At 32.8% G+C, this 230,686-nt stretch carries 245 protein-coding genes, 17 pseudogenes, 3 riboswitches and 2 other annotated features (2 of these 267 only partly in view); of the genes and pseudogenes, 192 read left to right on the forward strand and 70 right to left on the reverse strand.

The genetic code is table 11. The features are described 5' to 3' along the window. Both SJY24_RS15870 and SJY24_RS15875 read left to right on the forward strand, forming a co-directional pair. Nucleotides 1-280 carry the 3' portion of a cytoplasmic protein gene (locus tag SJY24_RS15870; RefSeq protein ID WP_377865369.1) on the forward strand. 428 nt of this gene lie to the left of the window's left edge, so the window shows 280 of its 708 coding nt (coding positions 429-708); its start codon lies off the left edge, out of view; its stop codon occupies nucleotides 278-280. A gap of 23 nt (nucleotides 281-303) precedes the next feature. Further along, nucleotides 304-1,839, forward strand: coding sequence for an MDR family MFS transporter (locus tag SJY24_RS15875; protein ID WP_377865370.1), 1,536 nt, complete (start codon nucleotides 304-306; stop codon nucleotides 1,837-1,839). 55 nt (nucleotides 1,840-1,894) lie between these two features. Here the strand turns inward: SJY24_RS15875 and SJY24_RS15880 are convergent, their stop codons facing one another. After that, on the reverse strand, nucleotides 1,895-2,215 hold the full coding sequence (locus SJY24_RS15880) for a hypothetical protein (protein ID WP_377865371.1): 321 nt from the start codon (nucleotides 2,213-2,215) through the stop codon (nucleotides 1,895-1,897). A 238-nt stretch (nucleotides 2,216-2,453) separates the two neighbouring features. Between SJY24_RS15880 and SJY24_RS15885 the strand changes: the two genes are divergently transcribed. Then, a complete protein-coding gene (locus SJY24_RS15885; protein WP_377865372.1) occupies nucleotides 2,454-3,233 on the forward strand; it encodes a BC_2878 family exosporium-associated protein in 780 nt (259 codons plus the stop codon). 340 nt (nucleotides 3,234-3,573) lie between these two features. Here the strand turns inward: SJY24_RS15885 and ycaC are convergent, their stop codons facing one another. Then, the gene (gene ycaC / locus SJY24_RS15890) at nucleotides 3,574-4,209 is read right to left on the reverse strand and encodes an isochorismate family cysteine hydrolase YcaC (RefSeq protein ID WP_377865373.1); all 636 of its coding nucleotides are present in this window, start codon (nucleotides 4,207-4,209) and stop codon (nucleotides 3,574-3,576) included. Between the two features lie 321 nt (nucleotides 4,210-4,530). On the opposite strand from ycaC, the gene SJY24_RS15895 reads away from it, so the two are divergent. Together SJY24_RS15895 and SJY24_RS15900 are read left to right on the forward strand one after the other, a co-directional pair. After that, nucleotides 4,531-5,301, forward strand: a complete 771-nt coding sequence (locus SJY24_RS15895; protein WP_377865374.1) for a GNAT family N-acetyltransferase — start codon at nucleotides 4,531-4,533, stop codon at nucleotides 5,299-5,301. 73 nt (nucleotides 5,302-5,374) lie between these two features. Further along, a pseudogene (locus tag SJY24_RS15900) lies at nucleotides 5,375-5,566 on the forward strand (HD-GYP domain-containing protein); the annotation flags it as partial. Between the two features lie 338 nt (nucleotides 5,567-5,904). Here the strand turns inward: SJY24_RS15900 and SJY24_RS15905 are convergent. Next, nucleotides 5,905-7,128: an ATP-grasp domain-containing protein gene (locus tag SJY24_RS15905; RefSeq protein ID WP_377865376.1), complete on the reverse strand. Its 1,224-nt coding sequence runs from the start codon at nucleotides 7,126-7,128 to the stop codon at nucleotides 5,905-5,907. A 123-nt stretch (nucleotides 7,129-7,251) separates the two neighbouring features. Between SJY24_RS15905 and SJY24_RS15910 the strand changes: the two genes are divergently transcribed. The 4 genes and pseudogenes from SJY24_RS15910 (at nucleotide 7,252) to SJY24_RS15925 (ending at nucleotide 11,778) form a co-directional block, all read left to right on the forward strand. Further along, complete coding sequence (locus tag SJY24_RS15910; RefSeq protein ID WP_377865377.1) at nucleotides 7,252-8,349, forward strand: YheC/YheD family endospore coat-associated protein; 1,098 nt, start codon at nucleotides 7,252-7,254, stop codon at nucleotides 8,347-8,349. 245 nt (nucleotides 8,350-8,594) lie between these two features. After that, nucleotides 8,595-8,897, forward strand: a pseudogene (locus tag SJY24_RS15915) (GNAT family N-acetyltransferase); the annotation flags it as partial. A gap of 714 nt (nucleotides 8,898-9,611) precedes the next feature. Further along, nucleotides 9,612-10,307 (forward strand): CsxC family protein, encoded by a 696-nt coding sequence (locus tag SJY24_RS15920; RefSeq protein WP_002065863.1) that lies wholly within the window; start codon nucleotides 9,612-9,614, stop codon nucleotides 10,305-10,307. Nucleotides 10,308-10,434: 127 nt separating this feature from the next. Beyond that, nucleotides 10,435-11,778, forward strand: a complete 1,344-nt coding sequence (locus tag SJY24_RS15925; RefSeq protein WP_377865378.1) for a BC_2427 family protein — start codon at nucleotides 10,435-10,437, stop codon at nucleotides 11,776-11,778. Nucleotides 11,779-12,141: 363 nt separating this feature from the next. Here the strand turns inward: SJY24_RS15925 and SJY24_RS15930 are convergent, their stop codons facing one another. Then, on the reverse strand, nucleotides 12,142-12,573 hold the full coding sequence (locus SJY24_RS15930; protein WP_377865379.1) for a GNAT family N-acetyltransferase: 432 nt from the start codon (nucleotides 12,571-12,573) through the stop codon (nucleotides 12,142-12,144). A gap of 226 nt (nucleotides 12,574-12,799) precedes the next feature. Between SJY24_RS15930 and SJY24_RS15935 the strand changes: the two genes are divergently transcribed. Beyond that, nucleotides 12,800-13,660 carry a DegV family protein gene (locus SJY24_RS15935; RefSeq protein ID WP_377865380.1) on the forward strand — a complete coding sequence of 287 codons (861 nt, stop codon included), beginning with the start codon at nucleotides 12,800-12,802 and terminating at the stop codon, nucleotides 13,658-13,660. A gap of 52 nt (nucleotides 13,661-13,712) precedes the next feature. On the opposite strand, the gene SJY24_RS15940 is transcribed toward SJY24_RS15935, so the two are convergent. Continuing rightward, the gene (locus SJY24_RS15940; RefSeq protein ID WP_377865381.1) at nucleotides 13,713-13,916 is read right to left on the reverse strand and encodes a hypothetical protein; all 204 of its coding nucleotides are present in this window, start codon (nucleotides 13,914-13,916) and stop codon (nucleotides 13,713-13,715) included. A gap of 463 nt (nucleotides 13,917-14,379) precedes the next feature. Here SJY24_RS15940 and SJY24_RS15945 point away from each other — a divergent pair, with 463 nt between their 5' ends. After that, complete coding sequence (locus SJY24_RS15945) at nucleotides 14,380-15,648, forward strand: helix-turn-helix domain-containing protein (RefSeq protein ID WP_377865382.1); 1,269 nt, start codon at nucleotides 14,380-14,382, stop codon at nucleotides 15,646-15,648. A 98-nt stretch (nucleotides 15,649-15,746) separates the two neighbouring features. On the opposite strand, the gene SJY24_RS15950 is transcribed toward SJY24_RS15945, so the two are convergent. Next, nucleotides 15,747-16,181: an Lrp/AsnC family transcriptional regulator gene (locus SJY24_RS15950; RefSeq protein ID WP_377865383.1), complete on the reverse strand. Its 435-nt coding sequence runs from the start codon at nucleotides 16,179-16,181 to the stop codon at nucleotides 15,747-15,749. Between the two features lie 142 nt (nucleotides 16,182-16,323). Between SJY24_RS15950 and SJY24_RS15955 the strand changes: the two genes are divergently transcribed. The 8 genes and pseudogenes from SJY24_RS15955 to SJY24_RS15990 all read left to right on the forward strand — a co-directional run bounded on the left by SJY24_RS15955 (nucleotide 16,324) and on the right by SJY24_RS15990 (nucleotide 22,891). Further along, nucleotides 16,324-17,613 carry an APC family permease gene (locus tag SJY24_RS15955; protein WP_377865385.1) on the forward strand — a complete coding sequence of 430 codons (1,290 nt, stop codon included), beginning with the start codon at nucleotides 16,324-16,326 and terminating at the stop codon, nucleotides 17,611-17,613. 113 nt (nucleotides 17,614-17,726) lie between these two features. Further along, nucleotides 17,727-19,316 (forward strand): M3 family metallopeptidase, encoded by a 1,590-nt coding sequence (locus SJY24_RS15960; protein WP_377865386.1) that lies wholly within the window; start codon nucleotides 17,727-17,729, stop codon nucleotides 19,314-19,316. A 256-nt stretch (nucleotides 19,317-19,572) separates the two neighbouring features. Next, nucleotides 19,573-20,112 carry a DUF3267 domain-containing protein gene (locus SJY24_RS15965; RefSeq protein WP_377867262.1) on the forward strand — a complete coding sequence of 180 codons (540 nt, stop codon included), beginning with the start codon at nucleotides 19,573-19,575 and terminating at the stop codon, nucleotides 20,110-20,112. 36 nt (nucleotides 20,113-20,148) lie between these two features. Then, nucleotides 20,149-20,313 (forward strand): annotated as a pseudogene (locus SJY24_RS15970) (homoserine kinase); the annotation flags it as partial. Between the two features lie 21 nt (nucleotides 20,314-20,334). After that, a complete protein-coding gene (locus tag SJY24_RS15975; protein ID WP_377865387.1) occupies nucleotides 20,335-21,036 on the forward strand; it encodes a 5'-methylthioadenosine/adenosylhomocysteine nucleosidase in 702 nt (233 codons plus the stop codon). A 29-nt stretch (nucleotides 21,037-21,065) separates the two neighbouring features. After that, on the forward strand, nucleotides 21,066-21,740 hold the full coding sequence (locus tag SJY24_RS15980) for an HAD family hydrolase (protein ID WP_377865388.1): 675 nt from the start codon (nucleotides 21,066-21,068) through the stop codon (nucleotides 21,738-21,740). A 97-nt stretch (nucleotides 21,741-21,837) separates the two neighbouring features. Next, entirely contained in the window at nucleotides 21,838-22,296 is a 459-nt protein-coding gene (locus tag SJY24_RS15985; protein ID WP_377867263.1) for a GNAT family N-acetyltransferase, read from the forward strand. A 97-nt stretch (nucleotides 22,297-22,393) separates the two neighbouring features. Further along, on the forward strand, nucleotides 22,394-22,891 hold the full coding sequence (locus tag SJY24_RS15990; protein ID WP_377865389.1) for a DinB family protein: 498 nt from the start codon (nucleotides 22,394-22,396) through the stop codon (nucleotides 22,889-22,891). A 48-nt stretch (nucleotides 22,892-22,939) separates the two neighbouring features. Here the strand turns inward: SJY24_RS15990 and SJY24_RS15995 are convergent, their stop codons facing one another. Then, complete coding sequence (locus SJY24_RS15995; protein WP_377865390.1) at nucleotides 22,940-23,356, reverse strand: hypothetical protein; 417 nt, start codon at nucleotides 23,354-23,356, stop codon at nucleotides 22,940-22,942. A 121-nt stretch (nucleotides 23,357-23,477) separates the two neighbouring features. Between SJY24_RS15995 and SJY24_RS16000 the strand changes: the two genes are divergently transcribed. The 9 genes from SJY24_RS16000 (at nucleotide 23,478) to SJY24_RS16040 (ending at nucleotide 31,008) form a co-directional block, all read left to right on the forward strand. Continuing rightward, nucleotides 23,478-24,125, forward strand: coding sequence for a response regulator transcription factor (locus SJY24_RS16000; RefSeq protein ID WP_000865958.1), 648 nt, complete (start codon nucleotides 23,478-23,480; stop codon nucleotides 24,123-24,125). After that, the gene (locus SJY24_RS16005; RefSeq protein ID WP_377865391.1) at nucleotides 24,118-25,494 is read left to right on the forward strand and encodes a sensor histidine kinase; all 1,377 of its coding nucleotides are present in this window, start codon (nucleotides 24,118-24,120) and stop codon (nucleotides 25,492-25,494) included. The genes SJY24_RS16000 and SJY24_RS16005 overlap by 8 nt, the downstream gene beginning before the upstream one ends. A 134-nt stretch (nucleotides 25,495-25,628) precedes the next feature. After that, nucleotides 25,629-27,425 carry a Xaa-Pro dipeptidyl-peptidase gene (locus tag SJY24_RS16010; protein WP_377865392.1) on the forward strand — a complete coding sequence of 599 codons (1,797 nt, stop codon included), beginning with the start codon at nucleotides 25,629-25,631 and terminating at the stop codon, nucleotides 27,423-27,425. A gap of 228 nt (nucleotides 27,426-27,653) precedes the next feature. Continuing rightward, a complete protein-coding gene (locus SJY24_RS16015) occupies nucleotides 27,654-28,415 on the forward strand; it encodes a class I SAM-dependent methyltransferase (protein WP_377865393.1) in 762 nt (253 codons plus the stop codon). Nucleotides 28,416-28,569: 154 nt separating this feature from the next. Further along, nucleotides 28,570-29,088 (forward strand): shikimate kinase, encoded by a 519-nt coding sequence (locus SJY24_RS16020; RefSeq protein ID WP_377865394.1) that lies wholly within the window; start codon nucleotides 28,570-28,572, stop codon nucleotides 29,086-29,088. Nucleotides 29,089-29,229: 141 nt separating this feature from the next. Continuing rightward, nucleotides 29,230-29,493 (forward strand): hypothetical protein, encoded by a 264-nt coding sequence (locus SJY24_RS16025; protein WP_377865395.1) that lies wholly within the window; start codon nucleotides 29,230-29,232, stop codon nucleotides 29,491-29,493. A gap of 194 nt (nucleotides 29,494-29,687) precedes the next feature. After that, a complete protein-coding gene (locus tag SJY24_RS16030; RefSeq protein WP_377865396.1) occupies nucleotides 29,688-29,903 on the forward strand; it encodes a hypothetical protein in 216 nt (71 codons plus the stop codon). Nucleotides 29,904-30,111: 208 nt separating this feature from the next. Beyond that, complete coding sequence (locus tag SJY24_RS16035) at nucleotides 30,112-30,603, forward strand: transglycosylase SLT domain-containing protein (RefSeq protein WP_098767364.1); 492 nt, start codon at nucleotides 30,112-30,114, stop codon at nucleotides 30,601-30,603. Nucleotides 30,604-30,777: 174 nt separating this feature from the next. Beyond that, entirely contained in the window at nucleotides 30,778-31,008 is a 231-nt protein-coding gene (locus tag SJY24_RS16040; RefSeq protein ID WP_000789035.1) for a hypothetical protein, read from the forward strand. Nucleotides 31,009-31,261: 253 nt separating this feature from the next. Here SJY24_RS16040 and SJY24_RS16045 read toward each other — a convergent pair whose 3' ends face one another. Continuing rightward, complete coding sequence (locus tag SJY24_RS16045) at nucleotides 31,262-31,693, reverse strand: cytidine deaminase (protein WP_377865397.1); 432 nt, start codon at nucleotides 31,691-31,693, stop codon at nucleotides 31,262-31,264. Nucleotides 31,694-31,899: 206 nt separating this feature from the next. Here SJY24_RS16045 and SJY24_RS16050 point away from each other — a divergent pair, with 206 nt between their 5' ends. Further along, nucleotides 31,900-32,391 carry an ankyrin repeat domain-containing protein gene (locus SJY24_RS16050; RefSeq protein ID WP_377865398.1) on the forward strand — a complete coding sequence of 164 codons (492 nt, stop codon included), beginning with the start codon at nucleotides 31,900-31,902 and terminating at the stop codon, nucleotides 32,389-32,391. Continuing rightward, nucleotides 32,388-32,984, forward strand: a complete 597-nt coding sequence (locus SJY24_RS16055) for a DJ-1/PfpI family protein (protein WP_377865399.1) — start codon at nucleotides 32,388-32,390, stop codon at nucleotides 32,982-32,984. Before SJY24_RS16050 ends, SJY24_RS16055 begins: the two co-directional genes overlap by 4 nt. A 47-nt stretch (nucleotides 32,985-33,031) precedes the next feature. Here the strand turns inward: SJY24_RS16055 and SJY24_RS16060 are convergent, their stop codons facing one another. Further along, nucleotides 33,032-33,958 carry an aldo/keto reductase gene (locus SJY24_RS16060; RefSeq protein ID WP_377865400.1) on the reverse strand — a complete coding sequence of 309 codons (927 nt, stop codon included), beginning with the start codon at nucleotides 33,956-33,958 and terminating at the stop codon, nucleotides 33,032-33,034. A 289-nt stretch (nucleotides 33,959-34,247) separates the two neighbouring features. Here SJY24_RS16060 and SJY24_RS16065 point away from each other — a divergent pair, with 289 nt between their 5' ends. The 8 genes and pseudogenes from SJY24_RS16065 (at nucleotide 34,248) to dltD (ending at nucleotide 41,186) form a co-directional block, all read left to right on the forward strand. Continuing rightward, complete coding sequence (locus SJY24_RS16065; RefSeq protein WP_377865402.1) at nucleotides 34,248-34,604, forward strand: FtsB family cell division protein; 357 nt, start codon at nucleotides 34,248-34,250, stop codon at nucleotides 34,602-34,604. Beyond that, a pseudogene (locus SJY24_RS16070) lies at nucleotides 34,543-34,817 on the forward strand (hypothetical protein). Before SJY24_RS16065 ends, SJY24_RS16070 begins: the two are co-directional and overlap by 62 nt. 88 nt (nucleotides 34,818-34,905) lie before the next feature. Then, nucleotides 34,906-35,232: a DUF3870 domain-containing protein gene (locus tag SJY24_RS16075; protein WP_377865403.1), complete on the forward strand. Its 327-nt coding sequence runs from the start codon at nucleotides 34,906-34,908 to the stop codon at nucleotides 35,230-35,232. 111 nt (nucleotides 35,233-35,343) lie between these two features. Continuing rightward, the gene (locus SJY24_RS16080) at nucleotides 35,344-36,405 is read left to right on the forward strand and encodes a dipeptide epimerase (RefSeq protein ID WP_377865404.1); all 1,062 of its coding nucleotides are present in this window, start codon (nucleotides 35,344-35,346) and stop codon (nucleotides 36,403-36,405) included. A gap of 39 nt (nucleotides 36,406-36,444) precedes the next feature. Continuing rightward, nucleotides 36,445-37,446, forward strand: coding sequence for a C40 family peptidase (locus SJY24_RS16085; protein WP_377865405.1), 1,002 nt, complete (start codon nucleotides 36,445-36,447; stop codon nucleotides 37,444-37,446). A gap of 20 nt (nucleotides 37,447-37,466) precedes the next feature. Continuing rightward, nucleotides 37,467-39,089: a peptide ABC transporter substrate-binding protein gene (locus tag SJY24_RS16090; RefSeq protein WP_377865406.1), complete on the forward strand. Its 1,623-nt coding sequence runs from the start codon at nucleotides 37,467-37,469 to the stop codon at nucleotides 39,087-39,089. A 112-nt stretch (nucleotides 39,090-39,201) separates the two neighbouring features. Then, a complete protein-coding gene (locus tag SJY24_RS16095; protein ID WP_377865407.1) occupies nucleotides 39,202-39,735 on the forward strand; it encodes a GNAT family N-acetyltransferase in 534 nt (177 codons plus the stop codon). Between the two features lie 269 nt (nucleotides 39,736-40,004). Continuing rightward, entirely contained in the window at nucleotides 40,005-41,186 is a 1,182-nt protein-coding gene (gene dltD, locus SJY24_RS16100) for a D-alanyl-lipoteichoic acid biosynthesis protein DltD (RefSeq protein ID WP_377865408.1), read from the forward strand. Between the two features lie 41 nt (nucleotides 41,187-41,227). On the opposite strand, the gene SJY24_RS16105 is transcribed toward dltD, so the two are convergent. Continuing rightward, nucleotides 41,228-41,452 (reverse strand): hypothetical protein, encoded by a 225-nt coding sequence (locus SJY24_RS16105; protein WP_377865409.1) that lies wholly within the window; start codon nucleotides 41,450-41,452, stop codon nucleotides 41,228-41,230. 148 nt (nucleotides 41,453-41,600) lie between these two features. Here SJY24_RS16105 and SJY24_RS16110 point away from each other — a divergent pair, with 148 nt between their 5' ends. Beyond that, on the forward strand, nucleotides 41,601-42,101 hold the full coding sequence (locus SJY24_RS16110; protein WP_377865410.1) for a DinB family protein: 501 nt from the start codon (nucleotides 41,601-41,603) through the stop codon (nucleotides 42,099-42,101). A 26-nt stretch (nucleotides 42,102-42,127) separates the two neighbouring features. On the opposite strand, the gene uptA is transcribed toward SJY24_RS16110, so the two are convergent. Beyond that, on the reverse strand, nucleotides 42,128-42,733 hold the full coding sequence (gene uptA, locus SJY24_RS16115) for an undecaprenyl phosphate transporter UptA (RefSeq protein WP_016129665.1): 606 nt from the start codon (nucleotides 42,731-42,733) through the stop codon (nucleotides 42,128-42,130). A 297-nt stretch (nucleotides 42,734-43,030) separates the two neighbouring features. Between uptA and SJY24_RS16120 the strand changes: the two genes are divergently transcribed. After that, the gene (locus SJY24_RS16120) at nucleotides 43,031-44,146 is read left to right on the forward strand and encodes an HD domain-containing protein (RefSeq protein WP_377865411.1); all 1,116 of its coding nucleotides are present in this window, start codon (nucleotides 43,031-43,033) and stop codon (nucleotides 44,144-44,146) included. 36 nt (nucleotides 44,147-44,182) lie between these two features. Beyond that, nucleotides 44,183-44,680, forward strand: a complete 498-nt coding sequence (locus SJY24_RS16125; protein ID WP_377865412.1) for a GNAT family N-acetyltransferase — start codon at nucleotides 44,183-44,185, stop codon at nucleotides 44,678-44,680. A gap of 35 nt (nucleotides 44,681-44,715) precedes the next feature. Here SJY24_RS16125 and SJY24_RS16130 read toward each other — a convergent pair whose 3' ends face one another. Continuing rightward, nucleotides 44,716-45,480 carry a DUF1836 domain-containing protein gene (locus SJY24_RS16130; RefSeq protein WP_000447229.1) on the reverse strand — a complete coding sequence of 255 codons (765 nt, stop codon included), beginning with the start codon at nucleotides 45,478-45,480 and terminating at the stop codon, nucleotides 44,716-44,718. Nucleotides 45,481-45,737: 257 nt separating this feature from the next. On the opposite strand from SJY24_RS16130, the gene SJY24_RS16135 reads away from it, so the two are divergent. The 4 genes from SJY24_RS16135 (at nucleotide 45,738) to SJY24_RS16150 (ending at nucleotide 47,886) form a co-directional block, all read left to right on the forward strand. Then, nucleotides 45,738-46,187, forward strand: coding sequence for a hypothetical protein (locus SJY24_RS16135; protein WP_002032604.1), 450 nt, complete (start codon nucleotides 45,738-45,740; stop codon nucleotides 46,185-46,187). Next, the gene (locus SJY24_RS16140) at nucleotides 46,175-46,483 is read left to right on the forward strand and encodes a YxcD family protein (protein ID WP_002165619.1); all 309 of its coding nucleotides are present in this window, start codon (nucleotides 46,175-46,177) and stop codon (nucleotides 46,481-46,483) included. Before SJY24_RS16135 ends, SJY24_RS16140 begins: the two co-directional genes overlap by 13 nt. 377 nt (nucleotides 46,484-46,860) lie before the next feature. Next, nucleotides 46,861-47,373 carry a DUF6609 family protein gene (locus SJY24_RS16145; RefSeq protein ID WP_002099861.1) on the forward strand — a complete coding sequence of 171 codons (513 nt, stop codon included), beginning with the start codon at nucleotides 46,861-46,863 and terminating at the stop codon, nucleotides 47,371-47,373. Between the two features lie 39 nt (nucleotides 47,374-47,412). Beyond that, nucleotides 47,413-47,886: a hypothetical protein gene (locus tag SJY24_RS16150; protein ID WP_016129661.1), complete on the forward strand. Its 474-nt coding sequence runs from the start codon at nucleotides 47,413-47,415 to the stop codon at nucleotides 47,884-47,886. A gap of 106 nt (nucleotides 47,887-47,992) precedes the next feature. On the opposite strand, the gene SJY24_RS16155 is transcribed toward SJY24_RS16150, so the two are convergent. The 4 genes from SJY24_RS16155 to SJY24_RS16170 all read right to left on the reverse strand — a co-directional run bounded on the left by SJY24_RS16155 (nucleotide 47,993) and on the right by SJY24_RS16170 (nucleotide 51,716). Continuing rightward, nucleotides 47,993-49,228: an NAD(P)/FAD-dependent oxidoreductase gene (locus SJY24_RS16155; protein ID WP_377865413.1), complete on the reverse strand. Its 1,236-nt coding sequence runs from the start codon at nucleotides 49,226-49,228 to the stop codon at nucleotides 47,993-47,995. After that, nucleotides 49,225-49,557 carry a (2Fe-2S)-binding protein gene (locus tag SJY24_RS16160; RefSeq protein ID WP_377865414.1) on the reverse strand — a complete coding sequence of 111 codons (333 nt, stop codon included), beginning with the start codon at nucleotides 49,555-49,557 and terminating at the stop codon, nucleotides 49,225-49,227. Before SJY24_RS16160 ends, SJY24_RS16155 begins: the two co-directional genes overlap by 4 nt. Next, nucleotides 49,554-49,826, reverse strand: coding sequence for a (2Fe-2S)-binding protein (locus SJY24_RS16165; RefSeq protein ID WP_377865415.1), 273 nt, complete (start codon nucleotides 49,824-49,826; stop codon nucleotides 49,554-49,556). Before SJY24_RS16165 ends, SJY24_RS16160 begins: the two co-directional genes overlap by 4 nt. Nucleotides 49,827-50,054: 228 nt before the next feature. After that, nucleotides 50,055-51,716: a sigma-54 interaction domain-containing protein gene (locus SJY24_RS16170; RefSeq protein WP_377865416.1), complete on the reverse strand. Its 1,662-nt coding sequence runs from the start codon at nucleotides 51,714-51,716 to the stop codon at nucleotides 50,055-50,057. 181 nt (nucleotides 51,717-51,897) lie between these two features. Between SJY24_RS16170 and SJY24_RS16175 the strand changes: the two genes are divergently transcribed. The 6 genes and pseudogenes from SJY24_RS16175 (at nucleotide 51,898) to SJY24_RS16200 (ending at nucleotide 59,106) form a co-directional block, all read left to right on the forward strand. Beyond that, nucleotides 51,898-53,073, forward strand: coding sequence for an NAD(P)/FAD-dependent oxidoreductase (locus SJY24_RS16175; RefSeq protein WP_016129657.1), 1,176 nt, complete (start codon nucleotides 51,898-51,900; stop codon nucleotides 53,071-53,073). Next, nucleotides 53,070-54,107, forward strand: a complete 1,038-nt coding sequence (locus tag SJY24_RS16180; protein ID WP_377865417.1) for a proline racemase family protein — start codon at nucleotides 53,070-53,072, stop codon at nucleotides 54,105-54,107. The genes SJY24_RS16175 and SJY24_RS16180 overlap by 4 nt, the downstream gene beginning before the upstream one ends. Continuing rightward, nucleotides 54,104-55,045: a proline racemase family protein gene (locus SJY24_RS16185; RefSeq protein ID WP_377865418.1), complete on the forward strand. Its 942-nt coding sequence runs from the start codon at nucleotides 54,104-54,106 to the stop codon at nucleotides 55,043-55,045. The genes SJY24_RS16180 and SJY24_RS16185 overlap by 4 nt, the downstream gene beginning before the upstream one ends. Before the next feature lie 22 nt (nucleotides 55,046-55,067). Continuing rightward, nucleotides 55,068-55,964 (forward strand): 4-hydroxy-tetrahydrodipicolinate synthase, encoded by an 897-nt coding sequence (dapA, locus tag SJY24_RS16190; protein ID WP_377865419.1) that lies wholly within the window; start codon nucleotides 55,068-55,070, stop codon nucleotides 55,962-55,964. An 81-nt stretch (nucleotides 55,965-56,045) separates the two neighbouring features. Then, nucleotides 56,046-57,466: pseudogene (locus tag SJY24_RS16195) on the forward strand (aldehyde dehydrogenase family protein). Nucleotides 57,467-57,615: 149 nt separating this feature from the next. Beyond that, nucleotides 57,616-59,106: an alanine/glycine:cation symporter family protein gene (locus tag SJY24_RS16200; RefSeq protein WP_377865420.1), complete on the forward strand. Its 1,491-nt coding sequence runs from the start codon at nucleotides 57,616-57,618 to the stop codon at nucleotides 59,104-59,106. 155 nt (nucleotides 59,107-59,261) lie between these two features. Here SJY24_RS16200 and SJY24_RS16205 read toward each other — a convergent pair whose 3' ends face one another. Together SJY24_RS16205 and SJY24_RS16210 are read right to left on the reverse strand one after the other, a co-directional pair. Then, nucleotides 59,262-59,558, reverse strand: a complete 297-nt coding sequence (locus SJY24_RS16205) for a P-loop NTPase family protein (protein WP_016129652.1) — start codon at nucleotides 59,556-59,558, stop codon at nucleotides 59,262-59,264. A gap of 61 nt (nucleotides 59,559-59,619) precedes the next feature. Then, the gene (locus SJY24_RS16210; protein WP_377865422.1) at nucleotides 59,620-60,261 is read right to left on the reverse strand and encodes an HD domain-containing protein; all 642 of its coding nucleotides are present in this window, start codon (nucleotides 60,259-60,261) and stop codon (nucleotides 59,620-59,622) included. 105 nt (nucleotides 60,262-60,366) lie between these two features. On the opposite strand from SJY24_RS16210, the gene SJY24_RS16215 reads away from it, so the two are divergent. From SJY24_RS16215 to SJY24_RS16235, 5 genes and pseudogenes are all read left to right on the forward strand, one after another. After that, nucleotides 60,367-60,870: a GNAT family N-acetyltransferase gene (locus SJY24_RS16215; RefSeq protein WP_377865423.1), complete on the forward strand. Its 504-nt coding sequence runs from the start codon at nucleotides 60,367-60,369 to the stop codon at nucleotides 60,868-60,870. A 207-nt stretch (nucleotides 60,871-61,077) separates the two neighbouring features. Further along, nucleotides 61,078-61,593: a DinB family protein gene (locus SJY24_RS16220; protein ID WP_377865424.1), complete on the forward strand. Its 516-nt coding sequence runs from the start codon at nucleotides 61,078-61,080 to the stop codon at nucleotides 61,591-61,593. Nucleotides 61,594-62,030: 437 nt separating this feature from the next. Next, nucleotides 62,031-62,695 (forward strand): annotated as a pseudogene (locus tag SJY24_RS16225) (lytic polysaccharide monooxygenase). A 151-nt stretch (nucleotides 62,696-62,846) separates the two neighbouring features. After that, complete coding sequence (gene ppaC, locus SJY24_RS16230; protein WP_377865425.1) at nucleotides 62,847-63,776, forward strand: manganese-dependent inorganic pyrophosphatase; 930 nt, start codon at nucleotides 62,847-62,849, stop codon at nucleotides 63,774-63,776. A 107-nt stretch (nucleotides 63,777-63,883) separates the two neighbouring features. Further along, nucleotides 63,884-65,539: a M3 family oligoendopeptidase gene (locus tag SJY24_RS16235; protein WP_377865426.1), complete on the forward strand. Its 1,656-nt coding sequence runs from the start codon at nucleotides 63,884-63,886 to the stop codon at nucleotides 65,537-65,539. A gap of 29 nt (nucleotides 65,540-65,568) precedes the next feature. Here the strand turns inward: SJY24_RS16235 and SJY24_RS16240 are convergent, their stop codons facing one another. Beyond that, nucleotides 65,569-65,757, reverse strand: coding sequence for a DUF4017 family protein (locus tag SJY24_RS16240; protein WP_377865427.1), 189 nt, complete (start codon nucleotides 65,755-65,757; stop codon nucleotides 65,569-65,571). A 319-nt stretch (nucleotides 65,758-66,076) separates the two neighbouring features. Between SJY24_RS16240 and SJY24_RS16245 the strand changes: the two genes are divergently transcribed. Next, nucleotides 66,077-66,526, forward strand: a complete 450-nt coding sequence (locus tag SJY24_RS16245; RefSeq protein WP_377865428.1) for a DUF6884 domain-containing protein — start codon at nucleotides 66,077-66,079, stop codon at nucleotides 66,524-66,526. 130 nt (nucleotides 66,527-66,656) lie between these two features. Beyond that, nucleotides 66,657-66,842 (forward strand): hypothetical protein, encoded by a 186-nt coding sequence (locus tag SJY24_RS16250; RefSeq protein ID WP_377865429.1) that lies wholly within the window; start codon nucleotides 66,657-66,659, stop codon nucleotides 66,840-66,842. Between the two features lie 53 nt (nucleotides 66,843-66,895). Here the strand turns inward: SJY24_RS16250 and SJY24_RS16255 are convergent, their stop codons facing one another. From SJY24_RS16255 to SJY24_RS16265, 3 genes are all read right to left on the reverse strand, one after another. After that, nucleotides 66,896-67,348: a hypothetical protein gene (locus tag SJY24_RS16255; RefSeq protein ID WP_377865430.1), complete on the reverse strand. Its 453-nt coding sequence runs from the start codon at nucleotides 67,346-67,348 to the stop codon at nucleotides 66,896-66,898. Nucleotides 67,349-67,485: 137 nt separating this feature from the next. After that, nucleotides 67,486-67,842: a cytoplasmic protein gene (locus SJY24_RS16260; protein WP_098270846.1), complete on the reverse strand. Its 357-nt coding sequence runs from the start codon at nucleotides 67,840-67,842 to the stop codon at nucleotides 67,486-67,488. Nucleotides 67,843-67,970: 128 nt separating this feature from the next. Beyond that, nucleotides 67,971-68,594, reverse strand: a complete 624-nt coding sequence (locus tag SJY24_RS16265; RefSeq protein WP_377865431.1) for an acetylglutamate kinase — start codon at nucleotides 68,592-68,594, stop codon at nucleotides 67,971-67,973. 1,095 nt (nucleotides 68,595-69,689) lie between these two features. Here SJY24_RS16265 and recQ point away from each other — a divergent pair. The 21 genes and pseudogenes from recQ to SJY24_RS16370 all read left to right on the forward strand — a co-directional run bounded on the left by recQ (nucleotide 69,690) and on the right by SJY24_RS16370 (nucleotide 87,516). Continuing rightward, the gene (recQ, locus tag SJY24_RS16270) at nucleotides 69,690-71,807 is read left to right on the forward strand and encodes a DNA helicase RecQ (RefSeq protein ID WP_377865432.1); all 2,118 of its coding nucleotides are present in this window, start codon (nucleotides 69,690-69,692) and stop codon (nucleotides 71,805-71,807) included. A gap of 25 nt (nucleotides 71,808-71,832) precedes the next feature. Then, complete coding sequence (locus tag SJY24_RS16275) at nucleotides 71,833-72,216, forward strand: gamma-glutamylcyclotransferase family protein (protein WP_377865433.1); 384 nt, start codon at nucleotides 71,833-71,835, stop codon at nucleotides 72,214-72,216. Between the two features lie 205 nt (nucleotides 72,217-72,421). Next, nucleotides 72,422-73,096 (forward strand): hypothetical protein, encoded by a 675-nt coding sequence (locus SJY24_RS16280; RefSeq protein ID WP_377865434.1) that lies wholly within the window; start codon nucleotides 72,422-72,424, stop codon nucleotides 73,094-73,096. Between the two features lie 224 nt (nucleotides 73,097-73,320). Then, nucleotides 73,321-74,064, forward strand: a complete 744-nt coding sequence (locus SJY24_RS16285; RefSeq protein ID WP_377865435.1) for a class I SAM-dependent methyltransferase — start codon at nucleotides 73,321-73,323, stop codon at nucleotides 74,062-74,064. 117 nt (nucleotides 74,065-74,181) lie between these two features. Continuing rightward, nucleotides 74,182-76,251 carry a HelD family protein gene (locus SJY24_RS16290; RefSeq protein WP_377865437.1) on the forward strand — a complete coding sequence of 690 codons (2,070 nt, stop codon included), beginning with the start codon at nucleotides 74,182-74,184 and terminating at the stop codon, nucleotides 76,249-76,251. Nucleotides 76,252-76,338: 87 nt separating this feature from the next. After that, entirely contained in the window at nucleotides 76,339-76,671 is a 333-nt protein-coding gene (locus SJY24_RS16295) for a DUF952 domain-containing protein (protein ID WP_377865438.1), read from the forward strand. 168 nt (nucleotides 76,672-76,839) lie between these two features. After that, nucleotides 76,840-77,187: a PadR family transcriptional regulator gene (locus tag SJY24_RS16300; protein ID WP_002085093.1), complete on the forward strand. Its 348-nt coding sequence runs from the start codon at nucleotides 76,840-76,842 to the stop codon at nucleotides 77,185-77,187. Further along, on the forward strand, nucleotides 77,174-78,175 hold the full coding sequence (locus SJY24_RS16305; protein ID WP_377865439.1) for an HAAS signaling domain-containing protein: 1,002 nt from the start codon (nucleotides 77,174-77,176) through the stop codon (nucleotides 78,173-78,175). Before SJY24_RS16300 ends, SJY24_RS16305 begins: the two co-directional genes overlap by 14 nt. 66 nt (nucleotides 78,176-78,241) lie before the next feature. After that, complete coding sequence (locus SJY24_RS16310; protein ID WP_377865440.1) at nucleotides 78,242-78,754, forward strand: GNAT family N-acetyltransferase; 513 nt, start codon at nucleotides 78,242-78,244, stop codon at nucleotides 78,752-78,754. Between the two features lie 164 nt (nucleotides 78,755-78,918). Further along, a pseudogene (locus SJY24_RS16315) lies at nucleotides 78,919-79,535 on the forward strand (serine hydrolase). Next, complete coding sequence (locus tag SJY24_RS16320) at nucleotides 79,532-79,903, forward strand: hypothetical protein (RefSeq protein ID WP_377865441.1); 372 nt, start codon at nucleotides 79,532-79,534, stop codon at nucleotides 79,901-79,903. The pseudogene SJY24_RS16315 and the gene SJY24_RS16320 overlap by 4 nt, the downstream one beginning before the upstream one ends. A 32-nt stretch (nucleotides 79,904-79,935) precedes the next feature. Next, nucleotides 79,936-80,352: a GNAT family N-acetyltransferase gene (locus tag SJY24_RS16325; protein WP_377865442.1), complete on the forward strand. Its 417-nt coding sequence runs from the start codon at nucleotides 79,936-79,938 to the stop codon at nucleotides 80,350-80,352. A gap of 35 nt (nucleotides 80,353-80,387) precedes the next feature. Further along, a complete protein-coding gene (locus SJY24_RS16330) occupies nucleotides 80,388-80,792 on the forward strand; it encodes a GNAT family N-acetyltransferase (RefSeq protein WP_377865443.1) in 405 nt (134 codons plus the stop codon). A gap of 15 nt (nucleotides 80,793-80,807) precedes the next feature. Continuing rightward, a complete protein-coding gene (locus tag SJY24_RS16335) occupies nucleotides 80,808-81,161 on the forward strand; it encodes an MmcQ/YjbR family DNA-binding protein (RefSeq protein WP_000994618.1) in 354 nt (117 codons plus the stop codon). A gap of 92 nt (nucleotides 81,162-81,253) precedes the next feature. Continuing rightward, nucleotides 81,254-81,640, forward strand: a complete 387-nt coding sequence (locus SJY24_RS16340; RefSeq protein WP_377865444.1) for a ribosomal maturation YjgA family protein — start codon at nucleotides 81,254-81,256, stop codon at nucleotides 81,638-81,640. Between the two features lie 26 nt (nucleotides 81,641-81,666). Then, nucleotides 81,667-82,596, forward strand: coding sequence for a phosphotransferase enzyme family protein (locus SJY24_RS16345; RefSeq protein WP_377865445.1), 930 nt, complete (start codon nucleotides 81,667-81,669; stop codon nucleotides 82,594-82,596). Continuing rightward, nucleotides 82,593-83,111, forward strand: a complete 519-nt coding sequence (locus tag SJY24_RS16350) for a DNA topology modulation protein (RefSeq protein WP_088039533.1) — start codon at nucleotides 82,593-82,595, stop codon at nucleotides 83,109-83,111. Before SJY24_RS16345 ends, SJY24_RS16350 begins: the two co-directional genes overlap by 4 nt. A 32-nt stretch (nucleotides 83,112-83,143) precedes the next feature. After that, a complete protein-coding gene (locus tag SJY24_RS16355; RefSeq protein ID WP_377865446.1) occupies nucleotides 83,144-83,821 on the forward strand; it encodes a formylglycine-generating enzyme family protein in 678 nt (225 codons plus the stop codon). A 92-nt stretch (nucleotides 83,822-83,913) separates the two neighbouring features. Continuing rightward, complete coding sequence (locus SJY24_RS16360; protein ID WP_377865447.1) at nucleotides 83,914-85,110, forward strand: macrolide family glycosyltransferase; 1,197 nt, start codon at nucleotides 83,914-83,916, stop codon at nucleotides 85,108-85,110. 76 nt (nucleotides 85,111-85,186) lie between these two features. Continuing rightward, on the forward strand, nucleotides 85,187-85,714 hold the full coding sequence (locus tag SJY24_RS16365; protein WP_377865448.1) for a phosphatase: 528 nt from the start codon (nucleotides 85,187-85,189) through the stop codon (nucleotides 85,712-85,714). A gap of 434 nt (nucleotides 85,715-86,148) precedes the next feature. Continuing rightward, on the forward strand, nucleotides 86,149-87,516 hold the full coding sequence (locus SJY24_RS16370; protein ID WP_377865449.1) for a lytic polysaccharide monooxygenase: 1,368 nt from the start codon (nucleotides 86,149-86,151) through the stop codon (nucleotides 87,514-87,516). A gap of 212 nt (nucleotides 87,517-87,728) precedes the next feature. On the opposite strand, the gene SJY24_RS16375 is transcribed toward SJY24_RS16370, so the two are convergent. The 3 genes from SJY24_RS16375 to SJY24_RS16385 all read right to left on the reverse strand — a co-directional run bounded on the left by SJY24_RS16375 (nucleotide 87,729) and on the right by SJY24_RS16385 (nucleotide 89,263). Continuing rightward, complete coding sequence (locus tag SJY24_RS16375) at nucleotides 87,729-88,163, reverse strand: GNAT family N-acetyltransferase (protein ID WP_377865450.1); 435 nt, start codon at nucleotides 88,161-88,163, stop codon at nucleotides 87,729-87,731. A 112-nt stretch (nucleotides 88,164-88,275) separates the two neighbouring features. Then, a complete protein-coding gene (gene rpiA, locus SJY24_RS16380; RefSeq protein ID WP_377865451.1) occupies nucleotides 88,276-88,938 on the reverse strand; it encodes a ribose 5-phosphate isomerase A in 663 nt (220 codons plus the stop codon). Between the two features lie 4 nt (nucleotides 88,939-88,942). After that, a complete protein-coding gene (locus SJY24_RS16385; RefSeq protein ID WP_377865452.1) occupies nucleotides 88,943-89,263 on the reverse strand; it encodes a 2Fe-2S iron-sulfur cluster-binding protein in 321 nt (106 codons plus the stop codon). Between the two features lie 143 nt (nucleotides 89,264-89,406). Here SJY24_RS16385 and SJY24_RS16390 point away from each other — a divergent pair, with 143 nt between their 5' ends. Both SJY24_RS16390 and clpP read left to right on the forward strand, forming a co-directional pair. Further along, a complete protein-coding gene (locus SJY24_RS16390; RefSeq protein WP_377865453.1) occupies nucleotides 89,407-90,093 on the forward strand; it encodes an RNA polymerase subunit sigma-70 in 687 nt (228 codons plus the stop codon). A gap of 20 nt (nucleotides 90,094-90,113) precedes the next feature. Beyond that, nucleotides 90,114-90,695: an ATP-dependent Clp endopeptidase proteolytic subunit ClpP gene (clpP, locus tag SJY24_RS16395; RefSeq protein ID WP_002147396.1), complete on the forward strand. Its 582-nt coding sequence runs from the start codon at nucleotides 90,114-90,116 to the stop codon at nucleotides 90,693-90,695. Nucleotides 90,696-90,741: 46 nt separating this feature from the next. On the opposite strand, the gene SJY24_RS16400 is transcribed toward clpP, so the two are convergent. Further along, complete coding sequence (locus SJY24_RS16400) at nucleotides 90,742-91,599, reverse strand: glycine betaine ABC transporter substrate-binding protein (RefSeq protein ID WP_377865454.1); 858 nt, start codon at nucleotides 91,597-91,599, stop codon at nucleotides 90,742-90,744. Between the two features lie 171 nt (nucleotides 91,600-91,770). Here SJY24_RS16400 and SJY24_RS16405 point away from each other — a divergent pair, with 171 nt between their 5' ends. Then, nucleotides 91,771-92,976: a quaternary amine ABC transporter ATP-binding protein gene (locus tag SJY24_RS16405; RefSeq protein ID WP_000370622.1), complete on the forward strand. Its 1,206-nt coding sequence runs from the start codon at nucleotides 91,771-91,773 to the stop codon at nucleotides 92,974-92,976. After that, nucleotides 92,969-93,805: an ABC transporter permease gene (locus SJY24_RS16410; RefSeq protein WP_097829383.1), complete on the forward strand. Its 837-nt coding sequence runs from the start codon at nucleotides 92,969-92,971 to the stop codon at nucleotides 93,803-93,805. Before SJY24_RS16405 ends, SJY24_RS16410 begins: the two co-directional genes overlap by 8 nt. Before the next feature lie 48 nt (nucleotides 93,806-93,853). Here SJY24_RS16410 and SJY24_RS16415 read toward each other — a convergent pair whose 3' ends face one another. Next, complete coding sequence (locus tag SJY24_RS16415) at nucleotides 93,854-94,090, reverse strand: hypothetical protein (protein ID WP_377865455.1); 237 nt, start codon at nucleotides 94,088-94,090, stop codon at nucleotides 93,854-93,856. Between the two features lie 195 nt (nucleotides 94,091-94,285). On the opposite strand from SJY24_RS16415, the gene SJY24_RS16420 reads away from it, so the two are divergent. The 6 genes from SJY24_RS16420 to SJY24_RS16445 all read left to right on the forward strand — a co-directional run bounded on the left by SJY24_RS16420 (nucleotide 94,286) and on the right by SJY24_RS16445 (nucleotide 97,144). Continuing rightward, nucleotides 94,286-94,456, forward strand: coding sequence for a glycine zipper domain-containing protein (locus tag SJY24_RS16420; RefSeq protein WP_377865456.1), 171 nt, complete (start codon nucleotides 94,286-94,288; stop codon nucleotides 94,454-94,456). 97 nt (nucleotides 94,457-94,553) lie between these two features. Next, nucleotides 94,554-95,045 carry an HIT family protein gene (locus SJY24_RS16425; protein WP_377865457.1) on the forward strand — a complete coding sequence of 164 codons (492 nt, stop codon included), beginning with the start codon at nucleotides 94,554-94,556 and terminating at the stop codon, nucleotides 95,043-95,045. Further along, nucleotides 95,029-95,865, forward strand: coding sequence for a PP2C family serine/threonine-protein phosphatase (locus tag SJY24_RS16430; protein ID WP_377865458.1), 837 nt, complete (start codon nucleotides 95,029-95,031; stop codon nucleotides 95,863-95,865). The genes SJY24_RS16425 and SJY24_RS16430 overlap by 17 nt, the downstream gene beginning before the upstream one ends. Nucleotides 95,866-95,888: 23 nt before the next feature. Next, the gene (locus SJY24_RS16435; RefSeq protein WP_377865459.1) at nucleotides 95,889-96,245 is read left to right on the forward strand and encodes a DUF4181 domain-containing protein; all 357 of its coding nucleotides are present in this window, start codon (nucleotides 95,889-95,891) and stop codon (nucleotides 96,243-96,245) included. Between the two features lie 61 nt (nucleotides 96,246-96,306). Then, nucleotides 96,307-96,747 carry an NUDIX domain-containing protein gene (locus SJY24_RS16440; protein ID WP_377865460.1) on the forward strand — a complete coding sequence of 147 codons (441 nt, stop codon included), beginning with the start codon at nucleotides 96,307-96,309 and terminating at the stop codon, nucleotides 96,745-96,747. 19 nt (nucleotides 96,748-96,766) lie between these two features. Then, entirely contained in the window at nucleotides 96,767-97,144 is a 378-nt protein-coding gene (locus tag SJY24_RS16445) for a DUF4181 domain-containing protein (RefSeq protein WP_377865461.1), read from the forward strand. A 104-nt stretch (nucleotides 97,145-97,248) separates the two neighbouring features. On the opposite strand, the pseudogene SJY24_RS16450 reads toward SJY24_RS16445, so the two are convergent. Then, nucleotides 97,249-97,758 (reverse strand): annotated as a pseudogene (locus tag SJY24_RS16450) (GrpB family protein). Between the two features lie 39 nt (nucleotides 97,759-97,797). Further along, nucleotides 97,798-98,643, reverse strand: a complete 846-nt coding sequence (locus SJY24_RS16455; RefSeq protein WP_377865462.1) for an oxidoreductase — start codon at nucleotides 98,641-98,643, stop codon at nucleotides 97,798-97,800. A 135-nt stretch (nucleotides 98,644-98,778) separates the two neighbouring features. On the opposite strand from SJY24_RS16455, the gene SJY24_RS16460 reads away from it, so the two are divergent. The 3 genes from SJY24_RS16460 to SJY24_RS16470 all read left to right on the forward strand — a co-directional run bounded on the left by SJY24_RS16460 (nucleotide 98,779) and on the right by SJY24_RS16470 (nucleotide 101,588). Beyond that, nucleotides 98,779-99,738, forward strand: a complete 960-nt coding sequence (locus tag SJY24_RS16460; protein ID WP_377865463.1) for a helix-turn-helix domain-containing protein — start codon at nucleotides 98,779-98,781, stop codon at nucleotides 99,736-99,738. Nucleotides 99,739-99,870: 132 nt separating this feature from the next. Then, nucleotides 99,871-101,067 carry an MFS transporter gene (locus SJY24_RS16465; RefSeq protein WP_377865464.1) on the forward strand — a complete coding sequence of 399 codons (1,197 nt, stop codon included), beginning with the start codon at nucleotides 99,871-99,873 and terminating at the stop codon, nucleotides 101,065-101,067. A gap of 41 nt (nucleotides 101,068-101,108) precedes the next feature. Then, nucleotides 101,109-101,588, forward strand: coding sequence for a DinB family protein (locus tag SJY24_RS16470; protein ID WP_377865465.1), 480 nt, complete (start codon nucleotides 101,109-101,111; stop codon nucleotides 101,586-101,588). Between the two features lie 168 nt (nucleotides 101,589-101,756). On the opposite strand, the gene SJY24_RS16475 is transcribed toward SJY24_RS16470, so the two are convergent. Further along, nucleotides 101,757-102,350, reverse strand: a complete 594-nt coding sequence (locus SJY24_RS16475; RefSeq protein ID WP_377865466.1) for a hypothetical protein — start codon at nucleotides 102,348-102,350, stop codon at nucleotides 101,757-101,759. A 220-nt stretch (nucleotides 102,351-102,570) separates the two neighbouring features. Here SJY24_RS16475 and SJY24_RS16480 point away from each other — a divergent pair, with 220 nt between their 5' ends. Next, complete coding sequence (locus SJY24_RS16480; RefSeq protein WP_377865467.1) at nucleotides 102,571-103,224, forward strand: DUF4085 family protein; 654 nt, start codon at nucleotides 102,571-102,573, stop codon at nucleotides 103,222-103,224. Nucleotides 103,225-103,319: 95 nt separating this feature from the next. Here SJY24_RS16480 and SJY24_RS16485 read toward each other — a convergent pair whose 3' ends face one another. Then, nucleotides 103,320-103,811 (reverse strand): hypothetical protein, encoded by a 492-nt coding sequence (locus SJY24_RS16485; RefSeq protein ID WP_377865468.1) that lies wholly within the window; start codon nucleotides 103,809-103,811, stop codon nucleotides 103,320-103,322. Nucleotides 103,812-104,063: 252 nt separating this feature from the next. On the opposite strand from SJY24_RS16485, the gene SJY24_RS16490 reads away from it, so the two are divergent. The 7 genes and pseudogenes from SJY24_RS16490 to SJY24_RS16520 all read left to right on the forward strand — a co-directional run bounded on the left by SJY24_RS16490 (nucleotide 104,064) and on the right by SJY24_RS16520 (nucleotide 107,043). Next, on the forward strand, nucleotides 104,064-104,834 hold the full coding sequence (locus tag SJY24_RS16490) for a DeoR/GlpR family DNA-binding transcription regulator (protein ID WP_377865469.1): 771 nt from the start codon (nucleotides 104,064-104,066) through the stop codon (nucleotides 104,832-104,834). Nucleotides 104,835-104,846: 12 nt separating this feature from the next. Continuing rightward, entirely contained in the window at nucleotides 104,847-105,443 is a 597-nt protein-coding gene (locus tag SJY24_RS16495) for a GNAT family N-acetyltransferase (RefSeq protein WP_377865470.1), read from the forward strand. Beyond that, nucleotides 105,416-105,754 (forward strand): NIPSNAP family protein, encoded by a 339-nt coding sequence (locus SJY24_RS16500; RefSeq protein ID WP_377865471.1) that lies wholly within the window; start codon nucleotides 105,416-105,418, stop codon nucleotides 105,752-105,754. The genes SJY24_RS16495 and SJY24_RS16500 overlap by 28 nt, the downstream gene beginning before the upstream one ends. 16 nt (nucleotides 105,755-105,770) lie before the next feature. Continuing rightward, nucleotides 105,771-105,944: a hypothetical protein gene (locus tag SJY24_RS16505; protein ID WP_377865472.1), complete on the forward strand. Its 174-nt coding sequence runs from the start codon at nucleotides 105,771-105,773 to the stop codon at nucleotides 105,942-105,944. 243 nt (nucleotides 105,945-106,187) lie between these two features. Continuing rightward, nucleotides 106,188-106,421: pseudogene (locus SJY24_RS16510) on the forward strand (helix-turn-helix domain-containing protein); the annotation flags it as partial. Nucleotides 106,422-106,536: 115 nt separating this feature from the next. Then, the gene (locus SJY24_RS16515; RefSeq protein ID WP_353767943.1) at nucleotides 106,537-106,782 is read left to right on the forward strand and encodes a DUF3977 family protein; all 246 of its coding nucleotides are present in this window, start codon (nucleotides 106,537-106,539) and stop codon (nucleotides 106,780-106,782) included. 21 nt (nucleotides 106,783-106,803) lie between these two features. Continuing rightward, nucleotides 106,804-107,043 carry a DUF3953 domain-containing protein gene (locus SJY24_RS16520; RefSeq protein WP_377865473.1) on the forward strand — a complete coding sequence of 80 codons (240 nt, stop codon included), beginning with the start codon at nucleotides 106,804-106,806 and terminating at the stop codon, nucleotides 107,041-107,043. Nucleotides 107,044-107,071: 28 nt separating this feature from the next. On the opposite strand, the gene SJY24_RS16525 is transcribed toward SJY24_RS16520, so the two are convergent. Next, nucleotides 107,072-107,851, reverse strand: coding sequence for an arylamine N-acetyltransferase (locus SJY24_RS16525; RefSeq protein ID WP_377865474.1), 780 nt, complete (start codon nucleotides 107,849-107,851; stop codon nucleotides 107,072-107,074). 93 nt (nucleotides 107,852-107,944) lie between these two features. On the opposite strand from SJY24_RS16525, the gene SJY24_RS16530 reads away from it, so the two are divergent. Next, a complete protein-coding gene (locus SJY24_RS16530; protein ID WP_377865475.1) occupies nucleotides 107,945-108,382 on the forward strand; it encodes an NUDIX domain-containing protein in 438 nt (145 codons plus the stop codon). 35 nt (nucleotides 108,383-108,417) lie between these two features. Here the strand turns inward: SJY24_RS16530 and SJY24_RS16535 are convergent, their stop codons facing one another. After that, a complete protein-coding gene (locus SJY24_RS16535) occupies nucleotides 108,418-109,029 on the reverse strand; it encodes a TetR/AcrR family transcriptional regulator (protein WP_377865476.1) in 612 nt (203 codons plus the stop codon). 159 nt (nucleotides 109,030-109,188) lie between these two features. Here SJY24_RS16535 and kynU point away from each other — a divergent pair, with 159 nt between their 5' ends. The 5 genes from kynU (at nucleotide 109,189) to SJY24_RS16560 (ending at nucleotide 113,680) form a co-directional block, all read left to right on the forward strand. Continuing rightward, nucleotides 109,189-110,475 (forward strand): kynureninase, encoded by a 1,287-nt coding sequence (kynU, locus tag SJY24_RS16540; protein WP_377865477.1) that lies wholly within the window; start codon nucleotides 109,189-109,191, stop codon nucleotides 110,473-110,475. A 2-nt stretch (nucleotides 110,476-110,477) separates the two neighbouring features. Beyond that, nucleotides 110,478-111,107, forward strand: a complete 630-nt coding sequence (gene kynB, locus SJY24_RS16545; RefSeq protein ID WP_377865478.1) for an arylformamidase — start codon at nucleotides 110,478-110,480, stop codon at nucleotides 111,105-111,107. A 33-nt stretch (nucleotides 111,108-111,140) separates the two neighbouring features. Then, nucleotides 111,141-111,980, forward strand: coding sequence for a tryptophan 2,3-dioxygenase (gene kynA / locus SJY24_RS16550; RefSeq protein ID WP_000661975.1), 840 nt, complete (start codon nucleotides 111,141-111,143; stop codon nucleotides 111,978-111,980). Between the two features lie 126 nt (nucleotides 111,981-112,106). Further along, the gene (locus SJY24_RS16555; RefSeq protein WP_377865479.1) at nucleotides 112,107-113,024 is read left to right on the forward strand and encodes a serine hydrolase domain-containing protein; all 918 of its coding nucleotides are present in this window, start codon (nucleotides 112,107-112,109) and stop codon (nucleotides 113,022-113,024) included. A gap of 20 nt (nucleotides 113,025-113,044) precedes the next feature. Continuing rightward, nucleotides 113,045-113,680, forward strand: coding sequence for a Pr6Pr family membrane protein (locus tag SJY24_RS16560; RefSeq protein ID WP_377865480.1), 636 nt, complete (start codon nucleotides 113,045-113,047; stop codon nucleotides 113,678-113,680). 56 nt (nucleotides 113,681-113,736) lie between these two features. On the opposite strand, the gene SJY24_RS16565 is transcribed toward SJY24_RS16560, so the two are convergent. Further along, nucleotides 113,737-114,069 carry a DUF3889 domain-containing protein gene (locus SJY24_RS16565; protein ID WP_377865481.1) on the reverse strand — a complete coding sequence of 111 codons (333 nt, stop codon included), beginning with the start codon at nucleotides 114,067-114,069 and terminating at the stop codon, nucleotides 113,737-113,739. 144 nt (nucleotides 114,070-114,213) lie between these two features. On the opposite strand from SJY24_RS16565, the gene sleB reads away from it, so the two are divergent. From sleB to SJY24_RS16595, 6 genes are all read left to right on the forward strand, one after another. After that, the gene (gene sleB / locus SJY24_RS16570; protein ID WP_377865482.1) at nucleotides 114,214-114,993 is read left to right on the forward strand and encodes a spore cortex-lytic enzyme; all 780 of its coding nucleotides are present in this window, start codon (nucleotides 114,214-114,216) and stop codon (nucleotides 114,991-114,993) included. Nucleotides 114,994-115,008: 15 nt separating this feature from the next. Further along, nucleotides 115,009-116,349 (forward strand): germination protein YpeB, encoded by a 1,341-nt coding sequence (ypeB, locus tag SJY24_RS16575; protein WP_377865483.1) that lies wholly within the window; start codon nucleotides 115,009-115,011, stop codon nucleotides 116,347-116,349. A 26-nt stretch (nucleotides 116,350-116,375) separates the two neighbouring features. After that, entirely contained in the window at nucleotides 116,376-116,972 is a 597-nt protein-coding gene (locus SJY24_RS16580; RefSeq protein ID WP_377865484.1) for a YhcN/YlaJ family sporulation lipoprotein, read from the forward strand. 107 nt (nucleotides 116,973-117,079) lie between these two features. Continuing rightward, on the forward strand, nucleotides 117,080-117,436 hold the full coding sequence (locus SJY24_RS16585; protein WP_377865485.1) for a hypothetical protein: 357 nt from the start codon (nucleotides 117,080-117,082) through the stop codon (nucleotides 117,434-117,436). A gap of 27 nt (nucleotides 117,437-117,463) precedes the next feature. Beyond that, nucleotides 117,464-117,961, forward strand: coding sequence for a GNAT family N-acetyltransferase (locus SJY24_RS16590; RefSeq protein WP_377865486.1), 498 nt, complete (start codon nucleotides 117,464-117,466; stop codon nucleotides 117,959-117,961). Nucleotides 117,962-118,109: 148 nt separating this feature from the next. Continuing rightward, entirely contained in the window at nucleotides 118,110-118,649 is a 540-nt protein-coding gene (locus tag SJY24_RS16595) for a DUF1697 domain-containing protein (RefSeq protein ID WP_377865487.1), read from the forward strand. Between the two features lie 35 nt (nucleotides 118,650-118,684). On the opposite strand, the gene SJY24_RS16600 is transcribed toward SJY24_RS16595, so the two are convergent. After that, complete coding sequence (locus SJY24_RS16600) at nucleotides 118,685-119,089, reverse strand: hypothetical protein (RefSeq protein WP_377865488.1); 405 nt, start codon at nucleotides 119,087-119,089, stop codon at nucleotides 118,685-118,687. Nucleotides 119,090-119,298: 209 nt separating this feature from the next. Between SJY24_RS16600 and SJY24_RS16605 the strand changes: the two genes are divergently transcribed. After that, a complete protein-coding gene (locus SJY24_RS16605; protein ID WP_377865489.1) occupies nucleotides 119,299-120,468 on the forward strand; it encodes a ParM/StbA family protein in 1,170 nt (389 codons plus the stop codon). 11 nt (nucleotides 120,469-120,479) lie between these two features. Continuing rightward, a complete protein-coding gene (locus SJY24_RS16610; protein ID WP_071746121.1) occupies nucleotides 120,480-120,815 on the forward strand; it encodes a hypothetical protein in 336 nt (111 codons plus the stop codon). A 130-nt stretch (nucleotides 120,816-120,945) separates the two neighbouring features. Here the strand turns inward: SJY24_RS16610 and mleBCA are convergent, their stop codons facing one another. Next, a complete protein-coding gene (mleBCA, locus tag SJY24_RS16615) occupies nucleotides 120,946-121,800 on the reverse strand; it encodes a BCA family alpha/beta fold macrolide esterase (protein ID WP_377865490.1) in 855 nt (284 codons plus the stop codon). Nucleotides 121,801-122,036: 236 nt separating this feature from the next. On the opposite strand from mleBCA, the gene SJY24_RS16620 reads away from it, so the two are divergent. After that, on the forward strand, nucleotides 122,037-122,963 hold the full coding sequence (locus tag SJY24_RS16620) for an NADP-dependent oxidoreductase (protein WP_377865491.1): 927 nt from the start codon (nucleotides 122,037-122,039) through the stop codon (nucleotides 122,961-122,963). 55 nt (nucleotides 122,964-123,018) lie between these two features. Here the strand turns inward: SJY24_RS16620 and SJY24_RS16625 are convergent, their stop codons facing one another. Both SJY24_RS16625 and SJY24_RS16630 read right to left on the reverse strand, forming a co-directional pair. Continuing rightward, entirely contained in the window at nucleotides 123,019-123,723 is a 705-nt protein-coding gene (locus SJY24_RS16625) for a class I SAM-dependent methyltransferase (protein ID WP_377865492.1), read from the reverse strand. Continuing rightward, the gene (locus SJY24_RS16630) at nucleotides 123,720-124,622 is read right to left on the reverse strand and encodes an SMP-30/gluconolactonase/LRE family protein (RefSeq protein ID WP_377865493.1); all 903 of its coding nucleotides are present in this window, start codon (nucleotides 124,620-124,622) and stop codon (nucleotides 123,720-123,722) included. Before SJY24_RS16630 ends, SJY24_RS16625 begins: the two co-directional genes overlap by 4 nt. Nucleotides 124,623-124,763: 141 nt before the next feature. On the opposite strand from SJY24_RS16630, the gene SJY24_RS16635 reads away from it, so the two are divergent. Both SJY24_RS16635 and lysS read left to right on the forward strand, forming a co-directional pair. Continuing rightward, nucleotides 124,764-124,934: a DUF2197 domain-containing protein gene (locus SJY24_RS16635; RefSeq protein WP_377865494.1), complete on the forward strand. Its 171-nt coding sequence runs from the start codon at nucleotides 124,764-124,766 to the stop codon at nucleotides 124,932-124,934. 71 nt (nucleotides 124,935-125,005) lie between these two features. Then, nucleotides 125,006-125,262, forward strand: a binding site (T-box leader). A gap of 83 nt (nucleotides 125,263-125,345) precedes the next feature. Further along, a complete protein-coding gene (gene lysS, locus SJY24_RS16640) occupies nucleotides 125,346-126,899 on the forward strand; it encodes a lysine--tRNA ligase (RefSeq protein ID WP_377865495.1) in 1,554 nt (517 codons plus the stop codon). A gap of 55 nt (nucleotides 126,900-126,954) precedes the next feature. On the opposite strand, the gene SJY24_RS16645 is transcribed toward lysS, so the two are convergent. After that, nucleotides 126,955-127,383 (reverse strand): cell wall hydrolase, encoded by a 429-nt coding sequence (locus SJY24_RS16645; protein WP_002110230.1) that lies wholly within the window; start codon nucleotides 127,381-127,383, stop codon nucleotides 126,955-126,957. Between the two features lie 159 nt (nucleotides 127,384-127,542). On the opposite strand from SJY24_RS16645, the gene SJY24_RS16650 reads away from it, so the two are divergent. The 4 genes from SJY24_RS16650 (at nucleotide 127,543) to SJY24_RS16665 (ending at nucleotide 131,304) form a co-directional block, all read left to right on the forward strand. Beyond that, nucleotides 127,543-128,457, forward strand: coding sequence for an acetamidase/formamidase family protein (locus SJY24_RS16650; RefSeq protein ID WP_377865496.1), 915 nt, complete (start codon nucleotides 127,543-127,545; stop codon nucleotides 128,455-128,457). Nucleotides 128,458-128,582: 125 nt separating this feature from the next. After that, on the forward strand, nucleotides 128,583-129,290 hold the full coding sequence (locus SJY24_RS16655; RefSeq protein WP_377865497.1) for a response regulator transcription factor: 708 nt from the start codon (nucleotides 128,583-128,585) through the stop codon (nucleotides 129,288-129,290). Further along, entirely contained in the window at nucleotides 129,287-130,270 is a 984-nt protein-coding gene (locus tag SJY24_RS16660) for a sensor histidine kinase (RefSeq protein WP_377865498.1), read from the forward strand. The genes SJY24_RS16655 and SJY24_RS16660 overlap by 4 nt, the downstream gene beginning before the upstream one ends. 134 nt (nucleotides 130,271-130,404) lie before the next feature. Further along, complete coding sequence (locus SJY24_RS16665; RefSeq protein WP_377865499.1) at nucleotides 130,405-131,304, forward strand: LysR substrate-binding domain-containing protein; 900 nt, start codon at nucleotides 130,405-130,407, stop codon at nucleotides 131,302-131,304. A gap of 76 nt (nucleotides 131,305-131,380) precedes the next feature. Here the strand turns inward: SJY24_RS16665 and SJY24_RS16670 are convergent, their stop codons facing one another. Beyond that, on the reverse strand, nucleotides 131,381-132,370 hold the full coding sequence (locus SJY24_RS16670; protein WP_377865500.1) for an aldo/keto reductase family protein: 990 nt from the start codon (nucleotides 132,368-132,370) through the stop codon (nucleotides 131,381-131,383). 514 nt (nucleotides 132,371-132,884) lie between these two features. Between SJY24_RS16670 and abc-f the strand changes: the two genes are divergently transcribed. The 5 genes from abc-f (at nucleotide 132,885) to SJY24_RS16695 (ending at nucleotide 138,979) form a co-directional block, all read left to right on the forward strand. Next, nucleotides 132,885-134,513 carry a ribosomal protection-like ABC-F family protein gene (abc-f, locus tag SJY24_RS16675; protein WP_377865501.1) on the forward strand — a complete coding sequence of 543 codons (1,629 nt, stop codon included), beginning with the start codon at nucleotides 132,885-132,887 and terminating at the stop codon, nucleotides 134,511-134,513. 63 nt (nucleotides 134,514-134,576) lie between these two features. Beyond that, complete coding sequence (locus tag SJY24_RS16680; protein WP_377865502.1) at nucleotides 134,577-135,170, forward strand: GNAT family N-acetyltransferase; 594 nt, start codon at nucleotides 134,577-134,579, stop codon at nucleotides 135,168-135,170. Nucleotides 135,171-135,564: 394 nt separating this feature from the next. Continuing rightward, a complete protein-coding gene (locus SJY24_RS16685; protein WP_002136646.1) occupies nucleotides 135,565-136,335 on the forward strand; it encodes an ABC transporter ATP-binding protein in 771 nt (256 codons plus the stop codon). Continuing rightward, nucleotides 136,310-138,241 (forward strand): ABC transporter permease, encoded by a 1,932-nt coding sequence (locus tag SJY24_RS16690; RefSeq protein ID WP_377865503.1) that lies wholly within the window; start codon nucleotides 136,310-136,312, stop codon nucleotides 138,239-138,241. Before SJY24_RS16685 ends, SJY24_RS16690 begins: the two co-directional genes overlap by 26 nt. Nucleotides 138,242-138,295: 54 nt before the next feature. Further along, nucleotides 138,296-138,979, forward strand: a complete 684-nt coding sequence (locus SJY24_RS16695; RefSeq protein ID WP_377867264.1) for a lipoprotein BA_5634 family protein — start codon at nucleotides 138,296-138,298, stop codon at nucleotides 138,977-138,979. 76 nt (nucleotides 138,980-139,055) lie between these two features. On the opposite strand, the gene SJY24_RS16700 is transcribed toward SJY24_RS16695, so the two are convergent. Further along, nucleotides 139,056-139,397: a DUF3914 domain-containing protein gene (locus tag SJY24_RS16700; protein WP_377865504.1), complete on the reverse strand. Its 342-nt coding sequence runs from the start codon at nucleotides 139,395-139,397 to the stop codon at nucleotides 139,056-139,058. A gap of 279 nt (nucleotides 139,398-139,676) precedes the next feature. Here SJY24_RS16700 and SJY24_RS16705 point away from each other — a divergent pair, with 279 nt between their 5' ends. The 7 genes from SJY24_RS16705 (at nucleotide 139,677) to SJY24_RS16735 (ending at nucleotide 149,255) form a co-directional block, all read left to right on the forward strand. Next, nucleotides 139,677-140,918, forward strand: coding sequence for an esterase/lipase family protein (locus SJY24_RS16705; RefSeq protein ID WP_377865506.1), 1,242 nt, complete (start codon nucleotides 139,677-139,679; stop codon nucleotides 140,916-140,918). Between the two features lie 86 nt (nucleotides 140,919-141,004). Then, complete coding sequence (locus SJY24_RS16710) at nucleotides 141,005-142,042, forward strand: homoserine dehydrogenase (protein ID WP_377865507.1); 1,038 nt, start codon at nucleotides 141,005-141,007, stop codon at nucleotides 142,040-142,042. 159 nt (nucleotides 142,043-142,201) lie between these two features. Further along, nucleotides 142,202-143,650, forward strand: a complete 1,449-nt coding sequence (gene pdxR / locus SJY24_RS16715) for a MocR-like pyridoxine biosynthesis transcription factor PdxR (protein WP_098498316.1) — start codon at nucleotides 142,202-142,204, stop codon at nucleotides 143,648-143,650. Between the two features lie 4 nt (nucleotides 143,651-143,654). Next, nucleotides 143,655-144,569, forward strand: a complete 915-nt coding sequence (locus SJY24_RS16720) for a D-alanine--D-alanine ligase (protein ID WP_377865508.1) — start codon at nucleotides 143,655-143,657, stop codon at nucleotides 144,567-144,569. 73 nt (nucleotides 144,570-144,642) lie between these two features. Then, nucleotides 144,643-144,747, forward strand: a riboswitch (TPP riboswitch). Between the two features lie 122 nt (nucleotides 144,748-144,869). After that, entirely contained in the window at nucleotides 144,870-145,559 is a 690-nt protein-coding gene (gene tenA / locus SJY24_RS16725) for a thiaminase II (protein ID WP_377865509.1), read from the forward strand. Between the two features lie 327 nt (nucleotides 145,560-145,886). Continuing rightward, a complete protein-coding gene (locus SJY24_RS16730; protein ID WP_377865510.1) occupies nucleotides 145,887-148,268 on the forward strand; it encodes an RNaseH domain-containing protein in 2,382 nt (793 codons plus the stop codon). A 219-nt stretch (nucleotides 148,269-148,487) separates the two neighbouring features. Beyond that, nucleotides 148,488-149,255, forward strand: coding sequence for a DUF3959 family protein (locus tag SJY24_RS16735; protein WP_377865511.1), 768 nt, complete (start codon nucleotides 148,488-148,490; stop codon nucleotides 149,253-149,255). Between the two features lie 1,407 nt (nucleotides 149,256-150,662). Here the strand turns inward: SJY24_RS16735 and SJY24_RS16740 are convergent. From SJY24_RS16740 to SJY24_RS16750, 3 genes are all read right to left on the reverse strand, one after another. Continuing rightward, nucleotides 150,663-150,854, reverse strand: a complete 192-nt coding sequence (locus SJY24_RS16740) for a hypothetical protein (protein WP_377865512.1) — start codon at nucleotides 150,852-150,854, stop codon at nucleotides 150,663-150,665. 172 nt (nucleotides 150,855-151,026) lie between these two features. After that, a complete protein-coding gene (locus tag SJY24_RS16745) occupies nucleotides 151,027-151,482 on the reverse strand; it encodes a MarR family winged helix-turn-helix transcriptional regulator (protein ID WP_377865513.1) in 456 nt (151 codons plus the stop codon). 237 nt (nucleotides 151,483-151,719) lie between these two features. Next, complete coding sequence (locus SJY24_RS16750; protein WP_088078663.1) at nucleotides 151,720-151,932, reverse strand: hypothetical protein; 213 nt, start codon at nucleotides 151,930-151,932, stop codon at nucleotides 151,720-151,722. Nucleotides 151,933-152,217: 285 nt separating this feature from the next. Between SJY24_RS16750 and SJY24_RS16755 the strand changes: the two genes are divergently transcribed. From SJY24_RS16755 to SJY24_RS16780, 6 genes are all read left to right on the forward strand, one after another. Continuing rightward, a complete protein-coding gene (locus tag SJY24_RS16755) occupies nucleotides 152,218-153,222 on the forward strand; it encodes a DUF1835 domain-containing protein (protein WP_377865514.1) in 1,005 nt (334 codons plus the stop codon). Between the two features lie 151 nt (nucleotides 153,223-153,373). Next, complete coding sequence (locus SJY24_RS16760; protein WP_098498312.1) at nucleotides 153,374-153,778, forward strand: hypothetical protein; 405 nt, start codon at nucleotides 153,374-153,376, stop codon at nucleotides 153,776-153,778. Between the two features lie 157 nt (nucleotides 153,779-153,935). Next, a complete protein-coding gene (locus SJY24_RS16765) occupies nucleotides 153,936-155,171 on the forward strand; it encodes a cytochrome P450 family protein (RefSeq protein ID WP_377865515.1) in 1,236 nt (411 codons plus the stop codon). A gap of 267 nt (nucleotides 155,172-155,438) precedes the next feature. Continuing rightward, nucleotides 155,439-156,722, forward strand: coding sequence for an MFS transporter (locus SJY24_RS16770; protein ID WP_377865516.1), 1,284 nt, complete (start codon nucleotides 155,439-155,441; stop codon nucleotides 156,720-156,722). Continuing rightward, nucleotides 156,712-157,344 (forward strand): Vat family streptogramin A O-acetyltransferase, encoded by a 633-nt coding sequence (locus SJY24_RS16775; RefSeq protein WP_377865517.1) that lies wholly within the window; start codon nucleotides 156,712-156,714, stop codon nucleotides 157,342-157,344. The genes SJY24_RS16770 and SJY24_RS16775 overlap by 11 nt, the downstream gene beginning before the upstream one ends. Before the next feature lie 70 nt (nucleotides 157,345-157,414). Beyond that, nucleotides 157,415-157,570, forward strand: a complete 156-nt coding sequence (locus SJY24_RS16780; RefSeq protein WP_000046092.1) for a DUF1540 domain-containing protein — start codon at nucleotides 157,415-157,417, stop codon at nucleotides 157,568-157,570. A 102-nt stretch (nucleotides 157,571-157,672) separates the two neighbouring features. Here SJY24_RS16780 and SJY24_RS16785 read toward each other — a convergent pair whose 3' ends face one another. Further along, a complete protein-coding gene (locus tag SJY24_RS16785; RefSeq protein ID WP_377865518.1) occupies nucleotides 157,673-158,170 on the reverse strand; it encodes a PadR family transcriptional regulator in 498 nt (165 codons plus the stop codon). 140 nt (nucleotides 158,171-158,310) lie between these two features. Between SJY24_RS16785 and SJY24_RS16790 the strand changes: the two are divergent. From SJY24_RS16790 to SJY24_RS16820, 7 genes and pseudogenes are all read left to right on the forward strand, one after another. Continuing rightward, nucleotides 158,311-159,524 (forward strand): annotated as a pseudogene (locus SJY24_RS16790) (cytochrome P450). A 112-nt stretch (nucleotides 159,525-159,636) separates the two neighbouring features. Beyond that, nucleotides 159,637-160,215: a cysteine dioxygenase family protein gene (locus SJY24_RS16795; RefSeq protein ID WP_377865519.1), complete on the forward strand. Its 579-nt coding sequence runs from the start codon at nucleotides 159,637-159,639 to the stop codon at nucleotides 160,213-160,215. A gap of 177 nt (nucleotides 160,216-160,392) precedes the next feature. Further along, nucleotides 160,393-161,244, forward strand: a complete 852-nt coding sequence (locus SJY24_RS16800) for a Cof-type HAD-IIB family hydrolase (protein ID WP_377865520.1) — start codon at nucleotides 160,393-160,395, stop codon at nucleotides 161,242-161,244. A gap of 352 nt (nucleotides 161,245-161,596) precedes the next feature. After that, nucleotides 161,597-163,384, forward strand: a complete 1,788-nt coding sequence (locus tag SJY24_RS16805) for an ATP-binding protein (protein ID WP_377865521.1) — start codon at nucleotides 161,597-161,599, stop codon at nucleotides 163,382-163,384. 219 nt (nucleotides 163,385-163,603) lie between these two features. Further along, complete coding sequence (locus tag SJY24_RS16810; protein ID WP_377865522.1) at nucleotides 163,604-165,730, forward strand: peptidoglycan D,D-transpeptidase FtsI family protein; 2,127 nt, start codon at nucleotides 163,604-163,606, stop codon at nucleotides 165,728-165,730. A gap of 77 nt (nucleotides 165,731-165,807) precedes the next feature. Next, complete coding sequence (lepB, locus tag SJY24_RS16815; protein WP_377865523.1) at nucleotides 165,808-166,338, forward strand: signal peptidase I; 531 nt, start codon at nucleotides 165,808-165,810, stop codon at nucleotides 166,336-166,338. Between the two features lie 256 nt (nucleotides 166,339-166,594). Then, entirely contained in the window at nucleotides 166,595-167,773 is a 1,179-nt protein-coding gene (locus SJY24_RS16820) for a macrolide family glycosyltransferase (protein WP_377865524.1), read from the forward strand. A 49-nt stretch (nucleotides 167,774-167,822) separates the two neighbouring features. On the opposite strand, the gene SJY24_RS16825 is transcribed toward SJY24_RS16820, so the two are convergent. Further along, nucleotides 167,823-168,506 carry an aspartate/glutamate racemase family protein gene (locus SJY24_RS16825; RefSeq protein WP_377865525.1) on the reverse strand — a complete coding sequence of 228 codons (684 nt, stop codon included), beginning with the start codon at nucleotides 168,504-168,506 and terminating at the stop codon, nucleotides 167,823-167,825. Between the two features lie 150 nt (nucleotides 168,507-168,656). Beyond that, a riboswitch (SAM riboswitch) is annotated at nucleotides 168,657-168,772 on the forward strand. 139 nt (nucleotides 168,773-168,911) lie between these two features. Here SJY24_RS16825 and SJY24_RS16830 point away from each other — a divergent pair. The 4 genes from SJY24_RS16830 (at nucleotide 168,912) to SJY24_RS16845 (ending at nucleotide 172,197) form a co-directional block, all read left to right on the forward strand. Further along, nucleotides 168,912-169,460, forward strand: coding sequence for an ECF-type riboflavin transporter substrate-binding protein (locus tag SJY24_RS16830; protein WP_377865526.1), 549 nt, complete (start codon nucleotides 168,912-168,914; stop codon nucleotides 169,458-169,460). A 10-nt stretch (nucleotides 169,461-169,470) separates the two neighbouring features. Further along, nucleotides 169,471-171,171, forward strand: coding sequence for an ABC transporter ATP-binding protein (locus SJY24_RS16835; RefSeq protein ID WP_377865527.1), 1,701 nt, complete (start codon nucleotides 169,471-169,473; stop codon nucleotides 171,169-171,171). Further along, nucleotides 171,164-171,964 carry an energy-coupling factor transporter transmembrane component T family protein gene (locus SJY24_RS16840; protein ID WP_377865528.1) on the forward strand — a complete coding sequence of 267 codons (801 nt, stop codon included), beginning with the start codon at nucleotides 171,164-171,166 and terminating at the stop codon, nucleotides 171,962-171,964. The genes SJY24_RS16835 and SJY24_RS16840 overlap by 8 nt, the downstream gene beginning before the upstream one ends. A 134-nt stretch (nucleotides 171,965-172,098) precedes the next feature. After that, complete coding sequence (locus SJY24_RS16845; RefSeq protein ID WP_000007808.1) at nucleotides 172,099-172,197, forward strand: YjcZ family sporulation protein; 99 nt, start codon at nucleotides 172,099-172,101, stop codon at nucleotides 172,195-172,197. A 99-nt stretch (nucleotides 172,198-172,296) separates the two neighbouring features. Here SJY24_RS16845 and SJY24_RS16850 read toward each other — a convergent pair whose 3' ends face one another. Together SJY24_RS16850 and SJY24_RS16855 are read right to left on the reverse strand one after the other, a co-directional pair. After that, complete coding sequence (locus tag SJY24_RS16850; RefSeq protein WP_377865529.1) at nucleotides 172,297-173,616, reverse strand: LytS/YhcK type 5TM receptor domain-containing protein; 1,320 nt, start codon at nucleotides 173,614-173,616, stop codon at nucleotides 172,297-172,299. 47 nt (nucleotides 173,617-173,663) lie between these two features. After that, nucleotides 173,664-174,545, reverse strand: a complete 882-nt coding sequence (locus tag SJY24_RS16855; RefSeq protein WP_377865530.1) for a serine/threonine protein kinase — start codon at nucleotides 174,543-174,545, stop codon at nucleotides 173,664-173,666. Nucleotides 174,546-174,671: 126 nt separating this feature from the next. Here SJY24_RS16855 and SJY24_RS16860 point away from each other — a divergent pair, with 126 nt between their 5' ends. The 13 genes from SJY24_RS16860 (at nucleotide 174,672) to SJY24_RS16920 (ending at nucleotide 188,037) form a co-directional block, all read left to right on the forward strand. Then, nucleotides 174,672-175,181, forward strand: a complete 510-nt coding sequence (locus SJY24_RS16860; protein WP_377865531.1) for a GrpB family protein — start codon at nucleotides 174,672-174,674, stop codon at nucleotides 175,179-175,181. 118 nt (nucleotides 175,182-175,299) lie between these two features. Next, nucleotides 175,300-175,830 (forward strand): hypothetical protein, encoded by a 531-nt coding sequence (locus tag SJY24_RS16865; RefSeq protein ID WP_377865532.1) that lies wholly within the window; start codon nucleotides 175,300-175,302, stop codon nucleotides 175,828-175,830. 12 nt (nucleotides 175,831-175,842) lie between these two features. Next, on the forward strand, nucleotides 175,843-176,517 hold the full coding sequence (locus tag SJY24_RS16870; RefSeq protein WP_377865533.1) for a response regulator transcription factor: 675 nt from the start codon (nucleotides 175,843-175,845) through the stop codon (nucleotides 176,515-176,517). After that, a complete protein-coding gene (locus SJY24_RS16875; protein ID WP_377865534.1) occupies nucleotides 176,514-177,932 on the forward strand; it encodes a HAMP domain-containing sensor histidine kinase in 1,419 nt (472 codons plus the stop codon). The genes SJY24_RS16870 and SJY24_RS16875 overlap by 4 nt, the downstream gene beginning before the upstream one ends. Before the next feature lie 145 nt (nucleotides 177,933-178,077). Further along, a complete protein-coding gene (locus SJY24_RS16880) occupies nucleotides 178,078-179,067 on the forward strand; it encodes a zinc-binding dehydrogenase (protein ID WP_377865535.1) in 990 nt (329 codons plus the stop codon). Nucleotides 179,068-179,340: 273 nt separating this feature from the next. After that, nucleotides 179,341-179,940: an undecaprenyl-diphosphatase gene (locus SJY24_RS16885; protein WP_002085252.1), complete on the forward strand. Its 600-nt coding sequence runs from the start codon at nucleotides 179,341-179,343 to the stop codon at nucleotides 179,938-179,940. A 236-nt stretch (nucleotides 179,941-180,176) separates the two neighbouring features. Beyond that, entirely contained in the window at nucleotides 180,177-182,315 is a 2,139-nt protein-coding gene (locus SJY24_RS16890; RefSeq protein WP_377865536.1) for a penicillin-binding transpeptidase domain-containing protein, read from the forward strand. Nucleotides 182,316-182,500: 185 nt separating this feature from the next. Continuing rightward, nucleotides 182,501-182,758, forward strand: a binding site (T-box leader). A 64-nt stretch (nucleotides 182,759-182,822) separates the two neighbouring features. Then, a complete protein-coding gene (locus SJY24_RS16895) occupies nucleotides 182,823-184,061 on the forward strand; it encodes an MFS transporter (RefSeq protein WP_377865537.1) in 1,239 nt (412 codons plus the stop codon). A gap of 111 nt (nucleotides 184,062-184,172) precedes the next feature. Continuing rightward, a complete protein-coding gene (locus SJY24_RS16900; protein ID WP_377865538.1) occupies nucleotides 184,173-185,195 on the forward strand; it encodes a serine hydrolase domain-containing protein in 1,023 nt (340 codons plus the stop codon). A 4-nt stretch (nucleotides 185,196-185,199) separates the two neighbouring features. Then, nucleotides 185,200-185,793: a GNAT family N-acetyltransferase gene (locus SJY24_RS16905; RefSeq protein ID WP_377865539.1), complete on the forward strand. Its 594-nt coding sequence runs from the start codon at nucleotides 185,200-185,202 to the stop codon at nucleotides 185,791-185,793. 205 nt (nucleotides 185,794-185,998) lie between these two features. Then, nucleotides 185,999-186,454 carry a CcdC protein domain-containing protein gene (locus SJY24_RS16910; protein ID WP_377865540.1) on the forward strand — a complete coding sequence of 152 codons (456 nt, stop codon included), beginning with the start codon at nucleotides 185,999-186,001 and terminating at the stop codon, nucleotides 186,452-186,454. Between the two features lie 79 nt (nucleotides 186,455-186,533). Further along, nucleotides 186,534-187,040, forward strand: coding sequence for a DUF3189 family protein (locus SJY24_RS16915; RefSeq protein WP_377865541.1), 507 nt, complete (start codon nucleotides 186,534-186,536; stop codon nucleotides 187,038-187,040). 190 nt (nucleotides 187,041-187,230) lie between these two features. After that, complete coding sequence (locus SJY24_RS16920) at nucleotides 187,231-188,037, forward strand: DegV family protein (protein ID WP_000831936.1); 807 nt, start codon at nucleotides 187,231-187,233, stop codon at nucleotides 188,035-188,037. A gap of 75 nt (nucleotides 188,038-188,112) precedes the next feature. Here the strand turns inward: SJY24_RS16920 and SJY24_RS16925 are convergent, their stop codons facing one another. Further along, nucleotides 188,113-188,685 carry a DJ-1/PfpI family protein gene (locus SJY24_RS16925; RefSeq protein ID WP_377865542.1) on the reverse strand — a complete coding sequence of 191 codons (573 nt, stop codon included), beginning with the start codon at nucleotides 188,683-188,685 and terminating at the stop codon, nucleotides 188,113-188,115. Between the two features lie 646 nt (nucleotides 188,686-189,331). Between SJY24_RS16925 and SJY24_RS16930 the strand changes: the two genes are divergently transcribed. After that, nucleotides 189,332-190,555, forward strand: coding sequence for a methyltransferase domain-containing protein (locus SJY24_RS16930; RefSeq protein WP_377865543.1), 1,224 nt, complete (start codon nucleotides 189,332-189,334; stop codon nucleotides 190,553-190,555). Nucleotides 190,556-190,671: 116 nt separating this feature from the next. Here the strand turns inward: SJY24_RS16930 and SJY24_RS16935 are convergent, their stop codons facing one another. Beyond that, a complete protein-coding gene (locus tag SJY24_RS16935) occupies nucleotides 190,672-191,838 on the reverse strand; it encodes an MFS transporter (RefSeq protein ID WP_377865544.1) in 1,167 nt (388 codons plus the stop codon). Between the two features lie 58 nt (nucleotides 191,839-191,896). After that, a riboswitch (purine riboswitch) is annotated at nucleotides 191,897-191,996 on the reverse strand. 262 nt (nucleotides 191,997-192,258) lie between these two features. On the opposite strand from SJY24_RS16935, the gene SJY24_RS16940 reads away from it, so the two are divergent. After that, the gene (locus SJY24_RS16940; protein WP_377865545.1) at nucleotides 192,259-193,563 is read left to right on the forward strand and encodes an MFS transporter; all 1,305 of its coding nucleotides are present in this window, start codon (nucleotides 192,259-192,261) and stop codon (nucleotides 193,561-193,563) included. Between the two features lie 187 nt (nucleotides 193,564-193,750). Here the strand turns inward: SJY24_RS16940 and SJY24_RS16945 are convergent, their stop codons facing one another. Continuing rightward, nucleotides 193,751-194,620: an SDR family oxidoreductase gene (locus tag SJY24_RS16945; protein ID WP_377865546.1), complete on the reverse strand. Its 870-nt coding sequence runs from the start codon at nucleotides 194,618-194,620 to the stop codon at nucleotides 193,751-193,753. Nucleotides 194,621-194,763: 143 nt separating this feature from the next. Here SJY24_RS16945 and SJY24_RS16950 point away from each other — a divergent pair, with 143 nt between their 5' ends. Next, the gene (locus SJY24_RS16950; protein ID WP_377865547.1) at nucleotides 194,764-195,147 is read left to right on the forward strand and encodes a winged helix-turn-helix transcriptional regulator; all 384 of its coding nucleotides are present in this window, start codon (nucleotides 194,764-194,766) and stop codon (nucleotides 195,145-195,147) included. Between the two features lie 244 nt (nucleotides 195,148-195,391). Next, nucleotides 195,392-195,823: pseudogene (locus SJY24_RS16955) on the forward strand (ester cyclase). Nucleotides 195,824-196,018: 195 nt separating this feature from the next. Here the strand turns inward: SJY24_RS16955 and SJY24_RS16960 are convergent. Further along, a complete protein-coding gene (locus SJY24_RS16960; protein WP_000189504.1) occupies nucleotides 196,019-196,717 on the reverse strand; it encodes a hypothetical protein in 699 nt (232 codons plus the stop codon). 507 nt (nucleotides 196,718-197,224) lie between these two features. On the opposite strand from SJY24_RS16960, the gene SJY24_RS16965 reads away from it, so the two are divergent. Both SJY24_RS16965 and SJY24_RS16970 read left to right on the forward strand, forming a co-directional pair. Further along, nucleotides 197,225-198,025, forward strand: a complete 801-nt coding sequence (locus SJY24_RS16965) for a GNAT family N-acetyltransferase (protein WP_377865548.1) — start codon at nucleotides 197,225-197,227, stop codon at nucleotides 198,023-198,025. 46 nt (nucleotides 198,026-198,071) lie between these two features. Further along, the gene (locus SJY24_RS16970; RefSeq protein ID WP_377865549.1) at nucleotides 198,072-198,932 is read left to right on the forward strand and encodes a glycerophosphodiester phosphodiesterase; all 861 of its coding nucleotides are present in this window, start codon (nucleotides 198,072-198,074) and stop codon (nucleotides 198,930-198,932) included. Nucleotides 198,933-199,040: 108 nt separating this feature from the next. On the opposite strand, the gene SJY24_RS16975 is transcribed toward SJY24_RS16970, so the two are convergent. After that, complete coding sequence (locus SJY24_RS16975) at nucleotides 199,041-199,502, reverse strand: DUF2306 domain-containing protein (protein ID WP_377865550.1); 462 nt, start codon at nucleotides 199,500-199,502, stop codon at nucleotides 199,041-199,043. Nucleotides 199,503-199,677: 175 nt separating this feature from the next. Between SJY24_RS16975 and SJY24_RS16980 the strand changes: the two genes are divergently transcribed. Then, on the forward strand, nucleotides 199,678-200,208 hold the full coding sequence (locus SJY24_RS16980) for a DUF4269 domain-containing protein (protein WP_377865551.1): 531 nt from the start codon (nucleotides 199,678-199,680) through the stop codon (nucleotides 200,206-200,208). A gap of 45 nt (nucleotides 200,209-200,253) precedes the next feature. Here SJY24_RS16980 and pdxR (SJY24_RS16985) read toward each other — a convergent pair whose 3' ends face one another. Next, nucleotides 200,254-201,687: a MocR-like pyridoxine biosynthesis transcription factor PdxR gene (pdxR, locus tag SJY24_RS16985; protein WP_377865552.1), complete on the reverse strand. Its 1,434-nt coding sequence runs from the start codon at nucleotides 201,685-201,687 to the stop codon at nucleotides 200,254-200,256. Nucleotides 201,688-201,840: 153 nt separating this feature from the next. Between pdxR (SJY24_RS16985) and SJY24_RS16990 the strand changes: the two genes are divergently transcribed. From SJY24_RS16990 to SJY24_RS17065, 16 genes and pseudogenes are all read left to right on the forward strand, one after another. Then, nucleotides 201,841-202,752: a DMT family transporter gene (locus tag SJY24_RS16990; protein ID WP_377865553.1), complete on the forward strand. Its 912-nt coding sequence runs from the start codon at nucleotides 201,841-201,843 to the stop codon at nucleotides 202,750-202,752. 280 nt (nucleotides 202,753-203,032) lie between these two features. Beyond that, on the forward strand, nucleotides 203,033-203,956 hold the full coding sequence (locus SJY24_RS16995) for a nucleoside hydrolase (RefSeq protein WP_377865554.1): 924 nt from the start codon (nucleotides 203,033-203,035) through the stop codon (nucleotides 203,954-203,956). A 77-nt stretch (nucleotides 203,957-204,033) separates the two neighbouring features. Beyond that, nucleotides 204,034-204,498 carry a GNAT family N-acetyltransferase gene (locus SJY24_RS17000; RefSeq protein ID WP_377865555.1) on the forward strand — a complete coding sequence of 155 codons (465 nt, stop codon included), beginning with the start codon at nucleotides 204,034-204,036 and terminating at the stop codon, nucleotides 204,496-204,498. A 261-nt stretch (nucleotides 204,499-204,759) separates the two neighbouring features. After that, nucleotides 204,760-205,329 (forward strand): DUF4256 domain-containing protein, encoded by a 570-nt coding sequence (locus tag SJY24_RS17005; RefSeq protein ID WP_377865556.1) that lies wholly within the window; start codon nucleotides 204,760-204,762, stop codon nucleotides 205,327-205,329. A gap of 224 nt (nucleotides 205,330-205,553) precedes the next feature. Continuing rightward, a pseudogene (locus tag SJY24_RS17010) lies at nucleotides 205,554-205,682 on the forward strand (cytochrome C biogenesis protein); the annotation flags it as partial. A 20-nt stretch (nucleotides 205,683-205,702) separates the two neighbouring features. Then, nucleotides 205,703-206,149, forward strand: coding sequence for an NUDIX domain-containing protein (locus SJY24_RS17015; protein ID WP_377865557.1), 447 nt, complete (start codon nucleotides 205,703-205,705; stop codon nucleotides 206,147-206,149). Nucleotides 206,150-206,348: 199 nt separating this feature from the next. Next, complete coding sequence (locus SJY24_RS17020) at nucleotides 206,349-206,609, forward strand: heterocycloanthracin/sonorensin family bacteriocin (RefSeq protein WP_001001870.1); 261 nt, start codon at nucleotides 206,349-206,351, stop codon at nucleotides 206,607-206,609. Nucleotides 206,610-206,720: 111 nt separating this feature from the next. Next, a pseudogene (locus tag SJY24_RS17025) lies at nucleotides 206,721-207,749 on the forward strand (serine hydrolase domain-containing protein). 31 nt (nucleotides 207,750-207,780) lie between these two features. Then, the gene (locus SJY24_RS17030) at nucleotides 207,781-207,924 is read left to right on the forward strand and encodes a hypothetical protein (RefSeq protein WP_002013225.1); all 144 of its coding nucleotides are present in this window, start codon (nucleotides 207,781-207,783) and stop codon (nucleotides 207,922-207,924) included. A 282-nt stretch (nucleotides 207,925-208,206) separates the two neighbouring features. Continuing rightward, nucleotides 208,207-209,415, forward strand: a complete 1,209-nt coding sequence (locus SJY24_RS17035; RefSeq protein WP_377865558.1) for an L-lactate MFS transporter — start codon at nucleotides 208,207-208,209, stop codon at nucleotides 209,413-209,415. Between the two features lie 130 nt (nucleotides 209,416-209,545). Further along, on the forward strand, nucleotides 209,546-209,962 hold the full coding sequence (locus SJY24_RS17040) for a GNAT family N-acetyltransferase (protein ID WP_242311404.1): 417 nt from the start codon (nucleotides 209,546-209,548) through the stop codon (nucleotides 209,960-209,962). Between the two features lie 186 nt (nucleotides 209,963-210,148). Then, nucleotides 210,149-210,592, forward strand: coding sequence for an NUDIX hydrolase (locus SJY24_RS17045; RefSeq protein ID WP_242311403.1), 444 nt, complete (start codon nucleotides 210,149-210,151; stop codon nucleotides 210,590-210,592). Between the two features lie 30 nt (nucleotides 210,593-210,622). Beyond that, the gene (dnaN, locus tag SJY24_RS17050; protein ID WP_377865559.1) at nucleotides 210,623-211,753 is read left to right on the forward strand and encodes a DNA polymerase III subunit beta; all 1,131 of its coding nucleotides are present in this window, start codon (nucleotides 210,623-210,625) and stop codon (nucleotides 211,751-211,753) included. Nucleotides 211,754-211,775: 22 nt separating this feature from the next. Continuing rightward, the gene (locus SJY24_RS17055) at nucleotides 211,776-212,279 is read left to right on the forward strand and encodes an NUDIX hydrolase (RefSeq protein ID WP_377865560.1); all 504 of its coding nucleotides are present in this window, start codon (nucleotides 211,776-211,778) and stop codon (nucleotides 212,277-212,279) included. 106 nt (nucleotides 212,280-212,385) lie between these two features. Continuing rightward, nucleotides 212,386-212,535: a hypothetical protein gene (locus tag SJY24_RS17060; RefSeq protein WP_377867323.1), complete on the forward strand. Its 150-nt coding sequence runs from the start codon at nucleotides 212,386-212,388 to the stop codon at nucleotides 212,533-212,535. Between the two features lie 40 nt (nucleotides 212,536-212,575). Further along, entirely contained in the window at nucleotides 212,576-213,409 is an 834-nt protein-coding gene (locus SJY24_RS17065; RefSeq protein ID WP_377865561.1) for an alpha/beta fold hydrolase, read from the forward strand. A 57-nt stretch (nucleotides 213,410-213,466) separates the two neighbouring features. Here the strand turns inward: SJY24_RS17065 and SJY24_RS17070 are convergent, their stop codons facing one another. Then, nucleotides 213,467-214,429, reverse strand: coding sequence for an MBL fold metallo-hydrolase (locus tag SJY24_RS17070; RefSeq protein WP_377865562.1), 963 nt, complete (start codon nucleotides 214,427-214,429; stop codon nucleotides 213,467-213,469). Nucleotides 214,430-214,725: 296 nt separating this feature from the next. Between SJY24_RS17070 and SJY24_RS17075 the strand changes: the two are divergent. From SJY24_RS17075 to SJY24_RS17090, 4 genes and pseudogenes are all read left to right on the forward strand, one after another. Further along, a pseudogene (locus tag SJY24_RS17075) lies at nucleotides 214,726-215,672 on the forward strand (LAGLIDADG family homing endonuclease). A 153-nt stretch (nucleotides 215,673-215,825) separates the two neighbouring features. After that, a pseudogene (locus SJY24_RS17080) lies at nucleotides 215,826-216,908 on the forward strand (hypothetical protein). Between the two features lie 50 nt (nucleotides 216,909-216,958). Further along, complete coding sequence (locus tag SJY24_RS17085; RefSeq protein WP_377865563.1) at nucleotides 216,959-217,531, forward strand: histidine phosphatase family protein; 573 nt, start codon at nucleotides 216,959-216,961, stop codon at nucleotides 217,529-217,531. Between the two features lie 54 nt (nucleotides 217,532-217,585). Beyond that, nucleotides 217,586-217,981 carry a RidA family protein gene (locus SJY24_RS17090; RefSeq protein ID WP_377865564.1) on the forward strand — a complete coding sequence of 132 codons (396 nt, stop codon included), beginning with the start codon at nucleotides 217,586-217,588 and terminating at the stop codon, nucleotides 217,979-217,981. Nucleotides 217,982-218,707: 726 nt separating this feature from the next. Here the strand turns inward: SJY24_RS17090 and SJY24_RS17095 are convergent. The 6 genes and pseudogenes from SJY24_RS17095 to SJY24_RS17120 form a co-directional block, all read right to left on the reverse strand. Then, entirely contained in the window at nucleotides 218,708-219,523 is an 816-nt protein-coding gene (locus tag SJY24_RS17095; RefSeq protein WP_377865565.1) for a YwqG family protein, read from the reverse strand. A 78-nt stretch (nucleotides 219,524-219,601) separates the two neighbouring features. Continuing rightward, nucleotides 219,602-219,967 (reverse strand): DnaJ family domain-containing protein, encoded by a 366-nt coding sequence (locus SJY24_RS17100; RefSeq protein WP_377867265.1) that lies wholly within the window; start codon nucleotides 219,965-219,967, stop codon nucleotides 219,602-219,604. Nucleotides 219,968-220,032: 65 nt separating this feature from the next. Beyond that, nucleotides 220,033-221,220, reverse strand: a pseudogene (locus SJY24_RS17105) (alpha/beta hydrolase); the annotation flags it as partial. A 93-nt stretch (nucleotides 221,221-221,313) separates the two neighbouring features. Further along, complete coding sequence (locus SJY24_RS17110; RefSeq protein WP_377865566.1) at nucleotides 221,314-221,676, reverse strand: hypothetical protein; 363 nt, start codon at nucleotides 221,674-221,676, stop codon at nucleotides 221,314-221,316. Between the two features lie 270 nt (nucleotides 221,677-221,946). Next, a complete protein-coding gene (locus SJY24_RS17115) occupies nucleotides 221,947-222,318 on the reverse strand; it encodes a YxiJ-like family protein (RefSeq protein WP_377865567.1) in 372 nt (123 codons plus the stop codon). A gap of 11 nt (nucleotides 222,319-222,329) precedes the next feature. Continuing rightward, nucleotides 222,330-223,181, reverse strand: coding sequence for a patatin-like phospholipase family protein (locus SJY24_RS17120; protein ID WP_377865568.1), 852 nt, complete (start codon nucleotides 223,179-223,181; stop codon nucleotides 222,330-222,332). A gap of 179 nt (nucleotides 223,182-223,360) precedes the next feature. Between SJY24_RS17120 and SJY24_RS17125 the strand changes: the two genes are divergently transcribed. Further along, nucleotides 223,361-223,738: a PH domain-containing protein gene (locus SJY24_RS17125; RefSeq protein ID WP_377865569.1), complete on the forward strand. Its 378-nt coding sequence runs from the start codon at nucleotides 223,361-223,363 to the stop codon at nucleotides 223,736-223,738. Nucleotides 223,739-223,859: 121 nt separating this feature from the next. On the opposite strand, the pseudogene SJY24_RS17130 reads toward SJY24_RS17125, so the two are convergent. The 5 genes and pseudogenes from SJY24_RS17130 to SJY24_RS17150 all read right to left on the reverse strand — a co-directional run. Next, a pseudogene (locus SJY24_RS17130) lies at nucleotides 223,860-224,333 on the reverse strand (GNAT family N-acetyltransferase); the annotation flags it as partial. Nucleotide 224,334: 1 nt separating this feature from the next. Continuing rightward, nucleotides 224,335-224,856: a YfiT family bacillithiol transferase gene (locus SJY24_RS17135; protein ID WP_377865571.1), complete on the reverse strand. Its 522-nt coding sequence runs from the start codon at nucleotides 224,854-224,856 to the stop codon at nucleotides 224,335-224,337. 17 nt (nucleotides 224,857-224,873) lie between these two features. Then, nucleotides 224,874-225,401: a GNAT family N-acetyltransferase gene (locus SJY24_RS17140; RefSeq protein WP_377865572.1), complete on the reverse strand. Its 528-nt coding sequence runs from the start codon at nucleotides 225,399-225,401 to the stop codon at nucleotides 224,874-224,876. A 63-nt stretch (nucleotides 225,402-225,464) separates the two neighbouring features. Beyond that, complete coding sequence (locus SJY24_RS17145) at nucleotides 225,465-226,787, reverse strand: glutamate synthase (RefSeq protein ID WP_377865573.1); 1,323 nt, start codon at nucleotides 226,785-226,787, stop codon at nucleotides 225,465-225,467. 71 nt (nucleotides 226,788-226,858) lie between these two features. Continuing rightward, nucleotides 226,859-227,638 (reverse strand): undecaprenyl-diphosphate phosphatase, encoded by a 780-nt coding sequence (locus SJY24_RS17150; RefSeq protein WP_377865574.1) that lies wholly within the window; start codon nucleotides 227,636-227,638, stop codon nucleotides 226,859-226,861. Nucleotides 227,639-227,770: 132 nt separating this feature from the next. Here SJY24_RS17150 and SJY24_RS17155 point away from each other — a divergent pair, with 132 nt between their 5' ends. Then, nucleotides 227,771-227,977, forward strand: coding sequence for a hypothetical protein (locus tag SJY24_RS17155; RefSeq protein WP_377865575.1), 207 nt, complete (start codon nucleotides 227,771-227,773; stop codon nucleotides 227,975-227,977). A 50-nt stretch (nucleotides 227,978-228,027) separates the two neighbouring features. Here the strand turns inward: SJY24_RS17155 and SJY24_RS17160 are convergent, their stop codons facing one another. From SJY24_RS17160 to SJY24_RS17175, 4 genes are all read right to left on the reverse strand, one after another. Further along, nucleotides 228,028-228,408 carry a nucleotide excision repair endonuclease gene (locus SJY24_RS17160; RefSeq protein ID WP_001048945.1) on the reverse strand — a complete coding sequence of 127 codons (381 nt, stop codon included), beginning with the start codon at nucleotides 228,406-228,408 and terminating at the stop codon, nucleotides 228,028-228,030. A gap of 77 nt (nucleotides 228,409-228,485) precedes the next feature. Continuing rightward, nucleotides 228,486-229,049, reverse strand: a complete 564-nt coding sequence (locus SJY24_RS17165; RefSeq protein ID WP_377865576.1) for a GNAT family N-acetyltransferase — start codon at nucleotides 229,047-229,049, stop codon at nucleotides 228,486-228,488. 68 nt (nucleotides 229,050-229,117) lie between these two features. After that, entirely contained in the window at nucleotides 229,118-229,690 is a 573-nt protein-coding gene (locus tag SJY24_RS17170; RefSeq protein ID WP_377865577.1) for a YybS family protein, read from the reverse strand. Between the two features lie 197 nt (nucleotides 229,691-229,887). Beyond that, nucleotides 229,888-230,686: the 3' portion of a PQQ-dependent sugar dehydrogenase gene (locus tag SJY24_RS17175; RefSeq protein ID WP_377865578.1), read on the reverse strand. It continues 632 nt past the right edge of the window; the window shows 799 of its 1,431 coding nt (coding positions 633-1,431); its start codon lies beyond the right edge, outside the window; its stop codon occupies nucleotides 229,888-229,890.

Consider the following 230,686-nt stretch of genomic DNA (forward strand, 5'->3'; position numbering starts at 1 on the left):
AATCTCAATTCGTTATGAAGGAAGTAAAGTGAGAGAAATCGGTGGGAAAAAGATTACAGTACGTAAAAAATCGAGATTTATTCCTTTTACAAGTCATGCAGGAAGCCTTCAAACATCAATTATTGAGGGGGATGATATTTATTTAGAACATACAATAGCAGACGTAGTAAGAGGAAATCATGTTATAATTGGCCCTGGCTGTGAAATTAGTGTAGTAGAATATCATACTAGTTTTAATCAGAAAGGTAATACAGTCGTAAAAGAACATAAACAAATATAAGTAGTATGAGGGAGAGTAAGGTTATGGTTGAGAAAAATAATAAGCTCGGCTTTGTTGTGGCGGGCTTATTGCTAGGTATTTTAATGGCATCAATGGATAATACCATTGTCGTAACAGCGATGGGAACGATTGTTGGTGACTTAGGAGGCCTTGAAAACTTTGTATGGGTCGTTTCTGCCTATATGGTCGCAGAAATGGCAGGCATGCCGATTTTCGGTAAACTATCAGATATGTATGGTAGAAAGAGATTCTTTATTTTCGGTTTAATCGTCTTTATGATTGGTTCGGCACTTTGTGGAACTGCTGAAAATATTACACAGTTAGGTATTTATCGTGCCATTCAAGGTATTGGCGGCGGGGCACTAGTGCCGATCGCATTTACTATCGTTTTTGATATTTTCCCTCCAGAAAAACGCGGGAAAATGGGTGGATTATTCGGAGCAGTATTTGGTTTATCAAGTATTTTCGGTCCGTTACTTGGCGCATATATTACAGATTACATTAGCTGGCACTGGGTATTTTACATTAACTTACCGCTGGGCGTTTTAGCACTTATTTTTATTACATTCTTTTATAAAGAATCACGAGTTCATAGAAAACAAAAAATTGATTGGTTTGGCGCAATTACTTTAGTTGGTGCAGTAATTTCTTTAATGTTTGCCTTAGAGCTTGGTGGACAAAAGTATGATTGGGATTCTAGCTTTATTTTAAGTTTATTTGGCGGATTCGCTATTTTAATTATTGCATTCATTTTTATTGAACGTAAAGTAGAAGAACCGATCATTTCATTTGAAATGTTTAAACAACGTCTATTCGGAATGAGTACAATTATTGCATTATGTTACGGGGCTGCATTTATGTCAGCAACTGTGTACATTCCGTTATTTATTCAAGGCGTATATGGTGGTAGCGCAACAAACTCAGGATTATTACTTTTACCGATGATGTTAGGATCAGTCGTAACAGCGCAGTTAGGCGGATTTTTAACGACGAAGCTTAGCTATCGAAACATTATGATTATTTCTGCTGTTATTATGCTACTTGGATTATTCTTATTAAGCACGTTAACGCCAGAAACAAGTCGTGTATTATTAACGATTTATATGATTATTATAGGATTTGGAGTCGGTTTCTCATTCTCTGTACTAAGTATGGCAGCTATTCACAACTTCGGTATGGAACAACGCGGGTCTGCGACTTCAACGAGTAACTTCATTCGTTCATTAGGTATGACTCTTGGTATTACGATCTTTGGAATGATTCAAAGAACTGGTTTCCAGAACCAGCTAGAAGAGGCATTTAAAGGTATGAGCGGGGGGATGAATACAAACGCTTTAGGAGATTCAAGAGCTATTTTATCAGAATCAGCAAGATCTCAAATTCCGCCGCAAATATTAGATAAAATTATTGACGCTCTATCTAGTTCAATCGTTCAAACATTTATGTGGGCGTTAGTACCAGCAGGTTTAGCATTCGTATTCATTTTCTTTATGGGAAATGAGCGCATGGTAATTAAGAAAAAACAAAACAAGGTAAAAAGTGAAACATCAAAAGCGTAAAGAAAAAGCTCCTTTCAATTTTGAAAGGAGCTTTTTTCATATGTACGGATTCAGATTAGCCTTCGATAATTTCGTATTCTTCGTCTGCTAATAATAAAATTTGCGTTTTCTTACCTTTGTTTTGAACTTCGATTACATCATATGTACCTAAGTCTCTTAGCTTGCTTTGAGAAGCGTTAATCATAACTTCCATAGAATCAATTAAGATATCTTCTTCAATGTATGATTCAGGCAATGCCATATCTTCAGTTTCTAATACACATGCGTATAGATTTTGTAAGTTTTCAGCAGTTGGGTTTTGTTCCTCAACATCAATGATGTTTTTTACTGCTTCCATATTTTCGTCTTTTGCTTGGTACACTTTAATTTTAGCCATTGTTTTAATCTCCTTTATAACGTAATCGTAGAGGCTACACCTCATTATAACGCTTTTTCATTGAAAGATGAAATTGTTATATGTATTTATAGTAAAAATTATGTGTTATTACTTATTATTGGTGTTATGAGTAAATAATTATATCCTTACGTTAAAATTATATTGTCCAAGCTTTTCTTATATCCCGTTCATATTATGTGTATTAGATAAAAACATAAAGGGAAGGGATTGAATGTAAGTGGATTGCGAACCGAAACGAAATTGTCAATGTTGTCAAAATAGCATATGTGAATTTTTACAAAGTCTAGAACCTTTTACTAAGGTTGAGAGTATCGTAATAGCCGGAAAGGAAATTGTTGTATCCTATTTTCTTTCATTTAACAAGATGAAAGGTATCGTGTCATTTGTACAAGAGGACAATGATGTTATTTTTGTAGATTGTTCAAAGATTGATGCGATTCGAATAGGAAAAGTGTGTAGTTGTAAAGCGAAAGTTAAATTTATTGAAGAGGATTTTAGTCTCCTTGGAAATGTTTGTCCACGGTGTTTAACGGAGGGAAGCACACTCTTTTTCGACTTTTATAATCCTGAATTGAATTTATCTCTACAAGCAAAAACAATTGATGCGCCTAGATGTATTGAATTTACAGATGAACTTGGGAATGTAGTAAAGCAAATTACAATAGTAGGTGAAGCAATAGTTTCTAAAGATTTTGTTCAAGTGCCAGAACTATTAGATTTTCGATTGATATTATCGGATACGGCTGCAGATCCTTTGAACTTCGGATTACTGTTCATTAATTCCCCTGATATTACGTTTATTATTCTTTTCGCATCAAGTGGATATCTTAATATTTCGAACTGCTTAAAAATAGAGAGTGGAACTGGTAATGTAGAAATAGAAGAGATAAAAAAGATGATAATGAATGACAATAATACGTACAAGTCAATTATTAAATTGACTAAAATATATAAAAATGGTGCTACAGAATCCTTTATTTCTAAGAAGGAAATATAAAAGATTTATATTGATTAACCCTCCAACAATATAATGAGGGTTTTTACATATACGAATTGGATTGTATTAGCGAAAAAATTGCTTTGTTAATATGAATGTTAGAAGTAAATAGGGGGAGTTGTATTATTAATTGTTAGGTATATTTTCAATAATTTTGCTGCTTTGATAATGAAATTCGAAAGAAAGCATAACAGAAAAGCTAGGGGAATATTATTTAAGTGATTTAAATATAGTGAAGGAGGAACAGAGAATGTTAGTAAAACAATTAAGAAAAGGGCTATTGAAGTAGCCCTTTTTTAACTATGTAAATAGTTGTTGGTAACCTTTATTAAGATTTGCGTTATTTACTAAATTCTTTTTGAGCTCCCATATAGCTTCCGATGATATTTTGATAACTTGGAAGATGCTTAGCAAGTAAAGCTCCAAAGCCTTCAACATCATTTCGCCAGTCGCGCTGTAATTCAGCTGCAACGCTAAACCAGTTCATGAGTTGTACCCCTCCATGAGCCATACGCATAAGAGCGGCATCAGCAACTTGTTTACTAAAAGTTCCAGATGCATCCGTTACAACAAATACCTCATACCCTGCATTTACAGCTGATAGAGCCGGGAACGCAACACAAACATCAGTAACTACGCCTGCGATAATTAGCTGTTTTTTACCCGTTGCTTCAATAGCTTTTACAAATTCATCATTGTCCCATGCGTTAATCTGTCCAGGACGCGCTATTTTAGGTGCATTTGGAAATAGTTCAATTAATTCCTGCATGAGTGGACCATTAGGACCGTCTTCGAAGCTAGTCGTTAAAATAACCGGTAAATCAAAAAAATTAGCGGTATTAGCAAGAGCTAAAACATTATTCTTGAACTCATCAACACCATAGTCACGCACTAGGCTAGAAATCAGGCCAGTTTGATGATCCACTAGAAGAACAGCGGCATCACTTTTTGAAAGACGAGAATAGAAATCAGACATTTTATAATCCCCCTTAAAAAGCTTATTAATAAATTAATCTTACAGTTATTTAGATAGATTTGGTATACGTATAAAATTTTATCAATAAATATGTTTTATTTAGATAAAAAGATGTGTGTTTTAAAATCAAAAAAAGTGAAGTTTTCTTTTTTGAATAGATGTTATAATAATTTTATATTTGTGAATAATTTATAATTATATGAAGTTTAAGTGTAATAGGCGTTTGCTTATATGACGAATAAACGGATGAGTAAAAAAGTTATTTAAGTGGATTCATAAAGATATAGAGTTATATTGATTTTATAGAAAGCGGGAATGTAAATGATATATGAAGCAAATATAAATACTAGAAAAAAATTAGTTTCTCTGTTTGAGGATTTTAATAATGTTGTGTTACTTTCTTATTTACAAGGACATATGGGCACCGCTTGGGTAAATAATCTTGAAAATCCGACAATAGCGCAAGTTACGGTAGGGATTTTCACATTTTATACTGGAGATCCAAATGTGAAGGAAACAGACGAGTTATTACGTAACATTCCTGATAGAATGTTAGTAATCGTAAATAGTGAAGAGTGGAAAAAGCGTTTAGAAAAATTTTATGAAAGAAAAATAGATAAGTTTTTACGCTATAAATTCAAACGGAATGCGGAAGTTTTTGATCATTCGAAATTACAGTCTTTTATATCAGCGCTTCCAAAAGGATACGAGTTACGAAGAATAGATGAACATATTGTAAATATCCCTACATTACATAAGGTCTCTGAAGATTTTACAAGTCAATTTCAAACGGTAGAAGATTATATAAAACGAGGTATAGGTTATAGTATTTTGTGCAAAGGTGAAGTTGTATGCGGTGCATCATCGTATAGTATATATGATAAAGGCATTGAAATTGAAGTTGCGACTAATCACAATCATAGAAGAAAAGGATTAGCAACTATAGTTAGTGCAGCATTAATCTTGGACTGTTTAGAAAAAGGGATATATCCAAACTGGGATGCAGCGAATACTACATCTGCTAAACTAGCAGAAAAGCTAGGATATGTTTTTGATAAGGCGTACGATACTTATTTTGTGGATAATAGATGAGTGAATAGGGATTTGTACGAATTGTACAACGTAAAGGAATTAAAGTGAAAAATGATGACTAGAATGTTTCTATAGAATTGTTGTGAAAGCAGATGCGTTCGATGCAATGACTTCTTCGAGAGCATATCGTTCGGCTCTATCTCCTGAAGAAGCTTATAAACGTATCATTGAAGGTTCTGGATCTCAGTTTTCCTCTTCACTAGTAGAACTTTTCAAAAAGGTATTTCCCTTATGGAAAGAAATGATCCAATCACCTCTTAATTAAAATTTTATGTTTTGAAAAAATTTATAAAATAATAAAAAATATTACTCTGTTATTATTTACGGAGAACATTTTTAATTAGATAAAAACTCATTTGTAAGTATTCGAAAAACCATATAAAAGTAAATGCTTAATAGTAGCTTCAGAACAGAAGAAGTCATTTTGGAGTCGCTTGTTGGGTAAATAAATTAAAATTTCATAATAAAAAAGTTCACTCCTTCTATAAATGTAGATAAGGAGTGAACTTTTTTATTATGCATTATGATAATTAGAATTATAAGAAACTTGATTTTAGTATATTTTTATCAGTTGGTGTATATATCTTGTTTTTTATGTTATATTTATTCTTTTTGGATTTCAAATGAAATTTCTTTAGCTGCTTCTAAAGCTATTTTTTTAGCTACTGTTTTAAAATAGGATGCTGCTAAAACGTAGCCACATCGATGTCCCATTGATGTAGGTGGTTTTAAGACAGTTCCTTTTTTAGGTTTTATATAAACTTTCTCCACACCAGGATATTTAGAACTACGGTTCTTTCCTGTAACTCGAATGAGTTTCCCTTTAGATTTAACTGTTAGGTAATGAGTGTATACATATTTATGATGTTTTTTATTTAGTGAAGGTTTATTTCCTAACATTAACTGAATAGTCTCTTGCACTAAGTTGATTCCATGTCCAATTTCAATTATATCATTCATTGCTCCACCTGATATTCTGGGGTTTATCTCAATTAATTTCCAATCATTATTTATTCTCCGGAGTTCTAGATGACAAGCTCCATTTTTCATATTAAAAGCTTGAATAACAGAATTAACTGCATTGAAAAGACTATTATATAGACTTTTGTCTACCTGTCCTAGTAAAGAATAACCAGTAACAATAAAACGTTCAAAGAGTGTAATTTCTTGTTCAATTACTGCTATAATATGGACTTTTCCATTTTGAACTAAAATTTCGACTAAGTACTGAGGTCCATCTACATATTCTTCAAGAAGAATTTCTTCATTAGGTAGTTTTTTTAAAAGACTTTGCATAGAGAAAATTAATTGATTTTTATTTTTTACTAATAATACATCTTTTGATCCTGATGATTTAGGGGATTTCACAATAAGAGGGAAATTTATCTTTTTATTTTTTTTAAGAAAAGATGATAATGGTTCTGTTGGTTTGTAAATTAAATAGTTGAGTGAGATTGGTAAATCTTTAAGGACATTACGAGTTAATATTTTGTTTTCCATCTGATAGATAGCTTCAGTAGATACAATATTTGAGCAGAATTTTTCTGATAAACGTGCAGCCAGATAAACAAAGGGGTCAATAAAACTAAAGATCCCTTTTATGTTCTTTCCTGATTTATTTAATTTTTCAATTGTTGTAATTATATTATCATAATCATTTATATCGGTGAAAATCATCTGATGTACATCAGGGAATGTATCGCGTTCTTCAATAAATTTTGTTTTTTTTGTTAACAAAACTGTAAAGAAATTAAGTTTTTCAGCTGCTTTGATTGCTTCCCTACTTGATCCAGATTTATTTGTTTCAATAAAAACAATAGTATCCATCTTATGCCACCCTAACCTTAATTATTTTATAAACCCTTAGATATAATATTTCTATAGGTAGAATATTAAAATGAGGTTAAGCTTGTTCTGGATTTTTCGAAAAATGGTTGAATGAAGGAGAACATGAATATATATATAATGAAGTTGATATTTGTTTTGAAAAAGATCTTTAAAAAGAGGGGAAGAGGAACCGATATGACTATAATTGGTATGCTTCATCATCGGAAAGATCCGAATGTCGTAAAGAAAGCATATACTTATGCTGCTGTAGCCAAAGCTGAAGGTATAAACTTTTTTTATTTTACTTTAGGGAAAGTAAATGTAGAAACTGAGAAAATTTTAGGTAAAACTTATGAAAATGGTAAGTGGGTTGAACAAGAATTTTCTTTTCCTGATGTTATTTATAATGCAAGTGTTCATGTTAGTGATAAAAATCAGCAAATTTTTGATTATTTATATGATAAAGTTCCGTTCACAAGTCATTCAATTGGAGATAAATTAAGTGTATATAACAGAATAAAAAAAGCAGGGGAATTTAAGCAATATCTTATTCCTTTTTATGAATTAAATGATGTTAATAAGTTTTTTGACATGATTAATCGTTATGAAAAACTTATTATTAAACCAATTTCTGGACATCAAGGTAAGGGTATTATTTTTATTGAAAAACATGGGATAAATTACAGTATGAATGAGTCAGAAGAAATTTCACTTATTAATAAAAAACAATTACTAAGTTTTTTGTCTGATAAGATTCAAGAGAAAGGTTACATAGTTCAACAGTTTATTTCATGTCAAATGAAATCTGGTAATGTTTATGATTTTCGATTGCATGTTCAAAGAAATGGAGAAGGAAAGTGGGTTATTACTTCAATATTCCCGAGAATAGGTCCATTAGGAAGTGTTGTATCAAATATGGCTAGCGGTGGTTATAGTACTTATTTAGATATTTTTTTAAAAACGGAGTTTGATAACGATTGGTATAATGTTCAAAGGTATTTAGAACGATTTGCGGTAAGTTTTTCTAACCATTTTAATTCTTTATATGAGGATGTATTATTTGATGAGTTAGGAATTGATGTTGGGATTGATGAAAACCAAAAATTGTGGTTGTTTGAGGTGAATTGGAGACCAGGTGTACCTAATATATTTAATCTTGAATTAGATGTAGCTAGAAATTTAGTTCACTATGCTAGATACTTAGCTGATAAACATAAATAAGAAAAGGAAAATAGAAATATATATAAACAGAAAATTACTAATTTAAAGAAAACGTAAAATAACTCCAAAATATACAATAGAAGTTGATTTTGGAGTTATTTTTTGTTTACTTCACTTTTTTCCCCTTCTGTGAATCAGATAAAGCCTTTAAGGCTTCATCAAATTTCCGTCTGGTATGCGCCCAACAGCCGCTAGTCCATCAAATGATTTACGTAAATAGGTTACCCCTTGTACAAGATATACTTTTTCAATTGACAGATGATTATATAAATCGAGGGATTGGCTATAGTATTTTCTATAAAGGAGACGTCGTATGCGGTGCATCATCGTATAGTATTTATGATGATGGGATTGAAGTTGCTACCGATCTGGATCATATAAGAAAGGGATGGGCGACTGTAGTTAGTGCAGCTATTATATTGAATTGTTTAGAAAAAGGGAAATACCTAAACGGGGATGCAGTGAATAATACATCTGCTAAATTTGCAGAAAAGCTAGGATATGTTTTTGATAAGACGTATGATACTTATTTTGTGAATAATAGGTAATTGAACGAGTTTGTACGAATTGAATTGTACAAAATAAAAAGGCTAGAAAATCCAATTAAATTAACATCAAATAGTCCTTTTTTATAATTACAAATATAAAATATCCAAAGATAATTTTACCTAGACTAAAGGCATTAAGAGAGATGTTAATTAATAGTATTAGAGGGGAGAACAACGACAAGATTGTTTTCAATAGAAGTATTGATAAATTCTATTGGAAAAGGTGAGAGGAAAAAAACGATATGAATTAAAGATGAAGTGATTCCACAACAATTTGGGTATAAAAACCGACTTTATTAAGTCGGTTTTTATTTTTTAATAATAAAGTGCTACCAATATTAGATTGCGGTTGCAAAGATATTATGAAATGAAGAAATCAACAAATTTAAATTTATCTGTTTTAATAAATTTAAGAATAGATTTTTTGAAAATTTCTTTGAAAATATGGTTATCTTTTTTACTATTGAACTTAATTAACATATCATTATATTCTCCCACGATGAGAGTTAATAAATTTTATTTTTTATCGGTAAATACCCATAAAAACTCAGTATATTAAGTTGTGTATATTTGACTATTAAAGGGAAATTACTCTTTTTTTTGTAAATGATAAAAGTGACTATGATACAAACCCACGCATTAATAGAAGACAAACATATACAGTATAGAGAGTTAAAAAGCTCTAAATTTTTCATATAAAGGAGATTATAAAATATGAGTGAACAATGCCCAATTAATGTACCATGTCAGGTAGCGGGACAAACCCAAACACCATTAAGTGATGCTGCAGCAACACCAATTACTACTCCAGGAGCACCAATCGTAAAAATACCAGTTGTATTAGCGGAAAGAACAATTCAAATTGTTGTAGAAGCCGATGTTCCATTAGATCCTCCAGCAACTGAGATTAAACGTGTCTTAAAAAATGTATTTTTAACACAAGGTAAGTTAGTTCCTGTAGCATTTACTCCGGTAGTTGGTACACCTTACAACCGAGTTACAAGAGGGAAATTATTTGTACAAGGGTATATTCGTAAAAATATTGAATATGCAAATGATGAGTGTAATGGAGTTCTATATGATCGCATTGCAAATGTTCCATTTTCTGGTTTTGCAGATCTAACAGAAGCTGATTTTCTATCACTGGCTTTAATAGCTGCTTCTTCAGACACTACATCTCATTTTATTAATCCTAACAACGGCGATTTACCACGTTTAGATAAATACTTCTTCCAAAATTCAGTTTTTTATAACGAACAACCATATGTCGAATTAGTAAGTGCTCAATTTTTCGAATTAGACTTTTCACCTTGTCCAACAGAATTAAACGAGCCATTTGGAACTCTTCGTGAAAAAATTGTACTAGACCTTACTTTAAAAGTTTTACAAGTACAACAAGTACAAGTATAAAAATAAAAAAGCATTGTCTTTATTAAAAAGACAATGTCTTTTTTATTATTATAAAACATATATAATGATGAAATGGTCGCGTACAAATAATATATTTTTATGGATTTCATCAGATGGGGGGATGGTGATGGATAAGCCATTGGTTGGTAAAGGAATATGGAACAAAGTTTACAAAGAGAAAATGCTGAATGCTCAAGATGATTCGCGTGAAATAAGAGAAAAAAAGAAAAGTAAAGAAATAGAGTCAAAAAAAGAAGACAAAGCAATTGAATTAGAGGAAGAAAGTGAAAAAACTAGATCAGCAAAAGAAGAAAAAGCAATTGAATTAGAGAAAGAAAGTGAAAAAACTAGATCAGCAAAAGAAGAAAAAGTAATTGTATTAGAGAAAGAAAGTGAAGAAACTGAATCAAAAAAAGAAGAAAAAGCAATTGAATTAGAGGAAGAAAGTGAAAAAACTGAATCAGCAAAAGAAGAAAAAGCAATTGGATTTGAGGAAGAAAATGAAGAAATTGAATCAAAAAAAGAAGAAAAAGTAATTGGATTAGAGAAAAAAAGTGAAAAAACTGAATCAGCAAAAGAAAATGAAGAAAGAGAATTAGAGCAAGAAGAAATAGCAATTGAATCAAACAAAGAAAGTGAAGAGACTGAACCAGCAAAAGAAAATAAAGTGATTGGATTAGAGAAAGTAGAAGTAGCAAATGAATCAGAGAAAAAAAGTGAAGAAACTGAATCGAAGAGAGAAAGTATAGGTTTAGGATCAAAAATAGAGACTTCAGTGCATTCAATGGTAGTGAAAACGCCATTTTCTATTATTTCAGAAGTGTCTAGCTTTAAAGTATTTCCAAAAATAAATGTGAAAAATCAAGATGCATTTGTATTTCGAAATGAAAAAGATGCGGAGGGGCGTGAATTAGATTCTAAGTTATTAACTACAGTGCAACAATATCATTCGGAGGCTTATTGTAAATTAGTTTCTTTAAATCTTCATGAAAAGAGAGTGCTTGTTGAATTATATAATCAAAAAGTTAAAGGGAATAATGAAGAGAATAAGGTAGAGACATCTTCATGGATTCCTATTCACAGCATAATATTAGAGAGTGGAAATGAAGGAGAAGTAAATAATTATATAACAGCCAGACTACCAGTAGAAATAGGAAAATATAAAGGTGAAATTAGTTTACGAGAAAAAGTGGTATTTACAGAAAAAGTCATAGGAATAAAAGAGGTGGAACAGGAGATTATTTTGACAAAAACCGAATTTTTAGTACCAAAAGTAAAAAAGAATGGACAAAATAAATTTACAGTTGAAAAAGGGAGCTTATTGGTAGAAGGATATATATATCAATGTATTGAATACATATCAGAACAAAGTACATTTCATGACAATGTGTATCAGTTAGTACAAAATATTGTATTGGAATTAATCATTCAAGTGATACAAGAACAGGAAGTACAAGTGCGAATTACATAAAAATGATTATATTCCCTTAATTAGCTCATTATTTTTATTCGTAGCGTATCAATGCGTAATCTTTTGTAAATCATTCAGTGCTATAGAATATCCTCCAAACGGTTTATCCTCAATGAATTCATTTTAATATTTATGAAGGATGATATTATTGCTAGCTAGGATAGTTACTTAATTGTATGAATTTCTTCAGGTTTATGTTTTAAAAAGGTGCTAACAAGTTTGTCAACGAACTTGCTAACACTTATTAAAAATAGGCATAAAATGTGGCGTATATGTTGTTTGAATAAAGAAGCTAATTCACAGATAATTGCTTGTATAATTTGATGTGTAATACAAAGTGCATTGACTCCTTTTTTACAAAACTCACAACTTAAATAGTAAAACGTGTTTATCGTAATTTTCCAAACACCAATTATATTTTTTTAGAATAATTGGGTGGACAACTTCTTTCGTAGTATCGACTTCAGTATAGCCATATTTTTTATAAAAGTTTTCTAGTTCCTCGAAAGGAAGACAATACACATTTTGTATTTGTAATTTTTTCGCAGTTTGTACTAAAAATGATACGAGTTCCCCAGCTAATTGTAGACCCCTGAATTTAGGGAGAATAAAAATCCCACCCATTTCAATAGTATTTTCATCTATTTGGACTAAACGTCCAACACCTGCATACTCGTTGTTGTATGTAATGATCGCAACTGTGTCTCGTGTTAAATCACTTGGTACAAATCCTATCGATTCATAATGATTATTAACCCATTCTATATCATTAGATGTAGCTAGTTGAATACTCATATGTATCCTCCCTCAGAAAAAATGTAATATTCTCATTATACACAGTGTAATAACTTGTAAAAAGAGGCTAAAATGAAATCATTTTTATTTGCAGTTCAAGTTTTGAATAATAGTGCATACAATATAAAGTCTTTTCCTTTCTTCATTTTAGTTTTACGTATATAATTTAAAAGTAATATTTTTTATTTTATTTATTATATATTTATAACAGAATAGAGGTTTAAAAATGGGTGTTAAAATCATTACGGATAGTGCGGCGGATTTACCGTTAGAATTGCTGCAAGCATATGATATTGATTTAATTCCACTCCGTGTATATGATGAAGCAGAAACAGAGTATTTAGATGGGGTTACATTAAAATCAGTTACTTTATTGCAAAAAATGAGAGAAGGCGCAGTTTATAAAACGTCATTGCCTTCACTTGAAACATTCCAAGAAAAATTTGTTTCCTATGCAAAAGAAGGTAACCCTTGTATATATTTAGCTTTTTCATCTGAATTGTCTGGTACATATCAATCGTCAGTTCTCATTAAAAAAGAAGTGAAAGAAACATACACTGATTTAGATTTAGAAATTATCGATACAAAATGTGCCTCACTCGGTCAGGGTATTGTCGTATTAGAGGCTGCAAAAATGGCAAAAGAGGGCGCATCGAAAGAAGAAATATTAAACCGTGTCGCTTTTCTAATGGAGCATATGGAGCATATCTTCACTGTAGCTGACTTACAGTACCTTGTTAGAGGTGGACGTTTAAGTAAAGTAGCTGGTTTTATCGGTGGTTTATTAAACATTAAGCCGATCTTAAATGTGGATGAAGGAAAACTTGTACCACTTGAAAAGGTAAGAGGGAAAAAGAAAGTATTAAGCCGTATTGTTGATATTATGGAAGAGCGCGGAAAAGACCTTAAAGGTCAAACAATCGGTATGACTCACGGTGATGATTTAGAAACCGCCGAAGCATTAAAAGCATTAATTATTGAAAGATTCGGTTGTGAAGTATGTATCGTAAATACAATTGGAGCTGCAATCGGAGCGCATACAGGACCAGGTGCGTTAACATTGTTCTTCTTAAATGAAGTAGAGTAAAGGATTGATCTTTTGATCAATCCTTTTTTCTTTAAATTAAATATAGAATTTATTATTTATGAGTGCTTTGTTTTTTTGGTAAGAAGGTATAAAGGAAACAAGTGAAGGCAAGTATAAAACTAAATGTTTCAGTATCATCAACTACTAAACCATTGTTCCACTGATAAAGGAAGGATGCTAACAATAAAAGAGTAGCAGTGCCTCCAACATATCTTGCTATTTTGCGTGTTGAATCATTTCTAAATTTTACAATCATATTTATCATCCTTTCATATTTACTAAATAATTCGACAAACTAAATTCTAGGATGTAATATGGATAAATTATCTATTGAGCTCATTTAATTTATTTTCAATTACAATAGATGTCTTCCGTGTACTAGGTAAATGTAATTAACCATTCGATCTATTTTAAGAATGGTAGTTTACATGTAGTTAAATCCTTTTCATTAAGTTTATCGTAATTCAAGTATATGGCGCTGTGTTTGTTAATAACAAGTAGTAAAATTGTATGAAAAAAATGGACGGAAAACCCAAATTTTAACCATAAAATTTAACAAGCCATCTAGAAATAATCATAGTATGAATGTAAAATTAAAATGTGTGATACATTTTTTTACATTTGTGAAATTGTATATTTTATATAGTATGAAAGATTAAGAAATACATAATGACTTATTTAGTGAAAAGCATGAAATGGTTAATTAGGGAGAGAAAAAGATGGAAATTGGGGAACGTATTCGGCAAGTTCGTATGCATAAAGGATTGACACAGGGGGAGCTCGTATCAGAAATATGCTCAATAACCTATTTAAGTAGAATTGAGAGTGGGAAAATCAAACCATCATCTTCTTTTTTAAAACAAGTTTCTAAGAAGCTGGGTGTTGATTGCGATTTTCTCATAGATGGCAATTACGAGGAGATAAAGCTTACTATTCTTGAAATATGTGATAAATATAAAAAAGATAAAAGTATAACTGAAGCTGAATTATCTTTGTTAGAATTATACGTTCGTGAAGTGGACGCAATTCCTTTATTATTAAAGACGTATGGCGTCATCATATACTATCATGTCCGAAATAAAAGCTTATTATATGTGAAGTTATTTGTAGATCAAGCTTCGCAAATGATTCCAAGTCAAGTGGAAATGCAAAATACTGAAGATTATATATATTATTTAAGAGCTCGAGGTCTTTATTTTTCTAATAAAGGGGAGTTTTTTACAGCATATGAAGTTTACAAAAAGATAGAAAATATGCTGGAACCAGAAGAGACAGAGTTGCACGCAGATACGTATTACAATCTAAGTATAGTAAGTCAGAATCTTAATAAAGATCAAAGTATTAGTCGCATATATGCAAAAAAAGCATATAAATTGTATAAAAAGTTTAATATAGAACAATATAAAATTTATGCGTTAATACTTCTTGCGATGCAATATAACAAAGATAAACAGTATGAACAAGCATATGAAACTTTAAAACAAGTAGAAAATGAATCAAAGGTGGAAAATGAGCCATTAAATTTATGTTTTTTGAAATATAATTACGGGAAAATTTATCAAGCATTAAAAGATTATAAAAATGCAATAAAGTGTTACGAGGAAAACTTGATCCTTTGTGAGTATTTACCAAACAAAGAAGGTAAGGTATATACAATTCGGAATTTAATAGAAATTTATATAGAATTAAAAGATTGGCAAACAGTAACTAAACTTATAGATGAGGCATTTGAAATTTTATCGATTTGTGATGTACCGTATGCCCATGTTCAACTATATGGATTTAAAGCGGAAAAATCTAGAATATGGGCAGATTATAATAGATATGAGAAGAATATGAAAACAGCAATTGAGATGGGTATAGAAAAACAGCAATATAGCTTAGTTGCCGCATTAGCTTATAAATTTGGGGATTATTATTATGAGAATCGCTCATATAAATTATCTGCTAAGTATTTTAAACTATCAGCTGAAAATAAAATGGATTAAAAGGGGGTTTAGTTGGATACTTCAGGAAATCATAAGCTTAAAAAGGATATTCAAAAGAGTATGTTATTTTATGCTCTTAAGAATATCCTTTTTTATTTTTATTCTACAACTACTGGTCGATATGGTATTGGTGAAGATAAGATCATTGAAGTTTTTACTGTACCAAACGGAATAACGATATCAATTAATTCCTCTAATTCCTTCATAGAGTGAACTGCTACTTTTAAGTAATAGCTACTTTCACCTGTGACTCGATGACATTCGAGTATTCTATATTCTTCGTAGATTTTCTCCTCGAATTTTTTACAAGGAATCTTTAGATTTTCAATTCTTAAAAATGCTTGAATTGATTTTCCAACTGCATTTAATGATACCCGTGCGTTATATTTCTCAATTATTCCTGCATCTTGTAACCTTTTTAGTCTTTCTGTAACGCTAGGGCGGCTAAGGTGTAGATGCTCAGTCATTTCTGTAATTGTCATCCTCGCATCTTCTTGTAATAATAGGGTTATTTTCTTATCAATCTCATCCATTACTAATGCTCCTTTGCAAAGTTGAAAGTAAATTTCTGAAATACAGGCATAATGTAAAATCTAATGCTAAATTACATACACAATTGAATGTTGAATAGACTGATAACTTTCTATAATTAAAATATAAATGGAGGTGCATGTAATGTCTAATCATTTCGACGAAACAATTTCTATTAAAAAGGGAACAGCTTTATACGTAGGGGCAGTTTTAGGATCAGGAATTCTTATTTTACCTGGTATGACTGCGAGTATAGCGGAAGGGAATGCGATTATTTCTTGGCTTATTATGATTTTACTTAGTATCCCACTTGCATTAACATTCGCTTTTTTATCTATTGAGCATCCAAGTGCAGGTGGAATTGCCACGTTTGCAGAAAAAGCTTTCGGTAAAAATATAGGTGCTATTATAGGATGGTGTTTTTTTATTGCAGGTAGCATTGGACAAATCGTAGTCTCTATGACTGGTGGAATGTATATAGTGAGAGTGTTTGCTTTATCATCAGATTTTTCTTATGTTATAGCGTTTATTATTTTAAGTATTTCAATAGGTTTCAATTTATACGGGTTAAAAATAAGTGGATCCTTTCAAATATGTATTGGTGTATTAACTTTCTTTATTTTAATCGCAACAATTATTAGTTCACTACCTTATATTGAAATGAAAAATACAAACATATATATTTCTATGCAAGAAATAAATCCGATTTTAGAGGCATCATTATTAATTTTCTGGTCTTTTTTCGGTTGGGAAGCTATTGCAAGTTTAGCTCCAGAATTTAAAACACCTAGAAAAAGAAATATTATTTTGTCTACAGGATTTGCAATTATTATTATTGGAGTTTTATATATGGGGATTGCATTATCAGTAATTGGAACAAAATCATATCATATTAATGCTGATAATACTACAGCTCTAGTACTTGTAATAAAACAAACTTTAGGTAATCAATTTGCATGGTTAATTGGATTTGTAGCTTTTATTATTTGCTTAGGGACGACAAATGCATTTATCGCAAGCATGGGCCGTTTAGGCTATTCGCTAGGGCAGGAAGAAGTTGCACCTCGTTTTTTAGCAAGTATTAATGTAAAAAGAGCAGCGCCAACAAATGCAATAAAAGTTGTAGGTTTTATTGCAATAATGGGTTTGTTAATATGTTTCGTTTTTCATATTAGTATAGATAGAATCGTATTAATACCGAACTCGTTAGGGATTGTTACATATATAGTCGGTACTGCGGCCGGAATTAAGTTAATAAATAATAGATTAGGTAAAGTTTTTTCTATAATAGCTTTTACATGTTGTATAGCGGTTTATCCCTTTATTGGAGGAGTCATACTTATTCCAATAGTTGTAGCTTTAGCGTCTTTATGCTATTTATATTGCATAAAAGGTAGACTTGTAAATGGGAGGGAGCAGAATAAGGAATGTTAAAATACATTCGTTTAAGTTTTAATATTTAGAGATATCTAAATATTGGATATTCATATATAATTATAGAGGGATTAAATTTTTGTAACTATTTGTAAAAATAGGAGGCTATTAAAATGAATATACGTATTCAAGCTCCAACTAAATGGGATTTAGACAGACTTTATTCTAATAAACAAGATCTTATATTTTCTATAGAACGGTTAATTATAGAATATAAAGCAACAAAAGATTCAGTAATCCTTTCACAACTTATACAGGCTATCGAAAAAGCAGAGTATTACTTATATTGCCGTGCTGATGAAGATGAGAAGCATCCTGAAGATACTTTACTAAGTGTAAAAGTAAATCAATTAAAGAAAGAAGTCCAACTATTAATAGAATCTAGTAAGGGACGAAGTGTTCATGCAAATCATTCAAGTATTAAACTAATAGAAAATGAATTAAAAGCTTGGGAAGATATGTATGCACAATTAAGAAATAAGATAGTAGTAATACACGATAAAGAGACTTTATCATTTGGACAAGCAAATTACGTTGCGATGAATAGTGATGATCATAATGAAAGATTAATAGTATTTGATTCTCTTACAAATGCTTTGAATAAGGAAAAAGATATCTTTGCTACTGTATTGAATCAAATAGGAAGATTACGTCATGCTAAAAGTGATGAAATGGAAGGGACAGAGATTTTAAAACAATCACTACAGGCAAATGGCATCTCTGAAACTGCATTATCCCAAATGTGGAATGCAACGGAACAAAATCTTACGAAGCTGGTAATTGCGTTAAACGGTTATAAAAAAGGAAAGAATTCAATTACATGGCACGAGCTAATGACATGGAAAGAAAGTAATGAGACTGTTATTCCTTTTTCAGTAGCAGTAAAAAATATAGATGAAGAATTGGCACAGTTCGCACAGAATGCAATAGCGAATGGCTGGATCGATGCTGAACCGAGAGATAATAAACCGCCGGGTGGATTTTGTGTTCCTTTTTTCAGTGAAAAAGAATCTCGCATTTCAATTCGTTATGATGGAACAATTGATAGTGTAAGAGTACTTGCTCATGAACTAGGACACGCTTGGCATTTTTATGTTATGAGTCTTGAACAATCTACAACATTTTTAGATGATTATTTGCCAATGAGTACAGCTGAATCAGCGTCTATTTTCTTTGAAACGGTAATCATGAATTATTTAATTCAAACAACAGATTGTGTTGAGATGAAAAAGTCATTGCTTAGCTGGAAAATAAGAAATAGTTTTAATTATGTTATGGCAATTCGTGCATCGTTTCAGTTTGAGAAGCAGTTTTATGAAGAATGCAAGGAAGGTCCTTTAAGTGCTGATGAAATTGAAAAATTATCTATATTGGTACAAAAAGAAGCATACGGAAATGAATTAAGCGAATATCAGCCGTTTGTTTGGATGAAATACATTCAATTTTATATAGCAGACGTTCCTTTTTACAATTATCCATACACATTTGGGTATTTAGCGAGTTTTAGTTTAATTGAAATAGCAAAGGAAAATAAGAATGCATTTCATTTGAGGTATAAAGAGTTTTTACGAGAAACAGGAAAGGCTCCAGTTGAAGAATTGATGAAAAAACATTTTGAAATTGATCTAACAGAGTATGAATTTTGGAATAAAGCTTTTCTTCAAATGAATAAAGATATTGATGAATATTTGGAGCTTGTATAATGAGAGTTTTTTTGAAAGGCTATTTTTTCGAAAGCGATAAAGGGACAAGGTGAATTATCCATCGCAAATCAAGAAAATAAGGCATTAGCAATGAACAAATCAGCGTTATCGTCGCCTATGACAAAACTCACCAGTACGTTCATTTAAGTCAGCATGATAGGCTTCTTTTACTTACTAAACTGACGAGCAATAATACGCTAGTCCAAAGCATTACATGGTATTAATTGGTCGGAACTAGATCATAGGAAAGGCAGGGATAGGTATGATATTATGGTTTCGAAATTTGCCACAGTTAAGTCTGGATTTGTCGGAATGGAAACCTTTCATTCAAAATACTTGGTTTCGAAAGCATTATATGAAGTTTGTTTACCTATTAACGGTTACTTTTTTTCTAGCACCAAATTGGTTTGGGGTAAGTTTTAATCATATGACAAAATTCCCCCTTATTTTAATCGGTTTTTTTGTTTTTTTAATACACGAAGCCCTTCATATTCTTGTAATAAACAATAAAGGTGATATTAGCTTAACGTTCAGAGGTCTATATTTTTGGCTCAATACAAATGCAATTCTTTCTAAGAAGAGATTTTGGGTCTTTATGAGCTTACCTTTTATCGTATTATCGGTAATCCCAGCTAGTATTTCGTTCTTTGTATCTGGTGATATCAAATCACTCATTTTACTTATTAGTTGGATAAATTTGATAATCTCCGCCTCGGATATTGTTAATTCATTTTTAATCCTAATTAAACCAAATAAATCTGTATTTTGCAGAGGTTACTGCCGAGTAAAATCATAATCCAGTAGATTAACAAGTTCGACCTCACCAATTAATGGTGGGATTGTTCAGGCCATTCAAATGTTGTGGTATATGGAGAGTACTTGGTGGATTCATACCAATACGGATCAATATAGTATACCACCGATGCGTTTTGCAGAAGAAATGATTTGGTTAGCTGAGAATTATGGGGAACTGCATAATATGCTAGCATACTTATGAATAAAAAAGGGGACTACATACATGGACAGAATCGGCATTATCGGAGCAATGCAAATAGAAATAGACTTACTATTAGAAAAACTACTTATTAAAGAGGAACATACTATTGCGGGAATACCTTTTTATAAAGGAAACTTCATGGATACAGAAATTATTATTACGCGATGTGGTGTAGGAAAGGTAAATGCTGCCACATGTACACAAATTTTAATTAATAAATTTGAGGTGGATTCTATCATTAATACAGGTGTTGCGGGTGGATTACATCCGGATGTGAAAATTGGTGATCTAGTTATTTCTACAAATGTTACGCATCATGATGTTAATAAAAATCAAATGAAGAATCTATTTCCGTTTCAAGAAGCATTTCATGCAAGCGAGGAATTAAGAGATTTAGCCAGAAAAGCTGTTAATAGTAGTAGTTTAAATATTACTGTTCATGAAGGAAGAATCGTCAGCGGAGAATGCTTCGTCGAGGATTCAAAATTAAAGGCGCAATTAGTCAATGAATATGCACCGCATTGTACAGAGATGGAAGGAGCAGCAATTGGACATGTTGCTTATATAAATGACATACCGTTTCTCGTTTTGAGATGCATTTCTGACAGTGCAGATGATTCAGCGCACGTTTCATATGATGATTTCGCGAAAACCGCAGCGAATTATTGTTCAGAAATTATTGTTGAGATGCTTAAACATATTTCGAGTAAAACTGTATTGTAATTAATACGTAAAGAATGGGAGAGTATAAAATGTTGCAAGCACTAATTTTTGATATGGATGGAACTTTATTTCAAACAGATAAAATCTTAGAATTATCACTAGATGATACATTTGATCATTTACGCTCACTACAATTATGGGATGCGGAAGCACCTATTGATAAATACCGTGAAATTATGGGTGTACCTTTACCTAAAGTTTGGGAAACTTTATTACCTAATCATTCTAATGAAGTAAGGGAACAAACAGATGCATATTTTTTAGAAAGACTAATTGAAAATATAAAGAGCGGAAATGGTGCTTTATATCCGAATGTAAAGGAAGTTTTTAGTTTTATAAAAGAAAATGATTGTTCAATTTATATAGCTAGTAACGGTTTAACGGAATACTTACAGGCAATCGTATCTTATTATGATTTAGACCAATGGATTACGGAAACATTCAGTATTGATCAAATACACTCGCTAAATAAAGATGACTTAGTTAAAGGCATTTTGAAGAAGTATGATATAAAAGAGGCAGCGGTAGTTGGGGATCGTTTATCAGATATTAACGCTGCAAAAGATAATGGTCTAATTGCAATTGGATGTAATTTTGATTTTGCACAAGAAGATGAGCTTGCTCATGCTGATTTAGTAATTGATGATTTAATGGAACTGAAGGGGATATTACTAGAATTGAAGAATACGTACATAACAAAATGAATAAGTTCACATTCAAATGAATGCTCAGGATGATATATTCTCGGGCATTTTTATTTTTCAAAAAGATACATTTGGATAGAGAAAGTGGGAGATTAAGCTGGAAGATATACAAATAAAACGAATTGAAGATTTACTAAAATATGAGATCGATCATCTTATCGAAGAAAGTACAAAAGAAGGATTTAACTTCTTAATAAAACTAATAAATGAATTTGAAAGTAAAAGAAATACATTTAGTAAAACGGGCGAATGTTTATATGGCATTTTTCGAGGTGATACGTTAATTGGAATCGGGGGATTAAATCAAGATCCGTATACGAAAGATAATAAGATTGGCCGATTAAGAAGGTTTTACATTGCAAAAGATTACCGGCGGAAAGGATTAGGAAGGTTACTGTTAGGGAGAATCTTAAGCGATGCAAAAATCTATTTTACTATTGTTGTCTTACATACAGATACAGAACAGGGGGATCAATTTTATACTTCGAGTGGATTTGTGAAAGGGAAAATATATGTAGGAACAAGCCATTATCTAAACTTAGATAAAAGGATGTAGTGAATTATTATTTGACCTTCAAGGGAACGCTTGTTCTGTGTTATGTAGATTTATGGTATAATTTATTTGAATCTACTATTAGAATGGGGATTAGATGATGGGAGAAAATAAAATTATTAATGATTTTAAAGATTATTCAATGTGGATAACCAAATTGAAAGGTATGAAAGAAGAATTGTGGACAGCGCCAATATCAGAGGGGAAATGGACTATTGGTGAGGTTGTATCTCATATTATGAATTGGGATGACTATCTTTTACGTGAGACATTATCATCAGTGAGAGATGGACAGGGAATGGAGTTCCCTGACTTTGATACATATAATAAAATAGCATCTAATTATGCGAAATCGGGCATATCTATGATGAAACTTCTTGAAGAAGCAAAAGCTAAAAGAGAGCTACTCGTAAAAGAACTTAGATTACTGCCTGCTGGAACTCTAAAGAAACCTTTAACTGCCAATGCAGTATCGCATTGTCCTCATACTGGAACGCCGTATTCTCTTATATATATTATTAAAGAATTTGTAGATCATGATAACCATCATAAAAGACAGGTTATTAATTTTTTAAATGAAAATCAAGTTATTAACTGATAAAGAAAGATCCCACGAATGATACTTGCGGGATCTTTCTTTAATTAATTATAATTTAACATTCATTTGTTTCAATAAAGTTTTCGGATCACCTTTTACATAATAAAAATGCGGATTATTCTCATCATCGTAAAGCATAATGTAAGGTTTTTCATTAAGTGGGAGAAGGATGAGTACTTCATCGATTGTTGTATGTAACCATTGATTTGTAATAGGAACAGGTTTTGATAACGGAATTTTTATCATATGACCATCTTTCGGAACGACATTTAAGTTTTTAAATGGACCAGTAATTGATTTTGCGTATTGAATTGCTTCTTTTTGAATGGCTGGATCTAAAGATTGTTTTTGGACTACCATTTCTTTTTTGCAATCAAATACTTCAATTTGTTTATTTGTATTTGCGAACGCATTTGTTGATAATAAAAAGAAGAAAAGAGTAATGACTCCTATTTTTTTGAACATGAAACAACACCTCACACTTACTATACCCTCAAACGTTGTAAATATTTTTATGTCACATTGATGTAACAAAGAAGTTGTATGATAAAATTGATATTTGTTTATAAGTAATGGAGGAAATGTAATGAAAGTATTAATCGCGGATGATGAACAAGATATGCTAAAAATTTTAAAAGCGTATTTTGAAAAAGAAGGCTTCGAAGTTTTATTAGCAAAAGATGGAGAGGAAGCACTTCAAATATTTTATGATGAGAAAATTGACTTAGCTATTTTAGACTGGATGATGCCGAAAAGTAGTGGTATTACTGTCTGTCAGGAAATAAAAAAGAATTCGAGTGTAAAAGTATTAATGCTTACTGCGAAAAGTGAAAGTGAAGATGAATTAGCAGCTCTTCAAAGCGGGGCAGATGAGTATGTGAAAAAACCGTTCCACCCAGGAGTGCTAATTACGCGAGCGAAAAAGCTAGTACAGCATGAAGATGTTATTCAAGTTCAAGATTTAAAAATAGATTTCACCAAAAATAAAGTATATAAAAACGAGAAAGAATTAGATATTACAAAGACAGAATTACAATTAATAAAGTGCTTTTTAAATCATAAAGGCACGATTTTAACGCGGAAAAAGTTGTTAGATATCGTTTGGGGATTTGATTATTTTGGGGAAGAGCGAACGGTTGATACGCATGTAAGAAGGTTGCGTAAAAAAATAGGAGAAAATATTATAAAGACACATCGCGGTTTAGGGTATAGTTTGGAGGAAGAGTGTGAATAAACTCGGTAAAAAGTTATTTTTCAGCATCTCTTTAACAGTCATCCTTATTTATACGGTCTCTTTATTATTAATTAACTATTTTTTACCCAAATATAATGTGCACAAAACACGCGAAAGCTTAGAAGGCATTACAGCGCAAATACAGTCAATACCGCGTAAAGAACTGGATGATGCTATAAATCGTATTGAAAATGAAGGTAATGTTACGATTGCGTATACATCAATAAATAATTCAGAAGATGCTATTAATGAAGAATTACGCATGCAACTTACAAAAAAGAGAGTTGCATTGAATAAACTTTGGATTACAAAAGAAGAAATTACGAAAGTGAAGAACCTCGGACAATCGAATAAAATATATGATCAAGAAAAGATAAAATCTAGTTTTTTTGCGAAATATATTGCGAAAGATGATATGTTGATTTTAGTAGGAGTTTCTATCGCACATTCTAATGAAGTAATTAAAACGCTTAACTCATTTTATTTATATATTTTGGGATTCTCACTATTTCTTATTATCGTGCTCGTCTGGATTTTTTCAAAAACAATCACTACACCACTGAATGAATTGAGTGATGTCGCAGAAGATATTTCACGTCTGAAATTTAAACGGACGAAAGTTAAAACGAATGATGAAATAGGTGATTTAGCAAATAGTATAAATATTATGAGTGATAAATTACATGAAGCACATCAAGATTTAACAGATCGAAATGACCACTTAAAACGATTTATGGGCGATGTAACTCATGAATTAAAAACACCAATCGCATTAGTAAAAGCATATTCTATGGGAATAAAAGACGGTTTAGATGATGGTACATATGTTGATACAATCATTAAACAAACAGATCAAATTTCAAATTTAATTGAAGAGTTATTGCGATTTTCTAAACTAGAAAGAGATATTTTACAAAAAGAAGAATTCCCTATTGAACCACTAGTCCAAAGTATAATAGATAAGCATAAGATTGAACTGGAGTTGAAAAAAATCAATTTGCAAGTGAACTATAATGCTGGTGACGCGATTGTTTATGCTGATTTAAATAAAATGAGAATGGTCTTTCAAAATTTAATCTCTAATGCGATAAAATATACAACGAATCAAAATATAAAAATCATATTAGAAGAGAAAAATGACGTTGTGTATTTTCAAATTCAAAATGGTATTGCCGCTGAGGGCAGTAAAGAGATAGATAAAATTTGGGAACCTTTTTACGTATTAGAATCTTCTCGTAGTAAAGAAAAATCAGGTACAGGATTAGGACTAGCGATAGTAAAAAGTATTTTAGAAAGGCATGGATTTGAATACGGGGTTTCGGTAGTAGATGGGGAAATACAATTCTATATGTATATAGAAAGGAACTAATTGTTATTAGTTCCTTTTTTGTATGAAAATATTTGATAGTTCTACAAATTTCTCAACTTTTTACAAAAATATAAACTGAATTTTCAGTATTTTTGATGTATAGTAAAAGAATGAATATATGGGGAGGGAAGGGCATGAAGAAAAAGAAAATAGCAATTACACTATCGACAATATTATCTTTAACAATTACTTCAGGAGTTTCTAGTATGACTGCACATGCAGAAAATAATGAAGGGAGCTCCGTAAAAGACAAAAATGTTATGTTAAATGGTCAAATTTCAGAGGATTTAATGTCAAATACGAAAATTGAATTAGAAAATGGGATGACGAAGCCAATCTATTCACTTGATGAAGCCATCGTAGAAAATCTATTTGTAGAGACAGAAGTTGATAGTGATCGAGATGGTAAAAAAGATCGTGTATCAGTAAAGGTTATGCGTCCAAAGACGAATCCAGATGTGAAAGTCCCCGTTATTTATGAAATGAGTCCATATCGATCTGGATTAAAAGATGTTCCTGTTTATAATGTTGATGAAGAATTGAATGCATATGGAGGAAAACCGTATGGAGCTGTTAATCTTGGTTCATACGGAAATTATTACGTTCCAAGAGGATATGCAGTCATTTTAGGTGAAAGTATCGGAACTGGGAAATCAGATGGATGTCCGACTACTGGAGATGAGCAAGAAATATTAGGGACGAAGTCTGTCATTGATTGGGTGAATGGTCGTGCAAAAGCATATACAGAGGATGGTAAGGAAGTAAATGCAAATTGGTCTACGGGAAATGTAGGAATGACAGGAGCTTCTTATAATGGTACTTTACCAAATGCTGTCGCAACGACAGGAGTGGAAGGGTTAAAAACAATTATTCCAATCGCAGCGATTAGTAGTTGGTATGACTATTATCGTGCAAATGGGGCGGTTATTGCGCCGGGTGGTTATCAAGGAGAAGATACAGATAATATGGCTGAAGCAGTACTAACAAGAAAGAACCCAGAAGTTTGCGGTCAGATCATTAAAGAACTAACAGCTGGACAAGATCGTAAAACAGGCGATTATAACGACTTTTGGGATAAACGTAACTATGTAAAAGATGTTAAAAATGTGAAGGCTAGTGTGTTTGTTGTTCACGGTTTAAATGATTGGAATGTAAAAACGAAGCAGTTCGCGCAGTGGTGGGAAGCTCTTGGCGAAAATAATGTTCCTCGTAAAATGTGGTTACATCAAGGTGGACACGGCGGAACAACAAGTAATAACTGGCAACAAACGCAAAATAAATGGTTTGATTATTGGTTATATGGAATTGAAAATGGAATAATGGATGAACCAATGGTAGATGTACAACGTGAAAATAAATCGTGGCAAAAAATAAAAAATTGGCCAGATCCTGCGGCTGTACCATCAAAAGTCCGTATGTATTTAAGTAATAAAGCAGTCAATCTACCATTAAGTATGGGATCAGTAAACAATGTTTTCTCATTAGTAGATGATGCTAAAATAAAGTCAAATCAACTAGTAGAAAACCCTGAGTTAGAAATAGCGAATCGATTAGTATATACAATGCCTGTACTGCAAAAAGATATGCGAATAAGTGGTACGCCTAAGATTTCAATAATAGGAAATATTGATCGATCTGTTTCAAATTTAACAGCTTTACTCGTTGATTACGGCGGAGCGAAGCCTGAAATTGTAACGAGAGGTTGGATGGATCCGCAAAACTTAAATAGTATAGAAAATTCAACAGCGATTCAACCTGGTAAAGATTATACATTTAAATGGGACATGCAGCCAGATGATTACGTATTTAAAGCAGGACATCAAATAGGAGTCGTCTTAATCGTAAGTGATTACGATTATACAATTAGACCGAAAGCAGGGACAAAGTTAACGGTGAAATTAAGTGAAGTAACATTACCGATTGTGAAATAAATGGTTTTTGATGAAGAGCTTACTATAGTAAGCTCTTTGTTTATAATCAGAATTTTCAACTTTGATATGTTCAATCGCGAGGGAATATTATACAATGTAAATACATTACATGGAAAGTGAGTGATAAATTATGACAGTCAGCTCTTTCGAATTCTCATTAAAATTTGAGGTACGGAAAGATTAAGTAAATTAGAATCTTCCGTACACATAAAACGGAGGAGAAAATAAATGTTTAGTTTTTATAGTACACTTTGTACGGAACTTTATGATTACACAAAACCTGTTGGTTATTCTTTAAATGGTGATATTGAGTATTACCAAAAACGTTTAAATAATTGTGAGGGCAGAATTCTCGAAGCAGCAGTAGGGTCAGGGCGTGTCATTATACCACTTCTTGAAGCTGGTTTTAAAGTTGATGGGATAGATTATTCACCTGAAATGCTAGATTCTTGCCGTATGCGGTGTAAAGAGAGAGGTTTGCATCCTAATTTATATGAAGGAAGTTTACAACAACTTTCACTGCCACATAAATATGAAGCGATAATAATTCCTACTGGCTCCTTTTGTTTAATTGAAAATCGTGATGATTCTATAAACGCTTTGAAATGTTTTTATGAACATCTTAATCCAGGTGGGCGTTTAATTGTAGATCTTGCGCTTCCATATGACTGGAAGACGGGTGGAATTCATACATCGACTTTTTCCTTACCAAGCGGAGACGGGATTACATTAGAAAATAAATCAATTGAAATAGATTGGCTTAACCAAGTGACTGTATCATATTTAAAATATGAAAAATGGAGTAAAGGACAGTTAGTACAAACAGAACTACAACGTTTTGCAATGCGATGGTATGGAATAGAAGAGTTTAAACTCCTTTTAGAAAGTATAGGTTTCTCTAACATTACTTGCTCTGCTGACTATGTTTATGAAAAGCATCCGTCAAATGCAGACCAAATTGTTACTTTTGAAGCTGTACGAAACGAATAATGTAGGAAATATTCATGAAAATAAGGCAATCGAGACAATATCGACTGCCTTATTTTCAATTTTAGGATATGTTTTATTTCATTGTTTATAGTGAAAAATCGGAGGAAAACAAATGTAATTCATATTATTATTTGGCCCACAAGCAGTAGGGAAAATGACGGTCGGGCATGAGTTAGAAAAAATAACTGATTTAAAGCTATTTCATAATCATATGACGATTGATTTTGTGAGCCCGTTTTTTGATTATAGTACAAAGGAAGCACAGCGGTTAGTAAGTTTGTTTCGTAATGAACTGTTTGAAGAAGTGTCTAAAAGTGATTTATACGGAATGATTTTTACATATGTATGGGCATTTGACCTTCAATCTGATTGGGATTATATAAATCATGTAGTAAGTATTTTTGAATCAAAAGGTGCAGCGGCATATTTTGTAGAGCTTGAAGCAGAACTAGGTGAAAGATTCGAGCGTAATAAAAGTCCCCATAGATTAGAACATAAACCGAAAAAAAGAGATATTGAATGGTCTGAAAAAAATTTAAAAGAAACGATGAAAAAACATAGATTAAACTCACTTCATGGTGAAATTGATAAAGAAGAGTATATAAGAATTAATAATACAAATTTGAGTGCTAAAGAAGTAGCGGAAATCATTAAGGTGAAGTTTCGATTGTAAAATTTAAAATGTTGTTACGTTTTCATTGTCCAAGCATTCTCTTGAAAACCACATATACTATTTATATTCAAGGTGGTCACAATTTTAATTGGGGCTATTTTTTAATATAAATGACACTTTTGGGAAGTAGGGGGAATAAATTTGGAAAACGAAGAACAAGGAAGAATTGAAAATCAAGTGTATTCTAATCGGGTAGTAAGGTCAGAATTTGATAAGCATTGGGAAACTTGTATTTCAAAAAGTGGTTATGTAATCTATATAGCGACAAGTGATCATGCTGAAGTAATAGTTTTACTTTCAGATGGTTCAAGTAAATTATTAATCTTCGAAAAAGGCGGTAAAGTAGTAGTAGGTGGCGGTGGAACGAGTCATTACAGCAAACCGCATATTGCAAGAAATATTTAATGTGAAAATGATAATCGAGAAGACGCTGGCAACCTTATAGTATTTAATTTTTATATAGAGATATTTATCATAAAGTGAGTTTTTGTTTTAGATTCTGGCGTTTTTTGTAACAAAAATAAGATGAAAAAGATCTTTAACGTATAAAGGTCTTTTTTGTTTTATTCACAAATAAAATTAATAGAGGTGAGCTATTAATGAAAAATATTGGAGCAACCTATCTTCTTTCGGGAGTTCTCCTATTCGGCCTTACATATATAACTTCCGCAATTTACGCGGGTACATTAGAAATTTGGGATAGAGGAAGCGGGAAATTCTTTACTGCATTTTATGAATTTCATGGTACAACTTTATCGATAATTTCAATTTGTTTTATAATAGTGGGGATATACTATATACATAAAAAAGGGTAGTGAACAACAGTCAGCCTTTCATGTACTATACATGAAAGGCTGACTATTTTTATGTATTTAATGAGTCTTTTAGAAGAATTGCAGTTTTCAGATTGATAGTTAAAAATGTAACGACTTAGTATAATTAAAATCATTTCGTCAAATGAATGTCACATAAAAGTTTTATAGTAGATGTAGAAAGTGAAACATATACAAAGCAGGAGATGAAATGATGAAAAAGGCGCTACAATATATATTCATATTATTTACGTTAGTTACTTTAAGTTATGTAATTTATATTAACTATGAAAAGCAGAAAGAGATTAAAAATAATAAACAAGTAATTAGTGAAGTTGCAAAGAGGTATGGTATTCCAGAGTGGATACCATTATCTATTGCTGATCATGAAACAAAATTTGATCGAAAAGCGATAGGGGATAAAGGGACATCTTTCGGTCTGTTTCAATTACATCGTGATGGTTTAGCACCAGCGCAATTATCGGAAGAGAGCTTAATGGATTCACAAATAAATGCAACAATAGCGATTTCTAATATGGTTAAATCGTATAAACGTGGTGTGAAAAAAGGATTGGTGGATTGGGAGTTACTTAAATATGTTGCCAATACATCAGGATGGCCAGGAAACTTAGGGGGAGAATGGACGGACAATAATACGAAATATAATATAGGGCTAGAACAATCATACCAATTATATAAGTAAGAGGGAGAAATATAAAAGGCATTTCCAATTTGGGGAAATGCCTTTTATATGTTATAGTATAATAGTGTTTGAATGGTATGTTATTTCGATATATCTTCAAATTTGTTATGTAGTATTTTTATATTAAATGACTACTAATATCATTTTTTTATATAAGGAGTAAGTAGTAGGAATATGAAAAATATAGATTTTATACTAGAAAGTGATGAAACATTAAAACCGTCAGAAAGATTAGTACTATTATTATTAGAGAAGCATAGAATGTTATATACGAACGATCTATTAGCTCTTTCAAATTTATCATATAAAACATTAACAGATTCACTAACAGCACTCGTTTTAAAGTCTTATGTTTTAAAGGATACTGGTAAGGGAAGAAGGCAGAATTGTTATAGATTAGTATGATAAGATTAGTAACTATAGATATTTTATATGTGATTTTTTCAAATGTAAGGTAAAATTCATTTTTTATTTTCGAATGAAAAAAATGTTATAGAGTGTACATATATATTTAAAATTCATTTTTTTATTGTATTTTTTAATGGTAGAAACAAGAAAAATAAACTGTATAAAAATGAAATATAAAAAACAATCCGTTTTAAAAACGGATTGTTTTTTATTGGAATAATATTATTTGATAAAATGAAAGCATGAATGATTATTCTACTTCACTTGTATACTTTTCGGGTAATAATTCCATTACGCTACATTTTACAAGTTCACCATTATAAGAAAGTATAACGTTCGTATTTTTTCCGTAATCACTTATTAATTCTCGACACATACCACATGGAGCGACAACCCAACATTTTTCTATATCTTCATGAGGATGTGGGTGAGCAACTGCTACAATGGTATCAAATTCATGATCACCTTCTGAAATAGATTTTCCGATTGCCATAGCTTCACCACATACTGTTATTCTTCCAACATTTGCTTCAACATGTACTGCTGCATACACATTACCTGTTTTGGTTCGTACAGCTGAACCGATATGATGACGACCATATTTATAGTTTTTTTCGATTACTTTTTCAGCGGCTCTAATTAAATCATAGTCTTCAGTGTTTAAAGGCATTACTTGTAACATAGTCTCTCTCCTTTATTAAGCATAATACGAATATTTTAACAGAAAATTCGAATATTAAAAATAAATAATTAAGTTCAATCGCTACTATCAAAAAAATAACCCAATAACATTATTATGTAAACTGTTAATTTGAAAAGGAAAATATAATAATGAATAGAACATATAGAAAGGGATACTCAAATAATTTGAAAACTGGGGGGATTATTATGAAACATTTACAATCAATATCACAAGCTGTCATAAGCGGCGACAAGGAAAAGGTAGAGGAATTAATAAAGATGGATCCAAGTGTTGTTAACGAATTTAGTGAAGATGGCTGGACACCACTTCATTTAGTAGCTTATTTTGGACAGAAAGAACTAGCAAGCTTCCTTTTGGAACAGGGTGCAGATATACATATTAGAGCAAAGAATGAAAATGAAAATACACCACTTCAAGCGGCAATTGCGAACAAACAAAGCGAGCTTGTAGCTTTGTTAATTGAAAAGGGATCAGATGTGAATGCAGTTCAAAGTGGTGGATGGACAGGACTTCATGAAGCTGCTTTATTAGGAAATGAAGAAATAATTATATTATTACTTGAAAACGGGGCTAATAAAACGATTAAGAAAAATGATGGGAAAACAGCGTACGATATTGCATTAGAGAAAGGCCATGAGCATCTTTTACATCATTTGCAGGGGGAAGTGAGTTTATGATTAATCGATGGAATGTAGGGATTTTTCTATTTAATGAAGTGGAAGTGTTAGATTTCACGGGGCCGTTTGAAGTTTTTTCCGTTACTACAATGAATGGTGAACAACCATTTACTGTACATACCGTTAGCCAAGATGGGGAAATGATTATAGCGCGGAACGGATTAAAAGTACAACCGGATTATAGCATTGAAAACTTACCTCCAGTTGATATTTTAATTATTCCTGGTGGATTAGGTGTTAGAGAAAATGAAGTGGAAAATGAAATTGTAATAAATTGGATTCGTAAGCAGATGAAAGAAGTGAAGCTAATGACTTCTGTTTGTACCGGTGCGCTTTTACTTGCGAGAGCTGGATTACTCGATGGCTTAAAAGCGACAACGCATTGGGCTAGTATTGAAAACTTTAGAAATGATTTTCCGAATGTTGAAGTATTAGAAAATGTAAAGTTTGTAGATGAGGGGCATATTATTACGTCTGGTGGAATTTCAGCCGGAATTAATATGTCATTTCATATTGTGAAAAATTTGTTAGGTGCTCGGGTTGCTGAAGAAACAGCGAAGAGAATGGAATATGATATTGATTTACAATATTAAAAGTAAAACAAGACCCGCAGTTGAAAAATCCAACTGCGGGTCTTGTTTTATATTGACTGAATATACGCTAATTCCTCATCTGTAAGGATCGGACGGGTAGTTGCATCTGCATTTTCTTTCGCTTGTGTTTCTGTTTTTGCGCCAGGAATTGCGACCGATACTGCTGGATGGGAGAGGACGTAGCGAAGTGCAATTTGTCCTAATGTCTGATTTTTATTTGAGAGTAACCTTAATTTTTCTACTTTTTGTAAATCTTCTTGAAACCACTTTTCTTTTGGCCATTCTTTGCGTAAATCTCCGTCAGGAAAAGTTGTTTTATTTGTAAATTTTCCAGTTAATATCCCCATTTTTAAAGGTCCGCGTATAACAGCTCCTAAATTGTTCTCGTGTAGGTAGGGCAGTATGTCGTTTTCTGGTTTTCGGTTTAATATGTTGTAATCAAGTTGCACAACATCAATTTCATTGTTTTTATTGAAATGTTTTATATATTGTAGGTCGTGAGTTGAAACACCAACAGCTCTTACTTTTCCGTCCCGTTTTAATATTTCAAATGCGCGTAAAAATGCTTCTGTTTCTTCTTGTTTATCCCACCAAATGTGACAGAAATAAACATCAATATAATCTGTTTCTAAGCGCAGTAAGCTAGTTTCAAATACTGCGATCACTTTTTCGGGAGTATTATAAACAGGCTCTCCACTTGGATCATAGTGATGCCCAATTAAACCGCCTTTCGTTGATAAAACGATATTATTACGGTGCTCTCTTATTGCTTGAGTTACTAACCTTTCACTATGTCCTAAACCGTATACATCAGCAGTATCAATAAAGTTTACGCCGCATTCAATTGCTTTCTTCATAGCGGTTATAGATTGTTTGTCGTTAACAGGACCCCATTCATCGCCGCCAATCGCCCACGCTCCAAAGCCGATTTCAGAAACAGTAATTCCAGTTTTACCTAATGTACGGTAGTGCATGATTTTTCCTCCTTGTAAGCATGTTATAACATCGGTATGCAAAACTAGAATTTATGTGTGTAAAAATGTTTTCTACAATTGGGGAAAAAGAATAACATAAACTACTATTTTATAGCAGCATAAATAAAAATTTTCATATCAAATACGGAAATGTCGTCGAACGCTATCTCTAATTGGTTAATTTGTGAGATTTTTTTGTGAAGGAGCTTATTTTATAAGAATAGAATTTAAGTTAATAAGAGGATCGTGCCGATGGTAGTGAAAAAATATGGGTTAGGGGGATTTGAAAATGAGGAAACTCAAAAGAGTAAATGTTCCCAATATACCAGAGCAACTATCACAGCCTAATGAAAATCGAACAATTAATAAGAAGAAATTAAGGCGATTTATATTCATGTTTATCTTTATTGCTGCGACTACTTTGTACGTTCAATATATATTAAAGAAACAACAAGAAATAATAAGTGAAAAAAAAGATACAATAACGAATCAAAAGAACCAACTAGTTTCTTTAAAGAAAGATCAAAGTTTTTTAAAGACTAACATCGAGAATTTAACGGATAATGAAGAAGAAATTTTGAAGTTTGCGAGAAAAGAGTATCAATTTTCTAAGTCAAACGAAACAATATTCGTATTGCCGAAGTAAAGTGGTGGAACAGTTAGCGATAGCTAACTGTTTTTTGATGTATGAGAGAAAAGGAGTTTGTAGTGTGAATGTCATGGTACAAGGAGCAATGACATATTGTAAAAATGAGAAGTTTGAGCCATTCTAATTGTTTTAAGATATTTTCATAATTATGGAATATATGCCAAGATAAATATTGTTAAAATTCTGTCAATTGTATATAATACAAGGTAAGCAGATACATTTTTTAATCAACGTTGAGTTAACAGCTCATACGTCTGTTAAGAAAACCGTTATCCTCATATAAGAAAGGAAGATAGCTGTGTACGCTTCAAATACAATTTACGTCGTAGGGGATGCGAAAGCACCTCAAAATAATCCCATTACCGAAAAGTTCAAAAGTTATTTTGTTGCATTTGTACTTGTGAAGGATACAGGGGAAATTGTAGATGCAGATTGCTCAGCGACAATTGCATTAACATCTCAATTTGTTAAATATTTGTTTCTACATAAAAATATTAATGATTCAGCATTAGTAACAGAAATAAAAAATCGATACTTCGGTTCGTCACAAAGGGCGCTACTTGTAGCGTTAAAGGATGCACAGAAAAAATATAATCAGATTGCTGCTTTGTCTACCCATTCATAGACAAAATCCAGCCGTAAGAATTTTCTTATGGCTGGATTTTTTTATTTCACATTAATAGGCAGAATAAAAGCCTCCCGTGGATTAAAGTTTCACTCTATAGACAACGAAAGGATGAACAAAATGAAAATTACTGATGTGAAGGTAAAACGTCGACACGTAAAACTTCATACACCGTTTAAAACAGCGCTTCGTACTGTAACGGAAATCGAAAGTATAGATGTGGTTATTCATACAGATGAAGGGATTGTTGGAAAAGGAGCTGCTACTGCAACGCCGGTTATTACAGGTGATTTTGCCAACGGGATTGAGGAAGCAATATTAGGGCCAATTCGCTCTATATTAGTTGATAAAGATGTACTGCAATTTCAAACGTTATTGTTACACATCCAAATGAGCTGCATAGGAAATACAAGTGCGAAAGCAGCGGTAGATATGGCTTTATACGATATATATTGTCAATTTCACAACATACCGTTATACGCATTACTAGGTGGAAAGAAAGAGATTTATACTGATATTACTGTAAGTGTGGATGAACCTTTATTAATGGCAAAAGAAGCGAAAAAGCATATCGAAAAGGGATTCCAGACATTAAAAATTAAGGTGGGTAAAGAGGCGCATTTAGATTTGGAACGCATAGAGGCAATTCGAAATGTGGTTCCAAAGAGTACGACGTTACGTTTAGATGCAAATCAAGGATGGAAACCGAAAGAAGCGGTTTCTATTATTAGAGAAATGGAGAATAGAAATTTAAATATAGAATTTGTAGAACAACCAGTTCATGCGAAAGATTGGGAAGGATTAAAGTACGTAAAGGACAATGTACAAGCGCCTATTATGGCAGATGAAAGTATATTTTCGGCAAGCGATGCATTAAAGATTGTCCAAGGAGGATATGCAGACCTACTTAATATTAAATTAATGAAATGCGGCGGCATACGAGAAGCTTGGCGTATTGCAGATATAGCAGAAGCAGCAGGTGTGAAATGTATGGTTGGAAGTATGATGGAATCTTCACTTTCAGTTAGTGCTGTTGCACATTTAGCTGCGGCTCATCCGAACATTCATTACTTTGATCTTGATGCACCGTTATGGTTAGTAGAAGAGCCAGAAGGAATGACTTACATTGGTCCAAAGGTAAACCTGCATTCTGTAGTGAATATACAATCTTAGAAGTAGTACCTAGTAAACTATCTTTTAAGGGGGATATATATGAAAAAAGTAGGAACTGCATTTTTAACAACTTTATTTATATTTTCATCGTTTACTTCGGTGAATGCTGAAGAGAAGAAGGATAGTAAAGCATTTATAGATGTATCTGCTGCAACGTTATGGACTGCGCCTGACTCATTACGACCAATTGATGCACCGAGCGCAACAAATCCAGTTGATTTATGGAAGTGGACCAAATCAATGACGCTTGATGAGAAGCTTTGGTTAACGAGTGCAAATAAATTAGAAACGCAAGCGCTACTCGGTCAAGAAGTGACAGTAATTGATAAAAAAGGTGATTGGGTAAAAGTACTAGTGCACGGACAGCCAACGCCGCGAAATGAAGAAGGGTATCCAGGGTGGATGCCTGAAAAACAATTAACGTATAATCAAGAATTTGTAGATAAAACAAACGAACCTTTCGTATTAATAACGAAACCGACAGCAATTTTGTATATTAATCCTTCTGAAAAACATAAATCACTTGAAGTCAGTTATAATACGCGACTGCCGCTATTAAGTGAAGATACGATTTCATACCGTGTATTGTTACCAAATGGTCAAAAGGCATGGCTACGAAAAAATAATGGAACGGTTTACCGTTCGCAAAATGATATTCCAAAGCCGACAGCTGATGATTTAATAAACACGGGAAAAATGTTTTTAGGATTACCGTATATATGGGCTGGTACAAGTGGATTCGGATTTGATTGCTCTGGATTTACACATACGATTTATAAATCGTATGGTATTACAATTCCACGCGATTCTGGTCCACAATCAAAAGCTGGAGTTGCAGTTGATAAAGAAAATTTACAAAAAGGGGATTTAATCTTCTTCGCACATAATCAAGGAAAAGGTAGTGTTCATCACGTTGCTATGTATATTGGTGATGGAAATATGATTCACTCACCAAGAGCTGAAAGATCGGTAGAAATTATACCACTAAATACACCAGGATATATAGAAGAATACGCTGGTGCTCGTCGTTACTTACCTTAAAAAATAGAGGGGGTTTTCAAATGAAAAAAGTTGTTCGCTACTCATTAGTTAGTACGCTATTAGTTTCTTCATTTTTAGTTGGCTGCGCAAAAGAAAAAACAACGACAAAGCCAAAAGATGAGAAGAAAGTATTACAGTTACTAGAAACGGGTGAAATTCCGTCGTTAAATTCAGGGAAAGTAACAGATGCGGTATCGTTTAATGTTTTAAACAATGTTATGGAAGGATTATTCCGTTTATCGAAAAACGATGAAGTGATTCAGGCTGGGGCACAAAAATATGAAGTGAGTAAGGACGGAAAGACTTATACGTTCCACTTGCGTGATGCGAAATGGTCTAACGGTGATCCAGTAACAGCTCATGACTACGTATATGCTTGGAAGCAACTCATTAATCCAGATACAGTCTCTCAATATGCATATATCGCGTACGATGTGAAAAATGCGGAGAAGATAAATAAGAAACAATTAGGCTTAGAAGAATTAGGTGTGAAAGCAAAAGATGATAAAACGTTCGTTGTTGAGTTAGAGCATCCAGTACCGTATTTTACGAAACTACTTATTTTACCGTCTTTCTATCCAATTAATGAAAAGTTTGCGAAAGAGCAAGGCGATAAATACGGGTTAGAAGCAAATAAAGCGATATATAATGGGCCATTTACATTATCAGAGTGGAAGCATGAAGCAAGTTTTACAATGAAGAAAAACGATCAATATTGGGATAAAAAAGAAGTGAAATTAGATGAGGTAAACTATCAAATTGTTAAAGAAATTTCAACTGCGGTAAATTTATATGAAACAGATAAAGTTGATAGAGCTGTCATTTCTACAGAATTCGTAGATAAATATAAAAATAATAAAGAGCTAAAACAATATACAGATCCGGTTATGTACTTCTTCCGATTCAATGAAAATGTACCGATTCTTAAAAATAAAAATGCACGTCTTGCGCTAAGTACTGTGTTTGATAAGAAGGGGCTCGCAACTTCATTTTTAAATGATGGTTCTGTTGCTGCGAACTATTACGTGCCGAAAGGATTTTTAAAAGGACCAGACAAAAAAGACTTTAGAAGTACGGCAGGTGAGTTTAATAAGACTGATGTAAAACAAGCGAAAGAATATTGGGAAAAGGCGAAGCAAGAGACAGGCACAAATGAAGTGACGCTTGAGTTATTAAACTATGACTTAGAAAACTTCAAAAAAGTAGGAGAGTATATTAAAGAACAACTTGAGAAAAACTTACCAGGGCTAAAAGTAAATGTGAAATTACAACCACATACGCAAAAACTAGCTTTAGAGAAGAAAAAAGAATATGAAATGTCATTATCACGCTGGTTACCTGATTATCCAGATCCAATGACATACTTAGAGGTTTTCCTTTCGGGAAGTACCGTAAATAATACAGGATATGCAAATCCAGAGTATGACGCGTTAATTAAGAAGATTAAAACTGAATTAGGTAATGAGGAAAAGGCTCGTTGGAAAGCACTGCAAGATGCTGAAAAAATACTTCTGGATGATGCAGTAATTGCACCAGTATTCCAGCGCGGATTATCATACTTACAAAAGCCATATGTGAAAGATTTATATGTACATCAATTCGGTCCAGCAACAAGTTTAAAATGGGCAGATGTACAAAAATAAAGTGATGGAGAAACAGACTTCACGTAGGTGATAGTCTGTTTTTTCTTAGTTAAAGCCGATCATAGTTCATGGTATAATTTACTAGTCTATAAACAGTAGTAGGAGGGGAACTATGTCTGTATTTGTAAAGTGGAAAGTAATACATACGAAAAGATTGTTGATGAGAAAACCGAATATAGAAGATGTGGATCAATTGTATAACATATTGAAGAAAGAAGCGGTTGGTCAATGGCTTGCTAAATCAAGAGGTATGTCAATAAATGAAACTAAAGATTATATTAGTCAACTTATATTGCATTGGGAGCAGTATGATTTTGGTGTATGGCTGTTATTCAAAAATGAAACAGGCCAGTTATTAGGACATTGTGGTTTAAGAAAGGTAAATGAAACAGGGGACACAGAAATTATGTATCTCCTTGATCCAGAGTATTGGAGGAATGGATATGCGTCAGAAGCAGCAGAGACTTCCATTCAATATGCAACAGAGACGATGAATTTAAAAAGAATAATTGCTAGGGTTAAAGTAGCTAATGAGAATTCGAAAAAACTTTTACGAAAGCTAGGCTTTACATATACTCAAGATGTTGATCATAGTGGGCGTTTATTATCATATTTTGAACTCAATACATCATCTGATGAATTATAGACATTTTATGTGTTTTTTCACTGCTTAAAAATAAAATTATTACATAAATTCCAGTGTGAAATTTATGTAGAATCTTGTATAATTAACATGTTTCTTTGGAAACACTTTCTTGCTCTATAAGTATTTAACTTAATAATGCAAAGAAATGGAATACATACATGTAAATAATAGATAAATAGAATGGAACATGTATAGAGAAAAAGGAGAGAAATGATGACGTGTCAAAAACAAGGGTTACAATTTAATAGTACCAGAAAGAGGAATAGCAGATGAAGATGAAGCATGTTTTCGGACCAATTATTTTAGCCTGCGTACTTTTTTTCATTGTATTGCTTATTCCCTCTAAGAGTTTAGTATCACTAATAAGCGATAAAAAGGTAGAAGATGCAGCAACTTCCTTGCAAAAAGAAAAATTGCAAAGTGTTTTCTTACAGCAAAAAATGTTAGAGAATTCGCAGTATTTACCGATGTATGGTTCATCAGAATTTTTACGAATGGATGCATATCATCCGTCTAATTATTTTAAAGTAAATCCGGCAGGCTTTACTCCATTTTTAATAGGGACTGGTGGTACGCAAAGCTTGGCTCATATTTTAAATATGACGTCTACAATGGATGAATTAGAAGGTAAAAAGGTAGTCTTTGTTCTTTCACCACAATGGTTTACAAAAACCGGTGTATCACAAGGGGATTTTACAAATAATTTCTCCAAACAACAAGCCTATCACTTTATTTTTAATGCCGAAATAAATCCTGAAATGAAGAAAAAAATCGCGAAGCGTTTATTAGATTACAAAGTTGTTCGTAAAGATGCGATATTAAGTAGTTCTCTAGAAAGTATTGTATATAACGATACAAAACATAACATAAAAGCTGGATTTGCTAAGCCGCTAGCGTATATGTATCGGAACATTTTAGATCATCGAGATTTATTTAACTCTCTATTTAAGATTGAACCGATGAAAGAGAAAACGAATATGGGATTACGTTCGCTTTCTTGGGAAGATGCACGTAAACATGCGGAGCAAGAAGGTAAAGTGGGATCCACAACAAATACATTCGGAATTGAAAATCCGTATTACTATAAACATAATTTAAAGAAAAAATTAAAAGGTTTAAAAAACTTTAGAGCAAATGAATCGTATGATGATTCACCAGAATATGATGACTTACAAATTGTTTTAGATCTTTTCAAAGAAAAAAATATAAAACCACTCTTTATTTCTGTGCCTGTAAACGGACCGTGGTATGATTACGCTGGTTTCCCGAAAGAACGTCGTGATGTGTATTATAATAAGGTTCGCGAGCAAGTCGAGAAAGCGGGATACCCAGTAGTCGATTTTTCTAGCCATGAATATGATAAGTATTTCTTAAAAGATACGATTCATTTAGGCTGGAAAGGCTGGATTTATTTCGATGAAGCAGTGAAGAAGTTTTACTCTGAGAAATAACAACTTAGAAACAGGAATGGCAATTAAGCCGTTCCTGTTTTTTAGTATAAAGGATTTTGGTGTGGGCAATTTGGAAAGCCGTGTATATCTTGAATTTGTCTAAAATCATAATGTTTCATTGCAAATTGAGCTTGGTAAAGGTATTCATAAACAAATAATTGATTATTTTGTACGCCGCATAAAACGCCGGATGTCCCTTGCCCATTAATGAGAGAAACACCAACAGGGCGTCCAATTAAGTATGATACTTTTTGCTGCCAATGCATAGGGGAACCACTCCTTTTGAGTTACTATACGAATTATATGACTGAATTGTTGCTTATCCACGTAAATCTTAAACTGGAGGGGTTTTTATGTAATGTCTAGAAGTTATATATGAATTGATTATTAGTGTGAAAGAGGAAGGAATGGATTATGGAGAAAGAAAGTATTCTAGAAGAAAAGTTAAAACTAATAGAATGGTGCCAAACATTGAAGAGTGTAACTAATGATGTATGGTTTGAACCTTTTAGAAAAGGTTCATGGGGAACCGCGGATGTGATTTCACATTTAATCGTTTGGGATGAGTTTTTAATGAAGTTTAGAATTCCATACTTTATAAGTGGACAATCTGTACCCAATGTTCCAACAGGTGTTGAGGAAATGAATGAGGGTGCAATAAAATATGCGAGATCCGGTATTTCAAAAGAAGAACTATTAGATCAATTCAGCTTTACTCGTAAACAGTTAGTTGATCAAATTAATCAAATTTCTTCCCGGAATTTTAAAGATGATTACCAACTCGGCACGAAAAGAGTGAGATTAGACAATTATTTTTCATCACTCATTCAACATGATTTAAAACATAAAGAAGAAATTATACAATTTATAAAAGATAATCAAGTTAATAATAAAAACCGCTATAATTTCGATTGAATTAATAGCGGTTTTTGTTTAGAAATTTAAGCGAGTTTTTTACGTTTTTTTGACCATTTTTTTATCATGAAATATAAAATAATAAGAACAACCCCGCCAACAGCGAACGATTTCACATATGGTCCAGCAACGTCATTTATATTACCCCAGTTTTCTCCAAGTTTTTCACCTAAATAAATGAAAATGATAGACCAAGGAATAATCGCAAGTCCTGTTAAAGTAATGAAGCGTGAAATTGGCATTTTTGTAATCCCGGCAGGAATTGAAATCGCATGGCGAACGACAGGAATGAAACGTGCAGTGAAAATTACGCCAGTTCCGTATCGATTAAACCAATCTTCAGCAGCATCAATTTGTTTTTTATGAATAAAAATATACTTTCCATAACGTTCTAACACAGGGCGGCCACCATATCGTCCAATCCAATAAACAAAAACTTGGGCAATAACGCCGCCAATTGTACCGAATATAACTGCGCCTACAAATGAGATACTACCATTTGATACTAAGTAACCTGCATAAGCTAGGACAATTTCACTTGGGATAATCTCAATCATAAGTCCAAGCATTATGCCCCAATAACCTAATCCTTCAAAAAATGTTAATACTGAATGAATAAAACTACTTAACATTGTTGCACCTTCTAGTTCATAAGTTTTTTCGAGTAAAAGCTCTTTTTATTTAATAACATAAAAAGTTCACTATATGCAAATTATACCTTATTTAATGAATCTATTGCCATTTTAATACTTTTTATGTCTTGTATTAGTTTTCCTAGTTTTTATAGTAAACGATATAAATTGAGTTTTCATGAAGAGAAAATGAAAGGGATATTAAAAATTTCTCATATTTAAAGAGAATGAAAGGATTAGTAGACTGAAAATTTTGTATAATGATGTAAGTGTTGAATTTACAAAGGGGGAGAAGTTATGCGTTTTACAGATCCTATTTACGGATCAATTACTATTCACGATAGAGAGATTATACGATTGATCGATACTAAAGCGTTTCGAAGGTTGGCCCATATTAAACAACAAGGCCATACATATTTTTTACACGAGAACGCAATACATACGAGGAACGAACATTCAATAGGTGTATATGTACTAGTTAATAAAGTGATAGAACATCTTACGGAGATTGGTGACATTCATTTGTCAGAATATGAGCGAAAGTTAGTATCTACTGTAGCCCTTCTACACGATGTTGGACACGGTCCATATTCGCATTGCTTTCAGAAAATATCTGGAGAGGATCACGGGGATTGGACTGTTCGAATTATTCAAGAGGATGATGAAATACGCACAATTTTAAATAAGACTTCCGGATTATTAGAAGATGTAACGAAAGGTTTATCAGAAGATGGAGTTTTTCCGATTATAGATGAGCTATTATTTAATTCACTAGGAATGGATCAATTAGATTTTTGGAATAGAGATTTATATTATTCATCGCTTGAGTTAGAAGGTATTGAGATTAAAGCACTAATCTCGACTATGCGTTTTATAGATGGAAAGCTTGTAATTGAAGAGAATGGTATACCTTATATTGAACAGTTGATTCAAATGAAAAAAGATCTTTATAATCATGGATTTGGTCATCCATTTGTAGTAGGTAAAGACTTATTATTGCAATTCATTTTCAAAAAGATAGAAGAGAAACACATTTCGTTCCATACTCCGGAGCTGCAAAATTTCTTTCGTAAAGCAAAGAGAATAGAAGTGAAGGACTTTCTTCCATTACAGGATGGAATAATTTCTAATGAAATAAAGTGCTTTGCAAAATCAAATTACGTAGAAATAGCATCATTAATTCAGCTTTATTTTTCAACATCCAAAAGCTTATCATTTGAAACAGGACTAGAAGGTGATTTTAACGAGGAAAATAATAAATTAGCGATAATAACTGAGAAAAGGGCTTACAGTTCATATGTAGGTGGTATTTATGTTTATAGGAATGGTCAGTTAGAAGATATTATGGAACGATCATCTTACATTCAGGACATAGTGAATTTGCCGAAAAAAGAATTTGTGTATTCAATTTAATTGACCAAGTAATTCGAAATTGGATGGGGTGAAAATATGTATTGGCATGAACGTTTATTAGAAATGGATGACTTACCAATTATATTAGAGTGGTATAATGACGAAAAATTACATAACATAGCGGATGTGAAACCATTCAAACGATATACAATAGAAGAACTTCAAAAGTATTGGACAGAAAAATTGTCTCGATCTTATGCAAGTTATCATGTGATCGTAGTAGAGGATGAAGTAATAGGGAGAGTTGGATTAAAAAAGAAGAGAAATGACGATATATATGTGATGGAGTACTCAATATTGATTGGCGTCTCAAATTTATATTCAAAAGGGCTTGGAACAGAGATTACAAATTATTTTATCGCTAAATCATTTTTAGACCCTGATATACAAGCGGTTGTATTGCAAGTTAGGGAAGATAATAAGAGGGCAATGCGATGCTATGAGAAAGCAGGGTTCAAAAAAATTGAGTCATATGTAGAGAATCAGTTGAAAATGTATGAGATGCAAAGAGTTAAGGAGTGCAAAATAGTATAGAAATTAAAAAATAGGAGCACTTCTGCTCCTATTTTTTACGGCTTCACATCTAAATTTTGTAAAAATAACGTTGCTGTCACATAACGTTTCGCTAACATTTGTACATATGCGGTATGTACAGATAGTGTAGCGATAATAATAGCGTTACGAATTGCTTCGCGTTGTTCGTTATTTATTTGATCGAACTTGCTTGCGATTTTATCCGCTTTTTCTTTTACAATATTTTCAATCGTATGAATTGTATCTGTAGCATTTAGTTGTATGCAATTCCCTTGATTTAGTTCTTCAAATAAAGAGGAGTAAGCAACATATAAATGAACAGGATTAATTAAATCATCACTTCGATCGGCCGGGTCATTTACGATGAGTCGTAATAGTTTACGAATAGATTCAAAATCAAGCGCTGTTTTTAAATCTTCGACAATGAATAGTAAGGCTGCTTGTTCGATTGAGTATTTCTTCCCTTTTTGAGGGGAGCCAATCATTTCTTTTATATCTCGTTTCACCCAGTTTTGCATAGCAGTTACAGAGAAACTTGTGTTTTCAATCTGATTACCAAGCGCAACTATTTCATTTAAAGAAAAACCGACATCCGTATCATCGATTTTAATTAATTTTTCAAAAATAGGTGAAAGTGCGGTTGTAATAAAAGCAGTAACGCTTTGTCCGCTTTCAATATCTTTTTTATGTGACTTTGCCCAAGCTTCTTGTAAAATACCGAGAGGCTTTTTCGTATTCCATCCTCTTAGTGATAGAAGGAGCGTTGCCATTTCGTTTCGTGTGAGATGAAATGTTTCCATCTTTTCACCTCCAAAATTATAAAAAGTTCTTATGAACTTATAATATGTTTTGTTTCATTTAAAGTCAATTCCGTTTTGCTTAATTTTTCCTATGTCATGAAATTGTCGTAAGTAAATAATACTTGCATATTTCGACAAAAGTTCATATAATAAGTTCATAAGAACCTTTAAAATGGTTTTAAAACAAATCTATCATTCTTAATTTACTAGAAAGGTAGATTTCACATATATCTATATAAAAGGAGAATGGATATAATATGTTGAAAAAACTTGTAGCAGTAATGACAGCATTCATGGTTATCTTTGGGGCTAGTAGCTTTATGTTCGTAGATCATGCGGCAGCGAAAAGTTACAAATCTGGTAAAAAATCATATACACCAAGTTCTGGTCAAAAGTCAAAAGTTGATTTAAACAAAAAAGATTCTAATGTAAATTCACAAAAAACGACAACAGATTCAAAAACAAAAGCAACAAACACAGCACCAAAAAGTAATAAAGGTGGCTTTATGAAAGGCTTATTACTAGGTGGTCTTGGTGGTTTACTAATGGGTAGCTTATTTGCAAATATGGGAGCTCTTGGTTCTGTATTAGCGTTTATGGTAAATATGTTAGTAATGGCTGGTATCGTAATGTTAGCAGTTCGTGCATTTAAATACTTCAAAGATCAACGTAAGAAGAAGGCAGATGAAGTAGCATGGAAACAATAAAAATTTCTGAACAAGAGCTTATAAATGCACTTTGTATATATATCGCTGAAAAAAGACAAGTTGGTCCAGAAGAAGTTTCAGTTGAACTAATGTATGATGATGACTATGGTTTCTCTGCAGAAGTAGAGGTAAATGGTCGCCAACAAATTTTAATTCAAGCAAACTTAATCGAAGCACTACGCTTGTTACTTGATCGAGAATACAACGTCAATTCATTTGCAGCAAGATTGCAACTTGAATTAGATGATGAAGAAGGCATTTACGCATTAGCGAAATTTAATAATAATGAACAATAAAACTGTTAGAGCTGTATGCTCTAACAGTTTTTTATTTGGATTCATATTGTTAGTATGTTTCTTCTTTTAGAATAAAATCCAGTATTTCAAGTGTCTTCAATTTAGTATTTGCATCATTTTATCTACCTAATTTAAAGTTGGCTATCCAAATGAAAAATATTTTTGACAGAAAACGACTTTTATTTATCTATTCGACGAATTACGACAAATAAATCACAGCTATATTTGATATGATATTTCAGAAATCTTATATTTTATTATTCAAAACGAGGTAGAAGAATGATGGTTTGAATTTAGCTGAATTTGCTCATAAGGCTTCTGTTAAAAAAGTATTTATATCAAGAATACTAGAAAAGTTCGAAAAAGGAGAACGGAACATGGAAATACAAACTTACAAGTATCCTAGACAAAAGATTAATGGGATTTGGCTAATAATTGCTGGAGCAGCAATGTTTTTACTTTTAATAAAACATAACGGCTATCCAAATGTTTGGCCTTTTATTATTGTTTATACATTAGGAATGATATGGCAATTGAACCCTAAAACTAGGAAGAAATTTGCAGTTGGTTCTGGAACATCGGAACAAAAAAAGTGGGCTAATTTTTCAATGATACTTTTGGCTATTTTAGTTTTTCTCATTTTTCATTTTGTCGGCGATGATTATAGAAATTGCTGGCTATTAATTCTTTTAGCTGTAGGTATTCATTTCTTAATGTTTATTCCCGTACATGGAAAAATGATGTTTTTGCTGTCCGTTATTTTAATATTCAATTCATTCATAGGATTAATCATTACCAACGTAAATCTAGATGTATTTTTTGTAATAGATGGTTTAGTAAAAATTTTAGTTGGTGTAATTTTTATTAGGTTAAGTCCTATTGACTTTTAAAATACAGTTGATCAATACATTAGAAAAGAAGGCGTAGTAATGATACTTTTTATGTTAGCTATTAGTGTAGGATTAATATTTTTTGTTCATTATATAACGAAACAGATGTTTAAATACGAAGTAAATCACCTAAGTTCAAAAAAACGCTTTTTAATAAATCTTTTGCAATTTGTTAGATTTGCACCAGTAATTACATTACTTGTAATATACATACTGGTTTTAACAACTTTGCACACGAAAACAGGTATTCGACTATCTCATGCATGGTATGCTGCGCAATTTTGGGCCTATTATACGTTTTTGTATTGTATCTATATGATAACTAGGAAAAAAATGCTTCTTTTTTCAATGGTTATATCCTTAATTATGGCCATTTATTACACTCCGTTGTTCCACTTTGAAAACCAATTTATAGGATTGTATGTAATTGTCGCTGATATTTGCGGAATTTTAATGTTTATAAATTTATGGTTGTCGATATCGAAAGTTTTAGTCGGAATGAAAAATAGGTAATACCTTTGGTTCCTGTAATTGGCGTAACAGAAATACTAGATGTAGTACAAAAATTATAAAAAAGGCGGTGGAAATGAATCCACCGCCTTTTTTATATGCTAGTATTTCACGCTTTCATTTGTTGATTTTCTTCAGATGATTGAAAATTACGCCAAATCTCATTCATCTTTTGTCTACCAACATCAACCATCGGATTAAACCGAATCGCAGCTTTCTGACGTACAGTGTGAACATTTTGAATTGCTTGTTGTAAATGTTTTTCAACCAAATTAGATGTTTTATTAGCTTGTTTTACGATTGAATATCCAGCGACAGTACCTTGTGCCATCGCAATTTTCCCGCTTTCAATTCCGGTAATGTTTCCAGCTACAAATAAACCTGGAAGAGGGGTTTCCATTTCTTCTGAATGAAGCGGGACATGCCCGCCTAATTCCGGAATGTAATGGAAAGGGCATCCTGCTACAGCGGCAAGCTCAGCAAGCGGATATAAACCTCCAGCGATACAAACGAAGTCTGCCTCATATATCTTTTCTGATCCGTTAATAATATTCCCTTTAGAGTCAATGTTAGCAACACGTACACCCTCAACTTGATCTGTACCGATAATTTCAAGTGCAGCTTTACGGAGATGGAGTGGTGTCCCGTTTATTTTCATTCCGTTATTTGGATAGAAGGTTAATCCAGCTTTTCGAATCCAATCATATTTCATAAAACGGCTACCTATACGCAAAAAAGCAGAAGGAGCGAGGTGAGCCGCATTTAAAAGAGAGTTCAAAACTTCTTCTGGTTCACCAGCTTTTTGGCTTAGCTCACTTTTTTCGGGAAGTACAATATGATCCACATTAATTCCAGCTAACTGTAGTTCATTTAAAATAGCGAATGACAAAATGTTAGCGCCGATAATGATTCCTTTTTTTCCAACTTGCACGCGGTGAACATTTGTCATAACTTGAGCTGCTCCAATTGACATAACCCCTGGAAGTGTCCAGCCAGGAAGGGGAATAGAATACTCAGCAGCCCCAGTAGCAATGAGTACGAACGGTGCTTCTAATGTACCGATATTTGTATGTATGAGCCAAGAGTTCTCATCTTTATCTAAATTAAAGACAGAAACACCGCACCGAATATCGACTGAAAGTGATTTTGCTTCTTCGTGAAGGCGTTTGGATTCTTCTATGCCGTTCCACCATTCTCCAGTAGGCTCTTGATGCAATTGTCCGAGCAATCTCCCACCAGGCTTCATAAATTCATCAATAACAAGTACGTTAAGTCCAAAATGGGCACAAGAGATAGACGTTGATAATCCTGCTGGTCCTGCGCCAATAATAATTACATCGATCATCGCTTTTTCACCATCTCTCTCACGATATTCGGATGCTGTTTTCCACTTTTAACAACCATATTGTCTTCTACAACCGTTAAGCATGCTCTTACGTTCGATTGATTATTTACTGTCACGCGGCATTCTGAACAATGCCCGATATTACAATAAATACCTCGTGGTGTCCCGCTATCTTCATGGACCCTTAAAGTTCGTATTCCGTTTGCTAGCAAGGCAGCAGCTATCGTTTCGTGTTCATAAGCTTCGTATTGTTGACCGTTAAATTGAAAAGTGATGCGTTCACTATTATTTAAACTACCTAAAATAGGGTGATCTGTAATTCTACTCATTTACTTTCACCTACCGCTCCAAAAGTAACCGCACGTATTGGTGGTTGATATTTTAAAGGTATTTCATTAGGAGTTATGTCAGGGTTTGCATTTTCAACCATTCGATCTATCATCATTCTACATGTGCGGCCACCGCAAAATCCCATGCCAGCACGTGTTCTTAGTTTTAATTCTCTTGCTGAGCATTTATATTCAGCAATTGTCGATTGAAGTTGTCCGTATGTAACTTCTTCACAACGACAAACAATTAAGTTCTCTTTATTCGTCATATGTATTCCTCCTCTAGTTCGGTTTACACAAATTATTATGCAAAAACTATGCCAATATAGAGGAGGAGAGGGGCTATCTAGCTATTTGCTGGGCAGTAAGACCCCCACCTCAAAATTCAGTGAAAGCAAAGAAGTTAGGTGGGGGTCGGGCTGCCCGTAAAAGCCCGATTGGTGAGGGCTAATAATCAAGTGGGGATGAACAAAACCCCCACTGATTAAAGTTTCACTTTATTGTAACCCCAGCCTTTTTAAACGGTTATATAAAGTGGCCCTCGTTACGCCAAGTTGTTTCGCACATTCTAATTTATTACCATCTAAAATGCGTAAAGCTCGCCCAATTACCTTTTTCTCGTGCTCATCCATTTCTTCTTGTAAAGAAAGAATTGTATTATTGTTGCTGAGTAATAGGGATTGAGCTGTATGATTGTCTAAAGTTTCATTTGTATGAAATGGTAAATATTCTTGTTTAATAATGCCGTCTGTCGCAAATACGACGAGTCGTTCAACTACGTTTCGGAGCTCACGAATATTACCAGGCCAATTGTAATGGAGTAGTTCATGCATAATATTTGAAGGTAAGTCTCGAATTGGTCTGTTATAGTTTATTGAAAAATCGTTTAAGAATGAGTATGTTAATTCGATAATATCCTCTCGTCTTTCGCGTAGTGGCGGAATATGCAAGCTAACTACATTTAAGCGATAGTATAAATCTTCTCGGAAGGTTCCTTTTTTCATTTCTTCTTGTAAATCACGATTTGTAGCAGCGATAATGCGGAAATCAATATTTATTTCTTTTTCTCCACCAACTCGGTAATACTTTCGTTCTTGCAGTACACGCAAAAGTTTCACTTGCATATCGAGAGGCATTTCACCTATTTCATCAAGGAATAAAGTACCGCCTTGCGCGAGCTCAATTTTCCCTTTCTTACCTTTACTATTTGCACCAGAAAACGCCCCGCGCTCGTAACCGAATAATTCACTTTCAAATAACGCTTCTGGGATTGCACCGCAGTTGATCGAAATGAAAGGGGCATTTGCTGCCTCACTTGCTTCATGAATTGCTTTCGCAAACACTTCTTTTCCAACACCGCTTTCGCCGAGTATTAAAACCGTGGATTTCACTGAACAAACCTTTCTAGCTAATTGAATCGTTCTTTGTATAACAGGGCTTTTTCCATTCATCGCCTGGAAAGGATCGGATGTATCTTTATATTTTGCTACTTCTTGTTCTAATCGGTGCATTTCATGCGACATATTAAATAGTTTTTCATTCAAAGCGACTTGATTTGTAACATCAGTTTCAGAAACGACGGCTCCTATAATTTCATCGTTACAATAAACTGGATTTGAATTAATTAATACGAACAAGTCCGGACGAGGCTGATGGAACTGAGCGATTATGCTTTTTCCGTCATGTAATGATTGTAAAATTTCTAAATCTTTATAATCAAAAAATCGAGTGATTGGTTGCCCGATAATTTCATTATGGTTGACTGAAAAAATCTTTTCGGCGCCATCCGTCCAAGTGCGAACGCATTCTTTATCATCTATGACTGTAACAGAGGAATCAGTTGTTTGAATTACAGTATTATAAAAAGCTTGTAGTTCATTGTAATACTTATAAAGAAAAGGAATCGTTCGCTGAGCAGTTATACAGCATATAGGTTCTTGAGTTTCGTTTATAATAACGACCGCTGAATAGCTAGAAAAGGCTTCGATTAAAGCATTGAAAGAGTCATTTTCATATATAACTGCACAACTCCATTCTTCAGTAGATGAATGGATGTAATAAAATTTGTCACCTACCTGTTTCGTGTACTTAAACATACTTGTACGATCGATTGATAAAATTTTTATAAACTCTTTTATTGTTGGAAATGAAAATGTCATAATGTCCTCCTGATATGTATAAAAATTTAGACAGTGATAAAAAAATAATACACCTATTTACGATAAATTTAAAATATTTTTACAAATAAAAATTATTTCATATAAATAGTTCTGTTTGTAGAGTTGGCACACCAATTGCATAAATAGAAAGTGAGAGATTTAGGAGAAAGGGGGGTGCTATGTGAGACACTGTGACGTTTTAATAATAGGCGGTGGTATTATAGGCTGTTCTATCGCGTATTACACATCAAAATACGGAAGAGACGTAACGATCATTGAAAAAGGAGAATTTGTCAGTGGGACGTCTTCACGGTGTGATGGGAACATTTTGGCTATTGATAAAGACCCAGGTTTTGATAGTCAAATGTCGTTAGTAAGTCAAAAATTAGTAACGGAATTAAGTGAAGAATTGGAGCACTCATTTGAATATAGGGCGCCAGGAAGTATTCTCGTTTGTGAATCAGACGAAGAGATGGAGGCAGCGCAGCAATGGGTGAATCGTCAAAAAGAAGCTGGTTTACCGTTTCGAATGCTTGATCGGCAAGATATAAGAGAAGAATCGCCATTTTTTGCGGATGATTTATTAGGTGGTTTAGAATGCGCAACCGATTCGACTGTAAATCCATATCTTCTTGCTTTTTCACTTCTTGCAGAATCGAAGAAGTTTGGTACGAAAGCTTTTAATCATACAGAAGTAAAAGAAATGAAAAGAGATATAGACGGTTCCTTTATTGTAGAAACGACAAATGGGACGTTTACTGCGAAGCAAGTGGTGAACGCAGCTGGTGTGTGGGCTCCTAAAATCGGGCAAATGTTAGATGTGAATATCCCAATTGAACCGAGAAAGGGGCATATTATTGTAGCTTCCAGGCAACAACACGTTGGCTGCCGTAAAGTAATGGAATTTGGTTATTTGATTTCTAAATTTGGCGGAAAACGAAAAGTGGATGCTTTAACTGAAAAATATGGGGTAGCTCTTGTATTTGAACCGACAGAAAGCCAAAATTTTTTAATTGGTAGTAGTAGAGAGTTTGTAGGGTTTCATACGAGGATAAATAACGAGGTTATTAAATGTATTGCGAACAGAGCAATTCGCTTTTATCCGAAAATGGCGGATATGATGGTGATTCGTTCATATGCTGGATTACGCCCGTGGACAGAAGATCATTTGCCAATCATTTCAGGAGTGGAACATATTCCGAACTACTTTATAGCAGCAGGACATGAAGGTGATGGAATTAGTCTTGCGGCAGTTACTGGGAAAGTGATTGAGGAGTTATTAAATGAAAAAGAAACAATTATTCCTATTGAACCACTTCGTTTGAGTCGTTTTACAGAAAGGGTGTTAAACGGATGAGGTCACAAAGAGTCTTTACGACGATTGATACACATACGGGCGGGAATCCTACGAGGACATTAATTAGCGGACTTCCTAAGTTAATTGGAGAGACGATGGCAGAGAAGATGTTACATATGAAAAAGGATTATGACTGGATTCGCAAATTGTTAATGAATGAGCCACGTGGTCATGATGTAATGTCAGGAGCACTATTAACAGATCCGTGTCATCCTGAAGCTGATATAGGTGTTATATACATAGAGACAGGTGGATATTTACCGATGTGTGGCCACGATACAATCGGTGTATGTACAGCTTTAGTTGAATCAGGTTTAATTCCAGTAGTTGAACCAGTTACTTCTTTAAAGCTAGATACGCCAGCTGGCTTAGTTGAAGTAGATATTTCTGTTCAAGATGGGAAAGCGAAAGAAGTCTCCTTCTGTAACATACCAGCTTTTTTACTGAAAAATATTTCTGTACACGTCGAAGAAATTGGAACTGTAGAGGCGGATATTGCGTATGGAGGGAATTTTTATGCCATTATCGATGCGAAGTCCGTAGGTTTAGAGTTAGTACCAGAAAACGCATCTACAATCATTGATAAGGCGATTCATATTAGAAATACAATTAATGAGAAATTTGAAATCATTCATCCAGAGTATTCGTTTATAAGAGGGTTAACACATGTTGAATTTTATACAGATCCTACTCATGAAAGTGCGCATGTGAAAAATACAGTTGTTGTTCCGCCAGGAGGAATTGATCGTTCTCCATGTGGCACAGGAACATCAGCGAAGTTAGCTGTATTATATGCTCATAAAAAAATTGATATCGATGAAAAATTTGTTCATGAGAGTATTGTAGGTTCTTTATTTAAAGGGTGTGTCATGAATACAACATATGTAGAAAATATTGAAGCTGTAGTAACGAAAATTACGGGATCAGCTTGGCTTATGGGTATGCATAGATTTTTTTACAATGAAAAGGATCCACTTAAAGAAGGCTTTTTGCTAATTCCGCCGATGGAACATGAAACGGAGGATGTAAAATGAACATTCAAAAAATGTATACAGCAGTAGACGTACACGTAAATGGCGAGGCATTTCGTGTAATTAAAGACGTACCATGTAAATACTACTACAGTTTGGAGCAATTAAATGAACAATTTTCAGGTGAATTAGCAGAAGAAATGAAGCTTTTATTAAATGAACCACGTGGTTTCATCGGTTTAAATGGATGTATTGTCGTTCCTTCTATTCATAATGAAGTGGATGCAGCTGTATTATTTTTTAATCATGAAGGATCCATTCCTCTTCATTACGGAGGCATTGTCGCAGTAATAACGATGTTACTAGAAAGCGGGTATTTAAAAAAGAGAGAGTCAAATCAATACAAAATCGAAACGCTATCTGGCATATTTTCAGTGGATGCATATGTAGAGAATGATGAAGTTGTATCTGTTTCGCTTGAAAGCAAACTATGTTATATGATTGAGAAAAATTTAAAGGTTGGTAATATAAATTACTCTCTCATACAGGCAGATAAAGTATATGCAGTTGTAGAAAAGGATACGTATTCGCCAGAAATCAGTATTGAAAACATCTCTAAATTAAAAAAATGGGGTGAAGCTACACTTCAAACTATACAAAAACAGTCATTAATAAAAAGACTTATTTTAGTAGATTCTATGCAAAAAGAAAAGAACCATATAAAGTCGATTACATTTCATGAAGATAACTTTATAGTGCGTTCACCAGGTTTCGTTTCTACTATTGTGTCTTATGTTCATGCTTTATTTAAAAATGAATATATAGCGGATAAACCTTTTAAAAATGAAAGTATTTTTAATAGCTTTATAACAGTAGAAAAAGTGAAGAAAGAAGAACTCGGATACATTTTTCGATTTGAAAGTAGAGGGTTTATTACAGGTATGCAAACATTTATATTAGATCCTACCGATCCGTTTCCAACAGGTTTCTTATTAAAATAATATGTTAAAGGGAGAGATAAAGATGCAAAATATTAAAGGGGCATTTCCAGTATTAATAACACCAATGGATGAGTTTCAAGAGATTGATTGGAAAGGTGTAAAGCAAAACGTAAACTACTTTATTGAGAAAAAAGTAGCTGGAATTATTATTAATGGAAGTACGGGAGAATTTGTTAGTTTATCAAAAGAAGAACGATTTAACATGGTAGAAACAGTATTAAAAGAAGTTGATGGCCGTATTCCAGTCATTGTTGGAACTGCAGCAGAAACGACGAAAGAAACGATTGAATATACGAAACATGCAGAAGCGCATGGAGCGGATTGTGCATTAATTATAAACTCTTACTATTGTAAACCGAAGGAAGAGGAGATTTATTTTCATTTTAAAGAAATCTCAAACGCTGTAAATATACCAATTATGCTATACAATAACCCATTTACTTCTGGTGTTAATATGAGCACAGAGTTAATGCTCCGTATTGGAAAAGAGTGTGAAAATGTTACACATATTAAAGAATCTAGTGGAGATATTCGAAAAGCGAGAGATTTAGTAAGACAAGGTGAAGGTGCTTTTCAAGTCTTCTGCGGATCTGAAGATTTAGTTATGGAATCTTATTTAGTTGGTGCCTCGGGATGGGTTTCAGTAGCAGGAAATATCGTTCCAGGTCTCGTTACGAAAATGTATGAGCATTTTCAAAATGGTGAATTAGAAAAAGCATGGGAAATAAACGATGCTATTTTACCTCTTTGCGAGTTCCTTGAAGGGTCAGGGAAATATGTACAAATCGTTAAACGCTCAATGGAATTACATGGGCAAGTCGGGGGACCTTCACGTTATCCGAGACTCGGATTAACTGAAGAAGAAGATCAAAAGCTTCAAACGATTTTATCAGAAATTGCAGCTCATGCAGCTGTTTAAATAAGGAGGAGAGTATATATGTTAACGACAAACATTGAGCTGAAACCAAAAGTGAAAGCGTTTTTAAATGAAGAAATTAAAATGTTCATTAATGGCGAATTTGTTCCTTCTATTAGTGGAAAGACATTTGAAACATATAATCCAGCGACAGAAGATGTTTTAGCGGTCGTATGTGAAGCACAAGAAGAAGATGTTGATATCGCAGTAAAAGCGGCAAGATTTGCTTTTGAATCAGGCCCGTGGGCAGAGATGACTACTGCTGAAAGAGCACATCTTATTTATAAATTAGCAGATTTAATTGAAGAGCATAGAGAAGAATTGGCACAGCTGGAAGCTTTAGATAATGGAAAACCATATCAAGTAGCACTTGATGATGATATTTCAGCGACTGTAGAAAATTACCGCTATTACGCGGGATGGGCTACAAAAATTATTGGGCAAACCATTCCGATTTCAAAAGATTATTTAAATTACACACGCCATGAACCGGTTGGCGTTGTAGGTCAAATTATTCCGTGGAATTTTCCGCTTGTTATGTCTTCCTGGAAAATGGGTGCTGCACTCGCGACAGGTTGTACGATTGTATTAAAACCAGCAGAGCAAACACCTTTATCTTTACTATATACAGCGAAGCTTTTTAAAGAAGCTGGATTTCCAAACGGTGTTGTAAACTTTGTACCAGGTTTGGCCCCGAAGCAGGTGCTGCAATTGTAAATCATCATGATATTGATAAAGTAGCTTTCACAGGTTCAACAGTTACAGGGAAATATATTATGCGTCAATCTGCAGAAACAATCAAACATGTAACGTTAGAACTTGGTGGTAAGTCACCAAATATCATTTTAGAAGACGCTGATTTGGAAGAAGCGATTAACGGTGCATTCCAAGGCATTATGTATAATCATGGTCAAAATTGTAGTGCAGGATCCCGTGTATTCGTTCATCGGAAGCATTATGAAACTGTAGTAGAAGAGCTTGTAAAAAGGGCAAATAATATTAAACTTGGAGCCGGGATGGAAACAGATACAGAAATGGGTCCACTTGTATCTAAAAAACAACAAGAGCGTGTGCTACATTACATTGAACAAGGAAGAGCTGAAGGTGCTACCGTTGCTGCTGGTGGTGAACGTGCATTTGAAAAAGGTTATTTTGTACAACCAACAGTATTCACAAATGTTACTGACGATATGACAATTGTTAGGGAAGAAATCTTTGGACCTGTTGTCGTAGTTCTTCCGTTCGAGTCAACAGAAGAAGTAATCGAAAGAGCAAATCGATCGTCTTACGGACTTGCAGCTGGCGTATGGACACAAAATATTAAAACTGGACATCAAGTTGCTAATAGATTAAAGGCAGGAACAGTGTGGATTAATGATTATAACTTAGAAAATGCAGCTGCACCATTTGGTGGATATAAACAATCAGGTATTGGACGTGAGTTAGGTTCATATGCACTTGATAATTATACAGAAGTGAAAAGTGTTTGGGTAAATATAAAGTGAAACGCTATTCAGTGAGGAGTTTTACTGCCCGCAAATAGCGGGATAATGAAATATAGTAAGAGATGCGGACAACTGGAAGATACGAAAAAGGTTGTCCGTTTTCTTATATATAAAATTGCTTTTTCAAAAGAATTATAAGGGGGATTTGGATGGAGCAGTTAGTAGAATGGTTAGTAGGGCAAGTATGGAGTATTGGCTTAGTTGTTTTCGCATTAGGAGCAGGGGTGTATTTTACAATAGCCACTCGTTTTTTACAAATTCGTTATTTTAAAGAAATGATTAAACTATTATTTGAAGGGAAGAGCTCGGAGACGGGAATATCATCCTTTCAAGCGTTTTGTTTAGCCTTATCAGGTAGGGTTGGAATAGGTAATATCGCGGGGGTAGCGACAGCTATCGCTTTTGGCGGACCTGGAGCTGTATTTTGGATGTGGGTAATGGCTTTGTTAGGAGCAGCTAGTGCATTCGTTGAATCGACATTATCTCAAGTGTATAAAAGTAAAGTAGGGAATGAATATCGCGGTGGTACACCATATTTTATTGAAAAAGGTTTAAAAATGAAATGGTTTGCAGTCATTGTAGCGGTCGTTGTAACACTTTCATATGGCGTTTTATTACCAGGTATTCAATCGAGCAGTATTGCAGTTGGATTCGAAAATTCTAATGGTATTAGCAAATATATAACTGGTATATTGTTAGTCGTATTATTAGCAGCAATCATTTTTGGTGGCGTAAAGAGAATTGCTGGCGTTTCGCAAATGCTTGTTCCATTTATGGCGATTGGTTATGTAATTGTTACATGTATCGTATTAATTGCGAATGTAACGGAAATTCCAAGTATGTTTGCATTAATTTTCTCTAGTGCATTTGGTGTAAATGAAATGTTTGGCGGAATCGTCGGTGCAGCGATTGCATGGGGGGTAAAACGTGCTGTATTTTCAAATGTTGCTGGTGTTGGAGAAGCGACGTATAGCTCCGCTGCTGCTGAAGTATCGCATCCTGCAAAACAAGGGTTAGTTCAAGCATTTTCTGTATATATCGATACAATTGTTGTATGTACAGCGACAGCGCTTATGATTTTAATAACAGGTATGTATAATGTAATACCTGAAGGGAAAAGCGCTATTGTAAAGAACATAGGGAATGTAGATGCAGGTCCAATCTATACACAACAAGCAGTTGAAACTGTTATGACAGGATTTGGTCCAATATTTATTTCAATCGCAATCTTCTTCTTCGCATTTACAACTTTACTTGCGTACTACTATATCGCTGAAACGACGCTTACTTATTTAGATCGTGACCTCAAATATAGCTGGTTAAAACCAGTTTTGAAAATTGGGTTTTTAATTATGGTTTACATCGGTAGCGTAGAATCAGCGTCGCTATTATGGAACCTTGGAGATTTAGGAATCGGTAGTATGGCATGGTTAAACTTAATCGCGATTCTACTATTAAGTAAAATCGCATTAAAAGTGTTAAAAGATTATGAAGCACAGAAAAAAGAAGGGAAAGATCCAGTGTTTGATCCTAAAAATGTGGGAATTGAAGGTTTAACATTTTGGGAAGAAAGAAGTAAAGAGGTTGAAAGAAAAAAATCTACAGAAAATATAACAGAAGATGATAGTGTGAAATTCTAGGATTTAAAAACTGAAAATTCAATCTTTTTTAAGTGGATAAATTCTATTTAACTGCAAAGCAACGAATTTAAGGTAAGAGTGTGAAGCAAAATTAAAATCTTTAAATATAAAAAGTCTCTCCTCAAAATTAAAAGAGAGAGACTTTTTATTGTATTCTAGTCTTTTCGAAATAGTTTTAACTGTTTCATATAGTCAATTGCCTTTGTTTTGTTCTTTTGTTTAGATACATATTCGAATTCATTCTTATCTCTATAATAACTATCTATTATGTCTTCTGTAAGAATTCCATCGGAAATAGCTTTTTTAATTGCACAGTGTGGTTCATTTGTATGAGAGCAGTTAGAAAATTTACATCTCTTAGATATCCCCTCGATATCTTCATATCCAAGATCAAAATTATCCTCATGATTTATTAAGTCAAATCCTATTTTACTAATAATTAACCCCTCCACTTTTCGATGAGTTCTTTAGAATTACACATACAAATTCTATCGTTTTCAAGTTGTATGTAATTTAACATTCCATATTTTTATAAATCGATTTCTCTACGCCAGGAAGAACTCTGTATATACTCTTACCGATTAAAGATTCTAATTCAGTCTTAATTGTGTAGAATCCTTTCCAATGTAAGGAGGTATGAGAGGTTGTTCCGTGTCGTAAACCAACGGAAACCAATCTTCTTTCAAGTGTAGTAAAGCCATCCGCGTCAGCGAGAGCGTCGCAAAGGGTAATTACTTTATTGTATAAGTCGTAGTCACTATGTTCATTAAGTATGTCAACCAACCGGCTTTCCATATAATCGGGAACAAGGCTCCACTCTGCCGCGATATCTAAATGCTCATTTTTGCAAGGAAATGAATGCGTCACACATATAATGGCGTTTCCTGTATACCCTAATTCATTCATATACATATAACCATCATAGGAATGAATAACAGATTTAGTAAAACCTTTATATCTTCCTATATCATGCAGGAGGGCAGCATTATATGCTATATCAGCATCTAGGTCGTACCCATTATTAATAAGTTCAACAACTATCTTTTCAGTTGCAAGGGCAACATTACGTGAATGTTCAAACCAAGGACCTGGATTTTGTTCATATGCCCACTCGAGTAATTCTCTTGCGTATGTCCTATCTAATATATACTTCATATAGGTATCCTTTCTCTAAAAAATTGTACCTTAAATAATTTCATCTTAGTAATCCGTAATTCCTTCTTTAAAACTTGGTACAATAAAACAAAAGGGGGATTAGTAATGCGAAATTTAGTAATTGAAGAGATTAAGCAAATAAAAGATGATATGGAAGAGCTTTCTAAACTTTTGAAAACAGTAGTAGATAATGGGGCGTCAATTGGTTTTTTACCTCCACTGGAAGAAAAAGAATCAACAATGTATTGGCAAACAGCTTTAGCACCAGAAGTGATCTTATATGTTGCTAAAATAAATAATGAAGTGGCAGGGAGTATTCAATTACATTTAGTTACAAAGCCTAATGGGATTCATAGAGCCGAAATTTGCAAGTTAATGACTCATCCAAACTTTAGACGTAATGGCATTGGACGTTTACTTATGCAAAAAGCAGAGGAACGAGCAAAGCAAGAAAAAAGGTCTCTTTTAGTGTTAGATACGAGAGAAGGAGACCCATCCAATAGATTGTATAAATCATTAGACTATCAAAAAGTTGGAAAAATACCTGAATACGCAATTTCTCCGGATGGTGAGTTGGATGCAACGGTAATTTATTATAAAATGATTTAGTTTTTTTATTTGAAAAGAGGGATAGTTTCAAACAATGTTTGATACACCCCTGTATAATAGTGTTTTTCTTTTGACCCTTTACCTTCATCTGGAATGTTTAATTTAAAGGGCCAGTCTGTAGAAAGTTTTAACAGTTTTTTTAGATTTTGATTTTGAAGTCATTTGGTGAATATTAAAATGTTAATCTAAAAAATGGAGGTTGTTGTGATGTTGAAACTGTTTCAATATAACTGGCAAGTTCGTGATGATTGGTTTACATTGTGCGAAGATATGTCGGCTGAAGAACTATTAAAGAAACGGGTTGGTGGATTTGGTAGCATCCTACATACCCTATTTCATATTGTAGATGTGGAATATATGTGGATCTTAGGTTTGCGAGGTGAACCAGTGCCTGAGGAGCCATTGTTTGAAGATTATGCTAGCTTGCAAAAAGTGAAAAATCTTTCGGATCAATACCACGAGAAAGTGAAGCCATTTGTGACATCTTGGACAAATGAAATGGATTCTCGGAAACTTTCAGAAACTGATTTCAATGAAGAACCGAATAGCTCTAGAGACGCCCCAATCAGGCGCCGAGTCATTGAATGTACACACGGAGAGATAATACGTCATGTCATTGTCCATGAAATCCACCATATCGGCCAGTTATCTATATGGGCACGTGAGATAGGAAAGGAGCCAGTTTCCGCAAATCTGAGAGGAAGAGGGCTATTCGATAATTAGAATGCCTTTGCCAATTTCGTAATTTATTTATAAACGAATGGTTTAATTGAGTATATTTAAAGCGTGTTTAGATCAATCTTTTTCAAAACACATTTTTTCTTTGTATTACTTTATCTAGGTTTATAGAGTTAATGTAATCAAACTTTTTTCGAAGCTACACTGTGATATATAATTGTAAGTAATTATTAACTACTTTAACACCGGTTGTATTTTCAGACGGTGTTATAAGTATTTAACAGTAAAAAGACAAAATAAATAATAGATTTGATAACTGGTAATTAAAATGCGTGAAGACTTGATATTATTGTAGCTAAAAGAATTTGAGAAATTTTTTAGAGGGTTCTTTTAGTAATGCCCTTCCACTTATAATGATTGTAGAGAAGATGACTAGGCAACTATAGTTATTTTCGTTTCATTTTTGGGAAGGGGATGAAAGAATGAAAAAGACAAGTTTACAAAAGATGAAAAAGGTTATGTTTAGTGGTGGGATATTACTTACGGGATTATTAACATTTGGATTTTCAGAAAAGGCTTCAGCTCATGGGTATGTAGAATCACCAGCGAGCCGATCTTTTTTATGTAAGCAAGGGGTAAATGTAAATTGCGGTCCAGTTCAATATGAACCACAAAGTGTAGAAGGAATAGGCGGCTTTCCGCAATTAGGACCTTCTGATGGACAAATTGCAGGTGCTGGTCATTTTCCTACTTTAGACGCTCAATCAGTGGATAGGTGGAAGAAAGTTACGTTAAACGGCGGGACGAATACATTCAAGTGGAAACTAACGGCTCCTCATAGTACGAAAGAATGGAAATACTACATTACAAAGAAGGATTGGAATCCAAATATGCCTTTAACAAGGTCTAGTTTAGATTTAGTGCCGTTCTATGTGAAAAATGATGGCGGAGTTAGACCAGGGACAACAGTAACGCATGAAGCGAATGTACCAACTGATCGTAGTGGCTACCATCTTATTTTAGCTGTTTGGGAGATTGCGGACACTGGAAATGCGTTTTATCAAGTTATTGATGTGAACCTTGTGAACAATGGTTTAAATTCTAATTTTGCGTTAACAATGTAGTGCAAGTTCCTACACTATTTTAAATTAAATATACATTTTGATCATCTAATTCATTTTAGATGATCTTTTTTATGAAAAATATAGAAGAAAGTGCAATTATTTATAAAAAAATGGGCTTTAAATATTGTCATATTTGCTTCTTTAAGATATCCTTTTCATGAAGAGGTGGAAAACATGGAAAAAGTACTAGTTTTCGGGCATAAAAACCCAGATACAGATGCAATTTGTTCTGCAATTGCTTATGCAGAATTAAAAAAAGAATTAGGAATGAATGCTGAGCCTGTACGTTTAGGCGAAATCAGCGGCGAAACTCAATTTGCGTTAGACTATTTTAAAGTAGAAGGACCGCGTTTTGTTGAGACAGTTGCAAGCGAAGTGGACAACGTTATTTTAGTTGATCATAATGAGCGTCAACAAAGTGCTAACGATATCGAATCTGTTCGTGTGTTAGAAGTTATTGACCATCACCGTATTGCTAACTTTGAAACAAGCGATCCTATATACTACCGTTGTGAGCCAGTTGGATGTACAGCTACAATTTTAAACAAAATGTACAAAGAAAACGGCGTTGCAATTCGTAAAGAAGTTGCAGGTTTAATGTTATCTGCAATCATTTCAGATTCTTTACTATTCAAATCTCCAACTTGCACAGAACAAGACGTAGCAGCAGCTCGCGAACTAGCGGAAATCGCTGGTGTAGATGCAGATAACTACGGCTTAGAAATGTTAAAAGCTGGTGCTGACTTAAGCGGAAAAACAATGGAGCAATTAATCTCTCTTGACGCTAAAGAATTCCAAATGGGTAATGCGAAAGTTGAAATCGCACAAGTAAACGCTGTTGATACAAACGACGTTCTTGTACACCAAGCGGAACTTGAAAAAGTTATCTCTGCAGTAGTAGAAGAAAAAGGTTTAGACCTATTCTTATTCGTTGTAACTGATATCTTAACTAACGATTCTATCTGTCTTGCGATCGGTAAAGCAGCAAAAGTTGTTGAGAAAGCATACAACGTATCTCTAGAAAACAACACTGCTACTTTAAAAGGTGTTGTATCTCGTAAAAAACAAATCGTGCCAGTATTAACAGAAACATTCCAAGCTTAATATTATTGTGTACGGATAAACAGGAAGGACAAGTAGTCAGATTGGCTGCTTGTCTTTTTCTATCTCTAAAAAACAGAAAATTGAAATTAAAAATAGGAGGATTGTGTATGTTTATTGATTTGGAAACATTGAAAAGTAAATTACAGGCACTTTTCGAGCGGAATATTACTTCTGTTTTAGAATTAGAGAGTTGGCTTTTGGATGAACAGTGTTTAAACGCTAAAATAGAAGAGGAGTTAACTAATAGTTTAATTGCCACATATAGAGATACAGACGATAGTAATTTACGTGATTTACATATGTATAATCAAAATACAATTCAACCACTTTTAAAAAGATACAATGCAAAATTTGACCAGAAATTTAAAGATTGTCCGTTTGTCGATTTATTAGATGAGCAGAAATATGGATTTATGAAAAAAGCAAGATTGGTGAAAAGTAAAATATTTAATGAAAAGAACATTGCTCTTTCCATTAAAGAGCAAGAGCTTATAACGAAGTATAGAGAAATAATGTCTAACATAGCTATTCATTGGGAAGAAGAACAAAAGACGTATGCATACGTAAAAGCACAGCTAGATAACCCAAATAGAAATATTCGAGAAAAGGCATGGTATGCTTTATGCGAAGCAAGAAGTGTAGTGAAAATAGAAATAGATTGTATTATGAAGGAACTTGTACAATTACGGAATCAGATAGCGTTAAATGCAGGATTTAATAATTTTTGTGAATATGCTTTTAAACTGAAAAATAGAGATTATATTATTGAAGATTGTTATAAGCTTCATGAATCTATAGTGAAGTATGTTGTACCAATTTGGAAACAGTTAGGAAGTCATTTCAAAAAGAATCTCGGTGTAAAAACGTACCGCCCTTGGGATCTTGCTCCTTGTAATTTGCAAAAAATTCCGTTTGAAAATTCCATTGATTTATTGGGTGGGGTTGAAGAAATGTTACGGAAGACAGATTCGTGCTTTCATGGAGAATTTACTCATATAAGGAAAGCAGGATTAATTGACGTAGAAGAACGAGAAAATAAAGCGCCAGGAGCTGCTTGTTTTACCTTACCTCATAGTAAAGATGTTTTTGTGTATTCCAATTTTAGTCCTTCATTTTATGCAATTAATGCACTAATACATGAAATAGGGCATGCATTACACTTTTATAAACAATTTAACAATGAAAGTAGCATGCAGGAAAGATATCTTCGTGAAGAGGTGGCTGAACTTTATTCCCTTAGTCTTGAGTTACTATTAATGGATAAGCTTAATATTTTTTATAAGCAAGAGGGTGAGTATAAGGAAGTGCAGCAAGTACAATTGTTCCGTACGTTGTCTTTATTAATGTCGTCAGTTTCAGGAGATGTATTCCAACACTGGCTCTATACAAATCCAAACCATACACCAGAAGAGCGTGATAAGAAATATGTTGAACTATGTAAAAGGTATCAATATTCATCAGTCGATATTGCAGGATTAGAGTATGAAATCGGTGCAAGCTGGTTAGAGTCATTTCACTATTTTCAGTTTCCTTTTTATAAAATTGAATATGCAATTGCACAAATAGGAGCAATGCAATTGTTTCAAATTTATCGGGAAGATCCAGAAAAAGCGATTGCTTTCTTTAAAGTGGGAGCGAGTTCAGATTGGAATTTATCTATACAGGAAATATACGGAAATACAGGTGTTAAGTTTGACTTTTCGGAAGAAAGGATAGAAAATACTGCTAGCGCTATTCTGGATCTGATTAACGAATTAAAATAAGGATAGCCTTTAGCTATCCTTAAAAACTTTTATTCATAAGACTTTTTCTTGTTTATATAAACTGTAATAATAGCAGTAATAATGAAAATAGGTATTGCGTACGCTTGCCCAACAAAGAATTTCCAACCTATAGTATTATAGCCGTCAGATGCTGGAATGATAATCGCGATGATACAAGCAATAATATAAGTTAATAATGCTGGGAGTATATTTTTCATAGTTGTTCACCTCCTTTTTGTACTACATTTATATATTGTACTATTAAATATATATTAGGAGATTAAGTGTACTTGATTTTACGAAATCTTTACAAATTCACTAAAGGATGAGGTGTTTGCATGCTGTATGAAAGTGACTTTTGTACGGTATGTTTATGTAATAATATATATGCTTAATAGACTGTCCTGAAATAAATTAAACCAAATATAGAAGATAATGTAATTTAATCTTTCGAGATTAGTATATAGTATTCTGTAAAAAAATGTACTGGAAAATTGATATTTCATAAGAAATATAGAATCGAGGTAAGAAATCACGATGAAAAGGTTATGCATAATTCCATGCGGAAAGAAGAAGATTTGGGATAAATACCCAGAGTATGGAGAGGCAGAGGCAAAAAATGTATATATTAGTCCATTCGGAAAAGCATGTCAGGCATATGCAACTGAGTTTTTCGAGAACTGGGTTATATTATCAGCAAAGCATGGATTTTTAAGGCCAAATGATATCGTACAGGAAAATTATGATCTTGCATTTGATTCAAAGAGTGATGAGATTATTAGCATTGAACAATTAGAACAACAGATAATTGATAAAGGCTTACTTCAGTTTGATGAAATAGTATTACTTGCAGGGAAGAAGCATAAAAAAGTTGTGATGAGGCTATATCCAGAAGAAATCATTACATATCCATTAGAAGGGTGTAAAGGGATTGGGTATATGTTGCAGAGATTGAAGGGGGCTGTGGAAGGGCAGCAGGAAATATAGGCATGAATTAGTACTTGATTCAAATTACATCACATTTATACACTTTAAATAGACTATTAAACAAGCCTTTTTATCCTTTTAAACATAGAATATGATGAATTCTATTTTATATTAGGGAGGAATCATATTCATGTGTAATAATTGTCGGTGTAGACGCAGAGATTGTAATAGATTTTGGGATGATTTAATGTTTGGAAGATGTAGACGCAGAGATTGTGATGATTGTCGTTGCAATCGTAAACGTGACTGTGATTGTGATGATTGCCGTCGCAATCGTAAACGTGACGACGATGATGATAAATGTCGTAAGTGGTAATTTTCTTTGAAAGAGTACTTTGAAGTAAAGTACTCTTTTTTTGTATGAACCTTTTAAATTCCATTTTGAACAGATTTCTTTTCGATTTCCCATGAATCTTGCTTCTTAATTTTTAGAGCTACATTCGTACCATTAGATTCTGTATAAAAGATATATCCGTGGTTGGACTTAACGTAAGTTGAAGGTTCACTTGTGCACTCTTTAGAACAAGATGTGTTGATAAGTTCAATTAAGGATAGTTCACTAGGATCGGTTTTACTAGCATCTATAAGTGTATCAAGGTTCGTTTTGCGAAAGCCTTGTAAGTTTACATGGAAATTCTTTTCTATTTCTCCAGTAACGCTAGTATTCATTACTTCAACTGAATTTTTCTTTTCTAAAAGAAAACCATTTCCATAAAGGAATTTTGTATATCCAAGCCACGCGATTAAAAATAGTATAAAAAATACACCAACTGTTCTAAGTTTTCGAAGCCGTTTACTTACGATTGATTCTGAATATTTCATTCAGCCTAATCCTCCAATGTTTTTATTTTAAAGTATGCTTGGGTACATATATTTAGAAGGAGATGAAAGTTAGCGAGTTACTGATTCAAAAAAAGAAAGCATCTGAAGTTAGGTGCTTTCTTTTTGAATACTGTCTGCTATCTGTTAGTTACTTGTTTCATTAGAGGTCTTATTTCTTTAACAGGTGGTTTTTTATCATAGGCATCAACGTAAGAAAAGTAATAATTTAAGTTTCTAAGAAGTCCCTTTCCTATTTTAGCGCTTAAGAAGGGGAATACTTGTCCAGTATAATCATCGAGAGATTTACAGTAGTATTTTTCATCTAAATATATACTGTATTTACATGTTAGTTCTACTAATGAGTTACCTTCATTATCAATTACTTCTTTAGAATCAATAATGTCTATTAATGCGAATTTTTCATTCAGATAAACTTTTTTCTTTTTCTCGTGCTTATTTGTGAGAATAAATACGAGACCAATTGCGTTAATCAAACTATTTCCTCCTATAAAAAACGGATATTAATAAAATATATCGATATAAGCTAAATGTAAAGAGGAGAGGTGTAAAATGTAAACTAGATAGAAACAATAATAAACCGATTTGAAGACAAATCGGTTTATTATTGAAATACTTGAGGAAATTGTTTTACGATTGCGTCTGTTATCATGTCGGCCATTTCTAATGCTTCTTTTTCAATTTTATCGTAAAGTTTTACTCCTGCTTCATAATCTTTATTTAGGAAGGCAAGTGCTTCTGCTTTCGTTAATGCTAAATGTTCATAAAACATTTTTCTGAATTCTTCTTTATCTATATATGGGTTGATACTGTTAAGAAATTCAGTGATTTCATCACCATTAGCGTACCATTTCTTCTCTATAGCGGCAGCTGCATTTTGATCACCAGCTTTTGCGGCTTTCACAAGATCGGCTGCAATTACTAAATGATCTTTAATTAATGCACTATATTTCTTTACTGCATTCTCGCCATAGAAGGGCTCAAGTGATAGTCCCATATGTGTTGCGTTTTGTAGAAGCCGTCCAACAGTAACATTAACATCTGGTAAATTAAATACAATACTTATAATAGCTAATCTCGTCCAAGCGACGTGCTGTTCCCATAAAGAACGCATATATCCTTTTAAAAAGTTTTCGTTTTTACTTACTCGGTAATTTCGTACAAATAAATCGAGGTTTCCATTAGTAATATGATAAGGGGAGTAATACGATTGCCAATAAGTATACATAAATAGTTACACTCCTTTGAACATGTATACCTCACAATATGATAAATATTATTTTTAAGTTACGTGTCCAAGAGCTTTTTTAAGAGTTGGAAAAGGAGAAGGTTGAAGAGAATAAGGGTAATGAAAAACGAAGTTATGATATATATGAATCAAAAGAATTTGAAATAATAGTGGCCCTGCAAGGGAAATTGCAGGGCCTCAAAAGGGTATTGCCGAGATGTCGGACTCGACTACGTAATATTATCATAAAATTCTTTTAAAAAAACCTGGTAAATGTGTCCAAATGAAAGTGGGACTTTAATAAAGTCAAAGGGACCTGCTTCCCGTGGCAGGCCCCTTTAACTAGATAATGTAGATGAGCAAAAACTCATCTGGAGTATCTTCATAGTAACAAATGAAATTCACTTTGTGTATTGAGAAAAAATGAATTACTTATATGAATATAAAGGATTTATATTTTGCTTTTGGGAATTATAATCATTTGTGGAGAATGGAATAGGGTTCTAAAATGGAGAAAAGACTTTTCAACCAGGCTACGATATATCGTGATATGTAAGTATAAAAAGACCTGCTAATTTAAGCAGGTCAACATAAGGGATTTATCTAACAGATTATTATATATGGTAACAACTGTATTGTAGTAAGTCTATAAGTTTAATGTTGAGAAAATTTATTTGAATGATATATATTTGGCACATGTATTAACGCCTAAAAAGTTGAGAAAGGAAATTAAATAGTTTTTTATAAGAAAATAAAGGCTGATACTTATAAAATGATTCATATTTCCACGCATCATTATTAGAGAATTGGAGTTGTTTATTTGACGCTTTAGGTTTGTTGGAATTATTGTAACGACTCTTCATAATTTAACCTCCTCAAATTCATATGTATACGATTAGTAGTATTCTAGGAAGGTAAATTAAATGAATATCTATTTTGAAATTCTTTCTTCTTGTGTACTAGATTTGTTTTTTTATGTTGGAAAACGTAGGAAACAAATAGAACTCAAATACTTATAAAATTCAAAGTGGCGAGAATCAGTTTGATGATATAATGGGAATAGATGAAAGATAAAGAAAAGCAGGTGACTCTTTTTTGTTTACAAAAGCTCAAGAACTTTTAGCGTCTTATTTCGGTTATTCGTCATTCCGAAGAGGACAAGATGAAACAATTAAAAATGTATTAGATGGGAAGGATACGGTTTGTATTATGCCTACGGGCGGTGGTAAGTCAATTTGTTATCAAATTCCCGCACTAGTATTCGAAGGAACGACATTAGTTATATCACCTTTGATTTCACTTATGAAAGATCAAGTAGACACATTAATACAAAATGGTATTTCCGCTACATATATTAATAGTTCTATTTCTATTGCAGAAGCGAATCAACGAATTCAATTGGCGAAACAAGGACATTATAAGTTGCTTTATGTGGCGCCTGAGCGACTTGATTCTATGGAGTTTGTTGATCAACTTATCGATATGAAAATCCCGATGATTGCAATTGATGAGGCGCACTGTATTTCGCAGTGGGGACATGATTTCCGCCCGAGTTATTTACATATACATCGCATATTAGATTATCTTCCAGAAAAACCGCTCGTTTTAGCGTTAACAGCGACAGCAACACCACAAGTGCGTGATGATATTTGTAGTACGCTTGAAATTAATCAAGAAAATACAATTATGACAACGTTCGAGCGCGAGAACTTATCGTTTTCAGTAATTAAAGGACAAGATCGTAATGCATATTTAGCAGATTATATTCGTCAAAATCAGAAGGAATCTGGGATTATTTATGCAGCGACAAGAAAAGTAGTCGATCAGTTATATGAAGATTTAGGGAAAGCAGGAGTTTCGGTATCGAAATATCATGCTGGCATGAGCGATCACGATCGAAATGAACAACAAGAACTCTTCTTACGAGATGAAATTAGTGTTATGGTAGCGACATCAGCGTTTGGAATGGGGATTGATAAATCGAATATTCGTTACGTTATTCATTATCAACTTCCAAAAAATATGGAAAGTTACTATCAAGAAGCAGGACGTGCTGGTCGTGACGGATTAGATAGTGAATGTATTTTGTTATATTCTTCTCAAGATGTGCAAGTACAACGCTTTTTAATCGATCAATCAACTGGAGAATCACGTTTTTCAAACGAACTTGAAAAATTGCAAAATATGACCGATTACTGTCATACAGAACAATGTTTACAATCATTTATTTTGCAATACTTCGGAGAAGAGCCGAAGGAAGATTGTGGCCGCTGTGGTAATTGTACGGACGATCGTGAGAGTATTGATGTAACGAGAGAATCACAAATGGTTTTATCATGTATGATTAGAACGAACCAACGATTTGGAAAACAAATGATTGCACAAGTATTAACTGGATCGAAAAATAAAAAAGTTATTGAGTTTAATTTTCATACTTTACCAACTTACGGACTTTTATCAAATCGTAGTGTGAAAGAAGTCAGTGAGTTTATTGAGTTTTTAATTTCAGACGAGTTGATCGCAGTTGAACATGGTACATATCCGACATTAAAAGTAACGGAAAAAGGTAAAGAAGTACTACTTGGTAAAGAGAACGTTTTACGTAAAGAACGAGTAGAAACACGACAAATTGTTCAAGACCATCCTTTATTTGAAGTGCTTCGTGAAGTGCGTAAAGAAATTGCACAAGGAGAAGGCGTACCTCCGTTCGTAATTTTCTCTGATCAAACGTTAAAAGATATGTGTGCGAAAATACCGCAAAGTGATTCTGAACTCCTAACTGTAAAAGGAATTGGAGAGCACAAACTTGTGAAGTACGGCTCTCACTTCTTACAAGCAGTGCAGCACTTTATTGAGGAAAACCCTAACTATGCTGAAACAATTAAGACGGAAGTTGTTTCAGAACGTAAAAAGTCAGGGAAAGCTTCAGCAAATTCTCATTTAGAAACATATGAAATGTATAAACAAGGTATTGATTTAAATGAGGTTGCAAAGGAACGTGGGTTATCGAGACAAACGATTGAAAATCATTTAATCCGTTGCTTTGAAGATGGTATGGAAGTAGACTGGAACAGCTTTGTTCCAGCAGAGTATGAAGCTCTAATTGAAACTGCCGTACAAAATGCAGAAGGTGGATTAAAGTCTATTAAAGAACAGCTTCCAGATGAAGTGAGTTACTTTATGATTCGTGCATATTTACAAATAAGAAAATAGAGACATATAAAGGGGATAGGGATATATGCATCATGTTTTCGTTTATGGCACGTTAAGAAAAGAGCAAACGAACGCTCATTATATGCAAGGTGCAACATGCATCACAGACGCAGCATGGACATATGGTGAATTATTTGATACAGGTGAAGGGTATCCTGCAATGATTTGTTCAAACGGGGAAAAGGTATATGGGGAAGTTTATGAAGTAGATGATGAGGTTTTGCAAAAGTTAGATGAACTCGAAGAATATACAGGTAATGCAGAGACTGATTTATATGACCGGATAACGCAAACAGTATATTTTGCTGATAAAGAAATACATGCATATGTGTATGTTGCTCAGGATAAAGAGATGTTGAAGAAGATTATTGATTTTGGTGATTGGATGGAGTATCAAAGAGAGAAATAAAAAATACTTATAGTTATGAATAATATAAAACCTGGGTAGTGAACGATTTGTAAAATGTTCATTATTTGGGTCTTATTTGTTTTTTAGTGTCAAGGTTACTTTTTGTCCTAATCCTGTATTAGTTCATTAATAGGGCAAGAGGACTTACGAACTAAACAGTGAATATATTTAAATAAAAGTTTTGACTAAAGGAAGGTGATGACAAATGGAAAGTTTAACAATACCTGAATTTTTCTTTTTATTATGTATAGATGATGATACAGGAACGATACAAACTCCTTATCAATCTAATATAGAAATGTTAATAATGATAAATATTTTGTTAGAATTATATCTTCAAAAAATTATTTACATAGACCATGAATTTAATATACGGAGAACTGATAAGACATCAAATATTTCTTATTTGCAACAAACTTTAGATGCAACAGAGCATTTAGGAGATAAGCATGGTATAAAAATATGGTTAATGATGATTTGCAGTAAACAACAATTAACTCACAAACTGTATAATTCAGTATTGGAGTGTATACAGCATAAAAAGCAAATAAAGATAATCGAAAAGCGTGTATTAGGTATATCTTTTCAAAAAAAATATAATTGTCTTCAAACGAAAGACCAAACTTTTGCTTTTTTAAGACGAAGATCTTTGGAAGGTGGGAGACAATATTTATCTGTGTTAACACTTTTTCTCGTTATGGATTTGAACGGAATGTTAAAAAGTAAAATATTTCAAAGTAATTATGAGTATTTGATGCAATTAGAAGAATATAACGAGCAGCTGCAGGATGTTACAATTTTGCGCAAAGTAATAAGACATGTTAAAGAGGCATTGCCTAATCTTTTAATTAGAAAGCACGTTCCATTTTCGAGTATTTAAGTTTAGTTATTTAATAAACTTTATAGATATTATCATGTAATAGAAAAGTTGTAACGAGTTAAATTGCAATATTCAGTTTATTTTGGTATTATATTAAATGTAGTTGAAAGGGAATATTTTACTATTTTTGAAATAGTAGTGTTAAGTGAAAGGGGATTATTATGGGTATCAGAAATTTAGTTTCTCACCTGTAGTAGAAAAATCTATACAGGAGGAGAATAATAATGAACGAATTAAATGTGAAGGAATTTTACAAAAAACAATTTGAACTGTCGAATTATGATGTAAATACAGAAAGCTGGATAGATCAGGTTGCTAAAGAGGTGCAAGAACAAGTTGGATATCCGTTTAAAACGATGTTGGAACTTGGTGCAGGGAATGGTGGATTTGCACGAGCGATGTCTAAGTTACATGTGAGAATGACAACTGTTGAACTTGTATCAGAGCTGGTTTCCTTTGCAAAAGAACATTCTAGTAGTGATATTGCTATTCATTGTGGAGATTTTTATCAAATTAACTTTGAGGAAAAATTTGATGTGGTTAGTTATTTAGATGGATTTGGTGTAGGAACAAATGATGAGCAATTGTTTCTACTAAAACGAATTAAAGATTGGATGCAGGAAGATGGATGTGCACTTATTGATATTTATCAACCTTTGTATTGGAAAAAGATAAGTGGACAAGAAATGCCATTAAGTTCGGCTATGAGAAAATATGAATATGATAGTATAAATGAAAGAATGTTAGATCATTGGTGGAATCCTAATCATCCTAATGAGATTATAACACAGTCTTTACGTTGTTATACAGTTGAAGAGATTAGTGATTTATGTACTAAAGCAGGTTTAAGTATTGTAGGATTCTTCCCAGGGGGAGCATTTGATTTTGAACAATGGAAATATAAAGAACTAGCAAGTTTAAATGAATGTTTGTCATATCGAATTAAAGTAAAGAAGAGTAGAGATTAATCTCTACTCTTTTATATTTTGGAAAATTCTCACTTGAACTATTGACTTTATGAATGGATTTTTAATACAATTGTATCTCGACTGAAAAAATTGGAACGGACAGGAGGGAATCATCAAATGAGTAACATATTTGAAGAAGAATTACAGAAAATGAAAGATATTTTATGTACGATGGATGAACAATTAGAGCAACTTGAAAAAATCCCAGTTTATTATGGAGAAGATTTTAAAGAGCAAATTCTTGAAAGTATGAGGGAGTCTAATAGACAAAACTTACGTATCGGTGTGGAAGAGCCGTACTTTGGAAGATTAGACTTCCAGGAGGATGGCAAAGAAGATGTTATGCCGATTTACATCGGTAAAGTAGGGGTTTCAGATGAAGATACGATGAAACCGATGGTCATTGATTGGCGAGCACCTGTCGCTAGTATGTTTTATTCATTTACTGGTGGTGAAGAATTAGCATTTTATCATTCACCAGACGGATTAGTAGAAGGCGATGTTTATTTAAAACGAAACATTTCCATTCGAAAGAGAGAACTAGAACGTGTTGTTGATACATATGTAAAAGGAAATGAAGATGTCTCGCATGCTGATGATTTTCTTCTATATCGATTAGGTGAGAATAAAGATAATAAATTAAAAGATATCGTTTCGACTATACAATCGGAGCAAAATGATATTATTCGTGCGGAAAAAAACTTACCATTATTAATTCAAGGGGTTGCAGGGAGCGGAAAAACAACGATCGCTTTACATCGCCTTGCTTTTTTAATTTATGAATATCGTGAACAACTTGAAGCGGAGAGAATGATCGTATTCGCTCCAAACAGTTTGTTTTTAGACTATATTTCAAGTGTACTTCCTGAGTTAGGGGTAGGAAATATTAGTCAAACAACGTTTCCAGATTGGGCATTGCGTCTGTTAGAGGGTTCAGTGAAACTGAAGCAGACAGAAGAAAAATTGAAAGAAGCCTTCTCAATTAATCGCGATGAAAAAAAGGTTATGCTAGGTAAATTGAAAGGCACGCTGGAATTTAAGTCGTTTATTGAAGAAAGAATGATTCAATTTGAAAAAGATTTAGTGCCAACAAAAGATTTTGAGGCATGGGATAAAGCTGTTATTCCAGTGGAAGACGTTAAAAAATGGATGCAGGTTGAATATAAACACTATCCATTAAAGAAAAGAAGAGAACGTCTAGTCGGCCGTATGAAGCGCTGGATTGAAATTGAGCTCAAAAAGTTTGGAGAAACAAACGAGAAAAAATTACTAAAAAAAGAAGCGACAAAGAGATTGAACACATATATGAATTTTTGGCCAAAAATGAGCCCGCTTTCACTATATAATTCAATGATAAAGAGTAAGGAAATACTCGAAGTATTACCTGAAGAACTTGTTCAAGAAACAGAAAAGAATTGTCGTAAAAAAGAAGTGTATGTAGAAGACTTACCAGCTTTAATTTACATACAACATCGCATAACAGGAATTGAAATTGGACAAAAGTTCCATCACGTCGTTATTGATGAAGCGCAAGATTTCTCGCCATTCCAAGTATATGTATTAAAAGAAATTACACTAGGTAATTCTTTCACTATATTAGGTGATTTATCTCAAGCGATTTATGATTATCAAGGAATTGAAGACTGGAATGCTTTTAAGGAAGTATTCCAAGAAACAGGTTATTATGAACTGACGAGAAGTTATCGTTCTACAAAAGAAATTATTGAATTTGCGAATGAAATAATAAAAAATGCAGAAATTCCTGTAGGACTTGCTACACCAGTTTTCCGTAGCGGTGAAGACGTGAAAGTAATTCGGGCAGAGGACCAATTTACTGAAGTTTTAAAGACATTACAGCATTTGCAAAATGAAGATGTGAAAACAATTGCGGTAATAGGAAGAACAGATGATGAATGCCGTAATATATATGAGAAATTAACAAATGCAGGGGTGACTGTTAACGTCATTGAAGCAGATCAAAGTAAGTATGAAGGTGGCATTTCGGTAGTACCTGTATACTTGGCGAAAGGATTAGAATTTGATGCAGTACTTCTAATTGACGTTGATGAGGAGCATTACAAAAATACAAAACATGATGCGAAGTTATTGTATGTCGGATGTACAAGATCGCTTCATGATTTATGGATTTTCTATAGTGGGAAAGCGTCACCGTTAATTAAGAGATAGGAATATATAATAAATTCAAGAGGTTTTTCTAGTATTGAACAGAAGACCTCTTGTTTTTCTATATAAAGATACGGAGGAGAAAATGGAATGATTACAAAAGTAATAACAAAAAGGAATTGGGAAATCGCAAAAACAACTAGAGAGATTAATGAAGCCTCACTTAAAGAAGAGGGGTTTATTCATTGTTCATTATTAGACCAAGCTTTAAAAGTTGCTCAAAAACATTTCAGTCACGAAGAAGATGTTTTATTACTTACAATTGATCCATCCCTGTTAAAAGCAGAAATAAAATATGAACTTGCTTCTAACAGTCAAAAATATCCGCATGTATACGGAGTAATCAACGTTGATGCAATTGTAGATGTTGTCCCATTTCCTAAAGAAAAAGGAGAGTTTATATTACCAGAGGTACAAAGTTAAGCGTATTATAGGCATTTAAGTTAGCTAGAAAAGCACAAATCATATCGTTTGTGCTTTTTATTGTATATATTTTTTGGAAAATTATTGTTTTTGTCACACTAATACTGTATGATACATAGTATAAAACACATACTGTATGACATATAGTAATAGAAATGAGGTGGGTGAATGGATACTTTATTAAATTCATTAATTACTGAGCTAAGGAGAGGGACATTGACATTAGCGGTTTTAAGTCAACTAAGAACGCCGCAATATGGATATTCGCTTGTCCAATTATTGGAGCAATCAGGAATCATGATAGATCAAAGCACTTTATATCCACTACTTCGCCGATTAGAAAAGCAGGAGCTAGTGACGAGTAGTTGGGATAAAACGGAGAGTAGACCTCGTAAGTATTATGTTTTAAGTGAATATGGATTAGAGATATTTTTACAATTGAAAAAGGAGTGGATAAAGGATTCGAAAGAACTTTATAACCTATTAAAGGAGGAGGACGAGAATGAGTTTGATTGATATGTACGTCCAGGAAGTTGCGAAGAGATTACCTGAAAAAAATCGTGAAGATATTACACTTGAAATACGGTCGACAATAGAGGATATGTTACCTGATGAGTACAATGAGGAAGATGTAAAGAGTGTCCTTGAAAAATTGGGGAGCCCAGTTTCATTGGCTAATGGGTATTTGGATAGACCGATGCATTTAATTGGACCACGTTATTTTGATGTGTATACGACATTATTAAAAATGATCATACCAATTGCAGCTGTTATCGCACTCATTTCAATGGTTGCAGAAAATTTTATAGGCTATACTGGTGATCAAGCAGTATTAAATGTTATTTTACAATTGATAGGTAAAGGCATTGGCGAAATTGTCGAAGTAGGCCTCCATGTATTTTTCTGGTTGACACTTGTATTTGCTATTTTAGAAAGAACAGATAAAGACAAAGGCACCCAACCGTTGACGACAAGTTTAAAAAAATGGACACCTGATGATTTGAAAAATATCTCGTATGTTCCAAAGAAAAAGTCAATCTCAAAGTTTGAAGTTTTTGGAGGTTTGATGTGGACAGCAGTGTGGGCTACACTTTACTTTTATGCGAATTATCTTGTTGGCGTATATAATGGTACGGCAAGTGGATTGAAGTTTGTCGCGCCAACTTTTAATCAAGATGTTTTACTTCAGTACTGGCCAATCGTTGTAATTATGATTGTTTTCGAAGTAGCTATATCTCTTTATAAGTTAGTGCAAGGACAATGGACGAAAAGATTGGCAATTGGGAATGCATTTCTTCAAATAGCTGGAACAATAGTGTTCATTGTACTTGTAGTAAATCCTCATTTATTTAACGAAGGATTCATTACGTATGTGGCAAATGTGTTTACAATTTCTCCAGAGGAATTTAAAACGTGGTTAATTGGTGGAGGGATAATTATCTCCATATTATCTGCGGTACTAAATGCAATTGATGGTTTTCGAAAATCTAGAATTCGGTTGTAAAAATAAATTTGTTTTATTATTAGGTAGATCAGTTGAAAGAAAGGTCATTATGAAAGGAAGAAAACAATGATAAGGGAAGCAATGAAAAAAGATGTAACATTTATTTTAGATATTTATAATGATGCAATCCTTAATTCAACAGCTGTATATGCGTACAAACCTGTAACCCTTGAAAATAGAATAGATTGGTATGAACAAAAAAAGGCTGATGGCTATCCGATTTTAGTCTACGAGCTAGATAATAAAGTAGTAGGATTTGCGACATTTGGCCCCTTTAGGGCATGGCCTGCCTATAAATATTCAGTTGAACATTCTGTGTATGTTGATAAGGAATATAGAAAAAATGGAATTGGGTCCTTTTTAATGGAAGAATTAATCACAATTGCAAAAGGAAGAGAATATATGACCTTAATTGCTGGAATTGATGCGGAAAATGAAAAAAGCATTGCAATGCATAAAACCTTCGGATTTGTTTATTCGGGAACAATAAGAAAGGCTGGTTATAAGTTCAATGGATGGCTAGATTTAGCTTTTTATCAATTGGAGCTTAACGGACCTGGAAATCCTATCGAAGAATAGATGCATTCGTTATGCGTATTAATTAATTTTAAAAGGTAGTGTGAAGAAATTTCATACTATCTTTTTCTTATTGTATTCATGATTATCATTTAGGAAAAAAGGATTCTTATATTCTATATCGAATTTTGAGAAGATGATAAAACGATATAAAAAGAGGGATGAATATGCAGGCTGTCATTGGAAAAATAAAAGAAATACAAATTGGTCAAGTTGGAATACTTGTTTATTCAACAAAGAATGGAAATATAGTTGCTACCCATAACAATGAGCTATACGTTCCTTTAGCATCAGCAGCAAAAGTGGCAATTGGATTTGCAGTAGCAAAGATGGTAAAGGATAAACTAATTAGTTGGAGTGATACACTTCATGACATTAAGTATAATCCAAATGAAGATAGTGCGCAGTTATACAAGAAAACCCTAGAGATGAACAAAATATTGGAGAGTTAAATCAAGTACATTCACTTTTAGTACACATTTTTCAAGGCTACAAATCAGAACCAGAATTATGGGAGCCTATTATTAATGGAATGGTAAGACAACAAGGAGAGTATGAAGGTATACCTTATTATCATCTAGCACATATGACAGGTGGATTACCCACGGCTACAATAAATATTGGTATAATAGGAATGTTTCATGAATTTCCGTTTCTTTATGTAATTGGGGGAAGAGATTTACCTAATCGATCTGATAATAAACAAGTTGATGAAATCGTTATAGAAGCTTTGAGGTACGTATACAAAGAATACAGTAAAAGTATATTAGGGGTGAGGGATTGAAACGAAACTTAAAGACCTCAACAATCATTATTTTAATCATTACGATTATTACTCTTGAAGTTGGAATTGCGCTATATGATCACACTTTGTCATTAGATACAATTTATTTTGCAGCGATTCTCATTTGTATTGTATTGCTTTTTGGTACACGTGTTTCTGAAGTTAAAGAAAGTACATCGAGACAAAGACGAAGAAAAACAGCTCTTATATTTTGGCCATCTATTTTATTATTAATCGCTAGTTTTGCCGTTATAAGTTATGTGAGAACAGGCTATGTCTCTGTGCCAGGGATAATTGGTTTTTCATGCTTTGTTACATATGCTGGATTTATATTCATCAGTATATTAAAGAGAAGAAGTAAAAATTAAATGTAGCTTACTAAGTTGAAAGGAAGAAATATATGAAAAGCATAGAGAATGGTACTCGCACTGAAGGAGAATACATTAAAAATAAAGTAATTCAATATAACATGTCCATATTAAAAGATGAAGTAAAGCAACCGATGGAACAAGTAAGCTTCGTAGTGAAAGATGAAGATGGAAAAATCTTTGGCGGGGTAACAGGAACGATGTATTTTTATCATCTTCATATCGATTTTTTATGGGTGGATGAATCAGCTCGTCATGGTGGTTATGGTAGTCAATTGTTACATACAATAGAAGAAATTGCGATGGAAAAAGGATGTAGACTCATTTTACTAGATTCATTTAGTTTCCAAGCACCAGATTTTTATAAAAAGCACGGTTATCGAGAATTTGGGGTCGTTGAAGATCATCCTAAAGGGCATAGTCAACACTTTTTAGAAAAGAGATTATAATAATATTATGTATACTAGTTGATGGGAGAAAGAAAATGTACACGTATAAATTACAACATGAACAACCAATCTGTGTAGAAAAAATAAAGAAACTTTACGATTCTGTAGGCTGGTGGCCAGAAAGAAAAGAAGTCGATATTGAAAAAATGTTAAAGAATAGTATAGCTATTGGAGTATGGGAAGAAAACGAATTAATTGGATTTGCTAGAGTTGTTACTGACGGTGTTTTTCGGGCGTATATTGAAGATGTTGTCGTACATGAGAGTGTAAGAAACAAAGGAATTGGTGAGAAGATGCTAACATTGTTACTGAAAGAGATTTCTCATATTGATATTGTTAGTTTATTTTGCGGCGAGAAACTAATAAAGTTTTATGGTGAACAGCAATTTCAAGCGACGAAGCAAATTGTGATGCATCGTAATCAAATAGTGAAAGAATAAGAGGTGCCAATTAGAATGAATGCAACAAGAGCGTATTGTTTATCGAAAAGAAAAGCGACAGAAGATTCTCCAGATGGCTGGAGTGCAACATGTATGAGGCTCAATAATAAAATATTTGCGATAGTGAACCATGAAGAAGGGGAAAAAGCTGCGATTACATTAAAATGTGATCCAGAACTTTCTTTACGAATAAGAGAAGATTACCCAGAAACAATAATTCCTGGATATCATATGAATAAAAAGCATTGGAATACAGTGTACATACATAAGGATGTAGGACAAGAACAAATTAATAAAATGATAGATTGGTCGTATGATTTAGTATTACAATCCTTTTCAAAGAAAAAGCAACAAGAGTTATTGGATTAAATACAAAGTGAAGTCGACTATAAATAGCTAGTAAAATGATTATATTTTACTAGCTATTTGCAGTTTTACATTATATATTAGGGGATTTTGAAATGAATACGAAACGAAATAGATTACTATATGCAGTGTTTACTATAGTTGTTATTATTTTAGGTCTTAGTTCAAGAAAGTTTGCTTTTGCGTTACCAGATTTGTTAAATGAGTACTTAGGTGATGCTTTATGGACATTAATGATTTTCGTCGGATTCGGATTTCTGTTTCCTAAAATAGAAACGAAGAAATTAGCTTTTATTAGTTTAATATTTTGCTACGGGATTGAAATTAGCCAATTGTACCATGCGGAATGGATTGATAGCATTCGCGCAACGACTTTAGGTGGACTCGTATTAGGTTACGGATTTTTATGGAGTGATTTAGTGGCTTACACAATTGGTGTTGGAGTCGGAATGTTTTGCGAGTATATATTACGGAAGAAATAAGTGACTTTAAAAAGGGGGATTTGTACATGAAGGATATATTAGAGATTGCAAAGTTTTGGTTTCAAGATAAAGATGTCACAGCTACTGAAATTCAACCAAACGTAACGAAGATTCATTGTAATAATAAAGCGTATATTTTAAAGGGAAAGGGATCGATAAAACAGTTTCTAGTTGAACTAAATGTATTAGAACAGCTTGATGAAAAAGGAGCTAAAGTACAAAAATTAGTAAAAACGAGAAATGATGAAAGGTACGTATTTTATAAAGAGAAGTATTATTGTTTGTACGAATATGTTGCCGGAAGTGTACTAGAAATAAAAGATACAGAAAAGCTAAAAGTGCTAGGAAGCACAATTGGAGAGGAAATAGCTAATTTACATCACGAACTAAATTCAGTGAATAGTGCTAACGAGTTAATAAAAAGAGAGTTATATAAAGTGGTATACGAATGGGCTTTACCGAATTTAGTAAAGAATGAGCATGTTCATCAGGATGTAATTCAAAAAATGGATCAAATACATACAACTTTCAAGGAAATGGTTCACTCATTACCGAAACAAATTATTCATCGCGATATGCACTTATCAAATGTAATCTTTAGAGAAAGTGATTTTCAAGGGTTTATCGATTTTGAGCTTCTAGAAGAAAACGTTCGAGTATTCGATTTATGCTATTGCTGTACAAGTATTTTAAGTGAGATATTTAGTGATGAAAAATTAAGAAGGAAATGGTTACAAATTGTAAGTGGAATTTTTAGAGGATATTATAAGCAAAACATTTTAACTAGAAAAGAACTACAATCAATTTGGTATGTAATGCTTTCAATTCAAGTTATATTTATTACTTATTTTGTTCAGTTAAAAGATTTACTAAAGTTAAATGAAGAGATGTTTTTATGGATTTTTGCTAATAAGGAAGATATTGAAGAATCTATAGAAAGAATCGTACTCATATGAAAAAAATTATATTAATTGGTTCTGGTGGTTCAGGAAAATCTACATTAGCAAAACAGTTAGGGAATAAATTAAATATTAAGGTGCATCATCTTGATGCACTATTTTGGAAACCAAATTGGGAGGGTGTACCGAAAGAGGAGCAAAGAACGGTTCAAAATGAATTAGTTAAAGGGGAAAAGTGGATTATTGATGGGAATTATGGCGGGACAATGGACATAAGAATTAACGCAGCTGATACAATTATCTTTCTTGATATTCATAGAACAATTTGTGTTTATCGTGCTTTTAAAAGAATTGTGCAATATCGTAATAAAACAAGACCGGATATGGGTGCTGGATGTGAAGAAAGGTTTGACTTGCAATTTTTCAAATGGATATGGGAATATCCTAAAACTAAACGCCCTTCAATTTTAAAGAGGCTAAATCAATTGAGTAAGGATACAGATGTTATTATTTTAAAATCTTCAAATGAAGTAAGACTATTTTTAGAGAAGCACGATACCATAAATAGTTAGATTATAAAAAGAAGTAACATGGGGGGATAGGATTGAATAGATTCATTGGCCCGGTTGATTCTAATATGGTGAAAATTCCAGCAGGAAAAGTAGAATTAAGAGATGATCGAATAAAAAAAGAATGGCAAGTTCAAATAAAACCATTTCTTCTTGCAAAGTATGTTGTAACAGCGGAATTATATTACGCAATTACGAATCGTGCACTAAATGGTAATGAAAATGGTAATAAACCTGTTGTAAATATTTCATGGCATGATGCAATTGCTTTTTGTAATTTACTGTCTAAAATAGCAGGGTTTACAGAGTACTATTCTATACAAGATGATGGGAAAAAGGTTAGTTGTAACTTACATTCAAATGGCTATCGATTACCGACTGAGGCAGAGTGGCAATACGCATGTAAAGCAGGTACGACGGGATATACGTATGGGGAACTTCAGAAAATAGCATGGTATAATGAAAATTCAAATGGACAAATTCATGACGTCGGTAAAAAAGAGCCGAATGCATGGGGACTTTATGATATGTTAGGGAACGTTTGGGAATGGTGCTATGATTTGTATGATGAAACAGTGTACGGGTCATACCGCATTTTTCGTGGTGGTAGTTGGGCTGAAGCAGCTAGAGGTTGCGGTGCCACTTGTCGCCGTCGTAGTCATCCTACATTTCATATAGATGATCTTGGTTTTAGGCTTGCTAGGTCAATTTAGCAGGAAAATGATACATATAACACCGTAAAGAGTATGGAAAGTATCCATACTCTTTACAACATAGAAATTTTAAAATTTAGGGAGTGTTTTGAATGGCACGTGTTTTATTCATTAACGCTGGATCAGAAGGACATATAAATCCAACATTACATGTTGTAGAAGAACTGATTTCTCGCGGTGAAGAGGTCGTTTATTTTTCAATAGAAGCTTTCAGGGAGCGTATTGAGAAGACAGGTGCTACTGTACGAACGATTGATGATCAAAAATTTATACAAGCATTTCTGTCCGGTGGTCGAAATTATTTACAGGAAAGAATAAACGGCCTTCTACATACAACGGATGTTGTAATACCTAGTGTTTTAGAACAAATTGAAGGAGAACATTTTGATTACATGATTCATGATTCTATGTTTGGCTGTGGTCATTTAATTGCCCAAATTCTTAATCTTCCGGCCATAAATTCATGCACATCTTTTGCACAAGATGAAAAATCATTTAAACAAATGTTAGACCATCTTTCTAAAAATATCCCACTGGAAATTCAGGATAGAATACATAATGATTTTGAAAATTTAACTAATGGAATTACAGAAAAATATGGTGTTGATATAAACTCACCGTATGAAGTTTTCTGTAATCCAGCTTCACTTACTATTGTGTATACAATTAAGGAGTTCCAACCTTTTGGGGATGAATTTAATGAAACATTCAAATTTGTGGGTCCATCTATCTCTACACAAGTAAAAAATGAAGGTTTTGATTACACTTCAATTGAAGAAAAAAGCCTGATTTACATTTCATTAGGTACTGTTTTTAATGAAGCGCTTGATTTTTATAAACTTTGTATGAAGGCGTTCGAGAATAGTAAGCATACAATTGTTATGTCTATTGGCAACAAAACGGAAATAAGTGATTTAGGTAATATCCCTAAAAACTTCATTGTGAAAAACTATGTACCACAAACTGAACTTCTCAAATATACGAAACTATTTATTACACACGGCGGGATGAACAGTACACATGAAGGACTTTATAATGGGGTGCCACTAATTGTAATTCCGCAAAGTGCGGATCAGCCAGTAATTGCGAAGCAAGTGGAGAGTCTCGGGGCAGGAGTTAAATTGCAAATGCAAGGATTAACTGCGGATCAACTAAGTGAAAGTGTAGAAATAGTATTAAATAATCCGTCATGTAAAGAAGCTGCTTTGAATTTGAAGGAGTCTCTCCGAAAATCAGGTGGGTATAAGCAAGCAGTTGATGAAATTTTTAAATTTACAGGCCGTTATTAAAGCTATACATGTGAAAGGGTGTCTATATTAAATGATATAGACACTTTTATGTTATATGAAGCGAGGAATTGATGAAATGGAAAGAATGAAAATACTAGATGTAAATTTTGCTGATATGACAGCTACACCATTTTTTCAAGTGGAGGCGAAAAATAGAATTAGATTCGATATAGAATTATTTGGGGGTAATTTGAGAGGATTAAGAGGGATTTTGACTGCACTTTTTAAAAGTCCTGATACAATTGATGTTTCATTTATTTCCGGTTATATAACATATGGTAAAAGTAAGAGAATAAATGAGAAAACAAAAATTGGAAGGTTCATGAAGATTAAGAATTGGACAGAAACGAAAGTAGACGTTGATGATCTTGAAAGTACAATCATATTTACTACGATTAAAGGTGTACATGAAGATGAAGTATATAAGTATTGCAAGTATGTCGTTAATGGTGGTCAGCAAGCGTATATTTCTTTTTATAACGATACTTATTTATTGTATATAAGTACAGACGTTATTGACATTGTTTCACCAGATACAAGTTTAATAGAAAAATTAAAAATCCAATACGGTGAAGAGTGTGACAAGCTGTATGAAACATCATGAGATGAATATATCGAATAGGAAGATGGAAAGGTGTTTCAAAATAACATCAGTTCACATTCTCATGCGTAGTAAGTTAATCATGAAGTATTTCAAGAAGTATTAGTGCAATTCATTCCTATATACAAAAATGCATGTATCTAGCCTTTTTTCTTACAAGGTTTACAACTTCTGCTACTTACTGCTACTTTGAAAATTTAGGACTTTGCTTTATGTTTTAGTAATGAATTCACTGTTTCTGCACAACTTCTGCACACATTTAGGTGATTTCTATGTCATGATATATTCAGTAAGTGAAATATTTCACAAGAAATGAAATGTTTCTTTACGACGGTGTATGCATATTTACGCATACACGAAATAAGATTTACTCTTGTTATTCTTTTACATCAAAGCCCACATTACACTACGAAGTATAACAAGAAGGGGACAGGAACATGAATAATCGATTTTTAAAACAACTACAAAACTTGAAAATGAACAAAAAAAGGATTGGAGCTGTTGCATTAACAGCTGGAATTATCGGCACGACACTTATTCCTCAAAATGCATACGCGCACGGCTTTGTTGAAAAGCCTGGTAGCCGTTCCGCTTTATGTAGCCCAACTTATGGTGCTCTAAATGTAAACTGCGGAAGTGTTATGTATGAACCACAAAGTTTAGAAGCTCCAAAAGGATTCCCACAAGGTGGCCCAGTTGATGGGCAAATCGCTTCTGCAGGTGGCAAATTTGGCGGTATTTTAGATCAACAAGCAGCGGATCGTTGGTTTAAAAATACAATCACTGGTGGGGAAAATACATTTACTTGGAAGTATACAGCGCCTCACTTAACAAGCAAATGGCACTACTATATTACAAAAAAAGGATGGAATCCAAATAAAGTACTAACAAGAGCAGACTTTGAGCCAATTGGCACTGTACAACATGATGGTTCTGCAGCTTCAAATAATTTAACTCACAAAATCAATGTACCTACTGACCGTAGTGGATATCATGTAATTTTAGCAGTATGGGATGTAGCTGATACAGTAAATGCATTCTATAATGTAATTGATGTTAACCTCATCAACAATGTGAAACCAGACACAGAAGCTCCAAGTATTCCAAATGGACTTCAGGCACAAAAAGTAACAGCAAATAGTATAGAACTAACATGGAACACTTCTACGGATAATGTAGGGGTGAAAGGATATCAAGTTTTCCGTAACGGAGAGATGATTGACACTGTACTAGGCACTCATTTTATTAATAAACAATTAAAACCAAGTACAGAATACACTTATACTGTAAAAGCAATTGACGCAGCTGGCAATGTATCGAAAGAAAGTACAGCGCTTACAGTGAAAACAACAGTTGAGGCTCCTGATACAGAAGCACCAACACAACCAAAAGGATTACATAGCATGGGAACAACAGCGTCAAGTGTGGATTTAATGTGGAGTCCATCTGATGATAACGTTGGAGTAGACTATTACGATATTTATAGAGAAATAGAAGGAACAATGAAAAAAATTGCAACATCCAATACGACTTCTTATATGGATAAAAATTTACTCGCTAATACTACTTATAAATATGCAGTGAAAGCAGTGGATGTAGTTGGAAATGAATCCGTACAAAGTGATACGTTCACAATTACTACAAAAACTGAAAGCGCTTCATATGAAGCGTGGGATGCAAAGCAAGCATATAAAAAGGGAGATAGAGTTTTACACGAGGGAAAAGTGTATGAAGCAGTCCAGAATTATGAAGGACATGGGGATCCAAACTGGATTTTTGCTTTATCCTTATGGAAAACAGTGTAAACTTTACCTCAAAATGAAATGAAAGATGATGGGCTTTGATGCAAAAAAAGGAAGCTTGAGAATTAACTTTTCTGCTTATAAAAAAGACGACGTATTCAGCGTCGTCTTTTTGTATTAATCTAGAATATTCATCAAAGAGACTTTCAAACGAATAAGCTACAGAAAGGTTACTATACGAATACATAATGTAGAATCATATAGTAACCTTTCTATTATGATAACACTTTCGTCATAAGAATATGCGGAATTCCATCTTCCATAAATACGTCGGAAGAAGTTTGATAGCCTAATTTTTCATAAAACCCTTCAGCTTGTGTTTGACCGTGTAGTTTAACTTTGTTTGCTTCATTGTTACGAGCAATCTCTTCTATTGATTTGATTATAACTTTGCCTAATCCGTATTTGCGATAGTCTTTTAAAATACAAATTCGTTCTAGTTTACCCATTCCGTCAACGAATCGTATACGACCAGTCCCTACAGGAAGCTCATTATAATAAACTAAAATATGTTTACATCTCTCACCGATTTCATCAAATGTATCGAATTCATCCTCAAGTGGGACACCTTGTTCTTTTACAAAGACTTCTTTTCGAATGTGAAAGGCAGTTTCTAAATCTGTAAGTTCTGTTATGAGTTTGGATTGCAAATTGTTCAGCCCTTTCTAGTGTGATATGAATGTGTTTTCATAGTATATCATACTGTAATGCTATAAAAGCACAAAGAAAAAACTGACTTGCGAAAGTCAGTTTTTAAAATGGTTAATATTCTTTTATACCGCTTTTTGTTCCGATGATCGCTTTGCTCGTCATATTGATAAATAATCCTGTTTCAACTACACCGGTAATCATCTTTAACTTTGTATGTGTGTCATTTGGATTCAATATTTTGTTTGGAAAAATACTATCAATAATTAAATTGCCGTTATCAGTTATAAAAGGTCCGCCATCTTTCATACGTAAACGTGTTTCGCATCCTAGAGCTTGCATTCGCTTTTCAGTTTGCTTCCAAGAGAAGGGGATGATTTCAATAGGAAGTGGAAAGACACCTAAGTGTGAAACGAGTTTAGATTCATCTGCAATAATAATAAGTTCTTTAGAGGAAGAGGCAACAATTTTTTCACGAAGTAATGCACCACCGCCGCCTTTTATTAACTGTAAATTCGAATTAATTTCATCTGCTCCATCAATTGTGAGATCAAGTATGTCAATTTCATTTAAAGAGATTAGCGGAATAGATAATTGTTTTGCTAATACTTTAGTTTCTTTTGATGTCGGTACAGCTTGAATAGATAACCCTTCTTGTACACGGTGACCTAACTTTTGTATCGTCCAATATACGGTTGAACCCGTACCAAGTCCAATCGTCATACCATCTTTTACAAAGCCAGCAGCATATTCGCCTGCAAGCTGTTTTAAATTCATCATTTTACTCCGCTGGGCGTGGTCCAGCTTCTAAACCGGAATTTTCAACTGTAAGTATAGGGCGAACAGTAATATCTTTATGTACACGCATTTGGCACGATAATCGTAAGTGGTCTTCAATTCCTTTTTCCGTAATAGCTTGTTTTTCATCATTTGTCGCCTCACAAAAATCACCTGCAATGACTTCAATTCGGCAAGTTGTACATCTGGCTTTGCCACCGCAACGATGAAGAATGTGTACACCGTTATCTTCAAGTGCTAATACTAATTTCGTTCCTTCTTTAATATCAAAAGTTCCGGTACCTTCCACTGTTAATTTTGGCAAATTGATTCCTCCTCATGTAAAATTCTATATAACATATTTATGACCCGTATTCATGAACATAAACATAAAATTTATTAAAAGCACCGTAACTTTTTTATTTGTTCAATCGTTTAATAAGTAAGCGCTGAAAAGGAGGGGTTATTTTGTGCACAAAAGTAACTCAGGTTTTAAAGAATCATATCGATATGAATAATTCAAATATAAATTTATTAATTGAACATTATGCAGAGGTAAAAAGATACTGTACGTTTTTGACGAAGAATAAATGGGATGGGGAAGACCTTGCCCAAGAAGCAATTTGCAAAGTTCTTCAAAAGTATAGTGAGAAGAAAATTTGTATAACGCTTCTGTATAAAATTGCTCGAAATCAATGGTTAGATCAAATGAAATCAAAATCCGTTCAAGAAAAGTTAGCACAGCAAATTACATTTGAAGAACCGCATGAAAAAATTGCAGATTTGCATGAAATGGTAGGGAAAGTATTGTCTTCGTTAAATGTGCAACAATCTGTAATTTTATTATTGAAGGATGTTTTTCAGTATAGTATCGGGGATATCGCTAAAGTATGTTCGGTATCAGAAGGTGCAGTAAAAGCATCGTTATTTAGGAGTAGAAATAGGCTGAAAACTGTAAGTGAAGAAGGCATTGAAATAGTGGAGTACACGGATGATGTTGAAATCGTTGTAACTTCTATTCGTGAAGAAAGACCTGAATTGTTGACGAAACTTCTCCCAACAATAGACTTCACTAAGTTACCATCAATACAACCTGTGTTATTATTCAGTATGAAAAAACCTTCTTCTTACAGTTGTATGCTTAGTGCGGCATAAAATAGATGGAGGGATTTAATATGAATGCAATTCCTTACGTAGTAGAACAAACGAAATTAGGAGAACGCTCCTATGATATATATTCAAGATTATTAAAAGACCGAATTATTATGATTGGTTCAGAAATTAACGATCAAGTTGCAAGCAGTGTAGTAGCACAATTATTATTTTTAGAAGCGGAAGATGCAGAAAAAGATATATTCCTGTATATCAATAGTCCGGGCGGTTCAACGACAGCGGGATTTGCAATATTAGATACGATGAACCTTATTAAACCAGATGTGCAAACACTTTGCATGGGCTTTGCGGCATCATTTGGTGCGCTTTTACTATTAGCTGGCGCAAAGGGAAAAAGATTTGCGCTCCCTAACAGTGAAATCATGATTCATCAACCGCTCGGCGGTGTAAAAGGGCAAGCAACAGAGATTGAAATTACAGCAAAAAGAATATTGAAGTTAAAACATGATATTAACAAAATCATATCTGATCGAACAGGGCAACCAGTAGAAAAGGTAGCTCATGATACAGAAAGAGATTATTTTATGACGGCAGTAGAAGCGAAGGAATATGGAATTGTTGATGCAGTTATTGAGAAAAAATAACATGAAACAGGCTAGAGAATATGATAAATTCCCTAGCCTATTTTTGTTATTCTTTTACCCATTCATCAACTAAAGCTTGATTTTTTTTAATCCATTTTCGCGCGGCTTCTTCCGGATCTTTCGTTTTATTTAGCATGACCATTAAAGTACCTAGTTGTTCATCGTTCATTTTCCATTGATCAAAGTATTTCACAATATCCGGATGATCTTTTTCGAAACCTTTGCGAACGGAGTAATAAATGTCATCTTTTTCACCATATACTTTCTTAGGGTCCTTTAAATATTTTAAGTCAAATTCTGAAAAGCCCCAATGCGGATTCCAAAGCGTAACAGCGATTGGTTTCTTTTTCGTATATGCCTTCTTGAGTTCGCTCATCATCGCAGCTTCTGAAGATTGGACAAGTTTTAATTTTATATCATAGGCCTTCATTGCTTTATCCGTTAAATTCATAAGGCTACTACCTGGTTCAATCCCAACAATTTTATTATCTAGCTCATCTTTATGTGCGTTTAAATCTTCTATGCTGTTTATGTTTTTCATATAAGAAGGGACGACTAAACCTAGTCCAGTGCCTTCATACCATTTTGATTTTAAGACAATATCATCTTTATAACGAGCATTTAGCGGTTTATCCGTAACAGGCAGCCATACTTCTAAATTTGCATCGACATCACCACGAGCAACACCAGTCCAAATCGCAGCCTTTTCTAAATACATGAGCTCAACTTTATAGCCTTTTTCTTCTAATAAAACTTTCCACATGTTTGCAGTTGCAATATTTTCTTTCCAACTTGTTACACCAAGTTTAATTTTTCCTTTCGAATTTGCATTTGTTGCATTACATGAAGTGAAAATCATAGTAATAAATAATGCAAGGCATATAAGCCATATTTTCTTTCTCATTGAAACCCTCCTAAGAAACGTTTGCCTCTTTAAATAAATGTATAAGTAAGCATTCTTATTATGAACGGAAACGAGAATTTTAAAGAAAGCTTATGAATGTCATTTTTATGTAATATTTCTTTGCAAAATCGCAACACTATGTAAATAGATGGATAGAAAAGGAGTAGTGACATGGATAATACAAAGGTACGTGTTGAAAATGTAACAAAAGTATTTGGGAAACATCCGCAAAGAGCGCTTACCTTATTAAAAGAAGGGAAAAGCAAATCGGAAATTTTAAAAGAGACAGGAATGAACGTTGGTGTGAAAAAGGCAACGTTTGAAGTATACACCGGAGAAATTTTCGTTATTATGGGGTTATCCGGTAGCGGAAAATCAACGTTAGTTCGAATGCTAAATCAATTAATTAAACCGACAGCAGGGCATATATACATAGATGGTGAAGACATCGCTACGATGGGAAAAGAAGAGTTGCGAAGAGTGAGAAGAACGAAGATGAGCATGGTGTTTCAAAAGTTCGCTTTATTTCCGCACCGTACAGTGATACAAAACGTTGCGTACGGGTTAGAAATTCAAGGAGTTCCAGTAGAGGAACGAGAAAATAAGGCGTTAGAATCGCTACAGTTAGTAGGACTCGATCATCATAAAGATAATTACCCTAGTCAACTTAGTGGCGGTATGCAGCAGCGTGTTGGAATCGCAAGGGCATTAACAAATAATCCAGATGTATTGTTAATGGATGAGTCATTTAGTGCTTTAGATCCACTAATTCGAAAAGAAATGCAAGATGAATTGTTAGAGCTACAAGATAAAATGGAGAAAACAATTATATTTATTACGCATGATTTAGATGAAGCGCTTCGAATTGGTGATCGGATTGCGTTAATGAAAGATGGAGAAATTGTTCAAATTGGAACGCCGGAAGAAATTATGATGAGCCCTGCCAATGAATTTGTTGAGAAGTTTGTTGCGGACGTAAATTTAGGAAAAGTAATTACGGCGGAATCTATATTAAAACGACCAGAGACGTTATTAATTGATCGTGGACCGCGTGTAGCACTTCAAATTATGAGGAACGCAGGTGTTTCTACTGTCTATGTTGTAAACAAAAAATATGAATTTTTAGGTATATTAACTGCGGATGATGCAAGTAAAGCGGTACAAAAACAGTGGCCAATTGCTGATTTATTGCTTAACGATATTCCACACGTTTATCTAGATACATTACTGGAAGAAACGTATGCAAAAATGGCGGAGATGAAATATCCATTACCGGTAATTGATGAAAAGAAAAGGTTAAGAGGAATTATTAAACGTGAAAGTGTCATTCAAGCTCTTGCAGGAAACATCGAGGAAGAGGTGAAAGACGATGAATAATATTCCACGCATTCCGTTAGGCGAATGGGTCGATTCATTTGTTGCAAGTTTATATGAGCACTTTGAAGGCTTGTTCCGAGGCTTCTCATATATTATCGGCGGATTCGTTGATTTACTCACTAATTTTTTAACAATAATACCAGCTATATTGATGATTATCATCTTATGTTTCCTCATTTGGTACACAACGAGAAAATTATCTTTAGTTATTTTTACACTTATTGGATTATTATTTATTTTAAATATTAACTATTGGGCACAAACGATGCAAACATTAGCACTCGTTCTTACTTCAGTTATTATTTCAATTATTGTCGGAATTCCAATTGGCATTTTAGCATCTCAAAATGAACGCTTTTCAAAGTTTTTAAAGCCCACATTAGATTTCATGCAAACAATGCCAGCCTTCGTTTATTTGATACCAGCCATTACGTTTTTTGGTGTAGGCGTTGTACCTGGTATTATTGCTTCAGTAATTTTCGCTATGCCACCGACAATTCGTTTTACAGACTTAGGAATTAGACAAGTTCCAGAAGATTTAATTGAAGCTGCGAATGCATTTGGCTCTACCGCATCACAAAAATTATTTAAAGTACAACTACCACTCGCAACTGGAACGATCATGGCTGGAGTGAACCAAAGTATTATGCTTTCGCTATCAATGGTTGTAACAGCTTCACTAGTAGGAGCACCAGGACTTGGCGTCGATGTATATCGCTCTGTTACTCAAGTAAATATCGGAATGGGATTTGAAGCTGGACTAGCTATCGTAGTAATTGCGATTATATTAGACCGAATTACACAAGGATTTCATACAAAAAGAAAATAATGCGAAAAACACACTTTATACTACAAAGTGTGTTTTTTTGAATTCGAATTACATACGAACAATAACAGAACCTCCAGCTGGTGCACAAACTTGGTTTTGCTGTTGTTCCATTGATTTTATTAAATGATTATTTTCTTCAATTAAAGAAATCAATTTAGCTAATTGGCTTTCAAGACTTGCGATGCGCTGCATCATGTATTGCGAATCATAATGCAGTGTATTCCTTGCGGTATGGGGTGAATAAACATATTGTTGATTTATATTTGGATTCCAATGAGGATGCATTTGAATCGTTCCTCCTTAAATAAATTACGGATCTTTCTTATAGTAAATGCCTATGTATAATTAATGGTTACTTGAAATTTTTTCATTATAAAAGGAGTATGTATAGAAAATGGAAAATATTATATGTAAAGTTAAAGTGCATTTTTTGGAAATATTCAAGTGAGATAGTGAATCTATGCAATTTAGGGAGAAATGATGAGAGGAGATGCAATTTTGGCTAAAAATAAAAAAAGAAATGATGCCTTGGCAATAGGTGTCGGTATAGGGATTGTAATCGGTGTATTTCAGGGGTACTTTACAAATAATTTAGTAATCGGAATTGTGATTGGGGTCATAATTGGGATTGCATTTTTGAAGAAAGAATGAGGTGTAAATTCATTTCAAAAATTGCCGAATTAAAAGAAAGAATTTTCGGAATATAAATCCTATTTTTCCTTTTTTTATGATATTATAAATAAAAAGGATGGTGATGGATATGTCAACTAACAATCAAGTAGAACAAAACTGCTTTATTTGCGAAAAACATAGAGGAAACATTACAGTTCCAGGTGGAGCTATTTACGAAGATGAACTCATTTACGTTGGACATGTTCATTGGGATGCAGAAGAAACATATCTTGGTTATGTAATGATTGATATAAAGAGACATGTACCTGGTCTTGCTGAATTAAATGAAGATGAGGCAAAGGCATTCGGACTGATAACAAGTAGAGTAAGTAAAGCGCTAAAAGAAAGCGAAGGAGCAGAACATATTTACACTTTTGTTTCAGGGAATGGTGTACCGCATATGCATATGCACATTATACCGCGTTATCCAAATACACCAAAAGAGTTTTGGTCACCAACTGAAGTAGCAAATTGGACTGGTGCACCACATGGAGATTCAGAGAAAATTAAAAAACTATGCGAAAGAATACGAAAGTATATGGTAAATGAGTATGCATACAATAAATAATACACAATATTCATGGGTTGGAAGTAGAGAAATGTGTTTAGATGAAGTTTCAGTAAAGCAATATGGTGATATCGTACTTGGTAAATACGGCGGGAAAATAAGTGCCGGAGCAAAAAAGAATGAAGACGGTGCATTAGTTTGGTCGAATGGCGATTGGGAATTCGCCGTTATATTAGACGGACATAATAGTGCAGAAAGTGTTGATTTAATAGTAAGTACGATTCAAGCAGAATATGAAAATATAAAAGTAATTATGAATGAACCGATTGAAACAGCATTTCGATCTGTTGAAAATCATATACTTACAATTTTTCAATCCTTCTCATTTAAAGAAAAGTGCAAAAGAGTAAAAGGTGAAACAGCTTGCTTAATATGTGTAAGAAAAGAAAATTACATATGGTGGCTTTCCGTAGGCGATTGCCTAGTTTATGTATTTCATGATGAACTACATAAATTAGGACAATATACATTGAATCAACGCCACTTTTACGAATGGATTGGAAATGTAAACACATTTGATTTAACCGTTCCTTGCTATTCTTCAGGAATTCGTGAATTACGTATTGGAAAGAATCGAATTGTAATGGTGACAGATGGGGTATTAGAATGCGGGGAACGCCGTTATGAAGCTCCATTAAATCTTTATAATGATATGAATGGAAATAATGTAGAGCTTAAAGAACATGTTCACAATGTTTTAGAACACGTTCATCATCAATTAGGACGAGATAGTGCGACCATTATTAGTTGGGATTATGAAAATGATGCATATGCTACGTATCCGAGTGATCAGCCGGAGAAAGTCCAAACGATTAAGTAAAGGAGGATACCTCTCTGTTTCATGTGAAAGTCATTGTATTAGTTTTATGGATCTTATTCTTAGTTGTTTTAGAAAATATAGTGAGAAAAAAGCTGAATATACCGAAACAAAAAGGATGGAATAATAAATATGTGAACAAGTTTCATAAATGGGGAAACAGAATTATTATTTTTTCTTATATAGTGGTTATTATTATATGTTCTTCTCTTTCAAATCCCCTATACATGGGCTTTCTACCTTTTCTGTTTTTAATTACGTTATATAGTTTTGATGCATATATGGAATGGAAATATGACAGGGAATCGAGGGAGTTCTTGATGTCCTTAGGTGGGGCTGTATCGTTAATGATAACAGGGCTGATTCTATATTTTCTTATTTAATACGTATTAATTACAGCCCTATAGCAATGTCATATAATGAGCAATTAAAGGGAGAGAAGAAATGAAAAGCCCTCGATTACGTGCAGAAGCAATGATTTTAAATGAAGATCATTCTAAAGTACTTGTTCAATGTGATGAGAACAAATCATTTTATCGTTTTCCAGGTGGATCCATTGAATTTGGTGAAACAGCAAAAGAAACAATAACACGAGAACTACTGGAAGAATATAATTTAATAGTCTTTGTTCAAGAATTAGCTTGTGTAAATGAGCAAATTTTTGATTGGAACAACGAAAAAGGACATCATTGTACATTGATATATTGGGGAACTGTTGGAAAAATATTTATAAATGAAATAAGACATAAAGAACATGAGGATATTAAATTATTATGGAAAAGTAAAGAGGAATTAAAGGAGAGGCCAACATATCCTGAAGGGATTGTAAGTTATTTAGAAGAGGATAACCGTAATATAGTCCACTTTATTTCTAAAAATAAATAAAGTAATGGGAGGGATAACAATGGGAATCTCTACTATTTTTATTATTATTATTGGAGCTTGTATAGGTGGTTATTTTTTAGAACAGTTTTTAAGAAAAAAGTTGAATATGGAGAAGAGAGGGCTTTTTGGGTATAAACATGTGAATAGTTTACATGTAAAATTAGAAATAGGACTAATTATTATGTATTTGATAGCTTGTTATTATATGTTTAAATTTGAAAACTCTAAAATGGCTTATGCCATTTTCACTTATTTAGGGATCACATGGATCTTAAGAGCATGGATGGAATGGAAGTATGATAGAGAATCGAAAGAATATATTCTTTCGATAATTGGATTGGTCGCATATATATTTATGATTTCGATAATAGTATATTTTGTTCCACCTGCTGCATAATAAAATAATTATTTATGTTACAAATAATAGGATAACTAATTAATAAGAAACCATTTACCGCTAAATGGTTTCTTATTATGTATATGAAATTCGGTCTTCTTAATTTAATCATTTATTTTGGCTAATATGGATTTAACGAAACTTGTCTTATCTTCTGCATACTTATGTTTATCATTAGGATTAGCTTTTGAAAGTTGAATCTTTAACTGTTCATATTGCATACGAGAAGTTGTATTGTTTTTTAAATAATCTCTGAAACTTAATTGTTCTATTAAATATGGATTCCCTCGTTCATACATATGAATTTGATGAGTTCTTGGCTCACCTTTATTGAAATAATACCTTTCGGGTAATACATCTTTTCTATATTTATAATGTAATTGCTCTAGGTTTGTAATACATTTTAGACCACTTTTGAAATCTTTTAATTCAATCGCAATATCAATAATAGGTTTTGCGCTTAAATGCGGGATGGAAGTACTTCCGATATGGTGTATCGCTAAAATATATTTTCCAATTTGTTCCTCAATCAATTGTTTTTCTTTTGAAAATTCAAATTCCCACTCTTCAGATCACGGAACTAAAAACACTTTACCATAGGGTAAACCTAGCATTTAATTAGCACCCCTTACATATTTTTTCAATAAAGTTACTTACATTTTCTTAAAGCTCCTCAATACAAGAAACTCCCACAATCTCCAAGGAAGAACCTTCTTCGCAAAGATCATAAATTTTACACCTTTCCCAATTGGGTATCGTAATGTAGTACGCCTTGCTTCAGCAATTTCTACGATTTTATTTGCAACATCTATCGGATTACCAAGTGTATCGTTGCCATTGTTTATGTGCTTTTGTATTTTATCCATATATTCTTTGTAAGGGGAGGTTGTATCAGATTGGTTTTCAGTTAATTGTTTACCAACTTCCCATATGTTCGTGTTATAAGAACCAGGTTCAAGTAAGACAACGTCTATTCCGAAAGGCTTTACTTCTAAGCGAAGGGATTCACTCCAGCCTTCTAATGCATATTTTGAAGAAACGTAAGGAGATAGACCAGGGAATCCTACTTGCCCGCTAATACTGCTTATATTAATGATTTTTCCGCTTTTCTGCTTTCTCATATATGGTAAGACAAGTTGCGTGGTGGATATAGCTCCAAAAAGATTTGTTTCAAATTGTTTACGGTAGTTCTCCACTGGGATTTCTTCGATAAAGCCCCCATTTGCATATCCTGCATTATTAATGAGAAGGTCTACTCTTTTTATTTCTTTTAAAAATAATTGGAAGCTATGTATAGAGCCTTGATCTGTTACATCTAATTGTTGAACTTTTATGTTTTGTTGTAAGTGGAGTTTAGTAGCTTGAGATATTAAGACTACTTGTTTTTCAAGATTTCGCATTGTAGCAATGACTAAATAGTCTTTTTTCGCAAGTTCAAGTGTCGTTAATAGGCCGAATCCACTTGATGCCCCTGTAATAATCGCGATTTTTTTATTCATTGGTCGCTCGCTTTCTTTTTCTTTTATCATAACGAGTTATGGGGATAAAATCTATTTATTGTATAAAGACATTTGTTATAATTGAAAATAGTTATCAATTAAATTTAGTTTTCACATAAAAGGAGTGTGGATTTCATGGAGACTAACGGTTTTCATGATATTTTTCATAAATACTTTCATGGTTTACAAGTTGTAGAGGAAAGGCGTATGAATATGCCCAAAACAATAGGTAAGGGTGAAATACGAAGATGGACTTCATTTTCAGGAATGGAAATTGTGTTATCAAATTATCAATTTCATAAAAATCATCGCATCCAGTTTACATCTGATGCAGCAATGGTGGAGCTTAATTTTTGTTTACAAGGGTTCGGAGAAGTGCAAGTTGGCCATTCCTCGTATGAATTAATGACTGGAAATAGTTATTTATATTTTATGAATGATTTTGATGTGTTATTTGAATATGAAAAAGAAACGCCTCTATATTCATTAGCAATTGGGATTCCTGTACAATTATTTAATCATTTCATGATGAATAATGCTATTGAAAAAAGTCTTGATTTTCATTCTATATTAGGAAATCAATCTTTTAAAAAGTTTCAAAATCCAATTGATTCTATAACATCTAATCTTATTAAGAGAATGATAGAGCATCCCCAAAAGGATCGTATTAGTCAACTAGAATTAGAAAGTAAAGCGCTCGAATTGCTTTCTATACATTTTGGGAGAGTGTTGCTTAATGATTGCGACGCAAATAAAAGGAGTCAATTATCAAAAAAGGATTTGAATAAAATAAAACAGGCTGAAGAAATTTTACTTCAACGAATGGAATCACCCCCATCGTTATTAGAATTGGCTAAAATAGTAGGATTGAATGATTATAAATTAAAAATTGGATTTAAAGAATTATTTGGGATGTCTACATTTGCATATTTACGAGAAAAACGTATGGAACATGCGATAGATTTACTACGTTCGGGAAATAGTAATGTGACCGAAACGGCATTTGCAGTTGGGTACAATAATGTCAGTCATTTTTCAGAGTTATTTCGTAAAAAGTATGGAATGAATCCATCAAAACTTTTACGTATTTATTAACGTAAAACAGGAATAATCCGCTATACCGTAAATTCCTCCGTTATTTGGTAGTTGCTTTTTGTAATGGTTATTATAATTACAAACAACATCCAATTCATCCAATTGGAAATAACTTTTTATGGAGGAATTTAAATGAAAGAGCAGAATGAAAGGCATTTTTGGCTATTTATATTAACAGGGATGTTTCTTATTATAACAACGACTGGATTTGCTCGTATGGCATATGGAATTATATTGCCATTTATGCAGGAAGGACTCAGTTTGTCTACAGCTCAATCAGGTATGCTAGGAACCATACTCTTTTTAGGTTATTTATTAACAGTAGGAACATCTGGAATACTCACCATTCGTTTTGGAGCAAAATCAGTTTTATTAATAGGGAGTTGGCTCGTCGTTATAAGTTTAATAGGATTGGCATTTGTTTCTTCATTTTTGATAGCTTCTATTTGTATGTTATGTGCTGGAGCAGGTAGTGCTCTTGTATATACACCACTCATGTCAATTACTGTAGGATGGTTTCCAGACAAAAGAGGAACTGTAATGGGACTATTATTAAGCGGTGCCGGCATAGGCATGCTATTTAGTGGAATAATTGTTCCTTATATAGTACGTACATTTCCAGAGTATAGTTGGCGTGGTTCGTGGCTTTTGTTTGGCGTTATTACATGTATCGTTGTATTCGTTGCCTCAATTGTTTTGAAAAATCCAGAAGTTACTGAAGATGAGGGGGAAAGGAATAATAAGTCGTTTTTATGGAAAACGAAAGAATTATATGTAATTGCGTGGATGTATTTTATTGTTGGTTTAGTTTATTTAATCCCGAATATATATCAAACTAGTTTTATGATTGATAATGGTATTTCGGCATCAATTTCGGGAACCGTTTATGCGATTGCAGGTATGTTTTCAATCGTAGGAGCTCCTGCCTGGGGATTGATTTCAGATCGGGTTGGTATAAAGAAGGCGTTAAGTATTGCGCTTTTATTAGCTGTAATAGGTGATATGATTCCAATTATATTTGGAAATATAACTGGATTTATTATATCAGCAATTATTTGGGGTTCTAGCCTCGGAGGTATCCTTTTATTAATTCAAGTTGCTGCTTCAAAGCAAGTGTCTTCGAAATATGTCTCAATGGCAATTAGTTTTATATCCGTTTTCTATGCAGTTGGTCAAATGATTGGACCAGGACTTGCAGGATGGATTATTGGAGAAAATGGCTATACAACAGCTTATGGATTAGGTGCTTTCGGTTTCTTTATGTGCATATGTTTGGGATTAAGGCTAAAAAGAGGGGATCTTGCAAACTCAGCGTATATAGAGAAGTGAGTATTGTCTTGAAATGAATCTTTTTAACGGGGGGAAGTAAAGTGGTCCATGTCAAAGACGTATTAGCAGATCAGTTATTAGCAAATGCGAATGATCCCAGTTGGTATATTCCATTTTCAGATGCAGTAAAAGATTTATCTGAGAGAGAAGCTTTCTGGAAACCGAATGAAGAGTGTAATAGTATAGCCGAAATTGTACAACATTTACTGTATTGGAATACGACGTGGCAAACTAGGTACAAAGAATCTAATGTTAATGCTGTGCCAGCTACTGGAGATAACAATAAAAGTTTTATGCTATCTGATAATCAAACATTTGAAGAGTTAAGAGAAAAACTATTAGAGAAACTGTTACAGTGGCAAAGTCTCATAAATGAAGACAAGGTTGAAAGTGATGTAATTGGATTTCCTGTATCTGCGAAGTGGTGGGAAGTATTAGCTAATGTAACGACTCATAACGCGTATCACATTGGTCAAATTATTTACATTCGGAAATTACAGACGAGTTTTGATAGTGAATAATGTAATGATTCTCTAATTTATCTGAAGCAATCCATGAATCATTATTGCATACTTGAAAGTAGAAAGACCAGTCTAAAATGGCTGGTCTTTCTAATAATATAATATTTAAGTAGCAATTAAAACTATATAAAAATGTAGTGCCACCTATTCAATTGAAAAGATTTGTTACTATTTGATTTCAATTGCTGAAGTAATATCGTTCCAATCAGCAGCTAAATTAGCAGTTTTACCATACCAATCAGAGTGTCTAAAGGAGACACCTTTTCCATATCCTTGTGTTGAAGTATGTTCCCATAGTGTCGTTGAATAGCTTGCAGAAGGTGAAGCTGTACTTACAGAAGAAATCCTGTCGTTCCAGCTAGATGGTAAGTTTTTAAAGCCGCTGCTCCAGTAAATATATTGGCCACCTTTATCTTTATGTTCATAAAAATCAGTACTACCAGCACCACTACCTAAAGGGTTAATCTGATTTTTAAGTGCCTTTTTATCTTGTTCAATAAAAGCATTGAATGCTTCTCTGTTAGTAAATCCGTAAGCTAACCAATCTCCATTTTCATTTTGTTTAGGTAGTACCATAGTAATTTGGATGTCTTTTTTTGATTGATCGCTTAATTTTGCAAATGAACTAACATTGTTTTCATCAACTTTTAAATAATCAAATGTTTTAATTGTATAATCTTTTTCTGCAGCACTTACTACTCCTAATCCTCCAGTTAATGCAAAACCTGCTACTAATGTCCCTGCTACTAATTTCTTCAACATATAACCATCCCTTTTTGTTTAGATTTTTGTACAGGTAAAACTTGTACATGTAAAATGTATTATAATTACTTATTATTGTAAATATTCTGAAGTTTTAGAAATAATAGGCGGAATATTTACAGTTTTACATTTATTCTTTAGAAAAAACGTTTATTGGAATGATATAATAAGTGGATATATTGCCTTTCTTGGATGTTAAAATATTTTAGGAGAGATGTCATTGAAATATTTCACAAAAGATTGGTATAAAGAAATGCAAGTGTCTGGATTTTTAATTTTCTCAGAAACATTAGATGAATGGGAAGAGTTTTTGCGAGAGAGCGAAAAGGCGGGAATGGATTATAAGCAAAGTTTGAAAGAGGATGTGGAAGAAAAGAAAGAAGATTTATTAAAGATTCTTCCTAAGTCACTACATCCGTATATTCATGACAATACAATTAATTCAGAATATCCATCAAAAAAATTAAAGAAACTTATGCTTGAGTGGACAGCGGACTATGAGAAAAGAATGAATGATTTAGAACAAGCTTATATAGAAAATTTTAATTCTATAAAAGAAAAACTCACACAGAATGTCATTCAACTACATGAATACTCACTACATGATAGTGTAGTCAGGTCAGTAGATAGAAGATCAAAAGATACGCTAATTATAACTTTAGATTGCAGTGGCAGTTTTAATGATTTTGAAATGCTTCGACTTACTTTTGAAGGAGTTAAGGAATGTTCTATGCCGAAAAAATTTGAAGGTGCTTGGTGGATGTGTCATGAAATAGAACTTACTGAAGATGGGTTTGAATTGGGTGTGTTATTTGATTGCCCATTTGAAGAAGTAACGATTTGTGCAAAAGATATATTGCTTGAGAAAAAATAACTTAGTTATTTGTATATTAATTTATAATAAAGAGAGTTTCTTTTGTTGAAGTTTACAAGTTCAATAACAAAAAAACAGTCATTTAAGACTGTTTTTTATTTAGATACCAAATTATCAAGCTTCCAATATGTATCTGTTAACGGCGCAACTTTGCTATCAATGTATAAATACATATTATTTAAATTTTTTGGTGAAGTTTTCATATTAAATTCAATGTCAGTAGTTAAAGAGAACTCAGATGGAACTTTTTTAGCATTCTCATTTTGTATAAATTCACCTTCGAATTTTCCACCGGTTTTTTCATCTTTTATGAAATATTTTATTTCTGAAAGATCTATCGTTTGCCCGTCAGCACGAACATTATTAATTGTAACACGAGCTGTAAGACGCCACTCTTTGTCTATTTTTTCAAATTTTGCATTCTCAACTGTTGCTCTATAGTATTCGTTTTTAAATATTTCCCCATAGTGCATTGCATTCTTTTCGAGAGTGCTTTTTTCTTGTTTTGGTGTAGCATTTCCACTACATCCTGCCATTATTCCTGTAAATAATAATGCTGTACAAGTTACTTTAATTAAAGATTTCATAGTAATTCCTTTCTGTATTAAAAAGTAAAACATAGGAACAATTTTACATCAATAAGGGAATAAATAGAAGCATTTTAGTAGGATATGCAAATGTACATTTATTTGGTGTGCAGTTAATGAAATGGAAAGAGAGAGAAAACCTGTATAAATCTGGAATAATAAGGATTGAAAATATTGTAAAACAGAAAAAACATGCATATAATTGAATGAGAAGGGTTAAGTTTCTGAATTTTTAATAATGGTGGTGATAACATGTTCACTGAAGAGCGTAGAGAGAAAATTTTAGAGTTACTTAAGAAAGATGGAAGAGTAATCGCAAAGGATCTTGCTGAAATTTTTGATATGTCTATTGATTCTATAAGAAGAGATCTATCTATTATGGAGAAAGAGGGTTTATTAAAAAGAACGCACGGAGGTGCAATTGAACTTACGCGAGTGAGATACTTAGCTGCTGAACCATATAAACGTTTTAGTGATAGTTCAATATACGAAAAAGCAATTGCTAAAGTTGCTGTATCTTATATACAAGAAGGAGATTCCGTTTTTATTGGTGGGGCTTCAATTCATTGTGCCATGTTAAAATTTTTACCCGAAACATCATTTACAATTATAACGAATTCTATAGAGATAGCTAGTTCGTTACGAGAATATAAGAACATAGAAGTGTATTTAATTGGTGGTAAGGTAAAACCTTCAGGAAATATGACAGATACACTTGCCTCTGAATTAATTAGTAGATTATCTATTGATCTTTATTTCTCTACAGGTGGTGGCATTTCATTACATGGTATAAGTACTGCAACACCGGAAGTTGCTTATTTTGGAAAAACAGTAAGTAAAATCGCTCGAAGAAATATTTGTTTAGCGCCTCATAATAAACTTGGAATAGATTACTTTATAAAAGGAGAGTCACTTAAAGAAATTGACCTTATAATAACAGATGAAGAGTCTAGTAAAGAAATAATTCAAGAATTTGAGAAACAAGGTAAAGAAATTGTAATAGCGCCAATAGACTGCATTTAAAAGGAGTTTGAAATGATTATAAAAGGACAAGAGTTTCATATAAATGGATTAACTTATACAATTCGATCTGCGGCTGAAACAGACGCTGAGCAGTTATCGAAAATTAGAGTTCAGATCGATGGAGAAACTGAAAATATGGATAGAGAAGCTGGAGAGGGATTTATAGATAAGATAGCGTTTCAAAAAATAATAAAAACAGATAGTGAAGAGATGAAGAATCTCTTTTTAGTTGCAGAAGTGCACAATCGAATCGTTGGATTTTCAAGATGTGAAGGGGCAAATTTGAAGAGATTATCTCATAAAGTAGAGTTTGGTGTTTGTATTTTAAGAGAGTTTTGGGGATATGGAATGGGTAAGAGTCTATTGCAACAGTCTATTCATTGGGCTGATGAAAATGAAGTGAAAAAGATAGCATTACAAGTGTTAGAGACGAACGAAAAAGCCATTCAGCTTTATAAAAAATTAGGTTTTGAAGTAGAAGGCGTTCTGAAAAATGATAAGAGGCTTTCGGACGGTAAGTATTACAATACGGTTGTAATGGGTAGGGTGAATAATACTTTTCACAAAAGAGGTGAAGAAGTATGTTTTACAGAAGGAAATACTATATAGTGAAAAATGAATTCGTTGATATATTTAATAATCATTTCAATGATACAAATTTACCAAATCAATTAAAGTACGGTTCTCGTTTGATAGGACGCTGGATGAAGGATAATAATGATGGTACAACAGAAATATTCGCCATATGGGAATATGATAGTTATGAACAGTATAAAGAAATTGAATCGAAAATTAGAAGCGACAAGATACATGTTAAAAGAATACATGATTGGTATGAAAAACATGGCGGGAAAGAATATGTTTTACGAGAGTACATAATAGAGATGAAAAATGAAGAGTTACTATGTACTGTGAAATGATAGGAAGTGAAGCCTAATGGGAATTAGAACGAAATTATATATTAGTTTAGCAGCCACTATTTTATTCGCAATAGCGATGGTAGTTTTCTTTGTAAATAACAATCCACAAAAGTGGTTTTGGTTATGTATTCTCTTTGGATCCATTATACAAAATATAGTGCTACTAAAAAGGAGTAAAGAAGTGCATTGAGATATTCGAATTTTCAACATATTTGTATCGTTTTCTAATTATGTTGAAAATACTATTTCTCCTGTTCGATTGAGTCTTCACATCCATATATGCTTGGAATGTTAACTTCAATTGTCCATGCGATTGAACGTGAATGTAGCATTCAAATACGTCGAAACGAACTACATTTCATTCACCGCTTTATAGATGTAATTGATAGTGATGAACAAGTTGTTATTTGTAATCAATGTCCAAAATATAAATGGATGGGAAATATGCCAAAAGCAAATATCATTTTATTACAGACGATGATTGGAAATCAAAAATAAATTGAGTTACAAAATGGAAATAAAGAAGAACATAAGCTGAATTTTCGAGGGAAAATAAAACATGATTGAAGCACTAGTAAAGACGAATGGAAATGTTTCGTTAGCTGCAAAACTATTAGATGTGCCACGCAGTACATTTTATAAACGTATGCAAAAATTCAGGCTATAAAAGTAGATTTTTGTAATCTACTTTTTCTTTATGGGCTCACGTTCTGTCGGAATGTGCGCTTGCCAGGGAAATAATAGAATAGTTAGAAAGAAGATTTCCTGAAGGGGGTTAGCATGTGAAGTATATTGAAATTGGAATCGGGAATAGGTGGTTCATTCGAACGGAAACCGAAAATAAAGATGGAACTGAATTCGAGGAACGAGGAATTATTAAACCTATTTATTTTGAGTCTTTATATGTACGGATTTGGTTTCGGAAAACGTGTTTTATTTTTGATACGAAAGAGGGATTTAAGAAAGTAAGAAAAAGTAGAGCTGAGTATAAGTTTATTGTTGGAATTGTGAGTAGGTTAAAACAATAGAATCAAACAGGGGGTGTTTTTATGATTAGAATTATCACATTCATACTCGCTTTTATTATAATGGGCTATTCTATTTACAGTTGGAATGATGATTCGAAGCAAAGTATGCTCATTTTACAATTACTTTTAGGTTTTATGCTTGCCGGTATGGGGATACAAAACGTTAAAAAGGATGAAAAAGAGAATAAGAATATGGGGTTGTTGCTTTTACTTATATCGCTATTTTGTATCATTGTATCGTTAATGAAATATTTAAAATAAACTGTTACTTAGCATATTGAGTAACAGTTTATTTTTTTGAAGTTTTCTCATTAAAAATTTCAGTAGCTGTTTGGTACATTTTTTTATCAATACAAAATTTTTCGGTTATCCAATAAGTAAGCTCAGAAGAGGTAAGGCTATGTTCGCTTTTCTTACCTTGGAAATATCGTTTTAAAACATTATCATTAATAGAAGTTGGAATGCCATCGATATAACCGAAAATTTGAATTTTCTTTAATACAGGAGAAGAATGCCAGTCATTAGACTTTGTAATGAGTTCTTTCATACTTGTTAAATGTATTGGCTCTGTATTTAAGATTTTTGCTGGACCAGGATCTCTAGTAATATGAATTTCCTTATTGGATACTTGATAAGCAAATGTTTCCCTTACATCACTTACTTGAAATGATTCATAAAGTGGAAATGCTTGAAATAAAGGTGCACAGTAACCAACATCAACATAATAAGGTTGCTCTAAGTTAACACGTAAGCATAAATGCCCAGGATCCATATACATATACTGCACAGAAAAACCTAGATTTGATAATAACCAATGAAAACCAATAGAATGAGTCCAACAAGTACCGCCCATACCTTTAGTAGTAATTCGATTTATGTATGTCTTGATGGAAGGAAAGTAATTACCTGTTTTCTTACCTTTTTCCCAGTCAATTATTTTAGTAAGAGTTTCCCACTTTACTTTCTCTTGATGAGCTTTAACTAGTTCATTTAAAAAATTTAAACTTACAGGCTTTTTTGTAACGGATAAAAACGATAGAAACTGATTTATTAGTTTTTCTTGTGACATTTGATCTTCCTTTCTATATAGAAATTGATTTTAATAATATTATATAATAATTGTTAGAAAATACAGTTATTTATTGTGAGGGGAGAAAGTCAAATGCCGATGTCATTATATTATAAAAGACTTCGTAAAAAATTAGGATCTGAACTTATTTTTATGCCGAGTATAGCTGCTGTAATTAAAAACGAGCAGAGGGAAATCTTATTTCAATATCCTGGAGGAGAATACTGGAGTTTGCCAGCAGGGGCAATCGAACCAGGAGAAACACCAGAAGAAGCGGTTGTTAGAGAAGTATGGGAAGAAACAGGATTGAAAGTAAAAGTGAAAAAAGAAAAAGGTGTATTTGGAGGGAAAGAGTTCCGTCATACATATTCGAATGGAGATCAAGTAGAATATATTGTTGTTGTATTTGAGTGTGAAGTTATTGGCGGCGGATTGAAAGCAGTTGATGGAGAATCTTTAATACTAAAATATTTCCCTTTATTTGAAAAGCCACCTTTAGCATTACCGTATCCAGATAAAATATTTTTATAGATGTAAAATAGCACACCTTACGAGTAAAGGGTGTGCTATTTATATAGACCTGTCGTATACATCACTGTCAATATATGTACAACTTCTTCTAAATCTAGCACTTTATCATTTTGCACAATTTCCCAAAGAAATGTTTCATTCATCGCGAACCAACCACGTGCAACAATCTCTTTATTTAATTCAGGCTGCGCCAATCCACTTTCTTGAGAGTAAGTAATATCCTGTGTAATACTTTTTATAAAGCGTTCACGAATCTCATCCCATTTTTGACTTATCTCTCCCGATAATCCTATTGCTTCTTCGACAACTTGCAAAATATCTCGTTCTTCTTCCGCTAATTGTAAGAATGCTCTAACTTGACTTTGAATCATATCAGATGCGTCTAACTTTGTTTGAGGTGAAAAAGAGCGATCAGCAATATTATAAAAACGATTCATCACATCTTCCATCAAAACGACGAGGAGTGCATCTTTGTTTTTAAAATATACATATGCTGTTCCATAACCAGTTTCTGCATGTTTAATAATTTGCGTGATTGTAGTTTTCTGAAATCCGTTTTTTATAAAAATAGTATAACCGGAATGTAATAGTTTCTTTTTTGTTTCTAAGGAGCGGTGTTTTCTTGTTGAAAGAGTAGAATTTTTCAAGGAATCACCTCTTTATACTGAAATATCTGAAAATATAATTGTATTGTAAAATAAGTTCGTATATAAAGTCAACTGACATAATATCATTGACGTTATATCAACTTAGGTGATATATTTCAATTAGTTAGAATAAAAAGAAAATTAAGAGAAGGTGACACCATGTATAAAGAACCATTTCAACCAACTTATGAGTATGCGCTTGAATGTGATAAACATGATGAACTGAAAGATTTTCAAACTGAATTTTATAAAAAAGAAGGAACAATATATTTAGATGGTAACTCTTTAGGGTTGCTTTCAAAAAGAGCAGAAAAATCATTACTTACTTTGCTAGATTCATGGAAAGAGTATGGAATTGATGGATGGACCGAAGGAGAACATCCTTGGTTCTTCCTATCAGAAAAGCTAGGGGAATTGACTGCACCTCTTATTGGAGCTTTGTCAGAAGAGATGATTGTAACCGGCTCCACGACAACGAATATTCATCAAGTAATCGCAACTTTTTATGAACCAAAAGGGATTCGGACAAAGATTCTTGCGGATGAATTAACGTTCCCGTCAGATATATATGCGCTCCAAAGCCAAATTCGTTTAAAAGGATTAGATCCAGATGAGCACCTAATGAGAGTAAAGAGCAGAGATGGTAGAACATTAAATGAGGAAGATATCATTCATGCGATGACTGATGATATCGCTTTAATTTTATTGCCTTCTGTACTATATAGAAGCGGACAGATTCTTGATATGAAGCGATTAACAACTGAAGCTCATAAACGTGGTATTCATATTGGATTTGATTTATGTCATTCAATTGGATCTATTCCACATCATTTCAAAGAGTGGGATGTTGATTTCGCTATATGGTGTAATTATAAATATTTAAATGCAGGACCTGGTGGTGTTGGGGGCCTTTATGTAAATAAAAAGCACTTTAATAGAATTCCAGGATTGTCTGGGTGGTTTAGTTCTAGAAAAGATAAGCAGTTTGATATGGAACATTCATTAACTGCAGCTGATCATGCTGGGGCGTACCAAATAGGAACACCTCACGTATTGAGTACGGCACCATTAATTGGTTCTCTTGAAATTTTTAAAGAAGCTGGCATTGAGAGATTACGTGAAAAATCATTACATATAACAAGATATATGCTCGATTTAATTCAATTAGAGTTAAAGGATATGGGATTTACAATCGGAAATCCGCTAGAGGATGAAAAACGAGGCGGGCATATTTATTTAGAACATGCTGAGGCGGCGCGTATATGTAAAGCGTTAAAAGCAAATGGGGTTATTCCGGACTTTAGAGCTCCAAATGGAGTTAGACTTGCGCCAGTTGCTTTATACAATACGTATGAGGAAGTATGGAACTCTGTACAAATTTTAAAGAACATTATGAAAGAGGAAGAATATAAGAACTTTGAAAATAAGCGAGAGGTTGTGGCATAAGCATGAAAACATCGCAGTGGATTGATATTTCACAACCGCTAAATAATGATATCGCGACGTGGCCAGGGGATACACCGTTCTCGTATGAAGTTTCATGGTCAAAAGAAGACAGTGGTTCAGTAAATGTTGGAAAGTTAACGATGAGTATTCATACAGGTACTCATATTGATGCACCTTTTCATTTTGATAATAAGGGGAAGAAAGTAATAGATTTAGATGTTCAAATTTATGTTGGCCCAGCGCGAATCATTGACGTTTCTAATCTTGAAAGCATCGGGAAAAAGGAACTAGAAAACTTTCATTTAGAAGGTGTAGAACGATTGTTATTACGTACATCTTCACATGGTAAAGCAAATGAATTCCCAGATGTAATCCCGCATTTACGCGCAGATATTGCAGCCTTTCTTTCTGAAAAGGGAATTCGTTTAATCGGGGTGGACGTACCATCTGTTGATCCTTTAGATGATAAAGAACTAGCAGCGCATCATCAATTATTTAAACATGGAATACACATTTTAGAAAATGTCGTACTAGATCACGTAGTAGACGGCGATTACGAACTTATTGCATTACCACTTGCATTAACAGATGCGGATGGGAGTCCAGTTCGAGCTGTTATTAGACCAATATAAGTAGAAATGAACATAAAGGGGCGTTTGGCTAATATGAAAGAAAATGAAAAGGTAATTATGGAAAAAGGGATTCACACGGACTTTAAGGAGAATATGACGTACGGAGAGTATTTACAGCTAGATAGCTTATTATCTAGTCAACAAAGATTATCAGACCATCATGATGAAATGTTATTTATCGTCATCCATCAAGCGAGTGAGCTTTGGATGAAATTAATTTTACATGAACTGAATGCGGCGATTGAATCTATTAAACAAGATAAATTACCACCAGCTTTTAAAATGTTAGCACGCGTATCAAAAATTCAGTCGCAAATCATTCAATCTTGGGATATTCTGGCGACATTAACGCCATCAGAATATATTGAGTTTCGTGATTCACTTGGTCAAGCTTCAGGCTTCCAATCGTATCAATATAGAATGATTGAGTATGCACTTGGTTATAAAACACCACATGCATTAAAGATTTATGAAAAGGACCCAGAATTACATGCTCGTCTTCATAAAGCACTTCATGCACCAAGTTTGTATGATGTGGCGATACAAGCCCTTGTTAAAGAAGGATTTCCAATTCATAAAGATGTGTTAAATCGTGATGTTACGCAGCCTTACGAAGAGGATGCAACTGTAGAAGCGGCTTGGATAGAAGTGTATGCGGACGTGCAAAAATATTGGGATTTATATCAGCTTGCAGAGAAATTAATCGATATTGAAGACTGGCTACAACAATGGCGTTTCCGTCATATGAAAACGGTAGAACGAATTATTGGTCATAAAATGGGAACAGGTGGCTCTTCTGGCGTATCTTATTTAAAACGAGTGCTTGATCAATGCTTCTTCCCAGAGCTTTGGAACGTTCGAACGAAATTATAAAAATAAACTTGTCAGCTATTAAATGCTGGCAAGTTTATTTTTTTGTTTTAAAAACAAATATGATTTAATAGAGAGAACGGGATGAACTACAAATATTACATAATCATTTAGATGGAGGAAGATTTCTTGAATTTCGAGCAATTACAAAATAAATTTGAAAAGAAAAAAGTGAATACATTTCTTGTTTATCAAAAAGGGGAAACAACGACTGAGTACTATAAAACGATAGACTGTGCAAATGAGTTATTTAAAATTAATTCGATTACCAAAAGTATCGTATCCATATTAATTGGCATAGCAATTGATAAAGGATGTATAAACGATATAAATACACCAATCACAACATGGATTCCTAATGTACTGGAGAAAAAAAGAGAATTAACGCTGTATCATTTATTAACGATGACAACAGGAGAAGATTGGCAAGAATTCGGCAATGGGGTTGTTTTCCCAAATGACTTTGTGGAATCAGACAATTGGGCACAATTCATTTTAGAAAAGCCGCTCATTGAAGAAATGGGTACGAAAATGAATTATAATTCAGGCTCTTCTCACTTACTTAGTTACATCATTCAACAAGCAACTGGAATGTCGACGGAGCAGTTCGCGAAAAAGTATTTATTTGATCCATTAAACATTACGGAATATGAATGGCAACAAGACCCTCAAGGTGTATATGTCGGCGGATTCGGTATGAAAATGAAATCTATAGATTTATTAAAGTTAGGAAAATTATGTTTGCAGAATGGATATTGGAAGGGAAATGAAATTATATCATCGAAATGGTTAGAGCAATCAAGTACAGCTCTATTTGAAACGTATGAACATGTCGGGGCATATGGATATCACTGGTGGGTATTAAATAACGAAAGATTTCACATACCGTATTGTATGTATTTTGCTATGGGATACGGAGGGCAATACATTATTATCATTCCGCAGTTAGAGCTCGTAGCAGTAATTAGTAGTCACATGCCTAAACGTGGCCTCGTACCATTAAAGTTATTTATAGAGCACATAAAAGAGAATGCCAATCATAAATAAGAAGAGGAAGGGGGCGTGTTATGAGAAGTGCAAAAATGATAGCAATTTATAGACTGTTATTAAGTCTTCTAGCGTTTAGTGCACTTATTACTCAATTTGTTACAAGGGCACAAGTGAAACCGTTCAATCCAGTTAACTTTTTTAGTTTCTTCACAATTGAAAGCAATATTTTAGTGGCGGTAATTCTACTATTAAGTAGCTTGGGAACAGCCACATTCGGACGTTCCGAGCAGTTTGGAGTCCTTCGCGGTGCAGCTACAGTATACATACTGACAACAGGACTTATTTATTTTTTGTTATTAAGGGGATTAGAAGAGTCACTTCAAACAGCGATACCGTGGGTAAATACTGTACTTCATTACATCATGCCATTAGCGATGATTTTAGATTGGGTTATAAATCCACCTACGAAGACCATTACATGGAAACAGGCGGCGAGTTGGCTTGTTTTCCCGCTTTTATATGTTGTATATAGCTTAATCCGCGGTCCATTCGTGAATTGGTACCCATATCCGTTTCTCGATCCGAGAATAGGTGGATATGGGAGAGTGCTTTTATATAGTATCGGAATAGCGGTTGTAATTGGAGCTATTTGCGGATTAGTAAAAATGTTAGGAAATCGATCTTTGCATATAAAAAATAATCCTCCTTATTAAAGAAGAAGTACATAAAGAAACCTCTGTCTGTATGTAAAGACGGAGGTTTCTCTATTTTACCGACTTGTCTTCTGAAAGGACATCTTTAAAAATTTCTCTGTTTTCGTATCAAACTCTACATCCACAAAAACACCATACTCTTTTCCATCCTCACGTAGCCACAATTTAAATTTTTCAACTGTTATTTGAATTGTTTTTGGTTTTCTACCTATATGAAGGTAATCAATAATCTCAGCTTTCGGATATTGTTCTTTCGTTTTTTCAACGGCTAGTTTACCCCACTTTGCGTATGGCGGCTGTGCGTGAACAATAGATGGACCAGTATATATATTTGAACATGCTGTTAGTAAAAAAATTGCGAATGCTATACGTGTGAAGAAATACTTCATAATAAGCTCCTTTTACTCTTTTTTATATTGTGTGCATATATCTTCAAGCATATAAGTTTGGCTTTTTTTGTCTTCTTTACATAAAAGCTTCACATTTACAAAACATAACCATGAATTCATTACTGTAATTAAGGAGGGAAATATATGCGTCAAAAAGGTTTTTGGAAGATAGCAGTTCTACTTACTTTTATCGGCTTATCTTTAATCGTAAGTAGTATGCAAATAAAAAATGTAGAAGCCTTTTCTAATCAAGTGATTCAAAGAGGTGCATCTGGAGAAGATGTCATTGAATTGCAATCTCGTTTGAAATATAACGGATTCTATACAGGAAAAGTAGATGGTGTTTTCGGATGGGGTACATATTGGGCGCTTCGAAATTTCCAGCAAAAATTCGGATTGCCAGTTGATGGTTTAGCGGGGGCTAAAACGAAGCAAATGCTTGTTAAGGCAACAAAGTATGATAAGTCGACCGCTAATAAAGGTACTACAACTAATAAAGGGAATAGCGGTGGTACTGCACAAGAAAATAAACCACCACAAAGTAAAGGGACAAATGTTCCAAACGGCTATTCTCAAAATGATATTCAGCTAATGGCAAACGCTGTATACGGAGAATCCCGTGGTGAGCCGTATTTAGGACAAGTAGCAGTAGCTGCGGTTATTTTAAACCGTGTCACAAGTGCATCATTTCCAAATACAGTTTCAGGTGTAATCTTTGAACCGAGAGCCTTTACAGCAGTAGCAGATGGACAGATATATTTAACGCCAAATGAAAATGCGAAAAAAGCTGTATTAGATGCAATCAATGGATGGGATCCAACAGGGAATGCACTATATTATTTCAATCCAGATACTGCGACAAGTAAATGGATTTGGACTCGTCCACAAATTAAAAAAATCGGTAAACACATTTTCTGTAAATAGAGCGGAGGTGGAAACATGTTTAGAGGTATTATCATTGTATTGTTAACAGTAGGTGTAGTCGGAACAGGGTATTGGGGTTATAAAGAGCATCAAGAAAAAAATGCAGTATTAATTCGAGCGGAAAATAGTTATCAGCGTGCGTTTCATGATTTAGCATATGAAGTTGATTTATTACACGATAAAATTGGAACAGCACTGGCGATGAATTCACGTTCCTCATTATCGCCAGCTTTAGTAGATGTATGGCGTTTAACCTCAGAGGCTCGTTCTGATGTAGGACAATTACCTTTAACATTAATGCCATTTAATAAAACGGAAGAGTTCCTTGCGAATATTGGTGATTTTAGTTATCGTGCAGCGGTTCGTGATTTAGAAAAAGAACCGCTAAATGATCAAGAATATAAAACGTTGCAAGGTTTATATTCAAATGCAGGAAATATACAAGATGAACTGAGAAAAGTGCAGCATCTTGTATTGAAAAATAATCTTCGCTGGATGGATGTAGAAATGGCTCTTGCGTCAAACCAGGATCCAGCAGATAACACAATTATCGATGGATTAAAAACAGTTGAGAAGAATGTAACATCATACTCGTCCACAAACTTTGGACCGACTTTTACAAGTGCACAAAAGAATAAAAAAGGCGGATTTGAGGCAGAAGGAAAGGCGATTTCGAAAGAGGAAGCGGAAAAAATCGCGAAATCATTTTTAAACTTAAAAGGGAATGAAAAAGTAGAAGTTGAGAAAAGTGGAAAAGGTGCAAAAGAATCATTCTACAGTGTGAAAATTCAAGATCCAGCAACGAACAATGAGTATTATATGGATATTACCGGAAAAGGTGGATACCCAATTTGGGTAATGAATAATCGAGAAATTAAAGAACAAAAAATTAGTTTAAATGATGCAGGAAGTAAAGGATTAACGTTTTTAAAGGATCACAAGTTTACAAATATGGAGCTATTTGATAGTTCTCAATATGATAATATCGGTGTGTTTACGTACGTTGTAAATGAAAATGGAGTGCGTATTTATCCAGAAGCAATTCAAATGAAAATTGCTTTAGATGATGGATCGATTGTTGGTTTTTCGGCAAAGGAATATTTAGCATCGCATCAAAAACGAACAATTCCGAGTGCGAAGCTAACTGCTGCTGAGGCAAGAAAGAAAATTAATCCAGATGTAAAAGTAATGGAAGAGCGAAAAGCTGTAGTAGTAAATGACTTGCATAATGAAGTACTTTGCTATGAATTTGTTGGCACTTTAGGAAAAGATACGTACCAAATTTTCATTAACGCAAATAGTGGAGCAGAAGAAAAAGTGAAGAAAATGCAAGCTGTTGAAAAAATTTATGATTAAACATCAATGATAGAGTGGTGAGAATAATGAAAATCCTAATGTATATGTTGATGCTTTGCTTCGTTATTACTGGCTGTAGCATTGGCAAAAAAGACAATCCTAATGAAAAGCCTGAGCAAAAGAATGTCTCAATGAAAAATGTTACGTATACGAATAAATCAAATAAGCCAAATGAAAAAGCAGCAGATCATTTAGCATCATTAGCTGCAAGTATACCTGGTGTGAATGATGCGACGGCAGTTGTAGTTGGCAAGTATGCTGTTGTAGGTATTGATGTAAAAGCGAAACTTGATCGAACTCGAGTTGAGTCAATTAAGTATTCTGTTGCAGAAAGTTTAAAGAATGACCCGAACGGTGCAAATGCAGTTGTTGTTGCAGATGTCGATACGTATGAACGACTAAAACAAATAGGGAAGCAAATTAAAAAAGGTAAAACTGGTGAAGGCATACTGGATGAATTAGCAGCAATTGTTGGACGAGTCATGCCACAAGTTCCAAATGATCTAATTGAAAATAGAGAAACGAATCCGATTAAAGATAACGATAAACAATTACCAAAAGATGAAGAACAAGAACTAAGAAAAGAACAGGATGACCAATCAAATAATCACTTGAATAAGTAAAGTTAGCCTCGTACTACATTGTACGAGGATTTTTTAAAATAATATCAAATATTCAGTTTATTTTTAAGGGAATATATGGTTTAATTATGATGGGAGGGACAACTGTTATGATGAAAAAAAGCGCATTTATATTATGTGGTTTATGCCTAAGTTTCAGTGTGACAGCGTGTGAACAGAAGAAAGAAGTGAAAAAGCAAACAGCAACCTCTTCTACAATAACGGAAAATAAAAATCAAAAATCCATTAATGTAAATCATTTCTCAAATATTAATGAAGGAATGACATATTTAGAAGTGAGAGATTTAATCGGTTTTGAAGGGGATTTACTCATAGAAGAAGGGGAAGAACATACTACACGAATTAAACAAATTTTTGCTTGGAAAGGCAGTGATCCAAAATCGTTTGCTGAAATAACATTTTTGGATGGAAAAGTGCATTCTAAAGCACAGCAAGGTTTAAGTTAACCACTCGAAGGAATGGGAGAGTTAAGCATGAACATACATACAGAGGAAATACAATTAGTTCCGTATAAGGAGCAGCATAAAGAGATAATACAATCATTTACTTTACCAAGTGAACAAGTGCAATTCACAGCGAATCCAGGTGAATTACTGGAGAAAGCGAAAAATGATCGAACGAAAAATGTAGTTGTTATTTTGGACTATAGCGGAGTACCTGTCGGTGTTTTTGCATTACAAACGGGTGACAGAGTACATGAGTTTACAGAAAATAAAGATGCCATACTTTTAACTTCTTTTTCTGTTAATCACAATAAACAAAAGAAAGGATATGCTAAAAAATCATTGGCGTTATTACAAGACTTTGTAAAATATTATTATCCAATAAAAAATGAAGTGATTCTTGCTGTAAATGAAAAAAATATTCCGGCACAAAAGTTATATGAGAAAGTTGGCTTTCAAGATAAAGGGTTTAGAAGAATGGGACCAATCGGACAACAATTCATATTACATTTACCTATAACGAAATAATGAGATAACAAAGCTTACTCTTGAAGAAAATCATGTAGTAAGTTTTTTATTACATGATATGTTAGAAAAATCAATGCAAATATCCGAGGAATATGAAGATGTAAATATATCCGATTTTTAGGACTGTTAAAATATGAGGTGTATTGTTATGACAATTTATATTGCACTACTACGAGGAATTAATGTCGGTGGACATAAAGTAATCAAAATGTTGGATTTGAAAAAAGCCTTTGAATCAATAGGGTTAAAAAAAGTGAAAACATATATTCAAAGTGGAAATGTAGTGTTTGAGTCAGAGGAAGGAATAAGTTTTCTAAAGGAACGAATTGAATGTGAAATTAAAAATTTTTTTGATTTCGATGTGCCAGTCATGTTAAGAACAAATGATGAATTTACTAATATTATTAATAAGTGTCCATACGAGGCCCAGTCATTATTAGCAGGAGAGAGTGTATATGTGGTCTTTTTAGCCAATCCACTTGCTGAAGAAGATAGTAAGCAATTACTTATGTACAAAAGTGAAATAGAAGATTGCCATATTGAAGGCGGAGTAGTGTATTTGTTTTTCAAAAAAAGCATTCGGAATTCTAAATTAATGAACCAGTTTCAAAAATTGCATACGCCAGCTACGGTAAGGAATTGGCGGACTGTGAATAAGTTAAAAACAATAGTGGAAGATATGTATTAAAAAAGTGGTTTTCTATTTACAGAAAACCACTTTTTTTATTTATATTGTTTTGCGACAATGAGTTCAACTATAGGATAAATAAAGAATGAAGAACAAAGTGCTATAAATAGGGGAAGGTTTTTTACACCATCCAAATTGGAACCCATAGAAAATCCTTCTGACCAGAATAATATAAGAAACATAACACCTACAAGAACAAAATACGCGATTTTAAAGCTTTTATATGTAATTTGTTGTCCCATCTCATCTTGACTTTCTTCCGATACTCCGTTTGGATCTCCCCATGTAATATGATTAATTAATTTACTAAGTATTAAAGAGGCAGCGAAAATAGTCCCGCCCAAAATTGAACCTTCAGTTATGTATTTGTATGTGCCATGTCCAAGTATAACGATTAAAGAAAAAATTATAATTATAAAAATAGTTTTTTTAGTATTCAATATATAATTGCACCTCCACCTTTGTAAAAAACTCTTTACATCCATAGTATAAAATTGGAAAAGTATCATGTCAAATACTTTTTACACGAAAGGTGAAGGTATATAGTATTTTGTTTTAAAGATAAATAAAAAATTACATTACATTTGAATGTAAAAGAATAGGCTCGCATATATTTGGAAGGGATGTCAGATTAATTTAGGGGGTAGTTATGTCTATACTTTTAAAAGCTGGTGCAGATGCAGGAAATAACGGTTTGAAGTTAATGGTGAAAGGGCAAGACCCTATTTTTATTCCGAGTATTTATTCTTTATATATAGGTGAGCCTACAGGATTGTTAGATGAGGGAGATGTGTCATTATCTGAATTAGAAAATCATATCGATGTGACCATTAGTTCTCCATCGCTAATGTTAAATAATGTACGGTACATCGTTGGAGAAAAAGTGATTCAAGATCAATTAAAAGGTACTGAAGTGGAGAAGAAATCGAATAAGTCGACGGATGAGCTAATGGTTATTACAATACTATCGGGTTTAGCAGTAAGTGCTATGCGTCAAAGTCCAACATCGAGTCATATTAACATTCGATATGATTTATCGGTCGCTCTTCCTATGCAGCTTATTACACAAGAAATAGCTGCTGAAAATGCAAAACGTTATATGGGAAATCATAAGGTTGTTTTCCATTATCCGAACGGACGCGATGTTACGATTAATGTTTCTATTGAGTTTTGTAAATGCCTACCTGAAGGCGCCTCTGGGACGTGGGGCATTGTATATGATGAAGAAGGAAATGTTGTGAAACATAAAATAGAATGTGAACAAAATCAAGTTTCAGAAATTGATTTTGTTGATAAAACATTATTATCTTTTGATATTGGCGCGGGGACAACAGAAGAAGTTGTTTCGTTAGGGGTAAATTTCCGTCCGCAATTAAGTAAAGGGTTATCGTACGGTGTAAAAGAAACGTTACTACAAATTATTACAAGATGGAATCGGAAATATCCTACGAAAACAATTGATAGTATTACAGAATTTAACCAAATTTATTTAAATGAAAAACACCCGAGAAATGCATTATTAGTTGAGGAATCACAGCCAGCACTATTAGGTTTAGCGGCGCGTGTCGCAACAGATGTTATAAATAAAATCGATGATATGAAGGACGATCCATACGTATTTATTTATGGTGGAGGCGCAGTAATTATTAAAAACAGTTTAAAAATGATTTTAAAACAAAAAGGACGACTAAAAAATGTAATCTTTGTAGATAATCCACTATTTACTAATGCACGAGGATTATTAGTCTACACTTGTTCGCCAAAATATAGAGAGCATAAACAAAAAGAGTTAGGGTTTACAAACTTAACGATAAGTTAGTTGGTGGAAACATGCGATCTAGGCGATATAAACGTGGTGATCGAGTGAAAATTAATATTAATAAATCAGTATCGCCTGAAATGATTGCTTGGCTTAATAAACAATCTAATCCAACTAATTTCTTTTTCTTTGCAGCCCAGCAATTATTTAAACAAGTAGGAGATATTGATGTATCAAAAACCTTGCCAAGTAGCCATGTTTTTTCTTTATATGTAGAACCATCATCTCTATTAAAAGTTGAAATGAATCCATTTAAAAACGTACCATTAGAAACTAGTAAATCCACCGAAAATGTAAAAAAAAAATCGTGGGAATCTGTTGATCAGTTAGATTGTCCATTTTTTTAAACATAGAAAAAAATAGGTAGAGCCCATCACTATACATAGGAATACAGTGATGGGCTTTTGTTATTGTATCGTAATTTCTATAAAAAGAAGAGTGCAATACAATTTGTGTCCTTCTATTAGTTGCTTAATTTTATATTTTGCATATATGTTTTGAAACTGCTTTAATAATTTTATCCCAGTCATCGGGGTGATTCTCATGTCCTGTACCTTCAAGGGTTAATAGCTTTGAGTTCGGAATTTCGTCAATAAGTGCGAGCCCATGTTCAAGTGGAAGAGCTCTATCGTCCGTACCATGAATTACTAAAGTTGGTACCAGTATTGATTTAAGTATACCCTCATAAGAATCATCACCTGTTAGGAGGGCGTGATTAAACATACTTAATAGATTGTTAGCACGTTCTATTTCTTGTTTTACTTGTTTCAAAGTTCTTGCTTCATCAAATATACGCTTTGGTCCACAGAGTAGACGTGATCCTGTAACTAAATATTTCGCTATAACATCTTTATTTGTCCAATCTAAATTTGTACCATTAGCATGATGTGTCAAAATTTTTTCATCCATTGGAGGCAAATCACGAGTGTTGTTATCAGATCCAATAACGCTTGTTGCTAGTAATGTTAAGGTCAAAATTCTTTCTGGGTGTTTTACTGCAGCAATTTGAGCAATCATACCTCCTAATGACATGCCAAAAAGGTGTGCCTTGTCAATATGATACGCATCGAGTACCCCGATTGCATCTTCAGCCATGTCTGCTACAGTGTAATTGGAAGTCCCAGGCTCATATGTAATAGAGCGCCCAACATCACGGTTATCATAGCGAATGACAAATCTTCCTGTGCTAGCTAACCTTTCACAAAATTCTTCATCCCAATAAACCATTGAACACGTAGCCCCCATAATTAATAATATTGCTGGGTTATTAGGATTGCCAAAGCTTTCTGTACATATATCAATACCGTTTACTTTGAAAACTTGTTCACTCATAGCACACTCTCCGTTTCATTTAAAGGTCATTAATAAATAAAGAGAAATAAAACTTTGGGTGTTTCTTAGGCGTAAATTAGATTGTATTTAAGTGAAATAAATGTTTTTTGTACTCATGATGCCTAATTAGTAGAGTAGCATAAATATCACCTCCAAATATAATTATTTTCATTCAAAACAAAATATTTTGAAAAATAATTATAAGTTACTAAAATAAACAACAAGGAGGAGAGGAAATGAAAGCAATTGTTATTGATCAATATGGTAGTGTTGAAGAATTAAAAGAAAGACAAGTTCCTAAACCAGTTGTTAAATGTAATGAAGTATTAATACGTATACAAGCAACATCTGTCAATCCTGTTGATTGGAAAACCAGAAAGGGAGACTTACAAGAAAAGTTGCGATTTTCATTTCCAATTACATTAGGATTAGATGTTGCTGGAGTAGTTGAGGAAGTTGGAGAAGATGTGAATCATTTTAAAATAGGAGATAAAGTATTTACGAAACCCGAAAATATAGGGAAAGGCTCCTATGCTGAATACATTACAGTGAAATCAGATTTAGTAGCACATATGCCAAATAATATTAGTTTTGAAGAAGCTGCGTCTATACCTCTTGTAGGACTAACAGCTTGGCAAAGTCTTATTGATTACGCACAAATAAAAGAAAATGATCGAGTATTAATTCATGCTGGAGCGGGCGGAGTAGGGAGTTTTGCAATTCAAATCGCAAAATCATTTGGGGCCTTTGTCGCAACAACTGCAAGTAGTAAAAATGAAGAGTTTTTAAAGTCTTTAGGTGCTGACCTCATTATTGATTATAAAAAAGAGAAATTTGAAGAGCTGCTATCAGATTATAATATTGTGTTAGATACAATCGGCGGAGAAGTACAAGAAAAAAGTTTTCAAATTATTAAATCTGGTGGTGTTCTAGTTTCTATCGTTCATGAACCACTTCATGAAGTAAAGGGTATAAGATCAGGATTTTTATGGTTAAAACCAAGTGGAAAGCAACTAGACGAATTAACTAGTTTGATCCAGGAGGGAAAGATAAAACCGATTATTAGTAAGGTTGTTCCGTTTAGTGAACAAGGAGTTAGAGAAGCTCATATTTTGAGTGAAAGTCAGCATACTAGAGGGAAAATTGTAATTACGATGGAATGATGTTTACATAAACACACGAGTGGTGACTTAAAAAAATTGTCACCACTCATATAAACTACAATTTTTGCATGACAAAAGTAATCGCATTCGAATTTAATTGAATGTGTGTACCGTTTCGTACAATATCATACGCTAAATTTTTTATTTCAACTTTTACTTCTTGCCATTCGGTATAAACGCCTTTTAGTGTACGTGTCATTTCTTCCGTAGAAAGGTTAATTTCAATTAAAGCATCTAATTCTTGATTCGTTTCCAAGTCAATTTCTTGAATGTTAGAGTTAACTATTAAACAATTGATACCACCACTCTTTGTCCCATTTTTCATAGAGTGAAGCACTTTTTTAAAATCGTCTATTGATCTGACATGTTCTAAACTTGATACTGCAACGATGTAGTCATAAGTATTAGGAGCAATATAGTAGTCTTCAATTGCTGCTTGTTCCGTTTTTATGTATTCAAATACACCATATTCTTTGCTATAAACTTGTAACTTCATTAAAGCCGAATCAAGTAGATCAACACAAGTAACAGTGCCGCCACTATTCATGATTTTTTGTGCAATTGGAATACTGTTTCTACCGACACCAGAGCCAAGGTCAAGTATTTGTAGGTCTTTCTGTCCTTCAAAATAGTTCAGCATGCCCATAACTGTTTTAACAGGTTTATACAGCCAAGATCCTGCTTCGAATAATTTATATTGTTCATAGCAAAGATCGTGATACTTTTTCTCTTCTTGCCTTATGTAATTGATTCTGTTCATAGTGTTTCAGCTCCAATAGTTTCATGGCGAAATGAATAGGTTGGACAACCTTTAACATTCATTTGAATTCGAAATATACCACCAGCATGTGGGTACTGTTTTAATTCCGCATCCGACATTCTTGTTCTGGCTGTTGTGATATATAAATCGGTCAAATTAGGTCCTCCAAATGTACACGACGTTACATATAAAGCAGGAATCGGAATACTTAAAATCTGTTTTCCAGTAAAGGGATTCCATCTAGTAATCTTCGAGCCTCCCCAATGTGCAATCCATAAACAACCGTCTACATCAATTGTCATACCATCGGGTATACCTTCATTTTCAGGGAAGATGATAACATCTGTTGGATTGCTAATTACACCAGTATGTATATCATAATGAAAACGGACTACTTTTTTGGTAGGTGTATCAATAAAATAAAGGTATGTATCGTCAGGAGACCATGCTATGCCGTTTGATGTATTTACATGTGATACCTTTTTCTCTACTTGGAGATTATTATGTAAAGAATACAAGGAACCGGCGCCACCTATACCATATAAGTCAGTAGTGCCTGCCCAAAAGCGGCCAGCCGGATCGCATTTCCCGTCATTAAAACGATTTTCTATTAAATGTGGTTCAGGATCATAAATATGTGTAAGCTCTTCTGTATTTAGATTAAAAGAATAAAACCCTTTTTCTAGAGCTAAAAGTACTACATCATCTAGATATGGAACGACACAGCCGATTTGCTGATTGAGGGCAATCACTCGGTTTGAATTATTAGCGGGGGTATAAATGCATAGTTTTTTCTCCATAATATCAACCCAGTATAAAAGCTGCTTTTTTTCATTCCAACATGGTCCTTCAGCTAAACTTGCTTTAGCATCTAAAACTAATTCTATATTACTGAACAAGATGTTCACCTCGCTTTATAAGATATTTATATAATTCGATAAGAATAGAGGTAAACCTTTTGTGAGAGATTATTAAGATTTGCAATGTCGAAAACAGACCTTTTCAAGTTATTTAAAAAATGTATAAACACTGTGAGGAAAATGCATATGATGTTTTATGAGATTGTTTGTTTTTCGTGTAAAAATATATTCCGAGTATACGAAGGAAGTGAAAAATATAAGCGATTTAAAGAGAAAGCGAAAGGGACATATTGTTGTGATGAGTGTAGCCACAGAATTCAATTAGAAGCGATAAAATATTTTTTTAGATAGTTTTATATTTTTGTTCAGAAAAAATTGACAATAAACACGTAATAAATTATCATATGTAAAAATCAATATTTAAAATGGCATTGAAGAGAAGAGTAGTTAAGAAAGAATACGTACAGAGAGCTCTGGTAGCTGAGAAAGAGCGGTATACATCTTAATGAAAAAAGACTTGGAGCTACGCAAGGAACTAATTTGTTTAGGGATGGTGCGACGGGTTCTCCCGTTATAGAGATAGGGTATAAGCATATTTTGCCGTACCTGAAGAGGTTAATATGGTGACGTATTAACAAACTGAGGTGGTACCGCGAAGCTAATAACTCTCGTCCTCAAGATGAATAATCTTGGGGGTGGGGGTTTTTTTGTTGTATAAAACTGAAAATGTGAAAACAAAAATACAATTGAGGTGAGTGGCATATGCATTGGGCGTATGAAGTAGCACATGAATTAATTAGAAAACATCCAAACAAAGAAACTTTTGTTTGTGCAGCTGGAATTAGTCCATCTGGTTCTGTTCATATTGGGAACTTCCGTGAAATAGTAACGACTTATTTCGTTGTAAGGGCTCTGCAAGATTTAGGGAAAAAGACTCGGTTTATCTTTTCATGGGATGATTATGACAGGTTTAGAAAAGTTCCTAAAAATATTGATCCTTCTTTTGCAAAATATATTGGTATGCCATACTGTGATATTCCAGATCCGTATGGGTGTCATAACTCGTACGCAGAGCATTTTGAAAAAGAGTTTGAGGAATCGCTTCAAGCATTTGGAATTGAAGTAGAATTTATTTATCAACATGTTGAATATAGAAGCGGAAGGTATAACGAAAACATATTAGAGTCTTTGTATAAAAGAAAAGAAATATATGATATTTTAATGGGTTTTAAAACAGGAATACACCGCGAAGAAGATAGAGAAAACTTTTATCCCGTTACGTTATATTGTGAGAGCTGCGGGAAAGATGCAACAACTATTACCCATTTTGATGAAGTATTAAAAACAGTTCGGTATGACTGTGAATGTGGAAATCAAAATAAATTATCCGTATTAAATACAAGTCAAATGAAACTGAATTGGAAAATCGATTGGCCGATGAGATGGATGATAGAGGATGTTATTTTCGAACCGGGCGGAAGAGATCATTCATCGGAAACTGGTAGTTATAATGTATCAAAAGAAATTGCAAGGAAAATATTCAATTGTGAAGCCCCTCAATTCGTTGCTTATGATTTCATTGGAATTAAAGGGCATCATGAAAAAATGTCCAGTTCTTCAGGGAATAGTATTACACCTAGCGACTTATTAAAAGTGTATGTACCAGAAGTAATTCTTTTTATGTTTGCAAAATATAGGCCCGGCGCAGCTTTTCACATTGGGCTTGATGAAGATGTAATTCGCAATTATACAGAGTATGAGAGATTGAAGGATAGTTATGAAAATAAAACACTCAAAAATGAAGATTTATTTGATGCAATTAAACTTTCTAGACTAGATAGCCGATTTAAAGAATATCCAAAGTTCAATCAAGTAGCAGGAACTTTACCGTTATTAAATTTTGATGCATCTATTTTACAAGATATATTAGAGAAAATAGATAGGAGCTATGCATTACCTGAAATGATAGCGATAAGTAATCGTGCTGAGTATTGGATAAGAAACTTTCAATCTAAAAAATTAATTGCGGTAAATAAAGAGAAAAATATGGAGTTTTATAACACATTGGATGAAAGGCAGAAAAAATGGCTAGTAGAAGTTTGTAAAATACTTTGTTCTAATAACGATCATTCTAAACTAATGGAGCAATTGTATACGATTTGTCATCATGAAAATAAAAAAATAATGAAAGAAAATCAAAAACAATTATTTACCATTATTTATAGGCTCGTTATGAATCAATCAAGTGGTCCACGTATACCGTTATTAATACATGTGGTAGGCATTGAAAAATTCATCACATTATTAGATTTCTAAAAAATAAAGGAAACGCAAGTACTCAGAGATCTAAGTACTTGCGTTTCATATTTTGCTACCGTGAATACATTTTCGGACATTCATCACCACGTGGTTCATAAAAACAATGACTTTTAAACTGTCCCACAAACGGCTGATTATACCATTCAGGTGGACAAGCACCAACTGGACGAAAATACCAAAGAGCCCATCGTGCTGGCCAGCGCCATTCACCTTGTAAAACTTTTCTTGCGATTTCTTTTTCTGATTCACGGGCACGTTGATAAAAGTAACCGTATTGAACTGCTTCGAATCCGCCAGGGCTTTGATATACTGCATCACGCACAGATCGAAGCTCTTTAAAATCTAAACAATCACAAAACACACGATTTACGACAACGCAGCCAACAAGTTGTTCACCTTGTCGTCCTTCGCCCTCAGCTTCAGCACGGATTAAACGTGCTAGTAAATCAACGTCACTTTCGTTGTATGGAATAAGGGGCATTGTAATACCACCTTTCTTTACCTGTTATAGTAAAGAGTGTATGTTTCAAAATGAGCTAAGTGCATTTTTCTTGAAAATAACTACTAATTTTAAAAAGGAGCTTATACAGATAAAAGCTAATTATTATATAGAAGATAAAAACGAAAAAGGAGAGGTACTATGCATCGTATTCATAAAGAACATATCATTTACGCAATGTCACCAGAAAATAATCCATGTATTGAAGTAGAAATTGGGAGCCGTCTTGTATTTGAAACATATGATTGCTTTGAAAATCAAATTGATTCTGAAGATGTTGTGTTTCAAGAGTTAGATTGGAATCGAATTAATCCAGCAACTGGGCCTGTATATATTAAAGGCGCAGAACCTGGCGATATTTTAGTCGTAACGATTGAAAAGATTAAAATTGCAGGGCAGGGCGTTTTAACGACAGGTGCGAACCTTGGTGTAATGGGTGATAAGTTAAATGAAAATACAGTAAAAATTGTCCCAATACATAATGGATATGTTTCATTCTCAAATGAACTGCAAATTCCAATTAATCCAATGATTGGTGTGATTGGTACTGCACCGAAAGAAGAGAGTATTTCATGTGGCACACCGCATGATCATGGTGGGAATATGGATTGTAAAGAGATAAAAGAAGGAACAACGTTATTATTACCTGTAAATGTTCCTGGTGCTCTTTTGGCATTAGGTGATTTACACGCTGCGATGGGTGATGGTGAAATTGGTGTTAGTGGAGTAGAGGTTGCTGGAGAGGTAACTGTAACTGTTCAAATTATAAAAGAAAAGAAATGGCCACTACCGATGGCGATCCAAAAAGAAAAAATAATGACAATTGCTTCAGAGAAATTGTTAGATAATGCAGCGAATCGTGCTGTACGTAATATGGTGACATTTTTACATGAAGAATTAGAAATGTCTAAAGCTGATGCAACTCTTTTATTATCAGCAGCAGGTAATTTAAAAGTATGCCAAGTTGTGGATCCACTGAAAACAGCGCGGATGGAACTAGGAAGGGAATATGTGGAGAAGTTAGGGTTTTCTCTAAGTCAATTTCATATTAAATAAAAAAAATAGAAAAAGGATACTTTTGTATAAAAGTATTCTTTTTCTATTTTACGGATTTTGTGAAAAGAGGTAGTATTTATTTATATAAGTATATTTGAGATTGTGGATCAAAAAGGAGTTCAGAAATGGTCAAAATTATGATTGTTGAAGATGATATGAAAATTGCGGAGCTATTATCAACATATGTTGCGAAATACGGTTACCAAGGAATTATTGTAACGGATTTTCAAAATGTGTTAGACATATTTTTAAAAGAACAACCGGAGTTAGTTTTATTAGATATTAATTTACCAAGTTTTGATGGTTACTATTGGTGTCGTCAAATTCGCGGGGTTTCCACATGTCCGATTTTATTTATTTCGGCCCGTGAAGGTACGATGGATCAAGTTATGGCGTTAGAAAATGGTGGCGATGATTTTATTCCGAAGCCGTTTCATTATGAAGTTGTAATGGCGAAAATTCGTAGTCATTTAAGACGTGCTTATGGAGACTATGCACCGAAACTAGAAGAACGAATGGTTGAGCAACAAGGTCTTAGTTTATATCCCGAAAGACTTGTATTAAAACTTAGGAACCAAGAGATTGATATAACGAGAAACGAAGCCATTTTATTAGAGATGTTAATGAAAAACTATCCGCGTGTTGTGAGTAGGGAAGTATTATTAAATAAATTATGGGATAGTGAATCCTATGTTGATGATAATACATTAAGTGTAAATACAACACGTGTGCGTAAAAAGTTAAAAACGTTACAAATTGAAGGAGCAATTGAAACAATTCGTAGTGTTGGGTATAGATTACATATTACTTGGGATAATGGTATGGAAAAATGATAAGGTTGTTTATACGTGATCATATACCACTTATTTGTTTTACTGCGATCCAACTACTAGCCATATTCTTAGTTTATTGGTTTGATGGACATAATCATATTTCAACGGCATTATATGCAATGTTTTTAGGTGCTTTTTTTATGGTGAGTTATTTAGTATTTCGTTATTTTACACATCGATCTTTTTATGAACGTTTAGCAAACCCAATGCAATCTTTGGATGAGTCTGTTCAAAAATCTGATTTTGCAGTTTTATCTACTGCTCTCCAAGATTTGCTCGAAGTACAATATCGACATTATCAAAATCAGCTCCAGTTACAAGAGAGAAAAAATAATGATCATTTAACCTTTATGAATCAGTGGATTCATCAAATGAAAACACCTTTATCTGTAATAGAATTAATTACACAAGATGAAGTGGATTCGCGTTTTGAAAGTATTAATGAGGAAACGGATCGGTTGAAAAAGGGGTTAGAGATGGCACTATATGTCGCACGTTTAGAGGCATTTACACAAGATTTTTATGTGGAAAGAGTACAAATACATAAAATAGTGAATGATTCTGTACATGAACATAAACGCTTTTTTATCCGGAATTTCGTATATCCAGAGCTTGAAATTGATAAGGGTATTACTGTAGAAAGTGATGCGAAATGGTTACAATTTTTAATTGGACAAATTATATCGAATGCAATTAAATACTCATCAGGTAGTAGAGAAAAGATTAAAGTGAAAGCTTGTAAGGAAGGTAATACAGTTGTGCTTGAAATTATCGATAATGGCGTAGGGATACCGAAGCAAGATTTACCAAGAGTATTCAAACCCTTCTTTACAGGAGAAAACGGTAGAGATTTTAAAGAATCAACTGGAATGGGGCTCTATCTTGTATATGAAATTACGAAACAATTAGGACATAGTGTAGAAATCCATTCAGAAGTTGGTAAAGGTACCGTTGTACGAATAATATTTTTTAATGTGTAACAAGTGATCAAGGCTAAAGAACTTTGGAGATAAGTTTTTTAGCCTTGTTTTGTATCACTTGGGAATAAAGAATTATTTACCTAAGAGAAGTAAAAGCGAATTGTTTATTATTCGGTTATGGTAGGGGGATTGTAATGGATATTCGTAAAATGAGATATTTCATAACAGTGGCAGAAGAATTAAACTTTAGTCGTGCAGCAGAGCGTCTTATGATGGCACAACCTCCTTTAAGTCAAGAAATTCGTAAATTAGAAGAAGAGTTAGGAGTTCAACTTTTTCATCGAACGAAAAGAATGGTTGAACTTACGGATGCTGGAAAAATATTTTTAGAAGGTGCGCGGCAAACATTGCTTCAAGTAGATAGAGCTATTAAAGAAACACAGCTTGCGGATGAAGGGAAGATAGGACATTTAATAATCGGTTTTGTAGATTCTACAGAAACCGTAATAGAGATATTAAAAAAATTTCGAGAACGTTTTCCTAGAATACAGCTTATATTACGCGAGATGACAACAGACCAGCAAATAAAAGCGTTATATGAAAAACAAATTCATATTGGATTTATTCGTTCCAAGCAGAATAATGAAATATTAGCTTCCGAAGTTTGTTCTGAAGAATGTTTGAAATTAGTTTTGCATCAAGATCATCCTTTAGTTTCGTTACCTAACATTTCAATCAAATCATTAGTTGATGAACCATTTATTTTATTTCCTCGTCATTTCGGTACTAACTTTTATGATTTAATTATTAGTTACTTTTGGGAACATGGAGTAAGTTTAAATATTGTTCAAGAGGCGATCCAAATGCAAACGATTGTGAATTTAGTTGCAGCAGGAATGGGGATTTCTGTCGTTCCATCATCGGTGGAAAGTTATAAAAAATCGGGTGTCATGTATAAAGACATTCAAGAAAATACACCGAAAATAAATTTATATGTTGGATGGAGACAAGATGAAAAGTCTGTCGTGTTAGAGAACTTCTTAACAGTTGTTAGAGAGGTTTATGCGACTTCACAATTTGAATTTGAAAAGTAAAAGCCCATCTTGATAGGATGGGCAGTGGGAATTTGGAAAGGGAAACTTCTATTTTTATTTTAAAGTAAATGATGATTCAACCTGTTTTACTCGGATCGTACTCAACGAAACCTTTTAGTACGCTATCAATTTGATCCATAATTTCAGGTTGCAATTTAACACTAGAAGCAATTACGTTTTCTCTTATTTGCTCCGGATTTGATGCGCCAATAATTGCAGATGAAACAGCTGGATTTTGTAGCACCCAAGCAACTGCGAGTTGAGATAAGGTAAGATCATTTTCTTGCGCGATGGGATTAAGTTCCTGAATAGCAGTAAGTACATCTTCATTCATCCACCGTTGTACGAGTTTGTTGAAAAATGGTTTTCCCGCATCTGAATTAGCACGTGATTGAGTGGGGATTGGTTTACCTGGTTGATATTTTCCAGTGAGAATACCTTGTGCGAGGGGAGACCAAACAACTTGACCAAGTCCTTCACGTTGACATGTTGGTATTACATCCGTTTCGATCACTCGCCACAACATCGAATATTGAGGTTGGCTAGCAATAAGAGGAATGTTCAATTCTCGGGCAAGTGCTGCACCGCGGGTGATTTGTTCCGATGTCCATTCACTTACACCTAAATAAAGGACTTTCCCTTGTCTTACAAGATCTGAGAAAGCTAACATTGTTTCTTCCAGAGGAGTTGTTGTATCAAATCGATGTGCATAATAGACATCAATGTAGTCTGTATGTAGCCGTTGTAACGATGCGTTACAATTTTCTATAATATGCTTTCGCGATAAACCTCGATCATTTTTTCCAGGTCCGGTCGGATGGCATACTTTTGTACAAAGTTCTATACTTTCTCGGCGTATACCTTTCAAAGAGCGGCCAAGTACTTCCTCGGCTATCGTATCCGAATAAACATCAGCAGTATCGAATGTTGTAATACCGACATCTAGTGCGGCTTTCACACAATCATTTGCAGTATCTTCATTTACTTTTCCGCCATGGTTTATCCAGTTCCCGTATGCAATCTTACTTACTGTTAATCCACTGTTTCCTAGTTTGCTAAATTCCATTGTAGAAGCCCCCTTAAAAATGATATCTTTATTATAAGAATTGAAATGTAATATGTATAATATATAATTAATCATAAATTTATATAAAAATTATATAAGAGGGAGTGCTTAGAAGTTTACTACTAGGGAAATCTAAAGCCAGTAGTACAACAAATGTGGTTTGTGCTTGATCGATATGAAGTTCAGATATGATAAATAGATCTAAAAGAGAGCAATCTTTATAACAGCACATATAATTACATTTACTCATACAGTACTAGTATGGTACAATATGGTTACTAATGACGGAAAGGAATGATGGGTGGACGATGATTAACTAATCTTATTTTTAAATGTTGAAATTAAATAAATTTCAATTTGTAAAAAATAGGATTAGTCTACCCAATTCCATTCAACGGTATTGCTATTTATTATGCGTAATAGCTTATTTGGGTATAAATATGTTAACGACTAATCCTGCCAAATTAATTTGGGAGGATTTTTTTATTCTCCCTTAATGAAAGGGATCGGTAATATGAAAGAACTTTTAAAATTAAATGATGTGTATGTTGAAATAAAGGAAAATACTTTATTAGAGAAAATGAATGTTACAGTAAAACAAGGAGATGTTATCGGATTAATTGGTAAAAACGGTGCCGGTAAATCAACGTTACTTCAATTAATAAATGGGAAGATTGAACCATCAAAAGGTACTGTTGAATGGCAGCAAATGAATATGACAACGGCATATGTTGAACAAGAAAAAGAATTTTTTGTTAGTAAAGATATGATTGCAAAAGAAGCAGAACTTCTTGCAAAATGGGGCGTGCCAACGAACGATTTTCATACTTTAAGCGGTGGTGAAAAGCTGAAAATTCGATTAGCAAAAGGATTTGCCGAAAATCCTAATGTCTTAATATTAGACGAACCGACAAATCATTTAGATGAAATGAGTACGGAATTTCTCATTAAACAAATAAAAAATATGAAAGGTACAGTTATCGTTGTATCGCACGATCGATACTTTTTAGATGTTGTCGCAACGAAAATATGGTCAATTGAGGAAAAGAAACTAATTGAGTATAGCGGTAATTATACGAGTTATATGAAAGCACGTGAGCAAAGAAGATTGACGCAGCAGCGTGAATATGAAAAACAACAAAAAAAGATAGAACAAGTAGAAACACATATAAAAGAATTAAGTTCATGGTCACAAAAGGCACACGCACAGTCTACAAAACAAGAAGGAGTTAAAGAGTTTTATCGTGTAAAAGCGAAGCGAATGGATGCGCAAGTGAAGTCAAAACGAAAACGCCTCGAAAAAGAGTTAGAGAAAACGAAAGTAGAACGTGTAAAAGAGGAGTATTCAGTTGAATTTTCTATTCAAGCGAGTAAAAAAGTAGGAAAACGTTTCTTAGAAGTAAAACAATTGCGGAAAGAATTTAATAAACGGACATTATTTGAAAACGTTAATTTTACAATTCAGCATGGTGAGAAGGTTGCGATTATTGGACCAAACGGTAGTGGGAAAACAACTTTACTGAAGATGATTATGGGAACAGAAACTGCTGAAGGAGAAGTATGGATTTCACCATCAGCAAACATCGGTTATTTAACACAAGAAGTATTTGATTTACCACTGGATAAATCACCAGAAGATTTATTTTTCAAAGAGACATTTGAAGAAAGAGGAAAAGTCCAAAATTTAATGAAACATTTAGGATTCCAAGCTTCTCAATGGAAAGAGCCGATTGAGCATATGAGTATGGGGGAACGAGTAAAATGCAAGTTAATGGCTTATATTTTAGATGAAAAAGATGTACTTATTTTAGATGAACCGACGAATCACCTTGACCTCCCTTCACGTGAACAGCTTGAAAATACATTAGCTGAGTATAATGGAACACTCGTTATCGTTTCTCACGATCGATATTTTCTAGAGAAAACAACTAACACAAAACTCGTGTTTTTAAACAATACGATACAAAAGCAGCTCGAAGAACCTACGAAAACAAGAGATGAAATTGAAGAGATACGTTTAACGTTAGAAACAGAAAGACAAGAAGTATTAGGGAAATTAAGCTTTTTAACTTCTAAAGACAAAGAATATAAAAAACTTGATGAACGGTTTATGGAACTTACGAAGCAGATAAAGGCGCTTTAATGTAATTATGGTACCTCTTGCTATGAGGTATCTAGCATTATTTTGTAACTAAGGGGGATTAACATGGGAGAAGAGAGTTCGGCTAATTTATTTAGAATAGACTGTGGAGATATATACTTGCAAGAGTTTACTATCAAAGATGCGGAGAGCATTTATAAAATATCGAATCAACCGGAAATAGAAAAGTTTTTACCAGACTGGAAATCAACGAAAGAACAGAGGGCTCATTGGATTATCAATGATGAAATACCAGCAAATAAAGCATTTCTTAATGCAGTGACAAATACATGTAACATAGATGATCATATATTAAAGCTAGGAATATTTAATAAAGATACAAATGAATTTATTGGATGGTGCTGCACAAGCATTAAAGAAGAACTCCCTTCACCAAATAGAGAAATAATGTATGCTATTTCAAGCGAGTATCAAAACAATGGTTACGCTACGAAAGCGACTAAAGGGTTAATTGATTATTTGTTTAAAAATACAAATGTAGATATCCTCAACGCAATTGCTTTAATTAACAACGTACCATCAAATAAAGTTATTGAAAAATGTGGATTTACTTATATGAGCCAACAGACGATAGAAAACCAACTATATAATCATTATTTATTAAGCAAATCAGAGTGGATAAAGAATATTGCTCTTTAAAAGGAGTTATAATGGAATGAAATGATTTTAAAAAAGCTTAGAGCTAAATCTCTGAGCTTTTTTATGTACTATTTACTTTTTGATTTTAATTGTGAATTATAAGTTGTTATTCATCATTTTGAAGTTCTATAGTTATTTTTTATAATATATTGCATGTTGTTAATAAAGAATATAAGTTGTCCGGGCGATCAGAGATAAGTAGCATTGTATTTCACGCTACTATGTATATGTTATAAGATAGATATACGTCGGTTATAGTTTGAAAACAGATTTGTTATCAGTTTTTTCAGAAACCTTACAAGCGTGTAAGATAAATGAAAGATGAATCAATATGTGCTATAAGACAATTCATTTACACTATATTGTGAGAAGTGCAAATGAAGGGAGAATATAAATGGAAATTTTACATGCAAAAAGTATTAGTAAAGTATATAAAGGGAAAGTACCTTTTAAAGCATTGGTAGATATTGATTTATCAATTCAAGAAGGTGAATTTATAGGGATTATGGGGCCATCAGGGAGCGGGAAAACAACGTTATTAAATATGGTATCTACTATCGACTCTCCAACATCGGGAGAAATATTAATAAATGGTACAAATCCTTTCCAGTTGACATCAGATAATTTGGCTTTATTCCGTAGGAAACAATTAGGATTTGTTTTTCAATCATTTAATTTACTTAGCACACTTACAGTAAAGGAAAATATCGTATTGCCGATGACATTAGATGGTGTTTCTGTACAAGAAATGAACAAACGAGTTGAAGAAATTGCAGAGAAATTAAATATTACAGATATATTGAGTAAAAGAACTTTTGAAATTTCAGGGGGGCAAGCTCAAAGAACAGCAATCGCTCGTGCAATCGTTCATAAGCCGCAATTATTACTTGCAGATGAACCAACAGGGAATTTAGACTCTAAATCTTCAAATGATGTAATGGAGATGTTAGATACTCTAAATAAAGAAGAAAAAGCTACGATGATGTTAGTTACACATGATCCATATGCAGCGAGTTTTTGTAGCAGAGTCATATTTATTAAAGATGGTCAACTATATAACGAAATTTATTGTGGTGAAAGCAGGCAAGCATTTTATCAAAAGATTATGGATGTCCTTTCTTTGTTAGGAGGGAAAAGGCATGACTTTTCGTCAGTTCGCATTTAACAATATTTTTCGCAATAAGCGTACATATGCTGCTCATTTTTTAAGTAGTGCATTTTCTATTATGATTTTCTTTACGTATGCTCTTTTATTATTTCATCCTGATTTACAAGGTGAGTTGAAATCGACAAGTGCAACAATAAGTGCATTTGGTACATTGGGATTTTCAGTTTCGCAAGGCTTGATTTTTGTATTTTCATTTTTCTTCATTCTATATTCAGTTAGTTCATTTTTAAAAACGCGTAAGAAAGAATTTGGGATATTAATGATGCAAGGTATGTCAATGAGACAGCTTAAGAAATTATTATTAATTGAAAATATGTTGATTGGACTTGGCTCAATTTGTATAGGGATTTTCATAGGACTCATATTTTCTAAACTAGTCTTATTGATAAGCGCTAGTGTATTAATGATTAATAATGGTTTACCTTTTTATATACCAGTGCGGGCTGTATTATTAACAGTTATCACATTTCTTTTCTTGTTTTTAATCGTTTCACTATTTACATTTAAAATGATAAAAGTAACGGAACTCGTGGAACTTATTCGAGCAGAGGAAAAGCCAAAACCTGAACCGAAATCTTCAGTTTTATTATCGCTACTTTCTTTAATTAGTATAGGGTATGGATATTTTTCAGTATTTCGCTTTATCCCAAGTACTAATTTTATTACGCTTGGAATAGGGGTGCTCCTAGTAATTATAGGAACGTATTTTTTATATACACAGTGTAGCGTTTATATATTGCACCTTGCGAAAAGGAGAGAATCTTTCTTTTTAAAGAGAACAAATATATTAACATTTTCTGAGTTAATTTACCGTATGAAAGATAATGCAATGATGTTTTTTATAGTATCTATTGTTTCAGCAGTTGCATTTACAGCGATTGGTACAACAGCTGCAATTGGAAATAGGGATTTGGTAAGGATGACAAATCCGTATACATTTTTGTATGGAAGTTTTGAAAACGACAAAGTATTAAATAAAAATCTTTCTATTATAAAAAAACACCTTTCTGATGCTAATATTCCGTATCGAATGGCTTCATCTTCATATATATACACGGAAAATGGTGTAGATGTAATGAAGTTAAGTGAATATAACGATCTTGCTAAAGCACTAGGCTATCAACAAGAAACAATCGAAAAAGAAGATGAAATTTTATTAATTCCTGGAGTCGTATCACAAAAACAAGAATTTAAAAATGGCGAGTATAAAAAGAATATAGAAGTCATTCAAGGAGATTGGACAAAGACATTTCATGTGAAAAAAGCTGTAGAAAATTTAGTTTTACCACATGATTCTAGAACTATTTATATCGCTGTTAAAGATCAGGTATATGATGGAATACCTCTTACTAGTGACCCAGTTAATAAAGACATTCAATATCGTACTTACGGATTTGTTGTAGACGATTGGATGAAAACGAAGGGAATTTCAAACGAATTAATTAGTAGATTTGAGAAAGATACTAGAGTAGGTAATTTTCAATTTCGGGCTTTAACTATAGATTTGTTAAGTGCGAAGCAAACGAATGGGCTATTACTTATGGCAAGTGTTTTAGTCGGAATCGTCTTCTTTACATTCGCCGCTAGTTTTATTTATTTCCGATTATATACAGATTTGGATCGCGATCAACAGCAATATAAAATGATTTCGAAAATGGGATTAAGTAAACGAGAATTAAAAAAAATTGTAACGAGACAGTTATTATTAATGTTCTTCTTACCGATTGTCGTTGCAGTGATTCATACTGTAGTCGCTTATATAGCATTACAGCAATTAGTCGATTTTTCTATAATTAATAGCTCTATCGTTATTTTAATTTCATTTATATGTATACAAATATTATATTTCTTTATAACCCGTTGGCGTTACCTGCAAAAGCTTTATAAGGTTATGGAGCAATAGAGTTTATTAGCTTGTAAGACTACATTAAAGTATGTGGAAAAAATGAACTGTATGATGAAAGGAAACGCGATGAAAAGAACTTTAACTATTTTTATGTTAACGATACTACTATTAATAAGTTTTAGTGCATGCTCTAAAAAGGAAAATCCATTTCCTGCAAACGGTTTATTAATCATTGGAGATGAAAATAAAATTTCACCAATTATTAATCGTTATCAAGAAATTACGAAAGAAAATGAAGTGTTTTCTGTGAAAAAAGGTAAAGTTGGAAATGGACAGGTATTAATTTTAAATGAATCTACAGCACAAGCATTGATTAAAGAAAAAGTTTTTCGTAAACGAGATAATGGCTCCAATTATATTATAGATACGTTACCGAAATTCCCAAAAGAAGGTTCGCTGTTGTTTACACATGAAGACGAAAAGAAGATGAAAAGTATTGAATTAGAAGGAAAAGAGATTCCAGTTTCATACGATAGTGACGCTTGGATAGGTAACACTCGTAAATATCCAACGCAATGGTATGTGATTGTAGCACAAAATAGTGTGTATAAAGAAATAAAGGTAAATGAAACGAAAATGCACCTTCTTCATCTGAAAAAATCTTTAGGAGATGAAAAACCTAAAATGTCGACAGATAATACATTGGTTAATGAAAATGTCAAAGTAACAAGGCTAATTAAAGGTTTGGAAGGAGAAGTATCTTTTCAGTTTGTAACGGTTGGAGAAAAATCTTAAAAAAGAGTTCAAGGTTGATAAAAACTTTATCAATCTTGAACTCTTTTTAGTTTATAGACCAATCAAATATTATGCTTTACATTACTTCATCTAATCGAGCCTCACTCGTTTCTTCAATTGCATTTGAATTTTGAACTGAATCATTTTGAGCTTCTTTTTCTTTACGAGACTTTTGTAACATTTCTAAAATCATCCATAAAGGTATACCTTTGTCTTTTAGCATTTTCCATAAGTCTAATTCGCTAAATTTATGATCCGATTGTTTCATTTCTTGTTCAGATGTACGAATATCAAATTTGATTAGATCATTAGATTTCTTATCTTCAAGCTTAGTAGAAGAGATAGTATTATGCTCAAGATTAGATGGGGTTATTTTAGAAGGTAGAGATAATGTATGAATGTTTAATCCGATTTGCATGCTTTTTTCCTCCTTTTCAATCAATGAAATTAGTTTTCTTATGATTTTTAAATCCATTTAACATGAGGAAACTATATTCAATTATAAATCCAAATAATAAGATTTACAAGTTGTGTTATAAAAAGTAAATGCTTACTAGAATTAATATTTATCAACATTTGTATATGTTTTCTATATATACAACGTATATAAAATACTTTACATTATGTTTAAGTTGCAAACTAATTTTGTATTTTTTTCTAAAGATAAATGTAAACGTTTTATTGAGGGGGAGAAAGTATGGGGAAATTATTTTTAAAAGTATGTTTTTTCGCATTAGTGACTGTTTGTTCATTCGCAGCGAAAACAACATACGCTGAAGAGAGACAACAAAATAATTATCCTATCATTTTAGTGAATGGATTTGCTGGATGGGGTAGAGAGGAAATGCTAGGGGTAAAATATTGGGGTGGTGTTCATGATATACAAGAAGATTTAAAAAGAAATGGTTATACAGTACATACTGCAGCTGTTGGGCCAGTTTCTAGTAACTGGGACCGTGCATGTGAATTATACGCACAAATAAACGGTGGAACAGTAGACTACGGCGCGGCGCATGCTGAGAAACATGGACATAATCGTTTTGGTAGAACTTATAGTGGATTTGCACCGAATTGGAGTGAAACAAATAAAGTTCATCTAGTTGGGCATAGCATGGGGGGACAAACGACAAGAACATTAGTGCAGCTACTAAAAGAAGGAAGTTATGAAGAAAAAAATTATGAAAAAAAACACCCGAGCACAAATATATCACCACTATTTGAAGGTGGTAAATCGTATGTTCATAGTGTTACAACATTAGCAACTCCTCACAACGGTACAACACTCGCGGATGGAAGTCTCCTGTTGCCGTTCGTTAAAGATTTACTCATTACAGCTGCCAGTTTAGGTGGAAACAATAATTTATCATTATATGATTTTAAACTGGATCAATGGGAGATAAAAAAGAATGCAGGAGAGTCCTTTTTCCAATATACTGATCGTATTTTAAATAGTTCAATTTGGGAAAATACAAAAGATATAAGTCAATGGGATTTAAGTACTGATGGAGCAAAGGAGTTAAATAATTGGGTAAAGACGCAATCGGATGTATATTACTTATCCTATAGTGGACATGCATCGCAAGCAGCGCCTATAACAGGTTTACATCTACCGCATATAACAATGAATAAAGTGCTAATGGGGAATGCATTCTTCTTAGGCTCTTATGCAAGATATGAAGAAAACCGACCATTAATAGATACTTCTTGGTGGCAAAACGATGGTGTAGTAAATACAAATTCTATGATTGCACCATCTTCTAATGCTACTGTAAATAATAATGAGTCATTACAGGTTGGAAAATGGAATCATATTGAAACGAAAGCAAATTGGGACCATCTTGATATGGTAGGGCTTAGTGTTTCAGACACGTTAGGTTTTTCTGACATTCAAGAGTTTTATAGAACAATTGCTGGAAAATTATCACGTCTACCGAAATAGATAATATAAAGCGCTCTCGATGGAATTCGAGGGCGCTTTATATTATATTGAAAGAGGGATTTGGTATAAAAATATGGGGGGATATTATGAAAATTCAAATTGTATTATCAGGATACGGGACAGTAGGAAGAGAGTTTATAAAATTATTAAATGAAAAATATTTATATATAAATGAAACATATGGAATAGATTTAGTGGTAAGTGGCGTATTAGGTAGAAATATTGCAATACATAATGAGGAAGGTTTAACTATTCATCATCTATTATCGTATGGTGGCGGTACTGCTGCAATTGAAAAATATATAGAACATCATCCGAAAGAACGTGTAACAAATAGCATAAGTGGTAATGTATTAGTAGAATCAACAGTTACAAATCTTAAAGATGGAAATCCGGGAAAGAAATATATTAAACAAGCGATTGAGAAACAAATGGATATAGTTGCAATTTCTAAAGGTGCACTCGTTACAAACTGGAGGGAAATAAATGAAGCGGCAAAAATGGCGAATGTACGGATACGATATAGTGGTGCAACTGCTGCGGCACTACCAACTTTAGATATTGGACAATTTAGTTTAGCTGGTTGCAATATTGAAAAAATAGAGGGAATATTAAACGGAACAACAAATTATATTCTTTCGAAAATGTATGGGGAAGATATTACGTTTGAAGAAGCACTGAAAGAAGCACAACATAAAGGAATTGCTGAGACGAACCCAGCGCTAGATGTAAGTGGTTCAGATAGTGCATGTAAATTGTTACTTTTAACAAACAGTTTAATGGGAGTAGAGTATACACTTACAGATATACATATAAAAGGAATCGAGCACGTTACAAAACAACAAATTCGAAATGCTAAGGAACAACATAAAATTATTAAATTAATAGCATCGGCGCATAAAGATGAGGAAGGCAATGTAAATCTAAATGTTGAACCGTGCGAAATAGATAAAGATCATCCGCTAGCAAAAGTAAATGGGACAGAAAAAGGAATTACGTTCATTACAGATACGATGGGACAAGTTACTACAATTGGTGGAGCTTCTAATCCACGCGGAGCTGCAGCTGCTGCTTTAAAAGATGTAATTAACTTATATCGTAAAGATTTGTCCCGCTATTTGTGAGCAGTAAAAACCCGATTGGTGTGGGCTAATAATCAGTGGGGGATGAACCATATAAAGTTTCACTTTATAAGACCGTACCGCCCTTTATAAAAAACACATATGTAGTGGACCTTTTGAGAATGAAATAAATATGTAAAAATAATTGCAGGGGGTAAGGAATTGTTTAAAGATTTTAAAGTTGTCAAAGATCGTCCTGTTTATATTCAATTGAAAGATTATTTAAAAAAGATGATTATGAAAGGACATTTGCTAGGGAACCAAAAGATCCCATCAACAAGGGAGCTGAGTGAATTACTATCTGTGAGCAGAAATACAGTACTCGCTGCTTATGCGGATTTAGAGCAAGAAGGACTCATTTATGCAGTTAAAGGAAAAGGAAATTTTGTTGCGAAGGTGGATATTTCTAACACTTCGTCTGTTGAAATAGATTGGAAAAATAAACTCAATACAGTTACCGCATTAGCGGATGAATTAGATTTAATGAAACATGGTGTTCGCTGGGAAAAAGGAATGATTGTTTTTAATAGTATAGCACCGGATGAAAAGCTATTTGATGTTGAAAATTTCAAAAGAGCTTTTCTTACTCGCATGTCCATTGAAGGGGATATCGTACTTAACTATGGATATGCAAAAGGTTATAGACCATTAATGAATTATTTACTTCATTACATGGAAATGAAAGGTGTAGATATTTCGAACAAAGATATTTTAATTACAAATGGATTTACAGAAGGATTAGATATTGTGCTATCCTCGTTATCGAAGAAATCAGGGCGGGTTATTTGTGAGAATCCGACTCATCATGCTGCATTGAAGCTATTTCGCTTACATGGACTTGAAGTTCATGGAATTAATATGAATGATGATGGTATTGATACGAATGAAGTAGAAAAAAGTTTACGTGAAAAGGATTTTGATTTCGCATATTTAATCCCTTCTTATCATAATCCAACGGGTATTGTTACGAGTTCGGAGAAAAGAACGGAATTGATGAGATTATTTTCAAAATATAAGATTCCTATTATAGAGGATGGATTTAATGAAGAATTACGTTATTCAGGTTCACATTTAGCGCCATTATTAACTTTTGCTGGGGCTGGTAATAATGTGATTTATATTAGTAGCTTTTCAAAGGTACTTTTCCCTGGTTTACGTGTAGGTTGGATCATTGCAGATAAAGAACTCATTCATTATTTAGAAAGTGTAAAAAGAGCAAGAACCATTCACACATCAACGTTAGATCAAGCTGTTCTGTTTCAATATTTACATGAAGGATATTTTGAAAAATATTTAAAAAAGGCAAGATCAGTTTATAAGAAAAAATATGAGTTAGCTGTTGGGGCGTGTAATCAGTACATTCCGTTTAAAAGAATGACTGGAGATGGTGGACTTCATTTGTTTATAGAGTTGGAAGAAAAAATTCAAGCCCGCGTACTTTTACAAAAGTGTTATGAGAAAGGAGTTACGTTTTCTCCTGGAGATGTTTTTTACTCTGATGGAGGAGGAACGAACACATTCCGATTAGGATTTTCACGTTTGAAAGAAAAGGAAATTGTTAGCGGGATTCAAATAATTGGTGAAATATTAAAAAATGAAACTTGGAGTTGAGAAAATGAGAATTGGCGTTATTATGGGAGGAGTTTCCTCTGAAAAACAAGTATCAATTATGACTGGTAATGAAATGATTGCACATTTAGATAAGAGTAAGTATGAAATAGTTCCAATTACGTTAAATGAAAAAATGGATTTAATTGAAAAAGCGAGAGACATTGATTTTGCATTGCTAGCATTACACGGAAAGTACGGAGAAGATGGTACTGTTCAAGGGACTCTCGAGAGTTTAGGTATTCCTTATAGCGGTAGCAATATGTTATCTAGCAGTATATGTATGGACAAAAATATTTCGAAAAAGATTTTGCGTTATGAAGGAGTAGAAACACCAGATTGGATTGAACTCACAAAAATGGAGGATCTAAAGCTTGAAGAGCTAGATAAGATAGGATTTCCGTTAGTGGTAAAACCTAACTCTGGTGGCTCAAGTGTGGGAGTCAAGATCGTCAATGATAAAAATGAATTAATCTCAATGCTGGAAACAGTATTTGAATGGGATTCTGAAGTAGTAATTGAGAAGTATATAAAAGGTGACGAGATTACATGTTCAATTTTTGATGGTAAACAGTTACCCATCATTTCAATTCGACATGCAGCTGAGTTTTTTGATTACAATGCAAAATACGATGATGTTAGTACAATTGAAGAAGTTATTGAACTTCCAGCTGAAATTAAAGAACGTGTAAACAAAGCGTCAATAGCTTGTTATAAAGCATTAAAATGTAGTGTTTATGCAAGGGTTGATATGATGGTGAAGGATGGAATTCCATATGTAATGGAGATTAATACATTACCAGGGATGACACAATCAAGTTTACTACCAAAAAGTGCAGATGCGGCTGGAATTAATTATAGTAAACTATTAGATATGATAATTGAAACTTCATTAAAAGTTAGGAAAGAAGAAGGTTTTTAAGATATTTGTACAATTAAAAATTTTGATAGTTCTACGAAGTATGCTATGATGATTACATTACGACAACTAAATATTTATCCACTAGGGGGGCCTTTGTAGGCTGAGATCAAATTTAATTTTGAGACTCTTAGTACCTGATCTGGTTAATGCCAGCGTAGGGAAGTGGGAAAGACGTTGCTATTTATTGAATAAATACTGTCAATTTCACTTTCTTTACGCCTGTAAAGAAAGTTTTTTTATTTTACAGCTTTAATAAATGGGATAAATACTTATATTTTATAAATTATTGGAGGGATTTAAATGACTTTTTCACAATCATTACGTAAAGAAGTAGATTCAATTTGGGAAGCAAGTTTTAATCATCCATTTGTAAAAAAACTGGGGGAAGGAACGCTAGATTTAGCTAGTTTCCGTTATTATGTGCTTCAAGATTCATATTATTTAAGTCATTTTGCTAGAGTACAAACGTTAGGTGCTGCAAAGGCTCTTGAATTAGAAACGACAGCACGCATGGCGCATCATGCACAAAATACATATGAAGCTGAGTTATCATTACATGAGAATTTCGCAAAGAAATTAGGGATTACGAAAGAAGAAAAAGATAATTTTATTCCTGCGCCAACTGCATATGCATATACATCTCATATGTATCGTGCAGCTTATGAAGGGCATTTAGGAGATATTATTGCAGCTATTTTACCTTGTTATTGGCTATATTATGAAATCGGTGAACGATTAAAAGAATGTCAACCAGAAGAGCCGATTTATCAAGAATGGATTTCTGCATATGGATCGGATTGGTTCCGTACGCTAGTAGAAGAGCAAATCACACGATTAGATACTATTGCTGAAAAAGTAACAGAGGCAGACCGTAATCGTATGAGACAACATTTTATTTTTAGTAGTCAATATGAATATTCATTTTGGGAAATGGCATATACATTAGAAAAATGGCCGGTGAATGAAAGAGTTAAAGGTGTTATTAAATAAAGAGTATAGAAAAGGTATCGCTATATAAAGAGGCGATACCTTTTCTTATATTTAATTTATGTAAATATTTTGTAAATGATAGATATAAAACGGAATAATATTTTATAATGATTTTATAATATGAGAAGTGACATAAGGAGGTAGTTATATGTTAATGGTAACTTTTTATTAATTTAGTTTTTATAATGTATTATTATAATAATTTAATTTAATTACTCCCCGAAATATGCTTGGTTTAAATTTGATTCGTTTATGCTTAAAAATATTGGTGAATTTACTAGTATTATTCATGATCAATATTAATTTAAGAGAGGAAGTATTACTAATATGGAAAAATTACAGTTATTAACATTTAAAAATATAGTAGACCCCCTCTATAATGAGAAAGTATCGTATATTTACTTTCCTATCGAATGGCTTGAGATTGTAGAAATACATTATAGAACATTTTTATTAACGAGTAAGTTAAAACTTGTAAATGAAAGATTGTATGATATGTTTTCTGATATATTATTCATTCAGCATAATCCATATATACTAAAGGAAGATACACCTTGGATTGTAGCAAAAGAACCAATGAGACAAGAACAGTTAGACTATATTTTCCAAAGTTGGTATGAGGTTATTCATGATTGGAAACCGAATAAATTAATAGATCCACCACATTTAGAATGGCAGTATGATTTAATTAGTAATTTACCAGTATTACATGATAAAAAAACGTTTTCTAAATGGGTACCAGCTCTTATTACACATATCTTTTGCGAACAGCCTTTACGTATGAAAAATAAGAATGATGAAGAAGTATATTTTTCACCACTGCGATCCCAACATGTTTCTGAAGCGATGTCTGAGCCAATTAAAGATGAAGAAACACAGGATTATTTCGCTTATGTATATCGGTTTGAATACATAACTCGTGGAGGTGAGAATATTCCACTAGTAAAAGTATCAGTAGGGATTAGACGGTTTTATCAACAATATAACCATAAAGATATTTCTATACTTTTAGGGCGAAAGCGAAGCCAAATACTGATTTCAACTCCTGAATTTGAATCAAATAAGAAAAAGCAAAGATTTGTAAAGTTAAAAGTGCAACAAGCTGAAAAAGGAATAAAGTGGATTAAGCGTTTCAGAAATTTAAAAGATGAGTATAGGATAGGAGGAGAAATTAAATTAGAACACATTCTCCAATGTCCGAAAGAGTATATTAGAGGAACAAATAAAAGAGTGCTTCTACCATATAACGAAAACATATATAAAGTTCAAGGGACAAAAATAAAGCTTGGTATAAAAGTAAGAGAAAAAAAGGAGCTTTTAAATGAATTCCAACTAACCTTCCCATATTTCACATTAATTCCTGAATGTGAAAATGTATTAACTAATAATGAGAATGAGTTATTACCTTTACTTACCCCAAAGGGATTAGACTCAATTACGTTAGAAGTATGGTCAGATGATATAGTAATAGAGATAGAACAAGCGTTATTAGATAGCAAAATAGTTTTAGCTCAAAATGGAGATTCTTCCTATGTATTAAATGCAGACAATCCGGTGTTGTTAAAAATAGTAAGATATAACATTGAAAAAGTATTACAAAATCCATATAGAATGCAATATAGCCATAAAAATAAAAAGAAACTTGTAGACGATGTTGTAAAAGCGGTACATGCTACAGCAGGAGAGCAAAATGAAATGAAACTAGCATTAATTGCACTAAAAACTTTTAATGGCCGTGAAAAAATTAATCCAAAGCAAATTATTAGGGAAGGATTCGTTCGAACGCAACGTATTTCCGCTTTTATTAATTTATTTATTGGACAAAGTGTATCTAAAAAAGAAATTATTACCGCTATTCTTAGTTTGTTAGAACAAAAGGGGCTCTTGAAGCGTAGTTGGAATAAGATAAAATTACCAGGTATAATTGTAAATTTATCAGTTGAAAAAATGTCTAAATATGATTTCTTACCTATTTTTTCAAAAATAAATGGGAGAGAAATATTATATAAATTATATGGTCAAGAAGAATGGGGTACAATTGATCATACTTTATTAAATATAGGTAATAATAAAGTGTTTTTACCACAACCATCAAAAAGGAATGATATAGGAGCCCACTTTAAACAATTTCTGTCAGAAACATTAGTTGAAATTTTACAAGATGCACATAAACAAAACAAAGAAGTTTATTTTGTTGTAGATGCAAATATGAGGAAACATTGGATAAAAGAATTACAGAATGAAAGCGTCAACATCGAGGTTTCACCTGAAATAATCTCAAATTTTAAAGAGGATATAAAAATAATTAGAATTAATACTAACTCTGATGTACCGAACTATATTGTTAGAGACCAAAAATATGTTATGGATGAAACTAGATTATTTGTAGATCAACTGGGAATTTACTATAGCACGGCTGCATACGAATTAAACTGTAATGAGATAGCACAGCAGTGTATACTCGAAATTATCCCGTTTGGTGTAAAATCTGAAGAGAGGGAAGAACTCGCCAAAATGATACATTACATGTGCTGTAAATCAACCTTGCTCTCAGAACAAAATATTCATAATACGTATGTAATGCATATGGTTAAATTAATTAAAAATTATACTACCGATATTGATTCAAGGGAGTTTAAAGAATTCAATGATGAATTAGATGAAGATGTAATAATTATGGAAAAAGAAGATGGATTGATATTAATATAAATACTAGTATACACAAATCCTGTTAGTAATAATAAACAGGATTTGTCATTTTTCATTGTAAATATAGATATGATTTGTCATGTATATTTTCGTTTTCGTATTTACTTTATTTACTTTCAGGATTAAGATGTTTTTTAGAAATATCACAAAGGTTTTTCAAATAGTATGAACTTTATATTTTGAGAAACTGAAAAAAGAATTTGAAAGGAATGGGGAATTGTGAAGAAATTAGATGTGCTATTAATGATACTGAGCGGCCTCTTTCCGGTTGCAGGTGTTATGAAGCAAGTCCCTCTAGAACAATCTTTATTTATTGGAGGATTATTATTTTTCACTAGTTTTGGAAGTTACTTTGCTAAAAAGATGTACTCACGAATATGTAGCTGGATAGCGTATGCGCCATTTATTACATTACTGTTAGTCATTTGGAATCAGGATATTTCAACAAATTCAATAATAGCGAACGCGAAAATCGCCGCTTGTATTGCGTTAATTCCGTGTATATTGCGTTTTCGTACATACGGGCTTACTTTGGGCTTATTCTCATTATGGGCCGCTTTACTATGGGATATAAAAGAAGTACAGTCATTAATCATACTTGAGCGTATGATGAGTTTAATGACAGGCCATTACTTATATATTCTCCTTTTAGTTGGAGGACTTATATTAGGTGGATTACTTGCGATGTTATTACACCGAAAAGAAAAAGATAATAAAGTTGCAAATACAAATATATTTAAACAAAAAAAGAAACGCAACAAGCCAACATTTAAAATTCGTATTCCTAGATTACCAAAGTTTAAGATAAAATTATTAAAGTTTGGTGGGAAATCTTCTAAACGAAAAACACCAGAAACAATGTATGAGCGTAATTATGATGAACCGGCTCAATCAAATCAAATGATAGAGCAAGAACCGCAATATAAAGTAGAAGCTATCCAAGGACAAACAAGGATGGAACGTCGAAGAAATAGGCATAATGCATAGTAAAATTAGTTAACCCCTTAATGATTTATCGTAGAATTGATAAATCATTAAGGGGGTTTTATATATTCCTCTGTGTGCTTTTTTATCTCTCACATGTTTATTAGCAATTATCCAGTGAAATATATAAACTACTAGTAGTTACATAATACATTTTAGTAATGAAAAGAAATTAATACCTTAACAAATCTTTATGTATGGCGGTTTCTGGGTAATCAGAAACTGCCTATTTTATATGGTTGCAAACATCGACTATTTGGAAAATCCCTTTGTTTTATTTGATGGAGATATAGTACCACATATTGGTCATTCTTATTTAGGGCTATTTATTTCGATGAAGAGGATAGAGTGATTCGAAGCAGTCAAAAAAGAGCGTATGAAATATAAATAAAAAAGGACAAGCAGTCGTACCTACTGTCCATTAAAGGAGAAAAATATTTTGGTTTAGAACTACGAATAAACAGAAAATCTGCTTGTAATTATTGTTAACCTAAGTGTATTTATCTATACAATAAAAAAGAGATAAGTAAAATATACTTATCCCAAGAAAGGAAATTCAAAACACAAAAATGGCTCGTATTGGTCTACAGGTTCAAAACTAGTATATATAAAATCTCATACACAAAGCATACAACAATTTTAGTTGTCTACCAGTTAGTCGAATAAGTTAGTCAATTGGGATAATTTGCTTTCCCATTACAAGAAAAGTGAAGCTGATAGTTCAAACAGCTTTTAGGTAGTGTTTACGATGTTTTTAAAAATATACAGAGAAAGCAGATAAGTGAAGAACCTATCTGCTTCTGCTGTAACAAAAGAAAGAAGTACCAGCCGTGGATACAACGGCTTGAAAATAGTATGTATTGTTTTTTTGAAAAGTATTCAAGGAGTGAAGTCTGGTGGAATATAAAAGACGCTAACTAATCGAAAGTACTAAATATGGCGATTAAGATAGCCTTGTAGATGAATGATATGAGACTAATAAAAGAATAACGTACTCAAGTCACATACGAAATTGACGATATCATCGAGTAAAAAGATAGACGTTGTTATTACAGTCATTCAGCTAATGAATAAAGCGTGCCCAACTGGTGAAGAGTTACACCAGTTGGATAGATACCTTGATATATAACCGAAAAAAAAGGTGGACAAGAAAAAAATACCGATTTGGGAAGATAAAGAAGAAGTGAACAAGTGAAGGGAAACGGAATTAGAGAAATTAAATAGGATGAAGAAAATGCTTGAAACCGTTGACGTGAAAGTTATGTCGGATGATGAGTTTCTAAAGAAATATAAGGGCACATTTAAAAAGGAAAGACACCAATTCAAAAACTACTGTAAAGATTGCAAGCAGAAACATAACGATTTGTTATAGAAATTTCATTTTGTTCAGGTAGATTTTTGTTTGGAGTTTTAAGACTGTTGCATTTTCTTTATTTTTTTTGTTCCCAAAACACAACTAATAATTGCAAGTAATGCACTTGAAGAGATGAAATTTACGGTCCAATAAATTCCTGTTCCAGTAATTAAGTCGATAATTACAAATTTTTTAATTGCCGAACTTTTTATTGTATGAAAAATGAATTGATTGTTATTGTTATCCAATGTTGTCACGTCCCTTATCTTTTTTTTAAACATATGACAAGGTATGCTTGATCTAGTCATTTAATCTCAAGAGAATGATAAAGAACCATAAAAAGAACAGCTAGCAAAAGCTAGCTGTTTCATAAATGAAAAACAAAAAATTAGATCGGTTTTGAAAAATGATTGAGACGAATTATTTAAAATGTTGTAGAGAATTTAGTAAGTCATTATGGATACGTAATAAGGTTTGGATATCTTCTTCAGACAGTTTTTCTAGTGCTAGTTCCATTGCTTTATAAGAAGTAGAGTTTTCAATGGATTTCTTAGATATTTCTTGTCCTTGTGTTGTTACTTTTAATTGTATTTCTCTACGATCTTCATGTGATTGTTTTCGCTCAATTAATCCTAAATTAACTAACTCATCTACATTTACACTCATTGTGCTTTTAGGAACTGAAAGGCGTTCTGAGATATTTTTAAGAGTAGTATTAGGAGTTGCATAAATTGAATTTAAGATGCCCATTTGTTGAACTGTTAATCCTAACGTAGAAGCGTTTTGATGAGTAAACTTTATAATTTCTTTGTTTATTTTTACAAATGAATGGACAATTTCACTGGCTTGTTTGATACCTTGTTTATGTAGACTCAAAGTAATAACTTCCTTTCATTTTAAAATAATTCAACTCGATATTGTTCATTGTTGAACTATTTTATTTTGAATCAAATTGTAGGGAAAGTCAATAAACGATATTGATAAAAAACCTAATAAAAAATTCATTTTGTAGAAATAAAAAAAGGTGATGAACATCGCATCACCTTTTGATAAAGCAGAGCACTTTCAAAAATAAAGTATTCAAAATTAAAACAGAAGTTATCATAAATTCCTTTAATCTTTGACTTGAAACTTATCTTTAATATTAATAAATAATAAAAATAATATTATGGCAGATATTAAATTAGACAAGTAGAAATCTTGGTGGAACAGTAGTTCAAAGATGACATCGAAAGTGTATAATAAAGCAACAGCAGGTAATATGCAAATAAATATAAATCTCCAATTTTTTAAATAATGTTTGTAATAAGTATGTACTTTCTCCATAGATCTCGCTCCTGTAATTTTTATTTTCTATATAAATATACATTTAAATAAAAGGATTTACAAAGCCTTTTAAAAATAAATAAAAAATACCGTGAAAGTGGTGTGTAATAGAAGAAGTGTACTGAAATGTTAACATCTAGACGAAATAAACATAAATTAACGCTAATATATCACTGTACTAATATGAAGTTATAATTAGATTTATCTATAAAAACCTTTAAAATACCGTTACTAAAATGATACACTATAATCTACGTTATTTTAGTAATGAATAGAGGAATTTACATGATAGATAAAATCAAAAATGCTGTAGAGGACATGTACGAAGATGAAGCAAAACATTTACTGCAAAGCATTCTTATACAATTAGATTTATTAGAAGAAAACTATAGTGAAGATACGATTAAACACTTGATAAGTATACCTAAGCAACTAACGAGTAATACATCTTATAAAAAGAATGTAAAAGAAAGTACACATATTCATATCACTTTCGATGAATCAACAGGCGGTTGTTTAAAACATATGTTAAGTCAAGAAGAACTATTTGAAGAGAGTGTTGTATCATTCTCTGAATTCTTTTCAATTGGACCGATACACCAATTACATACGAATAAAGGGCAACTAGCAAGACAGCAATGGTTATTAAACAAGCTAACTACTTATGATGGTTATTTTGAAGAGGAATATCTACTGAATTTTATAGAAACTTTAGAAGAGCTACATTCTATTCCAAATGAAACACCAATTACCATCTGGAAGGCGAATAACGCACATGAACATGTAGGCCTTTGTTTTGTAATGGCTCAATTAAAAGATAAGAAAAATATTCGTATAATTAATACATCTGAAGCGAGTAGAGAAATATTAAAACAAGAGTATGATATACGTGGAACTGGTGAATTGCCGCCCGAAAGTTTAGCTACTTTCTTAAAAAATTCTGCAGAGTTATCGTATTTAACTAAAGAGACTAGAGAAAAGTTTAAACATGAGTGGGATAGTTTATCGAATAGCACAGAGTTATTAAGAATTTGGAAAGACAATGAAGTACATTCAGTGAAAGAAGACTATTTTGATCCATTTATGATTGAATGCGCAAAAAGAATAGGTGCTGATAAAGACTTCTTTAAAGCTCCGAGAGTAATTGGGGAAGTGCTTGGTCATGTCGAACAACTTGTAGGGGATACTTTTTTAGAATACCGCTTGAAAGCATTAATTAATCAAGATGTATTTGAATTTGAAGGTTCACTAGAAGAAATGCGTTTTTATAGTGTGAAGTTGAGAAAATAATAAATACATTCCGTTTATGAAAAAGCTTGTAGTTTTAAAACTACAAGCTTTATTTTTTTAGTTGAATTTGGGCTATACATAAGCTTCCGATAGGTGTCATATCACATATGAATGTTAAAGGTAATGAATGAAAAGAAGGTGATTTATTAATATGTATAACGAACAAAATTATCCATATGATCAAACGATGTATTATAATCCACAACAATACGGATATGAACCTGATATCGAAGTTAGAGAGGTTGAACTAGAAGATTATCGACCAGATGATGCAGAAGATGCTCCAACGTCACCACCACCGTCACAAGCGCCGTCTTTACCGTCTACATTTGCTTCTCCTGCACAAGCAGGTAATATGAAATCATGGATGTGTAACTGCCTAGGAAGATGGGGATATTTACGTTTGCATCGTCCTGGTCCATTCGGAAGAGACTTATGGTTCTTTCCGACGGAAGTAAGAAGAAATGGGGTATCAGGTTACACTTGGCAAGGTGGTCGCCGTCGTAAAGTAAGTTATCGATATCAACAAATTAGTAATTTTATGTGCTTTGCATAAAGAAGAGTGAGAGAGTAGACGGGTTTTACTCTCTCACTTTTTATTTTTCAATGTACGAAGTAAGATTTTGAATGAAAATTTACAATTTTCACGTTTTTATTAGAGTATAATGCATATGTTGGCTGGTTTTCAAAACAAATGAGAGTGAGGGAATACAATGTCAATGAAAAATAAAGTTGGTCGAAGAATAGAAGATGGCATTAATTTAGCTTCAGCTCAGTTTAAAGAAGATGCATATGAAATTTATAAAGAATCGCGAAAAATGCAACCTATATTATTTGTAAATGAAGTTGAAATTGGTAAAGAATGGCTCATTACAAGATATGAAGATGCTCTGCCACTTTTAAAAGATAATCGTTTAAAAAAAGATATGGCAAATGTGTTTTCTCAAGATACAAAGAACATGTATCTTTCTGTTGACAATAGTGATCATTTAACAACGCACATGTTAAATTCAGATCCACCTAATCACAGTCGTTTACGATCTTTAGTTCAAAAAGCTTTTACACCGAAGATGATTACACAATTAGACGGAAGAATTCAGAGAATAGCGGATGATTTAATAAGTGAGATAGAGCGAAAAGGTACATTAAATCTTGTGGATGATTATTCATTCCCATTACCAATCATTGTAATAAGTGATATGCTTGGCATTCCAAAAGAGGATCAAGCAAAATTTAGAATTTGGTCTCATGCTGTCATTGCATCGCCAGAAACACCTGAAGAAATAAAAGAAACCGAAAAACAACTATCTGAGTTTATTACATATCTTCAATATATAGTTGATGTAAAACGAAAAGATCCAAAAGAAGATTTGGTTAGTGCGCTAATCCTTGCGGAAAATGAAGGGCATAAACTTAGTGCTCCAGAGCTATATTCAATGATAATGTTACTAATCGTAGCAGGACATGAGACAACAGTGAATTTAATTACGAATACGGTATTAGCACTTCTTGAAAATCCAAATCAATTACAGTTATTAAAAGATAATCCAAAATTAATTGATTCTGCAATTGAAGAAGGATTGCGTTATTATTCTCCAGTTGAGGTTACAACTGCAAGATGGGCAGCTGAGCCTTTTCAAATTCACGAACAAACAATCCAAAAAGGGGATATGGTTGTCATTGCATTAGCTTCGGCAAACCGCGATGAAACAGTATTTGAAAACCCAGAAGTATTTGATATTACTCGGGAGAATAATCGTCATATTGCCTTTGGGCATGGTAGCCATTTCTGCTTAGGCGCTCCACTTGCTAGGTTGGAAGCAAAGATAGCTATTACTACGCTGTTAAAACGCATGCCTGAACTACAAATAAAAGGGAATCGTGAAGAAATTAAATGGCAAGGTAATTATTTAATGCGTTCTTTAGAGGAATTACCGTTAACCTTCTAGAATAATTGTTTTGAGACATGCATACATCAAAAATGTTCTACATAGAGTATGTATGTGTTATTTAAATTCGAAACGGAAGGGTGAAAACATCCCGATGATCAACTAATTCTATTTGTAAGAGATCTTCGTTAAAAAACGAAATATTCTTCTGAATAGGATTAGTCTGTACATTTATAGAAAAGGGATGTATTTCGCTCTGCGAATATATAGTCTTTTTATATGATTTGTGCTGCCTCCTGTTCAGAACATGAAATAGGAGGCTTTTTTATGTCGACAAATGTAGTAGCGAAACAAAACAATGGGGTATCACAAGTATTAAAAAACCGATTTGTGCAAGGAATTCTTGCATCAGCATTATTTTTACAAATTGGAATATGGGTTCGAAACTTTGCGGTATTACTGTATGTAATGGAAATGACGAAAGGTGATGCTTTTGCTATTTCAATGATTTCGGTCGCTGAATTTGCTCCCATTTTTATTTTCTCATTCATTGGTGGAACTTTTGCTGATAGGTGGAAGCCAAAGAAGACAATGATATGGTGTGAGACGTTAAGTTCTATTTCCGTATTCGCTGTATTAATTACTCTTATGTTTGGAACGTGGAAAATCGTGTTTTTTGTGACTCTTATTTCTGCAATCCTTTCGCAGTTTTCTCAACCATCTGGTATGAAGTTGTTTAAACAGCATTTATCAACAGAACAAATTCAATTAGCGATGTCTATATATCAAACAATATTTGCGATTTTTATGGTGTTAGGACCGATTCTTGGAACATTTATTTTTCATAGTTTTGGAATTTATATTTCAATCATCATAACAGGCATCGCTTTTTTACTTGCAGCAGCTGTGTTGTTATTTCTTCCGAAAGATCTTGAGAATGATAATGAGAAGAAAGAAATCACGCTGTTACAGGAAATGCTGGATGGTATTAAATATGTAAAAAAGAAAAAAGCATTAACATTGCTAGGGTTTTGTTTTATGGCAGCAGGACTAGGTATAGGTTTAATTCAGCCACTAGGCATCTTTATTGTGACTGAGCAGTTAGGGTTATCAAAAGAGAGTTTACAATGGTTACTAACAGTAAATGGTGCGGGAATGATTGTTGGCGGGGCTTTAGCGATGGTATTTGCGAAAAACGTTGCTCCCCAAAAGATGTTAATTGTAGGGATGCTCGGTCAGGCAATTGGAATTTGTATTATAGGCTACTCCACAAATTTATGGGTGACACTTACGGCACAACTTTTTAGTGGTTTAGCTCTTCCATGTATCCAAATAGGTATTAATACACTCATTATTCAAAATAGCGATACTGATTTTATTGGTCGTGTAAATGGCATTTTAAGTCCACTATTCACCGGTTCAATGGTAGTAACAATGAGTGTAGCTGGTTCATTAAAAGAAGTGTTCTCATTAGGTACGATGTATGAAGGCACAGCTTTACTATTTATAATTGGATTATTATTTATTTTACCTATATACAATTTAAAGCCAGTAGTAACGGTAGAAAGTGAAATGAATAGTAAGGGAAGTGCTGTGCAACATGAATCCTAATCCAAATGTTAAATACCCTATTGAAGGAAATCAAAACGTTCATTTTATAAAAAATACAATAACGAAATCTAATATATTTGTTGGTGACTATTCTTATTATGATGCGAAAGATGGAGAAACATTTGAAGATCGAGTATTATATCATTATGAATTTATTGGAGATCGGCTTACCATTGGAAAGTTTTGTTGTATTGCAAATGGAGTTACCTTTATTATGAACGGAGCGAATCACCGGATGGATGGATTTTCGGCATATCCATTTAATATATTTGGAAATGGGTGGGAGAAGTATACACCTAGTTTGTCTGATTTACCTTACAAAGGTGATACAGTTATAGGAAATGACGTTTGGATTGGTATGGATACAACTATTATGCCCGGAATAAAAATAGGGGATGGTGCAATCATTGCAGCTAAATCTGTTGTGACTAGAGATGTCGCACCATATACAATTGTTGGCGGAAACCCTGCAAATAAAATTAAGGAACGATTCACAAATACAATAATAGAAGAATTATTGCAAATTCAATGGTGGCATTTTGACATTGAAAAAATAACCGGAAATATAGATGCTATTGTACAAGGAGATATTGAACCATTAAGAAAGTTAAAAAGGGAATAAAAAATGCATGACAAAGAGTATCATACCTCCGAATTTTGTTAATGATAATAGAACAAGGAGGTGTGATACTATGGCACAAGACGTTTTATGTGAAGTAAACAACTGTAAATTTTGGGCTAACGGCAATAAATGTAGTGCAGATGCAATTTATGTAGTCAGTAATAAAGGGAAACATGCATCAACTACGGAAGAAACCGATTGCAAAACTTTCGATCCAGAAATATAAATTTTTGAAGGGTAGCCAAATCGTGGTTGCCCTTTTATTAATTATAGTATTGATAATAAATCTCATTTTCATTCATTGTTTTTAATTTTTTCTTGTTATTTTTCATATTTTCTTCATAAGTGATGTAATCCAGAGCAATTCATGTTCAATACGTGATTTACTAAATTCAATGACTTCTGTAATAAAAGATGAGCTAACATCTAAAGATTGAATAGCAGTAAGCTGTTTATATAGTACGTCTTGGCGTATTGTTAAAATTTCTTTTCTAGCTTCGTAATCAAGTTTCTCAAATAGCGCGATACGTACAAGGAATTCAGCGTTATTTGTCGCAATCTTTTCGGGAAACTCTCTTAATATTTCAGAAAAAATTTCTTCCCCTGTTTCAGTTATGTCGTACATATTTCGATTTGGCTTTCCGACTTGTTTATGTATTTTTTTCGTTATAGCACCCATATTTTCGAAGCGCCGAAGAGCGGGGTAAAGTGTGTTATGATTTAATTCGAAATTCTCACCTAACCGATTTTGAATATTTTTCTTTATTTCATAGCCGTGTTTTGGTCCTGTCGTTAATTCAGCTAGTAGTAAAATATCAACGTACATAAAAATCCCCCTTTTATATTTCTCAAGTTCTCCAATAAAAAATCTTCTTTAACATATGTTAAAATAACATATGTTAGATTATACAACTTTGAACTACCGACCTATCACTTTTATTTTAAAAGAAAAGGGAGGAAAGAACTATGGCTTCGCCTGAAAATGTGATTTTAGTTCATAAATTTCAAAGCTGAAAACAAAAGAAGAATTGTGGAATCCGTATGAGTGGTATCAATTTATGAGGGATAATCATCCGGTTCATTATGATGAGGAGCAGGATGTATGGAATGTTTTTTTATACGATGATGTAAATCGAGTTTTATCGGATTATCGCTTGTTTTCAAGTAGAAGGGAGCGAAGACAATTCGCAATCCCTCCTTTAGAAACTAGAATAAATATAAACTCTACTGATCCACCAGAACATCGCAATGTACGTTCTATTGTTTCTAAAGCATTTACTCCAAGAAGTTTAGAACAATGGAAACCTCGTATACAAGCTATTGCAGATGAACTTGTACAACATATCAGAAAATATAGTGAGGTTAATATCGTTGAAGAGTTTGCTGCACCTTTACCTGTTACCGTCATATCCGATTTATTAGGAGTGCCAACAACTGACCGTAAAAAAATTAAAGCATGGTCTGATATTTTATTTATGCCGTATAGTAAAGATAAATTTAACGATTTGGATGTGGAAAAAGGAATTGCGTTAAATGAGTTTAAAGCATACCTTCTTCCAATTGTTCAAGATAAAAGATATCATTTAACCGACGATATTATTTCAGATTTAATACGAGCTGAATATGAAGGCGAAAGATTAACCGATGAAGAAATTGTAACTTTTTCTTTAGGGTTATTAGCGGCAGGTAATGAAACTACTACAAATTTAATTATTAATAGCTTTTATTGCTTTTTAGTGGATTCCCCTGGAATATATGAAGAGTTAAGAAAAGAACCTACATTAATTTCAAAAGCGATTGAGGAAGTTTTACGCTATCGCTTTCCCGTTACATTAGCTAGGAGGATTACAGAGGACACAAATATATTTGGACCTTTTATGAAAAAGGATCAAATGATTGTTGCATGGGTAAGTGCAGCAAATTTAGATGAGAAAAAGTTTTCACAAGCCGCTAAACTTAATATACACCGAATAGGAAATGATAAGCATTTAACTTTTGGTAAAGGTCCTCATTTTTGCTTAGGGGCACCACTTGCACGTTTAGAAGCCGAGATTGCATTAACTACCTTTATAAATGCTTTTGAAAAAATAGAGCTATCTTCATCTTTCAATTTAGAAAAATGTATATTGGAAAATGAACAAACTTTGAAATTCTTACCTATTCGCTTAAAAACTCAATAAACTGTTCAGCAAGGTACAAAATTACTGTACCTTGTTTTTTATTTCTCAATTGTAAATTTTTAGCGGGCTATTTAGTATGGAAGTGTGTGAAAAAGAGTGGAGGAGGATGCTTATGTTAACATGTAATGGAAGTAAAACGTTTCAAACATTTATTAAAGCTGTAACGGATTTAATTGATAGTAATTTATTAGAAGATCAAATTGTTTGTGCGATTGAAAAATTACTAGAAGAACTTTTAGAAAAGAAAACATGGCTTCCGCTAGAAAAACAGAAGGCGAATTCGGCTCAATATGCACGACACTTGTTATATGAAGATCCTTTAAAGCGATTTGAAGTATTAGCTCTTGTATGGAATGATGGACAATCTACACCTTTACATGATCATGATGGTACATGGGGAGTAGAAGGCGTTTTTTCAGGAAGGATAATGGTGCAGAACTTTATACAAACTAAGCAGCTTGAAAATGCACTTGTTTATTTAACCCATACAGGAAATCTTTATTTGGGAGAAGGAGAAACAGATAAAGTCATTCCACCAGCTGATTGTCATATTCTTAAAATAGCCGAAAATGATAGCGTTGTCACAATTCATATTTACGGAAAACGTTTAGAAAAGTTTAAAGTATATGTCCCAACTGAAGAAAAGAATGTGTATATGTGTGAGACAAAATATATTAGTTATAGTTCATAGTTTAAAATCAAAAGCTTTTCTTTAAAGAGAAAAGCTTTTGATTTTATTTTTAATTATTTCTTGACCTGAAACGCTTTTCATAAATTATAAATAAGGAGTACTTAACGAGATCAGTATGAAAACGATACCTTTTATTTAATAAAAGCTCGTGTATTTATAGAAAGTGGTGAAGAAATAATGAAATTAATCGCAATTGATTTAGATGGAACTCTTCTTTCAGGGAATAAAATGATTAGTAAAGAGAATGCAGAAGCAATTCGAAAGTGTCAAGAAGCTGGCCATGTTGTAGCAATTTGTACAGGACGTTCTATTGTGGATATTGAACGACTATTGTTAGAAGTTAATTTAGAGTGTCCGATTATCGCAGAAAATGGTGCGCTTATATATAAAGATAAAAAAATGATGAAGAGATATCCAATTCAAAATATGCAGGCACTTGAGATTGTAGAATATCTTGAAGAGAATGGCTTGTATTATCAGCTTTATACTGATAAAGGTGTGTACGTACCGGATTATGGTGTAGAGAGTGTGCGTAATGAAATCGAGTATGTGAAGAATGCAAAAGAAAATTTCGATGTGAAAGAGTTAGAAACGATTGCTGCATTATATCTTGAGCATACAGCATTTCATAGTGCAGAAAGCTGTAAAACAATTGTAGAAACTGATATACATGTGCATAAGCTTTTACCATTTTCTTATGACATAGAAAAATTAAAAAAGTTAAAAGAAACGTTTCTGCATAATACTGATTTAGCAATTACATCTTCATATTGGCATAATTTAGAGATTAATCATCGAGATGCTCAAAAAGGAAATGGATTATATACTTTAGCAGAACACTTGAATATTCCAGTTGAAAATACTGTAGCGATAGGTGATGGGCTAAACGATGTTTCCATGATGGAGAAAGCAAGTATATCAATTGCAATGGGAAATGCAGTTGAAGAAATAAAAGCGATGTGTCAATACGAAACATTGACTAATGAAGAACACGGAGTTGCACATGCTTTATATAAATATGTAATGTAGATATAAAAAGAAAAAAGAATCCAAATGGATTCTTTTTTCTTTTTATTAGGGGTAAGGTATTCTATGAGATTCATAGAAGCCTTATTACATTTTATTATATAGAATATATTGGAATAAATGTTTATATTTTTCATGAAAGTTGTGAAAAATTTGTGAACTATATGTTTATTGTATTTTTATACTGCTGCTAGCAGCGCGTAACATTCCCATATTATTTTCTGTTTTTAATTGAAAAATAGAATTTGTTCGAATAATTATTCTATAGCTATATACCTAGGAGCACTTTCTTCGTATAATGAAGAAGTATGAATTTTGAATTTGTATAAATTTTACATATCGAGGTGAAAAAGGAATGAATGCGCGGCTAATGGAACTTATTGATGTGAGTACAATAGAAACCATGGCAGAACAATTTTATAAATTAACTAACATATCACATCAACTTCTTGATGCTGAAAACGAATGTATATTTTCATTTGGAATTAATGAAATGAAAGTATGTAAACTTCCCAAAATCGAAATCCCCCTTTTCTTATACAATCAATATTTAGGATCTTTTGTTGTATGGTCCAAACGAAGCGAAATTTTCAATTGCCAAAAATATTTTGAAATGCTTTCTAACCTCATTATAGCTGGGATGAAAAAAGCAGTTCAAAGTAAAAATACATCGTTACTTTCTCGAAAAGAGGAAGAACTACATACGATCTTACAAAATATGCCTGTTATGGTTGATGCGCTTGACTATAATGGAGATTTTGTTTTGTGGAATCGAGAATGCGAGATTGTAACAGGTTATACTGCTGAAGAAATAATTGGGAATCCAAAGGCTCTTCAATTACTGTATCCTGACCATAATTATCGCCATCAAATACAAAATAAATTTTTGACTCGTGGAAAAAATTTTAGAGATTGGGAAATGAGTTTAACATGTAAAAATGGTGAAATTAAAACGATAATGTGGTCCAATATATCTGAGCAGTTTCCTGTAACAGGATTTAGTTACTGGGCTGTTGGGGTAGATATTACACATTTAAAAGCGATAGAAGGGCAATTAAAACAACAAACGTCTGAATTAGAATTAATTTTTAAAGCTTTACCAGATTTATGTTTTTTAACAGAAGACGATGGGACAATTATAGATTATAAAGCAGGATCTCCTACAAAATTTTACGTACCCGCAGAAGCTTTTATGGGAAAAAAGTTTTACGAAATATTACCGTCTCCAGTAGCACAGCAATTTCAAGAAGCAATTCGCCAATTGAAAGAAGAAGGAAAGAATGTAATTGTAGAATATCCTCTAACAATTAACGGCAGCATCGATTTCTTTGAAGCTAGATGTTTACCATTATTACAAGATAAAATTATGATCATTGTCCGCGATATTACAGAGCGTAAAAAGGCAGAAGAATTGCTAAATAAATCAGATACACTTGCAGCAATTGGACAATTAGCAGCCGGTGTGGCTCACGAAGTGAGGAACCCACTAACGGTAATAAAAGGGTTTATTCAATTATTCCAAATCAACAAAGAAGATCAAGAAAGATATTTTGACCTTATGCTTTCTGAAATCGAGAGAATTGAAGTGATCCTTCAAGAGTTTTTATCGATTGCTAAAACAGATGAAATCCCAACTGAAAAGAAAAATATTTATCAAGTATTTAAAAATGTTGTTTCTTTAATGAACACAAAAGCAATTATGACGAATATTCAAGTTGAATTATTTGCAGATTCCGACGAACTAACTATTGAATGCTCCGAAAATCAATTGAAACAAGTATTTATTAATATTTTGCAAAATTCAATTGAAGCAATGATAGATGGCGGGAAAATTTCAATCCATATAAAAGAAATACATAAAAAAGGTGTCATTATTAGTGTAATAGATGAAGGAATAGGAATACCTGAAGAAAGAATTAAAAGATTAGGTGAACCTTTCTATAGTACGAAAGAAAAAGGTACCGGTATTGGATTGATGTTAAGTTATAAAATAATTGAAGGTCATCAAGGAACAATAAGTATAATGAGTGAGGTTGGCGTCGGGACAACTGTAACTATTTACTTGCCGAAAATTCAGAGTAAACAATCTCTATCAAATTGTGATGATAGATGTATTTCAATACGTTCTAATATTAACTCCTAAAATACTTAATACCCAATAGCAAAGCTAAGCTTTTGTTATTGGGTATTTTTATATTTAATTTAGTAAACTTTACCTTTTCTTTATGTTTGTTTTAATTTCTATTAAGTTTTAAACGTTATATTAATATGCGTACAAAGTAATGTGTGGAAATTGTACATTACTTTTAATATAGAAAGCTTAAAATTATTAAAAATGTTGTAAGGAGGAGATTATGACAAGGTGAAAAAGAAAGAGAAAAAGAGTGGTAGAGCAATACCGATGAGGTTAAATATTTTATTCTTTTGTGTATTTTTATTATTTTCTGCCATGATTATACAGTTAGGTAAAGTGCAAATTTTCGATGGAGAAACATATAAGAATGAAGTAGAAAAAAGAGAGAATGCAACTGTTAGTCTGACAGTACCACGCGGCAAAATTTATGACCGTGAAGGGAATCCAGTAGTGGACAATAAGTCTTTACGTACGATTACATATACAAAGGTGAAAGGTGTAAAATCGGAAGAAATGCTAAAAATTGCAAGACAACTTGCAGAAATAATTGAAATGCCGCAAGAAGATATAGATAAGTTAACCGAGACGGATAAGAAAGATTTTTGGATGCAATTAAATCCAAAACTTGCTGAAAATCTAGTATCTAAAAAAGAAATAGATACATTTAGAGAGAAGGATATTAGCGGTAAGAAGCTAAATAAAAAAATAGAAGAGTTAAAAAGAAAACGAGTTACAGATAAAAATCTTCAGGAATTAACAGCAAAAGACATAGAAGTGTTAGCTATTAAAAGTAAAATGACTTCAGGTTATCAAATGGCACCTCAAATTATAAAAAAAGATGTTAGTGAAAAGGAATTTACAATAATTAGTGAAGGTTTAGCGAATCTCCCAGGTGTAGACGTATCAGTTGATTGGGAGAGAGTTTATGTAAATGATGGATTATTCCGATCCGTTCTTGGAAATGTTTCTAATACCGATGAAGGATTACCAATTGAACGATTAGATTACTACTTGGTACGTGATTATAGCCGAAATGATAGGGTTGGAAAAAGTTATATCGAGCAGCAATACGAAGATGTACTTCATGGTACAAAAAAAGAAGTAAGAAGCGTTGCTGATAAACAAGGTAATACAATTAGAACAGAAACAGTTTCTGAAGGGAAAAGCGGCAAGAATTTAACGTTAACAATTGATATGGAATTACAGAGAAAAGTAGAAGAGAGCATAGAAAAAATATTAAAGGCCTATAAAGGTTCAGAATCGATGTTGGACCGTGCTTTCGTTGTAATGATGAATCCGAAAAATGGTCAAGTATTATCAATGGCAGGGAAAAAGTTAGTAGAAAAAGACGGGAAAACAGAGATTGAAGATTACGCTTTAGGTACGATGACAAGTTCATATGAGCTTGGATCAACTGTTAAAGGTGCAACAATATTGACTGGTTTCGAAACGAAAGCTATAACACCAGGTACTTATTTTTATGATGCACCTATGAAGTTTAAAGGTACTAAGGAGAAGAAGTCTTGGAAAGAGTTTGGAAATATAGACGATTTAAGGGCGTTACAAGTTTCTTCAAACGTTTATATGTTTAATACAGCATTAAAAATTGCAGGTGTGGATTATGTGAAAAATAGCTCATTAAATATTAAACAGGAATACTTTGATAAAATGAGGTATTATTTCAGGCAATTTGGATTAGGTGTTCCAACAGGTATCGATTTACCGAATGAAACAGCTGGACAAATTGGTAAAAAAGATAACCAGCCAGGTTTCTTATTAGACTACTCAATTGGTCAGTATGACACGTATACACCGCTTCAGCTTGTACAGTATATTTCAACAATCGCAAACGGTGGATATCGAATGAAGCCACAAATTGTTCAAGAGGTTAGAGAGCAAACCGCGCAAAAAGATGAGATTGGTAAAGTGGTACATTCAGTAGAACCAATCGTTTTAAATAAAATAGATATGAAAGAGGATTATATAAATCAAGTAAAGGAAGGATTTAGGAGAGTATTCCAAGAAGGTGATGGAACTGGAGTAAGGGCATTCCAAAAAGCACCGTATAAACCAGCGGGAAAAACAGGGACAGCACAGACAGTATACGGTGGAAAAAGTGATATTGGAAGAAATGAAAAAGGTGAGCGAAGAGAATGTTATAATTTAACGTTAGCAGGATATGCGCCATATGACGATCCAGAAGTAGCATTTTCTGTTGTTGTGCCCTGGGTTATAAATGATAAATCAGGTATTAACTCTGATATTGGAAAAGAAGTTTTAGATGCTTATTTTGATTTAAAAAATAAGCGATTAACTGACGAAGCACCAAAAACAGATGACTCTAAAGAGAATTAAAATATACGAAACGTCTCTAGCAATTATATGAACTAGAGACGTTTTTTACATACGAATAGTTTAGAAATGAGGTATATATGAAGCAATTGATTCTAAAAGATTGGAGAAAAATATGTAGCTATATTTTAATTATAATAGGAATTATTTTTATTAATAAGTTATTTTTATTTTGTATGGTAGAAGGAATTTCGATGCAACCTACTTTGAATGAGAATAATCGCATACTAGTTAATAAGGCTAGCATCTATTTTTCTTCTTTTCATCATGGTGATGTTGTAATAATAAAAAAAGAAGACTCGCCCACATACTACGTGAAGCGAATTATTGGATTACCAGGGGATAACGTACAATTAAGAAACGATGTGTTATATATTAACGGTAAAAAGCGAGATGAGTTGTATATACAGTTAGATATGTCACAAGTATCAAATCGTTTTTCAAACTTTAGAGAAATGAAAGTTCCCTCGCATAAATTATTTGTACTAGGTGATAATCGTAATCATAGTATGGATAGTAGAAATACACTTGGACTGATTGATGAATCAAATATAATAGGTAAAGTAAAAATGGTGTATTATCCATTTGATCAAATAAAATGGTTAAAATAATTCTATTAGATATGCACGTTTTATAAAATAAATCATATATTGATAGCATAGGACAAGCAAAAAAGCCTATCCTAACCTCACAGAACACTCCTTATCACAGTTAGGCATCTACATTTTATGTAGATGCCTTTTTCAATGTCTGATAATTATTTATCAACCTAAAGTAGTAAGTATATTGGGACTATTAAGGGAAGATTGCTTGTAATAATAACAGTACGATTAATAAGAACATTGAATTGTAAGGAGTGAGAAATAAGTGATGAATATTTTAATAGTTAATTTTCCTGCAGAGGGACATGTAAATCCTACATTAAGTTTAGTAAAGGCCTTTACTGAAAGAGGTGATAACGTACACTATATTACAACGGAAAGCTTTAAGGAAAGACTTGAAGTTTTGGGAGCTATTGTACATACTCATCCGGATTTATTAAAGGAGATTTCTATTGATAATGAAACTTCATATGGATTAAAATCTTTCTTTCATGTACATGTTCAAACTTCTTTATACATATTAGAAATTACGAAACGATTATGTAAAAGCATTAATTTTGATTTCGTAGTTTATGATATATTTGGTGCTGGAGAGTTAGTAAAGGAATATTTACAAGTTCCAGGCATAGTTTCCTCTCCTATATTTTTAATTCCACCAGTATTATTGGAAACCTTGCCTTTTCATCCAAATGCAGAAATACAATTCCAACCCGATGAACTCTCTGAAAAGTTACTGTATCAAATGGAAAATGAATTTGGAGTAAAGCCCAAAAATAATCTTCAATTTATGCATAATAAGGGAGATATTAGTCTCGTGTATACAAGTCGTTATTTTCAACCTAATAGCGATTCGTTTGGAGAAAACAATGTTTTTATTGGACCGAGTATTATAAAGCGCAAAACAAATGTAAAGTTTCCACTTGAATTGCTTTCAAAAAAGAAAGTTATTTATATTTCAATGGGAACACTTCTCGAAGGGCTCGAACCATTTTTTAATACTTGTATTGATGCTTTTTCAGACTTTGAAGGGATAGTTGTAATGGCAGTAGGTGATAGAAATGATATTTCAAAAATAAAACCAGCACCGGACCATTTTTTAATAGCTCCATACGTACCTCAGTCGGAAATATTAAGCGAAGCAGATGTATTTATTACACATGGCGGAATGAATAGCGTACACGATGCAATCCATTACAATGTCCCATTTGTTATAATACCGCATGATAAAGATCAGCCTATGATAGCGCAAAGATTAACTGAGCTTGAGGCAGCACATAGATTATTGAAAGAGCATGTTAATGTGCAAACTTTAAAAAAGGCGGTAACAGACGTTCTTTCAAATAAAAAGTATAAACATGGCATTCAAAAACTGAATGAAAGTTTTTTAGAGTGTGGTGGTTCCAAAAGAGCCATTGCAGTTATTGATGCTCTTTTAAATAAATAGTTCGGATAATATAAAAGCATAGAGGCTCTACCTGTATGCTTTTATATTATTATCCAGCAAATTGTACAGCAGTATTTGCATGTAAATAAGCAGTATCAAAAACAGGAACAGTAAGGTCATTTTGGGAAATAAGCAATGGTATTTCAGTACAGCCTAGTAATATTCCTTCCGCACCATTTTGAATTAATGAATTGGTAATTTGTATTAGTTTTTCTTTTGATGTTTCTGAAATAATTCCTCTACTTAATTCATTTAATATGACGTGATGGATAAAAGTTCTTTCTTCGTCATTTGGGATAATTGTCTCAATGTTATATTTTGCTAGTCGTGATGTATAAAAATCTTGTTCCATCGTTTGTTTCGTTCCTAATAATCCGATCCGTTTTATATTCTTTTCTACCATTTCTTTAGCACTTACATCACCGATATGAAGAAGTGGGATTGATATTGCTTGTTCTACTTCCTCAGCAAATAGATGCACAGTATTAGAACACATTAGTAAACATTCAGCTCCTGAGTTTTCTACCTTTTTTGCTACCGTGACTAATTCATTTTTCACTTCTTCATATTGATGGTTTTGCAATAATGTAGTTACCTCCCCAAAGTCCATGCTATATAAAACAAGCTTCGCATTTTGATCGTATTGAGAGAGTGTTAGCGTATTAATATGTTTATAGTATAGTGATGTAGATTCCCAACTTAACCCACCAATTAAACCAATTACTTTCATCATACATTCCTCCCGCAACAAATTTGAATTTATTATTTCATAATTCCGATAAGAATACAATGATTTAAACGCACTATTTAACAAAAAATAAAAATAATTAGAAAAGTATTGAAATTTATCTTTCTTAGTGCCATAATACGAATTACAAATTAATACTTATCCAGAGAGGTAGAGGGAACGGCCCTATGAAACCTCAGCAACCCCTATGTAATTACATAGGAAGGTGCTAATTCCGCAGAGGACACTATGTGTTTTTTGAAAGATAAGGGGATTCTTGTACGTGAAAGAAAATGACCTCTTATTTAAGAGGTCATTTTTTGTTGTATAGAAAGGAAGTGTCGATGCATAATTCATTTTCAAAATAAATATAGAGTATTAAAAGTTGAATAATACGAGAGGGGAATTGTAATGAACAAATTAACGACAAAGCTAGTAGTAGCTATTGGAATTGGAGCAGCTTTATACGGGGTATTAGGGATTTGGGGATTTTCAATCGCACCGAATACATTTATTAAACCCGCATTGGCTATTTTAACAGTTTTTGGAGCATTATTTGGCCCAGTAGCAGGACTTTTAATAGGACTCATCGGTCATACCGTTACAGATACGATTGCTGGTTGGGGTATTTGGTGGGGATGGGTTATTAGTTCAGGTATTATTGGTTTTGCAATGGGACTCATACAAAAAAGAGTTGGTTTTAGTGTAAAACATGGAACGTATAATAACCGTGATATTTCTTATTTTGTAATTGCAGGGTTAATTGGTATTGTCATTGCTATTATATTTGCTGGAGCATTCGATATTATTGTGATGGGAGAACCGTTTGACAAAATAGTTATACAAGTACTAGGCGCAACAATTGCAGACGTTATCGTATTTTTAGTTCTTGGCTTACCAATCACGATCGGCTTAGCGAAATCAAATAAGAAACATACACATTTAAAAATTGAAAAGTAGGGATGAATACATGCAACCAATTATTTCTTTTGAACAATTTACCTTTCAATATAGGCATGCTACGCAGCCTACTTTGAAAAATATTACATTTCAAATATACCCTGGGGAAAAGGTACTTATCGCTGGACGAAGTGGTTCAGGTAAATCAACATTAGCTCATTGTGTAAATGGGCTAATCCCATTTTCTTACGAAGGGATAAGTACCGGTAACATTTTAATAGCTGGAAAGGATCCGAGAAAAGGTAGTGTTTTTGAACAGAGTAAACACGTAGGGACAATATTACAAGATCAAGATGCGCAATTTATAGGCCTTACTGTCGAAGAGGATGTAGCATTTGCATTAGAAAACGATTGTGTAAATCAAATAGAAATGAGAAAGATTGTTACGGATTCTTTAAAAAAGGTAAGCATGCAGGACTTTCATACACAAAGTCCACATGAATTATCAGGAGGTCAAAAACAGACAGTCTCTCTTGCAGGTCTGCTAACGACAAATACAGATATATTATTATTTGATGAACCGTTAGCTAATTTGGATCCTGCATGTAGTTTGAATACAATAGAACTCATTAAAAATATACATGAGAAATATAATAAAACAATTGTAATTATTGAACATCGAATAGAAGAAATTTTAAACCTTGATTTAGATAAAATTATTTTAATAGATGAGGGAGAAGTTATTGCCGTTGGTTCACCGGATAGTATTTTAAATTCAAATATATTACCAAATATCGGACTAAGAGAACCTATTTATATAGAGGCGCTAAAGAAATTAAATTTTGACAGTAATAATGTTAGGGTATTTCCAATTGAAAATCTTAGTAATGCAGGCGTTCATAGCCTATTAAAGAACTGGATGCATAAGCAAGTTTCATCAAAAAACAAATACATTAAAAAAGCTTTATGGAAGATAGAAAATTTATCATTTACGTACAATAACAAACATACAGCCTTAGAAGATATTAACCTTTCAATAGGAGAGGGAGAAATAGTAGCGTTATTGGGTCATAATGGAGCAGGGAAATCGACATTAGCTCATACTCTTATAGGAATAAATAAAACAAAGAATGGGAGAATAACATTCGATGGAGAAAATATAAATTGTTGGTCTATTCGTAAACGCGGGGAAGTTATTTCTTACGTTATGCAAAACCCAAATCAAATGATTACACAGCCTACTGTTTTAGAAGAGGTTTCATATTCATTAAAATTAAAAAAGGTTTCTAAAGATGAGATTGAGACAAGAGTCGAAAAAGCTTTAAGAATTTGTGGATTATATCCATTTCGTAACTGGCCAATCCAGGCATTAAGCTATGGACAAAAAAAGAGGCTTACTATTGCATCTGTACTTATAACAAACCCAAAACTTATTGTATTAGATGAGCCGACAGCTGGACAAGATTATTACCATTACAAACAGTTTATGTCGTTTATTAGAAAACTGGCTGAAAGGGGCATATCCTTTATTATTATCACACACGATATGAATCTTGCTTTAGAATATACAGATCGGGCGGTAGTTCTGCATGAAGGGAAAATTATTGCGGACAATACTGTATCTGTTGTTTTAGGGGATCAAGGAACGTTACAAAGAGCTAATCTACGGGAGATTTCATTAATAAAACTAGCTAAATTAAGCGGAATTCCAACTCCAGAAACATTTGTGGAACTTTATATTGAAGCTAATAGGAGGGAGGAATATGCATAATACGTATTTTTATCGTATGGATGGTGCAATTAAATTATCTTTATTTATATTTTGTATGACACTTACTTTTTTATTTTTTGATTTTCGTATATTGCTAATTTTATTTATTGTTGGATGTATCGGCCTCTTAATTGCAAAAATTCAATTGCGTAAAATTATAGTTATTTTCAGCGTTATATTTACATTTAGTTTATTAAATTCCGTTATGATTCTTTTCATTACGCCCACCCATGGATCGGAATTAACGGGATCGTATACCTCTTTTTTTTATATAGGTTATGCAACAATTACATATGAAACTTTATTTTATGCAGCTACACTTTCATTGAAATATTTTACGTTATTACCATTTACACTTCTTTTTATTTACACAACTCATCCAAGTGAATTTGTGAGTAGCTTAAATAAATTTGCTGTTCCTTATAAAATTACATATGCAATAAATATTGCACTGCGTTATATACCAAGCATTCAATCTGAATATATAATCATTAGACACGCGCAGGAAGCAAGAGGCGTACCTTTTGAAAAAGGAGAAGCGAGCTTGTGGATTCGTATGAAAAATCGTGTTTTAATTTTTTGGCCACTTATTATTCATTCATTAGAAAGGATTGATACTGTTTCAAATGCAATGGATTTAAGAGGGTTTGGAAAAAAGGATAAACGAACGTGGTACTATGCAAAGGAAGCACAAAAGGAGGATTACATCACACTTTTTGTTGGTATTATCATTTTGGTTATTGCAGTTTACTTAAAGTTGAATGTATTCCAAAGTTTCTGGTACCCATTTTAAAGCACTCTCAATAGAGTGCTTTTACTAATTTTATGAAGACATGCTCAAAAAAAGGAGATACACATACTGTATAATACGAACCAGTTAAAATGATCATCTACCTATTAGTTTTCAAACCAAAAGGAGGAGAAAATATGAGTTTCGGTGGTTCTTGTGGTTTTGGTGGAGGTTTCGCTTTATTAGTTGTGTTATTTATATTATTAATTATTGTTGGATGTAGCTGTTGGAGCTAAGGGTACTAATTTCTAATTAGTCTCTTCTAAATGTAAACTAAAAAAACATAGCAGATACTTTTTGTATCGAAATAAAAAAGGAGCCATTATGCTCCTTTTTTATTTATTATGCAACGTGCTCTCATTATTATATTTTGGGAATGTAATAGTTAAAGTAGTTCCTTTATTAACAATACTTCGGATTTTTAAACTGCCTCGCATCGTTTCAATAATTTTAACAGCAACCATTGTTCCTAAACCAGTACCTTTCGTTTTTGTACTAAAATATGGTTCGCCAAATCGATTAATTTGCTCTTGCGACATTCCAATTCCACTATCTTGAATCCGTATTATAACTTTATTATTACTAACAGATGCAGAAATAATAAGATCACCGCCATTCGGCATTGCTTCAATACTGTTTTTAATTAAGTTTAAAAAACATTGATGGAAGTGCTGTGTATTACCAATAATTATTCCCTCAGAGAACTCTTGTGTAATATTAATATTATTCATATTACATAAAGGAAATATCATTTTTATAACTCGATGTAACTCGTGTCCCACTGAAATATGATCTAGTTTTTCTGAAGCCGGCTTGGCAAAAGTTAAGTAATCATCAATAATTGCTTGTGCACGATTTAACTCTTCAAGAATATGTTCAATATACTCATCTTTGGATTGTTGAGTTATATTGGGTGTTTTTAAAAGTTGTGTAAATCCTTTTACAACAGTCAATGGATTCCTTACTTCATGTGAAATACTTGCAGCGAGTTGGCTGACGATCTCCATTTTTTCAACTTTTATTAATTTTGATCGCATGCATATTGCATCTTTTAAAACTTCATTAAAATAGACCATAAATAATATTAAAAAAGTTGGTAATAGAATGAAATAAATAATGTACAAATTATTCACTTCAAAATCCGATAGAGTTAAAATAATTACTGTTGTAAAAACTGCAAGGAAAAAAGTTAAAAATATGGATGAAGTTACTTTCATTTTTCTATTGTATGTATTAAATTTTGATGATGCGAATGCTGTAATTATTAACATCGTTCCATACACAACGATTGTTAACAGGCTAAAACCATAAAACATAAAACGTGTTATTAATAAAATCATGAGTAATGCAATACCGACAGGAAATCCACCATAAAGTGTACCAATTAAAAAGGGGATTTGTCTTAAATCGTGAATACAATTTTCATCCATATAGATGGGGTACCGCATACATAAAATTAGTGGGATGCTCGTACAAAGAATGATAAGCAGTTTCTTATATTTCTTCCTAAAGTATCCACTATCATAAATAAAATAAAAAACAAATATACTACTTAAAATATATAGAAGATTATTTAAAACATTTTGATTAATGTAAACAAAGTTCATAATACATGCCCCGTTATCCTGAATTTCAATCCCATATGTATTATACATTATAAAAGTACAAGTTTTATATACACATTTTATAATGTATATAGTTTTTATAGATTTTCAGCGTTATAGACTTTTAACCATACATTATTAAACTCTTCCATTGACGCATAGCGCTCACTACGATTTTCATTTACAGCACGGTATGCTACTTCATATAAGCCTTCACTAGCTTCCCATTTCATAAAGGAACGATCTTGCCCGCCACCTAATAGGGCGAAAGCCATAGCCCCCATATTAAATACATTAGTTTTCCCGTCTATTATAGCATTAAGTTGAAACTCTTCAGGTGACATAAAACGAGATGATCCCCACATTCGCCCCATCTTATTTACATACGGTTTGTTACTGTATAAATCAATATCACAAATTTTTGTTTCATTAGTTTTAAAGTTGTACAAAATACTACCGTCATAAAAATCAATAGCTACATAGTTTTTGTGTTCAACGTAAGTATGGAAATTAAAAATAGAATTTAATGAAATTAGCCTATTTTTAACGGATAATTTTTTATATTTATAAAATGGTGAGTTAGGATCATTATATTTTGCTGGGGGAGGGAAACTCCAGTGCGGGTGAAGACATTCACCGTCAAACCAATCAAAAATTAAAACATATCCATGTTGTACAGGGTAGTGATTAATTAAATTTATATGGGAAACGTGTTTTAATTCATTGTATATAGTAACTGAGCTTTTTAATCTTTTTATAGCTTCATTTGTAGAAGCATTATATGCAAGTGTTTGTGCCCCTGCATATTTAATAAAGTACTTTTTCCCATTCTTTTCAACACCAAAACTTATATTACCGGAATCTTGTTGGTCAAAAACCGCAAATACTTTACCTAGTTTTGTAAGCCAATCAAAATTATGATGTTTTTTTAGTTGGAATGTTATAGTATCTAACTGAATTTTAACTGGAATATCTTTCATAATTCACCTCAAATTTAATATAATTAAGTTGTCCATTACAGTATTCGACATATTTTGTGAAATCCCTATATTTATAAACTTAAATTTTATAAATATAATAATGTACAGTTATAAGGAGGAAAGCAAATGGATGGAAAAATCATAATTAAACCGCACCAACATTATTGGCATAAAGAGTTTTTATATGAAAAAAATAAAATTGTACCGTTACTCCATGAAGAAATTATTGCTATGGAACATATAGGAAGCACAGCCGTAGAAGGGTTAGGGGCTAAACCTCTTATTGATATGATGATCGGCGTAACAAATTTACAAATTACCGAAAATTGGAGGGAAGCCCTTAAGGAAATTGGCTATGAATATGTTCCTAAAAAAACACCTAATTGGCGTTTTTTTAGAAAAGGGAAATGGAGAGCTGGTACCCACCATTTACATGTTTATATTTATAATAGTGAAGAATGGAAGAACAACCTTTTATTTCGAGACTTTCTAAAAAATCATGAGTGGGCACGTGAAGAATATAGAGTATTAAAAGAGATGCTTGCTGCTACATATCCTTTTGATCGTGTTTCATATACAAATGCAAAAGCACCGTTTATTCGAAATATATTAGAAATGGCCAAAAAAGAAAATTAACTTACTATAAGTTGTTTGCAAATTCTCATTTTATTTTAATCTTTCTTTCATGTTCCTTTCTTTTTCATTTGATACACTGATTGTCACAGAGTATTTAAAAGTAAGGGGATTAAATAACATGGAGAAAATACTTAAAAATAAATATTTCCATATGTATGTTAGAATAATAGGAATCACTATCATTATTTGCAGTGTGGAATTACTAGTTATTAATGTTTTGTACGGGAACTTATTAAATGTTCAATGGTTAAATAAGAAATTAGGATCTTTTGGTGAATATGGTGCAATTATAGCCGCATCATTATGGTTCTTACGTCAAATATGGTTATTTTTAAAGAAGAAAAATATGCGTGGATTTAAAATAATTAAAGAGCTTTATCTTTTTATAAAACAGTTTCACATATTAATTGGATGTGCTGTAATAGCTGTTGCGACAACTCACGGTGTTTACTTTTTAATAAAAGGAAGTCGGCATATTATACTAATATACAGTGGTATTTTTTCTCTTTTTACCTTAATAGCATTAGGGATTGCAGGATTTGTTTTACAGAAATCTAATCAGAAAACAAAATTGAAGATGTATCGAAAAGTACATCAATTCATTGCGGTTATATTCGCAATAGGATTAATTATTCATTTAATCGTATAGGAGGAAGTATCGTTGCAACAAATACTAATTATTGAAGATGAGGAAAGCTTAGCGGACTTTTTAGAATTGGAATTAAAGTATGAAGGATATAAAGTAGATATACAATTTGATGGACGAAAAGGATTAGACGCAGCACTTGAAAAGAATTACGATCTCATATTACTTGATTTAATGCTACCAGGATTAAATGGGCTGGAAGTATGTCGGCGACTAAGAGCAACTAAAAATACACCTATTATCATGTTGACTGCTCGTGATAGTATTATGGATCGTGTGACAGGGTTAGATAGTGGAGCTGATGATTATCTTCCAAAACCGTTTGCGATAGAAGAACTTTTAGCACGTATGAGAGTTATTTTTAGGCGCGAAGAAAATACAGAGCAAAAGCACGTATCATTTCTTACGTTTAAAGATCTACAGCTTCAAATTGAATCTCGAACTATAACTAAAGGAAATGAAGAAATTGAACTTACAAATAAAGAATTTGAGCTATTACTTATGTTTATGAAAAATATTAATCGAGTTCTTACCCGTGATATTTTACTGGATCAAGTATGGGGATATGATGCAATGGTCGAGACAAATATAGTCGATGTATACGTTCGTTACTTACGTAATAAGTTACATAGTGTAGATAAGGAGGAGTATATCCAAACAGTACGCGGTGCTGGATATATAATGAAATGATAAAGAATATTATGTACCGGATTCGAAATCTACCTATAAAGTGGAAATTAACACTTTGGTCCACTGCACTCGTATTCATTTTGTTTATTTTGTATAGCACGTTACAATTCATTGTTATTAATAAGTGGACTATAGATTATGAACAGAAACAAATAAACAGACAAGTGACAGAAATAGCGGCATATTTTCAAGATAAAAATGATACGCTCTCGAGCAAAACATTTGAAAATAGTAAAGAATTTCTAAACAACATGATCGATAAGCATCAAATGATTCGTATTATAGGAAATGACGGAAAACCTATTGTCACCGTTTCGAGAGATTTTAATGAAATGTGGATAGAACCCAAAATGGTTACGCAAGATGAATCATTTATAAAAAGACATATAGAAGATCGAATATTAGTTGAGCGTATACCCATTCAAACAAAGAAATTTACTGGAACTATTGAGCTTGCGAAAAACTTAGAGACATTTGATCATTTATTAAAAATAATTTTAGTAGTAATGGCTATTGCAGGAATATGTGGATTAGTGTTTAGTTTTTTAGGCGGAATACTTATAACGAAAAAGCTTTTATCGAGTGTTCAGAACATAACAGAAACGATGAAGCGTATTAAGAAAAATGGACTAAATGAAAGGGTTCCAGTACGAGAAAATAATGACGAACTCGCAAAATTATCGATTCTTTTTAACGAAATGATGAATGAAGTAGAAACTTCTTTTACACAGCAAAAACAGTTTGTAGAAGACGCATCACATGAATTAAGAACACCATTAACAATTATTCAAGGGCACTTATCGATGCTAAATCGATGGGGGAAAAATGATCCAGCAGTATTGGATAAATCCCTTCAATCCAGTTTAAAAGAAGTAGATCGATTAAATAAATTAGTTTCAGAACTGTTAGAGCTATCAAGAGCCGAATCAGAACAGATGCATCCTATAGCATCTGAACAAGTCCATGTTAATAGCGTATTAAAACAAGTTACTCAAAACTTTGCAATACTGCAAACTGACTTTCAATTTGATATGAAATTGGATGCAGATGAAGCGTATGTTTCAATACCATCATCTTACTTAGAACAAATAATTATTATTGTAATGGATAATGCAGTGAAATATACAAAAGAAGCTAATAAGTATATTTGCATTGAATCAAGTATGCGGTCAGGCAAAATTAAAATCCGAATAATAGATCATGGGACAGGAATACCTGAAGCAGATTTACCATTTGTTCTTAACCGTTTTTATAGAGTTGATAAAGCGAGAAGCCGAAAACAAGGTGGAAATGGGCTAGGTTTATCAATTGCCAAAAGGCTTGTAGAAAAATATAACGGAGCTATTCAATTAGAGAGTAAAGAAAACGAAGGAACAATTGTTACAATTACACTTCCTGATACTACACATGAATAGTTAAAGGTAAAAAATTCTTTTTGAAAATACTCTTTAAAAGGAGGAATACATTTTGTATTTCCTCCTTTTTTGATGCTTAGTAATCAAATTATTTTATTTATTTCGATATTTAAAGTACATTGAAAGGATTAAGGGGGAATAATTAATGAAAGCTATTGTACATCAACATAAAAAAGGTTTAGAAGGTTTAGAATATAAATTATCACCGGAGATAACTCCTAATGTGGGGGAAGTTAAAGTGAAATTAAAAGCAGCAGGTTTAAATCATCGTGATTTATTTATAATGAATAATAGAAAAAATATGGAATTACCTTTAATTTTAGGATCAGATGGTGCAGGTATTGTTACGGAATTAGGAGAGGATGTTTCAAATATCGCACTACATACAGAGGTTATAATAAATCCTAGTATTGGATGGAATAATACTCATGAAATACCAGAGTTACCTGAAGTACTAGGTGGACCAGTCGATGGAGCGTTTGCCGAATATGTTATTGTGCCGGCTGAAAATGTAGTGAAAAAGCCACCTTATCTTACGTGGGAAGAATCTGGTGTATTATCTTTATCGGCATTAACTGCATATAGAGCACTTTTTACAAAAGGCAGATTAAAACCTGAAGAACATGTCCTAATTCCGGGAATTGGCGGTGGTGTAGCTACTTATGCTATGTTATTTGCTAAAGCAATTGGAGCAAAGGTGAGTATTACTTCAAGGATAGAGAGTAAAAGAAAGGCTGCTGAAAAATATGGTGCAGACTTTTCTTTTAATAGTTCTGGTAATTGGGAAGAATGCCTACATGGAGAAAAAGTGGATTTAATTATAGATAGTATAGGTCCGGCGACTTTCTTAAAATATTTTGATATATTAAAACCAAATGGAAGAATCGTTAACTTTGGTGCAAGTTCAGGAGATAAAATTGAATTACCGTTACGAGCATTATTTTATAATCAAATCGATATTATGGGAACATCAATGGGGAGCAGTGAAGAGTTTAATGCGATGATTCATTTTATAGAGGAACATAATATTAAACCAATCATTGATAAAGTATATCCATTAGAAGAAGCAATTCAAGCTTTAAATCGAATGCAGCAAGGAGAACAATTCGGTAATATTGCCCTTCGTATGGAATGAAAATATGATTTCAGAGAAATTATATTTAAATGAACATGTTAAGTATTATATTCATGCATAGAGTGTTTACCATACTATTTAAAATGTTTTACAACCTTTATACATACTTAGCTCTTGTAAATAGTTACACGATTGTCAAATGAATAGTAATAAAATGAGAATTAGATGAGAAAAGTTTAAGCCCATTTTCATATTGATGTTGTATACTGTGTAAATCAAGAACACTTGTATCTTTATTTAAAGTACAATGAGTAATAATAAGGAGAGAGTAATATGAATTACACAGTATTTCAATGGATTAATAACTTTGCTGGATCATCCAAGCTATTAGATACGCTAATGATCGCTATTACAAATAGTGTTCCATATGTAGCTATTCTATTCATGCTTATCCTATGGTTCAATAATGGAAAGAAAGAGAATGCAATTAGAAAACAATATACAGTGTTATATACGACACTTTCAGTCAGTATTGCATTATTAGTAAATGTTCTTATACATGCGGTATATTACCATCCGCGTCCTTTTATAACACATCATGTAAATCAATTAGTACCGCATGCAGCAGATTCATCATTTGTAAGTGATCATTCTGTGCTTGTATTTTCGATTGCTTTCGTATTTATTCTTAGAGGAGAAAAACTTAAATATATCGCGTTAATATGGGCAATATTAGTCGGTGTATCACGCATGTACGTAGGCGTTCATTATCCTCTAGATATACTTGGTGCTGCATTCTTAACATTTATTACAAGTGGATTAGTAATGCAAAGTGCACGTATATTTGAACCGTTAGCTAGTTTTATTTTCAAAATGTATGCACTAGTAGCAAAACGGGTGCCTTTTTTAGCGAAATATAACCATATAGCTTAATCTGAAGAACCTACAAAAAGTAGGTTCTTTTTATTTGAAATTTCTTAAATTTCACTTACCGTATTTTTATTTTAAAAAGATAAATTCATAAAAAACAAATAGCAACATAGCTAGTTTTCTTATAGTTATAGAGGAATTACTAAAAAAACTTCGAAAAATATAGTATCTAATATAATAAAGAACATATTTAGTAACACATCTTTGCATTAATACATTGGAAAAGAAAGGAGATAAATATGCATAAACTTCAAACGAATAAAGGCGCTCGATATATGATGATTGCTTTTATTGTTTTGTTTCTTACTATGCTTTTACGCATATTTTATATTCAAGCGGTAGGAGTCGTGCATAATGTTAATGTAAAGGATCTTGCGAAGGAACAACAAAACATAAATGGAGTTTTAGAGGCAAATCGCGGGACAATTTATGATCAAAACGGCAAAGTATTAGTCCAAGACTCAACGACATATCGCATCGTTGTAAACTTAAAAGGAAAAGATAAATTAAAAGATAAAGAAGATACTGCACAACGTTTAGCAGATGCGCTTGAAGTTGATAAAGAGGAAATCATGAAAAACTTTCATGAAGGACGTACACAAGTTGAAATTGGTAAAATTGGACGTAACTTATCTAGAGAAGTGAAGGAAGAAATTAAAAACTTGAAAATACCAGGTGTATCTTTCACAACAGAAAAAGCCAGAGTATACCCAAATGAAGATTTCGCCTCGTATATACTTGGTTTTGCAAGACCAGACGATAAAGGTAATGCGGTGGGGAAGTTTGGACTTGAAGAAAGTTTGGATAAATATTTGCGCTCTACAAATGGTAATGTTTCATATGTAGGTTCACGAAAAGGAATCCCACTTACAAATGATATAGGAAAAGTAGAACCTGCTAAAAATGGAAATAACGTATATCTTACGCTTGATAAACAAATTAATAGTTTTTTAGAAGAAGCGATGAATAAAGCTGAGCAACACTATGAGCCTTCTATGTTAGTAGGTATTATAGCAGATCCAAAAACCGGGAAAATTTTAGCTATGTCTAGTAAGCCTAGTTATAATCCTAACAAAGGAGACATTGAATATTTTTTAAATGATCCAATTGCGAACGCATATGAACCAGGGTCTACAATGAAAATATTCACATTAGCTGCCGCAATAAATGAAGGTGTATACAACGGAAAAGAATATTTCCAATCAGGAAAATACGCAGTTGGTTCAGCAGAAATCAAAGATCATAATGGAGGATATGGATGGGGCTCAATTACATTTGATGAAGGGTTTGAACGGTCATCGAATGTTGCTTTTTCTATTTTAGAAGACCAGTTACTGAAACCAAATAAATTTAAGCAATATATGAATAAATTTGGTTTCAATCAAAAAACAGGGATAGATTTACCTGGAGAAAGTAAAAATACATTATTGTTAAATACTCAAATTCAACAAGTTACTACTTCTTTCGGCCAAGGATCTACTGTAACTCCTATTCAAATAATACAAGCAGCCACAGCTATAGCAAATGACGGGAAAATGATGCAACCTTATATTGTTGATAAGGTTGTAAATCCAACAAATAAACAAGTTATTATGGAAAATCAACCTAAAGAAATTGGGAATCCGATAAAAAAAGAAACATCAGAAAAGGTTAGGGGTTTAATGGAGCGAGTAGTAACTTCATCAAAAGGAACGGGAACGATGTATAAAATTGATGGTTATTCAATTGGCGGTAAAACAGGAACAGCACAAATCCCTAATCCTGCAAATGGACGATATATGGAAGGGAAAGAAAATTATATTTTTTCTTTCTTAGGAATAGCTCCGATTGATGACCCGCAGTTAGTCGTATATTTAGCTATTAAACAACCGAAATTAAAGGGCGATGAGTACGGTGCTCAGCCTCTATCTGAAATTTTTAAACCAGTTATGAAAAATAGTCTAGAATATTTAAAAGTAAAACCATATACAGAAAAACAAATGACTGATGCAACGAAACAATCTGAAATAAAAATACAAAATTATGTGAACCAATCGATAGATACAATAAAAAATATTATAGAAAAAGAAAAACTTCAGCCAGTATTATTAGGAGAAGGAAAGATAATAAAACAATATCCGCAGCCTGGCGAAATAATGAGTGAAGGAGATCGTATATTTCTAGTAGGGAAGAATGTGGAAATGCCTAATTTAAAAGGTTGGTCAATGCGTGATGTTATGTATTTCTCCAAGCTTCTGAAATTAGATTTAAAAACAATAGGCACAGGGTATGTAACCGGGCAAAGTATTGAAAAAGGACAAGTTATACAAGAAGGAGATACTTTAAAAATAGATTTAGAACCACCTCTAGAACCATTAGCAGAAGCAAGTGCAGATTAATATAGAATTTCGAAAGAGCCTAGAACATAATAGGCTCTTTTTAATAAAATTACAAGCAATTTCACGCACCGTATTCTTTATTAAATAAAAAATACAAAAAATTATAGGGGATGCTTCGTTTGAAAAAACAGATTATTCTTTTAAATCATTTACAATATAAAACCTCTATGATAATATGGATAAAATTACATGCAATGAAGAGAAGAGTAAATAAAATGTATTTTTCACAGAGAGCTCCATTTAGCTGAAAAGGAGCAAAAATCCTTTATTGAACCAAGACTCTGAGCAGCACACCGGAACCTTTAATAAGGGGATGGAGTGACGGGAGCTCCCGTTATAGAGCTAAGGTATAGGCATTTTTAAAATGTAGTACCTGATAAGGTTAATATGGCGACATATTAACAAACTAGGGTGGCACCGCGATGATAAATCTCGTCCCTAAGACTAAAAGTCTTGGGGGGGGATTTTTTTATTGTTTTAAAACAATTTGGAAAGCGGGGGCCTAAAGTGAAAAAATTACTTGAAGATTGGAAATATCCTTTATTACTACTGTCCGGAGTTGGTATTGCGAATTTAGGTGCATGGGTTTACCTAATAGCACTGAATATACTTGTCTATAATATGGGAGATTCAGCCTTAGCTGTTGCTACTTTATATGTGATTAAACCATTAGGCACTTTATTTACAAATGCTTGGTCAGGAAGTATGATTGATCGTTTAAACAAACGAAAGTTAATGATTCACCTCGATATATATCGTGCAGTATTTATCGCTATTTTACCTTTAGTTCCATCCCTTTGGATTGTCTATCTCATAGTATTTTTTATAAGCATGGCCAGTGCGATTTATGAGCCCACTGCTATGACATATATGACAAAGTTAATCCCAGTAGAGCAAAGACAACGTTTTAACTCACTACGTACTTTAATCGGATCTGGTGCATCTTTAATTGGGCCGGCGGTAGCAGGAGTATTATTAATTGCGAGTACACCAGAGTTTGCAATATATATGAATGCTATAGCGTTTCTTTTATCAGGGTTAATCACATTACTTTTACCTAATCTAGATAAAAAATACGATTCGCATACATCAAGCGATAAGCTATCTCTAGCCGTATTAAAAAAAGATTGGAACATAGTTTTAAATTTTAGTAGAAAGTCTTTGTATGTCGTATGTGTGTACTTATTATTTCAGGGGATGATGGTAATAGCTACCGCGAATGACTCTCTTGAACTATCATTTGCGAAAGAAGTGTTATTGTTAACAGATAGTGAGTATGGTTTTTTAGTTAGTATTGCTGGAGCGGGTTATATTTTAGGTGCCATTACAAATACAATTTTATCAAGAAAATTAGCACCTTCATTTCTAATTGGAATAGGATCATTATTCATCGCAATCGGATATTTGATTTATGCCTTTTCAAATGGGTTTTTAATAGCTGCTATTGGATTCTTTATATTATCTTTCTCTATGGCATATGCGTATACGGGGTATTACACATTTTATCAAAATAATGTTCCTGTTGATTTGATGGGACGGATCGGGAGTATATATGGGCTTGTTATTGCGGTCATAACCATTTTGATTACGATTCTATTCGGAGTTGCAACTCAATTTATTTCTATACAACTTGTAGTTATTGTAGGATCATCAATCATGTTCCTTATAACTATCATATTGTATGTGTTTACTTTATTGCCATCACAGTCTAAAGTGCATTCCTCTGAGTCAATAAATTCGAAATAGTTCTCTTGGTTTTAATTTAGATCTTATGGTGTTCAATAGGAGGGTTCTCCCTCCTACATATGGAAATATAAGAAGGGAGAACAATATTGATAAACAAGGGTGATTTTTGTAATGAAAACAAAAGATCAAATAGGCAACATTGTAAAAGAAATACATCGGCAAATAGATTTCTCTGGGGTAATTTTAGTGAAAGAAGAAAAAGGTTTAGTCTATGAAAAAGCGTTTGGTTACGCAAATCGAAATGAATGTATAAACAATACGCCACAAACAAGGTTCGGAATTGCCTCCGGTTGTAAAATATTCACTGCTATCGGTATCTGTCAACTTGTTGAAAGAGGTGTAATTAGTTTTCATACAAAGTTAAAAGAGTGTTTAAGTATTAAATTTCCAAACTTCAATGAAGATATTACAATACATCACCTATTGACGCATAGTTCAGGCATTCCAGATTATTTTGATGAAAGTATTTTGGATAACTTTGAGGATCTTTGGAAAGAAACTCCTATGTATCTATTAAAAAGTTTAAAAAACTTTTTACCATTATTTCAAAATAGAGATATGATGTTTGCACCAGGAAGTAAGTTTCACTACAACAATGCTGGGTTTATCATACTTGGATTAATTATAGAAGAACAAACAGGACTTGATTTTACGGAATATATAGAAACAAACTTATTTATTCCAAAAGGTATGAATGATTCCGGTTATTTCTCTTTAGATAGATTACCAAGACACACAGCTCTCGGATATATAAAAGATGTAAATAGCCAAAAATGGAGAACAAATACTTACTCTATTCCGATAAAAGGTGGTTCTGATGGTGGAGCTTTTATTACTGCGCCAGACATGCTGAAGTTCTGGGAAGCGTTATTTAACTATGAAATCATAAACCGAGAATATACAAAAATACTTTTAACTCCTCACATTCAAGTAAATAATAATCAGTCTTACGGCTATGGAATATGGATTGAAACAAGGAAAAACAAGATATTCAAATATCATGTAATGGGATATGATCCAGGCGTCAGTTTTCGCTCGGCCGTATATCCAGACTTAGGAATTACATTAATTATTCCATCAAATAAAGGAGCAGGACCCGAAAAATTAATGACAGAAATAGAAGGAGCTTTTTAATTATATGGATATAAAAATTAGAGCGTATAGAAAAGAGGATGAAGCCGGTTGGGTACGTTGCCGTGTGTTATCTTTTTTAGATACAGCATATTACGATAATGTATTTAGAGAGAAAGAAAAATATGAAAATCCTGCTATTGAATTAGTAGCTGTATTTGAAAATCAAATTGTGGGTTTAATAGATATTGAATATGAATTAGAAGAACGTACAGTTTGTTCAAGAGGGACTGGTCTTGGCGGCATGATTTGGCATATTGCAGTTCATCCGGATTTCCGTAGAATGAAAATTGGTAATCAACTATTAAATGAGACAGAAAAGTTAGCGAAAGAACTTAACCTAAATCGATTAGAAGCATGGACTAGGGACAACCTATGGGTACATGGATGGTATGAAAAGAATGGATTTGTAAACGTAGATTCATATTTACACGTATATTCTGATCATACAGACGTGATAAAAGGTGTAATGAAAAGTGATTTAGGTCAGTTATATCCAGTCCAAACATTTTCTCATTATACAGGTGAAAATAAAGAAGAGATACGAAAACAATTTAAGCGGGTTCATGATTGTTTTTGTTTTGAAAAGTATTTTAGTTAACTAGAAAACCTTTATTTATAAAACAAAGGTACTAAAGACGTACGAGTAAAAAGTACGTCTATTTATTTTTAAAAATAATGCTTCAGACTGATGGGAAATCACATTCCATATTTTACAATTTGAAGTAGCTATTGCATTTCAAGTATGGAATAAAAAAAGGAGAATATAATTTTTATAGGTAAACAAGTGTATAGGTGGATACTAAATGGATATTTTACTCGTTATTCTTATTATCGTATTAATGCAAAGTAAGGAACGTAAAGTGAAAATTAATCGCATTTGGCTCGTTCCGGCTTTGTTGTGCTTTGTAACAATCCAGTCCATTATTCATATGGGACAATTAACTATATTACAATTACTACTATTCGTTGCAATGCTCGGAATTGGATTGGTTCTTGGAGTTATTAGAGGAAAAGCTTTAACATTTCGAATAGATAATGAAACAGGTCATGTATTACGGAAAGGAAATTGGTTAAGCACAATTATTCTTCTTGTTATTTTAGGTGCGAAAATTGTAATTAAGCAAAGTATGTTTTCTAGCAGTACTCATTACACATTAATGGTTGTAACGAATGCCTTTTTATGCATCACATTAGGTACAGTAATTAGTAGACGATATTATATTTGGAAAAAATATAATGAATTAACACAAAAAGTGTAAAGACACTTATCCCTTGTTTAACGATGCTGTGAACGGTAATACTAAATAACATTGAACTTTTACAACAAGGGATGATAATATGATATTCATTTACACAGATTTCGGCGGAACACATTCAACTGCACTTGCTGCAGCTTATCATTTAAATAAATTGCCAACGGATCGTAAGTTAACGAAAGAAGAAATATTAAATGTAGATTACTTTAATAAATTGAAAACAGAGGACATGGGAAAGATTATTTTCCATGGACAAGATGAATATGGGAATCCTGTATATACAATTGGGTGCGGGGCATCCAAAGTCGTTGTACCTGCGATGAAACATTTAGGAGAGATTCTGCAAAAACATTATCACAGCCATGAAAAGATTATTTTTTCTAATACATCACCAACAGTTCCTTTACCAATGACTTTCGGTGGTCTGTTTTCTAGAAGGTTCCACATCGACTTTATCGGCGTACCACTACTCGTATGGGGAGCAAAACTTAGCTGTGATAACATACAAAGGCTTGTTAATTATACGAAAGAAGCTGGCCGATTGACAAATGATTATGTTGTAATTTTAGATAATGAAAAATTTAAGTAATGTTAAAAGAAGACCGCAAAATTTCGCGGTCTTCTTTTTTTGACAAATAGACAAAAAATATTCACATTTATTATACATCTTCTATAGCCAAAATATTAAAGTCCTGTTACTATTACAGGGGATATTCTCTTTTCATAAGATAAATATATAGAAAAGTCAGAAAAGAGGAATTGAATAAGGGAGGAACAACATGAAGCGTGTTGCTTGGATTACTGATAGTACAACTGCGAGTTTTACAACAGAAGGAGATAATTTTGTTATCCCAATTGAAGTTATTATTGATGGAGTGTCGTATAAAGATTGCGAAGAGGGAGTTCATGAACGTCTTTATGAAGCGTTAAATGACGGAAGAACGGTTACTACTTCACAACCTAACATAGGAGAAATGGTAGAGTTATTTACGAAATGTAAAGAAGAATATGAAGAAGGATTTGCAATTGCTATTAGCGGAAAAGTAAGTGGGACCTATCAAAATATGAAGCTAGCTGCTGATATGGCAGGTTTCCCTTTAACTGTATTAGATAGTGAAACGACAAGTTATCCAATGGATGAACTTATGAGAAAAGCTAAGACGTTATACAATGATGGTATGACTTTACAAGATATACACAAAACATTAGTAGATGAAAAAAGAAGACCTTATTATGTATTTCCAAAGAGCTTAAAAGGTTTATATGCAAGTGGTCGTGTAAAGGGAGTTCAATTTTTACTTGGAAGTTTATTAAGTGTCAACTTAATCTTAGAAGTAAAAGGCGGAGAACTTTTACTTGAAAAGAAAGTGCGTAAAATACAAAAATGTAGAGAATACATTAAAAATGAGCTTGAAAAAGAATTACCAAAAGTACTTCATATGTTCTATGCTAACGATAAAGATGGAGCTGAAGAATGGATTTCAGATATTAAACAATCATTTCCTGAAATGGATTTCAAACTATATCCATTACCGATTTCATTTGCTGTTCATGCAGGTGAAGGTACAATAGCAATTAGTTATTAAAAGGAAAAACCCGTGAATGATTCACGGGTTTTTTTATTTGAAAATGGGACACACCACGTCGCCATCAAGTTGAAATTAAAAATATAAACCTTTACCTACTGGCTGAACCGTTTCTAGTACAGTATCAACCATTTCTTCATTAATTAGAGTTCTTATGATCCAAGCTGAGAGATCTTGAGCAGCAAAACAACCCGCAGCAGTCGAGATATTTCCTTCGTTTACGAAACTTTGTTCAATAACGTCTACATCAAATTCTTTAAGCTGTTCTACTGCGGATGGATATGTAGTTGCTTTTTTGCCAGTTAGCAATTTTTTAGCTCCTAGTAGTAGTGAACCAGAACACATAGATCCTATTAATTGTCTTTGAGGATCTACATGAATACTAGTAATATATTCTTGGTTTTTATATAAATCTTGTACCCCTTTGCCACTTGCAAATATTACAGCGTCAGCAGAAGGAATATCTGATATGCTTCCTGTCATGGGAATACGTAAGCCAGACATGGATATATGAGTTTTTTCCGTTCCTAATAGTTGGACATTCCAATCAGAAATACCGCCAACTAAACGTACACGATTTAATAAATCCCATGGTAGAAAAACATCTATATCAGTAAAGTTATCGAAACAGACTATTGCAATTTTCATTTTCTAATCCACCCCTTACTGTTGTTACCAGTGCCAATTAACTTTTCTGATAAAACAATTGCTTTAACATTTGATTCTAATTCCATAAGTATGTCCCCTTATTTACAAGATGAACTTCTCCTGTTTATGTTCTATATTAAGTTATAAATCCCTGTATATTCCATGCATTTGAAAGAGGTGTTAGCAATTTTTTAACTCACCCAAACATATAAATCAATTAAATCTTCTGCTTGGTTTCTACCGATTCGTTCTACAAAGCCAACATTTTTAGCAATAACTCGTAAGGTATTTGGAAATGAGAATCTTTAACTTTCTCGAGCAAGTTGGTGTAATTCATCACATACAGAAATAGAAATAAAAGCGTCATCCTTTCTTAGAAGTTCATAGAAAGAAACATGTTTTATCGTTATTAGGGGGTATTTTGTTTCATTAGAACAGTAGTCCTGCTCCACTGGTTAAATAAAGGAGAGGCGATGATATCCGTTTACATGTATATTTTATTAAATAGAAGATTATACACTTATAAAATATGTGGCATTGAAATATCCTATACATACCTTAAATTCTGTTGTATAGAGAGATAAAAGGATTTTTAAAGATAAAAATAGAAATCTATATAAAAATATATACAAATGGTAGGGATATTATGAAAATTGGTAAGTTTGGAGAAGTAAATAACATAAGTATTGATACAATTAGACATTATATGGATCTCGGACTGATTATTCCTGAAAAGAAGGGTGGCCATTATTTTTTTGATGAGTATTGTCAAAAAGATATAGAGCTTATATTAGAGTGCAAATGGCTAGGTTTTAGTTTGAATGAAATAAAAGAACTTTTTCTTTATCAAAATTTAGCAAAATCTATGAATTACGAAAAAGATACTCTTTACCAATCTTTATTTAAATCGAAATACGAAATGTTTGAACAAGAAATACAAATTTTAGAGGAAAGAAGGGATAAATTAAAAGAAGTGTTAAATGATTTATCGCTAACAAATGAAACTCCGAATTCTATTATTGGGATAGATTTAAGCGTACTTCATTTACTTACATGTTTTAAGTGTAGTAAAAACCTAATTCTTCAAAATGGAATTATTAATTGCAATCAAATTACAGAGGGAAAGTTAATTTGTAACTGTGGGGAAGAATACATTATTACTTCAGGTATTCTAACAGCTGGCAATTTATTTAAAGCATATGAGCAATCTTCATTTGAAAGTTCTATTTCAGATTATATTCATGAAACTGATACTGCATATTTGGAAAATATGCATAGAGAAGGAGAATGGGCGAAGAAGAAACTAATGCAATTAGATTTAAATAACAAAACACTACTTGATATAGGATCAGGTCTTGGGTTCTTTTTGCGAAATATTTATGAAGAACTACCCGAGGATTGCTTATTTATTGCAGTTGATCGAGATTTGAATAAACTACTATTTTTAAAAGATGTATTAGAAAAAAGCAACCCGAAAAGAAACATTCTCTTTATCTGTGCTGATTTTTTAAGTATACCTATTCAGAATCAGTCTGTTGATATTGTAATTGATCAGTCTGGTACTAGTAATTATAGTTTTGAGCATGAGGATTTTTTACTTCACGAATTAAATCCACTTTTTAAAACGGATTGTTATTTATTAAGTTTATTTATTTTATTTAAAAATTTTAGCATAAACAGCCAAATTGAAACTAGATTTCGAGAAAATTTTACACTTTCAAAAGTAACGAAAGAAATCCAAAATCTACAGTTTCAATTGATTCATGAAAGAACTTCAAATTATTTGGATCGAGGTGGAAAGTACGAGGATTTCTTTGTTCAAGGAGAAGAAATTTATACATATTCATTTTTCGGAAAAAGATGGAGTTAACCCCATCGCTACCTGATTGTGTGACATAGAAAAGTTGTATTTTTGTTTTTTGAAATTTAAGTCCGGTTTAATAACCGGACTTTTTAATAATACAAGCGATTTACTTCTTCTTTTACTTATAAATGGCATTCTCTTGTCAACGTATGTCTAGTAATAGAAAAGATAGCTAAACCTAAAGATAGAAGGACTAGAAATCCGCCAACCCAGGCCATGTTAGCGACATCATGTACTTGTTTTAAAGCTATACCTCCAACTGCAGACCCGAGTGAAATTCCTATTTGTAGAGCGGAATTATTAAAGCTTTGCTGTATATCTGATGTGTCTGGGGCAGATTGTATTAAATAACTTTGTTGAGGTGGTGCAAGGCCCCAACTCAATGCAGCCCAGACTATCATAACAGGAATAAATAGGCTAATAGAAACTGTCGTGAACGGTAATATAAATAGGAGTAAAGCAAATAAAGTAATAACTATTACAATACTTTTTTGAGCACCTATTTTATCTGATAATGCGCCACCGAAAGCCCCGCCACTTACTGCAGCTATACCAAATACTAAATAAAATATACTAATCCAATAAGGGCTTAGATGAAACTTCTCTTCTAAAAAAGGAGTAAAATAGGCATATAAAGTATAGTGTCCTGCTAACATAAACATAGTAGCTAGATGTGCAGACCCTAGTTTTGGACTACAAACAGCTTTTAATTGGATAGATAAAGGAGTTCGGTTTTCTTCTCCAGGTATTTTCTCTAAAAATACCGAAATTAGGATAATGGATCCCAATGATAAAATAGCTATACATAAAAAAATTACTCTCCAACCGAATGTGTTTGAAATTAATATTCCTAATGGTACCCCTAGAACAAGCGAAGAACTAATGCCCATATAAATTAATCCCAACGCTTTTGCTCGGTAAGAGGGATTAACGATTTTAGCTGCAATTGTAAGTGAAAGTACTACCACTAAAGCAGTACTCATAGCCGTTAAGATTCTTGCTATCATCATAAAAGTAAAGTTAGGGCTAAAATAAGTGAGTATATTACCAATTAGAAAAATGTAAAGTGAAATAATATACAATTTTTTTCTTTCCACTTTACTTGTGAAAATTAATAATACAGGACCTGCTAAAGCATAAGTAAGGGCAAAAATTGTAATTAGTTGACCAGCAGAACTTAATGAAACACCAAAATCTTTAGCGATGTCTGGCAATATCCCTCCAACAATTAGCTCAACAAGACCTACTGCTATTGTTGCTAAAGCTAATATAAAAACTTTAAAATTCATTTTTTGTATTCCCTTCTCTAAATTATTTACCTTAGAACAAAAAAACTCCTGACTACAAACGCTAAAAGACGCATTTTGTAGTCAGGAGTTAATGGTTCCTGGTAGAGACCCCCAAGCCATATTCTTGGAGTTATACATGATTTCTCATATGTAATTAATCAATGTAATAGAAGATAACATATTACTTTTTACATTTCAATAAAAAATTTAGCATTCGTATACATGATCCTATGTCTTTTATGGTAATCATTTTATTTTTATCATTGTAGGAAGACGCTAAAACCTTCAGTTGATATGCATGGGGTTAACCCCATCTTTTTTTATTTCTTTGTAGTAATTTTTAAACACAACATATTGATATTGGGTTAACCCGAGAACTTACACTGTACGTAATACAAAGTTCAGCGGGAGGGAAAAGTTATGGGAAGTTTACGATTACATGTAGAAAATAAAAAAAGTAATCAAGAACTAAAAAATATTTGTCTCTATTCAATTGCGAAAACAGTATCTATATTTGGTAGTTCTATTTATAGTTTCGCATTAGGATTATATGTTTTACAAATAACTGGGTCAGCATTTAATTTTGCGCTTACGCTCATATTAGGAACGATTCCAATGATTGTTATGAATCCATTTGCCGGTGTAGTTGCTGATAAGGTTGATAAAAAGATACTTGTTGTTTGTATGGATTTACTAAGTGGCTGCTTATTAATAACGGTTTATATATTAAGCAGCTATTATGGATTAAATTTATTCATCATTTATACTACTACCTTTCTTATGACGGTATTTACAACATTTTTTGGAATAGGATTAGAAGCCGCAAAACCAAATATCGTCTCTAAAGAGAGGCTTATGAGTATTAACTCTATAAGTAAAATTATCGATTCTGTTTCTTTAATTCTCGGTCCTATGTTAGGTGGCATCGTTTTTGCAGTCTTTGATATTAAGATTTTTATAATTATAAACGGTATTTCATTTATTCTTTCGGGTATATCCATATTATTTATTCATTTTAAACTGTTCGATTTCAACATAAATGAGGAATGCTCAAAAAAGAGAATTAATTTTAGTAAAGATATAAAAGAGGGGTTTTCATACTTAATTGAAAAGGAAAGCTTAAAGAATACGTTTCGAATTTTAATTTCACTTAATTTCTTCTTAGGGTTTGCTGTAACTGTACCATTGCCATACATTATTAACACAGTTCTCAATCTTAGTTCTAAGCAATTTGGTATCATTCAAGGGACTTTTCCAGTAGGGATGATAATTGGTGCAATTTTAGTGAAAAAGATAACTGATCGTTTTTCTTACTCTTATCTTTTGAAAAAGCTAAGTTCTATGCTGGCAGTTTTTATGATTATTTCAGGAATTCCAGTTTTATTCAAAAGTTTTGAAGTAAATGATTTTGTATACGTTATTACGTATTGTGTTGTTATGTTCTTTTTAGGAATTTTTATAGCGCTGATTGATATTCCTTTAATTTATTTCATGCAAAAAGAGATTCCTGATAAATATAGGGGAAGAGTGCTTAGTATTGGATTAAGTTTAGGGAAAATGATGCTTCCTATAGCAATGGCACTATCAGGTCTATTATTAAATTATATTCCAGCCTACACTATTCCAATTGTAGGAGGGATAGTATTTCTTATTTTGAATAAGGCTTACTCAAATAAGTTGAATTTAGAAATTCATTCAAAAGATTATAATGTTTTGCGTAGCTAAGTGAATTTGTTAAGTACCAAAAAAGATGTTTATTTTGCAATAAAGGCCATTAAAAAATAATAATGTTGTTTAAAAATACTTCTTTAACTACAGTAATAGATGGGCGAAGTAAAGGCAGTAATAAAGAAGTGCCATTCCAACTGTGGACTGGCACTTTGTTAAATACAAAATTTATTATTAGATTTTTCTATTTTGTATTTAACAATAAATGAGTTAATGCTTGTTTTAATGGTGTAGCCTGACGTTCTAATAAGAAATCTAAATGGGTATGTGTTGATTCTAATCCTCCTTCACGAATCCCTTTTTGAGTCATTACTAACATTGGAAGGTAGGCTGCAGGTACTCCGGCACCTTTTAACATTTCTTCATAAGAAGAGTCATCTACTTCTAATAAAGGAATTTCTTTTCCTAATATTTCACTTAATGTATCTACAAATTGCTGTTGTGTTAAATTCTCACCAGAAAGTTCATAAATTCTATTTTTGTGACCATTAGCTACCAAAACATTCGCTGCTGCTTCAGCTAAATCTGGGCGATATACCCAACCGATTTTCCCTTCACCCGCAGAAGTTATCCAAGGGGCGCTAGCCATACAGCTTTGAATTGTTCCAAGTTCATTTTCTACATACCAGTTGTTACGCAGAATCACATAAGGAATACCTGATTCAATAATTGTTACTTCACGTGCTCTATGCATGCTTGCTAGGAAGAAATCACTACCTTCTGCTCTTGTAACACTTGGATAAATAATTTGTTTTACACCTGTTACTTTCGCAGCCTCTACTGCATTTGTATGCTGACGTATAACTGTATCAAAGTCACCGAATGTTGACATGATGAATAAACGATCGACATCTTTGAATGATGACAACAAGGTTTCTTGATTTTCAAAATCCGTTACACGTACTTCTAAGTTTTGTTCCTTATAGCTAAGTGCTTTTTCAGAGTTTTCATCACGTACACCAACAATTATTTCTTCAACTGATAGTTTGGTAAGTAAATATTCCACAATTTTAGAACCTAAATTTCCGTTTGCACCTGTTACTAAAACTTTCATACAATCTCCTCCGTTACATACAGCGTTATTTTTGATTTTTGTATACATTACATATACTATTTCTTAAGAAGGATTTATGTAAGTAGGCACAATTTAGTAACATAGTAATAAAAATAGTACTTAGAGAAAAAGGAGATTTTATTATGGCACGTTTTAGTTATCAAGATGAATCGGTTTCTGAAGAAACACAGCAAGAAATTTGTCCATTAACAGTTACCCAAAATGCTATTGCAGGCAGATGGAAAATCGTGATTTTGTGGCATTTAAGAAAAAATGAAATTATTAGGTTTAATGAATTATTGAGGATGTTACCTGGTATCTCAAAAGGAATCTTAACTAGACAATTAAGAGAGCTTGAGGAGGACGAGCTAGTACACAGAGAAGTTTATAAAGTTATTCCACCAAAGGTAGAATATTCTTTAACAGAGCAGGGGAAAAAATTTATACCTGTATTAGAAGCAATACAAGTCTGGGGTAAAGATTTACTAAATAAAAAAATAGAGATGTATGAAAAGCATAAGGACTAATAAATTATAAATAACTTACACTAATAACCGAGAACCTTATACTAAGTAGATGTGAATTTGAATAAAGTCACTATGTTTCGAATAAAGTTGCAACGTTTCTAAAAAAGATCAACCGAAATGAAATATCTTAATAAAGTAGGAGCTTTGTTTTTTATTGTACACACGGAGCAGTTTACTTTAATAGTTAGATTAAAATAAACTGTGATATGATTAATATTGGATTTATTAATAAGGGGGTTTTTAAATGACGCCAGAACAAATCGTTAGAAAATTTTTTGAAGAAGTACGTTCAGGAAATAATCCTGACTATTCAAATCAATTAATGGCAGAAAAAGTATTGGCACATCAAATTGTATCTGAAGAAGAACAAACAGTTTGCAGAACACCTAAAGATTATGCTGAACATGTAAGAGAGATGATTGAAGTATATGGAGATTTCTCTTTAGAAATTCAAGAATTTTTAGTATAAGGAAGTAAAGTGTATGTACGTTGGAAACAAGTAGGTACACATCTAGGAGAAATCGATGGATATCAACCTACAGGACTCCCGATAATTCAAATGGCAAGTGCGGTGTATAGAATAGAAGATGGGAAAATTTCAGAGTATTGGATTCAAATTGATAGGTCAGGAATTCAAAATCAATTTGATTTCAATAAAAATATTAAAAATACTTAGTAGCTAATTTTTAAGAGTAATAGAAAAATAAAGCACTATACAAAATTTGTTAACACAATCGTTCGATATGGGATTTCCCGTATCGCGAAATCCGTAAAAATCAAACAACTTTAAAGAGCCTTTCTGCATTTTATTGCAGAAAGGCTCTTATGTTTTTATATCAAAATTAAATAAATTTATTATCATTACACTTTTCTATCGTAATTCAGCTGTCTTTCTAATAACAATCTTATCAATATCATCCTCTTCATCACCAATAAATAATCCACGTTCTTTTAAATATGTTTCGAAGTATAAATCTGCTTCTGCACGTTCATCGTATGGCTTTACAGAAAGAACGAAACCTAATTTATTTTGCTCCTCTAAATGAGAAGTGGAGATGTAAGCCGGTACATTGTGGCGTAAAAAGAGCTCTTTAACAGGAATAATCATATCTTTCATTAATTTCGTTAACATACCCATTTCAAACTCAAAATTAAAGCGATCTATACTAGATAAATCCGCGAATACTACACCAATAAAACCTGTATTAAATACTTCTTGATATTCAATATCTTCGTCACCATAAAAATTCTTTTCGATCAAATAATTTATAAAATAAGAAACACCATCACTTTGTTCAAAAGGTTTTGTTGAAAGAACGAAGCCGATTTTCTTTTGTTTATGTAAATACACACATGACATGTATGCAGCGATATTATGTTCTTTAAATAATGCACTCGTTGCTCCAGATAGACCATCTAGTACGTGATGCACAATTTGAAGTTTTTTACGAGCGAAATAATAGGATTTCTTTTGTAACTCCAATGTATCAATAAAGACAGAGCCGATAAAGCCTGTATTTGAAATAATAGGTGTTTGCTTTTTTCTTCCTCTGCGCTTTGCTTGAGTCATTGTTAGAATCATCCCTTCATGTACAATTAAAATAAAAAGAACGTTTGTTCGTATATTTATATTTTACTATTAAAACGCTCTAAAGTAAAGGGTTTTTGACGAAAAAAACAATAAAAAAGACACCTGAAAAGGTGCCTTAAACGCTGCAGGGAAGAGGGTTCATCCCAACTATTTATATTATGATACAGAAACAATCTCTTCTGTATCTTCTACATCTAAATGACAGTCCATAGTACGAACATCTTGATCCTCATGACTTCCGAAATAAATAGTAATTTTCATATGTATCGCTCCTTTATTCTAGGAATACCTAAAATAATTACTAGTAATGTTAATATTTATTATATACCACTTTTTTCATTCCGACAACGTTATATCATTTTTAATTCTTTTAGGGCGCAAAGAGTGATTTATAGAGATATTTTTATAGAAATAGGTACATTTCTTATATGTTATATTTAATACTGAAGGATTCGAAGACGAATTTTTATAAGAGGAGCAAAATTAATGAATTATAAACAGGTACTAATAGACAATTTTACATATAAAACCTCATATATTGCGCGGCGGGTAAATGGAATGGATGTAAAAGAAACGAAGGATTACATTACTGTCGACTGCGGATTACCTGCAGATACATTTAATATTATTACACTACTAAATAGTAATGTAACGGAAGGGATCGAGGAATTATATAAGGAGGTAGAATGCTATAATCAAAAGAAATTTCCAATGAGTGTTTGGTTTTGGGATGATATGCAAGAACAGACTATAAAAAGCGAATTAATTAAACTTGGTTTAAAAGAAGCAGAACAGAATATCGCGATGGTAGCAGACTTAAGAAAAATTCATCCAATAATAGACATTCCAGTAAGTTTTACAATAGAAAAAGCAACATCGCCAGAACAAATACAACAATTTGGCGAAATGTTAGCAGCTTTATTCGGTACATCAACCGAAGGTACTCACGTACAAGCATACTATAATCAAATCGCTTCTTTAGATTTATGGAATAGTGATGCCATGAAACTATACTTAGGCCTTTATAAAGGGAAGGTAGTATCCGTTGGCTCTTTAGTTTGTACGGAAGATAGCGTCGGTATTTATGATATAGCGACTAGAGAAGAAATGAGAGGAAAAGGATTTGGTTCTATTATGTTCAATTTCCTACTTCAAGAAGCAAAACAACTAAAAGATACTTACTGCATTTTACAAGCTTCACCTGATGGAATAAATATTTATAAAAAATCTGGCTTTCAAGCTGTAGGACAAATGACAGTTTTTGAAAATCGACATTTAATTGAATAATTCATCAGAATCACATCGCTTTAAATATAGGAGTAAACATACCGTTATGAAGAAAATATCTATAATTACAATCATCTGTTTCTTTTTTGTAATTAGCACTTTTGTTTTTCAGCAAGTAAATGAACAAAAATATACAAAAGCTATTAATCAATCAAATCATATTAAAAATATTGCGCATAGAGGGGCTTCTGCATATGCACCGGAACATACATTAGAAGCGTATCAATTAGGACAGCAATTAAAAGGTGACTATATAGAAATAGATCTCCAAATGACAAAAGACGGACATTTAGTAGCTATGCACGATGAAACATTAAATCGTACAACAAATGGTGCGGGGTTAGTAAAAGAACATACATTAGAAGAAATAAAGAAACTAAATGCAGGTTCTTTTTTCAATAAAAAGTATCCAAAGTTGGCAAAGAAAGAATTTGAAGATGCTAAGGTTCCAACACTAGAAGAAATCATTGAAACGTTTGGACATAATGCTAATTATTATATCGAAACAAAATCACCAGATGAATATCCTGGAATGGAAGAAAAGTTATTAGAAATTATAAATCTCTATCAAATAAGTGATAAAGTTATTATTCAATCATTTAGTGAAGAAAGTCTACGGAAGATTCATAGTTTAAATACCAATATACCGTTAGTACAATTATTATCATATAAAAAAGCAGTTCAATTAACAGATTTAGAAATAAAAAACTATAAAACATACTGCATTGGCCTAGGCATGAACTACAAATATATTGATGCAGTCTATGTGAAAAAAATAAAGAAACATGGATTAGAAGTTCATCCATTTACAGTAGATAATGAAAAAGATATGGAAAAGTTACTGAAATGGGGTGTAGACGGGATGTTTACTAATTATCCGGATCGTTTGCATTCAATATCGTCTTAAAAAAATCATAAATAAAAAGAATCCAAGTATTATTGGATTCTTTTTTATTTTCACTTCCTGGTTATCCTTATAAAAATAAATTAGAAGGTAATTAAACTGTAATTAATTTTACCTTTGTTTTTTATACTTTCTTGATACACTAGATACAAGAGGAATGCCAATTAGGGTAGGTAAGAACCAAAACCATATTGGTGATAGTAAATTTATAATAGGAATATACATCCCAATGTTCACTAAAAGTGCGGTCACTGCACCAATGTAGGAGCCTAGCATACCTCTAATATGATGTCCTAGCCAATTTTTCCATCTCTGTTTTCTTGCGAGATATCCGTAAATCGCAAATGAATAGGAGATAATTGCTACATAAAATAAATATGCGATTTTATCCCAATTTAATATGGACAATATAATTGCAGTAATGGTTATAACAACATAGGATGCATGATATATTTCGCCCCATTCTGTATGCTTTCCTTTCTTTTTTTGAGCAATCATCGCTACGATACCAGTAATTAAGCATATTGTTCCAAATAAAATGTGTATGGTCAAAATCATATTAAAAATGCTCATAAAAATTCCTCCTTTTTTATTTTTATAGTATTGCAGTATAGGAGAAAAGTTGAAAAATATTGTTAGTTCGGCTTAATATATTGAAATACAGGTACCCCTAGAACAAAATGGAATGATTAAATTTTTTCTCAAATTTAGTGAGACGAGTATTACGTTAAATGAAGGAGAGACTTCTATGTTTACATCTATTACATATTTACAATCTGGGAATGATAAGCAACAAAAAGTTTACGAAGTTATTAATAAACTAAACATAATGGAGGATTTAGCTTTATATAGCCCTGTACTTTGCGGGACAATCCCTATTAGAATTGATACCCTTTATTCTGACTTAGACATTGTAATGGAAGTACATAATTATGATTTTTTTGAACAGGAAATTAGATCATTGTATGGCTCATACGAAGGATTTGAAATGAAAAAGAAAAACATTAAAAATATCTTAACAATAAAGGTGAATTTTCAATTTGAAGGTTTTGAATTTGAATTATTTGCTCAACCGCAGCCAGTACGTAACCAAAATGCATATAAACATATGATAGTGGAGCACATGCTATTAATGCAGCACCCACACATTAGAGAAGAAGTAATTGAATTAAAAGAACAAGGCGTAAAAACAGAACCGGCTTTTGCGCAAGTATTAAAAATTGATGGTGATCCCTATAAAGAACTTATTTTATTAGGACAGGAAATGAGATTATGGTAGAAAAGGTACACAAAAAATCCTCTTTATAAAAAGAGGATTTTTTTATTATGCCATTAACTTACGAATCAAATTACTTAATATAATAATACCTTGAGTAATTTGTTCAGGGGAAGAATACCCATAAGATAAACGTATAAACTGATTTGATTCTTCCTCATAAATACGTCCCGGGTTAAAAAGAACTCCCTTTGATTGAGCCTCTGAAAATAGTTTTTTCATCGAAATGTTAGGTACCACCCGTAGCCATATAAAAACCCCACCACTAGGAATATCCCATGTAGTAATGTCAGTACAATACGTATTTAATGCTTGTATCATTATTCGTCTTCGTTCTTTTAAGTGAATCCTTACGTTCGCTACGTGATCCTCATAAAACCCTTTACTTAACCATTCCGCCGCAACTCTTTGAGATAAAGAACTTGATCCATAGTCAGTTTGCATTTTTATATCTGACAATCTCTCGATAACAGGCTCTGGTCCAATAATCCAACCAATTCTAAGTCCTGGGCTAAGTGTTTTAGATAGACTACCGATATATAATACATGTCCATGTTTATCCATCGATTTTAAAGGAAGAGGCGGTAGGGCATCAATCCATAATTCACGGTAAATATCATCTTCAATGATAGGCAATTGTTCTTTTCCGCATATTTTTAGTATTTCTTTTCGTCGATCCTTGGACATTAATACACTCGTCGGATTTTGAAAACAAGGAATCGAATATAAAATATTTTTCTTTTGACTATAATTAATTCTTCTTAACAAATCATTAGGGATTATTCCATGTTGATCCATCTGTATTCCAGAAAGGTGAATGTTAGCCGATTGAAATACATGAAGAGAATATAAGTAAGAAGGTCGTTCAAGTAAAACAGTTGACTCTCTATGTAAAAGACCGATTGATATTAATTGTAATGCCTGTAATGCACCAGAGACGATTAATATAGAGCTTGGTGATGTATGTATTCCAAACGATTTTACATAATTACTTATTGCTTCACGTAAAGGGAGATATCCTTTTTGTTCCTCGTACCCGAAATAATCTAGCTCCTCACATACGTTACGCATAATGAATTGCATAGTTTCTAACGGGAAAAGATCAGGTGCAAGTTCTCCTTTACTCAGATGAATGAATTTTTTATTTGCTTCTGCTTCGTTAATTTCTCGAACCATTAATTTATTTGGTTTATGAATACCAGCTTTCACATATTCACTCCAATCAGGCGGGGGATTAGTCGCTAATAATGACCATGTATTATTCATTACAATTGTTCCTGCTCCAACTTTCCCTTGAATTAAACCATCTGCCATAAGTTCTTCTAGCGCAGTTATTATAGTACTACGATTTACTTGAAATAATTTTGCTAACTGCCGCTGGCTCGGAATCTTACTACCAATTGGCCATTCTCCGTTTTCAATTTTCTCTTTCATATAGTCTATTATTTGTCGATATTTTGGTAATTTTTTATCGGTGGACATATTAAAAAACTCCCTCATTCATTTTAAAAATGCAAAGTGGTTGGTTTTTTCGAGGAATAACTGGTTGAAGACATTGTATCAATTATTAAATATGATGAAAAGAAATAATTGGTAATTAGAAAATGGCTGGTTTATTGGAGAGGGAGATAAAATATGCATAATAAAAAATGGGATTTTCGTATTGTATGTGCTCACGCTTTTACGATCCTTATATGGGGAACTGCTTTTCCAGGGATTCGTATGGGTCTTGAAGCTTACACGCCTGAACATCTCACGTTGCTACGATTATTAATCGCTTCTTTAATTCTTCTAATGTTTGCGTTTATATACAAATTACGGTTACCTGACTTAAAAGATATTCCAGTGATTTTTATATTTGGCGCTCTAGGATTTACTATTTACCATATTGCACTCAACTACGGTGAACAGAGTGTAAATGCTGGACCTGCTAGTTTAATTGTTTCAGTAACACCTATATTAACGGCAATTCTTGCTTCTGTTTTTATGAATGAAAAAATGAAATTAAATGGTTGGATTGGTGGTGTAATTAGTTTAGTAGGAGTTGCTTTTTTATCATTAAGTCAAGGAGATTCCATTCAATTGAATAGTGGGGTATTACTTATTTTATTAGCGGCCTTTTCAGAAAGTCTATTTTTCGTTTTTCAAAAGTCTTATTTAATAAAGTACGGTTTCTTACCATTTACAATATATACAATTTGGTCTGGTACGGTATGTATGCTTATTTTTTTACCAGGGATTTATCAAGAAATTGTAGCAGCTCCTATAGAAATTACTTTAAGTGTTATATATTTAGGTGTGTTTCCGACAGTACTGCCGTATATTGCACTAGCATATATTACATCTCATGCCGGAGCTTCTGAAGCAACGAGTTCTCTATATTTAACACCAGTTACTGCATGTTTTATTGCTTGGATATGGTTAGGTGAGGTGCCAACCTTTGTTTCGATAATTGGAGGGATAGTTACTATACTTGGAGTTGTGATTGCTCATTTAACATTTAAAAAAGATAATTATAAGCAAATCGAGAGCGAAAAAGTATGGTAAGACACTTCTGAGAGTAGTTGCAATCTGAAAGTAACAATATTGAACTAATATGGGGTTTTTAATATAGATATAACGGAAAATATTTATATTAAAATGCACTAGTCCAGCATTTGTACGGAATTAAATTATACTGTTAGATGATCACCAGAGTAAGAACTAGTATAATACTAGTTCTTTTTTATCGACACACTACTCACCACTAATATTTGCTTAGAATTGTATAGATTTAAACTTTTTCCACATATACATAATTATCTTACCTATGAAAGGAGTGCATTTCTTGGAGAAGGTTTTATTTTTTGGAGACCCAGGTATTGATGATTCGTTTGCAATTATGTATGGCTTATTGCATCCTGAAATTGAAATTGTTGGTATCGTAACTGGATATGGAAATGTTGAACATATACATGCCGCTCATAATGCCGCATATATTTTACAGTTAGCAAACAGACAAGATATTCCTGTAATTAGCGGGGCAACAAAGCCACTTACAAATGAAATTACAACGTATTACCCTGAAATTCATGGGCCAGAAGGATTAGGACCCATACATGTACCGGAAAGTGTGTTATCCATTCCGATATACAATTTTGGTAGTATTGCTTCGATTCTTGTAAAGTATGGAGAAGATCTAACAATTGTCGATGTAGGAAGATCTACCTCGTTAGCAATTGCGTTTAATTTATGGAACGACTTGATGTTAAATGTAAAAGGAATTTATTTTATGGGTGGTGTCTTTTTAGAAGCAGGGAATGTTACTCCATTAGCAGAGGCAAACGTGTACGGAGATCCTATAGCAAGTCAAATTGTATTTCAGCAAGCGAAAAATATAACGTTATTCCCTTTAAATGTAACAAATAAAACGGTTTTAACCCCAAGTGTATTTACTTATATTTTAGCTAATACAAAAAATCCATTTAAACCGATTATGAAACCCATGTACGATTATTATTTATCAGCATACCAAAAGCTCAATCCATCTATTGAAGGGCCATTATTACACGATGTACTTGCTATAAGCGGTTTGGTGAATCCTACTTTTTTAAATTACACATCCCGAAAAGTGACTGTGGATATATGCGGCGAAACGAAGGGGCAAACTTTTGCTGATTTTCGCCCCCACTCTAAATCTGAAGGGGCTCGTATTGCGTTACAATTAGATGAGGAAAAATTTATTCAGGATTTTATGAAAATCATGTTATAAGTTGATGTCGAAAAAGGGAATCATTTCACTCCGTTGAATATAAAAGATAAATTCTCTTTTTAAAGGAGCTTAAAATAGTGAACGTCCAATTAAAAATTGTTACGAGAGAAAATTGGGAAGATGCATTAAAGTTACAAGTTCAAGAAAATCAAATGCAATTTGTTCCGGCAGTGGCAGTATCACTTGCTAAAGTATACATAAAACCAGATGGTGAAAATGTCGAATATATTCCATTCGCTATATATGATGGTGACCTTATAGTCGGTTTTATTATGCATGCTTTTGTACGTGAGTCAACAGATATATATTGGATTAACGGATTTATCGTTGATGAAAAAGAGCAAGGAAAAGGATATGGAAAAGCAGCATTACAGGAAATCATTAACTTAATAAAAAATAACTTTAAAGAGTGTGAGGAAATTAGATTAACTGTCCATAAAGATAATATTTCTGCAAAGAAACTATATGAATGTTATGGTTTTAAACCATTAGGAAATGTATATGACGGTGAGGAAGTATATCGCTTATTGTTGTTGAAATAAAGATGTGCGATTTTCAATAAAGTTATATCGTGTATTTATAGTGAAAAGGCGAAAAAGATCTAGAATTGAAAGATCGATTAAGAAACTGCTTTGAAACAATAAGTTGTTCCGTTAAAGGGTCATATTGCGGATAATTGGTTTTACTAATCCATATAAATTATCGCAAACTGAATTCACGCAATTATTTAAACATTTTATTATAAAACAGTATTTATATATACTTAAACTATCATTAATAAAAACATCAATGGAGGAACTATTATGAAAGAGAGCAATAAAAAAGAGTTGTCACTAGAGCAACGTGAAGAATTACTACAAACATTGAAAGATCGTTTTGAGAATAACATGAACCGTCATAAAGAGCTAGAATGGGCTAATGTTCAATCAAATCTGGATGCTAATACTGAGAAGTTGTGGTCGCTCAATGAAATGGAACGCACTGGTGGTGAACCTGATGTTGTTGATTTTGATAAAGAAAAAGACGAATACATTTTTTATGATTGTTCAGCAGAAAGTCCTAAAGGTCGTAGAAGTGTTTGTTATGACCTTGAAGCGCTAGAATCAAGAAAGAAACATAAACCAGAAAATAACGCTATTGATATGGCAACTACTATGGGCATTGAACTATTAACGGAAGAAGAATATCGGGCGTTGCAAAATCTTGGGAATTTCGATTTGAAGACATCGAGTTGGGTGCAAACACCTTCTGATATTAGAGAACTTGGAGGTGCCCTTTTTTGCGATTATCGATTTGGACACGTCTTTGTGTATCACAATGGGGCAGAATCTTACTATGCCGCAAGAGGCTTTCGTGGTTCGTTAAGAGTCTAAAATTTGTACAGGCAGGTAAATTTGAAGTAGAGAATAGATTTGCTTATGGAATAGAAGTGATTGCATACTTTAGCTACGGCTTCGATTTTGAGACCGCAAAGCATAGGACTAATCGAACCTTATTGTAAAAGAATGAATCAACTAAAAATAGTAAGAGTATGTTTCGATGATTTATTTTCATAAACATACTCTTTTTTAGAATCGTTTATCAAAATTATTAGTTTCAATTAAATTGTAAACGAGAAGATGTAAAATGTTATCTTCTAGTTATTAATAATGTTCATCCATATGAAGCACCTATGATTTATATTATCCCGCTTTTAAATGACAATTTTGGAGCAAGTATAAAGTGAATGATTAGGAGGAATACAAAATGAAATGCAAATTCCATCATATTGTACGAGCTATCATGATAAAAGATGAAAAATTACTAGTTGCTGAATACATAGGACATCACTATTTTTTACCCGGTGGCCATGTTGAAATTGGGGAATCAGCAGAGAATGCACTAATAAGAGAGTTACGCGAAGAACTTGGAGTAACTTGCAGTATAAAACAATTTTTAGGCGTCATAGAAAATAAATGGCAAGCTAAAGAAACTCTCCACCATGAAATTAACCACGTTTTTGAAATAGATTCTAATGAATTGGAATCTGATTTTACTCCAGTATCTAAAGAGTTCCATTTAGCATTTCACTGGATTGATTTTACTAAAGAAAATATAAACTCCTATACAATAATGCCGACACCTTCAGTAAAAGAATTACTAGAAAGAAAATTAAGTGATGAACTATTGACTTGCTGGATTAGTAACTTTTAATTATCTCTATTTATATTAATTCCGTCCACTAAAAGAATGTAAAGAAAATAGGCTCATAAACAAGGTACATCACCTAGTGTAAAGTCATATTTTGTTGATGTACGCATTTAGTCTATAGCCTTATTTCTACTTTATTTTTAAAAGGAAATAAACTTAAAGATATGGACGGAATTTACATTTGTAAATGGAGGTTTTCATAATGAATGAGTTTCAACAAGAACTACAAGCGTTAAACCTTAATGCTTATCAACCTGGTAATGTTGTGTATTGGGATCAGCAACAAAATCAATATCCATATTATTACATCCAAGACGATGCACGCCGTTGTGGCGGATGCGGTGGACGTTGTGGTGGCTGTGGTGGTCGCTGTGGTGGTTGTGGCGGCGGACGTTGCGGTGGTTGTGTAGGCTGTGTTGGTTGTTTCAGCTGTTCTAATTGCTGGAACTGGTGGATTATTTAAGTACAGAATAATATTTCACATGAAAGAAAAGTGTAAATACCAGTTTATGTTGTGTTAACGCTTTTCTTTCATGCTATCATTTTTTCGTTTTCATTTTAGGGGGAAATTTATTTGTACAAATATGAGAAATTAATTTCATGGGTAGAAAATATTAAAGAAACAAATCAAAGTTCTGCGGCTGCACTTTGTATTATGAAAGATAATAAAATTGTACTAGAGCACTATAGTGGAAAGCATTCAAATACTCCTACTAGTAAAAAAGTAAACATATCTTCACAGTTCAATGTCGCTTCCGCAAGAAAAATCTATTTAGGATTAATGGTAGCTTATGCAGTTTATGAGGGGAAAATAAAATCTCTTGATGACGAGGCAGTAAATTATTTTAAAAAACATGATCCTTCATTACTCGGTAAGACAACGATAAGACACTTAGTAACTCATTCACACGGTTTAAATGAAACGGATGAGGGGACAGTTTTTCGTGAATTTGAGCCGGGACAAGCTTGAGCGTACAGGGATATTAATGTAAGAATGGTAACGCAGCTTATTTATCAGCTGTATAATAAGAGTTTTCCTGAATTATTAAAGGAGCGTGTATTCCTACCTGCCAACTTCAATGAAACTGGATGGAGAATAGAGCATGATGAAAATTTAGTTAAGGTTATTGTAAATCCAAATGAAGATGCTGTAGAAAGTGTCGGTGCAGTAGATGACGGATCCGAGAAAAATTTATTTGTCTCTGCGAGAGAATTTGCATACTGGGGGAACCTGCATTTAAATAACGGGTTCTTAAATGGTAAACAAATTGTGCCAAAAGAAGTTATAGAACTTGCTACAAGCATACAAAATCCAGCGTATAAAAATAAAGAACTACCTCAAAACGGGTTGTTTTGGTTCGTTCAAAATGAACCTGCTTTACTTAGCGAACTTGGTGAGCGAGTTCCGAAAGGTTCCTATCAAATATTAGGAATTACAGGACCCACGATATTAGTCATTCCAGAATATAATGTCGTCGTTGCTAAAATGTACAATAAAAGATACAACTATGGTGGAGACAATTATTTATATTATTTACGTGAATTTAGCAATTTAGTCGCTGATACATTTAGTAGCAGTAAAAATAATACGGTTAGGGCATAACTACTCCTATAATAAAAAGGAGTGAACTATAATGAAAAATGAAGTGAATAAAAATAAAAAACAAAATATAAAGGATGTAAACACAGAACAAAATGCGATTTATAGTGATCCGAAAGATGCAGCAAATATGCAAACTGTACCGCAGCCGAAAGACTTCGAGGAAATTGAATATTAATTTTCTCTCCGACTTATTTATGAAAGAAAAATACGTCTTAAGTCTCATCACTTTCAACAAATTATTTGATAACATATGTACATAAGCATTTGAAAATGTCTTATCTTAACAAAGCTTTCTTTAAATACATCTGTATATAACCTACAAAAAGGCACTTCTTGATGAAGTGTCTTTTTTGTGTAAACTAACTTAATTTCCATTTTCCGTACGGTATCGTGCAATTTATCATGGATATACTAATTGTGAAAATTCATGTCATGATAAAAGAAGGGGACAGTTAGTATGAAACAATCATCTATAAATCCATTGCTAATTGTTCTAGGTACAATCATTGTTCAAATTGGCCTAGGAACAATTTACACATGGAGTTTATTTAACCAACCCCTTGTAAGTAAGTTTGGATGGAACCTCAATTCGGTCGCGATTACTTTCTCAATTACGAGTTTTTCTTTATCATTCTCAACTCTGTTTGCAGGAAAGCTACAACAAAAATTTGGACTCCGTAAACTTGTCGCTACTGCAGGAATTGTTTTAGGACTCGGTTTAATACTTAGTTCACAAGTTTCTTCATTACCATTACTTTATTTATTAGCCGGTGTTGTCGTTGGATACGCTGATGGAACAGCATATATTACATCACTATCTAATTTAATTAAATGGTTTCCAAACCGTAAAGGGCTTATTTCTGGTATATCTGTTTCGGCATATGGAATGGGTAGCTTAATTTTTAGATATGTAAACGGAAATCTTATCGATAGTCTTGGTGTATCACAAGCATTTTTATATTGGGGTATTATCGTCTTACTTTTAGTATTAATCGGATCGTTCTTCTTACGTGAAGCAATTATAAGTAACACTACGGCTGAAACATTACACAATGATTATACGCCGCGTGAAATGATGCGAACTAAACAAGTATATTTCTTGTTTTTCATGCTATTCACTTCATGTATGGGTGGTTTATATTTAATCGGTATGGTAAAAGACATTGGGGTGCAGCTCGTTGGTCTTAGTGCAGCGACTGCCGCAAATGCCGTCGCAATGATTGCAATCTTTAATACAATAGGTAGAATTATTCTTGGAACGTTATCAGATAAAATAGGCCGATTAAAAATCGTCTCTGCTACATTTATTATTATTGGATTGTCCGTCTTTACTTTAAGTTTTATTCCACTAAATTACGGGATTTATTTTGCTTGTGTAGCAAGCGTTGCCTTTTGCTTTGGTGGTAATATCACTATATTCCCAGCCATTGTCGGGGATTTCTTCGGATTAAAAAACCATAGCACAAACTACGGGATTGTTTACCAAGGTTTCGGATTTGGTGCACTTGCAGGATCATTCATTGGCGCACTACTTGGCGGATTTCAACCAACCTTCATTACAATCGGTGTTTTAAGTATTATCTCCTTCATTATTTCTATATTAATTCGTCCACCGAATGCAGAGAAGAAAAAGGAAATAAAACATTTACATCGAAAAATAGCTTAATTCAAAAAAGGGTCCTAATGTCAGGGCTCTTTTTTATTACGTTAACTTTGCTTCTTTACTAACTCATTAAAGACAGGACAATATCATTATAAAATTGAATAGATAAGTAAAAAGGAGCGTGATACTTAAAATGAAAATAGTGCAGCAGTGGGTACAAGAAGATAGTGATTACATAAGAGAGAAAGTAATTGAATATAACCAAAAACATCTTTCAAATGAGGAAAAAACACCTTCAGAAAAGGTAAGTTTTATAGTAAGGAATGAAAAAGAAGAAATAATCGGAGGGGTAACAGCTATAACATTTTGGCATCACTTGCATATTGACTTTCTGTGGGTGTCTGAAGAATATAGACACGAAGGCTATGGCAGCAAATTAATGAAACTTATTGAAGAATTTGCAATCGAAAAAGAATGTCGGCTGATAAACTTAGACACTTTTAGTTTCCAAGCTCCAAACTTTTATAAAAAACACGGATATAAAGTGATCGGAGTCAGTAAAGATCATCCTAAAGGACATCATCACTACTATTTAGAAAAAAGATTGTAAAAAACATATTAAATTTATAGTTGCTATCGCTTGGTATCTTTTAACCGAATCGATTTTTAACATTTAGTGGACGTGTTTTGATTATTCTTTTTCAAAACACGTTCTTTGTCTTTTTTGTGAATAAAAACAATTTAATGATAGAATGAAATGAAGACAGAAAATTCGTATCATTGAAGGGGATTAAATATGAAAAAGGTGAATGTTACATACGCGCTTTTATACGATGAAACTCACGAAAAGCTCTTAATGGTTAAAAACAAAGGGAAAAATGGCTCTTATTACACTTTACCAGGTGGGGCAGTAAAATACGGTGAAACGTTAGAAGAGGCAGTAATTCGTGAAGTGAAAGAAGAAACTGGATTAGATATATATGTAAACGGGGTTTGTTCCATTAGTGAAGCCTTGTTTGAGGAAAGGGGACATCATGCAATCTTCTTTAATTTTTTAGGAGAAATAATCGGAGGGGAAATCTGTATATCACGACCAAAAGAAATTGAAGAAATTATCTGGATGGAATTACATAAAGCAGAACCTTATTTACGTATACCAGAACACTTAAAAGGCCTTTTACAAAAGAAAGAAACAATACCTTATATTTTTAATGGAACCATTATTCATCAATCTTCATAAATATATTATTACATTTAAGGCGGGGAAAAAATGGAGTTTATCGTTAATCATAAACAATTCACACAAGCTCTTTCAGAAGTAAGTAAAGCTATCTCAACAAAAAATTTAATTCCTATATTATCTGGAATAAAAATAACAGCAGATCCATCCGGAATTACTTTAATCGCAAGTAATTCGAATATTTTTATTGAAAAGTTTATACCTAGTTCAATTGAAGAAGTACAAATTACAACTATTGTAAAAGCAGGAAGTATTGTTGTACCAGCGAAATATTTCATTGAAATTATTAAGAAAATGCCAAGTGATATTTTAATAAAAAGCATTAATGAGCAATTGATTACAATTCAATCAGATGAAATTACTTTAAACTTAAATGGATTCTCGGCGAACGAATTTCCAAATGTACCATTTATAGACGAACATGCAGAAATACATGTAGAAACGGAACAGTTGATTGAAGTATTCAAACAAACTGTCTTTGCAGCTGCTAAAAATGAATCTAGACCCGTTCTTACCGGCGTGCATTTCGTTATTGATCATAACAAATTAATTTGTGCTGCTACTGATTCGCATAGACTGGCTTTACGTGAAATACCCATTTCTTCACATGCGAAATTAAATTGTATTGTACCAAGTTCCACTATTAGTGAACTACTAAAATTAATGAACAGTAATTCAAATTTAGTATACATATATCTTTCAGAGAGTCACATTATTTTTAAATTTGGTACAATTACGTTGTATTCAAGGCTTATTGAAGGTAAATATCCTAATATATCTGGTCTAATTCCAAATGAATCCCAAACGGTTATTAATATAGATAGAAAGCAGATTTTACAAGGTGTAGATCGGTCAAGTTTATTAGCTAGTGAATGGGCAAACAACAACGTTAACTTAGAAATCATCGACGAATCCACAATACAAATCTCTTCTAACGCTTCTCAGATTGGTAAAATATCCGAGACACAACAAATAGATACTATTCTCGGTGAAAAGCAATTAAATATATCTTTTGATGGACGATATATGGTCGATACTTTAAAAGCAATAAAAGAAGATAGAGTTACTTTAAGTTTTGGTGGTTCCATGAGGCCGATAGTAATTGAAGCAGGTGAACAATCTGCAGCAGTATATTTAATATCACCTGTTAGAACTTATTAAGAAGAAAGGAATGAATTAAAAAATGTACAAGCATACTTTATGTTTTATAAAAAGAAATGAAGAAATACTTATGCTAAATAGAGAATATGATCCTGTAAAAGGATTATGGAACGGTGTAGGAGGGAAGATAGAAAAAGGAGAAACACCGTTAGAAAATGCAATTCGTGAAATAAAAGAAGAAACAAATATAGATGTTGAACAAAATCAAATTCAATTTAAAGGCATTATTAAATGGGAGGATTCCTCATATTCTGGTGGCATATATGTTTATGTAGTAGAACTACCGTGTCAATTTACATATGACACACCTAAAAAGGTATCTGAAGGGATTTTAGACTGGAAAAGTGTGTCTTGGATATTAAGTGACTATAATTACGGTGTAGGAGAGATGTTACCTAAACTTTTACCTGAAGTACTTCAAAATGAATTGATATTAGAGCACACTTTTGTTTTATCAAATCATAAATTAATAGATTATAAGAATGGTGTATTGGTAAAGCAAAACAGTTTACTAAATCATACATAATATAATTTGATCATAGACAAAGCAGCAATAGTAATCTGAAATACAAAGTAAAATAATAATAACCTAAATATAAAAACCATAGATCATTCGATATGGGGTGAGTACGATGAAGAAAATAATTGTTTTACTCATTGGTATAGTTTTAATTATTTTTACTTTTTATCAAAACAACAAAAAAGACCATGCAGCTAAAAGTACTAATTTGTATGTAGAAGACTTTAAAGGGAAAAATGATTCAATAAAAATACAATCCTAAAAAGCAGTTAGAAATAAAAATTCTAGACAGGAGATTCAATATGTGGAAAACAAATATTATCAAAACTACTAGAGGCAAGTTCGAGTATTTTGTGAAGGGAGAAGGTCCGCCTTTATGCGTTACACATATGTATAGCGAGTATAACGATAATGGAAATACTTTTGCAAACCCGTTCACTGATTTTTATAGCGTATATTTAGTTAATTTAAAGGGTTGTGGCAATTCAGATTTAGCAAATAACGATTCCGAATATAGTATGACGGAAACGGTTAAAGATTTAGAAGCGATTCGGGAAGCTTTATATATTAATAAGTGGGGGTTTGCTGGTCATTCGACAGGAGGGATGTTAGCTCTTGTATATGCGACTGAAGCACAAGAAAGTTTAACGAAAATAATTGTTGGTGGTGCGGCAGCGAGTATGGAATATGCATCTCATAAAGATAGTATGTACTGTAGTAAAAATGAAAATTTTAATAGAATCATATCAATTATGAATGCATTAAATGATGATAGTACATTACAAGAAGAAAGAAAAGCATTAAGTAGAGAGTGGGCACTAATGTCTTTTTATTCTGGAGAGAAGTTTGAAGAGGCATTAAAATTTCCGAATAGTGGAAAGACAGTTGGCAATCGGTTAAATTATTTTAGACAAGTTGAATATAAAAACTATGATGTTCGTCAGAAACTTGAATACGTAAAAATCCCAAGCTTTATATACTGTGGTAAGCATGATGCACAATGCCCCTACATATTTTCTCGTGAAATAGCAAATTTAATCCCGAACGCAGTATTAACTAAATTTGAAGAAAGTAATCATAATCCATTCGTTGAAGAAATAGACAAGTTTAATCAGTTTGTAAACAATACTTTATAATATATAAGTAAAAGCGAATCTTTCTTCTATACAAGGGAGATTCGCTTTTTACTATAATTAGACTTTTCGCCACCAAGCATACCTAGGATAATCTTCAGATTTTAACGTAATAGATTCACCAATTTGTGGCGTTGTAATTTTAACTCCTAAACGTTCGGCTTCTTTCGTAACACGTTCTACTGGATCACTCCATTCATGTAATGCTAACGTAAAAGCACCCCAATGAATAGGAACAAGCAATTCTCCTTTAACGTCAATATGAGCTTGTACTGTCTCTTCTGGTAACATATGAATTGCGGACCATCTCGCATCATATTGTCCACATTCCATTAAAGTAAGATCAAACGGACCGTATTTATTACCAATCTCCTTAAAGTGCGGAGCATACCCACTATCACCACTAAAGAAAACTTTCGCTTCTTGACCGAGGATAACCCATGAACACCATAATGAACAATCTCTATCTGTCATACTTCGTCCAGAAAAATGCCTTGCAGGTGTACAAACTAATTTAATATTATCAAACGTAATTTCATCCCACCAATTATGCTCACTTATTTTATTAGGTGAAACACCCCATTTAATAAGATAACGCGCAACTCCAGTCGGAACATAAAAATGCTTTACACGATCTTTTAACTGCATAATACTTTTGTAATTCAAATGATCATAGTGATTATGCGAAATGATAATCGCATCAATTTCTTGAAGGTCATCACGTTCTAAAGAAAAAGCACCACTATAACGTTTACTATTAAAAACAGGGAACGGAGAAGAGGCATCGCCAAACATAGGATCTAACAACAGCTTTTTACCTTCTACTTTTAAAAGAGAAGCAGAGTGGCCAAACCATGTAACACTCTCTAAAGACTCATTATCTTTATTCGATGATACAATAGGTAAATTCTTTATAGGACGCAGCTTTGTTTTTATTTTAAAGTAATCAGACATTAAACCTATAATATCTTTTGGTTTAAAACTTACATCAGTATGAATTTGATTTATATATTTCTTTTTCATTCGTTCTCCTTTTTACGTTTAACAATATACGTATGTTGTTATTGTAGCTAATTGTAGTTTAAACTATATCATTTTACCTTTCATCTTAAATGCAGTACATTTCATTAATTTGACATATTTATTATTTGTATTTATAAAATGTATTTCATTTAGCAGCAGCTAAAACTAATATGAAGTAAATGTAAATTGTTTTAATTTAGTAAATCCCTTCTTATACGCAACAAAGAACATATGTTTCGTTATATGTTATAGAAGCAAATATGTCTCTAAATAATAAAAGGAAGGAGAATTTGTAAATGCAAGCAGAAAGAAACAAGAAGTCAAAATGTAAACTATCAAAATCTGAAATAATGCAGCTTTATGCAGAAGGGAAGAGTACCTCAGAAATCGCGATGCTTGCTAATGTCTCTGCTAGGTATATTCGTATGGTTTTAACAGACAATAACGTTCCAAGACGCGCTATAGGGAGTTGGAAGAGAAAGTATGACATAACAGAAGATTAAACATGGCTTATATATTAGGGTTTATAGCAGCAGATGGTGTCATACAAAAAGAAAGTTACATTCTAGAAGATATAAAAAAAGAATTAAACACCAACCAGCCACTTTATCAAAATAAAAAAACAGGCGTATATATGCTAAACATTAATAGCAAAACAATAAAAGATGACCTTATGAACATACACGGAATCATGCCATGTAAATCATTTAACATTGAATTTCCTTTTGTACCAGAAGAATATTTACATCATTTTATTCGTGGGTATTTTGATGGGGATGGTTACGTCAATTATGAAACTTATACAGTCAGTTTTGTAGGTGGATCATATAATTTTATGAATTCTTTAAATCAAATACTACAAAATCACAATTTACCAGCCGATTTACTAGATCAAAATAAACATTATCGCGTCATTTTATCTGGAAGAAAGTCAATACAACTATTTTCAAATTGGATTTATAAAGACAAAGATATTTATTTGCATAGAAAATATGAAGTATTTTAGAAAGAAAGTCTAAGTTTAGACCAATTACAAGATTGAAAACTAAAACAAACTCAAACTGCCGTTAAACAAAGAAAACGAAATTTCCTTAAAGAATATATGAAAACTAAATGTAATGCTACAGCTTGTTCTAATTTAGAAATAAGCGAATAAACTTTTAAACGTTGGTTAAAAAATGATAATCAATTTAACAGAGAGTTTGAAAAGATTAATTTGATAAATCCAACTAGCGATAACTAAATATAACACTCTAGAAAACCTTAGTATAGGTATTAACATAGCCATACTAAGGTTTTTAATTTGAAATCATTAAAGGATTCTTATTTTTATTTATAGAACATAGTAAATACATAGATTTTACAATTAAATTACTAAAAAAGGAGGGATTTTAAAATGCTTGCTAATTATACTCCGGAGAAAATACTTAAAACAACTTATGAGACAAAAATGATTTCATCAGGTGACAATTATCCAACTTTAAAAATAAGCGGAACAAACCTTCAATATTTACTTGTAATGCTCCATCATGGAGTTGAGTCAAATACTATAAAAACGAAGCTAAATTGGACGAACGAAGAATTCGAAAAACAAATACATGCATTAGAACTAGAAGGTTTATTGAAAAAGATAGGAGAGAGTTACTATCCAACGTGTATGGTTATAACAGCTACTGAAGGAGAAAAACTTTATAACCTATGTGAGCCTCTAATTAAACCTACACTTAACATAATTGAAAAGTATTCTAATCAAATTGATGCTATGTCTAAAAGAATCGAGACATTTAATTATTTATCTAAAGAATCGTATAGTCTTTTACTTTATAGCGGTGTGTTATTAGATTCTGGACAAATAATTAACATTGAAGAAAACTATTTAAAAACAGAACGGCCTTTGAGAAACAATAAAAGGTATTATTATGCGATTCTAGAACAAGAACAAACAGACAGAGAGGCCTTTGGAATGTATGGTAATACGTATTTGGATTTAGGGGAATATCAAATTGGTCTTTATGGAAACACTCGATATACAACTTTGAATTTAATAACTGCGAATAAAGAAAAGTTTGAAGAATATTTTCACGATGCTATTATCGATATTAATTATACGAAAAAGCAATTAGTTAAAAATTTTGTAGCAGTAGATAGACAAGTAGACTTAAATTTAAATGTATTATACAAATAATTAGGCTTATATAAAAATTCACAACCTGTTATCCCGGTGTTTACAGCCGCAGACTTATCTATACTTAACGAAATCGCGAACACGGTCAGTGAAGATTTGATTTTATTATGTAAAGAAAATGAGAAGCCTTTAAAAGAATACTTTGCAAGCAGCATATACTCAAAAGAAATAACTTACGAAGAATTTTTTATTTGGTGGTATCACTTTTTCTATACAAAAGTAACTGAAGAATTAATTAAACACGGCGTAATTAAAATCAGTTCCCAAAAGGATCAGTCATATATAATGTATTAAACTATACGTATAGAATTTAAACTTCACATATGTAGCAGGAGGATATATGTATGACTGTTTTATGCTTAGTTAGACACGGGGAAACTGAACGGAATGCTATTGGAAAGCTCCAAGGCCACGAGAATATTGAGCTAAATAAAAATGGTAAACAACAAGCCGAAAGATGCGGTTTGTATTTTCGTGAAAAACAATGGGATGTAATTATTTCTAGCCCTTTATCAAGAGCTAAGCAAACAGCTGAAATCATAAATACGTACATGTTAACATCAGTAAACATAATTGAAATGGAGAATTTTATAGAACGTGATTATGGCATGGCTTCAGGATTAACGACAGAAGAGCGGACGAAAATGTTTCCAAAACGTAATTATAAAAATCAAGAACCAAGAGAACTACTAAAAGCAAGAATTATAACCGGTTTAAATATAATCCTGAAAAAATACCCAGATAGTAATGTTATTTTAGTTACCCATAGTGCCGTTATAAACACAATTCTTGCTCTTATATCAAATAATGAAATTGGATCAGGAAAAACAAAACTTTTTACGGCCTGTATAAGTAGCATTTATTATCATCAAGAACAATGGAAGATACGTGAGTATAACAAAATTGACCATTTATAAACAAGTAATAAAAATAAATATACAGAAAATACGATGTTGAAGGAGAGAAGAGCCATGCAAAAGAAATTTATCAATCCAGAAACAATGCCAGCAACTTTTGGATACTCACATGTAGTTGAAGTTAGTGACGCTAAACGAACAATTTACATATCTGGACAAGTAGCGATCAATACTGATGGTCAAATAGTTGGCATTGATGATTTAGCTAAACAAACGCGACAAGTATTCGAAAATATTAAAAGCGCATTAGAAACTTCGGAATTAAAATTTAATGATGTAGTAAAATTAACGTTTTTCTTAACAGATATTTCTCAAATGGCCATCGTTAGAGATATACGAGACCAATACATTGATACTAAAAATCCACCAGCAAGTTCAGCTGTAGAAGTTAGAAAGTTAATTAACGATAACTTATTAATTGAAATCGAAGCAATTGCTGTAGCAAACTAATTTTAAAAACTTATTCTTAATCATATCAACGCAATTCGTTCACTTTAAACGAATTGCGTTTTTTATTAACTAAAATATAAATTATACACGGAAACATTCTTATCAATAACACAGCATAAATAACTTAAAAAACAAATAACCACACAATCTACAACACATTATGAACCCAATTAAAAAGGGGAGCCTAACAACCACAACTAATATATAATAAGTTTATTACTTTTTTTCTAGTTAACATAATATATATTATAGGCAGTTATAGAAACAAAGCAATCTCAGGTATCAAAAACCAAGTAAACTATACTTAATGAGACGAAACGGGGATTTTTAATGAGATTCACATAAAATCATATCTAAATGCATTTCTACAGTTTTTACTGTTTATTTTACTATAAATTAATCACAACAAATCTTAATCGATTATTGTTTAAGATTTAACGAATTAAAATCATTTTTGATTGGCAAGAATTTTTTATGCGAAATATTTTTTGCTATATAAAATACAAATCAATAATTTTATTTTATGTGTTACTTTATAAATTTATTGCTATTTACACACGTTTTACAAATTTACATTATTTGTTGTTATTTCTGTTATTTACGCTTGACTTTTATTATACAAATTGTTCTACACTCTAGTTAACATAACGTTTATTTTTAACATAAAAAAATCTCCCTTACCTTCAGGAAGATTTTTTAGCTTGCTAGTATTTCCTTTATATATTTTTAGTAACAATCCCAATTGTAAATAACATTGGAAAAATCTAGATTTAACAAATCTTCCTTACGTATAAAGAAATTAGCAACACCAGAATCTCCCCACATAATATTTAATGCATCATCCGTGTCGATTTGTAGCAATAATATATCATGTTGCTGGTATTTTTCTTCCCATTCCCTTGGATCTGTCTGTGTGAAAAATGGATATCCGCCAATTTTATGCCCTTGATCTTCGCATAAATCATCATACAGTTCGCCTAATTCTGTATTACTTTCTTCATCAACAATTTCTTCCCAATCAATGTCATCACTAATAATCTCTTCAAATCGATAATCTCTTGACGTTACTGGTTGATAACCCAATTCAAACTGTAGTTTCGCTGCTTCAGGTATGATAAAATGCTCTAAAGCTAAAGTATTTAAATAATTAAAATCAGTAATAACCTTAGTTAAATCTTTCGTTATTGTAGAATGATAAATAATTCGAAAGTCGCTTTGGCTTGTTGGATGATCAAAATCTATTCCAAAAAGCTCATCGTCAGCACTTACGAAAAATTGTAACAGTCCGTTTTGAGGCATGGATTCAATATGCGGCATTTCTTCAAAATTCAACTGAGCAAGTAACATCATAGGTTGTCCATTTGAATCTTTAGGATGCTCTTGATTTATTGGTACGTACGGATACCCGCCAAACTTACTTTCAAAAAGAGTTGTCTCTGCTTGTGTTCCAGACACTTTAATATACGGTTTTACACTTTCTTCTAAAACACTACGATACTTCTCTAGTTCTTTCGGAATTTGAAGTTGATATGTATTCTTCATCACATTTGCCTCCCTTTAATAATGAATTGAAAATGCCTGACTTAATTATATAGCAAGAGATAGCCTGATTGGAAATTGTTAAAAATCCGTTTTCACCCTTGTTTTTTGCGCACTTGGTGGACAAATTAAATTATGTTCTAAAACCTTTTTATTAATAATTCGAATTAAATTCGCTGCTTCTCCGGTATTTGTTGTTTCTTTTAGAGTTTCTTTTAAAACATCGATTTCCTTTGAAAGTTCAATCCATTTAGGTAAAACATGATTATTTTTCAAAGTTCTATAAAGTTGTTTTTCTGGATTGTACGAAAGTTCTTTATCTAGGTTTAGAGGTTTCCCTTTACCAGGTAAATCATTAAAAGCCCCTTTCTTTTCTGCTTGCTTTATGATTGAACTAATATGGTCTTCATAAGTGAATGACCAAACTTTTTCATCTTTAACTAAAATTTCTTGTTTTTAAGGTTTTTATCTAGTTCATCTTGATTCATAGATTCATTCCCCTTTTCATTTTTTAGCGTTGTTTTTGTATGTTTCAATGCTATCAATCCATCAAATAACTTTTCTCGCCACCACACGCTGTCATGTCCGCCTCGAAACTCTTCGTAAGTGATTTGGCACCCTTTTTCTTTTGAAGCTTTGTAGAGGCGCCTATTAGCCGTTAAAAGAGGTTTGTTTTCGATTTCTCCTGCTGCTACGTAAAAATGAGGTTGACTCGTATTGGAATCTATAGTTGAAATTTTATTTTCAATCCAAGGAATTTTATTTTCATAACCATCTTTTTTCCAATGAACGGATCCAGACATTGACAACACGTTCCCGAAAATGTGTGGATTTTGAACTGCTGCATAACAAGCTGCTAAGCCACCAAGACTGAAACCGGCAATTGTTGTATGTTTCGCTTCTTGATGCACACGATACTTCGACTGAATCCACGGAAGTAATTCCTCCGTTAAAAATGCATTCATTTTATCGTTATAAGTTAGCTCTTCTAGCCGATTAACTGGTTCTATAGCAATACAAGTTGGGATTTCTTTTGTGTGAATTAAATAATTGAGTGTTCTTTCGATTGAAAGGCTATTAATGAATGAATTCCCATCAAATACAATGAGAAGTTCTTGAAGATGTGAAGTGTGAGAATAATCATGAGGCGTATAAATATGGATTTTACGTGTGTTATTTAAAATCGTACTATGAAAAGAATATGTTTCAATTTTTCCGGATGGATAATGGTTTGAATGAAAACGACTGCTATACTGCACTTCCATTCCTATGTTTAACACAGACGCTTTATTGGCACCTTCTCCAAATGTATTTTCATTAAATTGGTCTAGTTGGTACTGTTCACTACGCTTTATCCAATCATTTTCAAAAACATCGTTTACTGAAAAATAGTACGTTGAAATAAAACTCTTATCCGTCCTAAACGTTGCATACCAAATATCTGTCTGTAACAATCGTTTTAATTGATTTACAGACAGATCCCAATCAGGAAAACTGCCGAATACATAAACGTTTTCAGTGTTTAGGTCCCCTAACCAAATATACGTTATAAGCTTATACTGACTATCTACAGGACATTGTTCTATTAGTGGCGTATTATTCGACTTTATTTCATGCAAAAAAGTATAAAAAGCTTTCTCACTTCCATTCTTTAATTGATTATTAAGCTCCTCTAACTTAGGACTAATTATTGAAGTCATCCATCTTCCTCCTTTGTATTTCTTTCTTTTCACTAAATTGCTTTTATAAAATTAGGATTAGGATGTTTTATATTTAGATGAGTTATTTATGAGCTATTTATTAGAAAGTTTATCAATTGCCTGAATAGAAAGTCCCAACGCTTTGATCCTTCTTGTTAAAAGTGTTCTTTGCGGACTACCAGCCTTAGACTTATCATAGGCCCTCTCAATTGATGGAAGCAAACCAACAAGGACATTACGTGCTTCTGCTAGCTCTTCTTGATTATATTGATGACTTTCTTGATTCCAAATGTTTTCTAGCACCGCTAACCCTATGCAAACAGCTTTAAGTCTTTTTTTCACTAATGTAGTATTTGCACCTTTTTGAGTCATTTGTGATAGTGCATTTTCAAGTTTACGGATTGTTGACTGTAAGGATTTTATTGATTCCAATTTATCTATATTTGATACGTTCATGTTAATGTTGTCCCTTCTCACTTATTTTGTTTAATGTTTGATAAAATAAGTACTTGATTTCACTCGAAATATTTTAACATAATTAACTAAATATATTCGAGTTGGACAATGAATTAAAGGAAAACGGTCACTAAACATCTCTCCCTCCCTTGCATCATTCTATATGTACTTCTTTCTTCGTATTAGAATCCCTATATAAACAAGGTATTAAAATTGTATTTTTTATGAACATAAAAACGTACAAGTAATGTAACTTGTACGTTTTTATTTTTATTCAGTAAGATAATACAGTAATAGTTTCCGGACCTTTTCATAATTCATGAAATCTCTATACAAAATGGGATACTTCATAATTTCTGTTTCTATAAAACGATATTGTGGAAACCATTCATAAAATGATTTCCTTAGCCACTTTATTTGATCAAACACAATCTCCTTTTCGTTGCTATTAAGTACGTAACTTAAAGTACCTGCTGTATGCATCCAATAATAATTTAAATCAGCGTTTATACAGTCCTCATCTGTAAATTTACTTTTTAAGTCTCGTTGCAATTTTCCTGTAGCACGATACGGAAACGGTTTATGCAGCGAGCTATGCATTTTCTGCAATTCATTAAAAATAACCTTTTTTCCTAATATCAACTTCTCCTCCTTTATTTCTCTATCCAACTTAATAATTTTTCATAATGATATTGAGCATCTGTATAGCCAAGATTATATAGATTAACTAGCTTTTCTTTATTTCTTTCTATTCCGCTTATAGGAAGTTGTACGCTAGGTTGAATGACATAAAAGTTGTCTTTTTGTTCTATTTGATTCATATACGATATCGTCTCATTATAAAAACGATAATGTTCTACTAAAGATTCTGCGATATTCGGATATTTTCTATATAACATTTTAGCCAGGCCTGAAAATTTGTTTCGCTGCTTCTCATACCCTCCTGGCTTTGTCATAATAACGACGTTCTTTTGATAACCATCAGTTTGAGCTTTTAAAACTGGTATAGGATCTATAATCCCTCCATCTAACAATTTTCGATTATCATATTCTACAGCAGGTGCTATAAACGGCACAGAGCTTGATGCACGAATAATTTTTAAAATATCATTTCCGTGTTCTGTCTTATTATAATAAACTGCTTTTCCTGAATCGCAATCAGTCGTTCCGATTACAAACTGTTCATTTGAATTTAAGAAAGTTTGAAAATCAAACGGTACAATTTTGTTTGGTACTTCATCAAATAAAAAATCCATTCCAAATAATTCACGTTTTCTAATTAAGTTTCGATAAGATATATACCTGTGATCTGCTACTAGCTCTGTATTTACTTTCTTATTTCTTCCTTTTTGACGTGACAAATATGTTGCTCCCATACACGCTCCAGCGGATACACCGACTACATACGGAAAAAATAAGTCCCTTTCCATAAAATACTCGAGTACTCCTGCAGTATATAATCCTTTCATCCCGCCGCCTTCTAATACTAAACCGATATTCTTCATGCTTAATCCCTCTACTTCTGTTTTCTTAATTACATGTTAGCACAAGATTTTAGGATGAGGTTATATAAATTAGTTGCAATAATAACAAAAAACTATTAAAGCAATGTCATAAACTCTTAGTCATTCGCATGGTACAATATAAGAAACTCATTCCACATATTATAAAGGAGGAATTTCTTATGGGTTTATTTAGTGGTATTTTAGGAAACGCATCAAATGCGAGTACAGAAAGTGTAGAACGTGATTTAGAGAATATTATGCTAGACGATGAGAAAGTTGAGCATGCTTATAAATTAATTCGTGATTTAATCGTATTTACAAATCGCCGTCTTATTTTAGTAGATAAACAAGGGATATCAGGTAAAAAAACAGAGTATCATTCTATTCCTTATAAAAGCATTACACAATTCAGCATTGAAACAGCCGGGCATTTTGATTTAGATGCTGAGCTTAAAATTTGGGTATCTAGTTTGAGTACGCCGATTACAAAAGAATTTAAAGGTGACGATAGTGTTTTAAGCATTCAAAAAGCGTTAGTAACATATACGACAAAATAACGCATTTTTGTATATTTATTCACTTTCAAAATTACTAACCCGAACATTTTGGAAGGATATACATTATTTTTGTATATTTAATCTTAAATAACATAAAAAGGTAAAGCGTTTTTTAAATGCTTTACCTTTCTTTTTTGTAATAAATAAGTGTAGTTTTATCATTTAATTTCTTTATTACTTTTGTTCTTTTATAACCCATCTTTTCGTATAGAAAACAATTTCGTTCTTCCTCTAAAATTGTAGCAAGCTCAAAACTCCGTGCTTCTGGAAACATCTCTTCAATTAAAATAAGTACCTTCTGAGCGAGTCCTTTCCCTTGATAGTTTGGATGAATAAACATTGGACTGATCCAAAATTTATAAGGTATTTCCTTTCGGGATATACATATCGCCCCCACAAGGTTTGAATCTATTATCATCTTATAAAAGTTACTGCCGGGATTATTTATCCTTAAAATAGTTTTTTCAATAGATTCATTTGCTGGATTTGTTTCATAGTCTTTATATTTATTTAATAAAGGGCTAAATGAGTCTATTTGCATTTGAAATAAAACTTCTGCATCATTTTCTGTCGCCTTCTCTAAAGTAATCTCCATGTTACCAATTTAGTCGATTTCTTAATGAAGTGATATGAGCTGTATGATGACGTCCGTGCCATGCATATAGTCCAATTGCAGCAGCAAGTTTTGTTTCACCAGTTTCAGGATGATTAAATGTCTTTTCTAAATCTTCAAGTTCTAGAGAATATAAAAGGTTAACCCATCTTTTATGTAGTGAATCTAACATTACTAGTGAAACATCTACTGGTAATTTAGAATCAGGTAGTTCTGCCCACTTCTCTTCTTTATATGGTTTAATAGTTGGATTTTTTTCTGTTAGTGCTAATTTAAAGCGTATGTAGCTATTCATATGGCTATCAACAACGTGATGAACTACTTGACGAACTGTCCATCCACCAACTCGATACGGTGTGTCTAACTGCTTCTGATCTAAATCTTTTATCGCTTTTGCTAAATCATTAGGTAAATCTTCAATTTCTTGAATCCATGTATCAATCATTTCTTCAGTTATAGGACGTTTGTATGTAAATTGCCCAATTGGATAACGTAAATCATTCATGAATAAGTCCCCCCTCATTATAAGCGCGAAGTATTTCTCCAAATATAATGTACAAAATTCACATGTTCTCCATTTAATTCTACAGACGTTGTATCTGCTTCGTTTTGATAAGAAGAAAATCCGCCTTTTTCTAGTACAATTTGTGATGCGAGATTATTAGTAGTTGTTTTAGCATGAACCTCATTAATTTCATTATTTTTCGCCACGTCTAAAACTAGTTTTACAGCTGCTGTTGCAACTCCTTTTTTTGTAAACTTTTCTCCGACTCGATAACCTAACGAGCTGCTTCGGGTTTCCGTATCTATATCCACTAAATTTATTCGTCCTACAATTTCTTTTTCTTCATTACGAATTAAATAAAAATAAGAATCTCCATCAGCCTGTTCTATTAATAAGTCGTCTAGTAGTTTTTGAAAATAATCAAAATCGAAATATTGCGAGCCGCGATTTGGTACCATTGTTTCAAAAAAAGATTTATTCGTAAGTTCAAACGTAAATAAATCCTTAGCATCGTGTTTCTTTAATCGTTCTATGTATATTTTCATCTCGCTTACTCCTTCTATATCTACTAACTGTTATATATTCTTTTTTAACCGATTATTTTCCTGCTAATTCTTTCGCTTCAGTAATACAGCAAGTAGCACTTTCGGATGAAATAGGTGAAATGGATTACGAATTAAATTCATCACTCTTACTAATCGAATATAAACGTCAGAGTCACTTGCAGATAGTTGATATATTTGTTTCGTATACCATAGCTGAATTTTTTGCTTTATCGTTAATTCTCTTTTTAACTGCGGATGACGTGATATTTCCGTTGTAGTCATTTCCCAAGGGGTTTGTATTATGTTAGCAGTTTCTTTATAAAACTGCTGTGTAAATGCTTTATCAAGCCTTTGTCTCCGTTGTAAAAGCAACTGCAATTGGTGAGCTTCCATAGCCGCAACTGAAACTCCCTGACCGAAAACAGGATCAAAACGACATTGTGCATCTCCGACTACTAACAAGCCTTCTGGTAAATGATTAACTAAATCAAATCGCCGACGTACTTGATAAGGAATTTTGTACGTTTTGATATCTGAAATTGCCTCAGCTTTATTTAGAAAATCTGTCACGTTAGGGATTGATAGATTTTCAGCGAAATCATAAAACTCATCATCTGTTTGTGGTGCTTTCTCATTTGCGTATCCGCTGAAAGTAACAAAATAACGATTATCCTCAATCGTTTGAATAAGTACACCATACGGATTGTCCGGGAAACTTGGAGACATTAGCATATTACAGCAGTCTAATTTCTCATTTTCTTTGAGTTTAAACATTTTAGTTGCGTAGAATAAATCGATACGCACTTTCTCTTCTTGCACTTCGATATTGTATTCACGTAACCACGCTATACTTTTTGAACCGAATCCACTCGCATCAACAACAATATCCGCTTGAATTTCTTCTTGCGTGCCAGTCTCTAAACATTTAGCTTTTACTCCACATACTTTGTTAAGCTTTCCATCTACTAATAACCCTTCAACCAATGTTCCAAACTGAGTTGTAATATTTGAAATTTGATGTATTCGTTTTTGAATATGCCATTCAAGTAAAAGCCTACTTTGTTGAATCATATGCACTTCTCCTATGAATGGTTGTTTCCATAAGCCAAATTGATGCCATTTTAAATCACGAGTAAAGTTATTTACGATACTACCCGCTTCAATTAGTTCATTAGTGATAATAGGAAACAATTCCTCAATTGCTTTTTCTCCACCTTTTAATAACACATGAGGATGATTACTTTGTGGAACTCTTTTACGAGTGTCTATTCCGTTCCATTCTTCTCCGGCCTCTAAAATGATTATTTCTTCAAAAGTAGTTGATAATGCTTTTGCTGCGAGCTTTCCTGCTATACTTCCACCAATCACAATAGCCTTATTAAACATATTTTCCCCCTTAATGAGAAAAGACCCTGCTTTGTATGAATGAAACAGGATCTAAACGAAGAATTACTAAATTAAAACACATGAGTAAATTGCAACGTTAAAATTAAAATACCTAATCCCCATACGTAATACGCGAATACTTTTAAGGAGTGACGTTTTAAATATTGAATCATCCATGAAACGGCTATGTAACCAAAAAATGCTGCTGATAACGTGCCGACAATTAAAGGTGTACTAGAGATTGATTCTGCTTTCCCTTGATAAACATCTGCTAATTGCAAAATGATAGCTCCGACAATTGCTGGAGTTGATAATAAAAAAGAAAAGTAAGCAGCAGTTTCACGGTCTAACTTTCTCCATAATGCAGCGACGATTGTCATACCAGAACGAGAAATTGCTGGAAAAATAGCTGCAGCTTGAAATGAACCGATGATAAATGCATCTTTATATGTAATGTCATCCATTTTTTTACGACCATTCTTTTGTTTATCGGCCATATATAGAAAGAAACCTGTCACTAAAAACTCCCATCCAATCGTAATACCTGTTTTTGAAATATCTTCAAAGAAGTCTTTAAATAACAATCCGATTACAACTGCAGGTATCGTCCCAACAATAAGCAGTAACATGAGCTTTGAAAACGGATTTTTTATTAAATATAAAAATTCCTTTTTGTAATAAATAAACACTGCAAGCAAAGTTCCAATATGCAGCATCGTATCTAAAAACAATCCTGCTTCATCTAATTGAAACAAATGCCTTCCTAAATAAAGATGACCTGTACTACTTATCGGTAAAAATTCTGTTAAACCTTGTATGATCCCTAATATAAAAGCTTCTAACCAATTCATGATGGTCCCCTTTCTCGTTTGCTTGTACCAATATATGAAGGTTCAATTTTCGATATGAAAAAAACTATATTTCTCTATGAATTTACTTTTATTTTATGGATATATATGTAAAAAGGAGTGAGGAGGGTTACTATGTGGCAACATACGAAATTCGGCAATGTATTACTTTGGGTAGGACCTATCCTTGTGTTTATAGGGTTATGTATGACAAATGTTATTTCAGATATTCCTTTTTTTGAAGGGAAACATAAAACGCTTGGAATTATAATTTTATTTATAGGGCTTTTCTGTTTAATTGCTGCTAATCATTTTAAAAAAGGAGAAAGAAATGAAGAATGAAACACAAAAAAAACAATCCCAGTATATGTGCTAGGATTGTTTTTTGTTACTTATTTATAGAACACTTTATCAACGTTATATTTTGCTTTATATTCATTAATAATGTAAGTTTCGTAAATTTCTCTTTCTGTTGGATCTTCTACGATACATGCATCGATGCGGTATACTTCATCACGATGATTTTTGATTGGTGAAACATTGTCTTCAAAATGCTTTTTAATACGTTGTCTAATTTTACGAGCTTTACCTACGAAAAGAAGTTCGTCATTAATATTGAAAAACATAAAAATGCCGCCTTTATCTCTAGGGAACAAGTGGAAATCGATAAAACCGTTAATTGGAGTAATTAATGGCTCGTCTCCTTTAATAACTTGTTTACGTTCAGTAATTGAAACATCAGCTTCAGGAATATTAATTTTAATCAAGTTCATTCACGTCCTCTTTTATTATAAAGATAAATAATAGCATAAGTATGTAAGAAAAGCTATGTAAAGAGAGATATTTCATTTTATAATTCAAATATTATAGGTATATCATGTAAACTTTTTTTCCAAATCATATGATCGTTTGATTCGCCCCAATAATCCTTCAGCACATAACTAGGTTTTCCAAACTTTTTTGTCCATATACTTTGTGCTTTTTTGTATCCACTATCTAAACAGCATTCGGTTATTCCTCTGCTAAGTAATGTAAGATACATTGTATTTAGTAGTAAACTCCCTATACCTTTTCTTTGATACTCCGGAAGTATAAAAACAGTTCCTATTTCATACAAATCCTTAAGTACACCGTCTGTACAACTATTTATCAATGTACTTGCTGGACCGACTTCAATTGTTCCAATGATTTTATCGTTACTTGTATCTATTGCTAATAAAAAGTAACGATTTTCTCCATTACTATCAAAATCATTTTTCAAATATTGCTTTTTCGAGTTAATTTCATTTTCTATGTCATCTAATAGATGTGATAACCCTTCGTCTTTAAATGTATTAGTAATAACAAGACGAAAAAACAAATGTAGTTCATCTAAATCATTCGAATTTGGCCTTCTAAGTTCAATGTTATACATGACTTAAATCTCCAATCTTTGAAAATATATGAGAAAGTGTATTTGTTCAAAAAGATTTTATGCAATTGTTAAGACCATACTTTATATACTCTATTCATCATTATTCTACACAACTCTGCATAGATCCAGCAGTATAAAAAACTCAGTATAAATATTAATGTAATAACTTTTATATCCATAATTGTATGAACAGTAGGACCAAGTACTGGAAAGTGGAATATATCGAGAACGATCATAATTCCTATAAGTAGACATAATGCTGAAAAGGAAACTATCCAAATCCTCTTCTTGAATTGTAAAAAGGATACTCCTAACGCTATACCTAATAATCCTGTAGTAAAGGGAAAGACAATTAGTTCACTTGGCTCAATAATGAATAATAGGAAAATAGTAAGAATATAGGAGAGTACTCCCTCACGAATAGAATAACAAATAGCTAGAAAAATCGGTAGCGTCGCGAAAGGACTAATAAATAACCCGATTCCAGGGATTAAGTTCCCCGCAGATTGAAAAATAGCAGCAAGTGAACCGAGTAATGCTGTAATGACTAACCTATTTGCAGGAGTCATCCTTCTTTTATGAACTAAGTTCACATCATGTGATATCATCAATTGATACCAATAGCTTCTAAAGCGATTCATCAAATTACCCCCTAAAGAGACCTAATTCACCACTTTCTATTTTTATTCATATACGTATTGGTTATGTTTTATTTTCTGCTTGTTAGGAATCACTATACGATAGATGTTTATCCATAGAAGGTTTTTAAGAGGCGCTAAGTCGTGCGTTTGAAAAAGTATGAATTCCATATATTTTTAGACTAAGAGTTTATACCGTATCATGGAACAATTTCAAAAATAGTACCTTTATTAAAATCCGTTACTTTCATAGATCCATAAACCCCTAAATATAATCTAGTTTGATCTCCGTTTGTTCCCAAGCTCATATAATAAGCTGCTTGAGCACCAAAATCATAATTGGTTTCAATAACATGAAAATCATTACGTTTCCCGTCTTGAGCTGCTCTAGTAAAAGCTAACACTCCCTTTACTGAGGATTGAGATTCTTCTTTCTTAGCAAGATCCGTAAACACGACACTACCAGCTAAATTTTGAATTGCAGTTCCCATATATGGCTGGACTCCTGTAAGTGAAGTTCCTCCAAACTTATCGGCCCTGGAATCTTTATGAAAATAACTAATTAGAGGCTGTATGCGCCTCACTGATGTTTCTATTGTTTCATTATAATAAGCCATTGTTCTCTCATCCAAAGTAGGGTTCTCAGAACAGTGCCTTATAAAAGAAGTAGGTAATTCTCCTTCCCATCCTCGCCAACCAAAATTAATAAATCCATCTTGATTGGGAGTGGATCTCATTAAATGCGTTTGAACAAGTTCGGTAACTGGCATTGGTTTATAATGAGCAAACGAAAAAATGGACTCTACTATATCCTGCCCGACATTTCCAGCATATTTGATATATTGATTATAAAACCTTTGGAATGAAATACCTGTTATATTACGAACTCCTTTCGCAATTACCGTAAGTGTTTCTTGTATAGATAAAGGAAATTCATTAAAGCGCGTAACTACTGGAGGGTTATTAATAAATGTATTTTTACTTACATCGATTTCAACT

The organism is Bacillus sp. R86525 (assembly GCF_042466195.1).
GTDB lineage: Bacteria > Bacillota > Bacilli > Bacillales > Bacillaceae_G > Bacillus_A > Bacillus_A nitratireducens.

Coding starts and splice junctions, on each gene's coding strand:
- SJY24_RS16830 (WP_377865526.1), top strand. CDS start 168,912: ATGAACAAATTAACGACAAAGCTAGTAGTAGCTATTGGAATTGGAGCA.
- lysS (WP_377865495.1), top strand. CDS start 125,346: ATGCATTGGGCGTATGAAGTAGCACATGAATTAATTAGAAAACATCCA.
- SJY24_RS17030 (WP_002013225.1), top strand. CDS start 207,781: ATGAAAAATGAAGTGAATAAAAATAAAAAACAAAATATAAAGGATGTA.
- SJY24_RS15975 (WP_377865387.1), top strand. CDS start 20,335: ATGGACAGAATCGGCATTATCGGAGCAATGCAAATAGAAATAGACTTA.
- SJY24_RS16310 (WP_377865440.1), top strand. CDS start 78,242: ATGATAAGGGAAGCAATGAAAAAAGATGTAACATTTATTTTAGATATT.
- SJY24_RS17095 (WP_377865565.1), bottom strand. CDS start 219,523: ATGAAGAATACATATCAACTTCAAATTCCGAAAGAACTAGAGAAGTAT.
- SJY24_RS16460 (WP_377865463.1), top strand. CDS start 98,779: ATGGAGACTAACGGTTTTCATGATATTTTTCATAAATACTTTCATGGT.
- SJY24_RS16765 (WP_377865515.1), top strand. CDS start 153,936: ATGTCAATGAAAAATAAAGTTGGTCGAAGAATAGAAGATGGCATTAAT.
- SJY24_RS16050 (WP_377865398.1), top strand. CDS start 31,900: ATGAAACATTTACAATCAATATCACAAGCTGTCATAAGCGGCGACAAG.
- SJY24_RS16865 (WP_377865532.1), top strand. CDS start 175,300: ATGGAGAAAATACTTAAAAATAAATATTTCCATATGTATGTTAGAATA.
- SJY24_RS16850 (WP_377865529.1), bottom strand. CDS start 173,616: ATGTATAATACATATGGGATTGAAATTCAGGATAACGGGGCATGTATT.
- SJY24_RS16925 (WP_377865542.1), bottom strand. CDS start 188,685: ATGAAAATTGCAATAGTCTGTTTCGATAACTTTACTGATATAGATGTT.
- SJY24_RS15960 (WP_377865386.1), top strand. CDS start 17,727: ATGAATATACGTATTCAAGCTCCAACTAAATGGGATTTAGACAGACTT.
- SJY24_RS16495 (WP_377865470.1), top strand. CDS start 104,847: ATGATTATAAAAGGACAAGAGTTTCATATAAATGGATTAACTTATACA.
- ppaC (WP_377865425.1), top strand. CDS start 62,847: ATGGAAAAAGTACTAGTTTTCGGGCATAAAAACCCAGATACAGATGCA.
- ycaC (WP_377865373.1), bottom strand. CDS start 4,209: ATGTCTGATTTCTATTCTCGTCTTTCAAAAAGTGATGCCGCTGTTCTT.
- SJY24_RS15920 (WP_002065863.1), top strand. CDS start 9,612: ATGAGTGAACAATGCCCAATTAATGTACCATGTCAGGTAGCGGGACAA.
- SJY24_RS16080 (WP_377865404.1), top strand. CDS start 35,344: ATGAACAAAATGAAAATTACTGATGTGAAGGTAAAACGTCGACACGTA.
- SJY24_RS15875 (WP_377865370.1), top strand. CDS start 304: ATGGTTGAGAAAAATAATAAGCTCGGCTTTGTTGTGGCGGGCTTATTG.
- SJY24_RS16590 (WP_377865486.1), top strand. CDS start 117,464: ATGAACATACATACAGAGGAAATACAATTAGTTCCGTATAAGGAGCAG.
- SJY24_RS16345 (WP_377865445.1), top strand. CDS start 81,667: ATGAAGGATATATTAGAGATTGCAAAGTTTTGGTTTCAAGATAAAGAT.
- SJY24_RS16855 (WP_377865530.1), bottom strand. CDS start 174,545: ATGAAAGATATTCCAGTTAAAATTCAGTTAGATACTATAACATTCCAA.
- SJY24_RS16785 (WP_377865518.1), bottom strand. CDS start 158,170: ATGTACGTTGATATTTTACTACTAGCTGAATTAACGACAGGACCAAAA.
- SJY24_RS16965 (WP_377865548.1), top strand. CDS start 197,225: ATGAATTATAAACAGGTACTAATAGACAATTTTACATATAAAACCTCA.
- SJY24_RS16750 (WP_088078663.1), bottom strand. CDS start 151,932: ATGGAGAAAGTACATACTTATTACAAACATTATTTAAAAAATTGGAGA.
- SJY24_RS16980 (WP_377865551.1), top strand. CDS start 199,678: ATGTTTACATCTATTACATATTTACAATCTGGGAATGATAAGCAACAA.
- SJY24_RS16365 (WP_377865448.1), top strand. CDS start 85,187: ATGGAAAGAATGAAAATACTAGATGTAAATTTTGCTGATATGACAGCT.
- SJY24_RS17110 (WP_377865566.1), bottom strand. CDS start 221,676: ATGAACGTATCAAATATAGATAAATTGGAATCAATAAAATCCTTACAG.
- SJY24_RS17125 (WP_377865569.1), top strand. CDS start 223,361: ATGGGTTTATTTAGTGGTATTTTAGGAAACGCATCAAATGCGAGTACA.
- SJY24_RS17155 (WP_377865575.1), top strand. CDS start 227,771: ATGTGGCAACATACGAAATTCGGCAATGTATTACTTTGGGTAGGACCT.
- SJY24_RS16465 (WP_377865464.1), top strand. CDS start 99,871: ATGAAAGAGCAGAATGAAAGGCATTTTTGGCTATTTATATTAACAGGG.
- SJY24_RS17055 (WP_377865560.1), top strand. CDS start 211,776: ATGTACAAGCATACTTTATGTTTTATAAAAAGAAATGAAGAAATACTT.
- SJY24_RS16425 (WP_377865457.1), top strand. CDS start 94,554: ATGGTGATGGATATGTCAACTAACAATCAAGTAGAACAAAACTGCTTT.
- SJY24_RS16665 (WP_377865499.1), top strand. CDS start 130,405: ATGGATATTCGTAAAATGAGATATTTCATAACAGTGGCAGAAGAATTA.
- SJY24_RS17135 (WP_377865571.1), bottom strand. CDS start 224,856: ATGAATGATTTACGTTATCCAATTGGGCAATTTACATACAAACGTCCT.
- lepB (WP_377865523.1), top strand. CDS start 165,808: ATGAAGCAATTGATTCTAAAAGATTGGAGAAAAATATGTAGCTATATT.
- SJY24_RS16950 (WP_377865547.1), top strand. CDS start 194,764: ATGGCACGTTTTAGTTATCAAGATGAATCGGTTTCTGAAGAAACACAG.
- SJY24_RS16560 (WP_377865480.1), top strand. CDS start 113,045: ATGAGAAGTGCAAAAATGATAGCAATTTATAGACTGTTATTAAGTCTT.
- SJY24_RS16805 (WP_377865521.1), top strand. CDS start 161,597: ATGAATGCGCGGCTAATGGAACTTATTGATGTGAGTACAATAGAAACC.
- SJY24_RS16065 (WP_377865402.1), top strand. CDS start 34,248: ATGAGGAAACTCAAAAGAGTAAATGTTCCCAATATACCAGAGCAACTA.
- SJY24_RS16845 (WP_000007808.1), top strand. CDS start 172,099: ATGAGTTTCGGTGGTTCTTGTGGTTTTGGTGGAGGTTTCGCTTTATTA.
- SJY24_RS16505 (WP_377865472.1), top strand. CDS start 105,771: ATGGGAATTAGAACGAAATTATATATTAGTTTAGCAGCCACTATTTTA.
- SJY24_RS16680 (WP_377865502.1), top strand. CDS start 134,577: ATGGGAGAAGAGAGTTCGGCTAATTTATTTAGAATAGACTGTGGAGAT.
- SJY24_RS17150 (WP_377865574.1), bottom strand. CDS start 227,638: ATGAATTGGTTAGAAGCTTTTATATTAGGGATCATACAAGGTTTAACA.
- SJY24_RS16240 (WP_377865427.1), bottom strand. CDS start 65,757: ATGAAAAATATACTCCCAGCATTATTAACTTATATTATTGCTTGTATC.
- SJY24_RS16475 (WP_377865466.1), bottom strand. CDS start 102,350: ATGTTGAAGAAATTAGTAGCAGGGACATTAGTAGCAGGTTTTGCATTA.
- SJY24_RS16580 (WP_377865484.1), top strand. CDS start 116,376: ATGAAAATCCTAATGTATATGTTGATGCTTTGCTTCGTTATTACTGGC.
- SJY24_RS16775 (WP_377865517.1), top strand. CDS start 156,712: ATGAATCCTAATCCAAATGTTAAATACCCTATTGAAGGAAATCAAAAC.
- SJY24_RS17145 (WP_377865573.1), bottom strand. CDS start 226,787: ATGTTTAATAAGGCTATTGTGATTGGTGGAAGTATAGCAGGAAAGCTC.
- SJY24_RS16305 (WP_377865439.1), top strand. CDS start 77,174: ATGAGTTTGATTGATATGTACGTCCAGGAAGTTGCGAAGAGATTACCT.
- sleB (WP_377865482.1), top strand. CDS start 114,214: ATGCGTCAAAAAGGTTTTTGGAAGATAGCAGTTCTACTTACTTTTATC.
- SJY24_RS16140 (WP_002165619.1), top strand. CDS start 46,175: ATGGAAACAATAAAAATTTCTGAACAAGAGCTTATAAATGCACTTTGT.
- SJY24_RS16500 (WP_377865471.1), top strand. CDS start 105,416: ATGTTTTACAGAAGGAAATACTATATAGTGAAAAATGAATTCGTTGAT.
- SJY24_RS16360 (WP_377865447.1), top strand. CDS start 83,914: ATGGCACGTGTTTTATTCATTAACGCTGGATCAGAAGGACATATAAAT.
- SJY24_RS16700 (WP_377865504.1), bottom strand. CDS start 139,397: ATGCAAATCGGATTAAACATTCATACATTATCTCTACCTTCTAAAATA.
- SJY24_RS16030 (WP_377865396.1), top strand. CDS start 29,688: ATGAAAAATATTGGAGCAACCTATCTTCTTTCGGGAGTTCTCCTATTC.
- SJY24_RS16415 (WP_377865455.1), bottom strand. CDS start 94,090: ATGCATCCTCATTGGAATCCAAATATAAATCAACAATATGTTTATTCA.
- SJY24_RS17170 (WP_377865577.1), bottom strand. CDS start 229,690: ATGAATCGCTTTAGAAGCTATTGGTATCAATTGATGATATCACATGAT.
- SJY24_RS16340 (WP_377865444.1), top strand. CDS start 81,254: ATGAATACGAAACGAAATAGATTACTATATGCAGTGTTTACTATAGTT.
- SJY24_RS16975 (WP_377865550.1), bottom strand. CDS start 199,502: ATGAGCATTTTTAATATGATTTTGACCATACACATTTTATTTGGAACA.
- SJY24_RS16970 (WP_377865549.1), top strand. CDS start 198,072: ATGAAGAAAATATCTATAATTACAATCATCTGTTTCTTTTTTGTAATT.
- SJY24_RS16490 (WP_377865469.1), top strand. CDS start 104,064: ATGTTCACTGAAGAGCGTAGAGAGAAAATTTTAGAGTTACTTAAGAAA.
- SJY24_RS16670 (WP_377865500.1), bottom strand. CDS start 132,370: ATGGAATTTAGCAAACTAGGAAACAGTGGATTAACAGTAAGTAAGATT.
- SJY24_RS16935 (WP_377865544.1), bottom strand. CDS start 191,838: ATGAATTTTAAAGTTTTTATATTAGCTTTAGCAACAATAGCAGTAGGT.
- SJY24_RS16530 (WP_377865475.1), top strand. CDS start 107,945: ATGCCGATGTCATTATATTATAAAAGACTTCGTAAAAAATTAGGATCT.
- SJY24_RS16655 (WP_377865497.1), top strand. CDS start 128,583: ATGGTCAAAATTATGATTGTTGAAGATGATATGAAAATTGCGGAGCTA.
- SJY24_RS16170 (WP_377865416.1), bottom strand. CDS start 51,716: ATGACATTTTCATTTCCAACAATAAAAGAGTTTATAAAAATTTTATCA.
- SJY24_RS16860 (WP_377865531.1), top strand. CDS start 174,672: ATGGATGGAAAAATCATAATTAAACCGCACCAACATTATTGGCATAAA.
- ypeB (WP_377865483.1), top strand. CDS start 115,009: ATGTTTAGAGGTATTATCATTGTATTGTTAACAGTAGGTGTAGTCGGA.
- SJY24_RS16220 (WP_377865424.1), top strand. CDS start 61,078: ATGTTGAAACTGTTTCAATATAACTGGCAAGTTCGTGATGATTGGTTT.
- SJY24_RS17065 (WP_377865561.1), top strand. CDS start 212,576: ATGTGGAAAACAAATATTATCAAAACTACTAGAGGCAAGTTCGAGTAT.
- SJY24_RS16200 (WP_377865420.1), top strand. CDS start 57,616: ATGGAGCAGTTAGTAGAATGGTTAGTAGGGCAAGTATGGAGTATTGGC.
- SJY24_RS16015 (WP_377865393.1), top strand. CDS start 27,654: ATGTTTAGTTTTTATAGTACACTTTGTACGGAACTTTATGATTACACA.
- SJY24_RS16020 (WP_377865394.1), top strand. CDS start 28,570: ATGACGGTCGGGCATGAGTTAGAAAAAATAACTGATTTAAAGCTATTT.
- SJY24_RS16800 (WP_377865520.1), top strand. CDS start 160,393: ATGAAATTAATCGCAATTGATTTAGATGGAACTCTTCTTTCAGGGAAT.
- clpP (WP_002147396.1), top strand. CDS start 90,114: ATGAATGCAATTCCTTACGTAGTAGAACAAACGAAATTAGGAGAACGC.
- SJY24_RS16090 (WP_377865406.1), top strand. CDS start 37,467: ATGAAAAAAGTTGTTCGCTACTCATTAGTTAGTACGCTATTAGTTTCT.
- SJY24_RS17020 (WP_001001870.1), top strand. CDS start 206,349: ATGAATGAGTTTCAACAAGAACTACAAGCGTTAAACCTTAATGCTTAT.
- SJY24_RS16120 (WP_377865411.1), top strand. CDS start 43,031: ATGCGTTTTACAGATCCTATTTACGGATCAATTACTATTCACGATAGA.
- SJY24_RS16325 (WP_377865442.1), top strand. CDS start 79,936: ATGAAAAGCATAGAGAATGGTACTCGCACTGAAGGAGAATACATTAAA.
- SJY24_RS16690 (WP_377865503.1), top strand. CDS start 136,310: ATGACTTTTCGTCAGTTCGCATTTAACAATATTTTTCGCAATAAGCGT.
- SJY24_RS16835 (WP_377865527.1), top strand. CDS start 169,471: ATGCAACCAATTATTTCTTTTGAACAATTTACCTTTCAATATAGGCAT.
- SJY24_RS16610 (WP_071746121.1), top strand. CDS start 120,480: ATGCGATCTAGGCGATATAAACGTGGTGATCGAGTGAAAATTAATATT.
- SJY24_RS16035 (WP_098767364.1), top strand. CDS start 30,112: ATGATGAAAAAGGCGCTACAATATATATTCATATTATTTACGTTAGTT.
- SJY24_RS16875 (WP_377865534.1), top strand. CDS start 176,514: ATGATAAAGAATATTATGTACCGGATTCGAAATCTACCTATAAAGTGG.
- SJY24_RS16155 (WP_377865413.1), bottom strand. CDS start 49,228: ATGATCGATGTAATTATTATTGGCGCAGGACCAGCAGGATTATCAACG.
- SJY24_RS16755 (WP_377865514.1), top strand. CDS start 152,218: ATGATAGATAAAATCAAAAATGCTGTAGAGGACATGTACGAAGATGAA.
- SJY24_RS16485 (WP_377865468.1), bottom strand. CDS start 103,811: ATGAAATCTTTAATTAAAGTAACTTGTACAGCATTATTATTTACAGGA.
- SJY24_RS16180 (WP_377865417.1), top strand. CDS start 53,070: ATGAGGTCACAAAGAGTCTTTACGACGATTGATACACATACGGGCGGG.
- SJY24_RS16915 (WP_377865541.1), top strand. CDS start 186,534: ATGATATTCATTTACACAGATTTCGGCGGAACACATTCAACTGCACTT.
- SJY24_RS15945 (WP_377865382.1), top strand. CDS start 14,380: ATGGAAATTGGGGAACGTATTCGGCAAGTTCGTATGCATAAAGGATTG.
- SJY24_RS15910 (WP_377865377.1), top strand. CDS start 7,252: ATGAATATATATATAATGAAGTTGATATTTGTTTTGAAAAAGATCTTT.
- SJY24_RS17085 (WP_377865563.1), top strand. CDS start 216,959: ATGACTGTTTTATGCTTAGTTAGACACGGGGAAACTGAACGGAATGCT.
- SJY24_RS16520 (WP_377865473.1), top strand. CDS start 106,804: ATGATTAGAATTATCACATTCATACTCGCTTTTATTATAATGGGCTAT.
- SJY24_RS16900 (WP_377865538.1), top strand. CDS start 184,173: ATGAAAACAAAAGATCAAATAGGCAACATTGTAAAAGAAATACATCGG.
- SJY24_RS16525 (WP_377865474.1), bottom strand. CDS start 107,851: ATGTCACAAGAAAAACTAATAAATCAGTTTCTATCGTTTTTATCCGTT.
- SJY24_RS16430 (WP_377865458.1), top strand. CDS start 95,029: ATGCATACAATAAATAATACACAATATTCATGGGTTGGAAGTAGAGAA.
- SJY24_RS16185 (WP_377865418.1), top strand. CDS start 54,104: ATGAACATTCAAAAAATGTATACAGCAGTAGACGTACACGTAAATGGC.
- SJY24_RS16710 (WP_377865507.1), top strand. CDS start 141,005: ATGAAAATTCAAATTGTATTATCAGGATACGGGACAGTAGGAAGAGAG.
- SJY24_RS15895 (WP_377865374.1), top strand. CDS start 4,531: ATGATATATGAAGCAAATATAAATACTAGAAAAAAATTAGTTTCTCTG.
- SJY24_RS16695 (WP_377867264.1), top strand. CDS start 138,296: ATGAAAGGAAACGCGATGAAAAGAACTTTAACTATTTTTATGTTAACG.
- pdxR (WP_377865552.1), bottom strand. CDS start 201,687: ATGTCCACCGATAAAAAATTACCAAAATATCGACAAATAATAGACTAT.
- SJY24_RS16255 (WP_377865430.1), bottom strand. CDS start 67,348: ATGAAATATTCAGAATCAATCGTAAGTAAACGGCTTCGAAAACTTAGA.
- SJY24_RS16885 (WP_002085252.1), top strand. CDS start 179,341: ATGAATTACACAGTATTTCAATGGATTAATAACTTTGCTGGATCATCC.
- SJY24_RS16290 (WP_377865437.1), top strand. CDS start 74,182: ATGAGTAACATATTTGAAGAAGAATTACAGAAAATGAAAGATATTTTA.
- SJY24_RS15930 (WP_377865379.1), bottom strand. CDS start 12,573: ATGAGTATTCAACTAGCTACATCTAATGATATAGAATGGGTTAATAAT.
- SJY24_RS15905 (WP_377865376.1), bottom strand. CDS start 7,128: ATGGATACTATTGTTTTTATTGAAACAAATAAATCTGGATCAAGTAGG.
- SJY24_RS15955 (WP_377865385.1), top strand. CDS start 16,324: ATGTCTAATCATTTCGACGAAACAATTTCTATTAAAAAGGGAACAGCT.
- SJY24_RS16990 (WP_377865553.1), top strand. CDS start 201,841: ATGCATAATAAAAAATGGGATTTTCGTATTGTATGTGCTCACGCTTTT.
- SJY24_RS17005 (WP_377865556.1), top strand. CDS start 204,760: ATGAAAGAGAGCAATAAAAAAGAGTTGTCACTAGAGCAACGTGAAGAA.
- SJY24_RS15990 (WP_377865389.1), top strand. CDS start 22,394: ATGGGAGAAAATAAAATTATTAATGATTTTAAAGATTATTCAATGTGG.
- SJY24_RS15925 (WP_377865378.1), top strand. CDS start 10,435: ATGGATAAGCCATTGGTTGGTAAAGGAATATGGAACAAAGTTTACAAA.
- SJY24_RS16410 (WP_097829383.1), top strand. CDS start 92,969: ATGAATAATATTCCACGCATTCCGTTAGGCGAATGGGTCGATTCATTT.
- SJY24_RS17120 (WP_377865568.1), bottom strand. CDS start 223,181: ATGAAGAATATCGGTTTAGTATTAGAAGGCGGCGGGATGAAAGGATTA.
- SJY24_RS15980 (WP_377865388.1), top strand. CDS start 21,066: ATGTTGCAAGCACTAATTTTTGATATGGATGGAACTTTATTTCAAACA.
- SJY24_RS16135 (WP_002032604.1), top strand. CDS start 45,738: ATGTTGAAAAAACTTGTAGCAGTAATGACAGCATTCATGGTTATCTTT.
- SJY24_RS16330 (WP_377865443.1), top strand. CDS start 80,388: ATGTACACGTATAAATTACAACATGAACAACCAATCTGTGTAGAAAAA.
- SJY24_RS16125 (WP_377865412.1), top strand. CDS start 44,183: ATGTATTGGCATGAACGTTTATTAGAAATGGATGACTTACCAATTATA.
- SJY24_RS16905 (WP_377865539.1), top strand. CDS start 185,200: ATGGATATAAAAATTAGAGCGTATAGAAAAGAGGATGAAGCCGGTTGG.
- SJY24_RS16085 (WP_377865405.1), top strand. CDS start 36,445: ATGAAAAAAGTAGGAACTGCATTTTTAACAACTTTATTTATATTTTCA.
- kynA (WP_000661975.1), top strand. CDS start 111,141: ATGAAAGAAAATGAAAAGGTAATTATGGAAAAAGGGATTCACACGGAC.
- SJY24_RS16945 (WP_377865546.1), bottom strand. CDS start 194,620: ATGAAAGTTTTAGTAACAGGTGCAAACGGAAATTTAGGTTCTAAAATT.
- SJY24_RS16405 (WP_000370622.1), top strand. CDS start 91,771: ATGGATAATACAAAGGTACGTGTTGAAAATGTAACAAAAGTATTTGGG.
- SJY24_RS16795 (WP_377865519.1), top strand. CDS start 159,637: ATGTTAACATGTAATGGAAGTAAAACGTTTCAAACATTTATTAAAGCT.
- SJY24_RS15880 (WP_377865371.1), bottom strand. CDS start 2,215: ATGGCTAAAATTAAAGTGTACCAAGCAAAAGACGAAAATATGGAAGCA.
- SJY24_RS16370 (WP_377865449.1), top strand. CDS start 86,149: ATGAATAATCGATTTTTAAAACAACTACAAAACTTGAAAATGAACAAA.
- SJY24_RS16250 (WP_377865429.1), top strand. CDS start 66,657: ATGTGTAATAATTGTCGGTGTAGACGCAGAGATTGTAATAGATTTTGG.
- SJY24_RS17165 (WP_377865576.1), bottom strand. CDS start 229,049: ATGTATAACATTGAACTTAGAAGGCCAAATTCGAATGATTTAGATGAA.
- SJY24_RS16210 (WP_377865422.1), bottom strand. CDS start 60,261: ATGAAGTATATATTAGATAGGACATACGCAAGAGAATTACTCGAGTGG.
- SJY24_RS16605 (WP_377865489.1), top strand. CDS start 119,299: ATGTCTATACTTTTAAAAGCTGGTGCAGATGCAGGAAATAACGGTTTG.
- SJY24_RS16145 (WP_002099861.1), top strand. CDS start 46,861: ATGGAAATACAAACTTACAAGTATCCTAGACAAAAGATTAATGGGATT.
- SJY24_RS16130 (WP_000447229.1), bottom strand. CDS start 45,480: ATGGAAACATTTCATCTCACACGAAACGAAATGGCAACGCTCCTTCTA.
- SJY24_RS16010 (WP_377865392.1), top strand. CDS start 25,629: ATGAAGAAAAAGAAAATAGCAATTACACTATCGACAATATTATCTTTA.
- SJY24_RS16880 (WP_377865535.1), top strand. CDS start 178,078: ATGAAAGCTATTGTACATCAACATAAAAAAGGTTTAGAAGGTTTAGAA.
- SJY24_RS16730 (WP_377865510.1), top strand. CDS start 145,887: ATGGAAAAATTACAGTTATTAACATTTAAAAATATAGTAGACCCCCTC.
- SJY24_RS16565 (WP_377865481.1), bottom strand. CDS start 114,069: ATGAAGTATTTCTTCACACGTATAGCATTCGCAATTTTTTTACTAACA.
- SJY24_RS16040 (WP_000789035.1), top strand. CDS start 30,778: ATGAAAAATATAGATTTTATACTAGAAAGTGATGAAACATTAAAACCG.
- SJY24_RS16910 (WP_377865540.1), top strand. CDS start 185,999: ATGGATATTTTACTCGTTATTCTTATTATCGTATTAATGCAAAGTAAG.
- SJY24_RS16770 (WP_377865516.1), top strand. CDS start 155,439: ATGTCGACAAATGTAGTAGCGAAACAAAACAATGGGGTATCACAAGTA.
- SJY24_RS16595 (WP_377865487.1), top strand. CDS start 118,110: ATGACAATTTATATTGCACTACTACGAGGAATTAATGTCGGTGGACAT.
- SJY24_RS16285 (WP_377865435.1), top strand. CDS start 73,321: ATGAACGAATTAAATGTGAAGGAATTTTACAAAAAACAATTTGAACTG.
- rpiA (WP_377865451.1), bottom strand. CDS start 88,938: ATGAATTTAAAACAGCTTGCAGGCGAATATGCTGCTGGCTTTGTAAAA.
- SJY24_RS17040 (WP_242311404.1), top strand. CDS start 209,546: ATGAAAATAGTGCAGCAGTGGGTACAAGAAGATAGTGATTACATAAGA.
- SJY24_RS16940 (WP_377865545.1), top strand. CDS start 192,259: ATGGGAAGTTTACGATTACATGTAGAAAATAAAAAAAGTAATCAAGAA.
- SJY24_RS16300 (WP_002085093.1), top strand. CDS start 76,840: ATGGATACTTTATTAAATTCATTAATTACTGAGCTAAGGAGAGGGACA.
- SJY24_RS16650 (WP_377865496.1), top strand. CDS start 127,543: ATGCATCGTATTCATAAAGAACATATCATTTACGCAATGTCACCAGAA.
- SJY24_RS16235 (WP_377865426.1), top strand. CDS start 63,884: ATGTTTATTGATTTGGAAACATTGAAAAGTAAATTACAGGCACTTTTC.
- SJY24_RS16645 (WP_002110230.1), bottom strand. CDS start 127,383: ATGCCCCTTATTCCATACAACGAAAGTGACGTTGATTTACTAGCACGT.
- SJY24_RS16660 (WP_377865498.1), top strand. CDS start 129,287: ATGATAAGGTTGTTTATACGTGATCATATACCACTTATTTGTTTTACT.
- SJY24_RS16920 (WP_000831936.1), top strand. CDS start 187,231: ATGAAGCGTGTTGCTTGGATTACTGATAGTACAACTGCGAGTTTTACA.
- kynB (WP_377865478.1), top strand. CDS start 110,478: ATGAAAACATCGCAGTGGATTGATATTTCACAACCGCTAAATAATGAT.
- SJY24_RS17090 (WP_377865564.1), top strand. CDS start 217,586: ATGCAAAAGAAATTTATCAATCCAGAAACAATGCCAGCAACTTTTGGA.
- mleBCA (WP_377865490.1), bottom strand. CDS start 121,800: ATGAGTGAACAAGTTTTCAAAGTAAACGGTATTGATATATGTACAGAA.
- tenA (WP_377865509.1), top strand. CDS start 144,870: ATGACTTTTTCACAATCATTACGTAAAGAAGTAGATTCAATTTGGGAA.
- SJY24_RS16890 (WP_377865536.1), top strand. CDS start 180,177: ATGCATAAACTTCAAACGAATAAAGGCGCTCGATATATGATGATTGCT.
- SJY24_RS16840 (WP_377865528.1), top strand. CDS start 171,164: ATGCATAATACGTATTTTTATCGTATGGATGGTGCAATTAAATTATCT.
- kynU (WP_377865477.1), top strand. CDS start 109,189: ATGTATAAAGAACCATTTCAACCAACTTATGAGTATGCGCTTGAATGT.
- SJY24_RS16350 (WP_088039533.1), top strand. CDS start 82,593: ATGAAAAAAATTATATTAATTGGTTCTGGTGGTTCAGGAAAATCTACA.
- SJY24_RS17045 (WP_242311403.1), top strand. CDS start 210,149: ATGAAAAAGGTGAATGTTACATACGCGCTTTTATACGATGAAACTCAC.
- SJY24_RS16105 (WP_377865409.1), bottom strand. CDS start 41,452: ATGCATTGGCAGCAAAAAGTATCATACTTAATTGGACGCCCTGTTGGT.
- SJY24_RS16165 (WP_377865415.1), bottom strand. CDS start 49,826: ATGACGAATAAAGAGAACTTAATTGTTTGTCGTTGTGAAGAAGTTACA.
- SJY24_RS16960 (WP_000189504.1), bottom strand. CDS start 196,717: ATGACTCAAGCAAAGCGCAGAGGAAGAAAAAAGCAAACACCTATTATT.
- SJY24_RS16045 (WP_377865397.1), bottom strand. CDS start 31,693: ATGTTACAAGTAATGCCTTTAAACACTGAAGACTATGATTTAATTAGA.
- SJY24_RS16705 (WP_377865506.1), top strand. CDS start 139,677: ATGGGGAAATTATTTTTAAAAGTATGTTTTTTCGCATTAGTGACTGTT.
- SJY24_RS16455 (WP_377865462.1), bottom strand. CDS start 98,643: ATGAATAAAAAAATCGCGATTATTACAGGGGCATCAAGTGGATTCGGC.
- SJY24_RS17070 (WP_377865562.1), bottom strand. CDS start 214,429: ATGAAAAAGAAATATATAAATCAAATTCATACTGATGTAAGTTTTAAA.
- SJY24_RS17015 (WP_377865557.1), top strand. CDS start 205,703: ATGAAATGCAAATTCCATCATATTGTACGAGCTATCATGATAAAAGAT.
- SJY24_RS16150 (WP_016129661.1), top strand. CDS start 47,413: ATGATACTTTTTATGTTAGCTATTAGTGTAGGATTAATATTTTTTGTT.
- SJY24_RS16620 (WP_377865491.1), top strand. CDS start 122,037: ATGAAAGCAATTGTTATTGATCAATATGGTAGTGTTGAAGAATTAAAA.
- SJY24_RS17160 (WP_001048945.1), bottom strand. CDS start 228,408: ATGAACTTGATTAAAATTAATATTCCTGAAGCTGATGTTTCAATTACT.
- SJY24_RS16215 (WP_377865423.1), top strand. CDS start 60,367: ATGCGAAATTTAGTAATTGAAGAGATTAAGCAAATAAAAGATGATATG.
- SJY24_RS17060 (WP_377867323.1), top strand. CDS start 212,386: ATGAAGAAAATAATTGTTTTACTCATTGGTATAGTTTTAATTATTTTT.
- SJY24_RS16685 (WP_002136646.1), top strand. CDS start 135,565: ATGGAAATTTTACATGCAAAAAGTATTAGTAAAGTATATAAAGGGAAA.
- SJY24_RS15995 (WP_377865390.1), bottom strand. CDS start 23,356: ATGTTCAAAAAAATAGGAGTCATTACTCTTTTCTTCTTTTTATTATCA.
- dnaN (WP_377865559.1), top strand. CDS start 210,623: ATGGAGTTTATCGTTAATCATAAACAATTCACACAAGCTCTTTCAGAA.
- abc-f (WP_377865501.1), top strand. CDS start 132,885: ATGAAAGAACTTTTAAAATTAAATGATGTGTATGTTGAAATAAAGGAA.
- SJY24_RS16585 (WP_377865485.1), top strand. CDS start 117,080: ATGATGAAAAAAAGCGCATTTATATTATGTGGTTTATGCCTAAGTTTC.
- SJY24_RS16400 (WP_377865454.1), bottom strand. CDS start 91,599: ATGAGAAAGAAAATATGGCTTATATGCCTTGCATTATTTATTACTATG.
- SJY24_RS16110 (WP_377865410.1), top strand. CDS start 41,601: ATGGAGAAAGAAAGTATTCTAGAAGAAAAGTTAAAACTAATAGAATGG.
- SJY24_RS16445 (WP_377865461.1), top strand. CDS start 96,767: ATGGGAATCTCTACTATTTTTATTATTATTATTGGAGCTTGTATAGGT.
- SJY24_RS16440 (WP_377865460.1), top strand. CDS start 96,307: ATGAAAAGCCCTCGATTACGTGCAGAAGCAATGATTTTAAATGAAGAT.
- SJY24_RS16930 (WP_377865543.1), top strand. CDS start 189,332: ATGAAAATTGGTAAGTTTGGAGAAGTAAATAACATAAGTATTGATACA.
- SJY24_RS17035 (WP_377865558.1), top strand. CDS start 208,207: ATGAAACAATCATCTATAAATCCATTGCTAATTGTTCTAGGTACAATC.
- uptA (WP_016129665.1), bottom strand. CDS start 42,733: ATGTTAAGTAGTTTTATTCATTCAGTATTAACATTTTTTGAAGGATTA.
- SJY24_RS16335 (WP_000994618.1), top strand. CDS start 80,808: ATGAATGCAACAAGAGCGTATTGTTTATCGAAAAGAAAAGCGACAGAA.
- dltD (WP_377865408.1), top strand. CDS start 40,005: ATGAAGATGAAGCATGTTTTCGGACCAATTATTTTAGCCTGCGTACTT.
- SJY24_RS17140 (WP_377865572.1), bottom strand. CDS start 225,401: ATGAAAATATACATAGAACGATTAAAGAAACACGATGCTAAGGATTTA.
- SJY24_RS15940 (WP_377865381.1), bottom strand. CDS start 13,916: ATGATTGTAAAATTTAGAAATGATTCAACACGCAAAATAGCAAGATAT.
- SJY24_RS16295 (WP_377865438.1), top strand. CDS start 76,339: ATGATTACAAAAGTAATAACAAAAAGGAATTGGGAAATCGCAAAAACA.
- SJY24_RS15935 (WP_377865380.1), top strand. CDS start 12,800: ATGGGTGTTAAAATCATTACGGATAGTGCGGCGGATTTACCGTTAGAA.
- SJY24_RS16000 (WP_000865958.1), top strand. CDS start 23,478: ATGAAAGTATTAATCGCGGATGATGAACAAGATATGCTAAAAATTTTA.
- SJY24_RS16760 (WP_098498312.1), top strand. CDS start 153,374: ATGTATAACGAACAAAATTATCCATATGATCAAACGATGTATTATAAT.
- SJY24_RS16825 (WP_377865525.1), bottom strand. CDS start 168,506: ATGATGAAAGTAATTGGTTTAATTGGTGGGTTAAGTTGGGAATCTACA.
- SJY24_RS16055 (WP_377865399.1), top strand. CDS start 32,388: ATGATTAATCGATGGAATGTAGGGATTTTTCTATTTAATGAAGTGGAA.
- SJY24_RS16245 (WP_377865428.1), top strand. CDS start 66,077: ATGAAAAGGTTATGCATAATTCCATGCGGAAAGAAGAAGATTTGGGAT.
- dapA (WP_377865419.1), top strand. CDS start 55,068: ATGCAAAATATTAAAGGGGCATTTCCAGTATTAATAACACCAATGGAT.
- SJY24_RS16060 (WP_377865400.1), bottom strand. CDS start 33,958: ATGCACTACCGTACATTAGGTAAAACTGGAATTACTGTTTCTGAAATC.
- SJY24_RS16780 (WP_000046092.1), top strand. CDS start 157,415: ATGGCACAAGACGTTTTATGTGAAGTAAACAACTGTAAATTTTGGGCT.
- SJY24_RS16160 (WP_377865414.1), bottom strand. CDS start 49,557: ATGAGTAGAATTACAGATCACCCTATTTTAGGTAGTTTAAATAATAGT.
- SJY24_RS16635 (WP_377865494.1), top strand. CDS start 124,764: ATGCATATGATGTTTTATGAGATTGTTTGTTTTTCGTGTAAAAATATA.
- SJY24_RS16720 (WP_377865508.1), top strand. CDS start 143,655: ATGAGAATTGGCGTTATTATGGGAGGAGTTTCCTCTGAAAAACAAGTA.
- SJY24_RS16420 (WP_377865456.1), top strand. CDS start 94,286: ATGAGAGGAGATGCAATTTTGGCTAAAAATAAAAAAAGAAATGATGCC.
- SJY24_RS16265 (WP_377865431.1), bottom strand. CDS start 68,594: ATGTATACTTATTGGCAATCGTATTACTCCCCTTATCATATTACTAAT.
- SJY24_RS16095 (WP_377865407.1), top strand. CDS start 39,202: ATGTCTGTATTTGTAAAGTGGAAAGTAATACATACGAAAAGATTGTTG.
- SJY24_RS16275 (WP_377865433.1), top strand. CDS start 71,833: ATGCATCATGTTTTCGTTTATGGCACGTTAAGAAAAGAGCAAACGAAC.
- SJY24_RS16280 (WP_377865434.1), top strand. CDS start 72,422: ATGGAAAGTTTAACAATACCTGAATTTTTCTTTTTATTATGTATAGAT.
- SJY24_RS15950 (WP_377865383.1), bottom strand. CDS start 16,181: ATGGATGAGATTGATAAGAAAATAACCCTATTATTACAAGAAGATGCG.
- SJY24_RS16625 (WP_377865492.1), bottom strand. CDS start 123,723: ATGAACAGAATCAATTACATAAGGCAAGAAGAGAAAAAGTATCACGAT.